This is a genomic window from Spirosoma sp. KUDC1026 (assembly GCF_013375035.1).
Taxonomy (GTDB): Bacteria; Bacteroidota; Bacteroidia; order Cytophagales; family Spirosomataceae; genus Spirosoma.
The window spans coordinates 782672-1013357 of the sequence record NZ_CP056032.1 but is presented as its reverse complement, the minus strand read 5'-3'; the positions used below and the strand labels follow the sequence as shown (position 1 = coordinate 1013357).

Here is a 230686-nt window from a genome sequence, read left to right as displayed (position 1 = left end):
AGACTCCTTGCTGGTCAGCTTCTGCGTCTGCGGATCTTCGCCCGTAACCGTCTGCGTAAGTAACTGATGCGGGTAATCGAACGAGAATGTTCCAATCTGATACGTAGTGGGCTCCACCACGCCGTCAGCAGAGGTTCGCTGATACCGACGCAGGATGGCCTGAATCCGCAGCAGCAGTTCTTCCATGCTGAATGGTTTCGTTACGTAATCATCGCCCCCCACCTTGAAGCCCTGAATAGTATCTTCCTGCATCGACTTGGCCGTCAGGAAAATGATGGGCACATCCCGGTTCGACATGCGCACCTCCTTCGCCAGCGTAAAGCCGTCTTTCTTAGGCATCATAACGTCGAAGATGCAGAGGTCATACGGCTTCGCCATAAACTGCTGCAGCCCCTGGTTCCCATCCGTCACGCGGTCGGTCTGGTAGCCTTTCATTTCCAGATATTCCTCAACTAATTGCCCCAGGTTGGGGTCGTCCTCGACGAGTAGAATGGTTGGCATAAGTCAATGAGTGATTGAAAGAATGAGTGAATGAGTGAATAAATCTTTCCGAATGGTATTCGCTCAATCACTCATTCACGCATTCACAATTTTATATGGTAAGATTACTTCGAATGAGCTTCCTTTTCCGGGCTGGCTTTCTACCCGAATCTGGCCATTGTGTTCTTCGACCATTTTCCGGACGTAGCTCAACCCGAGTCCAAAGCCTTTTACGTCGTGGCGGTTACCGGTTGGCACCCGATAGAATTTCTCAAAGATCCGGTTCGTTTGCTCCTTGGTCATGCCCAGTCCCTCGTCAGTCACGGTAATACTAATGCCGTCGGGCAGGTTCCGGGTCTGCAACGTAATGTGTAGTCGGTCCGGCGAATATTTGATAGCGTTATCCAGCAGGTTGTACACGATGTTGGTCAGGTGAACATCGTCGGCTTCAATGATTTCGTTCTCGGCCTCAAAGTCCAGATCCACTTCGCCCTGCCGCTGTTCAATCTGCAGGCCAATGGTGTTGAGCGCCCGTTCGATAACATCGTGAATGTTGACCTGCGACAATTTCAGGCGAATTTCGCCCCGATCCAATAGGGCCATTTGCAGGACTTTTTCGACGTGCGACCCCAGTCGCCGGGTTTCGTCGCGGATAATCCCCATGTAGCGCGTTAATCGATCCGGTTCCGGAACGGACTCCCGGCTCGTATTACCGTATTGCTCCTGCACCATTTCCACGGCCAGCGAGATTGTTGAAATCGGCGTTTTGAACTCGTGGGTCATATTGTTGATGAAGTCATTCTTGATATCGGCCAGCTTTTTCTGCTGCACGATCGTACTGATCGCGATGTAAAAACAGGCCAGAATAACCAGAATAAGCACCACCGACGCCCCGAATGTAAAACCGAGCCGATCCAGAATAAACGCCTTCTGGTTCGGGAAATACACGTACAGGTAGTTACCCGTATCAACCAGATTGTTTGGGAACAGGGCCGCCTTGTAGCCGTTGGTATTTAGTTGTTCCGGTTCCGCCGATAGCGACGTAAACAGAAAACTAGGCTGTTGCCGCGTCCGCACACCGTACGAGAACGGAATTGTAATACCCCGCTCAATCAACGTCTGCCGGAGTAACGTATCGAGGGCCAGTCGATTGACCCGGTCTGCAACGGGCCGATCGGACATGAGCAGCCCTTTCAACATACCCTTGATCATATCCGTCTGTGCTTCGGCCTTGGCCTGGCTCATGTTAGCGGGTCTATTTACGCCCGCCATCTCTGCTGATACCTTCTCGATCGAATCTTTCCGCCGGGCTTTATTGGCCTGGGCGATACGTCGAAGTCGTTCTTTAGTTGCCAGCGCATCGGCTTTCTGTTTGGCCGATTTGGCCGCCACCTGCTCGTTGATCCGGTGGAGTTCATCGTTCATGATGTACTCCAGCCACCGGTCAAACTGCTGCTGCTGGGCCAAACGGGTCTGCCAGTCGCCTAACGCCATTAGCTCATCCTGCTGCCGGAAAAACTCCTCAACAATCATCATCTGCTCGGTCGTCAGGGGCCGAACGGTTGGATGCAGTACGTCCGACTGTACTACCATAGCTCCGGCAGGTGCTATGCCTGTAGCGGGCTGACTGACCTGCCGCTCCGGCTGCGAACTGGTATAGCTGGAGCGCGACGAGCTGGCAATCTGTTTTTCCCGTTGGGATGGCAGGGCTGACTCAACTGCTTTGGCAGGCGTCTTTTTCTCGTCTTTTTTGGCAATAGCCATCAGGCGCTCCTGCTGCTCCTGGCTATGAATCTGTTGTTTTGTCTGGTACAGAATTTCCTGACGTTCCAGCGTACGTACAACTTCCTGGAGCGCATCGGTTACTTTATACGCAAACTGTTCCTGCTGGAGTCGTAACGCACTAGCAATCCAGTAGAGTTGCAGCCCAACCAGGCCCAGCAACCCTACCGTCATTAGCGCGACAATCCATCGTATCCGTTGTTTTGACATTTTTTCTTCTACGCATGCAACCTTCCTTTCGTTTTCCCATCTATGGAGAAAGCGGCTGGAACGGTCAGTAAAAATACAAACGCTCAGACGAATCAACCGGGCGTTAACAAACTTTAACAGGCTGATCAGTACGTTCCTTACCGCCCGTTTATTTCTTTGCTTATTCCATTTCTTACCATGAAAAAAACAGCTTTTATCTGGACTCGGTTCGTTCCGGCCCTCCTGCTCGCCGGTAGTATTAGTGGATTGGCCACAGCGCAGAAAGCCAAATCAACCACGCCAAAGTCTGCAGAAAACGAAATGAACGTTCGGGTCATTGAACGCAACGGGAACGAGGTTCGTGAGATTGAACGTACATATCGCATCGACGGTTTGTCTGACCCTGAACGAGACAAATTGGTAATGAAACTGGTAGACTCGCTGAAAGCAGCGCACAAAGGTGACGGCCGCCGGCAGATGACAATCATTGTCGATGACAATAACGGCGATCGAATTGTAACTCGGGAACGTAATGGTCGGGTCCCCGGCGACGCGCTGGCCCGGCGCAACTGGCAGCCCAAAACCAACACTGGTCCGTTTGGCGACAACCGCACCTGGCGCTACGAGCTTCGGCGGGGAGCGGATTCACTTGCGCTCAATCTGGATCGGCTACAATTTCAATTCAAGGATCTGGATCGGCAATTCGTTCGCCCGTTTGAAGACTGGAATCGAAACATGAATAGCAAGCCGTCGACCATTCGTGGTTTAGACGCGTATCCCAACAATCCGGATCATAATCAACTTAATCTTCGTTTTACGGCTCCCGCTAAAGGCGATGTAAATATCATTGTTACGAATACGAAGGGCAAAGAGGTAGCCCGTCGGGAACTCAAGGATTTTTCGGGTGAGTTTATTGGCCAGATTGACCTCGGTAAAAATTCGCAAGGAACCTACTTCGTCACTGTTACTCAAAACGAAGACGGAGCCGTCAAACGCATAGTCGTTGACTAAAACCGTTTTTTAGGGAGGGTACTTGGTATCCTCCCTAAAATTTGAGAAAAAAAATATAGTACTATGTATTGCAAGATACCAAACAAAGCCTATATCTTTGTGTTATCAAATTAACAGGCCAGAGAAGAGATATGAAAAAGTTGCTCATCATCGGAACAGTACTGATTGGGATCAGCGGGGAAGCTCTCAGCATGGGGCACCCTCATAATCTCTTTGCCGCCCGCAAGGCTATGCGGGTAAAGTCTTCGGCTGTGTTTCGTAAAAAATCTGACCTGTTGGAAACTTGTAGCTGGCAGCCTACTATTTGCATCGATAAAGCGACATTCAGCAAACGGCTACTAGCTGCGCTGGCGGAGTTGAGTCCAATCAACTCCTGATCCCTTTCTACATTAGCTTCTCGAACACAGGCAGTTATTCACATAGCCTACTTGTTCAACTCCTCTCAGGCACCTCAGCCATTTTTTTTCGCGCGGTCCGACCTCACTCCGGATTTATTCCCGAAAAATAGAATAATTACCTCTCCAACCTCCTTTTATTGTTAAAAAGGGACATTCAAATTGAACTATTTACAGTAAAAATTCTATATTTTAGATAGAATCAATGGTATCCAAGGCTGGTTGGCTAATTTTATCAGCTAGCCTTACACCGTCTGAAACTGACTGTATTTATTTTACCTGTTGAGTACCCATGCGTAACAACGTTGTCCGGTCGCTGCTTGTCGTCGGTCTGCTGTCCATCAGTTTGTTAACCACCTTTGGTCTGACCAGACCAGGGCGTTTGCTTTGGCATCGCATTGCCCACTCCAGAAAAGTACATAAAGCCCACAAACGGCCAAACACGACACCGGTTTCCCGAACTACGGCGGCTCCTTACGTTGCCGGTCCGGCAGCGAAACCTGTCGAAGTATTTGCCCTGCCCGACAGTGGACAGACCTGGGTAGACAGCGTCTTTCGCACGCTGACCCCCGAACAGAAAATCGGGCAGTTTTTTATGGTCGCTACGTTCTCCAACCGGAACGAGAACCACTACCAGTATATCGACCACCTCATTCAGAACTACAATATTGGCGGCTTGATTTTCTTTCAGGGCGGTCCCTATCGGCAGGCCGTTCTGACGAACCGTTATCAGGCGGAGTCCAAGATCCCGCTGCTTGTTGGTATTGACGGCGAATGGGGATTAGGCATGCGGCTGGATAGCGCCATGGATTTCCCCCGCCAGATGTCGCTGGGTGCTATCCGTGACAATCAGCTGATTTACCGGATGGGTGCCGAAATCGGTCGGCAGTGCCAGCGGCTGGGTATTCACATCAACTTTGCTCCCGTTTCGGACGTGAACAGCAACCCGGCTAATCCAGTCATCGGCACACGTTCGTTCGGCGAATCGAAAGAGAACGTAGCGTTGAAAGCATCGGCTTATATGCGGGGGCTGCAACAGACTCACGTTATCGCGACCGCCAAACATTTTCCCGGTCATGGTGATACGAACGTCGATTCTCACCACACCTTACCTACCGTTAGCCGCTCGTCGGAGCAGATGCGCGACATCGATCTGTATCCATTTCGGAAACTCATTGCCGACAGTCTCATGGGTGTGGTGACGGGGCATCTGCACGTACCGGTTATTGACAACACCCCGGCTCTGGCCGCTACGCTATCCGAAAAAATCGTTACGGAGCTGCTCAAGAAAGAACTGGGTTTCCGGGGGCTAGTCTTTACCGATGCGCTGAACATGGGCGGCATCAGCCGCTCACCTAAAGCGATGGATGTTAATCTACGGGCACTGATTGCGGGGAACGACATTCTGCTTTATCCCGAGAACGTCCGGGAAGCCGCCCAACATATCCTCAACGCCATTCAACAGGGCGTTATTTCGCAGGAGTTTATCGACGAAAAAGTCAAGAAAATTCTCCGGGCAAAATACTGGGTTGGCCTGAATCACTACAAACCAATTCAACTGGGCGGGTTGTCGGCAGAGATCAACTCGCCCGAAGCCGAGTTGCTGAAACAGGAACTTTGTGAGCAGTCAATCACCGTTGCCAAGAACCAGGATGATCTGCTGCCATTCAAGCGGCTGGACACGCTGCGGCTGGCCTCGGTAGCCATTGGAGCCGAAGCGGGTAACGTTTTCCAGAAAACGCTCAATCAATATGCTCCCTTTCATACGCTGGCCTTCCCCGAAAAACCTATTTCGGATACGGAGCTGAACAGCATGATGGCGCAGATTGGCGACGCGAATACGGTTGTTATCAGCTTCCACCACATGAGTGAGTCGGCCAACCGTAAATTTGGTTTGACGAAAGCATCACTCGACCTCATTAGCCGGTTGAAGCAAAAAGGGACTAAGGTTGTCGTTACGGTCTTTGGCTCGCCCTACAGCATGCCGCTGTTTACAGGAGCCGACGCCCTGGTTTGCGCCTACCAGGAAATGGACGATATGCAGAAAGTCGCTCCGCAAATTCTGTTTGGCGGACTGGGCTCGCGGGGTATGCTGCCCGTATCGACGGGAGAGTTCAAAGTGGGGATGGGCGATCTGGTCAGCCCCGAAGGTCGTCTGTCGGCGGGTTCGCCCGAGAGCGTTGGCATGAAATCGGCCACGCTGGCCAAAATCGATGCCATCGTTCAGGGAGCGGTCAAGAGTAAGGTTGTTCCTGGTTGTGAAGTACTGGTAGCCCGCAAAGGCAAGATCGTTTACAGCAAGAACTTCGGGGCTCTGACTTATAGTCCCGGCGCTCCTAAAGTCACCGACGAAACGCTGTACGATCTGGCTTCGCTGACCAAAGTGCTGGCTACGCTGCAATCGGTTATGGTGCTGTACGACCGGAAAGCCATTGATATTACCCAGAAGGCATCGGTTTATTTACCCGAATTACGGGGTACGAATAAACAGAATATTACGTTGCAGGACCTGCTCTGGCACCAATCGGGTATGGTATCATTCTACCCCACCACCTGGGACCGTACCCGGACGCCGGGCGGTGGTCTGAAAGCGCAATTCTATAACCCTACCCCCGACAGCCTGTACACGCTTCAGGTGGCGCCCAATCTGTGGGGAGTGCCTGCCCTGCGGGATTCCGTCTGGAAATGGGTTGTTCAGTCGCCGATGTCGCGCAAGCTGGACGAATCCGGTAAAGCAGCCTACGTATACAGCGATCTGAACTTTTTGATGCTTCAGAAAATTGTGGAGCGCGTATCCCGTCAACCGCTAGACAAATTCGTCACCGAGAACGTCTACAAACCACTAGGACTGCACCAACTGGGCTTTACACCCCTTCAACGGTTGAAAAACCCGATCTGTGCCCCTACGGAGCAGGATACGTATTACCGGAATCAATTGCTGGTTGGTACGGTGCATGATCAGATGGCGGCCGTTCAGGGTGGGTTATCGGGGCATGCCGGTCTATTCGGGAATGCCCGGGAGATTGCTACGCTGCTGCAGATGAACTTACAGAAGGGGACGTATGGAGTACAGCGTATCCTGAACCCAATGACGGTTCCTTTTTTCACACAGACGTTGAGCAATCGGAGTCACCGGGCGCTGGGCTGGGATAAGCCCAATCCAGAAAGTTCGACCAGCGTTTATCTGGCCCCTCAGGCGTCGTCGCGTTCATTTGGTCATACCGGCTTTACGGGGAATGTTGTCTGGGTTGATCCTGACGAAGAACTGGTTTTTGTTTTTCTGTCGAACCGGATTTATCCGACCGCTGGCAACAACTCAATCAACACGACCAAACTACGCCGGCGAATCCATGAGTTGATTTACAGCTCCATTGACCAGTAGGCCTATTTAATACTGTTTTTTCTTCGAGCCTCTGCGTAACCGCAGGGGCTTTTTTGCTATTCCTATCTGACGCCCAATCCGGATTTGCCATGAGCGAGCTTTCTTTCGTTCATAAAATCTTATCTTTATATCCCTATAATTTTCAGTTAGTCAGCTTTATGAATGGCCGTATCCTTTACGTTTACTTTTTCGTCTGGTTATGTAGTTTTGGCCTAGCCCCAAGTGGTTGGGCACAGACGATTACCGCTACGTCTGTTAATTCCACTAGTGTTTGTCCGGGGGGGGCCGTTACGGTTATGTTTTCAACCAGCGGTACGTTCGGTGCTTCGAACACATTCACGGCGCAGCTCTCCGATCCAACCGGCGCCTTTTCGACCACAACCGCTATCGGCAGCGCAACCAGCGGAACCGTAGTGGCAGCTACAATTCCGGCCGGGGCAGTTGCAGGCTCATATAAAATTCGAGTTGTTGCCAGCAATCCAGCGACAGTTGGTCCGGCCAGCACCCAGACAGTAACGGTGAGCACACCCGGCAAACCTGCTGTGACTAATCCAGCCGCTTACTGCGTGGGCATTGATGCCGCTGTCCTGTCGGCAACGGCATCGGTGGGTGGCGCACTAAACTGGTATGGCCCCAACGCCACCGGCGGAACAGCATCAGCAGTGGCTCCGAAACCAGGTACGAGTGCAGCAGGCACAACTTCGTATTACGTAAGCCAGACAGTTAATGGCTGCGAAAGCGCCCGGTCTGAAATTATTGTTACGGTTAAGGCCAGCCCTCCAGGTCCTGTCGCCAGCCCGGTAACGTTTTGCGTAGGTCAGACCGCCAGTCCCCTCACCGCAGGCGTCAACAGTGGGGGGGTACTGAACTGGTACGGTACCAGCCAAACGGGTGGAACAGCTTCGGCAACAGCCCCTACTCCGCCTACTACCGCGTCAGGCGTGACCACGTACTATGTCAGTCAGACAGTGGATGGCTGCGAAGGGCCACGGTCGTCTTTGGCCGTAACAGTCAACCCCATTCCGGCCGCCCCTTTGGCAACGTCGCCTAATCCATATTGTAAAGACTCTCCGGCGACAGCACTGACCGCAACCGGACAAAATCTAACCTGGTACACATCGGCTACCGGCGTGACGGGGACCAATGCAGCAATTATACCTTTAACCAACACTGCCGGAACTCAGACCTATTACGTTAGCCAGAAGGTTAACGGTTGCGAGAGCCCCCGATTTGGAATACCAGTCGTCGTAAAAGAGTTGCCCAGTGCCCCCGCCACAGCGGCTGTTTCGTTCTGCCAGGGAACAAGTTCACCTATGTTGAGCGCAACTGCCTTGACCGGTGGAACATTAAACTGGTATGGCACGAATCAGTTAGGCGGCTCGGGCTCAGCAACACCACCCGCCGTTCAGAACACGAATGCTGGTACGTTCACGTACTACGTAAGTCAGACGGTGGATGGCTGCGAGAGCCCGCGCGCAGGATTGGTTGTTACGGTCAGGGCTACACCTGCTTTGCCAAATGTTTCATCGATCACAGCCTGCCAGAATCAGAGCAGCAGTGTTACGCTGTCGGCTACGCCCGCAACAGGAGGCACGTTGAACTGGTATGGTACCAGTCAGACGGGCGGTACCCCTTCGCCTACAGCGCCAGCACCATCTCTTACGGCAGTAGGCGCTACCACATATTACGTGAGTCAGACAGTTAATGGCTGCGAAGGCGGTCGGGCGGCCCTATCGGTTACCGTCAATCCTGTTCCAGCGGCTCCAACAGCTACAGCGCCAGGCCCGTACTGCCGGAATACGACACCGGCTGCGTTGACAGCAACGGGTACGAACCTGACCTGGTACACCAGCGCAACAGGTGGCTCAGGAGACAAGACAGCGATACCACCAAGTACCAGTACAGCGGGCTCGACTACTTACTACGTTACTCAGACCGTCAGCGGCTGCGAAAGTCCCCGTCAGGCAATTACGGTTGTTGTTAAAGAACTGCCAGTTGCGCCTTCGGTCTCGTCCGTTGAGTTCTGTCAGAGTGCTACGGTCCCCGTTCTAACGGCTTCGGCTTCGACCGGGGGTACGTTGAGCTGGTATGGCACGAACCAGACAGGGGGCACAGCCTCGTCTACGGCCCCGACTGTTTCTGCGGCCACAGCGGGTTCAGTCACGTATTATGTAAGTCAGACGGTGGATGGCTGCGAAAGCTCACGTGTCGGACTCGCTGTACGCGTCAAAGCAACACCAGCCGTGCCAGCGACCAGTTCCGTCAGCTATTGCAATAATGCCCAAACTCAGTCCCTGCAGGCATCTGGCTCCAGCCTGAAGTGGTACGATGGTTCAGGCACACTTCTGCCTGCGGCACCTACCCCACCATCAAGCAGTGTAGGCACGCAAACATTTCAGGTTACTCAGACGGTGGATGGCTGTGAGAGTGCCCGCGCTTCGTTGGTTGTTACCATTAATCCTATTCCGACGCAACCCGCTGTAACTAATATCAGCTATTGCCAGGCTTCGACCGATCAGCCCGTCCAGGCCGTTCAGCCACTGACGGCAAACGGAACTAACCTGCGCTGGTATATAGCTAATGATGCTACGACGGCGGCCCCTACTCCCGTGATCAGTCAGACGGGCGTGCAGTCTTATCAGGTAACGCAGACGGTTAACAGCTGCGAGAGTGAGAAAGCTACGATTCAGGTAACGATCAATACAACTCCTGCACCAATAGCATCCAAGACGCTTTACAATTATTGCATCGGCGACCAGGCAACTCCGCTGGAAGCTACGGCTACAGCGGGTGCTACGTTACAGTGGATTGATCCGTACAATCGGCTGTACACGAATGCACCAGTACCCGCTACGACCAACGCCAACGTCGACGCCTTTGGCGATCCTTTTTACGTATATCAGATTGGATCAAATGGCTGTTACAGCCCGCGTACTACGATCCGGGTTGTTGTCAATACAACCCCGTCGCTGGCGCTGGTGGCACCAACCAGTAGTGTCAACCTGGGTGAGTCCGCACAGATCCGGTTGCAGTTTACGGGTTCTGCGCCGTACAGCTACACCCTGACCGAAGGATACTCCGGCGTTTCCCGGGCATCAGACACTACGATTTCGGTTCTGCCACGGGCAAATACAACGTATCAGATTCTGGCGGTGCGAAATGGTTGCGGCACGGGGGCGCCGGGTAATCCAGCCACGGCGACGATTACGGTTCGCGTACCGACAATTTCGACCAGTGCGCTGGCGTCAACTACGCTCTGCACAGGCCTCACTCTATCGGTTCCCTTTGCGTCTACCGGTCAGTTTAATGCAGGAAATGCCTTCCGGGTCGAACTGGCTAGTGTGAGCGATACAACGAAGAAATACACCATCCAGTCGACCTCAACGGGATCACCAATTTCGGTTACGCTGCCGAATACCGTTCCGGGTGGACAGTATCAGGTTCGGGCGGTCGCGTCGAACCCGTCCATCCCCATCGTGGGCACTAATAGCCCAACGCAATTGACAGTTCGGGGATTACCTACAGCCGCTTTGACTGGTAATCAAACCATCTACGAAGGATCACCGGCCAACCTGACTATTACGTTCGGGGGTGATGGTCCCTGGACGATCAACTACGCTGATAGTCTGCAGACGTATTCGGCCACAGCTACCACTAATCCGTATATAGCCGAAGCCCGGCCAGCCAGACGAAGTACTTACCGGCTTACTAGTGTAGCAAACGTTTGCGGGACCGGCACTACGTCGGGAACGGCTCTGGTAACGGTACTACCGCTACTCGGCATAGAAGATACGTCGCTCGACCCGGTTGTTAAAGCGTATCCGGTACCGACATCGGCTATCGTTACGGTCGAGCTGGACCTGCTCCTCACGCGTGAACCAGCGGTCTTGTCGATTACAACCCTAGGCGGTCAGCCCATACAGCGACAGGTGACCCGCAACCGGCGCAATGAACTCGACATGAGCGGGCAACCCGGCGGCACCTATCTGCTGCGCATTCAGGTTGGCGAGCGGCAAACGGTCAGAAAAGTAGTTAAACTGTAACTGCATTGGGCTGATCACCCTTGATCGGCCCGTTATTTTTCATTGCCAATGTTCTCCGACGAGTATTTCATGAGCCTGGCGCTCGAACTAGCCGAAGAAGCGGCCGACGCGGGTGAAATTCCGGTTGGGGCCGTTATTGTTTCCCGCAATCGACCCATTGCTAAAACGCGCAACCAGACTGAGCAACTGAACGACGTAACGGCTCATGCCGAGCTAATGGCAATTACAGCCGCGACGCATTACCTGGGCAGCAAATACCTGACGGACTGTACTATGTACGTTACGCTGGAACCCTGCATTATGTGCGCGGGAGCGCTGTACTGGGCACAACTAGGTCGACTGGTTATCGGGGCTCCGGACGAAAAACGCGGTTACAGCCGGGTCGGCCCATCGTTACTTCACCCCAAAACCCGGATCGAAACGGGTGTGCTAGCCGACGAATCACAGGCGTTGCTGTTAAACTTTTTCCGGCGTCTAAGAACATAATCAAAGACGACTTTGTTAATCCAACCGAATAATCTTCCATTCTAACTAACAGTACAATGGCTTTTGTATTAGACCCACTACCCTATTCGAGCGACGCGCTGGAACCCAATATCGATAAGCAAACCATGGAAATCCACCATGATAAACACCATAATGCTTACGTAACGAACCTGAACAACGCGATTGCAGGCACCGAACTGGAAAGCAAAACCATCGAAGAAATTCTGGCGTCGATCAGCCAGGCTCCGGTGGCCGTTCGGAACAATGGGGGTGGTCACTATAACCACACATTGTTCTGGAATACGCTGTCGGGCAACGGCGGTGGCGAACCAACTGGCGAGCTGGCCGAGGCCATTACCAAGAAATTCGGTTCGTTCAGCAGCTTCAAAGATGAGTTCACGAAAGCGGCCACGACCCGCTTTGGCTCGGGCTGGGCGTGGCTGATTGTTACCCCGGAGGGTGAAGTAGCTATTACATCGACCCCTAATCAGGACAACCCGTTGATGGATATTGCCGACGTAAAAGGTTTCCCGATCATTGGTCTAGACGTGTGGGAGCATGCTTACTACCTGAAATACCAGAACCGTCGGCCCGACTATATAGCAGCCTACTTTAATGTAGTTGACTGGGATGCAGCCGAGAAACGCTACCAGACGGGTAAAACCCAGGCAGCCTAATATTTATTTTTGCCCTACTGCACTGATTAGTAATTCTTTTGTGATTACTTAGCGTAGTAGGGCAAAAAAATATTGACTATTTGCTGGTTAAAAGCGTATATTTGCAAACTCAAAATGGTGATTGTAGCTCAGTTGGTTAGAGCGTCGGATTGTGGTTCCGAAGGTCGCGGGTTCGAGCCCCGTCTTTCACCCTACTAAAAGCCCCAAATCAGGGGCTTTTTCAGTTTACATATTTTCAACATTTACGCATACAAGCTGTTGTCAGTGTATGCTCCCGAGTATTTTCCCGTCTTTCCGCTATTATCCAGCAATCAAAACGGTACTGATGCTGGCGTATATTGCCGGAACAATTGGGCTGCAGATTCCCGCCCTGGCTACCTACTTCCGGCCGCTCACGCCCGTTACGTTAGTACTCTCGCTTACCGTTTTATTGATTTATCACACCGACTGGCGCCCAGCATTTGTCTATTACGTCATCCTGGCCATATTGGTTGGCTACTTCGTTGAGTTACTGGGTGTAAAAACAGGCGAAATTTTTGGTGAATATGCCTACGGGGAGGGTCTTGGTATTAAACTCTGGGATGTTCCGCTGGTTATTGGTCTCAATTGGCTCATGCTTTCCTACTGCTGTGGCTCGGTCTGCGCTCAGTTTCCTCTCTCCGTTTTTCAGAAGATTGCAGTAGCAGCCTCGCTCATGGTCCTGCTGGATTTGTTCATTGAGCCGGTGGCGATAGACCTGGATTTCTGGACCTGGTTCGGACGCCCCATTCCCTTACAGAACTATGTAGCCTGGTGGGTCATTTCAGCCATTCTGTTTACAGCCTGGTTTAATTTCCCGTTCAATAAAGCGAACAGGCTGGCCAAATGGCTGCTTTTGGCGCAGTTCGGTTTTTTTGGCATACAGGCGCTGTTTAATCTTTTTCAGTAATCATTAAACAAATTCCCGATTCAGCAGTTTTTTGCCTGACTGTCGGCATTTGTCTAGACTTATCGTTACGTTAGGAAACCGACATATTTTTCCTTTCTATCTGGCGAATAATTACATGAGTACGTACTCAATAAAGGATTTAGAACAGCTTTCGGGCATCAAGGCACATACGTTACGCATTTGGGAACAGCGCTATAATATTCTGGCCCCCAAGCGAACCGATACAAACATCCGCACCTATGATGATCAGGACCTCAAGCTGGTTCTGAATATATCGCTCTTAAAAGATCATGGATACAAAATCTCCGAAATCGCCAAGTTATCGGTTGAGGAGCTTTATAGAGAGGTTATTAAGTTCTCAACTAGTCAACTTACGTACCCGGATCAGATTCATGCGCTGACCATTGCCATGATTGACCTGGATGAGGAGCGTTTCGAAAAAATTATCAGTACCAATACGGTACAGTTTGGCTTCGAGAATACGATGAATAACATCGTGTACCCCTTTATGAGCCGTATTGGTATGTTGTGGGTAACGGGATCGGTGGGCCCAGCGCAGGAACATTTTATTACCAACCTGATCCGGCAGAAAATTATCGCTGCTATTGATGGCCAACTGGGCCGGCGGAAACCTGACAGCAAAAAATACCTGTTGTTTCTGCCTGAAGGCGAACTTCATGAAATTAGCCTATTATTCGCTAATTATATAATCCGGGCGCGGCAGAACCAGGTTATTTACCTCGGCCAGAGTCTACCTTTCGACGAATTGGTACTGGCTTATACCATTCATAAGCCCGACTATCTGGTAACGGCGATTACGTCGGCGCCAGCTAACCATGAAGTACAACCCTACGTAGACCGGTTGGCTAAAAATTTCCCCGACGCGCATCTGCTTCTAACGGGTTATCAGATTGTCGGCCAGGATATTACCTTACCCGAAAAAGCAACCGTTATCAATCAAATGGAAGACCTGATCAGGGTTGCAGAATCATAGCCATCCTGATGGTACCATTATAGATTATTGCTTACGAATTCACTACGTTTTGTGGCTGCCCGGTGAGAAAAGCCCGTACATTGTCGGCTACCAGATGCATAAGCCGCTGGCGGGCTTCCTGACTTGCCCAGGCGATGTGAGGGGTAATAATGCAATTTTTAGCCATCAGAAGAGGATTATCAGCCTTTGGCGGTTCAGCGGCCAGTACATCGAGTCCAGCCCCCGCCAGCCTACCATTATTCAGGGCAGCAGCCAAATCGGATTCGTTGATTAAGTTTCCCCGGCTGGTGTTGATGAGATAAGCCGATGGTTTCATGAGCGACAACAGGTTCTTGTCCACAAAGCCGATAGTATCCGGCGTTGACGGGCAGTGCAGCGACACAACATCGCTCTGACTGAACAACGTTTCCAGATCGACGTACTGCGTCCTATCATCAGCCTCCTGCCTGGGATGCCGCCGGTTGACCAGTACATTCATACCAAACGCTTTGGCAATAGCAGCTACGCTTTTACCGATATCGCCGTAACCAACCAGCCCCATTGTTTTACCCGCCAACTCAACCAGCGGAGACTTACTGTACGAAAAGTCTGGTGATGCTACCCAGTCACCTTCATGTACACTGATCGAATGGCGACCAACCTGAAGCGTCAGTTCCAGCAGCAGCGCAAACGTGAGCTGAGCGACGGAGTCCGAGCTGTAGCCGCGAACGTTCGTTACCACAATCCCTCTTTCTTTTGCCGCGGCCAGGTCGATGATGTCGTAGCCCGTTGCCGTTACGCCGATATACCGCAGGTTAGGCAGTTGGCCGAGCGTTTCCCGGTTGATCTTAACTTTATTAACCAGCACCAGCTCGGCATCCCGAATCCGCTCGATAAGCTGATCCGGCGCGGTCCGATCATAAAACGTTACGTCGCCCAGGGCTTCGATGGGTGCCCAGTCCAGGTCACCAGGATTGAGGGTATAAGCGTCGGTATAAACCAGTTTCATACGTGTATTATCGTGTTATCTGCCCCCGGGCAAAGGCCAGGGCGCGCCGTTCGGCGTAGGTATGTATATCCCGGGAAACGGCGAAACCAACGTGGCCGCCCGTCCGTGGGGTTTCCAGAAAGATATAGGGATGTTCGGCTGCCAGCCAGTCTGGGGAACACTCCGGCGACAGGATCGGGTCGTTTAGTGCATTCAGCAGCAGAACGGGCACCTGAATGCCCGCCATGAAATTTACGGCTGAAGCCTGCTGGTAGAAGTCGTCGGCATCGCGGTAATCGTTGACGGGAGCCGAAAAGAAATCATCGAAATCTTTCCAGCGCTTCACCTGCCCTACCTTCGTCATGTCGAGTCGACCGGGAAAGCTGGCCGCTTTCTGACTTATTTTGACCAATAGCTTCCGCCGAAAGCGGTCCCGATAAAATCGATTCCCGGGACGATCCAGCAGATGCGCGCTGGCACACAAATCCGTTGGTGCCGAGATAGCGATACCGCAGGCAATAGCTCGGGGGATCTGGCTGCCGTGAACACCCAGGTATTTCAGCGTAATATTACCGCCCATGCTGTAGCCCACTAGCACTACTTCATCGTACTGTTCGTTACGTAGCGCATAGGTGATAACTTCACCCAGGTCGCCAATCTCACCGTGGTTATAGAGCCGGAACGCCCGGTTCATTTCGCCACTACATGACCGGCAGTTCCAGGCCAGTACGTCGTATTGATGCTGGGCGAAGAGTTTAGCAGTGCCAAGAATGTATTGTCGATGACTATCGCCCTCCAGGCCGTGGGTCAGGATCACTAGCCGTCGTTGGCCAGTTTTTATCCAGTCAAGGTCAACAAAATCCTCATCAGCCAGCGTTAGCCGCTCGCGCTGGTAGGTTACGCCCGTTACCTTCCGCGTCAGACTGGGAAAGATTGTCTGTAGATGGCCGTTGTATTGGTAAGCTGGCGAACCCGGATAAGCAGAAGGAATAATCGGCATACAGAAACAACGGTTACTTTTGGGGCGTTGTTGTAAAACAAAGGTAGTACCATGATCTATGCCCGTTACGTTTCCGTCATCCTGGCCAGTACACTTAAGTTTCTGGGAGGACCGTTAACCGGTCTGGCGCTAGGGCTCTACTGGCTGGAAACCGCCCTTTGCTCAACGTTGGGCATGATGATCAGCGTAGTACTCGTTACCTACGCCGGAGCGGCCCTACGCGCCCTCGTTGCCCGGTTTCGCCCCCAAAAACCAAAGCTATTTACCAAACGAACCCGACTGGCGGTACGTATCTGGAAACGATTTGGCATGGCGGGTATCGCCTTTCTTACACCACTTATTCTGACGCCCATTGGCGGTACCGCGCTGGCTGTTTCGTTCGGCGTTCAGCGGGCCCGGCTGCTGCTCTATATGCTGCTGAGCGGACTTGGCTGGGCTGTCGTCCAGACGCTGGTACTGTATCAGCTCCCGCTGTTATACAGCTTGTTCAAACACTAACGGCTGACGGGGACGCTGGGTTTAGCCGTCGATTTTTTCTGATAATCACCCCGCGAGAAATACTTCTCGATAAAGCAGTACATCAGAATAAAGAAATACCGGCTGCCCATCTCCTTAATTTTCAGCTTCGACTCACCGTATTTCCGATTGGTCCAGCTATTAGGCACCACGGCGTAGCTGTATCCCCGCACAATAGCCTTAAGTGGCAGCTCGACGGTCAGGTTAAAATGAGGGGCCAGGAAAGGTTTCACGCCTTCGATGGTTTCGCGTTTGTAGAGTTTGAAGGCATTTGTGGTATCGTTGTATTTGATACCCATCACCATCTTGACGATGAAGTTGGCTACCCGGTTGATGACTTTCTTAAGGGCTGGGTAATCGATCACTTTGCCGCCCGCTTCCCAGCGCGAGCCGAATACGGCATCGACGTCGGTATCCAGCATCTTGTTGTAAAACTTCACCAGGTCTTCCGGGTCATCAGACATATCGGCCATGAAAACCGCCACGCAATCACCCGTAAAACGTTCCAGCCCATAACGCACTGCGTAGCCAAAGCCATTAGGGCCAGGATTGGTATAATAGACCAGCGTTGGAATTTCAGTCGCGGCCAGGTTCTCCAGTACCCGCAGCGTTCCGTCCTTCGAATTGTCATTCGTTACGCAGATTTCGTGTGGAATCCCGTGTTTAGCCAGTGTCTGATACAGCGATCGCAGCGTTGGGGTAATGGATTCCTCTTCGTTATAAGCCGGTATAACAACGCTCAGTTTCATAGGATGCTTGGTAATGGATGGATTGGTCACGTTAGCGGTGCGGCAACAGCCGAATAGTACTGTATAGTTTGCTTAGCGGCTCAGGAACTACGTAATCCCGCATGATTTTTCGGGTGTCGCGCCAGGTGGGCCGGTTCAGATGCAAATACTTCAGCGCGTAAAAAGCCCGCCGAAAATAGCGATTTTTATACTGCTTTGCATCCAGCATCATCCGATAATAACGGGAGATATTCCGGCGCAGTACGCGGTCATATTTGTAATCCAGCTCGCGGTTGATATCGCGGTACATCTGAATCCGGTTGCGCAGGAAGGTTTCATCGTAGTAATTATCAGCGAAACTGGCCCCGCCCCGATTTTTCCGGTAAACCGACATAATATCAGGCACGTAACCAATCTTACCCAGCTTTGCTTTCAGAATCAGGCGGGGGATATCACCGCTGGACGACTCCCGGAACCAGGCCGGATATTCCTTGATGCTGTTCCGGTACATCGTGCTGGACGTAGCCATAAACCAGATTTCGTCTTCACCAATCAGGTCATCAACGGTGTAATAGGGCTTCATATCCGGCCCGTTCAGAACATGCTCGGGGGTGCCATCTTCGTAAGTGATAATAGCATTATGGAAGTTCATCGAGTAGTCTGGATGTGCATCCAGCTGGTCGGCCTGTTTCTGAAGTTTTAGCGGATCGGTCCAGTAATCGTCACCGTCCATAAGTGCGTAATACTCCCCCTTGGCCAGTTTCAGTGTTTCGAGAAAATTGATCCCGCCATTTTTACCCATGTTACGTGGGTGCAGTACACCAATTACCAGGCCGGGATGCAGACGTTCATACTCCTGAATGATTTCCCGCGTACCATCACTCGAAAAGTCATCGCCAACCAGAATTTCAATAGGAAACGTGGTCTGCTGCATCAGCGCGCTGTCGATGGCTTTCCGAATAAATTTATGCTGATTATACGTGATAATCAGAACACTCACTTTGACCATATATAAAAACGGACCCGGCTTTAACGCAACCTCGCGGGCGCTAAGACCGGGTCCTTTGTTGACCGTAAAATTACAACGATTGATGCTTCGTTGTCACGCTCGACTGAATTTTCCTGACTGAACGGCCGAATCCACGGGGGCCGAATCCACGGGAGCCTCGTCTAGGCGGCAACCGTATATTCGAATTCTGTGGAGCCAGCTACTTACATAGTAGCTTCAGCTACGTTCGCTTTATCCGCAGTTTTGATCTGCGCTTTCCAGCCTTGTGGCTCATCTTTATCAGCCGGTGTTCCCCAGGGATTATAGAACGGCAGAATCGCTACCCAGCGGCCCGCCGGATCTTCCCAGCTAAAACGGTCGGCAAAGCTGGATGGGCTTACCCAGTGTGGCAGATCGTAGCGGAACAGCAGCAGATCGCCTTCGTCCTGATATCCTTCCGTTTCGATGATATGGTCGTTAATGACGTAGCCCGTACCACCCGAGTTGTAGTCCTTGCCGTATTGGTTCAGCGCCAGAATCAGACCTACTTTCTGCGGATTCAGCGGATGCCAGTGGCGACCGAAGAAGCTACCACCCAGTGGGTAGTGCGTAATCTGCGGGTGGAAATAAGGTTCTCCTTTCCGAATACCAAACGCTTCGTTGTTACTCGTCAGGTTGTTCCAGAATTTCCGCATCGGGTCGTGGACGCCCAGCAGCGTTTGCTGAAACCCGGGTTCCAGGTCCAGGATAGCGTCGAAGGTATGATCGTGGAACAGCTGAGGAGCCTGCTGAATCTTGGCGATGTGCAGCCGTTGCTTATGCTGATTATTATCGAATGTGTCCGGTCCTTCGGCCAGGGGGGTTTTAGCCGCCCATTCCCGCGTACCGTATATAGCGTTACGCAGCGTTTCCTTAGGAATACCCGTTTTGATAATAACGATGTTGGGTTCGTTCACCAACCGCATTACTTCCTCGTACGGAATCTCCGGAACGATCTGACCATCCTTAAATTCAGCGTCAACTTTTATCAGGTATTTTGCGACTTCTTTCATGGTTGCTTACTTAACGGATTTACACAAATTAGCGCGCTGGCTATGATTTATGCAAACGTAACTTATCGTGTGTTACAGTTGATATGACCGCAGCCTGACTGGCAACTGATTTTTCTCAATTCGGCTACTCTTCTACCGCATAGCCGAAGCCGGAAGCCCCGAAGCCGTTGCCATTGTAAAACATGGTCCATTTACCCTGATGGGGGAAAATGTGGCAGTAGTCCATCATTAACGAATCCCAGCCCTCGGCCGAGCGTTCGATACCAGCCAGCTCGTCTTTCCGCTCCCAGGTGATACCATCCTTGGATTCAGCGTAGCCGATCCGGTAACTGCGCTGTACGTCGGTGCGGTAGTTGGTCGCGTTCCGGTACGAGAAATACATTTTGTACACATCGCCGTCTTTGTAAACCGTTGGGCGACCGATAGCGTCCGTAAATTCGTCGTACCCAACGCAAACCTGACCGGTACGTTCCCAATTGATACCATCTTTCGACTCCGCGTATTTCACGTCATAAAAGGGTTCGGGATGTCCGTTTATCACCTCAATTTTCGTGCAGGAAAGGTACCACATCCGCCAGCGAATTGATCCATCGGCGTTTTTTTCCTGCATGACGCAGGGCTGTGCCACCCATACCTGGTCGTAGATAGACCGATCCATCAGCGGGCCGGTGTACTTCCGCTCGAACGTCAATCCACCATCGCGGCTAATGGCCAGCCCAATGGCTAACCGGTAGCTGGCGGTAGCGCTTACGTTCCAGCCGGTGTAATACAGCCAGATTTCATCGGTTCCGTCCTCGCCCTTGATCGGTAAAAACCAGGAAGGCATCGTCCCCGTCTCGTCAAACGTACCAACATCCCCTTTCATCAGACAGGCCTTGTCGTGGACGTACGTTACGTTGTTCAGGTCATTGGGATCGAGTTCGACGAACGATACCGCCGACGAGATATTCTCATCGCGGGTTGAAAAATAAGCCCGCACTTTTCCGTCCATCGGATAGCCAAAAGGCACTTGCGCATGCGTCCGGCTGAATGGTTTTGATCCGTCCGGTTTATAAATCAGTCCTTTTTTTGCCCACATCGTCTTTTTACTTTTTGTCGTTATTCACTCTGCCGCGCCCGATCGTTCCGGACGTAAATCCGGGTATCGTCGATCAGGCCGACGTATTTATAATTGTTGCGAACGTAATCGCCCAGCGGTTTTATCATTTCGTGCCCCTGCGTAGTACGGTCAGTCATCCACAGATTAAACTTCCCCACGGCATCAACAAAAACCGGCGGGGTCGATCGGATAAAATCCCGGACGTAGCGTTGTTGGTAGGTTTTCAGCAAGGGATGCTCAAATGCGCTCCGGATGGTGTGGTTTTCGTTCACCCCCTGCGGCATTTGAGTCTGTACGTAGTAATCGCACCGCCAGCCCCAGACCACCAGTTTTTCGCCGGGTTGCGCGTATTTCCTGATCTCTTTGGCTACGGGGCTCTGCTGAATGACCCAGCCGTTCTGCCATATTGAGGGATACGGATTGATCGGCTGTTTGTTTTTATAATTCATCACGACCTGCACCCCAAATCCCAGCAGCACCAGCACGGCAGCCGACATACCCAGCCAGTAACCGTTTCTAATGATTGGCTGTATCTGCGACCAGCCGTAAGCCATACCCAGCAGGAGTGGCCCCATCAGAAAAAACAGGTAATGCAGGTAACCCGACCCCGTCCGGGTAATTGAAAACAGCGTAGCCAGCATCAGCACAACCACAAAACCGGTCTGCGTCATACTTGTCTGCGTGAACTGAAACGAGTTCCGCATTGACAATAAGCTGCCCACTACCCAGGTGAGCAGGGCGAGTACAATAAACCAGCAGAGTGGACCGCTGTTATAAAAATAAGTGGGTAGCTGCAGCAGCGTTTCCAGTTGGTTGGTGTTGCTGGCATATTTGAGATTACCGATAATGTAGAACGTAACGAAGTCTTCGTAAACGCCACTTATCCACATAAATCCCACAAACAACAGGGGGAAAAGTACAGCCCCGGCGCCCAGCGCCACGAACCGACCCAGTTTTGCCCCGACGGATAAAGTTGGTCGAAACAGAATGAGCAGACCCACGAACAAACCCACGACGGCTGCCAGCGGAACAGCCTGTAGCTTACCGAACGGAACCATACCCAGCAGCACCCCGACCAGCGCAACCCGGGCTGTGTTGGGCGTTTTCTGGGATAATAACGTAGCGTAGAGATAGTAGCTCAGGCTGAGCAGCAGTACCGGAAACAGTTCGCTGCTGTAATGCAGAAAATCGCCGACTGGTGTTAGACCGAGCACAAAGGCAAGGGGGAGCAGGGCAACCGTAGCAGCTGTTTGGCCGTACCAGAGTTGGGCTGTTCGGGTCAGCAGCCAGAGCGATACTGCGATCAGCAGAAAAGCCGTCAGGTGGGCCGTAATGAAATCGAACGGCAGCCCCAGCAAACTGGGTAGAATGAGGAAGTAACTATCCAGCGGACCGCCCGTTGTGCCGTCCACGGATCGAAAGTAGACCGGGTCCTGACGTAATGTGAGCGCCTGAGTAATCATCTGACTCTCGTCAGGATTGATTTCATTGTTAAAAACAATACTAGGCAGCCTAAGCAGAAATAGCAGACCAATGGCTGCGGCAAAGACCAGCCCCGGTTTTGGCCGAAACCAGATAACCGCGCCTACCAGCAACCAGCAAAGCCCATACGTAATGATCCAGTAAATAGCTGGATTTGGGGAGAAAAGAGGCATTATACAAAATCCGGACACCCACGTCCGGTTCTGGCTTTTTCATCAAAGCCGGACGTGGGTGTCCGGACTACGTTATCCGGACGGTTCTTATTTCGTAACGGCCAGCCGGGCAGCCATGCTGTCGTGAATCTGTACCATCGTCTCTTTCAGATCGTAGGTCCAGTTCCAGGCTGGGTAGTGTTCCTTGAACTTGTTCAGGTTGGAGATGTACCAGATATGGTCACCGCTGCGGTTGGTTTCCGAATACTGGTAGTTCATTTTGTTACCCGAAATCTCTTCGCAAAGCGCGATAGCTTCCAGCATCGAGCAGTTGGCGTAACGGCCACCGCCGGCGTTGTACACCTCACCGGCCCGTGGGTTCTGGTAGAAATGCCAGAACATATTTACCAGGTCCCAGCTGTGGATGTTATCCCGCACCTGTTTGCCTTTATAGCCGAAAATAGTGTACTGATTGCCCGTAATGGCACACTTCATCAGGTACGACAGGAAGCCGTGCAGCTGCGCCCCCGAGTGATTCGGTCCCGTCAGGCAGCCTCCGCGGAAGACGCCCGTTTTCATTCCGAAATACCGACCATACTCCTGCACCATGATGTCAGCCGCTACTTTCGACGCTCCAAACACAGAGTGCTTCGTGTGGTCCAGACTCATGTATTCGTCGATACCATCTTTGAAGTAAGGATGATTCTCGTCGATTTCCCACCGCGTTTCGGTTTCGATCAGCGGCAGGAAGTTCGGATTATCCCCGTACACCTTGTTGGTCGAGGTGAAGATAAACACCGCTTCGGGCGCATGCAGCCGGGTCATTTCCAGCATATTGAGCGTACCAACCGCGTTAACCCCAAAATCGGTGAACGGCTCGCGGGCAGCCCAGTCATGAGAAGGCTGAGCAGCGGTGTGCAACACCAGTTTGATGTCAGTGCCAAACTCCTGAAAGATCGTTTCCAACTGCGACACTTCCCGGATGTCGGCCGAGCGGTGCTGGTAGTTTTTATACGAATCGGCCAGTCGGTTGCGGTTCCACTCAGTAGACCCGTCGGCGCCGAAGAAATACTGGCGCATGTTATTGTCAATGCCGACCACCAGGTCGAATTTATCAGCGAAGAACGCAACGGCTTCACTACCAATCAGCCCAGCCGAGCCCGTAACCAATGCAATATTCATACTATTTCTAGTGCGTAAAGCGGATTGAATACTCAAATAATGCTATTCATCGGTGAATACCGACCTGACAAAGTAACGCAAAATTATGGTAGACCCGTCAGGTAAAATAACTACCTTATAAAACGGGAGCGATGGACCCGCGCTCCTGCGCCAATCCATCGCTCCCATAATGTATTAGTAACCGATGCTTATGCGCCTTGGTTAGCGGCACTAGCACCAAAGAGTTTCTCGCGAATTTTCTGCGTACGAGCGTCAAGTGCCGGGTTTGGCGTGTATTTGTATTTCGTCTGTACAGCCGCCGAATCTTTACCTTTTCCGTATACTTCAGGATCACCAGCGCGGTAATTGGTGTTGTAATCGTTAGCCCGGTAATCGGCCTGACGAATCGTGTTATATTTCTGATAGTCGCAGGAGGCCAGTGACAGAACGGCCACCACTAACAACCCTATATTCAATACGCGTTTCATAGCCACTTGATTACAAATTGATTCGGCAAAATTAAATCAGGCCCGTAAGGTTTCCAAAGCCAGAACAGACTAGCCAGAACAAATTCTGACTTAGTCGTGCAATTTATCGATCTCCTGCCGCACAAACTCCATCAGATCCCGAATATAATCGCGCGAAAAATCGAACGGAACATCAGCGGCTGCGTAAATCTCCCGGATGGGAGCTTTATAACCCAAGCTTAGGGCAGCCTTGTAGCCAGCCAGCCCGGCCGCCGGATCGCGCCGGTAATTTCGCCAGACACCAATAGCACCCAACTGCGCAATGCCGTACTCGATGTAGTAGAACGGCACTTCGTACAGGTGAAGCTGCCGCTGCCAGATATATTCCTTATAATACGTAATACCGGTCCAGTCGGTGATCGAATCGGTAAACTCGTCATAAATACGAACCCAGTTTTCCCGGCGCTCGGCTACGGTATGACTAGGATTCTCGTAAATCCAATGCTGAAACTTATCGATGGTAGCCACCCAGGGCAGCGTTTCGATGATCGACTCGAGGTGCTGAAGTTTGGCCCGACGTAATTCTTCGGGATCGGTAAAAAATACGTCCCAGTGATCCATCGATAGCAGCTCCATACTCATCGACGCCAACTCGGCTACTTCCATCGGTGGATTCCGGAACGCCTTCAGAGGCAAAGTCCGCGTCAGAAATGAGTGGACAGCGTGGCCGCCTTCGTGTACCATCGTGACCAGGTCGCGCAGGCTTGACGTAGCATTCATGAAGATAAACGGTACGCCAATTTCTTCGAGTGGGTAATTGTAGCCCCCCGGCGCTTTCCCCTTCCGCGATTCCAAATCCAGGTGACCCATAGCCCGCATAATCCGCAGGTCGTCACCCAGTTCCTTATCGAGCCGGTCGAAACAAGTGATGGCTTTCTCGATCAGTTCGGCACCCGTTGCGAAAGGTTTCAGCGGTGGCCGACCATCCACGTCTACTTTTGTGTCCCAGGGACGTAACGGATCGACGCCCAGCTTTTCTTTACGTTCCTCAGCCAGATCATTCAGTATCGGCACAACAGCATTGGCCACCGACGCATGAAAATCAAAGCAATCCTGTGGGGTATAATCGAACCGGCCCAGAGCCGCAAACATATAATCCCGAAAGTTGGCAAAACCAGCGTTGGTAGCAATCTGATGCCGTAGATCCCGCAACCGATCAAAGAGCTGATCCAGCGCTTCGTGATCCTGGAAACGTCGCTCCCACACCTTACGCCAGGCCTCTTCCCGCACGGCCTGATCCGTCGACTGGAGTCGGTCGCTGGCTTCGGGGAGCGTCATTTCTTTGCCGTCGATCGTTACAGTCATTGCGCCAACGATGGCACCGTACTTACGCTCTTCGGTCTGCGCTTCGGTTTGCAGGGGTATATTTTCAGTTCGGAAAATATCGATGGCCTGTTTCATCCCGCGTACCATCACTTCATACCCCTCGTCGGTCAACTGACCCAAATAGGGGCTGTTGACGGCTTTCAGATCGAGTTCATTCCCGTAACTGGTCATGGGCGGCTGAATGGTTTCGATGAAGAAATTCAGCCGGTTCACCAGTTCTTCATTCGCGGTGTCGCAGGTCATGCGGATATACCGCCAGGCAAACTCTTCGGATAGATAGGATTCCAGTTCGCTCCGGTCGAGCAGCCATTGCTGCAGATCATCGCTGTTGAGAATAGGCCGCTGGAGCAATTCATCAAAAAAGGGCTTTACGTCGTCCCAGCCCGAAAGTTGTACGTCTTCGCCGATAAAGTGCCGGTCAGGCCGGGTCAGAACGGCGATGGATTCATTCGATGTCATCGAGTAATGCTGAAATAGGTCAGTTGGTGAAGATACAACTTATTCTGCGTGGAGATGTCTACTAATAGACAGGATTACAGGCTTCTCTCCCACAATAACTATAAAGCGATCCGAGCGAAATCAAGTCCTGCTAATCCGCCCGGCGGCCCGGCTGTAATCTGTCCACCCCCCAAAACCTTCCCATTTAAAAATCTTTTTCTCAGGCACTTGCATCTACGAAAACGTTCGTACATATTTACTACGAAATTATTCGTATATTAAACATGAAGCCAACGGACAGTGAACTGGAAATTCTGCAGGTACTCTGGGCAAATGGGCCCAGCACGGTGCGGCAGGTGCACGACAAGCTCAGCCAGAGCCGGGAAATTGGCTACACGACGGCGCTGAAGCTGATGCAGATCATGCACGAGAAAGGGTTGCTCACCCGCGACGAAGACAACCGCTCGCACACCTACACAGCGGCTGTCGACGAAGAAGCGACGCAGCAGAGTTTATTGGACCGCTTTGTTGAAACAGCCTTTCGGGGATCAGCGTCGAAGCTGGTCATGCAGCTGCTGGGGCAGCATAAAGCCTCGAAAGAAGAACTGGATGAAATAAAAAATCTGCTCAACCAAATCGATGCTGACCATAAACCTCGTTAAGCTGTTGACCAGTCCCACCGCCACTGCGCTGGGCTGGACGTTAGTACACGCTATCTGGCAGGGTTTTGCCCTCGTCCTACCAACGGCGATTGCGTTGTATCTGCTACGTAGCCGGAGCAGTGCGTTACGGTACCGCCTGGGTATTCTGGCGCTGGCGGCCCAGTTGCTGGTGTCGGTCGTTACGTTCAGTTTTTATTACGAGCCCTTTGTTCCTTCTGTTAGTACCGGTGCGGCACAACTTATGTCGGCATCCTGGCAACAGAATGTGGGGGTGTTGCCCTGGCATCAGCAGGTACGGCGATTTCTGGAAGGTCATTTGAGTCAGTTCGTGGTTCTATACCTGATCGGGCTGGTTATCTTCGGTCTGCGACTGGCCGGAGGCTGGCTATATCTACAGCGGCTAAGCCGATTGGCCACCCCACCAGCCAACACGCTCTGGAATACGCTTGTCAATCAGCTACGGGCAACAATGGCTCTCCGCCCAGTTATCCAGATTCGCGAATCGGCCAGTGTTGCGGTTCCGGTTGTGGTGGGCATTATGAAACCGATTTTACTAATTCCTGTTGGCCTAGCCACCAGCCTATCGGTGCAGGAAGTGGAGGCTGTATTGGCCCACGAACTGGCTCACATTAAACGGCAGGATTACGCCGTTAACCTGCTTCAGTCTCTTGTCGACGTACTGTATTTCTTTCATCCAGCGCTCTGGTGGTTGTCAGCACGGGTTCGGGAGGAGCGCGAACTCTGCTGCGACGATCTGGCCGTACAAGCCTGCGGGGGCGATGGTCGCCGACTGGCCCAGGCTCTGGCCCGCATGGAAGAACTACGTTTGCTCCAAACAGCGCCAACGCCCGCCCTGGCAATGGCTTTTGCCCAAAAACGGCTTCAACTACTCCACCGCGTTCGCCGGATGCTGGGCGTGCCTACTCGCTCCATCGTGTCAAACAGAAGTCTGGCCGGACTAACGCTGGCGACAATTCTGCTGGTAAGTGCATCGGTTTATGCCATCCAGCAGCAACACCCGAAGCCAAAAGCGCCAAAGAAAACAAAAGCTATCCCTACTGTTCGGTATAAACTGGGACAACGTAAAGAGTTTGGTATTACTAATCAATCGCGGATAGAATATGTCATTTGGAATGGAAAGCAATTATCCACCAAACAGGTGGCTCAACTAAGCACTCAGCTACAAAATGTTTTTGCGGGTACTCTTTCATTAGATAATGTCGCTCAACCTAACCGCGATATTCTCTTGGCCGTTATTGAGAGTCGATACACTTCTTTGTCGATTCCGGAAAACAGGGAAAAATTTAGGCAAACGATAGACAGCCTTCAACAGACTGATTGGTATAAGCAAAAGGTCGATGGTTTAACTCAAATTGATCACGAGGCAATCGTAGCCCCTGCCTTAACCAATATCCCTCTCAGCTCTGACGGTACGGTAAAAGGACTGGCGAAGGTACGGTACGATAGTATAATAGAACGGGCGTTTTCTTCTGTAGATACGACCTGGTTCAGTCGTCGTTTTTAGTTAGAACAACGGCTAAAGGAAGCCCAGATACAAGCCGCACTGGCTGCATTATCCCCGACAAAATCCAGCCTGGATACGTTGATTCAACCCCAGGCCGAAAATCTGCGCCGTATTAACGGCGTGATAGCGGGACAAAATAAAGCGCTAGAACAGCAGGAGCTGAATCAGGGAAAGATCGCCATCCTGAAAGCGCAGGCCGAGCGGCAACGCTTTGCGGCCGAAGCTGTCAAACGCCAGATGGCCGTTATCGACGCGCAACGATTCAGACTGGAACAGCAGCGCATGGCCAAAGCTATGGAACAGCAACGAATCATCATGCAGACGTGGGTGGCCAAAACAGACTCGGCTCAGGCTACCCTATCCCGACAAATTGATGAGAGCGAACGGGCAATTCAGAAAGCCGAAGCCGAAATCGAGAAAGTAAACCAACGCCTAATCGAGAAACAGAAGGCCATTGAGGACGCTATGAAACCCGTTCGGGAGACCGAAGCCGAACTCCGTAAACTTGGGTATTCAGACTGGAAGCATCATCTGGGAAGAGGTAGCTTTACCGTCGAAGGATTTACAGCACCTGAGCCACCAGCTTCTGTGTATTCCATTATTAACGGTGAAACAGTACGTTTACCAAAGCTGCCCGTACCACCGGCACCGCTACGCGACAAACCTCAGTCAATTAAAGGCAGAATCATCAAGGCCCCGAAGCCCCCTGTGCCGCCCACAGCATTAACGATTGAGCCAGCAGAACCTGCCCCCGCAACGGCACCTGCGACAGCTCCGAAACCGGCCGTAAAGAAATAAGGGGAACAACGTATTCGGCACACTACAGAAGTAATCAGGGGTCAGGATGGTAACTAGGTCAGTGCTCAAAACACTGGCCTAGTTACCATCCTGACCCCTACCAAAACCTTCTTTTCGGCTATATTTTACTCAATCTCAATCACGACGTCCCGCCCGACGGGATGCGCTACGCAGGTGAGAACGTAACCGGCTTTCAGCTCGGATTCCGACAGGCCGTCCTCTTCATCCAGCTTCACCGTGCCGGAGACGCAACGTCCCAGGCAGGCGGTGCACATACCGGCCTGACAGGAATAAGGTAGATCAATGTCCAGATCGAGAGCGGCTTCCAGAATGGTCTGATGCGGAGCTACGGCAAATTTGTATTCGCTCCCTTCGTACAGCACTGTTACTTCTGGCGATCCGCTGTCTTCAGCCGTGACGGGTTCGTCAATCACTTCGCCAACCGGAACGGGCGCCGTTGCGTAGCTCTCCTTGAACACCTGAGTGGTTGGTACACCCATAATCGTCAGCGCCGAGCGTACTTCGGTTAGCAGACCTTCAGGACCGCAGAGGTAGAAGCTGGCATTCTGAATTTCTTTAGCCAGGTGTCCTTCCAGCAACCGGGTCAGGGTATGCTGGTTCAGGCGCCCTTCCAGTCCATCCCAGCCAGCTTCAGGCTGACTCAGTACGTGAGTAACCTGAAAGCGCGACTTGCCATAGGCTTGTTCCATCGCATCCAGATGCGCTTTGTAAATGATTGCCTGCTGGTTACGGTTGCCATAAATCAGCCATACCCGGCTATTTGGCTCTACGTGCAGAATTGACTTAGCCATCGAGAACAGGGGCGTAATACCACTACCCGCACCCACCAGAACAACTGTCCGGCGGTTCTGGGGTTCCAGTTTCGGGACGAAGGTGCCCATGGGTTCCAGCGTTTCCAGAATATCGCCCGCTTTGATTCGATCGCAGAGGTAGTTGGAAGCCATCCCACCCGGTACCCGCTTGATCGATACCGCCAGCGATACGTCTACATGGGGCGATGACGCCATCGAATAGGATCGACGCAGCTTCTGTCCGTTGATATTGAGCAGGAACGTTAAAAACTGACCCGGCTGATAACGGATCTCTTCGTTAATGGGATGCCAGAACGTTATAGTCACGGCGTCGGGAGTTTCCCGAATCACCTCTTTTACTTTCAAAAAATACCGATTTGCCATTACTCACTCAGGTTGCACACTCGCTTTACGTCGGATTCAGGACAGGATGCCCAGCCTATCCAACGCTTATGCTGCGCATTTGTTGATACGTATTCCTGCAAAGGTACGGCAGCACTTTCTTGGTTGGAGACAATTTTTTATAAACTAATCAGGCCCGATGATAGTCGGCAAGCTGATCAATAGGCGATTTGACAAGTCGACCCAGCGCTAGCCCCGCCTGCGAAACAGCCTGCCCTAGCTGCGCTTTAAAATAGTAGGCGATCGAGCCGACAAAGTGAATCGGCAGCTTGTTAGCATCCGGCAACCGAACGACGTATGTTTCCAGAAATAACCGGAATGCATCTATAACCAGCTGCTGTACGTATGGGTGGGTCAAATGCTCGGTCAGAAAGGGTGTAAATCCGGCGAAATATCGGTTTGGATACGGTTTCTGGTACGCGTTTTCCAGCAGAGTGGGCCGGTCGAGCGCGTACTTTCCGACAAAGGCGATTCGCAGGTCATCGGGGAGCCGGTTCTGAAAAAAATCGCGTACCAACGTTTTGCCCAGGTATCCCCCGCTCCCTTCGTCGCCCAGCCAGAATCCCAGCGACAGAATCCCCTGGGTGATCTGACTCCCGTCATACCGGCAGGCGTTGGAACCCGTTCCCAGAATGCACACAATCCCCGACTCATGCCCCGCTGCCGACCGGGCGGCTCCCAGCATGTCGCTGTTTACGTCCACCGTTTGCGCCTTGGGCAGCAGTCGGCGAATGGCATCCGCAATAATATGGTTCACGGCAGGACCACTGCAGCCAGCTCCGTAGAAAAAAACGTCGGTGACATCATCAGCGGGTAATTCGGGCAGAAGCTGGGTCTGTAACGTAGTATAAACCTGCTCCGTTGTCTGGTAATATGGGTTGAAGCCGTTGGTCTGTAGAACACGGCGGGACCCCTGTCGATCAATCAGCAACCAGTCGGTTTTTGTTGAACCGCTGTCGGCAATCAGTATCATAAGCGAGGTGCAATCAATTAGATCAGTTGGCCGACAACGGGAAATTTAGTGAACACCCAGTCGGCATGGGGAGCGTTGGCCAGTTCGGCGGTGAGATCCTGCCCGGCCCAGTGCTCATAGTGCTTACCGTTCCGCCAGAGCCTTGAGCTGGAAACATCATAAATAAGTCCGGCGTGAGCACACCAGATTTCGTCGCGATCCGTTCCATTACGTAGTGCCAGTTGAGCGCGCGTGTATTGTTTTAAGGAATCTGTTTGTGTCTTGTTGTACATTCCCGTACGGCTACTCAAATATTGGGTACCATTTTTGCAGCCGCTCACAAAATTAGTGTAACTTTAGCCACTTCTGATTTAAGGAATCAATTAACTATGAGAACGAATTCTCTCATTTCTTTTCTATTATCCTTCGTGCTTACCGGCTTCCTCGCGAGCTGTGGTGGCAAGAAAGTAGCCCCCGTATCGGAGCGGATTGCGAAAGTCTGGACGGCTCAGAGAGCCGAAGAAAATAGCACAACAGTTTACACCCGGGGAGGTACCAGTAACGCTAAACCAGGTTACTCCGCCTTTAAGCTGGATTTAAGCAATCCTCCCGTAGCGAGATATAACGCCTTCGACGGTAACCTGTTTGTTGGTCAGTATTCGTTAACGTCGGATACCCGGCTGGTGCTGACTAACCTGAACCCTGCGCCGTCTGAGTCAGGTGGTACGCTTGAATTTGACATCAGTGATCTGACAGATAATTCAGTCGTGCTGACCCGCATATCCGGCGATCGCAAAACCGGCGGTACAATCAATAAATATACCCTGTCAAATCCATAAGCCCGAACAAACCAATTTGGGCCGAAAGCCGTTCCGAAAAGCAAGCGGAACGGCTTTTTGTTTTTAATTATGACTGATTTGAATACACTGGGGGAGTTTGGCCTGATTGAACGCATTCGCCAGGCAACCCCCGCCCCTACGCATCCCGAAACGGTTCGCGGCATTGGCGACGACGCAGCCGTGTTCGACTGGGGCGATGAGTACGGCCTGCTGGCAACGGACATGATGGTTGAGGGCGTTCATTTCGATCTGACCTATATGCCTCTGAAGCACCTGGGCTATAAAGTAGTGGCGATTAACGTATCGGACATTGCGGCCATGAACGGCCTGCCGCTGCAAATTACGGTCAATATTGGTCTGAGCAGCCGCTTTCCGGTGGAAGCCGTTGATGAACTATATGAAGGTATCCGGGCGGCTTGCGAAGCATATAATGTTGATCTGGTCGGGGGCGATACGTCTTCGTCGCGATCCGGTCTTATCCTGTCGGTTTCGGTATTAGGTAAAGTAGCCAAAGATCTGATTACGTACCGGCACACGGCGCAGCCTAACGACGTTCTGTGCGTAACGGGCGATCTGGGCTCGGCTTATCTGGGCCTACAGCTGCTCGAACGGGAGAAACAGGTGTTCCTGGCCGATCCGAATATGCAGCCGTCCATCTCGGAAGAGCGGAGTTATTTGCTTCAACGACAACTTCGTCCCGACGCCCGCACTGACATTGTTCACGAACTGCGGGACCTGGGCATTCGGCCAACAGCTATGATCGATATTTCGGACGGGCTCGCTTCTGAACTACTCCATCTCTGCCGGCAGTCAGGCACAGGCGCGGTTATTTTCGACGAGAATCTGCCGATCGATGACCAGACGCACCTAGCGGCCGAAGAATTCAAGATCAGCCCCGTAACGGCGGCCCTGAACGGTGGCGAAGACTACGAACTATTATTTACCGTCCGACCACAGGAATTCGATAAGTTATCAACCAACGCACGTATCACGGCCATTGGTTATCTAACTGCCGACCCGGCACAGGTTATTCTGGCCACGAAAGCCGGTCAGCAGACCCCGATTCGGGCGCAGGGATGGGGGAATAACGCGGCTCAGTAATTCCGGTCGCACAGTTAGCTGGTTTGGCGCAGGTAGCGGTAACTGGCAGGATTTTCGTAATTTTGTCTTTTATTAATCAGTACGTTCGCTGCTACAGGTAGCAGTCTAGCCATATACGTTATGCTTGATCAGTTAGAAGCTATCAGAGAGCGCTTCGACGAAGTTTCTCAGCAAATCGTGCAGCCCGAAGTTGTTTCGGACCAAAAGCGATTCATGAAGCTGAGTAAGGAATATAAAGACCTAGAAAAGATTGTTACGCAGTATCAGGCGTACACGCAACTGCTCCAGGAAATCGACAATGCCAAACAGATTCTAGCGACCGAAAAAGACGAAGATTTTCGGGAAATGGCGAAAACTGAGCTGGACGAGTTGATGCCACGCCGGGAAACGATGGAGGAAACGCTAAAGGAAATGCTGATCCCGAAAGATCCGAATGACAGCAAAAACGTCATTCTCGAAATCCGGGGCGGTACGGGTGGTGACGAAGCGGCCATTTTCGCGGGTGATCTCTTCCGGATGTACCAGCGTTTCTGCGAGAAAATGGGCTGGCGCATGTCGCTGGTCGATTATACGGAAGGTACGTCGGGTGGATACAAAGAAATCATTGCCGAGGTCGAAGGCGAAGACGTGTACGGCAAACTCAAATTTGAGTCGGGTGTACACCGGGTTCAGCGCGTACCCGCCACCGAAACCCAGGGTCGGATTCACACCTCGGCCGCCAGTGTGGCCGTGCTACCCGAAGCTGAAGAAGTTGACGTGGAAATTAACATGAACGACATCCGGAAAGATACGTTCTGTTCGTCGGGGGCCGGTGGTCAGTCCGTTAACACAACATACTCGGCCGTTCGTCTGACCCACATCCCAACGGGACTAGTCGTACAATGTCAGGATGAACGTTCGCAGTTGAAGAACCTGGACAAAGCTCTTACTGTACTTCGGTCACGGTTGTACGAAATTGAGTTACAGAAACACAACGACGCCATCGCTTCGCAGCGGAAAACGATGGTGGGCAGCGGTGACCGTTCCGACAAAATACGGACGTACAACTACCCACAAAGCCGCGTAACCGACCATCGGATCGGTATGACGGTGTATAACTTAACGGCAGTTATGGACGGTGACATCGGCGAATTCATCGAGCAACTACGTATCACCGAAAACGCCGAACGGCTGAAAGAAGGCGCGACGGCTTAACACTTCATAACGTTTCAAAAGCAGAAGCCCGCTCAGTGTTGAGCGGGCTTCTGCTTTTGAAAGCTTTCTGTAGATGTTTTGAATAGTAACTCTGGAATTTACTGTTGTTTTCTTTGCTAGTCTCGCTCAGGGATCTACACGAAGGAGAATATGCCTGGTAACGAATACATTGTCTTTTCTCGAAACTAACTGTACAATGTGGTAGCCAAATTCACTTCTAAAAGGCAGAGATGTTTCACCTGGATTTAATTTGAATACAGCCTTTTTGTATTCCTTGACAAAGCCTTCCATTGTGTTTGGCTTTAACTCACCACCTTGCTTATATGACCCTGGATCCTGAGAATATTTGAATGCTAGGTCAGTAAATGATTTGCCCTGATGCAAGGAATCACTTAGCGCCCCAATTGCTACTTTGGCGGTCGAATCATTATAATTTACATTGTTGTTTGTCAGCCTGTTATAGAACTGGGCTTCTGCTATAATGGGAAATAGTAAAATAGCGAAAATCTGGATAATCTTTACGTTAGCCATATGGGCTTATGATTTTATGCTCCTGCATTGACACCGTCAGATGATGCGCTTACTCTCTTTTTCTTTCTCTATTGATACTATGTGTGCCTATTAAGGTCTGTCTCATAATGAGCATGGAATTTGCCCGCCTACTTAAATTTCCCAACTCGTCCATGTTTACGATTTCTTTTACGTTCGAAACATAACGGACTGAATCTTTGGGTGAATTTAGCAAGTTAGCAAGCGGGTTGAACAGTGTCTTGGGCTGGTCAGTCTTAGGCTGTACGGGTATCAGTATGGATGTAGGAGAACCTGCCGAATAAGTATTCAGCTGAGCTTTCGTCTTCACTGAAGTAAAAATAAAGAGTCCAGCCATCATCAAAACAGAATGTATTACTTTCATAATATCGATTTGTCTAGGTTATTGATTCGAATATAAGACGAATGGTTGCAGTACGTTTTAATTTTATTTCAACAAAAAAGCCGGCGCCTTCAAGAGAAAGCGTCGGCTTTTTTAAATATAATTTATACTTATCCCTGAACGTTGTCAGAGGTCAGTTTTGCTCCCAGGTATTCCCGGTTCAGACGGGCGATGTGATCCAATGAGATCGATTTAGGGCACTCAACCGAGCAGGCACCCGTAAACGAGCAGGCACCAAAACCTTCGGAGTCCATCTGCGCAACCATGCGCTCAGCCCGTTCGCGTTGCTCAGCCTGTCCTTGTGGCAACAGAGCCAGTTGAGACACTTTGGCTGAAACGAACAGCATCGCCGATGCATTCTTACAGGCCGCAACGCAGGCACCGCAACCAATGCAGGCAGCCGCATCCATTGCTTCGTCAGCGATAGTACGAGGAATTAGAATTTCGTTAGCATCACGCGCCGAACCGGTGTTGATTGATACGTAACCACCTGCCTGAATTACCCGGTCAAACGCAGACCGATCAACCATCAGGTCTTTTACAACAGGGAACGCCCGTGCGCGCCAGGGTTCGACAACGATCGTATCGCCATCGCTGAACGAACGCATGTGCAGTTGGCAAGTCGTAGCCCCCGTTTGTGGACCGTGCGCCCGGCCATTGATGTACATAGAGCATGTACCGCAAATTCCTTCGCGACAGTCATGGTCAAACGTAACTGGATCTTCACCTTTGCGGGTTAATGAATCGTTCAGTACGTCAAACATTTCCAGGAAAGACATATCTTCTGATACATTATCCAGTTGATAATCAACCAACTTCCCCGGTGTATTGCTATTTTTCTGTCTCCAGACTTTTAGATTAATTTTCATCTTCTTAAGAAGTTGTAAAGTTGCATAGTCATAGAGTTATAAAGTTCTGTGCATGAGCAAACTAGACAAATTTATAACCCTACAACTTTAGAACTCTTACTTATAGCTCCGTTGTGTTAGTTTCACATTCTCGAACTCTAAGATTTCTTTATTGAGTATTTCTGGCTGATTTTCGCCGGCATACTCCCAGGCCGCTACGTACGCGTAGTTTTCATCATCACGCAGTGCTTCGCCGTCTGGTGTCTGATATTCTTCACGGAAGTGTCCACCGCACGATTCGTTCCGGTTCAGCGCGTCGTCGACCATCAGTTCGCCTAGCTCGATAAAGTCTGCTACACGACCGGCTGCTTCAAGCGCCTGGTTCATCTCCTCGGCATCACCGAGAATTTTTACGTTCGACCAGAATTCTTTTTTCAGCGCCTGAATCTTGCTTTTCGCAATTTTCAGCCCTTCAGCCGTACGAGACATACCGCAGTATTCCCACATGATATGACCAAGCTCTTTGTGCAGATCATCAACAGGGCGTTCTCCTTTGATAGTCAGCAGTTGCTTAATCTGATCATTTACTTTCTTCTCAGCTTCTTTAAAGGCCGGCGAATCAACGGGGATTTTATCAGCAGGGCCAATCGTAGCCAGATAGTCACCAATGGTGTATGGAATAACGAAGTAGCCATCAGCCAGCCCCTGCATCAGCGCCGAGGCACCCAGCCGGTTTGCACCATGATCTGAGAAGTTTGCTTCACCCAGTGCATACAAACCAGGAATGTTCGTCATTAGGTTGTAGTCAACCCAAAGCCCACCCATAGTGTAGTGTACAGCAGGGTAAATCATCATCGGCGTTTCGTAGGGATTCTCACCGGTGATTTTTTCGTACATCTCAAACAGGTTACCGTATTTCGCTTCGATCGTTTTCAGACCGTCCCGCTTGATGGCGTCCGCGAAATCGAGGTAAACCGCCAGTCCCGTTTTAGCTACACCACGACCTTCGTCGCACATGTTTTTGGCGTTACGCGATGCAACGTCACGGGGAACCAGGTTACCGAATGATGGGTAACGACGTTCGAGGAAGTAATCCCGCTTGTCTTCGGGCAGATCAGCGGGTTTCAATTGACCTTTCCGGATTCTTTCGGCGTCTTCTACCGTTTTCGGCACCCACACCCGGCCATCATTCCGTAGCGACTCCGACATCAGCGTCAGCTTCGACTGGTAGTGGCCTGATACAGGAATACAGGTGGGGTGAATTTGCGTAAAGCACGGATTGGCGAAAAACGCTCCTTTTTTGTGCGCCCGCCAGGCCGCCGTTACGTTCGAGCCCATGGCGTTGGTCGACAGGTAAAACACGTTACCATAACCGCCCGTGCACAGCAGTACAGCATGCCCCGAATGCGATTCGATTTTACCGGTGATCAGGTTTCGCGTAATGATACCCCGCGCTTTACCGCCTTCCACAACGAGCTCGAGCATTTCAGTACGTGGATACAGTTTCACTTTTCCGTTGGCCACCTGCCGACTTAACGACGAGTAGGCACCAAGCAATAACTGCTGCCCCGTTTGACCACGGGCATAGAACGTACGTGATACCTGCGCGCCACCGAACGAGCGGTTAGCCAGCAGTCCGCCGTATTCACGAGCGAATGGCACGCCCTGCGCTACGCACTGATCGATGATATTAACACTTACTTCGGCCAGACGGTACACGTTCCCTTCACGAGCCCGGTAATCACCACCTTTAATGGTATCGTAGAACAGACGGAACACACTGTCACCGTCATTCTGATAGTTTTTAGCAGCATTGATCCCACCTTGCGCAGCAATCGAGTGCGCCCGGCGTGGACTATCCTGAAAGCAGAATACTTTTACGTTGTAGCCCAGCTCAGCCAGCGATGAAGCAGCCGATGCTCCTGCCAGACCAGTACCAACGATAATAATATCATACTTCCGTTTGTTAGCTGGGTTGACCAGTTTTAAACTGAATTTTTGCCGCGACCATTTTTCAGCCAACGGTCCTTCAGGAATTTTAGACTCCAGTTTCATAATTCAATTTTGAATTAGTGAATGAGCAAACGAGTGAATGGCATCTACAAATCACTCATTCTATCATTCGCTCATTAAATAATCCCGTGAACCTGTAAAAACACATAGACCGGCATAGCCGCGAACGCTAATGGAACAATAATGGCGAAGAAGTACGTACCGATAGCTTCAATCAGCGGGCTATATTTCTTGTGCCGGATACCCATCGTCTGGAATGCACTCTGAAAACCATGCGCCAGGTGATAACCTAGTGCAACCATGCAGATTACGTACAGTAACGAATACCACCACTCACCGAAGGCAACCTGTACCACTGAGTACAAATCTTTGTACTCTTTGCCATCATACTCAGCCATAGGAACGGCTCCGAAGTGCATTTCGTACCAGAAAGTGCGCATGTGGATAATGATGAACAACAGCAGGACCGTGCCCAAAATACCCATATTCCGTGACGACCAGGCACTGTTCGCTTCTGGCTTGCTGTACGCATACTGAACTGGACGCGACTCACGATTGTGACGCGTCAGAATGAGTGCCATCAGGGCATGAACCAGAATCGACGTGTAGAGCAGGTACGATACAGTAATGATAAGCGGATTGTGAGTCATGAAGTACGTGTACTCGTTGAACGCCCGACCGCCGTCGCCCTTAAAGAGCTGTAAATTACCGGCCATGTGAACAATCAGGAACGTACTCAAAAAAAGTCCCGTCAGCGACATAATAACTTTGCGACCGAGGGAGCTGGATAGTGTTTGTGTTACCCAAGCCATAGGATGAACGACACGAAAATTTAGTGTAAACGGTTGAAAAAAAGCCGCTTTGTACGGCGCACCAAAACTAAATCACAAAGGCGATGGAAACAAGATTAGCGGCCCATTTCACTTATTTTGAACCTTATTTACAGTCAGTAAAAATAGCGGTGCTGCTAGTAGAGGAACACTACATATAATGGCTTTGTTCGCCAGGCAAAGCCACATTTATAGATTTTAAATGCTTTGGCTCAAGGTCCAGCAACGATACGTCTCTAGTCGGGTCAGTCGCAAAGTATTCCCACACCTTTTATTCGGTTTGGCGAACCGTACGGAAGAGGTTTATTTTGCGCCACTTATTCACAAGGATATTTATTGACAGCTAACGCATGAAAGCATTCGTGTTTCCCGGACAGGGGTCTCAATTTAAAGGCATGGGTCTGGATCTGTACCAGAATCCGGACCAGAAAACTCAGGATGGCCAGTCGGCCCGTCAGTTGTTCGACCAGGCTAATGATATCCTGGGCTACGATCTGACCAAAATTATGTTCGAAGGCTCTGACGAAGAACTGAAACAGACCATTTACACCCAGCCAGCCGTGTTTTTGCACGGAGTAGTGCTGGCGCTGACCACCGAGTCATTCGCACCGAATATGGTAGCAGGCCACTCCCTTGGTGAACTGGCCGCTCTGACAGCAGCCGGAGTATTATCCTTTGCCGATGGGTTGAAACTGGCGTCAATTCGCGCTACGGCCATGCAGAAAGCCTGCGAATTGGCTCCTTCCAGTATGGCTGCCGTACTTGCTTTGCCAGACGATGTTATTGAGCGTATCTGCGCGGAGGTAACCGACGAAATCGTTGTTCCTGCTAATTATAACTGCCCCGGTCAGGTAGTGATTTCGGGCAGTGTAACAGGCATTGAGAAAGCAGGTGAACTACTCAAAGCTGCCGGGGCTAAGCGCGTATTACCACTGGCTGTGGGCGGTGCCTTTCATTCTCCTTTTATGGAACCCGCCCGGACCGAGTTTGCACAGGCCGTCGAAGCAATGACGTTTAGTGCTCCCCGTTGCCCTGTTTACCAGAATGTGAACGCCAAAGCCACCTCTGATCCGCAGGAAATTAAAGCGAATCTGATTGCGCAATTGACGGCGCCGGTACGCTGGACAGCTTCCGTCGAACAGATGGTGGCCGATGGAGCGACTGAATTTATCGAATCGGGTCCTGGTAAAGTGCTACAAGGGCTTGTTAAGAAGATCAGTCCGTCAGTAGCGATCAGTGGTCTGTAATTTTTTTTGCTGTGAATCAGCCAGTAAGGCAAGTATGGCACAGAAACTAAAGTTTTTTTTGGTGCTGTACTTGCTTTTAGCTGATTCAGACCCTTATCTTTGCACTCGCAATTGCCCGATCGTCTAAGGGTAGGACGACAGATTTTGGTTCTGTTTGTGGAGGTTCGAATCCTTCTCGGGCAACGACAATAAGCCGCTTGATGTAATCAGGCGGCTTTTTTGTTTTTTCTTCCGACAGTTCACTTATCCCCTGTTTTTTAGGACAGACTTGACTTCATTGTTTGCCCTGCACACTATTTCGTTTTCTTCGTTCGTCATACGGAATTGATTAACACCTGACTTTCGTTTCCTATCCTCCAATTGATCAGTGGTTTAAGTTGTTTGTTGTTGTTTATATTTTTTACCAAATCCATCAAAACCGAGCCGGTTTGTTAACTTAATTAGTTGAGCATCATTACACCAAAGTGACCCTATATCCTTATTACCGTCAAACAAATACAACTCCCTGAATAATACTAATATTTGGTTCAATATGGACAAAGACGAAAAGGTTAGAAGAAACCGTGCCAAAACTACTCAGCGTATCGTTGAAGCGCTGGAAGAGGTGATTTCTGAACGGGGGCTGGAAGGAGTAGGAGTTAACAGAATTGCAGAGAAAGCAAACGTAAGTAAAGTACTTATTTATCGTTATTTCGGCGGCATGGAAGGTCTGCTGGAGTACTACGTGAAAATGGGCAAACTTTTTCCGGTCTTTACACCTTCTCTGCTTGACCAAATACGCCCCCTGCACGAATCAGACATTGCCCGTATCTGGTATCGGCAGGTTATTCAAACCTTCCGTCATTTCCGCACGTTCAAAGCAGCCCGCGAAATTCTGAAAGCCAGTGTAATCGAAAACGACCCTATTGCCGAGTCAACGGCAAAGGCGCAAGATGAAGAGATGACCCGGCTTGTTTCACAACTTTCCTTTGTTAGTGGAGCCGATACGCAGGCAATTTCGGCCATTGTGCTGGGAGCTATGACGTACCTGACGATCATGGCTCAGAACGACCGGACAATGATCAGCATTGACCTGCGCAGCGAAGAAGGCTGGCAACGTATTGAAAACGCAATCAAGTCGATTTACATCGCATTAAATAAATCGGCGGTTCAGGATAAAGAGGTTAAGCTGGAACTACAATCGTCGAACATGCCGATTGCTCAATGGTAAAACGCTACTCGACAAAGAAGCGGGCGAATCCTGACTGAGTTGGTCATCGATTCGCCCGCTTTGTTTTGCCTTATCTGAAAGATCGTTCCTACTAGTCAGTTAGTTGCGTTTAGATGTGTTAACGCTGGGCTACAGTCTCTTTCTGTCCTTTTACGCGCTGTAGCACCCACTCACCGATTTTTTTGCCCTGTACTTGTCCGTTATCAAGCGCCAGACGATAGTGAATACCTCCATAGAGCCGACTGATTGATGCTTCGTTGGCGGCATCTATGAACGACTTGAACGAACGGACACCATGACCATACTTCAACTCCGTCGAATCGGTAAAGGCAATGTTGTCGCCCATCAGATGGGTTAATACTGTAGCGGCCGCTGTCGAAATAACGCTGTGTCCGCTCGGGTATTCTGGAAAAGGAGGGGTTTGCAGAAACGGTGTCCATTTGGGATCGATCAGTTTATTGATCACCGTTTCCGGACGGATCATGTTACTGCGGTATTTTTCGTCCCAACACGAAATAAAACCATCTGACAAGGCGAACGAGGTCAGCGCGTAAGCTTCTACCGTCTGCATCATGTTCAGTTTCTTTTTACGGGCAACCGTCTCGGCAATAGCCAGCCAGTGACCGCCTGGCGTCATTTTCTTCGAAGCAAACATAACGTGCCCCGCTACGTTCATCACGAACGAGTTGTCATCCCAGAAGTAAGCGATGTCCTGTTCCAGCTTATCCGCCCGTTTACCGGCCTTATATACTTCCATCACTTCCTTTTCGTAGGGATTTCCCTTTGTCATGTTGTATGGATACGGCCGGGGTGGTGTGAACTGGGTGCAGGTATCCATTACCCAGCAACGTAGCTTATTCCACTGCGGCTCGGCAGCATCCATATAGGCCGGTGGCGTTGGTACCCAGGTTCCTTCAGCATTGGTTACTGTATGTTTGAAACCACGGGTCTGCTTGTAACTATCCTTCGACGCATAGTCGAGAATATGCTTGGCAACCATTTCTCCGTAGGCCATTGACCGTTCGTACACCTCATCGGGAACGCCGTCTTTCTTGTACTGTTCGTAGAAAGCAGGCTCGAACTTATCGTAATAATCGACCGAGAAGGTAAGCGCGCGGGCAACGGTCATAAAGGCGTGTGTACTGGCCAACGGAAAGCAGTATTCCTGATTGGGCGCTGGCCGGGGGCCCGTTTGAAACAATTTTAATTTGCCTCCCAGCGACTGGTATGTTGAATCGAATGGCACAAGGGCTTCATACCCCGCGAGGTTGGCATAGGAATAGATTCTACTGGCGACGGGGGGCGAAAAAATATCGTGGATAATCACTTCCGTCAGTTTATCCAGCGCGGCATTGTAATATTCAGGATTAGCAGCTTTGGCATTATACTCAGACGGTGGTACCGATTTCTGACATCCTGCTAGTACCGTCAACGCAAAGACAATCATCCAACCTGATCGAAACAGAATATTCATAGGTAAAGACAAGTAAAGGATCACGATGAAATCCAGTGGTTATAAGAGCGTAAAATTAAGCGAAATAATTGGATAAAAGGACGATACGTCACCACCCTGGACCCGGCTGTTATCTGGTTTACTACGTCGCTAATTCACCTCAGCAACTGCATATTGCTGTTGTTATGAGCAACTTTGTAGGCAGTTATGACGCCTACGCTGGCAGAAGCTATTCAGCGGAGAGTTACCTTGAGCTATATCACTCTCTTCACTGAACGTGGCGTCATCAATTCGTATTTCCGTCTTAGTTACTTAGGAGTGAACATACCCGCTGTTATTTCATAGGCATGAACACTTGAGCCTGGCTGTTATTCTTGGCAATAATCAGTTGTCCCTGTTTTAGCTGCACCATCCGACGTACCTGGCCCTTCACAAAGAAACCAGCTCTTTTAGGATCCGTAGCCTTGAAATTAAGTTTACTATCTCCCAGTAGCAACAAGCCGTAGTTAGCATCATAACGGCCTACCTCGGTCAAGACATCGAAGAAGTTGCCAGCCAGCAAAATATCCGGTTTTCCATCTTTATTGTAATCACCTGTCAGTATAGTATGGATTGGTGACGTTTGAGCCTGTATAGGTAAGGCTTTGACCGTAAACGTACCATCCCCATTATTGACCACTATCGACGTTTCTGCAGTATTTGCCGTTTTTACGTCCATTCCCTGGCGTTGCTGATCTGAAAAGATCTCGTTAAACGAAGCCTTCGCGTAATCAGTGTATTTGATGTATTTCGTTTTAATAGATGGAATACGCTTTTGTAGGTCAGCTTTTTGCACGACCACACATTCACGTTTTTCTCCATCGACGCCGGGTCTGAAACAAGTCATAACCTGCTCGTAAGTACCATTCCGATCGAAATCATTACCGTATAGATGAGCGGGCTGGTCCTGAGTAGCTACTAAATGACTATTCAGCCCCAGATTACCGACAACAAAATCAACATCGCCATCCTGATCCAGATCGGCTGCCTGAATGCAGTTCCACCAGCCGCTGGTTTTGGCTAATGCTTCATCCTCTATTCGCTCAAACCCTTTGCCTGCTTTATTTTTCAGAATGGTGATTGGCATCCAGTCGCCAACCAGAATTAGATCAGGGTAGGAGTCTTTGTCAATGTCGGCCCAGACAGCGTCTTTCACCATACCTATTTCTTTCGAGAAGGGGATCAGTTCAGCCGTAGCTTTTCGGAAGTTGCCTTTTCCGTCATTCACTAGCAAAACTTGGTCAGGATTTTTACCGTATTCACTGGCGACCATTCGCCCACCAATAAACAAATCCTGATCACCATCCCGGTCAAAGTCGGCCGCTGCGATGCAAGAATTATTTTCCAGAATTCGGGGCAACGTCTTGTCCCAGGTAAAGTTTCCTTTTCCATCATTGCGATATAATCGATCCGCCAACGCTGTATTATCGGCAAATTCGTTACCACCTGTAGCTACGTAAAGATCGAGATCTTTATCACCGTCCGCGTCGAAGAATGTAGCCGCTACGTCTTCTGTGTAAAGTGCATCTAACAAGAAGGGTTGCTTCCAAAGACTGAACGTTCCATCTGCTTTCTGCAGGTACAGCGACCGGGGCATATTAACCGCTCCGCCCAGGAACACATCGTCCAGGCCGTCGCCATTCACATCCCCGGCGGCTAACGCAGGTCCCTCTCGCGACAACATTTGTTTGAGCAGGCCGTCGCGGTTGTAATCCACGAAGTCGTTTTCTTTATGCACATAATCCAGCTTGGCGGTACCGCTTATGTCTTTGAAGAATTCGGGTGCAACTACGCGCTGATCGGTAAATGATGCTCGCTGGGAAGCGTTTTTGTACAACAGCGGCAACGTACGGTCGGCTCTGGGCTGTTTTATCGTTTGTGTTTTATCATCGGGCCAGATCACCGTCAAAGAATCGATTCTGGCATTTGAGTCCAGCCCAAAAACCATTGTCAGATCGACAGACGACTGGAATCCCCGGTTAGGCATCTGCTGCAGATACTGTGTTTCCTTTCCCTGATGCACGTAAACTTTAGCCCCTATAGCATTTCGATTCAGTGCATAGCCAGTCAGAGCTACTCGTAAAAAATGCTTGTGGTTGACCTCAACCGACGTATTTTTATAAATCGATGCGGGTGCATCATTATTGTTCACAACCAGATCCAGATCACCGTCATTGTCTAAATCACCGTACGCAGAACCGTTTGAAAATGACGGTGTCGCCAGCCCCCATTCAGCCGCTTTATTTTCGAACTGCATGCCATTACCGAGATTTCGAAAGGCATAATTTGATAGGGGACGTGACCCCATTTTATTAACGTATTCCTTATAATCAAACTTTTTGATCCCTTCGATCATGGCTTGCAAATCAGGGTTGTCAGCCAGAAATGATACGTAGTCCTGGTCCGTCAAATCTTTGACAATACCATTTGCCACAAAAATATCCTTACGGCCATCCATATCCATGTCGAACAGGAGCGCCCCCCAGCTCCAGTCGGTAGCGCTGGTACCCGTCATCCGGCCAATTTCGGAGAACGTACCATTTCCGTTGTTCAGGTGGAACATATTCCTGGAATCCTGGTAATAGAAGTCCCGGCTTTCTTTTAACTGTCCCAGTTCGTAGCTATCGAATGTAGTCGTTGTCTTAAGGCGATAATCATCGCCCGGCAGCATATCTGTCACAAAAATATCGAGGTTCCCATCATTGTTTACATCAGCAATATCGGCCCCCATTGAAGCCAGGCTGATGTGGCCCATGTACCCTTCAATTTCTTCCTTGAACGTCCCGTTTTTCTGATTGATATACAGGTAATCCCGTTCGTAAAAATCGTTGGAAATGTAGATATCCGGCCAGTTATCGTTGTTTACATCCCCAATCGTGATACCTAAGCCGAACCCAATCAAGCTTCCGTATATCCCCGCATCGGCCGATACATCAGTAAAGGGTTTAGCACTACCATCAGCGTTTACGCCGTTGTTTCTGAATAATTTATCCCCTCCTAATTTATCACGGGTTTCGCGCAGGTTTGCGTAGCCGAGACGATCCATTGGTGTAAAGCTGTTATTCAGCAGATACATATCCAGATCGCCGTCCCGATCATAATCAAAAAAAGCAGCATGGGTGGAAAAGCCGCCATCAACAAGACCATAGGCTGCGGCCTGTTCTGTAAACATAGGGATTCCGTTTTTACTACCTTGATTAATATACAGCTGATTACCGCGGGCATCCCGGTTACCGGAATTACAGACGTATATATCCAGTCGGCCGTCGCCGTTTACGTCGGCGAACGTAACGCCCGTTGACCAGAACTTCTTCCCAGCAATACCAGCCTGCTTTGTTACGTCTTCAAACTTCAGATCACCTTTACCGGGTGTTGTCCGGTTCAGGTACAGCTTATTTTCTTCAAAATTAGACGTAAAAAACAGGTCGGGTAAGCCATCGTTATTTACATCGCCAATAGCTACTCCCCCGCCGTTATAAAAATTGCGGTAATTGAAAATATTGAAATTTTTCTTATCAAGAATATGGTTCGCAAAGTCAACACCTGTCTGCGAAGCCGGTAATTCAAGAAACAAAGGTTCTGGGTCAGATTTACACCCCACTAACCCTATTAGTTCTAAAGCCAGTAGGAAAAATACGTTACGCATGTGTTACGGTAGCTGCGTTACTGAATTAACGGTTAATCTTGAAAGTGAGTAGCTTATTGTTATTCTGGCCAACCAGAATATAGCTGCCAATACGCTTTACGTCCCGTACATCGCCCTTAACCAAAAGGCCCAACTGTGCAGATGGGACGTAGTCGAATCGCCAGTTTCCCCGATTGAGCAGCATAGTTCCTTGATTGGCATCTACTTTCCCAATTCGCAGTCTGAACATTGAATTGTTACCCATAAGTAGCAGGTCAGGGCGTCCGTCCCGGTCAAAATCCTGCGGCAGAATTGCATATACGGGTGCATACTGAGCTGGCTGTGGAAGCTCATGTGGAATTAATTCACTGACACCAGTTTCGTCCACTCGATTCTCCAGCACCAACGTTCGTAACTCATTAATTGTCCGGTGATTCGCCTTTTCAATCGTATTGGCGTCGGCAAACTGCTCAATTGTTGCGTTTGCATAGAGTTGATAATCAGTAAACGTTTTCCGTAGCGTCGGCATCTGCTCCCCGATCTCATCGCGAGTATGCGCGGGGTAAGACTTGCCTTGAATATAATAATTCATGAAGCAGTCAATTGTCCCATTACGGTCAAAGTCATCGTAGACAAGGGTAGCCGGTTCAGCCTCACTTGCTTGTATCTGCGTATTCTGGCCAAGATTCCCAACAATTAAATCATCATCACCATCGCCATCCAGGTCAGCCTGGCTGATACGATTCCACCAGCCTGATAACTTATCGTAAACCTGTTGCTTCTGAGTCGAAAACCTTCCGTGCTGATTGAACAAAACAGTAACCGGCATCCACTCGCCAACAACGACCAGATCCAGCCAGCCATCTTTATTCATGTCGACAACGGCCGCATCTGACACTACGCCCAGCTTACCCAAGCTTACCTGCTCAAATTGGGCTTTGCCGTTGTTGATCAACAAAAAGCTTTGATCGGCATACGGGTACTTACCGGGTCGTACATGCCCGCCAACAAACAGGTCCATATCACCGTCTTTGTCAACGTCAAGAGCTTTCACACAGGAACCGTTTGCCCCTTCAACGGGGAGAGAAGCCGGACTGAAATTTCCAGCCCCATCATTTAGCCATAACTGGTCCTGTAAATCAACCGTGTCACGGACGCCATAACCCCCATTCACCACATAGAGATCAGGTTTTTTGTCACCATTAAAGTCAGTTAACACAGCATCCGTATTTTTCAACGGTTTTGTCCCAGTCAATGTCTGCAGTGAGAATACTCCCCCTTTTTGTATCAGTAGTGTTCCTGGCTGTTCCGGTGTTCCTCCTACGTATGCATCTGGCTCGCCATCGCCATTCACATCGCCCACTGCCAGACGCGGTCCCGTGTACGAATAGTGCATGGGCAGCATAAGCTGACGCTCAAAGTCGTTCGTTGGTTTCACTATGTGCTGCCAGTTGGGTCCGGAAACCTCAGCCAGTAAAGTTTGAGGCTGGCCCCTAGGTCTACTAACTGGCTTTGTTGCCTGCCTGACAGAAAGAACAAGTAACTGATCCAAGGCGACATTTCTCACGGTTTGGGTAAGTCCGTTTGGCCAGCGAACTAGTACGTCGACTGGCTGATCGGCTTTTTCAACACCAAACAGCAGTCGGTCATGACTGCTTGCCAGGTAACCGCGAGTTGGATAAAACTCCTGTACTTGACGATGGCCTCCTTGTATCACCTGCACGGTTGCTCCGACCCCGAAACGGTTCGCAGCCGAGCCTTCCAGTTTAATCGTCAGGAAGTGACCAAGTTTCTGCTCCCGGCTTGTATTTTTATAAATGCGAGCTGTCTCGTTCAGGTTATTAGTGATAATTTCTAAGTCACCATCCCCGTCCAAATCAGCATAAGCGCTTCCGTTGGCGCGTATTGTTTCGTCAAATCCCCATTCAACCTGCCGATTGGCAAAGGTTACCGAGGCATTTCCAGTGCTGGTATTCTGAAAAATATAGTTTTTTGTTGGCGTTGAGGGCATTTGCTTCAGCTGCTCAAGCATAGCCTGTCCAGTACGCTGTTCTTCCTGTTCACTAGCATATTTGACAAAGTCGGCGTTCGTTAAATCACGGCCGAGTCCGTTGCTGATAAAGACGTCTTTACGGCCATCTAGGTTGAAATCTGCCAAAAGTGCTCCCCAGCTCCAGTCGGTATTCGACACGCCTGCTAACTGACCAATTTCCGAGAACTGCCCGTTTTGCTGCTGTAGCTGAAGCATATTCCGCATGTTTTGATGCCAAAAGCCATTTTGCAACTGTGCCTGATAAACCGGCCAGCTATCGGGCCAGAGCAACAGCTTTTGCCGGGCATTGTCCTCAGGCAGCATATCGAGCGTTATAATGTCCGGTAACGTATCGTTGTTGATATCCGCAATGTCAACGCCCATCGACGAGTAGGATGTATGAGCAACTCGTTCACGCAACTCGTCCCGAAAGGCTGGGCCGCTCGGCTGACGGCTGCGCTGGTTGATATAGAGATAATCATCCTCCACAAAGTCGTTTGTCACGTATACATCCGGGTAACCATCCCCGTTTACGTCCGAAACGGCAACACCGAGTCCAAAACCCAGCGGGTTTCCTTTAATTCCTTCCTGCTCCGATACATCAACAAAATGTCCTCCTGTAGACAAATCATTTCTAAATAATTTGTCGCCAGCGTTGTAGTCCCGCTCCTCCCGCATGGCCGCGGCTTCTTTTCGTTGGTAATCAGACAGCCCGTGGTTGATTAAAAAACAATCCAGATCCCCATCCAAGTCATAGTCGAAGAAGTTAGCCTGAACGGAATAACCGGAGTCAGCCAGACCATATTCAGTGGCTTTATCGGTGAAGGTAAGATTATGATTGTTGATAAAAAGTTGATTCTTACGGAGTGAATCTGGCCGTAAACCCGAGTAGCAAACGTAAATATCCAACCAGCCATCGGCGTTTATATCGGCTAATGTTACGCCGGTTTTCCAACCTCCAGCGCGCCCTCCCAGTCCGGCTTTTTCGGTCAGATCGTCAAACGTCAGATTTCCTTTATTGATGTATAGTTTGTTACCAACCTGATTGCCCGTAAAATATAGATCAGGTAACCCATCGTTGTTTAAATCTCCCGCAGCTACTCCTCCACCGTTATAGAAATACTCGAACGCCAGAATATTCTCCTGTTCCGTTTCAGTTAATTGGTTAGTAAACGTAACTCCTGTCTCTTCCGAATTTGTTTTTTCAAACAACGTTTTCTTTGGCGAGCAGGCAGTTAACAGTGTAAAACACAGCCCGTAAACAACTTTTTTCATCAAGTACTAAACGAAAAGTAATCCACTCATATTCCAAATGGCAGAAACAAAACAGCAGCCCGGTTTCGGGCTGCTGTTTTGTTTCTGAAACAGATTACTTGGCTTAATATCCAGGATTCTGTATCAGGTTTGGATTACTGTCAACCGCCTGTTGTGGAAGTACGAATAGGACCGCCGTGGCAGGAGATGCTGTTGGACGCTGATCAACGGGATCCAGGAATTTACCGAACCGGATCTGATCACTCCGGCGCCAGCCTTCCCAGTATAGCTCACGGCCGCGCTCTGCCAATAAAACGGTCAGGTCAACCGTTCCCAAGCTAGACGCTTTCCGGGTTGTGCGCAGGTTATTCACGATACCAGCCGCCGTTTGGCCCTGTGTATCGCTACCGCCCCGTAACAACGCTTCAGCCTTCATCAGTAATACGTCGGCATAACGAAGGAATACGTAATCATTGGCAGGAGCATCAACTGCCCCTGGTTGCGGCAGATATTTTACAACCCGAATACCCTGATCTTCGGTAGCATATGACAGGTTTACCTGTGGCGTAAATACCAGTGGGTTTCCTAAACGGTCTTTAGCGGCAACAATCGTAGACGGTGCAGTGGACGAACCAGGGGTAGATACGTACTGCTGACCTACCAGGAAGCCAGCGTTCAATCCCGTACTTGGTGTAAGATCGCTAACTGGTCCTCCCCGACGTTCGTCGCTTGCTTCAAAACTATTGTAAAAATCAGCAAGCGTTGTGAAACCATTCCAGGCACTCACATACTGATTATAGTGAAGTGTCATGTAATACCGGTTTCTAACGTTACCCGGCTGGCTGGTCGTTGTATTATTGATCGTGAAGATCAGCTCTTTAGACCGAGAATCGTTTTGCCAGTGGAAATTATCAAAATATTTTCCCGAAGTGGTCAGGGCAAATTTACCTGAACCGATAACCTGATTGGCAAAATACGTCACTGAGTCCATGTCTGCCTTAGCAAACGTGTACGGTCCAGCAGGAGCAGTTGTGTTCGTATACACTGCCCGGTTCAAGTAGACTTTCGCCAACATAGCTGCCGCAGCTTCTTTGGTTGCCTGGTTTGCTGCTGTTGTCGTCAGGTTGTTAAATGCGTAGCGTAAATCGCGAATCACGAAATTGGTCCCATCAACCCGGTTATAAACTATTGGATTGGATTCTGGAGAGTCGGTTACGTTCCGGAAGGGCACTTGTCCCCAGAGATCAACGATGTGATACATGTAAAACGCCCGCAGAAAACGTGCCTGAGCCGCTATCTGTACATCGGAACCAGCAACAGAAAGCGCTTGGGTCGAGCGGAATACACCACTGTTAAGATCATTCCAGGCCCCTAAAATCTGATCATTTTGTGAGTCCCAGGTGTGCTGATGCAACCGGCGCCAACGGCCGAAGTCGTCCCAGTCAGTCCCTCGGGTTGGCCCCATCATTTCGTCCGATGGGTGTTCCTCCATTGCATAGGTGTTTCCCTGGTTTGTTGCGATGTTGTTCAACAACTGATAAGCACCTTGTAGTGTACTTGCCGGATCCAGCGGTACACTGTTAGCGGTTCCTTCCGCAGAAGAGAGCTGTCCAAAAACGGCGTCATCCAGATTAGTACAACTGGCCACGCCTAATAAAGCAGTCACACCAAAAAATACGCTTAGCTGGTGCCCCGAAAATTTGATCATTTTGTTCGTTCTGTTAATCAGTTTCTCAGTCAAGCCGGGAAACTGGTGTTAATTAAAAACCGACGTTCAAACCAAGAGTAACAGTCCGCGATGCAGGGTAAGGCGTATAATCGATGCCTAGCGAGGGAATGTTGTTCAGGTATTTAACCGTATTCACGTCTGGATTCAGTCCTGAGTAGCCTGTGAAGAGTAACAGGTTCTGACCAGCCAGCGATACGGTCAACGATTTGGCTACGCTGCCCTGTGGCAGATTAAAGCGGTAGCCAATCGATGCGTTACTCAACCGGATATAATCACTTTTTTCCAGGAATCGGGTCGATACTGAGCCTGGGTTAAGTGGACTTTCAGCACTATTAGCAGCCTCAGGTGATACGTTACGTCCAGAGCGCAGTGGCCCTTTCAGGAATAACGCATTCGCAGTGTTGTTATAGATATAACCACCGAATTGACCGTTGAAGAAAAGGCTGGCGTTGAAATTACCATAAGTAAAGTTATTCGTCAGACCCAGCCGAATCTTGGGTAGTGGAGCTCCTTGGAACGCAGTTGCACCATTGTCAGCATAAGTTGCAAACCCGTTGTTATCGTAGCCTGTGAATCTCGGCATAAAGAAGGCGAAGATCGGATAACCGTCGCGAATCGTCTGTGCGTAAGCACCAGACAGACCTTGACCATTGATGGTCCCCGTTGGTACTACTGTTCCCAGATCTTTTACCGTATTTTTCAGGAAAGTCATGTTATACAATACTTCCCAGCCAAATTTAGCCGTTTGTACCGCCTGATACGTTAAGTTCAATTCTACACCGGCGTTGATAACTTCGCCGGGCAGGTTCACCCAGCGGTACTGTACAGCGGCCGGTTGCGCGTAGAATACCTGGAACAACGTGTTTGTAACGGCCTTGTGGAAATAATCAATCGTACCACCCAGTTTGCCTTTCAGGATTGAGAAGTCGATACCCGCCCCAATGGTGTTGTTCTGTTCCCATTTCAGGTTGGGGTTCGGGTTGTTCAACTGCGTTTGAGAACCATCGGCGTTGAGCTGGAAAATGATTTTAGAAGCACCGCCAGCAAAATCCTGGTTACCCGTTACGCCGTAGTTTACGCGGAGTTTCAGATCGGTAAAGATGTCTTTCGGGATAAACTCTTCTTCCGACAGACGCCATGCCGCAGCAATTGACGGGAAATAGCCGTACTTGTTGTTCAAACCGAAACGAGACGAACCATCAACCCGCAACGTACCTGTCAACAGGTATTTATCCTGAATGCTATAGTTTACACGACCAAAGAACGACTGAAGCTCATTTTGACCACGACCCGATCCAGAACCGAACGACGTCCGGTTGTTTGCGTTGGCCGAGCCAATGTTATCCAGGTAGCTTAGCGAACTTTCGTTGTAGGGGAAGTTACCAGCAGCCAGGTAGTTGTTTTTATCTTGGAAAATCTGATACGAGAACCCTAGTAAGGCGTCCAGATTACTTTTTCCGATTGCCTTGTTGTAGTTCAGTGTGTATTCAGATAAACGAGAGTTTCTGTAACGGTTTTGTACGTAAGCACCACCGCCTAAGCCAGTCGAATTATCACGATACACCGTAGCAACTGTGTTCAGCGCCGGAATAAGAGGAACTGTGTAGTTGGCACGTAGACGGGAGTCGAGAGCCGTTTCACGAATAGCCGTTGAGTTATCGATACCGAAATTTGCTTTTGCCTGTAAACCATCGATGATTTTCCAGGTAACGCTGGCATTGGCTAACGTCCTGTTTGTTGTGCCCCGGTCGTTAATGTAGTTCAACAGGGCAACTGGGTTCCGATAGTCACCTCCTGGCTGGAAATAATCACCGTTCGTATCGAACACAGGGTATGTCGGGTTGGCTTGGATAACAGCACCAATCAGGTTACCCTGTGCTCCGGCATTTTCTCCTGTTTGTGCGTAACGGTCGTTTATCCCCGATGTTGTTGCATTAATATCAATGATAACTTTGTCATTGAATAGTTCATGCGACGCGTTGATCCGGCCCGTAATCCGCTTCTGGAACGAATTTTTGATAATCCCTTGCTGATCTTGGTAACCTAACGAAAAGAAGTAGCGGGTGTCTTGCGTACCGCCACCAAAACCAACGTTGTATATCTGACTCACAGCCGTTCTGAAAACCTGATCCTGCCAGTTTGTATTCGATCCTCTGTCAAGAACGGCCCGATCGCCACCAGCCGCTACAGCTGCGCTGACAAACTCAGAAGCATTTAAGAGGTCGTACCGTTTCTGTGGACTTGACACAGCCCCTGAAGCAGAGAAGTTAAAGATTGGCGCGCCAGCTTTCCCTTTTTTCGTCGTGATCAGAACGACGCCGTTTGCACCCCGGGCGCCGTAGATAGCAGCCGCCGATGCATCTTTCAGAACCGAAATATTTTCAATATCGGATGGGTTCAGGAATGCCAGTGGGTTACGTGCCGCCGAGGAGCCACCACCAAAATCAGCACCGCCATCGCTGGAACTACCACCGTCCAGTGGGACACCATCAATTACGAACAGGGGATTGTTACCACCGCGCAGGGAAGCTGTACCCCGAATCTGTACGTTAATGGGTGCACCCGGCTCACCACTTGATGGGGTAATCTGCACACCCGCAACCCGGCCCTGAAGCAACTGCTCGGGCGATGCAATAACACCTTTGTTAAAATCTTTAGGCCCAACCGACTGAACGGCACCCGTCACGTCTTTCGACCGCTGATTCCCGTAACCAACAACGACAACTTCGCTCAGCGTTTTGTTATCTTCGGCAAGCGTAATGTCGATTGTTGTGCGGGTTCCAACGGTGACTTCCTGCGATACGTATCCAATCGAGCTAAAAACCAGTACGTTATTGGCTGTAACATCAGCCAAGCGGTATTGACCATTGCCGTCGGTAGTAGTTCCTTTGGTAGTCCCTTTTATCTGAACTGTTACACCAGGCAACCCTAATGTTCCACCCGGATCAGTCACTTTACCCGTAACAACTTTCTCATTTTGTGCCTGAACAATGCTTGGCATTGCAATCAGCATTAGTAAAGTTATTACTCCTGCCAGTGCTCTTCCTATCAGTTGTTGTAGCCGAGACTTGCCAGTATTGCCTACGTAATCACGAAAGTGATCATTTGTGTAGGAGTTGTCCATCATAGATTTGACAGTAAAAAGTTAAAAAACAAACACGATACGTTTTTGGTGAAAAATACTTAATCAACTAAACCGCCCTTCGGCACGCACAACACACACAACCGTTTATATAGAAACATGTTGCGAATTAATTGAACATTAGTTTGAACTGATAAGCAAATTACCACGATGCGATCATAAATTACAAGCCGCTACATTAAAATAAGCACACTTGTTATTAATATAGTGTTACTCTAAAGTCATTAAGGTTTTATACCTATTGCAATAAAGACATATAAGCATTAAACTACTTGAGTAATTGCGCCCTGATTACTAAGCACATAAATTACTATCTTCCTTTTCATCAATATGATTTTATCAAGACTCTTTAACTTATCCAGTTCTAATCTACCATATAAAAAATTTGTTGTTATAGTCCTTAAATTTGTCTGATTTCCCAGAGTGCTTCTTTACGTCTTATATGCATACCGTTCCGTTACGACAGTTGGCCGATCAGTTGACCGGTGACTTCTATGATGACTTTACCCAACGGACTCTTTACGCAACCGATGCATCGGCCTATCGCGAGATGCCTATGGCTGTTGCTGTTCCCAAAACAGTCGAGGATTTAAAAACGCTGATCAACTTTGCCCGGACTCATAAAACGTCGCTTATCCCCCGTACTGCAGGAACGTCGTTGGCGGGACAGGTTGTGGGTAGCGGTATCGTGGTAGACGTATCGAAACACTTCACGAAAATTCTGGAGATCAATCCCGAAGAGAAATGGGTACGGGTACAGCCGGGTGTTATTCGGGATGAGCTCAACCAGTTCCTGAAACCCTACGGCCTCTATTTCGGCCCGGAAACCTCGACGGCGAACCGGGCAATGATTGGTGGCATGGTTGGCAACAATTCGTGCGGTTCCAATTCGGTTGTCTATCGGTCAACGCGCGAGCATACGCTGGCCGTTAAAGCACTCTTGGCTGATGGTTCCGAGATCGAATTCAGCGCTATGAGCGGCTGGGATCTGACCAAGCAGGTAGCCGAAGCCAGCCGTCGGAATGGTTCGGCAACTTTAGCCGATAAAATCCTGCTAAAAACCAATTCGATTCTTTCTGACTCGGAGAACCAGGAAGAGATTCGCAAAAACTTTCCTAAGAGCAGCATCGAACGCCGGAATACGGGTTATGCGCTCGATGTCCTGCTGGGTATGGAACCATTCACGCCCGATGGTTCGGCCTTTAACTTGGCAAAGTTCATTGCTGGGTCGGAGGGTACACTTTGCTTTATTACGGAGATCAAACTCAATCTGGTTCCTCTGCCGCCTAAAGAAGGCGGACTGGTTTGTGTACATTGTCACTCCATCGACGAAGCGCTACGTACTACGCTGGTAGCGCTGAAATACGGGCCATACGCCGTCGAGCTTATTGACGATATTATTCTGGAACGAGCCGACAGCAATCCGGAGCAGCAGAAAAACAGCTTTTTTGTTCAGAAAACGCCAACCAATCATTTCCCAATTATTCTGGTCGTTGATCTGTCGCGCGATACGCGACAGGAGATCGAACAACTGGCCCAGGAAATGGAAGCCGAAATGCGGGCAGCAGGACTCGGCTATCACTACCCGCTCCTGTTCGGAGAAGACACGAAGAAAATCTGGACGCTCCGTAAGGCAGGCCTTGGCTTACTGGGTAACCTGCCAGGCGATGAAAAAGCGGTTGCCGTTATTGAGGACACCGCCGTTGATGTACGCGACCTGCCTGATTTCATCCGCGATTTCAACGAGATTCTGCAAAAGAACGGTATGTCGGCAGTGCACTACGCGCATGCCGGCTCGGGCGAAATCCACCTTCGGCCAATTATTAACCTGAAAACCCGGGAGGGTCATCAGCAATACCGGATGATTGCCGAAGAAATAGCAACGCTGGTCAAGAAATACGATGGCTCCTTATCGGGCGAGCACGGCGACGGTCGACTACGCGGTGAATTCATTCCGCGGATGGTTGGTCCACACAACTACGAACTGATGCGGGAGCTCAAGCATACCTGGGACCCTGACGGCATTTTTAACCCCGGCAAAATCGTAGAAACGCCACCCATGGATACGTTCCTACGGTATGAAGCCAACCAGCAGACACCAGCCTTTCAGACGTATTTCCGGTATAAGGATCAGGACGTACTACAGCATGCCGAGCAGTGTAACGGCTCGGGCGACTGTCGCAAAACGGAGGCTTCAGGCGGCACCATGTGTCCTAGTTACATGGCGACCCGGAACGAAAAAGACACGACCAGAGCCCGAGCCAACATTCTCCGCGAGATGCTGACGCGCTCGCCCAAAGAGAATCGCTTCGATCATAAGGAAATCAAAGAAGTGTACGATCTATGCCTGTCGTGTAAAGGCTGTAAAAGCGAATGTCCGTCGAACGTGGACGTAGCGAAATTAAAAGCCGAATTTTTACAGCATTACTATGACACGAACGGCGTCCCCATCCGGTCGCGGCTGATTGCCAATTTCGCGCGGTTTTCGAATTTGGCGTCGCTGGTTCCCTGGGCCTGGAACGGAGTGCTGGGTACGCCAAGTATCCGTCGGGTAGCGAATCGGGTCATTGGTTTCCACCCGGATCGAACCATGCCACTGCTGGAGAAAACGACCCTCAGAAACTGGGCAAAGAACCGGCAGAAACTGTCCGGAAAGCCGTCGCGAAAGCTATATTTCTTCTGTGATGAGTTTACTAATTACAACGACGTTTCAGTTGGTCAGAAAGCCATCCAGCTATTCGAGCGGCTGGGCTACGAAGTTGTTATCCCGGAACACGGCGAAAGTGGTCGGGCGGCCCTGTCCAAAGGAATGCTTAAGTACGCCAAGACGCTGGCCGAACGAAACATTAGAGCGTTGCAGGACATCGTTACACCCGAAACACCACTAGTTGGGATGGAACCCTCGGCCATCCTGACATTCCGCGACGAATACCCTGATCTGGTTGACGAATCGCTGGTTGAGGCTGCTCGCCGTATTGCCGTCAATGCGCTGACGTTTGAAGAGTTTGTAGCCCGGGAGATGGATGCCAGCCGCATCTCAGCGGACGATTTCACCGATGAAACACGGCTAATCAAGCTGCATGGTCACTGCCAGCAGAAAGCTGTTTCGTCGTTGGTCCCCGGTAAGAAATCGTTATCGCTCCCCAAAAACTATACCGTTCAGCTAATTCCGTCGGGATGCTGCGGTATGGCGGGATCGTTCGGTTACGAAGCCGAACATTATGACGTATCGATGCAAATTGGCGAGCTAGTGTTGTTTCCAACAGTGCGTCAGCAGCCCGACAACGTTATTATTGCAGCTCCTGGTACGTCCTGCCGCCACCAGATCAAAGATGGAACCGGGCGCAAAGCGAAGCATCCGGCCGAGATTTTATTTGAGGCCCTGGCCTGATTAAACGAGCCAGTTACGAAGCCAGCCTGCTGCGAAGAAAGATTTTTTCACAGCAGGCTGGCTTTTTCGTCTGCCGCGAAATAAGCAAAACGATCTCGTAATCAGGTAACGTATCGACATTCCAACCCTTTGCGTATTATTATGGTCAGCATCACACAGACTACTGTCTGCTTATTCTGCCATGCCCAATCGGCCTTTGGAATAAAATTTGATTTATGTACTTACCCCCTCTTTTCGTCTATGGTAGCACCTCTACGTTGGTTACTCGTCATCCTGCTAACGACACCTGCCATTCACCTTCGGGCACAACATCGACCAGAGAGCAACCTGCCGCTCTGCGCCACCCCCGATCTGAGCGAGGATGAACAACGTAAGTTAAGCAGCCAGGCTGCAGCTGCATTATGGGTCAAAAAAACGTCGGGAGCGAACCTTAATGTCATTACCTACGTCCCCATCCGACCGCATATCATACGACGCAGCAATGGGACAGGGGGTATGTCGCTGGACAAACTCGCTAATATCATTGCCAACACAAATCGCTATTACCTGAATAACAATGCCGGTATTCAATTCTACCTGGCAGGTACTACACCCGATTACATTGACGATGACAATCTCTACAATGGGTTTCCGGCTTTTGACGAATCAAGTATCAACGCCCGTGATGCCACCAACGCGCTGAACCAGTATTACATCCATGCGTTTACCAATTCGAGCATGGCAGGGTATGCCTACTTTCCGAACAACACTGTACAATCGACCCGCTCCTTCATTCTGGATGAAGATAATGAAGAAGACATGGGAACCCGGTTGATTCCACATGAACTAGGGCACAATTTCAACCTGATTCACACGTTTGGGAGGCAAAGCGTAGGGACAGATGAGCTGGTAACCCGTGGAAACGGAGCCAACTGTTTAATTGCGGGCGACGAACTCTGTGATACGCCCGCTGATCCCTATGGACGCCAGGGGGCCACGACAGCTTTTCAGAACGGATGCCAGGTGTATAATGGTACCGCACGGGATGCACAGGGACTACTGTACCAGCCTTCTGTTACAAATATCATGTCGTACTATTTTGCCTGCACGCATGATTTCACCCAGGGTCAATACGAGCGAATACAGGCCGGACTGGCCCTCCGCCAGACGCACTCAGCTTATTCGCTGAATTACCCGTCTACCAATGTATCAACCCCGGGTAGTCTGGCGGCTGTTCTTCAGGAGAATAACGTTGTGCTCACCTGGCAGGACAACGCAACGAACGAGATTGGGTACTTTATTGAGCGTTCTACCCAGCCTAACGCCAATTTTGTTCCGATTGGCGGAACAGGCCCAAATCGTATCTCCTACGTTGATACCAAAACAACCAGTTACACCACCTATTACTACCGGATACGGCCAGCCAATTCGACAGCAAACATCAGCTCTGTGATTAGTATCACCACCCAGGCCTGTAATCCCGTGTACGCCAATAACTGCCTCTATGGCGATGGACTCGCCAGCCTTACCCTGAGTGGCTCAGTCTTAAGCCAGAATTCGGGCTGCTCACCCAGTGGCTACAATTCGTTTACCACCTCTACAACAGTTACCGCGGGCCAGTCGTACACCCTCAGCGGGACTTTCCTTAGTACAAACTATCCGGAAGGCGTTACGGTCTGGGCTGACCTTAATCGAAACGGTGTATTTGAGACTGAACAGGGCGAACGACTTTTCCAGACCCCAACGACTGTATTTGAGCGCTTTACCGGCGTCATTACGCTCCCTAAGAACACAACGGCGGGACCTTTGACCATACGGGCCACGCTGGCCTATGATGTCGTTCCCGAGTCCCCCTGCGGAAACTACAACTACGGCGAAACCGAAGATTATATTGTAACGGTCAATAATGCGGCTGTGACTCAGCAAAGCAGTGCCGACCTGAGCATTCAGTTTGTGGCTACGCCCCGAACGCCCATTCAGAATCAGCCCATTACGTATGCAGTCACAGTAGTCAACAATGGCCCCGATGATGCTACAGGCGTCAGCTGGCAAAATCGGCTACCCGAGGGGCTTACCTTTCTGAGTGGCGACGTAGGCGTTACCGCTGCGAATTCGGTAATTAGCGCCAGCAATATTTCACTGAGCCGTGGCAACGCTACTACATTCCGTTATCAGTTGATGCCTACGCAGGCAGGTACTTTTCAGAACGCCGTTCAGATTACAGCTACGAACCAGTCTGATCCGGATTCGCAGCCTAATTCCGGCACCGGTGATGGACAGGACGATATGGCAACAGTCGATGTTCGGACAACCTCCGCAGCTGGCGCATTTTATGCCTCGCCCAATCCCAGCCAGATTCCCTTGCCAGCAATTGCATCCAACCAGCCAGTCCCCGATGCTGGTAAAGCCGATTTGTCTATCAGTCAGATGGCTGGCAACCTAGTTGCTAAAACGGGTTCGGTTATCTCCTTTTCGCTGCTGGTCAGCAATGCCGGTGGTTTGACAGCAACGAATGTGGTTTTACGGGACACGCTACGTGGTCTCCGTATGGTCTCTTCACCAGCCAGCTTTACGCAGGTTGCGCTCACAGGTACCTATACGGTCGTTGATTTTGCCATACAATCCCTGGCCCCTGGCGCATTGGCGGTAGTAACCTTTACGGCACAGATTCCGGCAGGCGGCTCCCTGAAAAATACGGCGGAGGTTTGGCGCGTTGACCAGTCCGATCCGGATTCAACTCCAGGCAGCCAGTCACCATCCGCTAATAACCTGAATGGTGAGGACGATATCTGCCAGCTAGCTTTACGAATTAGCTCCTGACGTAGCCTCAAAGGGCCATTGTCTGCGCACTCCGGCCGACAACATAAACGCACCGATACCCAGTACCGTCACGACAAGGCCGGAAAGTATAAACGGCAGCCCCGTAGACACAAAAACAAACAACCATACGCCAACTGCGAGCAGTACGGGTATTGGATAGAATGGCATTCGAAACGGAAACTCAGCAGCACTACGGCGCCGGTGCAGCAGCAGCAGACCTATTGCCTGTCCGACAAACTGCACCATAATCCGCATCGCCAGAATAGCCGTAATCACATCGCCCAGTCGAAAGAGCAGGCTGAAGACAAAACCTAAGCCCCCCAGAATCAACAGCGAAACATAAGGAAACTGACGGGTTGGGTGAAGTTTGGCAAAAATCGAGAAAAACTGTCCGTCGGCGGCCGCAGCATACGGTACCCGCGAATAGCCGAGCAGGACAGCGAAAAGTGATGAAAAAGCTACCAGTAACACCAAAACCGTTGCCAGACGAGCCGCATCCGGCCCGTAGAGCGTTTCAACAAACGTACTGACGATGAAATCACTTTCCTGCGCTTCCTGCCAGGGCACTACGCTGATTACCGAAAGGTTCATGAGCAGGTAAAGCGCAGCAATACCTATAATTGAAATGAACATACTGGCCGGAATATTCCGTGTCGGGCGTTGAATTTCGCCCCCCAGATGGCAGACGTTGTAGTAGCCCAGGTAGCAATAAATGGTTTTCACCGAAGCCTGCCCCAGACCGGCGGCTAGTACGCTTCCGCTTACGGATTGAATAGATTCAAACGTTGTTGAGAGCGGAATACGACTGTTTGTAAGCCCCCCTACGATGATCCAGCCGAGGGTAAGCAATACCGCGCCCCACATGACAAGGCCAATCTTTCCGATAGAGTCAATCCTTCGATAAAGCAGGCCAATGATAATCAGTACGACTCCGCCTGATACAACCCGACGCTGCCAGTCTTCCATCGGCATCAGATAGGAGGCATACTGCGAAAAACCGATCGCGCCCGAGGCCATTACCAGCGGAGCCTGAATCAGAGTTTGCCATACGTAGAGGAAGGAAAGGAGTTTGCCCCACCGTCGTTCACCGTACGAGATTTTCAGAAAATTATAACTCCCGCCCGCCTGTGGGAAGGCCGCCCCAAGCTCAGACCAGACGAACGCATCAACAAGCGACACCACAGCGCCCAGGACCCAGGCCCAGATGAACTGTGGCCCACCCATGGTTTTTATAACCAGCGGCAGCACAACGAATGGGCCGATGCCCACCATGTCGATCATGTTGAGCGCCGTACCCTGTAACAGATTAAGTCGACGCGGTAACGGTGCGGATGAGCTTGGTTCGGGAGAAGTAGAATCAGCCAATGTGCGTTTCGTGCTAGTATCCGCAGGAAATAAGGATTTTCCTGCGCAATACGTTCAGATGACGCCCGGCCGAACTCTAAATTTCGGACGACCTTTAGTTTGCCAGTTAGTTACAGGAGTCTGAGGCTCTGATAGGTACTTATCGTTTCCCAAGCCGGCTGATGGCTTTGATGTTGGCTGGCCGTTTCGAGAAATCGTTCAGTATAGCATCCATATAAGCTTCAGAAGCAACCAGAAACTTGGTCAGTCTCAACGATTTCTGATATTTAAGTATATTTAAAAATTCATAGGCCATGTACTTTGTGTAGTACAGTTTATAAAAACTGTTTTTAGTATTTTTCAGGATCAGCGACTGGTTTCGCATACCGTAGTACTTCCGCCAGATCACTTCATATTTCCAGTCTTTGTCGGTTTCTTCTTTTGCCTTTGGGTGATAAAAAATGCTGCCGGTAACGGTAATAAGTGGAAACCCATTTTTAGCTACGCGCGTGCAGAACTCCGTTTCGTCTCCCCATATGAACATTTCTTTTTTGGGGAAACCTATTTTAGTAAAAATATCGCGGGCGATCAGCGTACCATTGAACGGATTTATGTCACCATTGATCACCGGAACCCCCATCAGTTCCTGAGCGTCATTGACGTGTTTACCGTTAAACTTCAAGGAGAAAGCCAGTTTTGAACTATCGTCCTTCGATAAAACCAGCGAGTTGAGAATGCAAGGGCCTGGAACAGGGAAATCGAGTAAATTTTGCAGCGCGTTGGCATGGGGGTATCCGTCGTCGTCCATCACCCAGATCCAGTCGAATCCCAGATCGTATGCTTCTTTCATTCCGCGATGAAATCCCCCGGCTCCCCCCGAGTTTTCCTGATGAAAGGCAATTATATTTTTCTTACTATCTAGCCATTGATCAGTTCCGTCGGTACTGCCGTTATTGACGACAACGATTGCATCGGGTAGGCGCTCCTGGGTTTCTAAAGCTTGTACACATTCCTTTAGTAAAGCTAATCGATTATAGGTTACTATTACCGCAGCTACTTTCTTATTCATTTTCTATATAATCTTAATATACTTACTCGATAATATGCCTGACTCGCAGTCTGTAATGTTCTGAAATTTAACGACCAGTCATTCTAAATGCCTTTTCATTAATAACCATACGTTATAAGACTTATATGGATTATCTTCAAAATTAGTATCCGAGAGCGTTATCTAGTAATCTGAAAAATCTTTTTATTAAACGTTCCCGATAAAAGGTAGATTTAACAGACAAGATACTAAGTCATCATTTTTGTCTTTACGCCCTCAACACCTCTTAAATTACTGATAATCAAATCCTGTTCAACCCTGTCTGCTTTGAACCAAATTAGTCAATTAACAGACTCACGTAGTACTGGCTGCCAATAAGTGGGTTACCCCAGGATTGCGTATACAAGGTTCCCAGAAGATTCGTACCCCCTAGTTTCAGGGTCGCTCTGTACTGACTCAACCGTTTGTTGACCTGGGCATCGAGCGTCCCAAATGCGGGAATAATTGTCTGCCGACGGTTCGTCGCTTCAATATTCGCAAAACTCGACTCCCATACAAAGGCATTCTGGTGTCTCCATACAACGTTGACGCCAATTCCAGTCTGTCGGATATTGCGGTTCCCAATCGATACGTTGTAGCGATAATTGGGCGTGTTGAAACCGGTCAAAAATCCGTAGGGAATTTCACTGCTGTTCAGTAACGTATTAAACGAAATATTGCCGCCAACCATAAAGTTTTGGGGCAGTACACAGTCGACACTAACGGCCCAGCCCGCATTTTTTAACTGAATAGGTGCGTTGGCGGGGAAACTGTAAACACTACGTGTTGTAGCACTCAACAGCGACAAGGGGAAGCCGCTACCACCCGGCGAGTTATCCTGTACCACCGCCTGTGACCCTTCGAAATTGAGAAAGCGATTGTAATAATAATAGGCGTCAATAAACAGCCGGTTTTTGATCAGTGCCTTGTAGCCAACCTCATACGTCTCTACACGTTCTGGATCATAACCAGGGTTCGTAAACCGTTGAAGTAAGGCGCTGGCCTGAGCGGGCGATGCTCCGTTTTGTACTGCGCTGGCAAAAGCCAGTACAGATGTCGACGTATAAACCGGACTCCCGGCGAAATTGTACTTCTGAGCAAAAACGGGCAGTCCACCAATTAACCGGGCGGTTGGCGTATTGAGGTTTATGTATTGCGACTGCGTCGTTGGAATCCGGAATCCCTGCTGAAAAGAAGCCCGGAAGTTATGAATCCCCGCCACCGTCACGACGGCCGACAACCGGGGGCTGATCTGTGGTTTGAAATTCTGGTTTTTATCGTATCGGATTGATCCCGCCAGCTTCAGCACGCCAGCTATTGTTTTTGCCGCCTGAGCGTATCCGCCGAATTCATTGATTGTATATTCCGAGCCATCGTCTTTCGTCAGAAAAATGGTACCGTTTGAGTTCAGCGCGTACTGTCTGACATTTCCTCCAACAATCAGCTCCAGCGTCGACGGTTTGATCAGCCTGCTGAAGTTGTACATAAATTCGCCGTGATAGAGATTTGTTTTATCCACAAATCGGGCGCCCACCCCCTGCTCATTACCCGGAATGGGTTTGGCTGCTACGGTCTCGAAGGTCTGTTGAAAGGCTGGACTCCCCGGCACCAGCCGGCCATTATCGGCAATTCCTCGCGCTACGCTCAGCCAGGCGTTTTGCTGACTGTTGACAAACGTCTGTGCATTAGCCAGCGCGGCCGCCGATGACTGCCCATTGCTGACTGATCCCAGGTAAGATTGAGCGTATCCCAGCAGGGCGCTTTGGGCGTAACTGCCGAAGAACTGCGGAAACCAGCCAGCCACACTTCCTTTCCAGGCTTCGTTGATACCTTGCCCCAAAATGCTGGTCGCGTAGGCATCACCCGATCGTTCCTGAGTCGTGTAGGCTCGGATAAAGAAGTTAGCTCCTTTTAACTCCAGTTTGTACTGCCCCAGCGAGAAGCCTTTAATATAAAACCGGTCGATACCCGTGTATACTGTCGTGCCGGTTCCCCAGTTAGCCTGTCCGATCAGTTCCAGCGCGTCGTTGATACGGTAATGTATAGCCCCGCTTAATTTCAGATTGCTAATTTTATAATCGATCAAATCCTGCTCCCGATAGCCCGTTCGCGAGATCGTGATGTTTGGGATAATCGCGTTAAAAAGCTGCTGGGAGGTCTGCCCGGTCAGTTGAGGTAAAGTCAGGTTGTTGGCAAACGGAATTTGTGTGCTCTCAATCAGTCCCAGTAGCTGCGATGTTCCATTGGCCCCCGTACCCGGCTGGCCGTTTCCGTATAAACTGCTGTACAGATTGGCGCTGGCATCGCCATACACGTTGATTCCATCGTAGCCGGGATTGTTCTGCGGAGTTCCTGTTTCAAGCGTAGTACCGTTCGCAAAACTCTGATCGCGGTAGTCGGTAGCCTGCCAGTCGGTGGCTTTCAGGTATGATACGTTTGCTTTGACCGCCCACCTGTTCCTGAACGCTTTGGCGTAACGTACCGCCAGATCATAGTAGGGCGTAACGGCAGTACTTCGATTAACGGCGTTCATGGCCCCCGCTTTTACCTGAGCACTGAGCCCTTGGTACAGAAACGGGCTTTTTGAGGTCATCATCAGCAAGCCGTTAATGGCATTGGGGCCGTATAGCGCCGAAGCCGCTCCTGGTAGCAGTTCGACGCTTTCCAGATCCAGTTCCGATACGCCAGCAATATTGCCAATGGAAAAGTTAAGACCAGGAGCCTGGTTATCCATTCCATCGACAAGCTGCACAACGCGTAGATTGCCATTAGCCCCGAATCCCCGGACGTTAACCGACCGGAACGTGAGACTTTGCGTGCTCATATCAACTCCTTTCAGGTTGTTTAAGGCATCGTAGAACGTAGCCGCTGGCGTTGACTGGATAGCGCGTAAATCCATTTTCTCGACTGATACGGGCGATTTCATAACGCTTTCCTCAACCCGCGAAGCAGACACAATCACTTCCTGACCCAGGATAGGCTGCTCCTGTAGTTCGATAGTCAAACCAACCTGATCGGACGTAATGGTTCGTTCTTGGGTCTGGAAACCAACGCCCGTCACGGCAATCGTAAACGGTGTTGGCACAGCCGTTACCAGCGCGAATTTCCCGTTTTCATCGGTGATCGTTCCGGCCACTTTTCCTTTCACGGCAATGCTGATCCCGGATAGCCCGCTGCGATTCACCGCATGAATGACCTGCCCCGCCAGGCGAGTCTGTCCCCAGGCGGCCAGATGAACACCTACGAAGAAAAAGAGCCAGATCAATCGGCGGTAAGCAGTCAATTTCGTCATAGCCCCGAAAGTTTTGTCACTACGTAAAGTACGTTCATCTACAATCCGTTACGGTCTCTCACCTGCTAATTGACCAAATTAGTAGACCAAACTAACTACCGTTTGGCCGTTTTTCGACTCAGATTTATTTTGGGGTAGTAAATCGTACCGGAGCTTGCCTTTTTATTTTCTATCAGGACTCTAAACTATTACGTAAATGACTACAGAAGAAAACCTACTTCCCGATAATACCGGCCGACGCGACTTTCTGAAAGCTTCCAGCCTGTTAACGGGGGGCGCTATTCTAAGCAGTCTCCCATTCAGCAGCCGGGCGGCTGGTTATTATTTCACGGCAAACGATACCATCAAAGTTGCCCTGATTGGCTGCGGGGGCCGAGGGACGGGCGCTGCACAACAGGCGCTGAATACGAAGCAGAATGTAAAAATTGTGGCTATGGCTGATGCCTTTCGCGATCGGCTCGACGATGCCTATAAAGCCCTGAGTGGTCGCAATCTGAAAGCCGCCGATGGCACACCCAAGGTAGTTGTTCCCGAAGAGCATAAGTTTGTTGGCTTTGATGCATATAAGCAGGCCATCGCGCTGGCTGATGTAGTCATTCTGGCCACGCCACCGGGTTTCCGCCCCAGTCATTTTGAGGAAGCCGTTCGGCAGGGCAAACAGGTATTTATGGAAAAACCAGTGGCGACCGATGCCCCCGGGATTCGGCGGGTGCTGGCAGCGGCCGAAGAAGCCAAAAAGAAGAAACTGAACGTTGTTGTCGGCCTGCAACGGCGTTACCAGCCCAGCTACCGCGAGATGATTAAGCGGATTCACGACGGCGCTCTCGGCGATATCGTAGGCGGACAGGTGTACTGGATCAGCGGGGGTGTCTGGCACAAGCCACGCCAACCCCAGCAGACTGAAATGGACTATCAGATGCGTAACTGGTACTACTTCAACTGGCTGTGCGGGGACCATATCAACGAGCAGCACGTCCACAACATCGACGTAGCCAACTGGGTCAAAAACGGCTATCCTGTATCCTGTCAGGGAACCGGGGGCCGGCAGGTTCGGAACGGTAAAGATGACGGCGAAATCTTCGACCACCACATCGTAGACTTTGTGTATGCCGACGGTACAACCATCAACAGCCAATGTCGACACTACGAAGGCACCTTCAGCCGGGTAGACGAAATGTTCCTAGGCACGAAAGGTAAAGTCGAAGGGATGGAGAAGCGGAGTAGTGCCTTACTGGGTTACAACGGCCAGCCTATTTACACTTACGACGCCAAAGCGGACGGGAATCCGTACCAAATTGAACACGATGAGTTGTTCGACGCCGTGGCCAAAGGCGAATATAAGTTTGCCGATGCCGAGCGGGTTGCGAAAAGTACCATGACGGCCATCATGGGCCGGATGGCGACATATTCGGGCAAGGTCGTCAAATGGGACGAAGCGTTGAATTCGCAGATCGATCTATTCCCCGATAAACTGGCCTGGGACGCTATGCCTAAAGTACTGCCCGACAAAGACGGTTTCTACCCGATTGCCGTTCCCGGCAAAACGGTGACGGTCTAACTACGAGCCGGCTGTTTGCGAGTATTCCCCTACTCGCAAACAGCCGGCTACGACATCCATACGCAACGACTCCTCACCATGTGTCGCTTCTCGACAGTACTAACAGCAGTAGGCCTTAGCTTACTTGCCGGTTCGTCTCTTGCCCAACCCGACACGTCCCCCAAACCAATGCCGGACGGCTGTTCCTGCCCGACTGTGCTCAGCGAAGCCGTTGATAAAGTCACTCGTATGTATGCCGGTTTTGACGATAAAGTCAACGCCCGTACGCGTTCACAGTATAACGAAGTATTGAAGACGGTTACGGCCGATGCACAAAAAGCCCAAACCCTCGACGACTGCGGTAAGGTTCTGAAAACGTACACCAATTTTTTCCGGGATAGTCACGTCTTTCCGATGTGGAATAAATCGGGGGCGAAACTGATAATGGCCGGTGAAGCCTACAAAAACGCAACGAATCTGGTAACGTTCAGGCAACTGAATCCGGAGTACATCTACGTAAAGCTGGCTAATTTTAACGAGCGCGACGTCAACGAACTCGATAGCCTGCTACGGGCCAATACCGCGCTGATTGCCCGAACGCCTAACCTTATTCTCGACTTGCGCGGAAATGGGGGCGGCAACACCAGCACGTCGGAGGAGATGGTCAAACTCATCTACACCAACCCGATTATTTACCCCGCTACGGATGAACGCTCAAGCGCGGAGCGCATAGAAGCCACCGAGAAAGATCTGAAGCCGTACCTCAAAGACACTATTAACAACGCTTTTTTTTACCATCGCGCGAAGAAACTCGTGCAGGACCTGAAAGCGAATCCAGGCGGTCTGGTCCGCTACGGTGATGACCTGACGCGAACCGCCGACGTATCACCAACAGCCAACCCGCAGCGTATCGCGCTCCTGATCGATAAAGGCACAGGTAGTTCAGCGGAGTACTTTATCTACGAGGGTAGCCAAAGCCGGAAAGTAACGACTTTCGGGATAAACTCGCATGGCGTTATGGATTATGGGGGTGATCAGAACAGACCGCTCTGCGATGGTACGTTTAACCTGGCCGTGCCCTGGTCGCGAAACGGCTGGACACGAAAGTTTCGCATCGACAACGTCTGATTTGCGCCTACTGTACGGATTCCGGCCACCGAAAAAGACTGGGTCGGATTTGTGCAACGCTACTACCAGACAAAAGCAACAAAGTAGAAAAGCTAAGCGCCTGATTAGTGCGCCTTATCAGTAAACGGGGTCGATTGCCAGTGGTGCAGTCGACCCCGTTTACGTTCGACCAACTGTACGATGGCGTAGGGAAACCGACGAATCAGTCGGCGACTTTTGCGCAATCCGGCTACGCTAAATACTTTGGTCAGCGCGTCGGCCTGCCAGCCCGTGGGTGCTGAAACAGTGGCTCGCACGAAATGGCGTAGTCCCAAACCAGACCGTGGGTTCATGATGTGCGAATACCGTCGGCCCCGGTAATCAAGATGCCGATATAGATCGCCGGATGTGGTAATGGCAACGTCACGCAGCACCAACGTAGCCGTGTCGCTTGTCTCGGGCGATCCGACGCTGACACGCCAGCCAGCCTGTCCGGGCGGGGCCCCGCTGATGAGGATATCGCCCCCCAGGTCGAGCAGGGCAGACCGAATACCGAGCCGGTGCAGTACACGCATGGCTTCGTCGTTGGCAAACCCCTGACCGATGCCTCCAACATCGAGTCGCATACCCGGCCGTCGCAATCGGGCAGAGCGAGTTATACTGTCGAGTTCAAGCAATCGATAGCCAACGGCCCGGTGCGCCTGTCGTCGTTGCTTTGCCGTCGGAAATTCGCCCCGCCGAACCGCCCGACGCCACAGCAGCGACAGCGGTCCGATGGTAGGATCGAATCGACCGCCGGACCGTTTCGCTACGTACTGCGCCTGCTGTAATACGTTGAACAGATCGGCCGAAACCGGTACCCAGCGGCCGGAGCCACTGGTTTCAGAGAGTCGGTTGATTTCGGAGCCATCCAGGTAATCACTCATTACCTGATTGAGCGAATCCATCCGGACCGAAACGGCCCTGTTGATTCGATTAGCGCCCAGGCTATCGGTAGCGTAGAAGATTAGCGTAAATTGTGTTCCCATTAACCCCCGGTGAAACTCGAATCGCTGCAGAGGTACTTGCGCAGACGCAGCCAGCGGCAGGAAAAAACCTACCAGCCATAAGCACCGTTTACGAAGCAGAAGACCAAAAGAATTAATCAAGGAAACACGTATGGTTACTATCAAAAATAAATACGTCCTGTTAGCCGCTGGTTTCTGGATCAGCGGTATTGTTCTGCTGTTGCTGGGAGCAATCTATAAAGCACAATCCTGGTCTGGCACCGTATTAAGCCTGGGCATTATTGGGCAGGCCATTGGGTTTGGCTTCCTGGGGTTTGCCATTATGCAGTCGGTCTTTCGGAAGAAAGAATAGTCTGGCTTTTCTATCTTCTTTGCTGCCGCTGGATTAGTAGCAAAACCTACAGCATTTCGGGCACCTTCACTGGTTCGACCTGCGTAGTCCGATTCCGGAGATACATATCGGCCAGAACCAGTGCAGCCATAGCTTCGACGATGGGTACGGCGCGGGGCACTACGCAGGGGTCATGCCGTCCTTTGCCCGACACAGTCACCGGTTGCCCGTTGACATCGACGCTATCCTGATCCTGCATGATGGTGGCTACGGGTTTGAAGGCCGTCCTAAAATAAATAGCCTCGCCGTTGCTGATACCACCCTGTATACCGCCCGACTTATTAGTTTTTGTGCGAACCTGACCGTGTTCGTCAGTATATAACTCGTCGTTGTGCATTGAGCCATATTCTTCGACACCCGCAAAGCCGCTGCCGTATTCGAACCCTTTCACGGCGTTAATGCTGAGCATGGCCTTCCCGAGTTCAGCATGTAGCTTATCGAACACGGGTTCGCCCCAGCCAGCTGGTACGCCCGTTACTACACAGTCGACAACCCCCCCGATGGAATCACCGCGCTTGCGGGTTTCGTCGATGTACTGGAACATTTCTTCGGCCATGGCGGGGTCGGGGCAGCGAACAGCGTTTTCTTCAGCCAACGCCAGATTCAGTTCCGAATACGTCTTGTTTAGCTTCATCGTGCCCACCTGCGACACGTAGGCCTGAATATGCACACCCAACTGAGCCAGCAAAAGTTTAGCCACGGCGCCAGCGGCAACCCGGGCTGCCGTTTCCCGCGCCGACGAACGACCTCCACCCCGATAATCCCGGGAGCCGTATTTGGTCTGGTACGTATAGTCAGCATGCGAAGGCCGGAACTGCTGGGCAATGTGTCCATAGTCCTTGCTGCGCTGGTCTGTGTTACGAATGATCAGAGCAATGGGAGTTCCCTGGGTCTGCCCCTCAAACACGCCCGAGAGCACTTCAAATTCGTCGGCTTCCCGGCGTTGGGTCGTGATACGAGATTGACCCGGCTTGCGCCGGTCCAGTTCGTGCTGAATAAAATCGAGATCAAACGCCAGACCGGCGGGGCATCCATCAATTACAACGCCGATGGCAGGTCCGTGAGATTCGCCGAAAGTAGCTATCTTAAAAATTGTTCCGTAAGTACTGCTCATAACTGGTCGGCTGGGCCGAGTCTGGACAAATTCCGCTGACTACCAACGGCACTGTCATTTTCTATAAAAGACAAAAATCATCCCTAACAGCATAAAAACAATCAGGACGTTCGCAATAATGCGAATTATGGCTGCTGTGCTGATGGGCTGATCGGTACTATCAAGCTGGGCTAAACCGGTATAAATTGAGCCGGGGTTCGTATTCTGACTGGTGCTGCCCAGGGTTGCTGCTGAATCGGCCGCCGAATCCTGTCCTCCGGCACCAACCCGTAACCGCAGGCCCGGCTGCAGCGTATCGTATCGTTGCGACTGCGGATCAAAAAATATCCATTGGAACCGGTTGGCTAGCGGAATTACCCCGTTCTGGTGCGGTACAATAAAATAGGTAAACGTTTTCCGGCCCGTAACCCGGTCTCCCTGCCGGTTGATAACCTGGCGCTCTTCGGGGGGAAATATATCAGCGTTATCGGTTTCGTTGACTAACGTAGGCGCTGTTAGCGTAGCGATATTTCCCTCTCCCGCAATTCCGAACCGGTATCGTACGCTCTGCCCAACCTGTACACGCTGGCGCTCCAGACTTTCTTCCAGCCGGAACGTACCAATGGCTACCCGACCACGTAGCGGGTGCGGGGGCAGCGCTTTTACGTTAATCGTCAGCGGAGTACTGGAAAACGAAATGGTTTCTGGCTGGGCCGCAGGCGGGCCAATAATTGGGCGACGATTTAGTTGTAGGGCTACGGCCGGGATACGTATCGACCGGTTGGCCAGTGGAAAAAAAACGGCTTGGTACAGACGGTACTCCCTGAACTTCTTGCCGCCAATCTGAATATTGACAGGCTTTAACTCTGAAATATTCAGATTTTCTTCCCAGGCGTTAACCGGCCTGATTTTCTTCGTGATGTTCTGCAGTTGCCGGTCCAGCGCAGTAAAATCAAGGATGTACGGGTAATTATCGGCAACAAAAAATGATAATGTCAGCGCGACCCCTTCACCGGTATAAATATCGTTTTTGGACGGGCGAAGTGTCAGAAAGGCAGCTCCGGCCGGTGGTGTAATCGGGGCGACAGCGGTGGTTGGTGTGGGCTGACTGGCAGCTACGCTCCCCTTGACGGTTAATGTAACCCCCTCCGATCGGATCACTTCGTCGTTAATCGTCAGCCGAAACGGCGGGAGCTGAAACTGACCTGCCGCGCGGGCCTGGTAATTCTGTGTAATAACCTGGCTCGTTACTGTTTTGCCGTTTATTTCGCTGGTTGTTACGCTTGCCGAAATTCCTTTTTTGGTAAAGCTTGGTATGTCCGGAAAGGCAATACTTGGTCTCGTTTCGCTGCTCGGAATGATTACAGAAATGGTAAAGGGCCGCTCAATCGGAAAAGTGGTTTCGCCAAATTCAATAACCGGCACGTTATCAACAGATTGGCCAACTACACGCCCAGCCCCTAAAATAAATAATACAACTATTAATGCTAATAATACAAGTTTAGTACTAATTTTATGGCAACAAATCACAGTAGAGGGCGTTACAGGTTTAGTTGCGTCTGCTACTCACAGACTAATAAACCTTTCTTTTTTTGTTGATTCCTTAAACTGATTAACGACCATGCTTTCAATGCTTGAATACATCAAAACGATCCTTCAGAAGGTGAGTTTTGATAAAGCACTGTTCGAGAAAGAACTGGCGAAAGCCATTCAGCAACTCGTGGTTCCCGACGAAGTTAAGCAACTTAAACGCTGGTGTTACGCACAGTTTGGCAAAGTATACCGTGTAATCCTGAACCGATGTTTTTCCCGTGTGCAATTTACGTGAAGTTGCGCATCAATATTCCATAAAAAAACCTCGGCCCATATGAGCCGAGGTTTTTTATTAGGTCTACAACGTCACCTTTTCCCGCATTGCTGGTATAGAAACATCTCTGAAGCCAGCCGCGTATAGTTTCTCCCGCCAGATCAGCTGCTTATCGTAATCGCCGTGCACAAGGAATACCCGTTTCACCTCGCTCGGATTCTGACAACTCAGAAATTCCAGCATCTCACTATAGTCGCCATGGGCAGAAAACGAATCCATTACCTTGATGCTGGCCGCTACTGTGTATTTCTCCCCAAAAATAGTCACTTCTCTGTCGTGCCGTTTGAGCGCTCCGCCAAGGCTGTTCGGTGAAGCGTAGCCAACCAGTAAAATCGTCGTCCTGGGATCTTCGATGTTATTTTTGATATGATGTTTGATGCGCCCAGCCTCAGCCATTCCCGACGGCGCGATGATAATACAGGGTTCGTCGCGACTATTAATCGCTTTTGAATCTTCTACATCAGTTACGTAGTGCAGGTTTGGAAAATTGAACGCGTCACCGTCTTTTTTGACATACGCCAGAATGTCGGGGTTAAAATCCTCTTCGTGCTCCCGCATTACGTCCGTAGCTTTTACCGACATCGGGCTGTCAATATAAACGGGCAATTGCGGCAGCTTGCCTTCGCTCGACAGTTGGTCGAGGGCATAGATCAACTCCTGGGTTCGGTCAACAGCAAAGGCAGGTATCAATAGTTTACCCCCGTTAGCCAGGCACGTTTTTTCCACGATACGTAGCAGATGAGCTTTCATATCCGGTTCTTTTTCGTGCAGTCGATCTCCATACGTTGACTCGCAGATGATGTAATCAGCCTGCGGGAACGGGTCTGGTTTGCGCAGGATCTTGTCTTCCGGCCGACCAATATCGCCACTAAAAAACAGTTTTTTTTCGCCCGATTTCTCCTGAATCGTCAGGCTAACCGATGCGCTACCCAGCAAATGAGCCGCATCCGTCAGCAGGCCGGTTACTTCCTCGCAGACTGTGAAAGGCTGATTGTAGTTGACGCGTTTCATCTGGGCCAGGGCCTGCATCACGTCGTCTTCGTCATATAACGCTTCCAGAGCCGGTTCGCCCCGGTGACTTCGGCGTTTGTTAACGCGCTCCAGATCCCGTTCCTGAATGCGGGCGCTGTCCATGAGCATAATTTCGCAGAGATCAACGGTAGCCGAGGTCGTATAGATCGGACCTTTAAATCCCTGCCTGACCAGTCGGGGAATCAGACCTGTATGATCAATGTGCGCATGAGACAAAACCATGCAATCAACCCGGGCGGGATCAAAGCCAAAAGTTTGATTAAGCTCGTCGGTATTAATCCCTTGAAATAGCCCGCAATCGAGCAGTATCTGGGTACCTTGTTCAGTCGTGACAAGGTGTTTACTACCTGTTACAGTCTGGGCTGCACCAAAAAACTGGATAGTCATTCTGATTATTCGCGTCGGTTAGGAATCTTATCTGACTACTCATCCTGCTTTACAAATGTTTGCGTCAGACTTTTCATAAAAAAATGCTTCAGAACGTGTCATAATAGCGTATCGTATTGATTTCCACCATTTCCAATTTGGTTGTTGCATAATTTTTCGCGCAATAAGCAAACATATTTCTTTGTAAGACCGTCTTATTAGGGACAGTTATGTACAACATATGTGTGGGTAACCTACGTATGAACTGCTTTTCCTGAACGAGTGTGCGTTAAAGCAGTAATTCATGTTCGAACACTATTAATAACAAATTTTACTAACGTTATGAAAAGGAAAATACTGGTAGTAGGAACCTTACTCGCTACGACAATGAGTTTGTCGTCTTGTGCTTCATTTGAGGGATGGCTTTACGGCGATTCGAAGAATAGTCGCCAGGACATGGTCTCCCGGGATGAGATGAGCGATTACAACGACGATCGGGATCGCGATAGTCGGGACGATAACCGGGATTCGAGAAACCGGTCTGAATCCAATAACCGGGACCAGGGACTATTTAGCCGTCGCGATCGGGACTCCCGCGATGAATCACGTAATCGGTCGAGCCGCTCCGAATCCTCTTATTCACGAGGCAGCGACTCGTATCGTAATCCTTATAACCGTTCGGATAATTCGTACGACGATCGGCCAAGCCGGATATCAGGAAGCGATTCAAATGATGACCGTTATTCCGACAACCGCGACCGCTACAATGATCGCCAAAACGATGACCGACGTTACGACGACCGGGACTCACGCGACAACCGATCCAGCTATAACAGTCGGGACCGGTATGACGACCGGCGGGATATGCGCGATGATCGCGATCGGGATGATGACCGTCGTTACGACGATCGGGACCGGAATAACGATCGTTACACTGATAGCCGAAATAGCTACCGTTCTGACGACCGACGTGATCGGAATGATGACCGGCGTTATGACGACCGTCGGAGCGACGACCGGGATAGAAACGACAATCGCGACCGGAATGACGATCGGCGGGATATGCGCGATGACCGGCGCAATGATAACCGCGACCGGGACCGGAACGACAACCAGGACCGTCGGGACATGCGCGATGATCGGCGCAATGATGATCGCGACCGGAAAGACGATCGGGATGATCGGAAAAACAATGACAAGTACAGCGACGACCGTCGTGATCTGACCAATCGGATTTCTGACCAGATCGACCAGCTTGACAAGCAGATTGACGAGGCTAAACAGGAAGGCCGGAATGAAAGTCGGAAAGAGCGTCAGAAACGTGAAGACATGGTGAAAGATCTGCAGGATAAACGCCGTCAGCTTTCTGACTCGTACTATAAAGTACAGCGCTCCGGCGAAGATGACTTCAAAAAAATACGTCGCGAGACTAACAAGATCGTTGATGATATTGAAGATTCTTTAGAGAAAGCAGCCGACAAAATAAAAAAATAAGCCTGCTGATTAATACGAATAATCGGGCGATGACTCTGTTTGGGTCATCGCCCGATTTTTTTGTAGTCTCCTGCTTACCTTTGTCTCATGGCTTTCATTACATCCGTTCGGGGTAATACGCCCGTATTTGGCGAAAACTGCTGGTTTGCCCCCAACGCCACGATCGTTGGCGACGTCCGGATGGGACGTGACTGTACTGTCTGGTTCAATGCGGTCATCAGAGGTGACGTTAATTCGATTGTTATTGGCAATCGGACAAACATCCAGGACGGGGCCGTTATTCACTGCACGTACCAGAAAACCAAAACGGTCATTGGTAACTGCGTTTCCATTGCTCACAATGCTATTGTTCACGGCTGCACCATTGAAGACCAGGTTCTGATCGGGATGGGGGCTATCGTTATGGACGGGGCCGTTATCGGAACGGGCAGTATCATTGCCGCAGGGGCTATCGTAACGCAGAATATGGTTGTACCTCCCGGTAGTATCTACGCCGGAAATCCAGCCCGGTTACTGAAACCGGTATCTCCGGAACAGGCCGAAGTATTCATGCGTACTGCCGATAATTACGTTCTCTACGCCAGCTGGTTTCAGGAAAACAGCTGATATTTCTTTCCTTCCTCTACTCTGTTCTTCGTTTACTGATGAGTGATTTTCTAATCTATCTGCGCCTGGGTTTCGATCACATTACCGATCCGGGTGGCTACGACCATATCCTGTTTGTCATAGCCCTCTGCGCGGTCTATACATTGCAGCAATGGCGACAGGTTCTAATTCTCGTCACGGCATTTACTATAGGGCACTCCATTACGTTAGCACTGGCCACGCTACGTCTGATCCAGTATAAAACCGAGGTTATCGAGTTGCTGATCCCGATCACGATCCTGCTTACAGCGCTGATTAATTTCGGTTATCAGGAACCCCGCTCACGTAATCAGCCGGCGCTGGCTGGAAGCCAGCGTAACATGGGTCGCTACGGCCTGGCGCTATCCTTTGGGCTTATCCACGGCATGGGTTTTTCGAATTATCTACGGAGTCTGTTAGGGCGGGAAGCCGCTATTGTCCAGCCGCTGCTGGCTTTCAATATTGGTCTGGAATTAGGCCAACTGCTTATTGTAGCCATCATCCTGACGCTGGCCTATCTGGTGCTGACACTGTTCTCCGTCAGCCGATTGCGCTGGACCCTGGCTGTTTCAGGAGTTGTAGCCGGAATGGCCATTTCCCTCATCATTGCCAACGAGTATTTGGGTGAGTTAATGAAGTAATGTTTACCACTCCTCCTCAAGTTCTTTATTCTCATCAAAATACAAATCTGGCAGACTTCTTTTTTTTGTATTTTTAGCCCTCCTGTCAACAACTACAACCTAATTTATGCAAAAGATAATTTTGCTGATGGCGAGTCTGGCCGTGTCAACCTGGTCTGCTCAGGCACAAGCACCGACTCCTTCGATGCAACATGCTAACACTCGCTTTGAGCAGCTAGGCCCCTCATTACCTACTCCTAATACGTTCCGTACGGCTTCGGGGGCGCCCGGAAAGGACTATTTTCAGAACCGCGCAGACTATGATATCAAAGTCACGCTGGATGATCTTACCCAAAAGATAACGGCCTCTGAAGTCATTACGTATCATAATAACTCCGCCGATGCTCTCCCCTATCTATGGCTGCAACTGGACCAGAACCTGTTCAAACCCGATGCGATTGGCAACGTAGCAAAAACGAGCAGCATCAACGCCGACCGGGGTGCGTCCATGCGGCAGATCGACCCCAGCGCGGGACTTGCGGGTAAGGATTATGGTCACAAAATCACATCTGTACGCGATCAGTCGGGGAAGGCGCTCAGGTACACGATCAACCAGACGATGATGCGCGTTGACTTGCCACAGGCTGTAGCTCCCGGTAAGTCCGTAACCTTTACTATCGACTGGAACTTCAAAATCATCGACTCTAAAGCTGTTGGTGGCCGGTCGGGTTACGAGTTTTTCCCAAAAGATGGTAACTACATCTATGAAATGGCCCAGTGGTTTCCGCGCCTATGCGCTTATAACGACGTAAACGGCTGGCAGAACAAGCAGTTTCTGGGTCAGGGCGAGTTCACACTGATTTTTGGTAATTACAAAGTGGCCATCACCGCCCCAAGCGACCACGTAGTAGGTGCCACGGGAGAGCTGCAGAATCCGGCGCAGGTGTTAACAGCTACTCAGCAGAAGCGCTGGAACGAAGCCAAACTTCGGGGTGACAAACCGGGCGAAAACCCGATTCAGATCGTTACACAGGCCGACGCTGAATCTGCCGAAAAAGCGAAACCGGGCGACGTAAAAGGCACCAAAACCTGGATTTACAAAGCCGATAACGTACGGGATTTTGCCTTTGCCAGTAGCCGTAAGTTTATCTGGGACGCTCTGCAGCCAACGGTTGAAGGGAAACGCGTCTGGGCAATGTCACTCTATCCGAAAGAAGCGAATCCACTCTGGGGTCAATATTCGACCCGGCTTGTGGCCCACACGCTGAAATCATACTCCCGCCGGACCATTGCCTATCCGTATCCGGTAGCCTATTCCGTTCACGGTCCTATCGGTGGTATGGAGTACCCAATGATGAGCTTCAACGGTGCCCGTCCTGAAGCTGATGGCACCTATTCAGTCGGGACTAAGAATTTCCTGATCTCCGTCGTAATTCACGAGGTTGGTCATAACTTCTTCCCGATGATTGTTAACTCCGACGAACGCCAATGGTCGTGGATGGATGAAGGCCTGAACAGCTTCCTGGAAGGGCTGGCCTGTCTCGAATGGGATGCCAACTTCCCCGCTCACGGTATTGATCCGCAGTATATTGTCCCATACATGCAGGTTGATTCGAGCCAGCAGGTCCCTATCATGAGCAGTTCGGACAACATCTTGCCAGGTACGTTCGGACCAAATGCCTACACTAAACCCGCTACGGCACTGAACATCCTGCGCGAAACCGTGATGGGGCGTGAGCTCTTTGACTATGCTTTTAAAGAATATGCTCGTCGCTGGGCTTTCAAGTCCCCCGAACCCGCTGATTTTTTCCGCACCCTAGAGGACGCATCGGGCGTTGATCTCGATTGGTTCTGGAAGGGCTGGTTCTTCGGCGTACAGCCCGTTGATCAGTCTCTGGTGAAAGTAGACTGGTTTCAGGCCAGCTCACAGAATCCGGAAATAACTAAGGCAGACGCCCGGAAAGCGGCTCAGCAGCGCATGAATACCATCAGCAAACAACGTGACGCGTTAAGCAAAGACGAAACAGTAGTATCGATGGACAGCACAATGCGTGATTTCTACAATAGCTATGACCCCTATGCGGTTACGGACGCGGACAAAAAGAAATACCAGGATTATCTGGCTTCGCTGAGTGCCGAAGAACGATTGCTGGCCGAAGCAGGTACAAATTTTTATACACTCTCGCTTCAGAACAAAGGAGGTATTCCGATGCCGGTAATTGTGCGGATGGAGTTTGAGGACGGTACAGATTCAATAGCCCGCTTCCCGGCTGAAATCTGGCGGTTTAACGACGTATCGATCAAGAAAGTGATTGCCACCTCCAAAAAGGTGAAGCAATGGACACTTGATCCATTCTATGAAATTGCCGATATCAATACGGAAGATAACTCATTCCCGCCGGTTGCCCAGCCAACCCGCTTCCAGTTGTTTAAGCAACAGCAGGGCCGGGGCGCAGCAGCCCTAAATCCAATGCAGCAACAACGCCAGTCATCACCAGCCAAACAGGGCACCGGCCGAAACTAACCAAATATTCAACTTCAATCGACTATGAGAAAAATAGTGTTACTGGCTGGTCTGACCCTATGGTCGGCCGCTTTACTGGCCCAGCGACCAGCGGCACCAACCCAGAATGCCAATACCCGCTTTGAACAGCTAGGCCCCACGCTGCCAACGCCAAATACGTTCCGCACGGCTGCGGGGGCGCCCGGAAAGGATTATTTTCAGAACCGGGCCGATTACGACATCAAAGTCGAACTGGACGACGCGAATCAGAAAATCATTGGTACAGAAACCGTTACGTACCACAACAACTCAACCGATGAGTTAAAGTACATCTGGCTTCAACTCGATCAGAACCTGTTTGCTAAGGGGTCGACGGGGAGCATTACGCGGACTGGTACCATCAACGAGAGCGGTATGAGCTTTAACGCTCTGCAGAACCTAACCTCCGTTCGGGAGCGCAGCCAGCAGCAGGCGTCCGACAAATTCGGCTATACCATTACCTCGATCAAAGACGCGAAATCAGGAAAAGCCCTGCCGTATACCATCAACCAGACGATGATGCGCGTCGATCTGCCAACAGGTCTGAAACCCGGCGGCAGCTATTCATTTAATGTAGACTGGAACTACTTTGTAACCGAATACTACGGTCGTAGCGGTATGGAGTATTTTGCTAAAGATGGCAACTATAACTACTTTATTGCACACTGGTTTCCCCGGTTGTGTGCCTACAATGATGTGAATGGCTGGCAGAACAAGCAGTTCCTGGGACAGGGTGAATTCACACTGATTTTCGGTAACTACAAAGTAGCTATCACCGCCCCGAGTGACCACGTAGTGGGTGCAACGGGTGAGTGTCAAAACTATAAGCAGGTGCTTTCAGCTACGCAGCAAAAACGGATGGCGCAGGCTGCGACATCCAAAACTCCGGTTGTTATCGTTACGCAGGATGAAGCAGAGGCCGCGCTGAAAACCAAGCCAACCGATAAAGTAGGCAAGAAAACCTGGGTCTATACAGCCTCGAACGTGCGTGACTTTGCATTCGCCAGCAGCCGTCGGTTCATCTGGGACGCCATGCAGACCGATGTATACGGTGATGGACACAAAATCTGGTCAATGTCATTCTATGCCAAAGAAGGAAATCCATTGTGGGGTCAATATTCGACGCGTGTCGTTGAGCATACGCTGAAATCGTATGGCAACCGGACCATCAAATACCCGTACCCAGTGGCTATTTCCTGCCATGCTACGGCCGGTGGTGGTATGGAATACCCAATGATCTCCTTCAACGGTGGTCGCCCGGAAGCAGATGGTACCTATTCGGAGAGCACCAAAGCGGGAATGATTGGCGTCATCATTCACGAGGTTGGGCATAACTTCTTCCCGATGATTGTTAACTCTGATGAGCGGCAATGGACCTGGATGGACGAAGGACTAAACACCTTTTGCCAGTACCTGGCCGAGAAAGAGTGGGATTACAATTTCCCGAGCCGTCGGGGTGAACCGCAATACATTACGGATTATATGAAATCCGACAAATCGGTATTGTCACCAATTATGACTTCGTCGGATAACGTTATCAATCTGGGCGCCAATGCCTATGCCAAGCCCGCTACGGCACTGAACATCCTGCGCGAAACCGTGATGGGGCGTGAGCTCTTTGACTATGCTTTTAAAGAGTACGCTCGTCGCTGGGCCTTCAAGTCCCCCGAACCCGCTGATTTTTTCCGCACCCTGGAAGACGCATCCGGCGTTGACCTCGATTGGTTCTGGAAAGGCTGGTTCTATGGTGTTGAGCCAGTTGATCAGGAACTCGCCGAAGTAAGCTGGTATCAGGTCGATTCCGGCAATCCGGAATTGACAAAAGCCGCAGCCCGCGCCGAAGCCAAACGTAAGGCAGGTACCATTGCTAAGCAGCGTGACGCAGCTACTCAGGCAGAAAGTGTCGTTGCGGTGGATTCGAGCATGCGTGATTTCTATAATAGCTATGACCCATACGCCGTCACCGATTCAGACCGTAAAAAATACCAGGATTACCTGGCCACACTAAGTGAATCAGAACGTAAAGCCATTGAAACAGCCGACCAGAATAATTTCTATACGCTGTCGCTGAAAAATAAGGGGGGTGTACCGATGCCAGTTATCGTTCGGATGCAGTTTGAAGACGGTACCGACTCAGTAGCCCGTTTCCCGGCCGAGATCTGGCGCTTCAACGACGTAGCTATTAATAAAGTAATAGTTACGAACAAGAAAGTAACCCAATGGACACTGGACCCTTTCTACGAAATCGCAGATATTGATGCCGGCAATAACTCGTTCCCACGAGTAAGTCAGCCAACTCGTTTCCAGTTGTTTAAGCAGCAGCAGCGTTTTGGGGGAGCAACCCAGAACCCAATGCAGCAAAGCCGTCCCGCGCAGCCACCAGCAACGCAGGGTAGTGGCAACAAAAAATAAATCAGAAAAGGAGCCGGAGAATCAACTATTTTCCGGCTCCTTTTTTCTATTTGTCAATAAAGACACTTACTTTTGCAATCCCATTCGGGATGTAGCGCAGTCCGGTAGCGTGCTTGCATGGGGTGCAAGAGGTCGTGGGTTCGAATCCCGCCTTCCCGACTTAAAACCGTCAGAATTCATCTGACGGTTTTTTTATTGTCTTGACGACGACCGAGCGACCTCCTGCGGGCTTCTTTGCAGCCTATCTATCAGGGTATCTAGCAGAATTTTTACTATTTTTCAGGGAGTGGTGTGCAATTTAGGGGGTGGACGCATCTTACCAATGAAGATCTTTCAAAGAGAATACGTCAACTAAGCATCATTTAACAATTATTTTATGAACAAAGCCCCACCCTTGCTATTTTCATGTTTTGTGTGAACGAACGAGTGGACTGTCGATTTACTGAAAAACAGCATCTTAGCCGCAGAAAGGTTAGCTCCCACACAAATGAGTAAAATCAGATTTGTTCTATTATTTATTGGTGTACTTCCATTAAAAGAAAAAGTTTGGTTTACGTGTTTGCGTTGTTTTCTTCTAAAAAAGCCTATTTTTGTGGAGGCTTCGGATTGTTTTAGTTAATTTTTTAACTGGGCAATCTGAAACAGTCTAATTTTTTCGCTTTTTTTACCGAGCAAACCAACTTTCAATTTAACCCTACAGTCCAGTTCCAATGAAAACACAAACTCCTTCTCCAGCACCGGCCAAAGCAGCGGCACCAAAAAAGAAGTCGAGCGGTCTGAATCCAGCGTTCACGATTCCAGTCCTTTTGTTGATTGGTATTCTGACCTATCTGTTCGTTTTCGGTGATGCCAGCCACTTCCAGGACGGTGACAACACGAAAGAGCCATTGCCAGGTGATTATTTTGGTACCGTTTACAAAGGTGGCTTTATCGTACCTATCCTTTTCACCTGTTTCCTGACGGTACTGGTCTTCTCGATTGAGCGTTTTATCACCATCGGCCGCGCAAACGGTTCGGGTTCGATCGATGATTTCGTTCGGAAAGTAAAAAGCCAACTTGACAAAAACGACGTAGCTGGTGCTATTCAGGAGTGCGATCGTCAGAAAGGTTCGATTGGTAACGTTGTGAAAACGGCGCTGGTAAAATACCAACAACTGTCGACCGACACTGAGCTGAGCAAAGAACAAAAGTTGGTTGCTCTGCAAAAAGAAGTAGAAGAAGCAACGACGCTGGAACTTCCAATGCTGGAAAAAAACCTGACGATCATCGCTACGCTGGCTTCGGTATCTACGCTGATTGCTCTGTTAGGTACGGTACTTGGTATGATCCGCGCTTTCGCAGCCATGGGTGCTGGTGGTCAGCCTGACACCGGTGCTCTGTCGACGGGTATCTCTGAGGCCCTTGTAAACACGGCTCTGGGTATCGGTACAGCTGCTATCGCTACGATCATGTATAGCTACTTTACCAGCCGGATTGACGTTCTGACGTACAACATCGACGAAATCGGTCTGAGCATCCAGCAGAATTTTGCTGCTCATTACTAAGATTTCTTTTAGTTGACAAACCAGCCTGCCCAGTTCCCGAATTGGGCAGGCAGAAACAGACACTCTCATGCCCGCAGTTAAAGTAAAGCGCGCCAGTTCCTCGGTGGACATGACCGCGATGACTGACGTAGCGTTCCTGTTGCTGACATTCTTTATTCTAACCGCTCAGTTTAGATCGCAGGATGCCGCATCAATTGAAACGCCGTCGTCAATCTCCGGTATCAAGGTTCCCGATAAGGACATAATGACCATTGGTCTGGGCAAAGACGGAAAAGTTTATTTTGGCGTTGATAGTCCTCAGGACCGTATCGCGATGCTAGACAACATATCAGCAGCGAAAGGACTCACTTTCACCGATAAGGAAAAGAAAGAGTTCTCGTTAATGTCAAATTTTGGTCTGCCCATTAACCAGTTAAAATCTTATCTGGAGTTACCTGAAGCTCAACGGGCACAGGTAAAACAGCCAGGTATCCCCACAGATTCGACAGGAGCAGGCGCTACCAACGAGCTTAAGGATTGGGTATTTAATTCCCGGAAGGCTAACACCGGTCTGCGTATTGCTCTGAAAGGCGATAATCTGGCTAAATTCCCGGAATTCAAGAACGTGCTGGCTACGCTTCAGGCGCAGAACATCAACAAGTTCAACCTCATCACTGGCACGGAAGCTCCGCCAGCTGGCTGGAAAGCTGACTAACCAACAACTTTAATTGCGTTATCGTAATTAAAGCTAAACCAAAAAAGCCATGGCAGAAATTAACACCGGTGGTGGTGGTGGCAAGCATGATGGTGGTAAGGTACGGTCCAAGAAAGCGTCTACCCGCGTCGACATGACGCCCATGGTGGACCTCGGATTCCTTCTCATCACCTTCTTCATTCTGGCTACCACCCTGAGCAAACCATCTTCGATGACGCTCAACGTGCCGGACAAAACAAAGCAGGAAGAAACAGAACCCATCAAAGCATCGAACGTAATGACGGTGTTTCTGGGAGACGACAACAAGGCCCACTACATTTTTGGGAAGGCCGCCAACGAAGATCCGGAGGTTAAAACGGTAGGATATGGTTACGAATTCCGTCAGGCTATTCAGGAAAATGCCCGCAAGGTTCCCGCCGACAAATTCGTAGTTGTTATCAAGCCAACAAAACTGTCGACCTACAAGAATATGGTTGACGTGCTGGACGAAATGGCTATCACAAAAACCAAACGTTACGCACTGGTAGATCAACTCACCCCGGAAGAAGTAAAACTTCTGAAAGACAAAGCCAAATTAGACGTATAAAACACCATGGCAGAAACTCCAAAAGACGCAACACTCGATGATATCGTGTTTGCGAACCGGAACAAAGCATACGGTGCTTATGCGTTGCGGACCGAGTACCCCAAAATTGTCACCCGTGCTCTTTTGATCGGTGGTGCCATATTTGTTCTGGGCGTACTGACCCCAACCATCATTACCGCGCTTGCTCCAGAAGAAGACGAACAGGCAATGGTAGAGGTAAACCTGGTAAACCTGCCACCACCTCCACCAATCGATCCAAACGAACCGCCACCGCCACCACCACCACCGGTTGAAGTACCGAAGGTGAACACGGTGAAATTCCTTCCGCCTGAAGTAAAACCAGATCAGGAGGTACCCGAAGAGACGCCACCACCAGCCGTAGAGGAACTGAAGGAAGCAGTAGCTGCCGAAAAAACCCAGGTTGGTGATCCAAACGCCGAAGAGGTAATTGCCGCCCCAGAAGCCACAGCCGCCCCAACCCGCGTTGAGGTAGCTGTCGAAGCCGCTCCGAAAGAAGAGCAAGTCTTCACCGTGGTAGAGCAACAGCCAGAATTCAACGGTGGTATGGCCGCACTCGGTCAGTATCTGAGCAAAAACCTGCGCTATCCAGCAGCCGCTCAGCGCGCTAACGTAGCAGGTCGCGTATTCGTAAGCTTCGTTGTTAATACGGACGGTAGTATTCAGGATGTAGCCGTGCTGAAAGGCTTAGGCTTCGGTACTGATGAAGAAGCTATCCGTGTAATTAAAGCGATGCCAAAGTGGCGGCCAGGTAAACAGTCAGGACGGCCAGTCCGGGTTAAATACAACCTACCGATCAATTTTACGCTGGAATAGTCTTTTATGCGTAGACAAAGTCGAGGCCCAGAGCAGTTGACACTGTATCTATCAGTGCTGGCTTCAATGGCATACTTGGGAGGAGGCATCGGACTGATTGCCTCCTCTCAGTCTTTTAGCCTTTTACCCAACCCTTATATTCGTTATGGGTTAGCGGTGTTGCTATTAGTGTATGGAAGTTTCAGAGCATATCGGGCTTACAAAACTTTCAGAGATGATCGCTAAAACATTAGTACTTGGTGGCATTGCCTTTGCGCTATTTGGCTGCGGAAACGGAAAACCACCCCTGGATAGTCCATCGCAGGGGACAATCACAGTAGCTGCCGATGAATCTTTCCGGCCACTCGTCACACAGCTAACCTCGGCTTATGCCGGGATCTATCCGAGAGTTCATTTCAATGTAGTTTACAAACCTGAAGCCGAAGCTATCAATATGATGCTTCGTGACAGTGCCCGACTGGTTTTTTCGACCCGGGAGCTGACAACGAGTGAACGATCAGTACTGGATAAACGAAAGATTGAAGGTGACGTAGAAAAGATTGCAACGGATGGGGTGGCGTTAATTATTAACAAAGCCAACACAGATAGCCTGATTACTATGAGTGAGCTGCGCCAGGTATTCACTGGTAGTGTAAAGTCATGGGCTGAGCTGAAAGGTGGTAACCAGACAGGAGCTCTTACGCTGGTCTTTGACAATAACAATTCGAGTAATCTGGAGTTTATACTAAAAACGTTCCAGACGAAAGACCTGACTAAATTGAGGATATTTACGGTTCGTTCTAACCGGGAGGTTATCGATTTTGTCCGTAAAAATCCTACTGCATTAGGTTTTATCGGAGTGAACTGGATTAGCGATGGTGATGAGCCGCTTTCTGTCGAATTGGCCAAAAACCTACGGGTGATGGGTGTCTCAAGCAAAGACAAGCCGACAAGCCGAAACGATTATTTTCAGCCGTTTCAGGAAGATTTAGGCATGCAGCGCTATCCCTTGCGTCGCCCGATTTATATAATAAGCCGGGAAGCACATCCAGGTTTAGGCGGAGGGCTGATCAATTACATTGTTCGCGATGCAGGATCTTTGATTATTTATAAATTGGGGCTTTGGCCAACAATACCATATAATCGGGAGATAAAGCTTACAGATTAAGTAATTTTTTTGCTTTAAAAGCAATTTTTTAGTTTTGCGCTTTGTTAAATAAGCATTAAACCATTTTATAATTCCAACCTAAAATACATGATGAACAAGCAAAATAAGTCGCTCTTAGCCATGCTGTTCCTTGGTGCCGCTACTACCGTTCAGGTGGGGGCGCAGGATCTGGCTACGGCCCTGAAGGACGTAGAAGCAGAGCGATTCAACAAAGCTGAGCAGACATTGACCCAGCTAGCATCTAGTTCTCCTTCGGCTGAAAATCAGTTTTATTTAGGCTATGCTTATTTGAAAAGTGGTCAGCTAGATAAAGCAAAAGCTGCCTTCGAAAAAGGTCAGGCTGCTGATTCTAAAGATCAATTGAATAAAGTGGGTCTTGCTGGGGTTGCTCTGGCGAAAAAGGATCGGGCTACGGCGAAAACATTGATCGACGAGGCAGTTGATAAAACGAAAAATAAAAACGTTGAGGTCCTGCTGCGTGCCGGTGAAATGTATACGCTATCAGATTCGACCAACGATCCTGCTGAAGCAATTCGGTTGTTGACGATCGCTGATGAGCGCGATAAGAAAAACGAAAACGCGCAGATTGAAATGGCAATGGGCGATGCCTATTTCCTGAAAAATGATGGTGGTAACGCTATTACCAAGTACGAAAACGCGCTGGCTATCGATCCAAAACTGGCTGAAGCTGACTACAAGATCGGACGGCTGTATCTGCGTGGTAAGAACTACAAAGAAGCTCAGAACTTCTTTACCAAGGCCATCGAGATCGATCCGGAGTTTGCACCCACTTATCTAGCTTTTGCCGATGCTCTGGCTAGCTCGCGGGCTTACAAAGGCGCTTCTGAGAACTACGAAAAATACGTACAGAAAAGTGGCACGACCGATCCAGAGCGTTTGCTGGACGTAGCGCGTTATTACTTCCTGGCGCAGGATTATCAGAAAGCAATTACGTATCTGGACCAACTGAAGGGGAAAGTTAATAACCCAATCATTGACCGGATCTACGGTTGGGCTTACTACGGTCTGGAACAACCACAAAAAGCGGTTGAATCGCTGAACAAATTCATTGGCGAAGCACCAAATAAAGTGATTGCTGATGATTACAAGTACCTGGGCCGTGCTTATGGTATGACGAAAACGCCGGAAGGTGATTCGCTTGCGATCGCTTATTTGGAGAAAGCAGCACCGCTCGATACGGTAGATAACGTATATCGGGAGATTGCTCAGAAATATTACGATATCAAGAAGTACGATAAAGCGGCAGATACATATGCTAAGGCTATCAAAAACGACGATAAGCCACAAAACAACGACTTCTTATACATGGCACTGGCTAACTACCAATATGCTCCACGTGTAGGTCGTGACTCATCGGCAGCACCAATGGATTCGGCTCAGATTGCAGAAACTCGTAAGATGTATTACCTGCGTGCTGACTCAGCTTTCGCAGAAACTGCAAAACGCATTGAGGCAATTCCTGGTAAAGCCTATCCGGCAGCTTACTATTATCGTGCTCAGTCCAACTACTACGCTTATCCACGGACAGAAGCCTTAGCGAACAAATCAGCTGTTCCTTATTATGAGAAATTCATTGAGGAAGCTACGAATCCAAAAGATTCGACAGACAAAACTGACTATTCGCGCTACTTGGTGACTGCGTACAAAGCGTTAGCTGGTTATGCCGCAGCCGACAAAGACGATGCTAAAGTGAAGGAGTATCTAACGAAAGTGTTAGCTATCGACCCTAACGATGCACAAGCGAAGGAAGCTCTCGATCCAACGCCTAAAGCTGCAACGAAGACTGCACCTAAAACCGCAGCGAAGAAAAGCACGAAATAATTCATAAAGAGAAAGAAAAAAGCGTGGGATGCAGATCCCACGCTTTTTTTGTATCCATCAATCAAGAATGTTTTGCGTTACGTAAAAACCTGTACTTAGCCGTTTTAATAATTATTTTATATCAGGGGACCTTGTAAATTTGCAGACACATTTTTAATCAGTAGTTAACTCCGTCAAGCTTTATGCTTAACCTAGTTTTGTTTGGCCCTCCTGGTGCTGGTAAAGGTACTCAGAGCGAGAAGCTAATTAAGAAATATAACCTGGTTCATCTTTCTACAGGCGACTTATTAAGGTCTCAGATTGCAGCGGGTACAGAACTGGGCTTGCGAGCCAAACAGTTGATGGATCAGGGGTTGCTGGTTCCCGACGAAGTAGTGATTGGTATGATCGAATATAAACTGCGGGAAAATCAGGAAGCCGCGGGTTTCATTTTCGATGGCTTTCCCCGCACGGTCAATCAGGCAGTAGCTCTGGACGATTTATTAACGCAATACAATACTGAAATCACAACGATGATTTCGCTGGTGGTAGAAGATGAAGAACTTATTCGGCGGTTGCTGAAACGCGGAGAAACGTCGGGACGACCTGACGACCGCGATGAAGAAACGGCCCGTCGTCGTGTTCGGGTATATAACAGCGAAACAATGCCCGTTGCTGATTTCTACGAGAAACAGGGCAAATACCTTGCTGTTGATGGTATAGGAGAAATTGAATCAATCTTTACAGCTATCTGCCAGAAAATTGAGCAGGTATCCGTAAAAACACAGTAAATGCAACGCAGACAACTCTGTCAGGCGTAGTAAAAACAAATATGGCTTCATCTAACTTCATCGATTACGTAAAAATTAACTGCCGTTCGGGTGCTGGTGGAGCTGGCTCTGTTCATTTTCGCCGGGAAAAACACGTGCCGAAGGGTGGACCTGATGGTGGCGACGGAGGACGAGGAGGCCATATTATTCTGCGAGGTAACGCACAACTCTGGACGTTACTTCATCTAAAATACAGAAAACACGTAAAAGCGGGTAACGGCGTAGCTGGTGAAGGTGGGCGCCGGACCGGCGCCCAGGGTGAGGACATCATTCTGGAAGTGCCGCTGGGAACAATAGCCCGTGATCCGGATTCTACGGACAAGCTTGCGGAGATTACCGAAGACGGCCAGGAAATAATATTATTACCGGGCGGTCGGGGCGGGCTCGGGAATGATCATTTTAAATCCGCGACGCAACAAGCGCCCGATTATGCGCAGCCGGGCGAGGGCGGACGGGAAGAATGGGTCGTTCTGGAGCTAAAATTGCTAGCAGATGTAGGGCTTGTTGGTTTCCCGAATGCAGGTAAATCAACCCTTTTATCGGTGATGTCAGCAGCACGACCCGAAATTGCTGACTACCCCTTTACAACCCTTGTGCCCAATTTAGGGGTCGTAGCATATAGAGGGTATAAATCATTCGTCATGGCCGATATTCCTGGTATTATCGAAGGTGCTTCGCAGGGGAAAGGGCTCGGCCTTCGGTTCCTGCGGCATATTGAGCGTAACTCGATTCTGCTGTTCATGGTGCCCGCCAATACAGAAGACATTCGTCAGGAATATAACACGTTGCTTAACGAGTTGCGGGAGTATAATCCGGAGCTAATGGACAAAACCCGGATTCTGGCTATTACGAAAATCGATACTGTTGATACCGAAACGCTTGATGCGTTGAAAAAGAATTTACCCCAAAAAGTTCCGGTAGCTCTTATTTCGGCGGTAAGTCAGATTGGATTAGATAATTTGAAAGATATATTATGGCAGCATTTGACTACTGTTGAACCTGCCGAGAACTAACAACTCTTATTTCTTTTCATCCGACGGTAACCTTAACCGGCCGGCTGAGCTGTTGACTCTTATGAAATACCTGTCCGTAGCGGTCATTTTATTCCTGTTACCCTCTTTCGTTTTAGCTCAGGTTCAAGTTTCATTTCCTACCAGCCGGGCCGTCTTCCAACGTAACAACGCCAATCAGGCTACGTTCCGAATTTCGGGTTACTACACATCCGCCATCAATCGGGTCGAGGCTCGATTGGTAGCCCGTGATGGCGTAGGTACCTCCACGGACTGGCGCACCATTCAGAATAACCCCACAGGAGGGGTTTTTGCTGGTGATTTTACCGGGCAGGGCGGTTGGTACAATCTGGAAGTTCGGGGTATGAACAACGACCAACAGGTCGGTGCTACATCAATAGAACGGGTTGGGGTGGGCGAAGTCTTCATCGTTGCCGGTCAATCCAACGCGCAGGGTGTTCATCAGGACGCGCCTAACCCTGGTAATGACATGGTCAACTGTGTCAATTACCGTTATCCGGACAATGCCTATCCAAATGACCCACCGACGCCTGTTTTCAGCAAACTAGACAATACCTCAGGCTTTACGATTGCCCCCCGTGGTGTAGGAAGCTGGTGCTGGGGGCAGTTGGGCGATCTGCTGGCAAAGCGGCTGAATGTACCGGTAATGTTCTTCAACAGTGCCTTTTCAGGCACCTCATCCCAGAACTGGAGTGATAGCGCCCCCGAGGGTGGCATTGCTTACGGTTACATTTTCGGTGATCCTTATTTCCCCCGGCAGCCGTATGCCAACCTGAAAGTAGCGCTGCAGTTTTATGCTAATACACTTGGCTTGCGGGCTATCTTGTGGGAACAGGGCGAAGCCGACAATCTGCTTAATATTCCTACACAACAGTACGTCAACTCTGTACAGGCGGTTATTGCCCAGAGTCGCACCGACTACAACAACAACATGTCGTGGGTAGTAGCCCGCGCTTCGTACGGAGATTTCATCGGATTGACCGACGCGAACATCATTGCGGCCCAGAATCTGGTAATCAGTAGTACCGCCAATACGTTTCCTGGTCCCGAAACCGACAAGATTCAGATTCCCCGCAAGCGCCCTCCTCTGGAAGATCCGGAAGGGCTGCACTTCGACAACGCAGGCCTGGTTGAAGTTGCTGCTGCCTGGAATGCCAGCCTGAACGATTCCTTTTTTCAGCGCTCAACGCCCGTTGGTCCGGCAGCTGCTCCTGCCCTATCGGTAGCCTGCGCGAGTGACAACCGGGTAAACATTTCGGTGAACGGTACGTATGCGTCCATCGTATGGAATACCGGCGAAACAGGTAATACAATTACCAAAAGTTCGGGTGCCTACCAGGCAAAAGTTAAAGATGCACGGGGCAACACATTCTTTACAGGTCAGGCACGAATTGCCGATTTGCCCGTAGCGTCGGTTGTTAACAACCGCCCCCCATCGGTATGTATCGGTAGTAACTTGTCGCTGACAGCCAATTATGACAACGTTACCTGGCTTAACCAGCAGAATAACACGACGGTAGGCTCCAGCCGCGTTTTCACAACAGCATCTGCGGGTGCTTACTTTGTCCGTTATCAGGATGTAAGCGGTTGTACGTTTACGTCAAACGTGATTAATGTAACAGTCAACCCATTACCGGCAACGCCCAGCATCGCAAACGACAAACCAACTACGTTCTGCCAAGGCGACAATACGGTCTTACGCGTCACGAATGACAACGTGCAATACAATTGGAGCGATGGTCAACAGGGTAAAACTGTAGCGGTTGGTTCTTCTGGCAACTATTTTGCAACGGTAACCGACCAGAATGGCTGTACATCGGCCCGGTCTAACACGATCGTAGTGACCGCTAATCCGGTGCCGGCCAAGCCTGTTATTGCTACCAGTGGACCGGCAACTTTCTGCGCCGATCAGAGCGTAACTCTAACCGCTCCCCTTGATTCAGTTTATCAGTGGACTACCGGCCAGACGACTCGCAGCCTGACGACTAACCAGGTTGGTACCTTTGCCGTTCGCACCACAAACCGCTTCGGTTGTACATCGGTCTTATCCGATGCAATCACAACCGTAGTAAATCCACTACCTGCATCGCCAACTATTACAGCCTTAGGTACAACAACCTTCTGCGCCGGAAACCAGGTTACGCTGCGGGGGATTAGTGGCAACAACGCCATTGTCTGGTCCAGCGGACAAACCAGCACGACAATCAGCGCAACGGCATCAGGCAACTACACCGCCCGCTCTCAGGATCAGAACGGCTGCTTATCGCCCAACTCAAGCACGATTGTTGTAACCGTTAATGCCCTGCCTGCTACGCCGACAATCCTCTCCAACCGGGGATCGGCCATCTGTGAGGATGACCGGACAACATTGCGGGTTGAAGGGCCTTACACTGTTTTCTGGAGTACCGGAGACTCAACTATGAGCATCGTAGTTAATCGGGCAGGAACGTATTCGGCCAAAGTCCGGGACGTAAATGGATGTATTTCCGCACAGTCGGGTTCACGAACGCTGGAAACACGCCCATTACCCCCGGCGCCTACTATAACCATTGCCAGTGTTTATACGCTGCAGGCCATTAGCTCTACCAATGGCACGGCGTTCCGTTGGCGCCGGGATAATGACTCGCTGGCCGTTCAGACAGCGTTTATTAAGGCCAGTCAATCAGGACAGTATACTGCTAAAGCGTCTACAGTTTATTCGGAAACGCTGACCTGTTTTTCCCTGGCGTCGGCTCCGCTAACGTTTACTGTCGACCCAACTAATCAGGGACTTAGCATTTACCCTAATCCTAATCCGGACAAAATCGTCTATCTGGAAACCCAGGAAAATCTAACGAACGGGGTTATCACCGTTTATAGCCTGACTGGGCAGCGCTTGGCCGTTTTCCCGATAGCAGCTTTCTCTGAACGCAAACAGATCAATCTGACTTCTTTAGCGGTTGGTACGTATATCCTCCGCGTGCAAGCCGCTGATTTTGATGTATCAAAGCGAATATTACTCGGTTTGTAATATTCTGAACAAACAACCGTTTAATCAAAGAAATTAGCCCTAATTTTGCATTTTACCTAGATAGTTCATTTCTCATGAATATCTGGCAAACCAGAATTCAATCTGATTACGTATCTGTATCAGATGAGGAAGAAATCAATGCTTAGGGTGATCTTATTTTTACTGATTAACGGATGAACAATCGTTACTTATTTTTTAGGTTTCTGATTGCCTGTTTACCGTGTTTTGCCGGTACTACATTAGCTCAATCGACCCAGCCAATCAAGATTACATATCCAGAGAGCCGGGCAGTATTTCAGCGGGAGAATGACAACACGGCCACGATTTATCTTTCAGGCAATTATTATCAGGCTGTCGACAGTGTTCAGGCTCGGGTTCAGGCAGAGGTAAGCGGGCAGGGCATTAACACAAACTGGACAACCATCCAGCGGAATCCGCAGGGAGGAGTTTTCCAGGGGTCGCTTCGCGCGCAGGGTGGCTGGTATCGGCTCGAAGTACGAGCCCTGTCGGCCGGGGTCGAACTCGGTACCAGCGAAGTGCGTAAAATTGGAATCGGTGAAGTATTTATCATTACCGGTCAGTCCAATGCGCAGGGTTTTCAGAATTTCGGTGCTCCGGCCGCTGCCGACGATCGAGTGAACTGCGTTACGTTTGATAACACTACGGCCAACTCACTGGGTGACCCACCATCACCTATGTTCCAGCAACTAAGCGCTAGTTCGTTAATTGGCCCCCGTGGCCAGAGCGCCTGGTGCTGGGGCGTTCTGGGCGACCTGATTGCCAAGCAATACAACGTTCCGGTTCTGTTTATCAACACTGCCTGGCAGGCGACTGTTATCAGAAACTGGCGGGAAAGTTCGGAAGGCAAAATCACGAAGAATATTTTTGCGATAGGAACGCCTTACGAAAATTTTCCGGACGGTATGCCTTATGGCAACCTGATCACGGCTCTTCGTTACTATTGTTCTCTGCAGGGACTACGGGCTGTCTTGTGGCAACAGGGGGAAAATGACAATGTACCTCTTAACTCCACTCGTCAGGCCTATGCCGAAGATATGCAGTATCTGGTCAATAAGACCCGCGCCGATACGAAGCGTTACCCCGCCTGGGTACTGGCTCGTTCGTCCTACAACTCGGGAAAGGTAAGCCAGGAGATTATACAGGCTCAGAATGATGTGATCAATACGTATAACAATAACGTTTTTGCTGGTCCTTACACGGACAATATCCAAATTCCACGTTTTGAGGGAGAAGTTCACTTTGGGGGTGATGGTCTCCGGCAGCTTGGTCAGGCCTGGTTCGAAAGTCTGAGTTCGGTCTTTTTTCAGAGTTCGCGGCCGTTACCAGCCTTGGCCCCCCCAACCGTAACGGTTAGCTGTGCCACCAGCAACAATAATCTGACGTTAACGTTGCCAACTTTATACCGCTCCTACAACTGGCGCACGGGACAAACCAGCCGAAGCATCAACGTAAGTGAGTCGGGAATATACCGGGCTGTGCTGAAGGACGAAACAGGTAATACGTATCTGTCTCCTACTGTTGATGTGCAGGGCGCCATTCAGCCAGCAACGCCAGTGATTTCGCTGGCCAATCAGCCAGCTACTCCGGCGGCCGCCCAGCAGCAGATATGCGCTGACTCTGCACTGACTCTGGCGACAACGACGACGGGCACTAGTACAGCTTTCTGGAGCACGAGCGCCGTTGGCAACACCTTACGCATAAACCAAAGCGGTCAGTACAGGGCTCAGGCCATCAACGTATATGGCTGTCGATCGGCCCAGTCGTCTCCCGTTACGCTGACCGTTCGCAGCAAGTTGCCGGCGCCATCTATCGAGCAGATTGGTACGTTTACGCTGCAGGCAGTGTTACCAGTCTCAACAGGTGGTCAGACAGATTTATACGATTGGCGACGTGGCAATGAAATTATTCCGCAGAACAGCGCCGTAGTGAAGGTGGTTGTTACAGCCAACTATTCGGCCCGGACTAAATCAGAGTTCAGTCTCAACAATAACAATCTAACCTGTTATTCTGATTTCAGCGCCCCCAAAGCGTTCACGTTCGATGGCTCCAATGGTGGGTTGAGTATATATCCGAATCCGACAAGTGATGGCGTCGTCACGATTGAAACCATCGAAAACCTGGAGAATGCTGCCGTAACGATCTACTCACTGTCCGGTGCACGTGTTTTTGCCACCCAGGTTCCGATCCTGAACGAACGAAAAGCGCTGGACATTTCTAACCTTTCTCAGGGTGTGTACATCATCCGTGTACAGTCGGCAAGTTTCGATCTATCAAAGCGTCTTATTATCAATCGATAGCTGTTATAATTCACGGAGTAAGCCCCGTAATCGGTTTGATTACGGGGCTTACTATTTAGTACAATTCTAAAGAAAGTAGTCAACATTGTGATACAATGCATTAATTGTATCTTTGAGGTAGTCGTAAATTAGTCCTATAAAAAGTCAGTTATAGCCCTTTTTTATGGCATTTAGCCCTTTTTCGGTCTTCGTTTAGCATGAATACAACTTACTTACCGGCTGACTACTTACCGGTTCTTATTCAACTTGGTTTAGCGCTGGGATTCATCGTCACGACGATGATTGTTACCCACATGATTGGTCCGAAACGCAACAGTCAGAAGAAAGACGACCCATTCGAGTGCGGCATTCCGGTTCAGGGTGATGCTCGAACGCCAATCTCAATCAAGTACTTCCTGATTGCTATTCTTTTCGTTCTGTTCGATGTAGAAGTGATTTTCCTGTATCCCTGGGCCGTCAATTTTAAGGGACTGGGTATGACGGGTTTTATCGAAATGATTTTGTTCATGGGACTTCTCTTGGCGGGCTTCTATTATGTTATCCGAAAAGGGGTCCTGAAATGGGAGTAACTGAATTATAAGGAAGGTTTATCCGTTACTTTATTGGATAATATCATCATTATTTATGGCATCTGATATTAAATTAGTTGAGGGACCTGAGAGTTATAACGGCGCAGGTTTCCAGGCAACTTCTTTCGATAAACTGATTGGTCTGGCGCGGGCGAACTCGCTCTGGCCACTTCCTTTTGCAACCTCCTGCTGCGGTATCGAATTTATGTCGACCATGAGTTCGACCTATGATCTTGCCCGGTTTGGTTCCGAGCGTCCCAGCTTTTCACCACGTCAGGCCGATATGCTCTTGGTAGCCGGTACCATTGCGAAGAAAATGGGCCCTGTCGTTAAGCAGGTGTACCTGCAGATGGCCGAACCCCGTTGGGTGATGGCGATTGGCGCCTGTGCCTCAAGCGGTGGTATTTTCGATACGTACAGCGTTCTGCAGGGAATTGATCGGATCATTCCGGTTGACGTGTACGTACCGGGATGTCCTCCCCGTCCGGAGCAGATTCTGGACGGCGTTATGCAGATTCAGGAATTAGCCAAGAACGAATCATTACGTCGGCGCAATACCGAAGAATACCAGAAGCTGCTGAACTCGTATAACATTCAATAAGAATAGACTCGCTTTGTCTTTTCTGTTCACTTATCCACTAGTTACCCAATGCTGACCAACGAAGAAGTTGCGCAGACAATTATTCAACAGTTCGGCCAATCGGTTAGTGATTTTGACGACCCATACGATCTACTGACGTTCACGGCAGATCGCGACCAGCTTGTTCCGCTTATCACGTATCTGAGGGAGCACAAAACGCTGCAGATTACTTTCCTGACCGACGTTACGGCAATTCATTATCCCGATACGCCGGGCAAGGAATTCTGCGTAGTCTACCATTTGCACAGCCTGGTCAACAATTTCCGGCTTCGTATTAAAGTCTATCTGTCGGATGGCAACGTTCATGTACCGACCATTACCCCGCTTTACGCAGGCGCGAATTGGATGGAACGCGAAACCTTTGATCTTTTCGGTATTATTTTCGATGGTCATCCGGATCTACGTCGCATTCTCAATATGGAGGAGATGGATTACCACCCCATGCTGAAGCAGTATCCGTTGGAGGATGCAACCCGGGAAGATAAAATCGATGCCCTGTTTGGACGATGATAAATTAGCGAATGAGTGATTGAGCGAATTAGCGAATTTATCCGCAGTCACTCAATCACCGCACCGGCGGCCCGGTCATTCGCTCATTCACCAATTGATTATGGTTTCTGAAGAACTTGATATAGCAAATAAGAACGTTCCTGCCAGGAACGATGATACGGGGGTACAGTACGTCAATGAGCTGACTACCCTGAACCTTGGTCCTACGCATCCGGCGACACACGGTATTTTTCAGAACATCCTGCAAATGGATGGAGAGAAAATCGTCTCGAGTGAACAGACGATTGGCTATATCCACCGTGCGTTTGAAAAAATTTCCGAACGGCGGCCGTTCTACCAGATTACGACCCTCACCGACCGGATGAACTACTGTTCGTCGCCCATCAACAACATGGGCTGGCATATGACGGTCGAGAAACTGCTGGGCATCGACATTCCCAAGCGGGCTCAGTACATCCGGGTTATCATGATGGAGTTGGCTCGTATTGCCGATCACATCATCTGCAACGGTATTCTTGGCGTGGATACGGGTGCCTTCACTGGCTTCCTGTACATCTATCAGGAACGCGAATTCATTTACGAGATATACGAAGAAATGTGCGGTGCTCGTCTGACCACCAACATGGGACGTATTGGCGGTATGGAACGCGATCTTTCGCCTACCGCTATTCGTAAGATCAAAGAATTTCTGGCGCGTTTCCCCAAGGTGCTACGCGAGTTTGAGAACCTGTTCAACCGCAACCGGATTTTCATGGATCGTGTGGTTAACGTTGGCGGAATTTCGGCCGAACGTGCGTTGAACTACGGCTTCACCGGTCCTAATCTACGGGCAGCGGGTGTTGACTACGATGTACGGGTTATGAATCCATACTCCTCCTATCAGGATTTCGAATTCGACATTCCCGTCGGGCAGAGTGGTGATACGTACGACCGGTTCATGGTTCGCAACGAAGAAATGTGGCAGAGCATGCGCATCATTCAGCAGGCTATGGATAACCTGCCGGAAGGCTCCTATTACGCCGATGCGCCACAATATTACCTGCCGCCCAAGCAGGAAGTGTATAAAAACATGGAAGCGTTGATCTATCACTTCAAGATTGTGATGGGCGAAATCGATGCTCCCGTTGGCGAGGTGTACCACGCGGTAGAAGGCGGTAACGGCGAACTAGGCTTTTACCTGATCAGTGATGGTGGTCGTGCGCCTTACCGGCTGCATTTCCGTCGTCCTTGCTTCATCTACTACCAAGCATATCCAGAAATGTGTAAGGGGCTGACCCTGTCCGACGCCATCGTTATCATGAGTAGCATGAACGTAATCGCGGGAGAGCTGGACGCGTAACTCGGCTGAACCATTATGACTACTGAAACAAATCCCCCCGTACAGTTTACGCCGGACCGACTGACGAAAGCACAGGAAATTATTGCTCGTTATCCGGAGGGCCGGCAAAAATCAGCATTGCTCCCCCTGTTGCACTTGTTGCAGGAACAGGAAGGCTGGACCAGCCCGGAAGGTATGGATTACGTTGCCCGGATGCTGGATATTCAACCAATCGAGGTATATGAGGTAGCTACGTTCTATACCATGTACCACCTCGATCCGGTTGGCAAACACGTTATCGAATATTGCCGAACGGGCCCTTGCTGCCTGATGGGTGGCGAAGACGTATTGGCTCACCTGAAACAGCGGCTTGGCATCGAAACCGGCCAGACAACTGTAGAGGGCCAATTTACCCTGAAAGAAGTTGAATGTCTGGCAGCCTGCGGCATGGGTCCTGTGTTCCAGATTCGGGAAAAATACTACATGCACCTGACCAACGAGCGGGTGGATGAAATCATCGACGAGCTGTCAAAATAATCCGTCATGGCTACCAAAATCTTAACCGAACATATCAACGTTCCCGGTATCGAGACATTCGATGTCTACCGGAAACAGGGCGGTTATACCGCTGTCGAAAAGGCGTTGAAAACCATGACGCCCGATGAAATTGTTGAAGAAGTAAAGAAAGCGGGCGTCCGGGGTCGTGGCGGTGCCGGTTTCCCTATGGGTATGAAATGGAGCTTTCTGGCTAAACCAGAAGGCGTTCCCCGTTATCTCGTCTGCAACGCCGATGAGTCAGAACCTGGCACGTTCAAAGACCATTATTTGATGAAAAATCTCCCTCACTTGTTGATTGAGGGGATGATCGTTTCATCGTATGCACTGGGCGCCAATAAATCGTTCATCTACGTTCGTGGTGAATTGATGTACGTAATTCATATTCTGGAGAAAGCCATTGCTGAAGCAACAGCGAAAGGATTTCTGGGAAAAAATATTCTGGGTACCGGCTATGATCTGGAGCTGATCGTTCAGCCGGGTGGTGGCGCTTACATCTGTGGCGAAGAAACTGCTTTGCTTGAATCGCTGGAAGGCAAACGGGGAAACCCACGTAATAAACCTCCGTTCCCGGCGGTAAAAGGTCTCTACCAGAGCCCAACCGTAGTCAATAACGTAGAGTCAATTGCCACTACCTCCTGGATCGTGAACAACGGTGGTGACGCCTATGCAGCCATCGGAATCGGACGTAGCACTGGTACCAAACTGATTTCGGCATCGGGGCACCTCAAGCGCCCTGGCGTTTACGAGATTGAGCTGGGCGTTCCAGTCGAAGATTTCATTTACGCTGACGAATGGTGCCAGGGCATCCGGCCGGGCCATAAGTTCAAAGCCTTAGTGGCGGGTGGCTCTTCCGTCCCTATTCTACCTGCTAATCTGGCGCTGACGCTGGAAAACGGCGATAAGCGGCTGATGTCGTATGAGTCGCTATCGGAAGGTGGGTTCAAAACGGGGACAATGCTGGGTTCTGGTGGCTTTATCGTTTTCGATGAAACTGCCTGTATCGTACGTAACACCTGGAATTTCTCACGCTTCTATCACCACGAGTCGTGTGGACAGTGTAGCCCCTGCCGCGAAGGAACGGGCTGGATGGAAAAAGTATTACACCGGATTGAGTACGGCCACGGCCATCAGCAGGATATCGATCTACTGGTTGACGTAGCACGTCGGATTGAGGGAAATACCATTTGTCCCTTGGGTGATGCTGCGGCCTGGCCGGTTGCCAGTGCTATTCGTCACTTCCGTGATGAATTTGAGTGGCATATTACAAATCCTCAGGAAGCAACCCAGCCCGGAGCTGTTTACCGGGGTGAGATGGCGCTTGTTTAAGCTAGCGTCCTCGAAAATCAATTGATTTGTTAAACGGTTGAATGCCGTTCTATACATATGGAAGATACCAAGCCACAGTTGTTAAAAGTTACCATTGACGGGATTGAGGTAGAAGTTGAGCCGGGTACGACCATTCTGCAGGCTGCCCGAAAAATCGGTCCTGAGGTTGCTCCGCCGGCCATGTGCTATTATCAGCCGCTGAAAGGTAGTGGCGGTAAATGCCGGGCCTGCCTGGTTCGGGTAGCCGCTGGCTCAGCCAAAGATCCGCGGCCAATGCCTAAACTGGTTGCTTCCTGCCTGACTGGCGTTCAGGATGGTATGGTTGTCGAAAATACAACGAACCCACAGGTGGTCGATGCTCGCAACGGTATCGTCGAATTCCTGCTTTTGAATCATCCACTCGACTGCCCTGTCTGCGACCAGGCAGGCGAGTGCGATCTGCAAAACTTTGCCTTCGATCATGGTAAAGTGACGACACGGTACGAAGAAGACCGGCGTACGTTCGAGAAAAAAGACATCGGGCCGTACATTCAGTTGCACATGACTCGGTGCATTCTTTGCTACCGTTGTGTATATACGGCGGATCAGATTACCGAAAAACGCGTCCATGGAGTACTGGGCCGGGGCGACGCTGCTGAGATTGGTACGTATATCGAAAAGGCCATCGATAACGATTTCTCGGGTAACGTCATTGACGTCTGCCCCGTTGGCGCGCTGACGGATAAAACGTACCGGTTTAAAAATCGGGTATGGTTCTCGAAACCCGTCGATGCCCACCGCGATTGCCCAACCTGCTCCGGCAAGGTAACGCTTTGGTATCGTGGCGAAGACGTTATTCGGGTGACAGCCCGAAAAAACGAGTGGAATGAAGTAACGGAGTTCATCTGTAACACCTGCCGGTTCGACACCAAGAAAACGAGCGACTGGATAATCGAAGGACCAACCAAGATTGCTCGCAGTTCGGTTATTTCGGCGAACAAATACCGAGCCGATGCCATTAAGCCATCGTTCGGTCAACGACTGGCCGCTGCCGAATACAAACCGATTCACGACGAGCGTGATACGTCCCAGTTGGGTATTCAGTAACTCCCCCCCGAGCGGTTCGCCAAGGTACTGCCCTCTGCCATGGAGCCCGAACCCTGAATCGATTAAGTAGACCGTATTGAATGCTTAGTTAACGAGCACACATATCATGGATTTAACCATATTATTAGTAAAAGGAATCATTATCCTGGTCATCTTCGGGGTAACGCTTCTGATAGCCACGTACTCGACTTACGCCGAACGTAAAGTCGCGGGTTTTCTGCAGGATCGGCTGGGACCAAACCGGGCTGGCCCCTGGGGTTTACTGCAGCCGATTGCGGATGCGGGTAAAATGTTCTTCAAAGAAGACTTTATCCCGTCGCAAGCGAACAAGTGGCTGTTCATTCTGGGTCCGTCGCTGGCCATGCTGACGGCATTGATGTCAAGCGCGGTTATCCCGTTTGGTGATAGCATTAAGTTTGGCGACTATACAGTTCCCCTGCAGGCCATTGAAATCAACATTGGCGTCCTCTACATTTTTGGGGTAGTTTCCCTTGGCGTGTATGGCATCATGGTTGGTGGCTGGGCATCCAACAATAAGTTTTCACTGCTGGGAGCTATTCGGGCAGCGTCGCAAAACATCAGCTACGAGATTGCCTTAGGGCTTTCGATGATCGCCATTCTGATGATGACAGGTTCGTTATCGGTTCGGGCCATTGTCGATCAGCAGGCTACGTTCTTTGAGTGGAATATTTTCACACAGCCGCTGGGCTTTATTATCTTCCTGACGTGTGCCTTCGCGGAGTGTAACCGGACGCCATTTGACCTACCCGAATGTGAAACGGAACTGGTTGGTGGTTATCATACTGAATATAGTTCGATGAAGTTGGGCTTATACCTGTTCTCGGAATATACCAACATGTTCGTTTCGTCGGCCTTTATTTCGGCGCTGTATTTCGGCGGCTTTCATTACCCCTTCATGAATGAAGTGAGCAATGCACTAACTAATTCACTGGGTGCTGTTGCCGGTCATAACGTAGCAACGGCTATCGGAACGGTTCTATTCTTCGGTAAAATATTCTTCTTCATTTTCTTCTTTATGTGGGTACGGTGGACGATTCCGCGTTTCCGCTACGACCAGTTAATGAATTTGGGCTGGAAAATGCTGATTCCATTGTCGATCCTGAACATTATCGTTACCGGTGGTGGTCTGCTGTTCAACTTCCCGTACGCAAGCTGGTTAATTGTACTTGTTATGGTCGTGCTGGCGGTTATGTCGACAGCCCGCGCCCCAAAACGGCAAATGGTTCCTCAGCAGTCCTAAGCCAGATGCCTGACGGAAATTAACGTTCGTCAGATCAAACGACTTGACAACTATGTCTCTAACGAATCGGTCAAAACAGGTTAGCAACAAAGAAATGACGCTGGCGGAGAAGATGTATCTTCCCGCTGTAGCGCAGGGGCTGGCCATTACAATAAAACACTTCTTTAAGAAGAAACCAACGATCCAGTATCCGGAAGTAAAACGGTATCTGGGCCCGGTCTATCGTGGTCACCACGTCCTGAAGCGTGACGAGCAAGGCCGCGAGCGTTGTACGGCCTGCGGTCTGTGTGCCGTTGCCTGTCCTGCCGAGGCCATTTCGATGGTGGCGGCAGAGCGAAAAAAAGGCGAAGAAACGCTCTACCGCGAAGAGAAGTACGCAGCGGTTTACGAAATCAATATGCTACGCTGCATCTTCTGCGGCCTATGCGAAGAGGCCTGCCCAAAACAGGCTGTTTACCTCCGTCACGACCGCATGGTTCCTGTTTTTGTGGAGCGGGACGAGGTTATTTACGGCAAAGATCGGCTGGTCGAGAAAATGGACGATCGGTACGTTCGGATAGCGAACTCAGAAGTAAAAGCAACGCCGACCGAACCAAGTTTAACCCGTGCGGCAACCTAGCGTTCGACATCACGCATCGATATATTAACGTGTCGATGCGTGATCATTACCTGCCGACCTATTTTACGAAAACAATGACTGAATTTTTTACCTTTCTTAAGTCGCTGAATGCCACGGGCTACCTTTTCCTTGCCCTGACGGTCATTACGCTTATCTGCGCGATTGGTGTCGTCACGGCCCGCAACCCGATCTACAGCGTTCTCTCGCTTATTGCTACGTTTTTCTGCCTGTCTGGTCATTACGTATTGCTGAATGCTCAGTTCCTGGCAGCGGTAAATATCATCGTCTATGCCGGGGCGATTATGGTCTTGTTCCTCTTCACCATCATGTTTCTGAACCTGCGTAAGGAAGATGAAGATTCGAAAACAAACCTGACCAAGATTATTTCTGTTGTAGCCGGTGGCCTATTGATGGTCATGCTTATCACTATTTTCCGGGCGCAAAGTGCGAAGGTTCCGCTCTATAATCGGACGAATTTCAGCACGGAAACGGGTTTGGTCGAGAATCTTGGTCGGTTGCTGTACAGCGACTACATCCTTCCATTCGAACTTGTTTCCGTTCTATTTCTGGTGGCCATGGTTGGCTCGGTTATGCTCGGGAAACGCGAAGCTGGCGACCGCCATTTCTAGTAGAAACACTTGCTTACTATATGCAAGAAGCCGCTTCAAAGCGGCTTCTTGCATTATGATTAAATCAAATTTTAGCTGGCGACTTTGCAGGTAGTATGCTTGCATACTATTTATCCCTATCTTGTGTAATTATTCCAGTAGAAACTTAGTTATTGCAGTGGTAATACTGTAAAAGCAACTCTTACCGATTACGTATGGATGCATATATTGTTGCCGGATACCGTACTGCAGTGGGTAAAGCCCCACGCGGAGGCCTTCGTTTTACCCGCCCCGACGACATGGCCGCGGAGGTTATCAAACACCTCATGGCGCAGGTTCCTGGCTTTGATCCCGCCCGGGTTGACGATTTGATTGTGGGTAACGCGGTGCCCGAAGCGGAGCAAGGCATGCAGATTGCCCGGTACATTGCGCTGCTGTCGCTTCCTCAGAGCGTACCAGGAATGACGATCAACCGGTATTGTGGTTCAGGGCTGGAAGCAATTGCCATTGCTTCCGCTAAAATTCATGCTGGCCTGGCCGATTGTATTATCGCAGGTGGCACGGAGTCGATGTCGCTTGTACCCGTAATGGGCTGGAAAACGGCGCTGAATTATGAAATTGCCAAAACGCATCCCGACTATTACATTGGTATGGGCTTGACTGCCGAGCAGGTTGCCCAGCAATTTAATATCAGCCGGGACGCGCAGGACGAATTTGCCTTTGCGTCGCACCAGAAAGCATTGGCGGCCCAGCAGGAAGGCAAGTTTGCTGATGAGATTGTACCAATTGACGTGAGCGAAACTTACTTCGATACCGATAGCGGGAAGAAAAAAACTCGTAGCTGGACGGTTGCTCAGGATGAAGGCCCCCGCAAAGACACCAGCGCCGAAGGCCTGTCTCGGCTGAAACCCGTATTTGCCGCTGGGGGCTCTGTGACCGCTGGAAACTCCTCACAAACTTCGGATGGAGCCGCTTTTGTACTAGTCATGTCCGAACGGCTCGTTAACGAGCTAAATCTGAAACCTGTCGCCCGGATGGTGTCCTACGCAACGGCTGGCGTCGAACCCCGTATCATGGGTATCGGTCCCGTAGCGGCTATTCCAATCGCTTTGAAAAAAGCGGGATTGAAACAGAATGATCTCGAACAGATTGAACTGAACGAAGCGTTTGCCGCTCAGTCGCTGGCCGTCATTCAGGAACTCGGTCTCGATCCAAGCATTATCAATCCGAATGGTGGTGCCATTGCTCTTGGGCATGCACTAGGATCGACCGGTGCACGCCTGTCGGTTCAGTTGCTGAACGAAATGAAACGACGTGATCAGAAATACGGTATGGTTTCCGCCTGCGTAGGTGGTGGCCAGGGTGTAGCTGGGATCTTCGAGCGGCTTAACTAGTTTAAAACGCGGCAGAGTCGGTCATTCGGCTCTGCCGCGTTTACTATTTCTGTGGTGGGCTCACCAGAAGCCTTTGCCCGACTGAGAGGGTATAATTCTTGAGGCTGTTCCATCGCATTACGTTCTCCACGCTGACTTTATTAATCAGCGCCACCCGATACACGGTCTGTCCTGGCTGAACAACGTGATACTTACCTGCTGTTGACGTAGTAGGAACTGGCGTATCCCAACCGTCATTTTTAGCTAACCCCGCTGGTGAGGGCTTAATCACTTTGGGTTTGGCAACTGGCTTTGTTATCGGTTTTTCGATCATGCCCACAATCAACTCCTGCCCAATTTCTATTGGAACATTCACCGCCAGATTATTCCATTTACTGAGCTGAGCCAGGGTAACACCGTACTGCTTTGCCAAACCGGATAACGTTTGGCCCGGCGTTACGATATGTAACTTCAGCGTATTATCGATAATCTTCATGTTATCGGGCGACACGGCTGGCGTAGCTGCTGGCTTCGTCACGATAACCGCCACATCGTCGACCGGCTTTGTCACATGTACCTTTACGGAATCAACCAGTGGTTTCTGAGTAGCAGCGACCGGTGGCGCTTTTATAACTGTATCGGCTAGAATAGGCGCTGATTCGTAGTTAACCGGCGGAATTTCAGCCGGTACTTTCTGATACTCAACGGGCCGGTTACGAGGACGTTTCTTCTGCATCCAGATAATTCGTCCGACTTGCACCCGCTGCGTAGAGACAATATCATTAAACTTCAACAATGACTCCAGCTGAACGCCGTAGATGTCAGATATATCCCGCAGCGTTTCGTTACGTTGGACAACGTGGAATGGTACCTTCGCCCGCTTCGCCTTCTTCTCCAGATAGTAGATCTGCCCCGGACGGATTACATCGCGGTCGCTCAGACTGTTATAGTCAAGAAACGTTTCGGGTTTAATCTTCCCGTAATAAGACAGCGTAATTATATTGTCGCAGGGCTGAGCCTGTACACCTAGTCGCTCATTAATTCCGTAAAAAACAGCCGCCGACCGCATACCGACCGATTCCTGCGGCAACCGGACGAGTGTGGGAAAACCAATGTCCGACTTACGTTCCGATGATGTCTGCCACCGTTCCTCGGCCCGCCCTTTAATTTTAGGAAACTCATCGGGGGCCACGCGAACAAGTACAGGGTAATCTTTATCAACAGGAATCGTCTTTGATTTCAACCAGTTGTTAAACGGCTTGAATCGATCTTCAGGCAGTTGAAGTCGATCAGCAATGGACCGGATACTTTGTCCGCCACTGGTGCGGTATTCATAAATCAGGTAAGTTACTGCCGGAATCATAACAGGCTCCTCGCGTTCGAAAGCAATTTTCCGGGCTAGTATTTTCCACATAAGTGGGGGACTCTGTGGGTCAAGAACCAGGTATACAGAGCTGTTTTTAGCAGGGGCCTGGCTTGGGGCATTGGTATCGCGCAGGTAATTCAACAACGTGGCTACGTAGTTACCGGAGGTTACGCGCAACTGACTCAGCCGGGTAGCTACTGGCTCGGTAGCTAGAACAGGATGATAGCGCTCATCGACCCGGTCGTTAATGCGTAGCCGTAGACCCAGCGCCCTCTGGGGGGTCAGCCCCCAATACGCCGACGACGTATCGTTCGCAAACGGCAGCACCGCATACCGATAGTCGACTGGTAACTGGCGGCTGGTAAGGAGCGGTTGCACCAACGGCGAAAGCTGGCGTAAAGATTCTATCTCCTGCCGCAATACGCTACGATTAGCATAAATCCGGCTCACCTCCTGTTGGACCTGTAGCCGTCCCTGCTCATTCAGGTGAATTGTTACGTCAGCGAAGTTAATGTCAAAAGGTACTTCAGGAATTGACTGACCTGCCGCCCGCCAGCTATACAGCAGCAACAGGCAAAGTACAAGCACCGGCGTCGATGCGCTTGTTTTACTCATCGTGGATAGTTTAGCAAGTGGACGGTGGTCAAAAATACTACTATTTACTGTCACTCCTGATAATTGTAATTGTTTGGCTCTGGATGAGTAGTTTAATAACGTGTAACCTGGGTTTTATTGGCGGATATTTATAAGCGCAACCCTATTTTCACAACAAAAAATTTAGCTTTCAACCATCAACAAATATTATTAGTATGCTTGCATACTATCTTTATATTCAGTTTATTTGTTACAATTAGTATGCATGCATAATACTAAATACAGCTATGACTGCGACCGAACCCAAAGCATCGATTACAGGCGGGGAGTTTCTGATTAAAGAAACCGAAGCCTCTCAAGTCTTTATTCCTGAAGAATTTACTGAAGAACAGCAAATGATTGCGGCTACCTGCCGCGAGTTTCTCGCTCGGGAAATCCTTCCCCGGCTGGACGAAATCGACACCGCCAAGTCCCCTGAGCTCATTTCCTCACTGATGGACAAAGCGGGGGAACTAGGTCTGCTGGGCACCTCTGTTCCGGCCGAATATGAGGGCTTCGGTATGAATTTCAATACGTCCATGCTGGTTGCCGAAGCTACGGGCGCGGGGCATTCATTTTCCGTTGCCTTGTCAGCCCACACGGGTATTGGTACGTTGCCAATCGTTTACTACGGCAACGAAGAACAGAAAGCAAAATACCTACCAAAGCTGGCCTCGGGCGAATGGAAAGCCGCTTACTGCCTGACAGAACCCGATTCTGGCTCGGATGCCAACTCGGGTAAAACGAAAGCGACTTTGAGCGCCGATGGTAGACACTACGTACTGAACGGTCAGAAAATGTGGATAACCAATGGTGGTTTTGCTGACGTTTACATCGTTTTTACTAAAATCATCGACGAAAATGGCCAGGCTGACAAAAATCTGACCGCATTCATTGTTGACCGGTCGTTCGAGGGCATTACCATGAACGAGCCGGAGCATAAAATGGGTATCAAAGGTTCTGATACTCGGCAGATTTTCTTCAACGATGTGCAAGTCCCCGCCGAGAATATGTTATCAGAACGGGGTAATGGTTTTAAAATAGCGGTCAACATCCTGAACATCGGTCGGATCAAACTGGGTATTGCCGCTATTGGCGGAGCTAAAGCAGTAGCCGCCGATGCCATCCGGTACGCTAACGAACGTAAGCAGTTCAAAACGCCGATCTCGCAGTTTGGTGCCATCAAGCATAAACTGGCCGAGATGGCCGTAAAAATCTACGCGTCGGAAACAGCCTGCTACCGGGCGGGTCAGAACATTGATGACCTTATTGAAGACCTGAAAAGCAAGGGCGTAGATGATTCCTCAGCCAAGCTGAAAGCGCTGGAGCAGTTTGCCATTGAATGTGCCATTATGAAGGTTCACGGCTCCGAAGCACTGGACTACGTCGTTGATGAAGGCGTTCAGGTGTACGGCGGCATGGGCTATTCCGCCGACGCACCTATGGATCGGAGCTACCGCGATGCTCGCATCAATCGAATTTTTGAAGGTACGAATGAGATCAACCGCATGCTGATCGTCGACATGCTGTTGAAGCGGGCCATGAAAGGGGAACTGAACCTGATGGAACCCGCAATGGCCGTTGCCAAGGAGATAATGTCTATCCCAGATTTCAACATGGATGAGGAGGAAGGCATTTTCATTGCGGAGAAAAAAGTCCTGCGGAACCTGAAAAAAGCGGCTTTGATGGTTGCTGGCGCAGCGGTACAGAAGTTTATGATGAATCTATCCAGTGAGCAGGAGATCCTGATGAATATCGCCGATATGGTCATCGAAATTTATGCCGCCGAGTCCGTTCTGCTACGTGTCGAAAAGCTAACGGGTATCAAAGGGGAAGCTGCCGTTGAGCTGCAAACGCAGCTAGCGCTGGTTTATCTGCACGAAGCTGTTGAAAAAGTAAATAATGCCGGACGGGCAGCGATTACTTCGTTCGCCGACGGGGACGAACTGCGGGGTATGCTGATGGGCCTCAAACGTTTCACGAAAATTGAGCCGATGAATCTTAAAGAAGCCCGTCGTGCCATCGCCGATGCCATGATTGCTGAAAATAAGTACATTTTCTAGTTTGGTAACTTACAGGTAGGTACATGTTTCCTACCGTTTGCTCAAACATATGTACGAGCAAGAAATCCCCTTCGATCTGTTCTAAGCTTATCGAAGGGGATTTCTATTTAATTAAGCACCTCTATGTCAATTAATTAACACAGGAGGGTATTTATTATTTTCTTACTGGGTACTATTAGCCGATAAATAAAGCGGCTTTCCTCTGGTTTGTACACTGAGCTTGGGGCGCATTATTTTGCGTCATGTTTTACATTAACTATTTAGGCTCAATGAAAAATCTTCACTACAAAATTCTGCTTTTTTTCTTACTGGTTGCCAGCACACAATCATTCGCTCAGATGGCCATTGACAAAGGCACGAAATTCGTCAACCTGGGTATTGGTGTAGGGGGTTATGGTTATTATACAGGCGGAGGAGGCATCGGTCTCAATGCCGGTCTCGATTTTGGCATAGCCCCAAACATTACCGTAGGTGCACTCGCCGGCTATCGAAGCTATGGCAGCATAGCAGCTATTAATTCTACCTATCGATACAGCTCATTTGACATTGGTGCTCGGGGTTCTTATCACTTCAACGAATTACTCAGTCTTGCTAATGACAAAATAGACTTGTACGCCGGTCTGGGTATTTCCTATTTCTCGTTCTCTTACGGTGGTTTTGCAGACACTTATGGTACTGTCTATGTACCTATCCATGTGGGTGGCCGTTACCTTTTCAGCGAGAGGCTTGGTGCCTTCGCTGAACTAAACTCAAGCCTTGCTACGCTGAAACTCGGCCTTACTCTTAAGTTTTAATAGAACTTACGCAAACAGAAATGGGCGTTCGAGTAATTCGAACGCCCATTTCTGTTTGCAACTCTTACCGTCACTTACACAATTGCGTCAATCAGTGCTGTCACCAGCGAAACGATAATACTAAAGAATAGAGCCGCGAAGAAACCACTGACGGCAAACCCGCTGACCAGCGAGGCTGCCAGATAAACCATCAATACGTTGATGACCAGCAGAAACAGCCCCAGTGTTATAATCGTGATGGGAATTGTCAGGATCGTCAGAATTGGCTTGATGAATGCGTTCAGCAGACCAAGCACAATGGCAACAATAAGATACGTACCGACACCCCCTGTTACAGTAACGCCTGGTACAAATAGACTGGCGACGTAAACCGCCACCGCGCTAATTAAAATGCGTATGATTAAACCCATTGTCGTTGAGGTTTGTAGTGAATTGATAAGCTTCAAAATCACGAACCCCAAACCACAACCTAATGTTTATCAAAGTCTTTATTTTGCGTGGCGACCCTTCAGAACGGCCACAATATCATCCAGATCAAGGTTTTTCTGCTCCAGAAGCACCAAAAAGTGGAAGAGTAGATCGGCCGCTTCTCCTTTGAACAGGTCGTCGTTATCGTCCTTCGCTTCAATTACTAATTCGACGGCTTCTTCCCCTACTTTCTGCGCGATTTTATTCACTCCCCGACCGAATAGCGAAGCGGTGTATGACTTATCCGACGGATTCATTTTTCGGTCGTGAATAACGCCCTGCAGGTAATTCAGGAATTGGCCCTGCCCCCGATTTACTTCCTCAAAACAGGTATCGGCACCAGTATGGCAGGTTGGCCCGGCTGGGCGAGCTTTAACCAGGAGTGTATCGCCATCGCAGTCCACCAGCAGATTTTCTACGTGCAGGAAATTATTGGACGTTTCACCTTTGGTCCAAAGCCGCTGCTTGCTCCGGCTGAAGAACGTAACAACATTTTCTGCTACGGTTTTGTCGTACGCTTCCCGGTTCATATACCCCAGCATCAGCACTTTCCCCGTCTCAGCATCCTGGATGACAGCGGGAATGAGCCCATCGGGCGATTTATCGAAGTTAATCTCATTCATGGGTGCAAAGGTAGTTGGCTACGCCCGAATCGTCTTAACAAAGGCGCTAATGCTTTCGGGCGAGGTTCCCTGCTTCTCCAGATGGCGAATAAATGCGCTGCCTACGATAGCTCCATTGGCGTACTGACTAGCGGTGTCGAACGTTTCGTGGTTATTGATACCGAAACCAATCAGGCGAGGGTTCCGCAGGTTCATTTCCTGAATACGTTCGAAGTAACCACGCATTGGATCACTGATCCCGCTAACCGAACCCGTAATACTAGCCGACGATACCATGTAGATGAACCCGTCTGATTCTTCATCAATAAATCGAATACGTTCGTCAGAGGTTTGTGGCGTAATCAGGTGGACGTTGAGAATACCGTACTTCCGGAAAGTCTCAGCGTATTCATCAAGATACAGATACAGCGGCAGATCAGGCAGAATTACGCCGTCAACGCCAACGGCCTGGCACATTCGGCAGAAGTTATCGATACCGAACTGCAACACAGGGTTAATATAACCCATCAACAGAATTGGTACCGTAATTTCCTGGCGGCAGTCAGCCAGCTGCGCAAACAGCGCTTTTAACGACATGCCGTTGTCCAATGCTACGCCATTGCTTTGCTGAATGGTTTCGCCGTCGGCTACCGGATCAGAGTAAGGCATACCGATTTCTACCAGATCAACACCGGCCGCCTGCAAACCACGCAGAACAGTCATAGTGTCATCTAATTTGGGGAAACCGGCGGTAAAATATACGTTCAGTAATCGCTCGTTCTTTTGCGAGAAAAGATCCGTAATGCGATTCTGGGTGATTGCTGTAGTCATAGGTGGTCAATTGCCGCGCTCACGATCATCGGTTTGTAGCAACATAACCACTGATCTGACTGATTACGAACGACTATAAGTGTTTGGAATACGTACTCAAATCTTTGTCGCCCCGGCCCGACAGGCAGAGAACGACAACGTCTTCAGCCTGAAGATTCATCTTGGACAAAGCCGCCAGCGCATGTGCCGATTCGAGTGCCGGAATGATACCCTCCAATTTGCTCAACTGAAAACCAGCCGCCAGTGCTTCGTCGTCAGTAATGGCGTAGAAGTCGCCCCGACCCGAATCGAACAGGTGCGCGTGCAATGGACCGATACCCGGATAATCCAGCCCCGCCGAAATCGAGTAGGGTTCTGTTACCTGACCATCTTCGGTTTGCATCAGAATGGTACGGCTACCATGTAGTACGCCCGGTTTACCAAGTGCTGTCGTCGCAGCCGAGTGCCCTGACGTAACGCCCTGACCGGCGGCCTCTGCAGCTACCAGCCGCACGGATGGCTCATTCAGAAAATGGTAGAAAGCGCCAGCGGCATTACTTCCTCCACCTACACAGGCAACCATGTAATCGGGTGTTTCTTTCCCCGTTTTTTCAGCCAGTTGCTTCCGGACTTCCTGTGAGATGACCGACTGAAAGCGGGCGACCATGTCCGGGTACGGGTGCGGGCCAACCACTGAGCCAATGATGTAATGTGTATCGATGGGATTGTTGATCCAATGCCGCATGGCTTCATTGGTAGCATCTTTCAGGGTTTGACTACCAGATTTAGCAGCCACAACCGTAGCCCCCAGCATCCGCATGCGGTCAACGTTGGGTTTCTGGCGTTCCATATCGATGGCGCCCATGTATACGATGCACTCCAGGCCCATCAGTGCGCATACCGTTGCCGTAGCAACGCCATGCTGACCAGCGCCGGTTTCGGCTACAATCCGTTTCTTGCCAAGCCGCTGCGCGACCAGGATCTGACCTATCGTGTTGTTGATCTTGTGCGCACCGGTATGACACAGATCTTCCCGCTTCAGGTAGATAGTCGCCCCGAACTCCGCTGACAGCCGCTTAGCCAGAAACAGTGGTGTAGGTCGGCCAACGTAATCTTCCAGCAGCTGCCAGAACTCAGTCTGAAACGTCGGGGCAGCAATAATGTCCAGGTAGCTCTGGCGAAGCTCTTCAACGTTTGGATAAAGCATTTCTGGAATGAAAGCCCCACCAAAACGGCCGTAAAAACCTTTATCGGATACCTCAAACGAGGTTGTTTGTTCAATGGTAGTCTGCATAAAACTTAATGCTTAACTAATTGCAGCCCTAAAGCAGGCAAATGATCAAAGTCGTTGTCGGTTGTGTATAGCTCTAAATCCAGATACAAAGCGGTAGCAGCAATCCAGATGTCGTTTTTCCCCATGTTCCGGGCGGAAGTGCGCAATGGAACTGATTGAAGTTTACCCTGACTGAAAGCGTCTATTTCGGCGTATCGATTAACCATTGCTGGTTCGATATCAACTATCGGGTGTCGTCCGACCAAGTACCGCATGAACTCTACTTTTTGCAATCCCCAGTCCGCCTTTAAAGCAAAAGCCTCTAACTCGGCAACCACAATAATAGGAATAAGGGTAGTAGCTGGTGGTAAAGTCCGTTCACGTATATGACCGATCAGAAGATTTGTATCGTAAATCATACAGCACCTTTATCTCCCTCAGCTAGTAATTCATCCATCCTTCGGTTTTCAGCTTCAGTAAAATCAGGAAACTCACGCAAAAATGGCTCTTTAACAGCAGTTGCCTCAAGGAAACGCTCCACTCCCCAGCGTTTTATATCACTGGGTTTATAGACGTTTAACTGCCCCTTTTTCATTGGAGGAATTTCGTCGTCAATAAGCTTCGTTGTTTCCATAAAAGCGCCGGTTTTCGTTTACTAGCTTAACACAACTATTCGTCCAGTAGTTGTCCTACTATTACGCTGTTTCCTCTTCCTCTTCGATCGGGCGCAGACGATTAATCAGCTCTTTCACTTTCGTCACATCCTTAACCCCCGGCTCAACTTCAACCTGACTGTTGACATCCACTCCGTAGAGTTTCATGCCTTTCAGCGCATCCAGTTGATCGAGGTTATCCAGACCAATGCCGCCACTGATGAAGAAGGGTTTTTCATTGTCGTACCGACTCAAAATACTCCAGTCGAACGTAATCCCATTGCCGCCGGGCTGATCGCCTTTTGCATCGAAGAGAAAGAAATCGCACTGGGCTTTGTAGTTGTTCAGCATCGAGAAATTGAACGACTCATCGACCCGGAATGCCTTAATGATGTTAATTCCCCGGTTGCGCAGGCTCCGGCAGTAGTCGGGGGTTTCATTACCGTGTAACTGTACGTACTGAAAATCAAATTTCTTGACCATCCGCAAAATGAACTCTGGGCTGGCGTTAACAAAGACGCCTACTTTCCGAATGGAGCGGGGTAGGCTCTTTACCGCTTCTTCGTCAAGATCGTCGCCGACGTACCGGGGCGACTTGTCGAAGAAAATAAACCCAACAAAATCAGGATGCAGGGCGGCAATTTCTTTTAAGTTATCGGTATCCCGCAAACCGCATACTTTGATTTTCATGACTGTACAAGTTAGATGGACAAGGAAATAGCTGCTGTATAGGCCTCGACCAAACTAGCTAGCGCAGTCGCAGGGTCATTTGTTTTCATGAATGCTTCCCCGATCAGGAATCCGTCGTAGCCCGCCTGCATCAGCTGACGCATTGTTGCAGCATCGTGGAGCCCACTTTCGGTAATTTTTGCATACGTATCAGGAATCCGCTCGACCAGCTGTAACGACGTATCAATGTTGGTGACAAAGGTTTTGAGGTTCCGATTGTTGACACCAACCAGATCAATATTAACGCCCAGCGACCGATCCAGTTCCTCTTCGTCGTGCACTTCCAGCAACACCTCAAGTCCCAGATTATGGGCTAGGTTACTGAACTCAGCGACTTCCTCCGAAGTAAGGCAGGAGGCAATTAGTAAAACTAAGTCTGCCCCCCAGGCTTTGGCTTCAAATAACTGATACGGGTCAATAATGAAGTCTTTACGTAGAATTGGCGTACCTGGATTGGCCTGTCGAGCTGCCTGTAGATCGGCGGGAGTACCACCGAAAAACGGCTCATCCGTCAAAACGGACAACACAGCAGCTCCAGCCTTTACATAGCCCTGGGTTGTTTGGGCTACGTCGGCCGAATCATTGATGGTACCTTTGGATGGCGATTTGCGCTTGAACTCGGCGATGATACCCGTTGACCGAAAATCCTGAACCGCGTTACGGGCAGAGATGGGGGGCCGTTTAAAGTCGGGCATTTGTTCCAGCGTAGCCACCTCGATTTCGGCTTTTCGCTGGGCTACTTCCAGTCGCTTCTGTGCGACAATCTGGTCTAAAATCGTCATTCTATCAACTTCTTAAAACAAGCCAGTGCCCGTTTGCTTTCCAGTGACTCACGTGCCATCGCCACAGCATCGTCCCGATTATCAGCCCGCCCGGCGGCCAGCAGCGCCATCGCCGAATTGACCAGTACGGCCTGCTTCTGAGCAGACGTAGCCTCGTCGTTCAGCACGTTCATGAAAATCTTCGCCGATTCGGCCAGCGTTTCCCCGCCAGCCAGTGATTCGGGCGTCAATCGTGCCATGCCTACCTGCGCCGGTTCTAGAATCTGCTCGCGCTGATTACTAATGAGTTTGAACGGTCCTGTCAGCGAGATTTCATCGTATCCGTCAAGCGAATGAACAATCATGAACCGCTTGTCGGTTTGCTGATAAAGGTACGCATATAATCGCGCCAATTCAAGGCTGAACACCCCAACGAGCTGTTTTTGAGGCTTTGCCGGGTTGATCATCGGGCCGAGCACGTTGAAAAATGTTTTCACGCCCAGCTCTCGCCGGATGGGCGCCACATTCTTCATGGCCGGATGGAACAGGGGCGCGTGCAGGAAGCAGATACCTGCCGTTTCCATTTTCCGCTGTAGCTCGCCAATGTCATTGGTAAAGCTATAGCCTAAATACTCCATAATGGTTGACGAACCGACCAGCGACGACACGCCGTGATTACCGTGTTTGGCTACACACTGCCCCGCACCCGCTACCACAAAAGACGATAGCGTTGAAATGTTGAACGTATCGCGGCCATCGCCCCCGGTCCCGCACAGGTCCATTGGGTCGTAAGCGTCCAGATCCACCGGTACACAAAGCTCCAGCATTGCATCGCGGAAGCCTTCCAGCTCTTCCAGCCGAAGGCTTCGCATCATGTATACTGTCAGGAAGGAAGCAATCTGCGCAGCATTGTACTCTCCCCGACCGATACCCAGCAGAACCTGACAAGCCTGCTCCTTCGTCAGCGATTTATACGCAAAAAGTTGATTTAAGATTTCTTTCATGGAATGATAATGAGTGAATGAGTGAGTTAGCGATTGAGTGAATGTTTTACCCCCGGAATGCTATTCACTCATTCACACAATCGCTAATTCACTCATTATTTTAGCCAGTTTTGAATCATGGTTACGCCGTTCTCGGTGAGGACCGATTCGGGATGAAACTGCAAACCGCGAACATCGAAGCGGGTGTGTGCTAATGCCATTACGCGGCCCTGTTCGTCGATGGCAGTTGTTTTCAGATCCGCAGGCATCGTGTCGCCCACGACCGTCCAGGAGTGATAGCGACCTACTTTCAGTTCAGCGGGAACATTAGCGAATAAAGGGTCCGAAGTATCGGTAACGCTAATCTGATGCGCTACACCATGCAGGACATCGCCCAGATTTTCGAGTTTCGCGCCGTACACTTCGCCAATGCCCTGGTGCCCCAGACAGATCCCCAGGATACTCTTTGTAGGGCCGTATTCAGTAACCAAGTCCTGCATTATACCCGCTTCGGATGGAATTCCGGGTCCTGGCGACAGCAGGATCTTGTCGTACTGGGCTACGTCTTCCAGAGCTATTTTGTTGTTCCGAATCACGTCCGGCCGGTGCCCCAACTCCCGCAGAATGTACACGAGGTTGTAGGTAAATGAATCGTAATTATCTAAGACTAGGAGTTTCATAGAAAGGGACGGAAAAGGGAAAACAGGAACAAGGAGAAAGGAAAACCAATGCTCGGCAACTTTCTTGTTCCTTTGTCCTTATTTCCTTGTTCCGAGTTTTAAATCTTTTTCGCTTGTTCGATGGCCATCCGGAGGGCGGCCAGTTTGTTGTGTACTTCCTGTAGCTCGCTCTCCACAACCGACTTGGCGACAACGCCAGCGCCAGCCTGGTAGTATAACGTATTATCCTTACTCATGAACGTACGGATCATGATGGCATGGTTGAATTCACCGTCAAATCCCATATAGCCGATACTTCCCGCGTAGAAACTCCGGCTAATATTTTCGTAGCGGTCGATCAGTTGCATAGCGTTGTGCTTGGGCGCACCCGACAACGTACCAGCCGGAAACGTTTCGGCAACAATCTGAAGCGGATCGGCGGTTTCGGTCAGGTTGCCCACCACTTTCGAGACCAAGTGGATGACGTGCGAGTAGTACTGGATTTCCTTGAACGTCTCTACGTTCACTACGTCGCAGTTGCGGCTAAGGTCGTTCCGCGCTAAGTCAACCAGCATGACGTGCTCAGCCGATTCCTTCGGATCATCGTAGAGTTTCTGCGCAAGTTCGGCGTCACGAACATCATCTCCTGTACGCCGGAACGTACCGGCAATCGGATAAATCGTTGCCTGCCGGTTCTTCACTACAATCTGCGATTCGGGCGAGGAGCCAAACAGTTTGTAATTACCGTAATCGAAGTAGAATAAATACGGTGAGGGGTTCAGGGAACGTAACGACCGATACACATTCAAGTCATCGCCTTGGAAAGGGGTTGAGAACCGACGCGACAGCACAATCTGAAACACATCGCCCCGCTGGCAGTGGTCTTTGCCCTTTTGGATAACCGCCCGGAACTCGTCGTCCGTAAAATTCGACTGCTCGGGGCCGGTTGGGCTGAACGAATAGGTTGGATAATTACGCCCCGTAATCAGATCACTAATGTAGTCCAAGGTGCTTTCGGGTTCGGCGTCGCCGTCGCGCAAATAGCTGTGCTCGAACAGATACAGTTCGTCCTTGAAGTGGTTGATCGCCAATACGTAACGATACACCGAAAAGACCGCAGCCGGAATCTGGTTTTCGGCTGGAACGGGTGCCTGCAACGTAATGTCTTCAAAGCTCTGTACCGCTGGGTAGCCGAAATAGCCAAACAGTCCGTTCGTGATAAATGAGAAAGATTCTTTCTCGTGTTTGAAGCTGTCTTTGAACTGCTGTAATGCTGTGAGTACCCCGGCCGGTGGAACAGTGGTTTTCTGCTCATCCTCGCCGGGCATCCGCACCGTTAGTTCACCAGCAGTTTCATTCAGTTGGTACGAAAAGCGGGCAACAGGGTCGAATGCGATGTACGAAAAGCTGTTCTCATTGCCATGGTAGTCGGAGCTCTCCAGCAGAATGCTGTTCAGAAAGCGGTCCCGGACGCGCAGGTAAATGCTGACGGGCGTAATAATGTCAGCCAGCATGCGCTTGTGGCGACTGACGACGCGGTAGGTAGTTGCTATTGGCGAACTTGTTTGCATGGTTTCGGAAAATCAGAATAAAAAAGAAGGCCCACCGGGATGACGGTGGGCCTTTGAAATCTATTGGCATATAACAATAGCGGCAACCTTCATCCCAAATGAGAAGAATGCCACCACCAAATCATGTTAATTACCGAGTTATTCATTGTTCTTGTCTTATGCTGGTGCGTCCAACTCATTTAGCCACACCTATAATACCCCGAAGGATGCCACAAATATAGACGCTTCAGTACGGTACAAACAAACTAGCCAGCAATTTTTTTGCGAATGAATGCAGCCAGTTCGTCCGGAGTCTCCCAGGGCAGCAAGTGCCCAGCTTCTTCGATTGTCTCTATCGTTACGTTTTTCAGATAAGGAATCGTCAGCTCTGGCTGAACTTCGGGAGCCAACGCCTTATCGTCTGACCCAACAATAATGGCAGCCGGTACACTAATCGAAACCATCTGATCAGCGATGTCCTCCTTACTCCCTAACGTCAGCCAGGCGTTCCAGGCCGAAGTAGACGTGCGTAGGTTATCTGCAATAATTTGCTCTTTCACCTCATCAGAAACTGGACGGACGGTGATTTTCTCGAATGTCTGTTCTGCCGCGGAACGCTGTCCATGACCAGCCAGCATCTCCTGCCGGTCTTTATCGGGAATGGGCTCCGGACGCGGGGGCGAGGGCGATACCAGTAGAAGTTGCCGCAAACCTTTTGGTTGCCGGGACGCTAGTTGCAGGACAACTTTTCCACTCATCGAGTGTCCCACCAGAACAAATTGGTCGATTGATAAATCCTGAATCAGTGCAGCAACATCATCAGCCATATCTTCTACAGAATAACCCGTTTCCGTCGCATCCGAGTCACCGCAACCGCGCAGATCTATGGCTACACACTTGTATTCATCCGCAAGCTGATTCATTACCGCCTGCCACTCCAATGCCGATCCGCCGAAATAATGCAGAAACACAAGCGTCAAGGCTCCGCTCCCCTGCTCCAGCACGTTTAGGTTAACGCCGTTGATTAGTCGTTTCATCAGACGTTTACTTTCAAACGGGCGGGCCGGTCTGTGATTTCCAGCATCTCCGCGTAAGGAACGATCGTAATCTGACCAAACTCTTTCAACAGGCTTCTGTAGGCTTCTGCAACCGGACGGGGTTTGCGATCCAGATCATACAATCCGCAGGCATTTACCCGGTTGTTCTGTTCGCCTAGTTGGGTGTCCCAGTCAATCTGGTCGATGAGGCTATACCAGGTAAATCCTAACACTGGCACGCCATCACGGCGCATACGCATAATACCTATCCACTGCTTACGTAGCCACATCGGCGCGTCCTCTGCTTCAAATACGTTGGTTTCCGTGTGCATTACCGGCATTCGATACCGAATGTAGTAGTCCTTCGTAATCTCGTACCAGCCCAGTACGTCCATTGATATCTGAATAGTACCGTCCGATAATCGAATGCGCTCGTTTCGACCATAATAGTCGTTACCCATAATCTGATAACCCGGCGGTTTCCCAGCCATGAACCAGTCGTATTCCTCACGGGTCATTCCATTGTCCATCAAGTACATGCTAACCGTGGCCGAAGGTGAGTTAGCGTATAACAGGTCGAGCGATAGAAAGCGGAGTTCGTTATCGAGCGATACCTGAGGGGAGGGCGTTGCGCATAGTTCATGCGTATACTCAGCGCTCTCACTTTGTACGATCACACAGTCATTACGACGCTTAGCAATCTGCTGGGTCCCCAAGATACTGGCCGCAACGGCGTGCTTCATGGCCGTAACAAACGCTTTATCTGATTTTAGTTGCTCATTCCAGACGCCGTCCTTAGCACTGATCCGGGCTGTTACGTAAATCTCGTTGACGGGCGTGTAGAACCGTACCCAGGGGTAACGATCTGCAACGGCGGCTGCATACTCGGCAAAAAGAACGGGCAGGTCGGGGTTTTGAAAATCACCTACCCAGTCGGGCACGCCAAAGTGCATCAGGTCCAGAATAGGTGTAATCTTCAACCGCTTGATTTCGGCCATAGCCTCGTCGGCAAAACTCCAGTCGAATTTACCCGGTCCCTGATGAATGCTATAGTAAGGAAGTCCGTACCGGAGTACGTTCAAGCCTAACTCTTTCACTAGACCCAAATCTTCCTTGTACCGGTCGTAGTGCCCGCATTCCCGCAGCTGATCGCGCCGAACTTTGCCATTTTCGATGGTTGGATACGAGCACTCAATTCCGGTCGCGAACATGAAGTTACCCGCATCAGCATTGGGAAAACCACTGCCGTCATGACCACCAGCGCCCCCAAATTGATCACCATCGTAACCACCGTCGCCGTATTTCTTTTTGATACTACTTAAGAATCCTTTTGGCATGTTGTTTACTGTTCAAGAGCAGGGCTCCGTGTTCATTAGTATGTTGTATTCAATTAATCCAGCCGGTTTCGGTTTGTCAGGAATCGGTCAGCGGTACGTAACGACAAGGCCATAATCGTCAACGCGGGGTTTACGCTAAGCGCACTCGGAAACGTGGAATTATCGCTGATGTATAAATTAGGGATGTCGAATGACTGACCGTCAGCGTTGACCACTGCCCTGTCGCCATCGTTTCCCATGCGGCAGGTTCCGATAACGTGAGCGTTACGCGGAAACGCCCAGATATTTTTGGCCCCGGCCGCTTCCCAGATCTCACGCATTACTTTATTAGCATGCGCCGTCATGCGTACTTCGCTTTCCCCGTTGGTGAAATAGACGCGAGGTTTGGGCAGCCCCCGACTGTCTTTCTCGTCGGCCAACTCCATGTAATTATGTTCGTAGGGCAGACAGTCGCCTAGGATGTTGATACCTGCAACGTGGTTGTAAGCCGAAGCAGCTCGTTTCAGCTCCTGCCCCCACAGCCCACGTCCCCGTGCCATCTGCTGCATGTACGTAACGGGCATGACCCCGATCGACTGGAGCAGATACCCCCCAACAAAATCGGCATCAGACGCTCGGTGCATGTCTTCCGAAATCATCGCGCCGGGAATACCCTTGTATGGTCGGACATCTTCATCAAACTCTCCCCAGATTTGCAAACCAGGGTGCGCCATAACGTTACGTCCAACCTGCCCACTGCTGTTGGCAAGGTTGTTCATTAGTAGGAGTCGGGCTGTTTCAATCGTTCCCGCGCACAGGAACACGTACCGGCATCGTTGCCGCTCTTCCTGCCCGTTCCGGATGTAAACGACTTCGCTGATTTTACCGGATGCATCGCGGATCAACTGAGTTACGAAGCACTCGGGCCGGATCTCAGCACCTTTGCTAATCGCCAACGGAATGTACGTTACGTCCATACTGGCTTTGGCACCGATGTTGCATCCTGCTTGGCAGAAACCCCGGTTGGCGCAGGCAGGTCGGTGGCCAACGCCTTCCTGGTAATAACCCGCCGACAAAGCTGCATTAGCGGCTGGAGCCGTTTTGATACCGACTTCTTTACAGCCCCGCTCCATGAGCTGTCCGGCACCGTTGACGGGCAGCGGTCCCAGGGGATACGATCGCTTTCGGGAAGGCCCCCAGGGATAGTTAGCAGGCCCCGACACACCGATAAAGTGTTCGACTTCGTCGTAATACTGCGCAATCTCCTCAAAGTCAATCGGCCAGTCTTCACCAACTCCGAACTCGGTTCTGATCTTCAAATCGTCGGGGTGAACACGGGGGGTATAAGCTGTATAATGCAGCGTCGAGCCGCCCACACCCGTACCCGAATTGTTGCTCCCGAATGGCAGTGGATCATCTCCCGCGCTCAGGCGTTCGTCGTTCCAGAAAAGTTTCTCCTGTGCTTTTTCGTCAGTCGAAAAGTCCTTTTTGGGGTCCCAGTATTTTCCGGCTTCCAGAGCGACGACCTTCAGACCGGCACCGGCTAAACGGGCCAGTAAGGGCGCACCACCCGCCCCCGTGCCGATGATAACCGCATCGACCGTCTCATTCGTTGTGTATTGTTTCATAAATGGCGGGCTTACTGGTCAAGCGGTTTAGGTTCACGAGTTTCCAGCTCGTTCAACTGAATACGTTGCCAGGTTGGCACATCGGCCATACCGACGTAACCAATCTCTTCCTGTGCTAGTGGATGACTGTAATAAGTGCCAACGACTTCAGCCAGCATTTCTTCGAAAAAGCGTTCAGAAGGGATCTTATCCCAGACAGCACCTGGCGCATCCGCAGCCTGTACACGTCTGAGTACTTCATCCTGTTGGTCGCCGGTCAGTTGCAGAAACGGTTGTTCGAATAGTGCTTGTGCGCTTTCATCAACGCCCTGCAGTCCTGTCCGATAAGCATCTCCGTCGGCGGGCATGGTGTCATAACGCCACCCGTCTGACTTATTTCCGGCCAGTCGCTCGTCAATTCCACCGGCAATGTCGATGGGCTCAGTCCGATCCGGCTGAGGGATCAGCCGGCCGCAGATCGCTTTCAGTAACGACAACTCCGCTTCTGAGAAGAATTTGGGTGCACTGGGTTGTTTGGTCAATCGTTCCGTCAATGCCTGGCGGGTTGCGTCAGTAACCATATCCGTATCGAGCAGAGCCCGTACGGTACCAGCAGGGTAGTGATAGTAGGTTTTCATCTATGTTTTTTTACGTACTGTCGCCCGGTTCCCACCAGTGTCGCGCCGGCAGTAAATACGACAAGGTCGGGCGTTACTCTAGCCCAGCTTACCACCAGTTACTTCGACGATGCTCCCGGTCATAAAACTACCATCGCCCGACGCCAGCAGGACGTAGGCCGGGGCTAGTTCTTCGGGTTGACCAGGCCGTTCCAATGCCACTTCGTGACCAAAATTTTTAACTTCATCTTCGGGCATGGTACCCGGAATATTAGGCGTCCAGACCGGGCCGGGAGCCACGCAGTTAACCCGGATCTTTTTCTTGCCCAGTTGGATCGCCAGTGACTTGGTGAAGGCATGAATAGCCCCCTTCGTCGCTGTGTAGTCCACCAGAATCGGGTTACCCACAATACCAACAATACTGCCCGTATTCACGATCGCATCGCCTTCGCTTAGGTGCGGCAGCGCTGCCTGAGCCATGAAGAAATAGGCAATGATATTAGTATCGAAACTCCGCCGAAGCTGCTCCTCCGTAATGTCTTCCAGGTTTTCCTGTGCCATTTGAAAAGCCGCATTGTTCACCAGAATATTTAGTTTACCGTAATGGCCAACCGTCTGTTTAACAATGTCTTTACAGTTAGCCGAACTCCGAACATCGGCCTGAATGACCAGGCAGGATCCACCTTTGCTTTCGACCAGTCGTTTCGTTTCGTTAGCATCGTCGGTATTTTCGTTGTAGGCAATGGCAACTTTAGCGCCTTCCATCGCAAAGGCAATGGCCACCGCCCTACCAATGCCGGAGTCAGCCCCCGTGATGATGGCTACCTTATCGGTCAGCTTATTAGCCGCTTTGTAATTCGACAGATCACTGTCAGGAGCCGGATTCATGTCCGACTGTTTGGCAGGGTAAGGTAGTTGCTGACCGGGCATCTCCTTCGATTCGGGCCGAAATTCTGTTTGATTCATAACGCGGGTTGAGTATTCGGTAAACAAATGATTGTTCGAGCTGTGGTCACGAAATCACAGTAATCGTATATAAGTTTTGTAAACCGCTGTTGTACCTTTTTGTTGTACAAACACGAAAAGAGCCGCTCAGAATTGGGCGGCTCTTCATGTAGGTCGGTAAAATTGCCTAACCTGTCATGCAATTATTACATCTCGATCATCGTGATGTTAATACTCTTGTCGGCATCCAGATCAAAGGCGCTCTGGTCGAAATCCGGCGGCCCCATCAGCACGCTTACGTTCGAGAAACCAAAAGGCTCGGTTGGCATCATGCCTGCCATATCGATCTTCTGATTATCGTTTAGATCCTGGTAGACCCGGACAGCGTAACGCCCTGTCTTTAGCTTGTCGAACGTAATGCTGATCTCACCAGAGGCTGGTACGTCCACACTCTTCTGCATGATCGATTGTCCACTGAATGAACTGGCGTCATTGGCCAGGCCGATATACACTTTGCCGCTCCGCTTATTGACGCCGGAGAGCGTAACGGTGAGCTTATGCGTGGCCGTATCAGCCACCATACGGCCAGGATTGCCAAATGAGAATACACAAACAAAAAGAAGCAGGCTCAAGGTAGTAATGATCGTTTTCATGGCTTGTAGGATTTACGTGTCGTTTGGTTTATGGCTCAAACATAGTAATCCACCAGAAGCCGGTCAAACCAAAGGGACGTTCAGCACGCTACTGGGACAAACAGCAACGATTGGGACGAATAAAACCACGCAGGGACGGCTGGGAAAGCCCTTTTATTGACTTATCGGGCTAATCCATCCTGCCGGGCGCGATCACGAATACGTTTCGCCCGGGCCTGGCTGTCGGGGTGCGACGACATAAACTGCGTCAGTTTGTTACTGCCACCGCCACTTGCCTTGGCCAGCTTTTCGAATGAGGTCGCCAGCGCGGTTACGTTGTAGCCGTTACGCTTCAGGAAATTGTAGCTATAGTCATCTGCTTCAGTTTCCTGCTTCCGACTGAATTTAGCGCCAACCAACTGGTCAGCAATACCACCCACCTGAGACCGGGCCAGCGACCCAATAACCCCCGGCAGGGCAGCCCCACCGTTTCGGATGGCCGACCGCTGGAGCGCTTGCTTCATAGCATCGCGCGAATCCTGATTAGCTACGTGGCCGATTTCGTGACCAATCACGGCCAGTACTTCCTGATCGCTCATCAGATCCATCAGCCCTTTGAACACCCGCACACTACCGTCAGCCGTAGCGAAGGCGTTTACGTCTTTAACCAGGTAAACCTTATAATTGATCGGCGTCTTGTTGACCGTTCGGAGACGACTAACAATCCGATTCAGACGCTGTGTGTACGGATCATTAGGCCCCGCGACGGGGTTCTCAGCGTCCATTTTCTGAACGGCCTGTTTTGAGTAAGTCGCCACCTGGGCGTTCGTCAATCGGTAGGCGTTCGCGAGGTCGAGCGCTCCCTGCACCAGGTTACCGGCGCCCTGAGCCATTACTGCGTTAGAAAGCCCAAGTAAAATAAGCGATAAACTGATGGTTGTTTTTATAGCCTGAAATGAAAACATAGATAAGAATCTGTGATGTCCCACTATTGACGATGTAAGCCAGGCAAAGGTTTAAAGATCTGCCGAAACCAAGCGCTAATCACCTAGCAGTCACCAACATAGTCATCTGTTTAGTTCAGCGTCAGGTTACCGTTTTTGTTGTAGCGAATTTCCTCTTCAGCCAGCATCTGCTCGAGCGTTCGGGCCAGCGTCTGGGAGTCGGTCTGAGCGAAGTGGTGCGAGAGTTGTTTGGGTGATACGCCCGGCCCATTGGCCAGCGCTACGTAGGCACGCACCTCCTCCCGAACGAGCGGTGATACCGGGGTCTCCTGCTGCTTTTTCCGCCGGATGCAGTTGTCGCAGATGCCGCAGGCTTCGCCGGGTGCTTCGCCGAAATAGGCCTGCAACAGCCGGGTACGACACTGCGTCAGGTGTTCGGTGTAAATTATAGCCGCCTTTACTTTCCGCATCGCCAGATCCTTCCGCCGGTTTAGTTCCTGCACGTTCACGGGCAGTGATGGCGCGTCGTAACGGGGCGTCAGAAACGTCAGCTGCGGTTTGTCTTTCTGCTTTTCGTACAGAATGACCTCGCGCTGCTGCAGTTGATCCAGCAGGTTCATAACCTCCTCCGTACTCACCAGAAAAGCCTTCGCCAGCGCCGACTCCGAAATCGTCACAAAGTCCATAAAGGCTTCGCCCCCGTACATGCGCAGCAGCAGCTTGATAAATGGGTCGAAGCGCGGATTCATTACCTGAAACTCGTAAAGCTGCCGATTATCCAGCGTCAGCGTAAACTTCGACGGCCGAAAGTACGTCTCCGTCAGTTGAATGAAACCTTCCAGCTGCAGCTGCTTCAGGGCATAGTGGGTTTCCTGGGGCGGCAGACTGAACGTATTGGTAAAGGTATGCAGGTCGAAATCGTAGCTGGTAAACTCCCCCCCGCCAACGGGTACCGCCGTGTAGTTAGCCACCGCCTGATAAACCCGACGCAGCATGGCTACGGGTTGGTAGAGCTGCTCGGTACGGAACGTCAGGTTCTCCAGATCACCTTTGGTATAGAGCATGAGTCCGTAGGCTTTCTGCCCATCGCGCCCGGCCCGCCCGGCTTCCTGATAATACGCTTCCAGCGAATCCGGTACGTCGAGGTGAATTACCAGCCGTACGTCGGGTTTGTCGATGCCCATCCCGAAGGCGTTCGTAGCCACCATCACCCGCGTCTGGTTTTGAATCCAGGCGTCCTGCTTGTCAGCCCGCTGCTGATTGGTCAGCCCAGCATGGTAAAAATCGGTCGAAATACCATACTGATTCAGTTTGTTAGCCAATTGCTGGGTCTGTTTCCGACTCCGGACGTAAATAATGGCCGAGCCGGGTACGCGTTGCAGCACCCGAAGCAGACGCCCCTCCTTATCGTCCTCCTGCATGACCGAGTACGACAGGTTGGGCCGGGCGAACGTTTGTCGAAAAATCCCAGGCTCGCGTAACGTCAGCTTCTCGACAATATCTTTCTGCACGTCGGGTGTAGCCGAGGCTGTCAGCGCCATGATGGGCGTATCGGGAACCAGCTCCCGGAACTCGGCAATCTGCAGGTACGGCGGCCGGAAGTCGTACCCCCAGGCTGAAATACAGTGTGCTTCGTCAACGGCAAGCAGGCAAACCGTCATCTGCTTAACCCGCTCAATCACAATTTCGGTACGTAGCCGCTCGGGCGACAGGTAAAGGAATTTAGTATTTCCGTAGATGCAGTTATCGAGCGTGGCGTCAATCTCCCGGTAGTGCATCCCGGAGTAAATCGCGGCCGCCGGAATTCCCCGCCGACGGAGCTGCTCGACCTGGTCCTTCATCAGCGCAATCAGGGGCGTAACGACAATACAAACCCCTTTCATGGCCAGGGCTGGCACCTGGAAGCAGATGGATTTACCGCCCCCCGTGGGCATCAGTACCAGCGAATCCTGCCGGGCCAAGGCCGTGTTGACTACCTCTTCCTGCATGGGCCGGAAAGCGTCATACCCCCAAAATTGCTGTAAAATCTGCCGGATCGTCACTACGCACGTACCAGACCCCTACGTCCGGTTTTTTGTTTCTATCGCGAATTTACGGACTCCGAAAGACAAATCGACCTGCAACCGGTTTTACCTCTTATTTGATAAACCAAACTAACATTCATTGAACCAATGATTCAGAAAGTCATTAAGTCGGACGAAGAGTGGCGTCAGATTCTGACCCCTGAGCAATACCGCGTTACGCGTACAAAAGGTACCGAACGCCCTTTTTCGGGCGAATACTGCGAAGTCCACGACCCCGGCCTGTACGCCTGTGTGTGCTGCGACACCGACCTGTTCGAGTCGACAAACAAGTTCGAATCGGGTACGGGCTGGCCGAGTTTTACGGCACCGATCGACCCCGAGCGCATCCGACTGGAAGAAGATTTTACCTACGGGATGCACCGGGTGGAGGTGCTCTGCAACGTCTGCGACGCTCATCTGGGGCACGTTTTCAACGACGGCCCACCACCGACGGGTATGCGCTATTGCCTCAACTCGGTTGCGCTAGTTCTGAAACGTGCGGCCGATCAGGAATAATTTCACCCATTGGACCACGTCAGTACAACAAATGCTGGCGTTGCTCGTGTTATTTATCAGCGCTTACTACTATCTTAGGTCGGCAATCGACGGCGTAATGAGATAGTAAGCGCTGATTTATTTTTATCTGTTTCGTTAACCCAGTTCAATACCTGATATTAACCTCTACCTCTTTCCTGTATGACTTATTGGAAATTGCCGGCCTGGCTTCTGGTCGCCGGACTGCTCCTGTCGAGTCCGCTGCTGGCTCAACGTACCGGTCAGTCTGAAAAAGCTGCCTCGTACCAGCAGTTTGTACGCCAGATGCGTACTGAATACCCCGGTGTCAGAACCATCTGCTACGGCACGAACCGTGACGCCTTTACCAAGCTCCTCCCCCCAGATGCGTTCCTGAAAAGCCGGCAAAACCCGAACGCCCGGCAGGCAGCGGCTACGTCCCAGTTCATCGTTACGTACAACGGTTTCTCCCCCCAGGCGCAGGCCGCTTTTCAGTACGCCGTGGATATCTGGTCAACGCTGATCGTTTCGTCCGTGCCCATTCGTATTCGGGCCAACTGGACGCGGCAGGCTAACAACGTACTAGGATCAGCCGGTCCAACCGGTTATCGTATATTGGTCAATGGCTCCCAGAAGGCTACGAGTTTTTACCCGATTGCGCTCGCCGAGAAAATCTCCCGGACACAGCTCAACCACCCGGACTCGTCCGATATCAGCGCTAATTTCAATCAAAATTACAACTGGTATTACGGTACCGATGCCAAACCACCCGCTGGCCAGGCCGACCTGGTCAGTGTCGTGCTCCACGAAATTGGTCACGGGCTGGGTATTATCGGCGGTTTCGGTACGACAGGCTCGCTGGGGGAGTTCTCCGCTGGACAGCCTTTCGTCTATGACAATTTTATCGAAAATAGTCAGGGGCAGCGGTTAGTTAATTCATTTCAGGATAATTCTAACGCCCTTTATCGTCAACTGACGGGTGGAGCCCTGTACCTGAACGGCCCTATTCTCCGGCGAAATACGGGACAGCGCGCCAGAATTTATGCGCCCGTGACATTCGCGGCCTCCTCAAGCATTTACCACCTGGACGAAACTGCCTATCCAGCGGGCAACATCAATTCACTGATGACTCCGCAGATTGATAACGCCGAAGCTATTCACAATCCAGGCCCACTCATTCTGAATCTGTTTACCGACATGGAGTGGAAAACCACGTCGGTGTTACACACCCCCCTGGCGGATAGTGAAGACAGTCGAGATCTGGTATTTAGGGTGCAGGTCGTTAGTGACACCGTTCTGAACGAGAACTCCATCCGATTGTTTTACCGCAAGGGAGGGGCAGACACAACCTACACCTCCGTTACGCCCACGCGGGTAGGTACAACGAATGAATATACCTACACACTGCCGGCCGCCCAGGCGCAGGGTGATGTCCGGTATTATTTCCAGGCGCAGGATGCTTCCGGACGAACCTTTACCAACCCTGGTAAACGACCAGACGGTTCCCAGCTTCCCCATCAGGTGCAGACCGGGCCCGACAACACCCCTCCGATTATCCGTTACAGCCCCGACAAGAACTTTATTTTTAATCCGGCAGCAACGGATAGTCTATCTGTTTATGCCCATATTTCCGACAATAGAGCAACAGGAATTGACACCGCCTATGTTGAATATCGGGTTAATGGAGGAACACAGGTTAGTGGCATTCCTCTTTTCTACAATCGGGCTACATTCATTGACGGCTTTGATAGTGTGTATGTTGGTCGTATCCGTTTCGCGGCAAACTCCTTAAAAGCGGGGGATCAGGTTTCCTATCGCATTGTAGCGCGGGATTCGTCGCGGGCGCGCAATCAGGCCGCCACCGCCTTTTACACCTTATCGGTCGTGGGTCTACAGGCTGCCCGGTCCTCCTACACGAACTCGTTTACAGCGGCCGGAGCGACAACGGACTTTGCCAATTACGGATTTAGCGTAACAACGACGGCTGGCATTACCAATCCTGCGCTACAGTCTGAGCATCCCTATCGCAATGGTAGCAACTATGCGTACCAGAGCAATTACGAGTCGGTATTGCTGGTGCCCATTACGTTAAAAACAAACCCGGATAGCGCGGTTATTCGGTTCAGCGAGATCGTGCTGGTGGAGCCTAATGAATCCGGCAGTGCATTTGGGAATGATGGTTTCTACGATTATGTTATTGTGGAAGGATCGAGAGACAACGGCCGAAACTGGCGAGAGTTTCAGGTTGGCTACAACGCCAACGATCAGGTCGACTGGCTGAATGCCTTCAACAGAGGTCTTGTTGCTGATCCTACGAACGCCAGTGCACAAAACTCTACGGCTGTTGGCACGACCGCTCTCTATAAACAACGAGAGATTCAGCTGTTAGGCAATGGTTTTTTTCAGGGTGGCAACCAGGTTCTGATCCGGTTCCGGCTTTACGCCGATCAGCTCGTGCACGGCTGGGGCTGGGCCATCGACAATCTCCAGATTCAGGTCCCACCACCACCGCCGGTTCTGGCGACCGAGCCCATCAGCAAAGGCCGCTTTGCGGTATATCCTAACCCGGCCAACACGGGTATTGTCCAGCTTGAAGCAGATTTACCCAAAGCAACGCCCCAGGCCGATCTGGTTGTAACGGGCATGATGGGTCAGTCCATTCGCCAGCAGACCCTGAAGGTAGGCGGCACTAAAATCAGCGAGCGCCTTGACCTGAGCGGTTTACCAACGGGGCTTTACGTGCTGCGGCTGACAGCAGGCGATGCGGTACTGACCCAAAAAGTGATTCTGACCCGATAAAACGGATCACGCTTGTCGAAAGCGGGCTGTTGGCTGTACGTTTGTAGAAACGTCGTCGACAGCCCGCTTTCTTCATGTCTAAACTGCTTCTTGCCTTATTGACCGGCCTGCTACTGGCTGGCTGCTCTCCCGCCCGGCGCCTGAGCCACGACCTGCGCACTCTACCAACCTATACCGATCATAGCCTGGGAGTAGCCGTATATGACCCTATTCGGAAGAAAGCGCTGATTCAGCACAATGCCGATATTCCGTTTACACCTGCCTCCAACACGAAGCTGTTCAGCTTTTACGCGGGGCTGCTGGGGATTTCAGAATCGCTGCCAGCGCTACGTTACGTTGTCCGGCAGGATTCGCTGATCTTCTGGGGAACGGGCAACCCGCTCCTGCTCCACCCCGACCTGCCCGATACGTCGGCGCTGGCCTTTCTGCGCAGTCGGCCAGAACAGCTATTCTTTTCTGCTGACAATTACAGCGGTCCACGCTTTGGGCCGGGCTGGGCCTGGGATGATTACAACGATGACTACTCGGCGGAGTTGGTATCACTGCCCCTGTACGGTAACGTCGTTCGTTTCAACAAGCAGGGTATTAGTCCTGCTGCTTTTCGGGATAGCGTCCGCGTTCTGGAAGCAGGCAGTAAACAGACAGGCGTTCACCGGGCAGAGTTTGCGAATACGTTCACGGTGCCCGGCACTGGCGTTACCAGTAAACAGGATGTACCCTTTCGGTGGTCGCCGGAGCTGGCGGCCCGGCTGCTGAGTGATACGTTACACCGCCCCGTTGGCCTGGTATCTTCTCCCGTTCCGGCAGATGCTCAACTATTACGTGGGCTATCTACTGATTCACTATACAAACGGATGCTTTACGTCAGTGACAATCAGTTTGCCGAGCAGGTCCTGTTTATGCTCTCCGCCGAACGTCGGGCAGACAAGATCGACCCCACTCAGGCCCGGCGCTGGGTAGCCGACAGTGTGTTACGTTACCCCATCACGAAAGCCAAGTGGGTCGACGGTTCCGGTCTGTCGCGCTACAACCTGTTTACGCCCAATATCCTGATCGACCTGCTGGGCCGCATCGATGCCAGGATACCCCGCCAGCGTTTGTTTGCCCTTCTGCCTGCCGCCGGTCGGTCGGGTACGTTACGTTCCATGGGCACCAGCCAGCAACCCTATGTGTATGCCAAGTCGGGGTCCATGAGTGCGGTGTATAACCTGAGCGGCTACATCCTGACGCAACGGGGAAAAACGCTCTATTTCAGCATTATGCACAACAATTTTACGCAGCCGGTCAGCGAAATGCGGCAGCGTACCACCGATCTGCTCCGGCAGATTCACGAGCGGTTCTGAGCAAAGTGTTGAGTCGTTTTCGGCAAACAACTCGACAGGAATCTGGTTCGTTCTGTGTATCTACCTTTTGACAGGATCACAGGATTTCAATTTACATCCCATTAGTCCGCCCGGCGCCCATCGTGGCGCGGCCCAGCTGTAATCCTGTCAAATTGAACCTGAATGACTCAACACAGTAATGGAAAACTCTATTTTTAAAGAGGTGCGCCGGGCCGTTAAAAACTGGTGGCTCCTGGTGCTGACGGGCCTGCTCCTGATCGGGCTGGGCGTCTGGATTCTGATGACTCCGCTGGCCGCCTATGCGTCGCTGGCTGTTCTGTTCAGTATCAGTCTTACAATTGCGGGACTGGTTGAGGTAGCCTTCGCCGTTTCCAACCGGGACGCCATCGACGGCTGGGGCTGGACGCTGGTAGGTGGTATTATTGACCTGGCACTGGGTATTTACCTATTGGCCAATCCGGCCGTTACGTTGGAAACCCTGCCAATTTTACTGGGAATATGGCTGCTTTTTCGCGGCTTTTCGGCGATAGGCACGTCAGTAGCCCTGCGCTCCTATGGCGTTGCGAACTGGGGCTGGCTACTGGCACTGGGGCTGGGGATTATCGTCTTTGCCTTTGTGATCATGAATAATCCGGAACTGGGCGCGCTGAACATCGTCATCTGGACGGGCGTCGGCTTTATTCTGGCCGGTATTTTTCGGATCATGGCTGGCCTGCGGATGCGCCGGCTGAAAGAACGGCTCGACGAACACAGCGATCTGATTTAAAGAGTCCCGTCTTCACTGAGTTTCTCCTGTCGATAGGCAAGCTCGTGGGCTGATTTAGCCCGCTCGCGAGCTTGCCGGGCTTTGTCAAAAAACTGCTCAGCGGCTTCCGAATTGCCTCCTTCGGCAAATTGCTTCCCCGACTGTTCCAGCAGTATCACCGTTTCTTCGAGACTTTTTGCCGCTTTCCAGAACGATTCTTCTATCGATTTCGTGGTTTCGGCCAGCAGCGAACTGGCCGTAAAAGCGTGACCCGTGTGGCAGCGATACCGGATTAGCTTTCCTTCTTTTATGCTAATCAGCGCTCCGTTGCATTCCGGGCAGGTTAATGGCGTCAGCTCCCCTAAATTTAATATTCCCTGCTCGAAGGCACTGTCTTCGGCTGCTATATTGATTTCGGCACTCATTCGTTCCTCTTCCTCAGGAGACAGAAACGGCTTCCCCAGGATTTCCTCCGTAATCAGTTCTGTCAGCAGTGACCCCATCCCGGATATTGGCAACACATAATCGACATCGACGTATTCCAGTACACTGGCTGGCATACTGGGATACATAGCGTTTTCTGGCTCCTGCACAATACTGGTTCCTCCTAGCCGCTTTATCGACCACATCCCCGATGTACCGTCGTTTAACATACCCGTCAGCACAACACCAATCACACGGGGACCGTAGGTATAAGCTGCCGAGCGAAATAAAGCGTCGACTGATGGCCGAAAGCGATTTTCCTTAGGCCCCCTTTTAACGATTACCTGATCGTACTCGATCAGCATATGATGATCCGGGGGTGCTACGTAGATGCGCCCTGGCTGAATTGGTTCACCGTCTCTCGGATGCGTGGCTACTAACGGCCCTGTATGGGTCAGAATGTCGGGCAGATAGCTCGGGGCATGGGGTGATACGTGCAGGACAACAAAGATCGACGCAGCGCAATCCGCTGGTAACGAGGCAACTAATTCTTTCAGCGCGTAGACACCACCTGCCGACGCACCAACAACGATGATATCTCGCTTCGCCATGACTTTATTTATCTAATGAGAAACCTGGCAGCACAACACCAACAATTTCTCCCCTCTCGGTAAAAAGTTTTAACTTTTCCGGCTGTTCTACCTATTGGTACATTTCTTTAACCCAAAGAGTAGCCGTTAGTTTTTCGAAAGACCGCTCTTATGCTTACGAATGATACCGATGCTGTTAGTTCTCAACCCAGTCGTAAACCAGTGCCTGTTGTTGCCATTGGGGGTGCCACGGGTAGTCTGGATGCCCTTTCTGATTTACTGAGGTACATGCCTTCAGCAACAGGGATGGCCTTCGTTTACGTCCAGCATGCTGACCTTGTTCCGGTCAGTCAACTATCAAGCGTATTGAGCCAGGCGACAACGATGCCAGTTGTAGCGGCCGAACACCAGCAACAGATTGTTCCTAATCAGGTATACGTCCTGACATCAGATAAAGATATGGGGGTGGTTGACGGGGTGCTAACTTTTATTCCCCGTCAGCTTCGTCGGAGTACCGGTTCGTCGTCCATCCGCATGCCGATCGACGAATTTTTTCTGTCGCTGGCAACGCGGCAGCGCGAGGGCTCCATTGCTATTCTTCTGTCTGGATCAGGTAATGATGGCACGGCGGGTCTGAAAGCGATCAAAGCAGCTGGCGGTATCACATTTGCGCAGGACGAAACGGCCTCCTTTCAGAGCATGCCCAAAGCAGCTATCTCAGAAGGGGTGGTCGATAAGGTGCTTTCCCCGGCTGACATTGCCGACGAGGTGATCCGGCTAAGCCAGCAGATCAACGTTTTCCGGCAGACAGCCCACACCGAAGGCGAGATAGCAGATGACCAGGATCCGACTGCTAATGACGAAGACCTTCGTAAAATCATCCTGTTTCTACGCCGGTCGATCGGAGTTGATTTCACGCATTACAAAGTAACAACCATTCGTCGGCGTGTTGTCCGACGGATGCTGCTTTACAAGCTGGAAACCCTGGCCGACTACGCGCAGTACCTGAGTCAGCATCCAGCCGAAGGGAAGGCCCTTTACAGCGATCTGCTGATCAACGTAACCAACTTTTTTCGGGACACCGACACGATGGACTACCTGAAAAAAGTACTGCTGCCCCAGCTGGTTAAAAGTAAAACGCCCCGCGAGTCGATCCGAATCTGGGTGCCTGCTTGCTCAACGGGCGAAGAGGCCTACTCGATCGCCATGCTGCTGACAGAGATCATGAACGAGCAGGGCGTCAATATCCCGATCAACATTTTCGCCACCGACCTCAGTGAATCAGCGATTGCCAGAGCCCGGCTGGGGACGTACACCCGCAGCCAGATGCTGGACGTATCGCCCAAGCGGGTGCAACGCTTTTTTTCGAAAGTAGATGATCACTATCGGATCTCCAAGGCAATCCGGGACCTGTGCGTCTTTGCCCCCCATAATGTGTTTAAAGATCCGCCCTTTTCCCGGCTCGATCTGGTTAGCTGTCGCAACATGCTGATTTACACCGAAAACGTATTACAGCGCAAAGCCATTGCTACGTTTCATTATGCCCTGAACCCAAATGGCTATCTGCTGCTGGGCAAGTCAGAAACCGTTGGTGCGTCAACTTCGTTATTTGTTCAGGTAGAGAAACGGTACAAAATCTTTGTTCGTAAAAACGATGCCATCAGCCGGGCTACCTTTGACATGAATCTCCAGCCCGGTCCCATCCAGGCAAATCTGGAAAGGCAGCTTGAAACGACATCGTTAACAGAAGCAAACGCTGCTAAAGTTAATATGAAGGCGAAAAATCCCCTAGGTAACAATGGCAATAATCTGGATAACACGGTTGATAATATCCTGTTAGGCCAGTACACGCCAGCCTCTGTTGTTGTCAATCAGGATCTGGAGATTCTCCAGTTCCGTGGGTCAACAGGCCTCTTTCTGGAACCAGCCCCAGGCAAAGCCAGCCTAAACCTGCTCAAAATGGCCCGCCCCACCCTGGCTTTTGATCTGCGTAGTATTATTCATAAGGCCCAGAAAGCCGGGCAGGCAGTGCGTAAATCGGGTCTGAAAATTCGGATTAAAGAGCAGACTCATTACGTTGCTATTGAAGCAGTCCCACTGTCCGTCGATACGGAAGAACGACTATACTTGGTTCTTTTTGAAGAGATTACACCGTCGCTACTCCCCGAAACGACCTCGTCTCAGTCGCGGAATCAGCGTATCAAACAATTGGAAGAAGAGCTGAGCAGCCTGCGCGAGGATATGCGCTCCATTATCGAAGAGCAGGAAGCCAGCAACGAAGAACTCCAGTCGGCCAACGAGGAGATCGTCAGCTCCAACGAAGAGCTGCAAAGTATCAACGAGGAACTGGAAACCAGTAAGGAGGAGATTGAATCGACTAACGAAGAGTTACTGACCATCAACCAGGAGCTTCAGGTACGTAACGATCAGCTTTCAGAGGCCTACAGCTATTCGGAAGCAATCTTTTCAACTATTCGCGAAGCCACGATCGTACTTGATAAGGACCTGCGGCTAAAGAGTGCGAACAAAGCCTTTTATAAAACCTTCCGCCTGCGCGAAGACGAAACTGAAGGCGTACTGATCTACGAACTGGATAATCGCCAGTGGAACATTGACCGGTTACGGCAGTTACTGGAAGACGTAATACATCAGAACGCAGTTATCCAGAATTTTGAAGTTACGCACCATTTTGCCGAGCTGGGCGAGAAAGTACTTCGGTTCAACGCCTGCAAGGTGGTTCAGCAGCAGCGACAAGAAGCGATTCTGATTGCCATTGAGGATATTACCGAATCCCGCCGGGCGCAGCGCCTATCGGAAGAACGCGAGGCCTGGTTCAGAAACCTCACCGATAGCGCCCCGATGCTGATCTGGGTAGCCGACGCCGATGGGCGATATTCGTTTTTGAATCAGGCCTGGCTTACTTATACGGGTCGTACGCAGGAAGAAGAAATAGAGCGCGGCTGGGCGCAGGATATCCATCCCGATGATCGGGATAACTACCTAGCTGTTTACAAACAGAAATTTGCGATTCGCGAGTCCTTCAGTGCCGAGTATAGACTGTTGCGCCACGACGGCGAATACCGCTGGATGCTGGAATACGCCGAGCCTACTTTTTTTCCTAACGGAGATTTTAGTGGCTACGTCGGCATTGACGCCGATATTCATCTGCAAAAAGAACTTCAGCAGGAACTGGACCGACGGGTTAGGCAACGCACGCAGGAGCTACAAACTACCAACACGCTGCTTAATCGCACCGAAAGTATTGCCCACATTGGTAGTTACGAGCTTATTCTGGCAACGAACGCGTCCCTTTATTCGGATGAGATGTATCGGCTGTTTGGATTCGAGCCGGGCCAGGTCAGCCTGAATGCGGATTTTATGGATTCGCATACGTACCCCGGTGACGTGGCTCCCATTGCCATACGTATTGAGCAGGCCCTGAAAGACCATCAGCCATTTGAATACATCCGGCGTATTTATCGGAACGACGGACAGATGCGTTACCTGTTCAACCGGCACGAAGTAATGCGTGATGAAACGGGGAAGGTTGTTAAAATCGTTGGCTTCGCCCAGGACATTACGGAACAACGACTGGCCCAGAAACGCGTACGGGAAAGTGAAGAGCAGTTCCGGACGCTCGTCGAAAATACGCGGGATGTTATTACGCGCTGGGATATCGACTTAAAATTAGTCTTTGCCAACTCGGCTTTTGCGGAGAAAACCGGAGCCCCCTTATCGGTTTTGCTGGGCAAAACCAACCAGGAAATGGGACAACCCGATTCCGTGGCGATCCCCTATATGGACAAATTAAGGGAGGTTTTTGATACCGGCACGTCCCAGGACCATTACAATATATTCACCACTCCCAAAGGCATAACGCTCTATTACTCCGTCATTGTACCGGAATTGGCTTCGAACGGCAGGATTCAAAGCGTGCTGGCCATTGCACGGGATATTACGGAGTTGAAAGAAGCTGAGAAGCAGATTCAGGAGACCAATCAGCATTTACAGGCCGTTTTGAACAGTTCAACGTCCCTGATTGCTTTTTTCAAGGCCGTTCATGACGAACATCGCCAGATAATGGATTTCCGCCTTGCCGTCTGCAACGAGCGGTTTGCCGCCATGATGCATAAAACGGCGAGCCAGTTGCTTCATCAGCCGGTTGCCTATCTGGAAAAACAGTTGTGGCAGGAAAAGACGCTGGACATCCTGCGCCAGGTACGGTTAACCAATGAGCCTTTTTACGAAGAACGCCATACCCCGGATAATCCAGAGAGTCAATGGGTTGCCATCTCGGTGACCCGATTTGACGATGGTGTAGTTGTGAACGGCTTGGATATTACGGTACTGAAGCAAGCCGAGCAGCAGCAGCAGCAATTATTCAATGAAATACGGAATTCTAGTGATACGGTTACAAACCTTCACAACCTGCGTCAGTATATTAAAGAACGAGGAGAATTTCTACGACGTACGTCGCATGATCTGCGCGGCAACTTTGGTATAATTCAGGGAGCAGCCTCCATGCTCGATCTGGCAACCGACGAAGAAGAACGTGAGCAGATGCTAAGTATGTTACAGCGTAATATCAAACAGGCGACTGACATGCTTACCGAACTTCTTGACTTTGCCCGTCTGGAAGCCGGACAGGAACAGCGACATCTAGCCAGTTTCGATGTCGCCCAGCTACTGGATGAACTGATTGCCAGTTTGCAACCCATGGCCGATGAGCGAGCTTTGTGGCTGCGTGCTGACGGAGTACGTCCATTATTTGTCGAAGGAGACGCCATCAAAGTAAACCGGATTGCCCAGAACCTCCTGCTCAATGCCTTGACATACACGCAGACGGGGGGCGTTGCCGTCAACTGGGAGGCCGTAGAGAGCAGTGAGCGATGGCAGCTTACGATAACGGATAGCGGCCCTGGTCTTGCGCAAAAAGACATCTCGGCCATAAACAGTCGGCACGGCGAAGGCATTGGTCTCGCCATTGTCCGGCAACTCTGCGACCTGCTTGATGGCGATATAGCAGTTACCAGTAAACCGAAGGAGGGTACTCGGTTCGTTATATCATTCCCTTCCAGCTATCCAGTAACTAACTAATAAGCACCAAATAAATCATCTCAACGACAACCGTTGTTGACGAAGTAACTTCAATCTTTATTGCCTATGGCATTGATATACGTCGTCGATGATGCTGCTGACTATCGCTTTCTGATCGGCCGTTTTCTCAAGCATTCATTACCAGAGCATACGTTCGCTTTTTTTGACGACGGAGCATCACTATGCCAGGAGACAATCGAATCTGCTCATGAACAGGCCACACGGCCTGATCTGGTTCTAATGGACATTCACATGCCCGGCCGGAATGGTATACAGACGCTGATTTGCCTGAAGCAGGTTTCGGGCTGGAACCAGATTCCTGTTATTATGCTCAGCAGTAGCAGTGACCCAGCCGAAATTGATGCCTGTTATCAGGCAGGAGCCCAGTCGGTAGTTAACAAGGCAACCGACTGGCAAGCGTTTACCCGCCATATTCAGCAGCTTTTAGCTGGCGAAAGCAGAGAGACTAGGCAGGCAGGGGGAGCGTAACGGCATCCCACCAGTAGTCTCGAAAAACAGTAAAACATTCCAGCCATTTTTCGTAACTATCCGGCTTAACGAGGTAGGAGTTGCTACGTAGCATATATGACTCCCGAATATCCTCCCGATCCGCCGACCAGCTTAACATCACGGTCGGTATTTCCCGATACAGATGGTGCAGTTTAATCGTTTCTAAAAACCGCCAGCCACTCTCCCGGTTGGGGATGTATAAATCCAGCAGAATCAATCGGGGAAATGCCTGTTCATTAAGTTGACAGCTATCCAGATACATCAGAGCCTGTGCTGAATTTTTAAACCATATAGCTTCAACTTCAGGAAAACGCTGCTCCAATGCCCACCGGATTATAAACCATTGATCAGCATTGTCCTCGATCACGAGAATAATTGCTTTAGCGGCTGGTCGGCGCGATTGAGTAGAGTAGTTCATAAAATTTTAAGATTCAATTAGTTTGAGAGACCTAACTAACAGCCGTTGACAGGACAGGCGTATATCAAAACTAAAGTAAACACATTACAAGTCTACTATACTTCTTGGATATATAGATCATCTACGCCTAAAATAAACACGCGACCATATCTAGTAAAGATCTGCTACGAATCAGCTAGTTACAAACCGTGGGCGCAGGTATTAATCAATGCGACTTTCTCCCTATTTTCGCGGTAGATTTTACCAGATCCAAATGTCCACATTTACCAGATGGGCGCTTTTGCTCTTTCTCTTCCCGGTTGTTGCGTTTGCTCAACTTCAGATCACTTATCCTATGACCCGTCTGGTCGTGCAGCGGGGGGCCGACGGCAACGGACGGTTGTTCGTATCAGGACGACTAACCAGCACGGTCGACCGCATTGAAGCTCAGCTAACGCCTGTTGCAGCCGGTCAGGGAACGGCTACGGGCTGGCAGGTTATTCAGACGAACCCAGCCAATAATCTATTCCTGGGGTCGCTGACAGGTGTGGGCGGTTGGTATATGCTAACAGTACGTGCCGTGGTCGGTGGCACCGTCACCGCCCAGGCCACTGTGCAGCCCGTCGGCATCGGCGAAGTTTTTATTACGGCTGGCCAATCCAACGCCCGGGGCATCAACAGGAACGACAACGATCTGGGAACGGCCACCGACCGGGTCAACGCCATCGACTCCATCAACCACTACTACGACAAGAACACGGATCTGCTCAACTCGTCGGGCGATCCGTTTCCAGTACCGAACTACAAAGCACTGACGGCCGGACGCCGGGTATTTCCCATGGCTGAAAGCTCCTGGGGCTGGGGCGAGCTGGGCGATTACATCGTCAATCGCTATAACGTACCGGTAGCGTTCTACGTAACGGGCTGGGACGGTTCAACGGCCGAAAACTGGTCGAATACGGCAAACGGCATTCCGACCTGTAACCGCTATTTCTGCAACGGCAACTGGCCCAACCTGCAACCATACACGAACCTGAAAAATGTTCTTAACTATTACGGATCCATGGCGGGGGTACGGGCGGTTCTCTGGCACCAGGGCGAGGCAGAATACAGCTTTGCTGATGGCAACACCAGTATCCCGCAGTATTATGACCGGCTGACAAACATCATTCAGAAATCACGCAGCGATTTTGGTGGACGTAATGTGCCCTGGATGGTTGCCCGGGCGTCTTTTGACGGAGCAGTCACCCGAACGGAAGTCGTTAACCAGCAACAGCGCGTTATCGATACGCCGGGTCTGAACGTGTTTCAGGGACCGTACAACGACACGATTATCAATCGAAATGCCGGGAACACGGACGTTCACTTTGCCAATGGTATCCGGCCCGTTACGCACCCGCAGTACTATCTGAATCCGGCGTCGATTCCGGCCCGGATGGGTCTATCTCGTTTTGCCCGCAACTGGAACAACAGCATGACCGATGGCTTCTTCCAGAACGCGCAACCCATTACGCCTTCGCAGTTCGCAGCAACCGGAACACTGGCAAACACCATTGCCCCTAACTCTACCATTCAGGTTACGTTCGCTACGTTGGGTACGTTTAACGGTGATAACCAGTGGCAGGTGCAACTCCTGAATCAGAATGGTCAGTACGTAGCGAACTTAGGCAGCGGGGCCAGCAGCCCGATTGCGGTTACGCTGCCCAGCGCGTACCAAAGCGGTCGATACCAGATTCGGGTTGTCTCAACGGCTCCTACATTGCTAGGCGTTCCGTCCAATATTTTCGAAATCAACAACGTCGTACAACCGCAAGTGGCTGATCTGAGCCTGGCAATGGGAGCCAGCCAGCGGACGCCAGAACAAAACTCACAGATTACGTTGTCGCTGGTGGTGAAAAACGATGGCCCAGGCCAGGCAACCAACGTTGTCGTCCGGAACCGATTACCCGACAATTTGGCCTTCGTTTCGTCGTCCGAACTGAGTGCCAGCGGAACCGTACTGACCAGTGCGGCTTTTGCCCTGAATGCAGGAGCCAGCCGGACATTCACCTTCATTGCTCAGCCTACAGCCGCCGGAACGTACCGGAATGCGGCCGAAATTGCGCAGGCCAGCTCTACTGATCCGGACAGTCAGCCCGACTCAGGTACGGGCGACGGGCAGGATGATATGGCCGCGCTGGATTTTCGGACAAAACAGTTAGGCGGTGGATTTTACGTATCGCCAAACCCGAATCAGGTACCGCTACCCGCCGTTCAGTCCAACCAGCCCACGCCCGATGCCGACAAAGCCGATGTCAGCATTACCCTGTCGGCCAGCAACCGGATTCCAAATGTAGGAGAGATTATTACGTACACGCTTACCGTCAAAAACGCCGGTGGTTTAACAGCGACAGGTCTGAGTCTGGGGGCTTATCTGCCTGCTGGACAGACATTCGTTCCGGGTAATGATTTTTCACTGGTCGGTACCACGCTGGTCGGTAATGTCAGCAACCTGGCGGCACAATCCAGCGTCACGCTTCGATTCCGGGCGCAGGCTACGGCCAGCGGCCAGGGTGTCTGCACCGCCCAGGTACTGGCAGCTGGTCAACCCGACCCCGATTCAACACCCGGCAACGGCGTTGACAACGGTGAAGACGACACTGCCCGCGCTGACATTCGGGTAAAATAACGGTACAGTTAGTTCTAAGCAGAACAGCCCCGATGACGTAACGTCATCGGGGCTGTTCTGCTTAGAACCTTACGTATTCTATCCTAACTGAGTCCTACTCCAGCACCTTGGGCACTTCGAAGAACTGTTCGTCGTGCTGGGGAGCGTTAGCCAACGCCTGCTCGCGGGGCAGGTGCTGCGCCACCCGATCGTCGCGCAGTACGTTCGTTTCTGCGGAGATGTGGGTCAGCGGTTCAACACCGGTCGTGTCAACCTCGTTGAGCTGTTCCATCCAGTCAAGCACGCCATTGAGGCTGTTGAGCAGTTCGGCTTCTTCCTCCGGCCGGACGTTCAGCCGGGCGAGGTGAGCAATTTTGTGCAGCGTTTCCTGATCGACCTTCATATTGAGTGAATGAGTGAATGAGTGAATGAGTGAATGAGTAATGCGGGAGCTTATTCCCGAGATATTACTCTTTCATTCTTTCGCTCTTTCACTCTTTAGTTCGTTACTTATAACCTTGTATGTTGCTTCCTTTAACCGTTCGATATCGTCCTGGGTCATACCGGTGGTGGCTATGGGTTCGTGCACGACGGCCCGGAGCGCGTGGCGATGCAGCCGAACCGGCGACTTATCCGGCAGGATCTTGTAATTACTCAACAACGTAATCGGCACGATGGGTACCTGTTGCTGAATCGCCATGATAAACGCACCGTCTTTGAATGGGTGCAACTGGGGCGTTCCTTCCTCCTGTGGCTTAATTCCTCCTTCCGGATAAATCATAATACTACGTCCACCAGCCAGCGTCCGGATGCTTTTCGTCAGCGAGTACGCCCGACTTTTGGCCTGCGCCCGATCCACCTGAACGTGCAGTTTGGCGAACATATACCCCAGCAGCGGAATACGCTTGGTTTCGCTTTTACCGATAAAGGCAAAATAATTATCCACAATCACCCCCATCACAGCAATGTCCATGTACGAAAAGTGATTGGCACAAAACACGTACACCGCTTTCGGATCGATCCGAAAGCGGTAGTCTACGTGAATAGGTATACCCGCGACAGCAAAAAACAACCGCCCCCAGATGGCGTTGATCTTATGCGCAGCTGGCTTCCAGCTCTCCCGTTGCAGACAGATGAACTGTAGGGGAAACAGGATCAAATACAACGTAATGAACCAGAACGCGCACCAGCCGGTGTACAGGAGTTGCATTAGTGCTTAAAGTGCCGAACGCCCGTCGTTACCATCGCCAGCCCGTGCTGGTTGCAATACTCAATCGAATCTTTATCCCGGATAGAGCCGCCGGGTTGCACCACCGCCGTGATACCCGCGTTGCCCGCAATCTCCACGCAGTCGGGGAAGGGGAAGAACGCATCCGACGCCATCACAGCCCCGTTCAGGTCGAAACCGAACGAACCCGCTTTTTCAATGGCCTGCCGCAAGGCATCCACACGTGACGTTTGTCCAACACCACTCGCCAGTAACTGGCCTTCCTTAGCCAGGATGATGGTGTTCGATTTAGTGTGTTTGCATACTTTCAGTGCAAACTCCAATGCCCGAACCTCGCTATCGGTTGGCGCTTTCTCCGTAACGGTTGTGAACTGGCTGGCCGTTTCGGTCGCGTTGTCTTTATCCTGCTCCAGCACGCCGTTCAAAATCGTCTTGAACATGATACCTGGCAGGGCAATGGCGTTCCGTTTCAGCAGAATCCGGTTCTTCTTTGACTTCAGCAGTTCCAGCGCTTCGGGGGCGTACTCGGGCGCAATCAGGATTTCCATGAACAGCTTGTTTAGTTCCTCCGCCGTTTCCAGATCGACTGGTTTATTCGTGATCACTACCCCACCAAAAGCCGATACTGGATCGCAGGAAAGCGCATTTAAATACGCTTCTTTCGCCGTAGGAGCCGTCGCGATACCGCAGGCGTTGGTGTGTTTGATGATCGCGAAAGCCGCCGATTCGTCTGTAAATTCGTCGATCAGGCCCACACAGGCGTCTACATCGACCAAATTGTTGTACGACAGTTCTTTACCATGTAGTTTGTCGAACATGGCGTCCAGATTGCCGTAGAACGTAGCCTGCTGGTGCGGGTTCTCGCCGTAACGCAGGTGATTGGTAGGTAGTGATTTGAAATCAGTAACGTCTGTCGACTCTGAGCCAGCAGGTGCGGCCTGCTCCTGTGCGAAATAGCTTTGGATAGCGGTGTCGTAGTGCGACGTAACGGCGAAGGCCTTGCCGGCATACTGACGACGGTCGGACAGATCAGTGCTGCCTTCTTTTTCGGTCAGTAACGTAACAACGTCGGCGTATTGATCCCGCGACGAGACGATCAGTACGTCTTTATGGTTTTTGGCAGCGGCCCGGATCAGGGAAATACCACCAATGTCGATTTTCTCGATAACGTCCTCATCCGACGCGCCCGACGCGACGGTTTCTTCAAACGGGTACAGATCAACAACGACCAGATCGATGGGCGGAATGTTGTGTCGTTTGGCCTGCGCCAGATCTTCGGGCAATTCACGCCGGTACAGAATACCACCCATAACGGCCGGGTGCAGCGTTTTTACGCGACCACCGAAGATGGATGGGTAGCCCGTAATGTCTTCAACGGCCGTAACTGGAATGCCCAGTTGCTCGATGAAGGTCTGGGTACCACCCGTCGAATACAGTTTTACACCCTGCTGATGCAGCAGTTGGACTAACGGCTCAAGACCATCTTTGTAGTAGACGGAAATCAGCGCGGAGGAAATTTTAAGTGCCATGCGATCTAAACCAGCCGCGCCGACAAGACTAGCGCGTGGATTGGTTACGTTGGTGAGCAAGTTTACTAGGTCAGCGACCGTCCGGCCGCCAATGAAGCCGCAAAGATAACCAAAGGTCTTAACTTTGTCAGCCTGAACCACAACGGGCATTTTCTCTCTCGATGAGTACCTTTAAAAAACTGGCCAGCGATACGGCGCTGTATGGCATCAGCACTATTCTGGGGCGGATGCTCAACTTCGTGCTGGTTCCCTTACAGACCTATGTCTTTACCCGGCCTGAAAAGATGGCCTCCAATGTAGAGCTCTACAGCTGGGTAGCCATTCTGCTGGCCATCTACACGCTGGGTCTGGAAACGGCTTTCTTCCGCTTTGCCGCCCGTCGTCCCGATAATCGGTTGCAGGTGTTTAGTGAAACTCTCAGCATTGTCACGGTCGTCAGCCTGTTTTTCACGTCGCTCATCATCATTCTGACACCCCAATTGGTTGACTGGATGAACTACCCCGGTCAGGAATTATCCATCATCTGGGTTGCGTTGATCGTTGCTATCGACGCCATCATGGCTATTCCCTTCGCCCGGTTGCGAGTGGAAAACAAGGCCCGACGCTTTGTGCAGGCCAAGATTACCAACATTGTGCTGGTTGTGTTGCTCAACGTGTTCTTCCTGGTTTTCTGCCGGGACGTGTACAACGGCAAGTACCTTACCGCCCTCAAACCAATTATCGATCTGATCTATTACCCCAGCATCGGACCGGGTTACATTATCCTGGCCAACCTGATTGGCAACCTGACTTATTTCGTACTGCTGCGCGATGCCTTTACCGGCTTCAAATTCCGGCTCAAACCGGCCGAAGTGCGGGTCATGCTGGCATACGCTTTTCCTCTGATGCTGACGAGTCTGGCCGGTCTGGTCAATTCCATGACCGACCGGCTATTTCTGCAATACTGGCTTCCCGACGGATTCTACCCCGGCCTGACCAGCAAAGACGCGCTGGGTATTTATGGTAATTGCCTGAAACTGTCTGTCTTTATGGCGCTGGTCATTCAGTCGTTTAAATTCGCGGCCGATCCGTTCTTTTTCTCGAGGGCCGAAGACAAAAATTCCCCGAAGCTTCTCGCCGACGTAACAAAGTGGTTCATCATTGCCTGCGTCCTGATTTGGGTCGCCGTCAGTTTAAACCTCGACGTAGTAGGCTTACTGGTTTCCAAATCGTACCGGCCGGGTCTCCCCATCGTCCCTTTATTGCTGCTGGCGAACCTGTTTCTAGGCGTATATTATAACATCTCATTCTGGTTCAAACTCAGCGACAAGACGCAGTTCGGTACCCTGATTACGATCATCGGCGCGGCTGTCACCATTGGCCTGAATATTCTGTTGATTCCCCTGATGGGTTACATGGGCTGTGCGGTAGCTTTTCTTTTATCCAGTTTCGTGATGATGACCCTCTGCTACGTGCTCGGCGAGAAATACTACCCTGTACCCTATCACCTCAAGTCGGCGATTGGGTACGTCGTTAGTGCGGGCCTGTTGATTTATCTGTCAATGCAATTTCCTATCGCCAACCTGTGGGTATCCATTCCCGTCCACATGGCCATATTGGGTTTATTTTTTGTTGCCATCCTGTTTATCGAACGCGATACGTTCCAGCCCGCGCTGGCCCGCTTCCGTAACCGGGGCCAAAAGCCAGTGCAGAGCAATCAGGTATAGTTTGGCTCGGACTAGACCTGGCCTGACCAAATTTATTCCGACGGACGTATGTTTTGTGCGATGACTCGCGCCTGGCGGCTACGTACGGCCGATACCTGGAAGAATCCGGTTGCTTTACGACCGTTCGGATTTGCGTTGATAATGTTGGTGGGTACGTTGGTCGGGGGCGTCGCGAATAGACCACCGTTACCCAACTCGGTACGGAGCAACTGCCAGAACGTAAACGCATCGGGCGTCAGCGATTGAATTTCGACCCGAACCCGGTCATTTAGTTTATATAGGCTATCCGGATTTACCGACTGACGCAGGGGCCGGATGAACAGCAGTCCATCCGTGTCGGCGCTCCCCTGGAACGCAGCATCCTGTACCGTTCTGATATCCCGGGTTTTATTTTGCAGCGTATCGTTCCGGAAATATCGGATGCGGTAATAATCCATTCCACCCGGCAGATCGTTGGCGTAAAATTCCGCCCGGTACCCTTCCAGATTTGAGATAGGATTTATATTATCCTTTCGGAATACCAGCGAGTCGATCGTCGGCACGCGGTTCATTCGGCCGCTGGCCCCATAATTTTCACTGCCGAACGAAATACTTAGGCTGTAGGTCCGGCCAACGTGCCCCAGTGTATCGGTAGCGCTGCCCGACCAGATATAGTACCCGTCGTTGTCGGGGTCCGTGAAATTATAGCGATTTCCCCGATCGTCGGCTACCACAACCGTAGCACCTGATACAATGGGAGGGCGGCTGTTATTGAAATAAGCGGCCGTCTGTGTCAGGCGAATTGTCTGCGGGCCCGGTTGATCGGTAATAAGCCCATCTACCGACAGTTGCGAGGGGCCTTCGTCCAGGGTAGCATCAATGACCGTGGTGCAGCTGCTAATGCCGGTCAGCACTAGAATCAGCCCGGTAACCAATTTAAATACTTTCATAACGAAGCGTTCGTCAGAACTTGAAATTGTAAGTAACAGAGGGAATGGCCGTAGCAAATACCGAGTAACGAATCGCCTGCGTAATCCGTGGGTTGTCGGCGTTCGGCTGAAAATATACCGAGAACGGATTCTTGCGGGCGTAGACATTGTACACCGAGAAAACCCAGTTGTCGTCTTTGCGTTTGCCGGTACGTTTCCGCCCCTGCAGCGTAGCTGCCAGATCGAGCCGGTGGTAGGGAGGAATCCGGTAGTTATTCCGGGTGTTGCCCACGTTCTGGGGCGGCACATAGCCTTGAAACTCAAACCGGTTCGTCGGGAACGTAGCGGGCGTACCGCTGGCCAGCGTGAACGTCGCGGAGAAATTCCAGCGTTTAGCATTAGGAGGATCGAACAACAACACCGAGGTCAGCGTATGCCGCTTATCGAAGCGGGTTGGATACCAGTTTCCCCCGTTGATACCCTCTACCTGCCGCTCCGTTTTAGCCAGCGTATAACTAACCCAGCCGTTTACGACACCCGTCGTTCGTTTCAGAAAAAACTCGGCTCCGTAAGCCCGGCCTTTTCCGGGCAGCAGGTCGCTTTCCAAGTAACGGTTCAGGATTAGGTTTGCGCCATCAATGTAATCAATCTGGTTCTGGAACCACTTGTAATACACCTCTACCGACGCTTCAAATTCACTCCCCCGCTTACCAAAGTTTTTGAAATACCCACCGGCAACCTGGTCAGCGAGCTGCGGTTTGATATTGTTGGTCGATGGCGTCCAGACGTCCAGAGGTGTCGACGCCGTCGTATTCGAAATCAGGTGAATGTACTGCGCCAGCCGGTTGTAACTAACTTTCAGCGAGCTGTTGCCGCCCAGTTCATATTTCGCCGAAAAACGGGGTTCCCAGTTACCGTACGTCTGGATGTTTTCACCCCGACTATACGTTCGTATGGCCGTAACCGGGCGGGTCTGGCCGGCCGGTACGTCGGCGGCTAATGTATAAGCCTCGCCGGTGCCGATGTAGTTGAACAGCGAATAACGAAGCCCGTACTGCAATTGTAGCTTCGGCGTTAGCTGCTGCTCATTCCCTACGTAAAGCGCATTCTCCAGCGCGTATTTGTTTGCCAGCCCAAACGTGCGAACTGAGCCCGCGCTGGCGGCCGTAGCGGTTCCCGGCTGAAAATTGTGCAGAATACTCTGCCCACCAAATGTAATGGTGTTTTTACCGAGAAAGAGCGTAAAGTCCGGCTTCAGGCTGTAGTCGATGATGCGCGAGTTGGTCCGGAAAAAGTCGCCAGGCTGTTTCCCCTTCAGATCACTGTCGAGCGAGTAGTCATAGTTACTGTAATAGGCCGTTGTGTTCAGAAATAGCTTGTCACTGAAAACGTGGTTCCAGCGGGTCGACAGGGTCGTGTTGCCCCAGTTGAAGCCAAAGTCAGCCCCGAACACATCCCGACCCAGGTAACCGGACAAATACAGTGTGTTCTTGTCGTTGAGCTGGTAGTTACCTTTGAGCGTCAGGTCGTAGAAGTAAAACCGGGAGCCCCGTAAATCTTTATTGAGAAAGGGTTGCGCTAAAATATCGGCGTACGATCGGCGACCCGCGATAATGAACGAGCCTTTTCCCTTGAACATGGGCCGTTCGTAAGACAGCCTACTAAAGATCAGACCGATACCGCCATTCAGCTCACCTTTCTTAGTATTTCCCTCTTTTAGCCGCACATCCAGAATTGACGACACCCGGCCACCATAATTGGCCGGAATTCCGCCTTTTATGAGCTTCACGTCCTTGACCGCATCGGGGTTAAAGACCGAGAAGAAGCCAAACAAATGGGATGAGTTATAAACGGGCGCTTCGTCCATCAGCACCAGATTCTGGTCTATACTGCCGCCCCGCACATTGAAGCCCGTTGCTCCCTCACCTACCGTCGATACGCCCGGCAGGAGCTGTATGCTACGCACGACATCAACCTCGCCCAGCAGGGCCGGAATCCGTTGCAGGGTTTTTACGTCAATCCGGTTGACGCTCATTTCGATATTCTTGACGTTATCGTCCTCGCGACGAGTGGACACAATCACCTCCTGCAATTGTTTGCCTTCTTCCTGGAGCTCGACGTTCAACCGTACGTTCTGGTCGGCCAAAGTCACAGCCTTTGTCTGCGCAGCGTATCCTACATACGTAATACTGAGGGTGTAAGTCCCCGCTGGAACAGTCACGGAGAAGAAGCCATAGTTGTTGGTCACTGTACCGGTTTTAGCTTCCCGCACGTACACCGATACGCCGATTAATCCTTCGCCATCGGCCGCATCTTTTACGTAGCCGCTGATGGTTCGCTGCGTTGTTTGTGCCATCACTTTAGTTCCGATCAGCAACAGCAGTCCTAGTACTATAATATTTCTCATCCAATCTGTATTATGGCGCAAAGCTACGGACAAGCGCTTTCGAGCCAGTTAACAAATGGATGAATGGTCAGGGAGACAAGCCAAGGTATTCTATGAGTCGGCGTCCTGCTTCCTAATCTCAGCGATCTGCTTTTGGGCTTCTTTGGCTTCCGTTTTAGGAAACTCGACGGGCAACGATTCCAGCCACTCTGTCAGAATACGGGCAATAATTAGCTGCTGATTGGTCCGGTCGTCACTGGGAATAACGTACCAGGGACAGTTAGCGGTGGCTGTTTCGTTGATCGTATCTTCATAGGCCTGCATATACTCCGGCCAGAACTCCCGCTCTTTCAGATCATTTTCGCTGAGCTTCCACTGTTTTTCGCCGTCTTCCAGCCGGGCAATGAGTCGTTTTCCCTGCTCCTTTTTGTCGACGTGGAGGTAAAACTTGATGATCGGGAAACCATTGCGGTACAGGTAGTCCTCAAAATGAACAATATCTCCGAAACGCTGCTGCCAGAGCACTTCGTTATCATCGGGGAGCAGATTTTCCGGGATTAACTGTTCGCGCAGGCGGTCGGGATGCACCCGTAACGCCAGCACTTCTTCGTAATACGACCGGTTGAATACACCGATGTTGCCTCGTTCGGGAAGCTCCTGCCAGAACCGCCAGAGAAAGTCGTGTTTCAGGTCTTCTTTCTCCGGCTTTTTGAAGGGTGCCATCTGAAACCGCGACGGATTTACGCCCCGAAATACCCGCCGGATACTACTGTCTTTCCCGGCTGCATCCATCGCCTGAAAAACGACCAGCAGGCCATATTCGCCGTGGGCATGCATTACGTTCTGGGCCTGGTCCATCCGGGCCGATAAATCATCTAGTTGCTGGTTGAAGTCGGCTTCGCTTTTATAAAATGAATCAATCAGCGTTGGTGTGTCGGCTCCCGAAAATGGTTTTTTGCCGTCATACCGGAATAGCTTGCTCGAAAACGTCGCTTGTTTTTTAGTAGCCATTCGGGAGTTATTGTTTTCTGATTACGTCGATCAGTGTTTGTAATTCATCAAATCGCTCTTTATCAGGCTTGACGTTATCCATCGGTATCTTTTTCAACTCCTCGATTATCACCCGACCCACCAGCAAACGCATATTCTTTTTATCGTCGGCCGGAATAACGTACCACGGAGCTCGCTTTCGGGCAGTTTTATTAATTGTGTCTTCGTAGGCTTGCTGATACTCTTTCCAGAAGTTACGCTCCTTTACATCTCCTTCGTCGAACTTCCAGTTCTTTTCCAGGTCCTGAATCCGGGCAATGAGCCGATCGGCCTGCTCGTCCTTTGATACGTGCAGAAAGAATTTTACCGTCGGGAAACCATTCTGATACAGGTATTTCTCCATCGCCCGAATTGCTTTAAAGCGGTGCTTGAACAATTTATCCAGATCTTCCGTCGATTCTTTGGGCAGGCGCTGGCTCTGGGTTAGAATCTCCGGATGGACTTTGGTGACCAGCGTTTCCTCATAGTAAGAGCGGTTGAAAATCCCGATTTTGCCCCGTTCGGGCAGCTCGCGCCAGCTGCGCCACAGAAAGTCGTGATCCAGTTCTTCGTCGGTTGGCCGCTTGAACGAGGCTACTTTAACGCCTACGGGATTAGTACCCGTAAACACGTGCTGGATTGTTCCGTCTTTCCCGGCTGCGTCCAGCGCCTGAAAAATAACCAGCAGGCCAAACCGATTGTGGGCATATAGCTCGTCTTGCAGCTTGTCTATTTCAGCAGCCTGCTGCCGGAGGATGTCTTCGTACTCGTCCGAATCCTTGTATAAGTCGTCGACCTTAGTCGGTGCTTTGTCGATACTTAGTTTCTCCGTTCCGTCGTAACGGAAGCGGTCAGGTTTAAAGTCTTTCACAGGCGGTATTGCGCAAACTTTACGCAGATTGATTACGTTCTACTACTAGACAATCAACTCTAAATAACCCTAATGGTTGCAACCGTGCTACGCCAGCAGCTTACTATGCTGACTACTGCTCTGTTATCATTCTTTGGCTGGACAGAGCAGCCAAAGCCAGTTGTTCAGAATCAATCCATCTATATGACAACGAATTCATCCGTTAAACTGGAAAAAGCGACCTTCGGTACTGGTTGCTTCTGGTGCACAGAAGCGTTATATGAATCGCTCGACGGCGTTATTGATGCCGTTTCCGGCTACGAAGGTGGCCAGAAAGCTAACCCTACCTATAAAGAAGTTTGTACGGGCACGACTGGTCATGCCGAATGCGTAGAGGTAACCTACGATCCAAGTAAGATTACGTACCAGGAACTGCTGGAAGCGTTCTTTCGGAGCCATGATCCAACCACGCTGAACCGTCAGGGTGCCGACGTTGGTACGCAATATCGTTCGGTTATTTTTTACCACAACGACGAGCAGAAACAACTGGCCCAGACCGCTAAGGACGAACTAAACAAAGCGGGTGCATATGCCAACCCGATCGTTACGGAAATTAGCCCGGCCACGACATTCTACGAAGCAGAAGCGTATCACCAGAGCTATTTTGCTAATAATCCCAACCAGGGTTACTGTGCTTTCGTTATTGCGCCCAAGCTGGACAAGTTCAAGAAGGTGTTCAAAGAGAAGCTAAAATCGGCGGACGTCACGCACTAAGTAACGTAAACCACGTAACACAAAAAGCCTCATAAAGAGGCTTTTTGTGTTATAATCCCAGACGATATATCTACGGTTTCTAGTCAGTGACTACCCTAATTTATCGATTCGCTATATAGGGTTTACCTAAATTCTTTCCGCTTTTTCGTGACCGATTCCCATCTTATGACTCAAAATGTTACCCGGTCAGCGTATACAGCGAGTTTTTCAACAGCTTTCTGCCGTGTATTCTGAACGCTTATCCAAATAGATACAATCAATTCCGTTAAGTTATTAACAAGTCATGACCCTTACTTTTGGTCAATATAATACATTGGCAGCTATGCGCCGGCAGACGACATTCGATCAGTTACTGCCCCGGACAGGCTTTGGTCATGACTTGGTCAATGGCTACATCGAATTTCTGTTCGCCAATGGTCTAATTAATCTCATTGACCGGGGCGACCACATTGGCTACACCATCACCGATACGGGTAGATCGAGTTTAATTGAGTACGAAATTGCCAACCCCGAACTAGCGATCAAGCGCGACGATAACATGGCTTATGTCAGCGAGATGGTTTTCCGAAGCAAGGATATCTAACGCTTAGTTCAATGAGTTAATCCGCCACAGATCGGCTAGTACCTCTTTCAGGCGCCGACGGCTGATGGGCAGTACCTTATCGCTTACCAGTACATTTGCCGTTTTATTGTCGACCAGTATTGCCTTCTGAAAGAACTTCGGATTGATTGCATACTTTTTGTGAATTCGCACAAATCCAGGCAGCTCGTCAACACACATACTTAACGTCTTACAAACAATCAGGTCTGGTGAACTGGCCAAATGGATCCGGGTATAGTTAGCTTCACCCGACAGATGGGTGATCCTACTTACCTCCTCAATTAGTCGAATACGCTTCATAGTATTGCTGGCTACTCTTTACAGCATATACGTAAACGAAGTTTAAGTAGATTCTACTGCTATTCTCTTCTTCCGGACTTATCTACCCGTTATTTTGTTGGTACATCTGTAGTAACATAACACTAGTAGACGCCTATTGCTGGAACACATCTGTTGGTTTCACAACGCGCCATTACCTCAGTTTTTCCCCGTTACAACCGCTGTTCTGCTATCGTACAGTCAGTTGTTGGCCCTTCAGATTGCAGAGATTACCTCTATTTTAAGAAGACTTTAATGGGTATCAGCCTGATAATGTGCTAACTACGCACGTTCAAATAAGCGAAATAAAAGCGACTATGGCCAGAAAATTGCACGTTGGTCTAACTATCGAATAAAATCAGCCCTTTATCGTTTTAGCTAGATAAGTGCGACAGCACTAGTTTTGTCCATTTAAAAACTTTCAAATAAATTACTTACAATTTTTTAGTTGTATAGTTAAATATGCGTCACCTTTTTGCTTTAGCAAAAACCAGTACGGTTCATTCAACACAATTCCATGAAAGCGACAGTCAGTAACATCATTAATCTGTGGTTTGGGGCCGATACACCCATTCGCCAGTATAAGATCAAACTAAATCCAAAACTGTGGGTAGCCTGTTTACAAGTCAGTAAAAATTTCAGCCCGCCGTCAGGTATTGACCAGGTAGAGAATTACCGAAAATCAGATAAGGTTGCCTTTGCGGAAGCAGTGCTTGAAAAGTTAGGCCATTCTGTTGGCGAGGAGCATGCCGTTTAAGGCCATTTCATTTAACTCACCGGGTGATCCCTGCCGGTTAACGTGATCAGATTACCAATTACGTTCACTCGGCCTCGCGTTGAGTATCCAAAGCCCATCAAGGACACGATCCCTTGATGGGCTTTGGCTTTATAATGGTATGATACTGGTCTTCGGATGGGTGGGATAAACTCACGCCTGACCGTATTGAATCAGAATAGCCTGCTGAGAACAGATTTCATTCGTCAGCCCTGGCAGCCTGTATCAGGACGTTGGCCTTGCGGATGTTCATATTAGCGCGATCGGTTTCGATCAACCCATCACGCAGGCGAATGATCCGGTGCGCATATTCGGCAATATCCTCTTCGTGCGTCACCATAATCACCGTATTGCCTTTACTGTGAATCTGGTCGAACAGGTCCATGATCTCGTACGATGTTTTCGTATCCAGGTTGCCTGTTGGTTCGTCGGCCAGCAGAATACTTGGGTCATTGACCAGCGCCCGGGCTACTGCCACGCGCTGCCGCTGCCCACCGGAAAGTTCGTTCGGACGGTGACCAGCCCGTTTTTCCAGCCCCACACTCTGCAAAGCCTGCATGGCTTTCTCAGTCCGGTCGGCTTTGCTGTAGCCCGCATAGATCAGCGGAAGCGCTACGTTCTCCAGCGATGTCTGACGAGGCAGCAGGTTAAAGGTCTGAAAAACAAAGCCAATTTCTTTGTTACGTACCTCCGCCAATTCGTTTTCGTCCATACTACTCACATCCTGGCTATTCAGGATGTACTGCCCCGAGGTGGGTGAATCCAGACAGCCAACAATATTCATCAGCGTCGATTTTCCTGATCCGGACGGCCCCATGAATGCTACGTACTCCCCTTTCTTGACGCTGATCGAAATGGATTTCAATGCGTCGACCACTTCGGTCCCCATAACGTACCGTTTAGCAATTTGGTGGGTTTCGATGATATTCATAGGGTACGTAGTGCGAATGGCGAATCAGAGAGCAGTATACATCAAAAATACGTCATTCTAAAAACTTGGCTTTACTGTTTTCGACAGTCGTCAATTTCTGCTGATAAGTTGGCAAAAATGCCTGATAATCGGTAGGCGAGGCAGCCTCCAGCAGGGCAAGCCCGTTTTCGGCGTAGTCGAACAGGCTCCGGTCCAGGCAGAGCATAACGTAGGTTTTCAGCAGTTCAGGTTTGGTTTCATTGAAAGGCAGCGCAGCTGTCGTCATATCGTATGCTTTGTCAACCTGCTTCTGTTGCCTGAGTAGCTGCGCCGTTGCGGCTACGATATTCGCGTTCAACGGCGCCAGTCTATACGCTTGTTCATAGGCGGCCATCGCCTTGCCAAACTGCCGGGTCCGTTCGTAGGTCTGTCCAAGCCAGTAAGATCGCCGGGCCTGAAATTCAGGAAGAACCTGCCGGCTCTCCATTCGTTCGGCCGCCCCAACGCTACGTCGAAAAGCCGCCAGCCGAATCGCACCAACCGTCTGCATCGAACTGGCAATCGGACTGATCTGGCTCGAATCGGGCAGCCCGGAGAGAATCAGCTGGGCGTTACGCCATTGCAGTTGGTTCAGGTAATCGTTCATGAGCGCTACGCCAGCAATTGTTTTCTGCGATGGGTCCTTGACAGTATCCCAGTAACGGCCCCGATTTGGGTCATCGAGCCGGTAGATGGCGTAGAACGACTTTTCGAAATCTGATTCGGGCAGCCGCTCCCGGTACAACACCTGCCGAATCGATTCCAGTGCTGGATCTTTTGCCGAGGCAGCCACCCAGAATGGACGCGCTTCGGCCAGAGTCGTGGTGTTGACTGTTAAATTTTCGGCGGCTGCTTTTGTCAATGCCATTGCCCGGTAATAGATCGACGTAGTATCCGCATTTTGGCCAAACATTTCCGCCGACTCCCGGTACAAACCCTGCTTTAACAACCAGAGCCCCGCCACAGAACGGTAGGAGCTACTACTCACCTGATCGTCATTCGCCAATTGTTCCAGCACGTCAAAGGCTCCCAGGGGATTATAATTTTTGTAATCGGCCACCGCGCGGGCCAGCAGCAGGTCATCGGCTAATTCCTGATTAACAGGATCAACCAGATACTGCTGAATCGTCCGGGCCAGGCTGCTGTCGGGACGCTGGTTAGCCAGCGTATAGTTATACAGACTGGCGAATCGTCCGGCACTCAGGCCCCCCCCCGTTGTGTCGGAAAGCCAGGCGGGCCGACTGGGCTGACCGGTATTGGCAGGTGTTGTGCCCCGGCCCATAATCAGTCGTAACGCCAGTGCATTAGCCTGATACGACTCGTAACTTGTTTCACGGGTTTGCTGAGTCAGAGTGGAGTCGGCCGCCAGGAGCTGCGGGTTTCGGGCGTAAAAGCCCAGCAGATTTGATTCAGGTACGTCATCCTGCCCGGTTATACCCACCGCCGATTTAAAATAGTAGTACGCCGAATCGGCAACGCTCGTCCGCGCGTAGAGGTACCCCAGATTGTTACGTAGCTCGCCACTGTTGGGGAATGCCCGGATGCCCCGCTGCAGGGATTTCACGGCCTCAAAGAATAAATCCGTCTGTAAATAGGTCTGGCTCAGACCGGCATAATCCTGTGGACAGGGTTGTTTCAACAGCGCTTGCTGGTAATAAAAGGCGGCCGTTGTCTGATTTCCCTGTTTCAGAGCCAGTGAAGCCAGCGCGTAGTTGGACTTGTGGTTCTGAAACTCCTGCTCAACTGCTCTTTGGTAAAAAGCAGTTGCCGATAGTTGTTCGCCGGTTGCGCTATACAAGTCGCCCAGTCCATTGAAATAACCCGCAAAACCCTGCCGCAAGGCTACCAGCCCACCTGTCGAAACTAGCACGGCTACCCCCACGAAGCCCATAATTCGGAACAGAATCAACTCCAGCCGTTTTGGTTTATAAAGCACCCGATAAACAGGCAGATTCTGCTGATATATAGGCCAGAAATTCACCAGTACGTAAATCAGGAAGAACGCACCCATGGCCAGTTGTGTATAGACAATGGCGTCCTCAAACAGTTCGATCAGCGGATCATTGGCCGTCACGAAGGCATAGGCAATGGTCATCGTCGCCAGTATGGCCAGACCGAAATACAGGAAAGCCCCCGCATCCCGAAACGAAACGACGTCCTGCTGTTGCACCAGCCGACGAAATCCCCAGAAACCCAGCACAACGGTAACCAGGAACAAGACAAACGGACTAATGGCTAGTACGTCCCAGTCGATCGATCGCGTATTCTTCAACCAGATCAAGACCAGATTCAGTAAATAAAGCAGGCTGATGACCAGCAGATTATTAATACCCAGGGTACGTCGGCTATTCATCTCATCGCCTTCCTGCCGGCCAACCGACGTCAGCCAGACCAGCCCCGCAATTACTTCAGGAGCAATAAAAAAGATGAAGCCAACACTAAACGCCAGCAGCGTAGGCATGCCGTAGCTGACAATCAGCAGGGCCGGATACGTAACGGGCGATAGAACACTTATGCCCAGCGCCACCAGCCCGGTTATGGCCGTGAACAGGCCCATGCGAACCGGGATATCAACATCCATCCGGAATGCGTGGAAATAATAACTCAGAGAGCCAAACAGAAAGAGCAGCAGGAGAAACAGGGAGTTACCGCTCAGGCCCGGCACCTCAAGCATCTCCCAGCGGAACAAAGCCGTGCCCAGAATCAGCAGGGCCATACTGATCAGATAGCGCAGCCGATTGAAGCGGGTTATAGCGCTCATAATGAAGATGAAAGCGACACCTAACCCAGCCAGAAAAACCGTTGCCATTGTTGGATCTACCTGCATGGGCGACGCCAGAAACTGCTCAGAAACGGCAAACCCTTTACCACTAACCGAATAGTTGATCAGCCCGTCAGAGAACGAATCGAGCGTAATAGGCAGGTCAATCAGTTCACTTAATACGTTCCAGTCGATTACGTTTTCCAGGCCACGCAACCAGGCAATAACAAACAGGGTATAGGCGAGTCCGGTCAGTACAAGCCCAAGCAAATACAGGAATCGATACGATCGGCTCCATTCTTTCCAGAATAGTAAGGATGACATGAAAGGAGAACGACGTTACAACCGGGTTAGTGCCTGCGTTTATCGCTCTCCTCCGAATTGATCAGGCCCTGCCCGTCATCCGGGTCAATTTCAGCAGGTTTTCGGCTACTTCAGCGGTTAGCTGATCCGGTTGCAGGCGCCACTGCCAGCTGCGTCCGCCCAGGCCGGGGGTATTCATGCGATTGGATTCGTCGAGCTTTAATACGTCCTGAATCGGCAGAATGGCCAGGCGGCTAACGGACTGCATGGTCAGGCGGCAGATCTGGTCAACAATAGTTTCGTCGGTGACGGCAAAGCCAAGGTAGTCATCGATATGTTCCCGCAGTTCCTTATCAGCTTCGTGAAACCAGCCCAGCGTCGTGTTGTTATCGTGCGTACCCGAATACACCACCGTGTTTTCGATATGATTGTGCACCGCATAGGTTGAGGTGGGCATATCTTCGCCAAAACCAAACTGCACCACTCGCATACCGGGAATCCCGTAATGCTTCAGGTGCGGCTGTACGTCGCCGGTGCGGGCACCCAGGTCCTCAGCAATAATCGGTAGCTGAACAAACTGCCGGTACATGGCGTGCATGAAAGCCTCAATAGGCGCTTTAATCCACTTGCCTACCTTTGCTGTTGGTTCGCTGGCCGGAATTTCCCAGTAGACGGCAAACCCCAGAAAATGGTCCAGCCGGGTAAGGCTGTAAAGCGACATCTGGTGCCGCATCCGGTGCATCCACCAGGCAAAGCCCGTCCGCTCGTGCTCTTCCCAGTCGTAGATTGGATTTCCCCAGCGCTGACCGTATTCACTGAAATAGTCGGGCGGGGCACCAGCAACAAACAGAGGCTGGAAATTTTCATCCAGTTTAAACAGGGTCGGATTGCCCCAGACATCGGCGCTGTTCAGCTGAACGTAGATAGGAATATCGCCGATCATGTGAATTTTTCGGGTGTAGCAGTAGGCAACCAGCTCGTTCCATTGACGCAGAAAAAAATATTGAAGCACCTTTACGGCTTCGATCTGATCGTATAGCAGCTTCTGCTGACGCTCCATCTCGTCTGGCTCCCGGCGCTTGATTGCCTCCGGCCAGCGGAGCCAGAAGGGTTCCTGTGTAGCTTCCTGCAAGGCCGTGAACAAGGCATAATCATCCAGCCAGTCGGCCTGCCAGTTGCAGAAACGCTCGTAGTCGCTGCGCTGGGCGGTCGTGGCATCCCGCAGGAATCGTTCGGCCGCCTGCTGCAACAACGGGCGTTTTTTGATCCAGGCTGCGTGCATGGTTGAGGGGGCCAGTGTCAGTGGCCCTGCCAGTACAGACTCAGCAATGCCTGCACTGTCGCCAGTCATTGGACGCTCGGTTATTGTTACGTCCTGAACAGGCTGTTCATTCAATGCATGGAGATCGTCTGATGTCAGAAATCCTTCCTCCACCAGCTTTTCCAGACTGATCATCAATGTATTACCCGCAAACGCAGACGGACTGCTGTAGGGTGAAAAGCCGGCTCCCGGATCGACGGGAGTTAGGGGCAAAATCTGCCAGTAGGTCTGTCCAGAAGCGGATAGGAAATCGGCAAAGCGATACGCTTCGGGACCAAGATCGCCAATGCCATGCGCAGAAGGCAGGGACGTGATATGGAGCAGCAAACCGCTCGAACGTTGTTGAAGCATGTATTCAGGCCGTTGAGTAGATAATATACGGCAGTTCGTATTTTTTGAACGAACCCAGAACCGCAGGAAGATCTATTCCTTGTTTTGTACAAATCCCTTCCGTGCCGATTTTGTTTTCCCACCGGCTTAAAAAGCTTACAACCAAAGCAATTCAATCCTGATTACCCTACAAAACGGCGTGATTGGATATTGATCTTACGCGGTTTTTCTCCTACTTTTGCAGTCCCAAATAAGGGACAACATGTCAATCAGCTATATTACATACAAATGATTACGGAAACGGCAGTCAATACAGGTAAGATTACGCAGATAATCGGGCCGGTCGTGGACGTGAGTTTCGAGGGCGAAGGCTCGCGGATTCCCGCCATTCTGGACGCCCTCAAAGTAACCAAAGCAAACGGGCAGTCAGTTATTCTGGAGTGCCAGCAGCACCTGGGTGAAGATCGCGTTCGGACCATTGCCATGGATTCGACCGATGGTTTGTACCGGGGCATGGACGTTACTGACCTGGGCCACCAGATCACTATGCCATCGGGCGAAGGTGTTCGGGGCCGTCTGTTTAACGTAGTAGGTGATGCCATCGACGGTATACCTCAGCCAAAAACAACGGGTGCCGGCCTGCCTATTCACCGGGCTGCCCCAAAATTCGAAGACCTAGCTACCTCTACCGAGGTTCTTTTCACCGGTATCAAAGTAATCGATCTGCTCGAGCCTTACGCAAAAGGTGGTAAAATCGGTCTCTTTGGTGGTGCCGGTGTTGGTAAAACCGTCTTGATCCAAGAGCTGATCAATAATATCGCTAAAGCGTATGCCGGCCTGTCGGTATTCGCTGGTGTGGGTGAGCGTACTCGGGAGGGAAATGACCTGCTCCGCGAGATGATCGAAGCGGGTATCATCCGCTACGGCGACGCGTTCAAACATTCAATGGAAGAAGGCGGCTGGGACGTAACGAAAGTAGATACTGAAGAGCTGACCAAAAGCCAGGCTACGTTCGTGTTCGGACAGATGAATGAGCCTCCGGGAGCCCGTGCCCGGGTAGCCCTGTCGGGTCTGACCATTGCTGAACACTTCCGCGATGGTGACGGCGAGGGTGCTGGTCGCGACATTCTGTTCTTCGTTGATAACATCTTCCGGTTCACCCAGGCGGGTTCGGAGGTATCGGCTCTGCTGGGTCGGATGCCATCGGCCGTAGGGTACCAGCCAACGCTGGCTACGGAAATGGGTGTGATGCAGGAGCGTATTACGTCGACCAAACGCGGTTCGATCACGTCGGTACAGGCCGTTTACGTACCTGCCGATGACTTGACTGACCCAGCGCCTGCTACGACCTTTGCTCACCTTGACGCCACGACGGTACTAAGCCGGAAGATCTCGGAGCTGGGTATCTACCCTGCCGTTGACCCACTCGATTCGACCTCGCGGATTCTGAGCGCCGAAATCCTGGGCGACGAGCATTACAACACGGCTCAGCGCGTGAAGGAGATTCTGCAACGTTACAAAGAGCTGCAGGACATCATCGCCATTCTGGGTCTGGAAGAGCTTTCTGAAGAAGACAAACTGGTGGTTGCCCGCGCTCGTCGTGTCCAACGTTTCCTGTCGCAGCCATTCTTTGTGGCTGAGCAGTTCACCGGTCTGAAAGGCGTTCTGGTGCCAATCGAAGATACAATCAAAGGTTTCAACGAAATCATTGACGGTAAGTACGATCACCTGCCAGAAGCAGCGTTTAACCTGGTTGGTACGATCGAAGACGCCGTTGCTAAAGGCGAGCGTCTGCTGAAAGAATCGGGTCAGTAAGATTTCCAGGAGTAGTCCCGGTCTACGAGCCGGGACTATTTTATCTGACGCTCTCCTGTTTTCTATGTGGCAGACAGGGTATCCTTTATCTACTCATGACATTAGACATTATCACTCCCGACCGTAAGGTCTTTTCCGGCGAAGCAAGTGCCGTTACGTTGCCGGGTAGCCAAGGCCAGTTTCAGGTGTTGAATAACCACGCTCCGCTGGTTAGCACACTGGCACGTGGGCCTATCGTTGTTCAGTCGACAGCCGGCCAGCAAACCTTTACGGTTGATGGTGGTGTTGTTGAAGTGCTGCAAAACAGAGTACTGGTACTGGCCGAGGCCATTGTCCTGTAATCTGTCATTCTATATCCAATTGTAAGAGAGCGGTCGTTTCTGTAGAAAGGACCGCTCTTTTTTGTTAGCCCAAACACTTTATTGCTGGAGATCGCCTTTTTTTTACCGGTCTTCTACAACCTCTTTGCTTCCATGAAAACCAAACCATTCATCGTTGGGATAACCGGCGGGAGTGCATCGGGTAAAACGTCGTTTCTCAAAGATGTTCTCAATGCATTCACGCCCGATCAAATCTGTTTGATTTCGCAGGATAACTATTACCGAGGCCTTGAGCATATTCCCATTGACGAAAACGGCATTCATAATTTCGACCTGCCGCAGACGATCAATCACGAACGTTTCGCCGATCACCTGAGCCAGTTGCATGCCGGGCAGACAATTGAGATGCAGGAGTACACCTTCAACAATCCAGACGTTGTGCCCCGCCAGCTGGTGTACAAACCCACCCCGATTGTGATCGTTGAGGGGTTGTTCGTTTTTCATTTTGAGGACGTAGCCAGCCAGCTTGATCTGAAAGTGTTTATTACGGCCAAAAACAAGATTAAGCTGCACCGCCGGATGGTACGCGACCAGGCCGAGCGGGGCCTAACTACTGAAATGATCACGTATCAGTGGGAAAATCACGTCAAACCTGCCTATCGGGAGTTTGTTAAACCTCACAAAGAGGAAGCCGACATTGTTATTCCTAACAACATTCACTATCAGAAAGGGCTCGACGTACTGATTGCCTTCTTACAAACAAAGCTGTAAATAACTGGCGAACTGATTTTACACGTCAATAATGACGTCGTCGCTCTCGGGAAAGCCCGTGCAGGTAAGTACCCAGCCTTCGACGATATCACGTTCGGTCAGTACGTCGTTGATGGTCATGTGAACCGATCCTGAGCGACAACGGGCCACACAGGTCGAACAGCGTCCGCCCCGGCAGCTATACGGCAGCAGCACCCCTTCGTCCAGTGCCGCCTGCAAGATTGATTTATAGGCGGGTACCTGGATCGATATTGCCTGACTCCGGAAGTTGAGCGTAACAACCCGATCAACGGCCAGGGCAGGCGGTGGCGCCTGTGTAACGGGCACAATCACAAAATTCTCACGACGAATCTGGTCCGGTCGAATGCCACTGAAGACCAATGTAAACTGAATCGTTCGCATGTAATCGCCGGGACCACAGACGTAAAACTGCACTTGCTCCCGTTTCGAATCGCCAATCAGCGTAGGAAGCAACCGCTCCAGCATTACGTTATTCAAACGCCCGCGTAACCCCAACCACTCGTTGGAGGGGGCGCTCAACAAATGTATCAGCCGAAACCGATCCGGAAACTGTTGCTGTAATGCGTCCAGCTCGTCTTGAAAAATAATGCTACGTTCCCGGGTATTGCTGTAGAGCAGCGTTACGCGCCGGCTGGGTTCATTTTTCAGGACGTGCTTCAGTATGCTGAACAGGGGCGTTATACCGCTTCCGGCTCCCATCAGGACCAGATCGCCCGGCAAGGCTGAATCAAACGTAAAGCGCCCGGCAGGAAACAGGCTGGTCAGCACATCGCCCACACTGAGCTTGTCGATCATATAGCGCGACAATTCGCCATTGCTGATTCGCTTGATGGTTAGCTGAAGCGGCTCGCCCGGCGCCGAGCTAATGGAATAGGAGCGCCGAATCTCGTGCAGGTGCGGATCGCTGTCTGCGGGCAGGCTGATGCTATACTGAGCATTGTCACGGTGCGTAAAGATCAGCGTCAGAAACTGTCCCGCTTGGTATGACACCGCTTCCTGATTGATGGGTTCCAGAAAATAGCTGGTTGTGTCGGCGGTTTCGGCCTTGACTTGTGCAATGCGAAGTTTGAGAAAATTATCAGCCATAGAGAAAGGCGTTTCAATACGTAAACCCGCCAGATCCCCATCGTTGTTTGAAAGCCCAAAACCTTTGTTGAAATTTGCCCGGCCTGTTCAGTCACCAGCATTGGTAGGGCTGGCAGCTGTGACATTTACTTCTTCTTTCTTGTTTATTAGTTAATATCACCCCGCAACGCATGGAAGCCTTACTGGAAGAAGTACAACGAGTTGGTTATGTAAACAAGCCCGTTGACGATACTATAGATTTAGTAGCCGAAATTAAGCGGCTGAAAAAGGAGAAAAACGCGGTCATTCTGGCCCATTACTACGTTGACGGCGAAATCCAGGACATCGCCGATTATATTGGCGATAGCCTGGGTCTGTCGCAGCAGGCAGCCGCTACGCCGGCCGACATGATTGTTTTCTGCGGGGTTCACTTCATGGGTGAAACCGCTAAGATTCTGTCGCCGGAGAAAAAGGTTGTCATCCCCGATCTAAACGCGGGCTGCTCACTCGCTGATTCAGCCCCCGCCGATAAGTTTGCCGCGTTTAAGGCGCAGTATCCGGATCATATCGTCCTGTCCTACATTAACTGCTCGGCGGAGATCAAAGCGTTATCCGACATTATCGTTACGTCGTCCAACGCGCTGCAAATCGTCGAGAGTTTACCCAAGGATCAGAAAATCATCTTTGCCCCCGATGCGAACCTCGGCCGGTTTGTCGCCCGGAAAACGGGTCGTGATATGGTTCTTTGGGATGGGGCCTGTATTGTCCACATCGATATTTCGCTGGAGAAGCTAACCAAACTGCGGCACGATTACCCCGATGCCAAGTTTATTGCCCACCCTGAGTGTCAGGAGCATATTCTGAGCCAGGCCGATTACATCGGTTCCACGACGGCTTTACTGAAATACGTAGTGGACAGCCCGGAGCAGACGTTCATTGTGGGTACGGAAGCGGGCATTCTGCACAAGATGCGCCAGGCCGTTCCGCACAAAAAGATCATTCCGGCCCCGGCGAGCCAGAACAACACCTGCGCCTGCTCGGAATGTCCCTACATGAAGATGAACACAATGGAGAAGGTATACAACGCTATGCTTTTCGAACAGCCCGAGATTACCGTACCCGAGGATGTTCGACTGAAAGCGTACGAGTCAGTCGACCGAATGCTGAAATTGAGCTAATAGAAAATCCATAGGAATTATGAACTGGCAGAATTTTATTACCTCGGACCCGGCAGTCATGTTTGGCAAACCTGTGATTACAGGCACCCGTATTCCGGTTGATTTAATCCTTGAGAAACTGGGCAATGGTGAGACGATTCCTCAGTTGTTAGATGCCTATCCGCGGGTAACAGAGCCAGCTTTATATGCCTGCCTGCTGTTTGCTTCAGAAATAATAAAGAATGAGGTCGTTTATGCAAAAGCTGGATGACCTTGTCTTTGTCGCCGATGAAAACTTTGATTTCAGTGTAGTTAGGCTACTTAGAAACAAAGGTTTCTCTGTTTTAGCTATCGCAGAGTCGTTTCCTAGCATTCCGGATACCCAAGTCTTACAAATTGCATTTGACCGGAAAGCGGTTTTACTAACAGAAGATAAAGACTTTGGCGAGTTAGTACACCGACTGAGAATGCCCCATTGTGGAATTTTATTAGTTCGATTACTTAAGATGACTAGTACCGAAAAGTCGCAACGGATAAGCGAGAGTATCACTTCTGTTGGCCAGGAATTGATCAATAGCTTTTCGGTGCTAACAAATGAGCACCTTCGGATCAGACCTGCTCAGCCAAAATGATATGCCCCATCAATTTGATTTCCTTGTTATTGGCTCCGGCATTGCGGGCCTGAGTTACGCCACCAAGCTGGCGACTCATTTCGAAGCTTTAAACCAGTCGGTTCGTATTGGGGTCATCACGAAAGTGCAGGCCGACGAGACCAACACGAAATACGCCCAGGGCGGCATTGCGGCCGTCTGGGCGGAGGACGATTCGTTTGAGAAGCATATCGAAGACACGATGATTGCCGGTGATTTTCTTAGCGATCGGCACGTTGTCGAGATCGTGGTCAACGAGGGGCCGGAGCGTATTCGGGAACTGATCGACTATGGTACGCGCTTCGACAAGGAACATAGCGGCACGGACTACGATCTGGCGAAGGAAGGGGGACATTCCGATTTTCGAATCCTGCATTTCAAGGACATCACCGGTGCCGAGATTGAGCGGGCACTACTGGAGAAGGTGCAATCGCAGCCGTCGATTGAGATTTTCACGCATTTCTACGCCGTCGAACTGATCACCCGCCATCATCTGGGCGAAACAGTACATCGCTACGACACGGACAACAAATGCTTTGGGGCTTACGTATTGAACACTCGGACGGGCGAAGTCGAGCAGTTTCTGGCACGAACGACCTTACTGGCAACCGGCGGCATTGGTAACATCTACCAGAATACGACGAATCCGAGCATTGCGACTGGCGATGGTATTGCCATGGCGTACCGGGCCAAGGGAATTGCCAAGGATATGGAGTTTATTCAGTTTCACCCAACGGCTCTGTATGAACCAGGTAAGAAACCAAACTTCCTGATCTCCGAAGCCGTGCGCGGCTTCGGCGGTATTCTCCGGACAAAAAAAGGTGAGACGTTCATGGAGAATTACGACCCCCGTCTATCACTGGCTCCCCGCGACATTGTTGCCCGGGCAATTGACTCCGAGATGAAGAAATCCGGAGATTCGCACGTATATCTGGACGTAACGCACTGCGACTACGAACGCTTTGTCGAGCATTTCCCAACCATCACGGCCTATTGTCGTGATCATTTGGGACTAGACCTGCGGAAAGATTATATCCCCGTCGTCCCCGCCCAGCACTATCTTTGCGGTGGTGTCAGGGTTAACGAGTGGGGGCAGACGAATATTCAGTTTCTATACACCGTTGGCGAATGTTCCTGCACCGGACTTCACGGCGCCAACCGACTTGCCAGTAATTCGCTGCTCGAAGCCGTCGTTTTTGGTCACCGCGCTTATTTAAAGACCATCGAATTGCTTGACCAGGCTGTTTCGATCGACACGATCCCTCAATGGAATGACGCGGGTACTACGCACCCCGAAGAACTGGTGCTGGTGACTGAAATGCGGAAAGAGTTGGAAGCCATCATGTCCAACTACGTCGGTATCGTCCGCTCGAACCGGCGTCTGAAACGGGCGATGGACCGGCTCGAACTGCTCTATCTAGAACACGAAGAACTGTACCGGCAGTCGAAAGTATCGGTGCCGATCTGTGAACTCCGGAATATGATCGAAGTGGCTTATCTCGTCATCAAGATGGCGATGGCCCGGCGCGAAAACCGGGGATTACACTACAGCCTGGATAACGTAAAGCCATGATGACGCAATGTCCGAAGTGCAACTCTACCGATATCATGGTACCACTGAAGACTTTTGCAGCGGGTAGTGGCGCTCAGTATGTGCGTATTACTGAGCCCAAAACTGGAGCCTTTCAGATTCGCTTCAGCGAAGATGCTGAAGTTTCGACAGCGGTGTGCGGCAGCTGTGGTTACGCTGAACAATACGTTGCCGACGCGGCCCGGCTGTGGAAGCACTGGCAGAAAGGTTACCGGTAGCTTACTTCACCCGCTCTAGCAACTCATCACGGTAGGACCCGCTCAGCGGCACCTGCACCTTCCCAATGGTCAGCTGGTGCCGCTCGATCTTTTCGATCCGGTTAAGCGCCACGATGTAGGATTTGTGAACGCGCATGAACTGGTCATTCGGGAGCATCTCGGCGGCTTCGCTGATGGTCATCCGGGTCAGTGCTTTTTTACCCGTTTCCTGGAACGTCAGATAATTTCCCTCCGATTCGACGTATTGCAGTTCGTCCAGGTTGATTCGCACCCAGTCGTACCCGTCTTTCACGAACACGTACGGTGATTTCTTTGAATCACCCGACAGTCTTTCGTAGGCTTTGTTAGCCGCCTGCATGAACCGGCCGAAGGCTATGGGCTTTAAGAGGTAATCCAGCGCGCTGAGCTCAAAGCCCTGCAACGCATATTCCGGATAGGCCGTTGTAAAAATAACCAGTGATTTAGTACCCACCACCTGCGCGAAATCCAGCCCGGTCAGATCAGGCATGTTGATGTCCAGAAAAATCAGGTCGATGGGTTCTGTTTTCAGGTAAGTCAGCGCTTCGATGGCGTTGACAAACGTCTTCTTCAACTCCAGAAACGGTACTTTACTGGCGTGAGACTTGATCACCTCCAACGCGATCGGTTCGTCATCAATAGCAACACAGCGTAACGTAGCAGGCATGAGTTAGTCGAGTTGGTTGTCTTTCTTGAAATCAGTAATTGCTGTTTTGATAAGATATCCCACCACCAAAAAAAGCGCCATGTAAGGAAGCCATTTTACCGATTTTCCCGCTTCATAAGCCGCAATCGACGCGCCAATTGGAAGACCTACCAAAAAACAGATAAACAGAAATTTAAGGAGTACACGGCCAGTAATGATATAACGGCCAATTCGTAAGGTCATGGATGGAAGCGGTTACAGGTTGATTGTCAAATAAACGATAAACTCGTCATTCGTCTGCTCAATACGTAGTAGATGACGATTTGGATAGGCCAGGGCCAAGCGCTGCCGGACGTTTTTCAGGCCGGTACCCGTTCCTTTTTCCAGCTGGGTCCTCGATACGATGCTGTTGCGAATCGTTCCGGTCAGCGTTCCGTCGGTTACCCGTATCGATATATCCACAAAACTCGGACGCTGCATGCTGATGCCATACTTGAAGGCATTTTCGACCAGCGGGTTCAGCAACAACGGGGCAATCTGAGCGGGTTTTTCGTCCCAGTCCATAACGGCCCGAATCTGAATCGACTCTGTTTGCGGAACACGCATTCGGTGCAGTTCAACAGTATCCTCCACGAATCGAAGCTCCTGTTCGATCAGAATTACGTCCTGTTGCGACGCTTCGGTAATGTGTCGCATCACCGACGACAACTGTTCAATACCCGCGGCCGTCCGGTCCATATTACCTGTGATTGCAGTACCGTAGAGATTGTTCAGCGTGTTAAACATAAAATGAGGATTAACCTGTGCTTTGAGCGCTTGTAGTTCGGCCCGTGTGCGCTGTAACTCCAGTTCCTTTTGTCGACGGCGGTTCTGCCGGTACGCCCGTACCGCAATAAAAATTACCGTGTAGATCCACGTAATGACGATGGTCGATAGCGCTTCCTGGTTCTTAACCGGCCACCCCAATGCGCCTACTAGAATGCCATACAGCAAAGACTGGACGAAAAAATAGACCAGCATGTACAGGCCAAACAGTACCAGCGCCCATGCCCTACCCGTCCTCATCGATCTCTGAAACACCCAGTACGAAACATGCACTGGAATGAGATAAACCAGATCAGCGATCAAGGTCATCTGAACATAACCCCACCAGTCATTCCGGTAGTGCGCCAGTATTGGCGTGGCTTCCTCCAGTCGGTCGGCGGGGATAAATTGGAGTTCAAGCCAGCCACCGATCAGACTAACAATGACCCAAACGCCGTAGTGAATCAGGAAAATACGAATTTCCCGGTTCCAGAGCCATCGTTTTACGAAAGGCTCAGACGCAGCTACAGTCAACAAAGCGGATTGCATAATGAGTCTCTAATTGACGGTTGGTTGAGGCAGTACACGGTTCAGACTTACGTAGCAGCCGTAGCAGAGAGCCGCGCAGCCAACGAGTACACCAACATAATAGGTATCATTTCCGACCAGACTTCGCGTCAGATTAGCGCTCATGTCCATCTCATCGTCGACCAGAAACGTCAGCGAACTAAGCGCATTGTTGACGAAGTGCAGGAACATACACAGATAGAGCGAACGGCTTCGATAGTAGACCCAGCCCAGCGCAAAACCGATGAACATGGCGTTGACGGCCTGCGTCGGGATGATGTGCGCGTACCCAAACATAGCCCCCGACAACAGGATCGCTTTGGCAGGCGAGTAGTTTTTAAGCAGACCATCCAGGATGATGCCCCGGAACAATACCTCTTCCAGAACAGGAGCGGCCAGGACGGCCACGAAAATCATATCTTTCGTAAAGATCTTGGCAATGATTTCCTTGAGTTTTTCGGGCATGGGGATCGCCGAAATTAATGGTTCAACCAGCACACCCATGGCCACCAGACCAACTGCGGCCACAACGTAAGCCAGGGCGGGAGCCGATCGAAAGCTTAGCTCAGTACTTCCGCGTTTCTTGAAGCCGTACCGAATTGTCAAACCGAGGGCCAGGACGTAGGCCAGCATGCTACCGACGGATTTCAGCCAGGCATGATCAAATCGATCCGCCAGGTACGAAAGTCCAGCGGAAGGGATTGACGCGGGTAACTGAATGAGGATGAAAAAGCCTACCAGCCACCAGGCTTGCTTATGAGTTGGGTATCCGGTCTTGCGGGGAGCTGCCTCTGGGTAGACAACCGGGGATGCCTGTTTCGTTGAAAACGTATCCATGTTAATGGTTGAGGAGAGGTTGAAAGGCTTACAAATCAATGGTGAGTGTTACATGAAAGGTTTCGTCGGTTTCGTTGATAGCCAACCGGTAACGGTCCGGATAAGCCAGGTCAAGTCGTTGCCGGACGTTTGCCAGGCCGAGGCCCGTACTTTTTTCGAGTTCGTTGCGGGGCAGTACGCTGTTTTCGGTCGTGAGACGCAACTGGCCCTCCTGAACCCGCAGGCTTATATAGACAAAGCAAGGATAGTGGATACTGATACCGTATTTGAACGCATTTTCAATCAACGGATTCAGCAGGAGTGGGACAATATGAGCCGGTTGTTCATCCCAATCAACCGTAGTCCGGATATCGATAGTATCTAGATTCGGCAAACGAAGCTGCTGGAGTTCAACAAAGTCCCCGATGAACCGAAGCTCGCGCCGGATATCGGTGGTTTGCAGCCGCGACTCTTCCATCACGTAGCGAACAATCCCCGATAGTTGCTGAACGCTCTCGGCCGTACGCGGACTACCTTCCTGAATGGCAGTGCCGTAGATATTATTGAGCGAGTTGAACAGAAAATGGGGATTTACCTGTGCTTTTAAGGCATCCAGTTCAGCCTGCGTCCGCTGCTGTACGAGCGCGGTTTGTAGCTTACGGCTTTTGCGGTAGTCGATGATGAAGCCGTAGACAACCATATAAATCAGTAGGATCGATGCCAGTACGGAAGCTATCATTTCGTTGTACTCGGCCGCATCCATCACCGTCGACTTCTTCCGGACGGTACCGAAGAAATTCAGCTTTTCGAGACCATCACTCAGAAGATTCCAGAATAAAAGCAGGCATACTATATAAAGTATTGTATAAGCGACCTGGTTCTTTCGGAATACATGCTGGTGAAACGCTCGGTAGTACAGGTGCGATATACCCGACAGAACGGCAATGCATAATAAAAGACCCAGAAGCAGGACAAAACTAGCGCCGATCAATACTCCTGTTGATAACGGTTTCCGCTTTCCTTCGTCGGTGAAACCATCGCTGAACCCCTGTAAAAAATCACCGAAATCGGTATAGAGCGAGAGAATGACTAAGCATCCCAGAATCGCCAACCAGGTACCCCATGTTTCCCAGAAACTGCTGGAAACAGCGCGAGACGTAGGAGAAGAAGAAACGGGTAATGCGTGTGGCTTTTTCAATGTGCTTTCCATCAGTCTTCTACAAAGTTACAGGGTTAGAACGGCTTCTGACAGGATTAGACCAGCCAGAATCAGCGAATGAACAGCGACAGCGTACCAGAAGCCATATTTCATGCGTACATAACCAAAGTAGAAACCGCTGATCAGGCTCAGCCCCAAAAGTGCAGGCACGAACAACAGCTGCCAGCCAGTCAACCAACTAATGTCATCTGCGATTTTGACCAGTGCATACACCAGGCTTGTCACGTAGAATAGTTTACCGAAGTTGGCCTGCCAGAACGCTAATACCCGAGCGAATACAGCTGGCCGTTTCAGATACCGATCCAGCACGAGCGACGTAACGAACCAGACACCGATCATACCAAATCCAACCATTGGGCCAACCAGTTCTTTCAGCGGTTTATACCAGACGCCTATCAGCAGGAACGTGAGTACGGTAGCGATGTAGCGTAGATTTTGTTGCGTCATCCGTAGAATGGCTCGAAAAAGTCCCTCCTCAAGAGTAACCGCAATGAGCAGCGAAACGACTAGCACAATCATTCTCGACTGGTATTTCTCGATCAAATCCCGGAATAGATGATTGCCGGTGACATGAATATACGCCAGCCCAAATGTCATCGTAAAGCCCATCAGGAACAGAAACAAGGCACTCTCATTAGCAAACTGGCGTAGATTACGAACCAGTGAGTGGTCCGGACGGTCAGACAAAGGCGTTTGATAGACAGGCTGACTGACGTAATACTGAAAATTGAAGAAGGCATTCATGAGCGGTCGCATGGTTAAGTGTGCAGTTGAAAAGATTTTGGGTTGAAGAAGGGAGCGGCAGGAGCGGAAAGGCTGGCGGCTTAGTTGATGGTCTCGGCTTCAATGACTGGCATGATGTCTTTTGCCTCGTCTGCCGGCATGATGTCTTTATGCGGCCGGCGAATTTTAGCCGGGTTCTGATTGGGAACAGCGGCTGGACTTGGGTTGTGCACCGTCGATACGGGCGCTTCTGATCCGGCTTCTATTTTTTCCCGACCACCCTTGACCGGCATCACATCGTCCTCCAGCACTCGGTCGATAGCACGAATAGAATCTGGGTTCACGATGTGTACGGACTGGAACGTAGCAGGAATCGGATCAATAGTTGGTGTAGAGCAGGCAGTGAACGTAGCGGCAGCGATCAGGAGAGCGAAGGAGGTAGCAAGCGTTTTCATAAGAGTGTACTGGTTGATTGTGGTTATTTTGATTAGTCTGGCAGTTTGTCTGCCGTTTTGTTGATTCAAAGCAAGCACATGGCCAGCACGCCCTAAAATCGCCGGGATCAACCATCCGGACTTTGGGAGGAAATGGGCAAAGTTTGGGATGAGTGATTACCTTTGGTTGCTAACCAGACCCGGAATCACACCGACTGAGCCATGAATCAGCAGGACGCAATCGACGCTATCAACCAGGCCGCCAGCCCTAAAATCAAGTATGCATTTGCTGATATTGATGGCATATTACGGGGTAAAGTGATTCACCGTCAGAAGCTGCTGGATAGTCTGGCCGACGGATCGGGCTTCTGCGATGTGGTCTGGGGCTGGGATTCGTCGGATACGCCCTACGATAACGGGATCATCACCGGCTGGCAGTCGGGTTACCCGGATACGCCGGTCAGGATTGACCTGAGTACGTTGCGGCACATCCCCTGGGAGGACAACCTACCGTTTTTCCTGGCCGATTTCAGTAATCCCAACGGCCCCGATCTGGCAGCCTGTCCTCGGTCGTTGCTGAAGCGTATCGCCAGCCTGTGCCGCGACATGGGTTTCCACGCTGAGTACGCGCAGGAATTTGAGTGGTTCAACTTCCGGGAAACCCCTCAGTCCCTTCAGACAAAGGGCTTTCGCAGTCTGGAACCCCTCACACCCGGTATGTTCGGTTACTCTATCCTGCGTCCGTCGCTCGAAAGCTCATTTTATCACGACCTGTTCGATTTACTGACCCAGTTTGACATTCCCATCGAAGGGCTGCATACCGAAACCGGGCCGGGCGTTTACGAAGCCGCCATCATGCACGACGAGGTTCTCCGGGCGGCCGACAAGGCGGTCCTCTTTAAGACGGGCGTTAAGGAAATTGCGTACAAACACGGCATCATCGCTACGTTCATGGCCAAATGGAACGCCGATCTGCCCGGTTGCAGCGGCCATATTCACCAGAGCCTCTGGAACGCCGACAAAAGCCAGAACCTGTTTTTTGACCCGTCTAAACCCGGCAAAATGAGCGAGCTGATGCGGCAGTTCATTGCCGGTCAGTTGTATTGTCTACCGCACATTACGCCGATGTTCGCCCCGACGATCAATAGCTATAAGCGGCTGGTAGAGGGCGCCTGGGCACCTACAACCGTCACCTGGTCGTTCGATAACCGAACGACAGCACTACGAATTCTGAATCAGCACGAAAAGCTGACCCGCGTTGAACACCGCGTCTCGGGGGCAGATACGAACCCGTACCTGGCCCTGGCGGCCGCGCTGGCATCTGGTTTGTACGGAATCAAACACCAGTTGTCGCTGGACATTCCACCGTCCGTTGGAAACGGCTACGCCGACAAACAGTATGGCATACTACCCGCCAATCTTTATGAAGCAACCCAGCAGATGGCCCGCTCCCCCATTGCTACCGAACTGTTTGGTAGTGAGTTCGTTAACCACTTTACCCGAACACGCGACTGGGAATGGCGGCAATACGCCAGACAGGTAAGCGACTGGGAGTTGAAGCGGTATTTTGAAATTATTTAGTATGCGTCTGATTAATTACCCGGCCATTATTGAAAAGGCCTGGCTGGATTTTGACCCGTCCAGCTCCGTACAATCCGTTGAAGACATCAGTGCCAAAGTGTCAACTAATCACGTTTTTCGGGTAACACTCGAAAACGGGGATCGGGTTATTGCCAAACTCTCGTATTTCGGCAAATATGAGCAGTTTCTGGAAGATCACCGGATCATCCACGCGCTGGCCAACAATCTGCTGTACCCTTTCGAGAACGTATTGGCAAAATCGCTGGTGCGCGACGGTCAGGTTTATACGTACCGGCATCGGGACGAATTGCTGGACGCCTGGGTCGTTTTTTATAACCCGATTCGCACCCAGAACAAACTGCCCCGGCGGCTGGACGAGCATCAGATTCGATTACTGGGCGCCCAGATTGCCCGATTCCACAAAGCCTGCTCCCGGGTTAGCACCGTACTACCCAAATCCTCGAAAACGTTACGTTCCGATATTTGGGATCTGCTGGACATTCTGGATACCGAAACCGGCCAGTTTGAACACCGGATGCACGTTGATGAGCTGCGCCGACAATGCGAGCTGTTTTTAGCAAACCGACAAAAACTGGTGGCGGGTACGGTGGAAACGATGCCCGTTTTTGTCGACTGGAACATCGGGAATTTCTCGGTGACAGACAATCTGGAGCTATTCTCCCGCTGGGACTACGACTGGTTCCGCATCAGTTACCGGGTGATGGATTTTTATTTCTTCAGCCGGGTCTCGTCCGACGTAGGCGACCGTACCATTTTCAGCTACATCATCGACCCAATGATGGAAGACCGGTTCATGATCTTTTTGCAGGAGTACCACAAGGTTTATCCACTCACGGAGGCAGAAGTACGTTTTTTCCCGGAAGCGTACCGGTTCTTCATTCTAAATTACGTTATCAAATACGGTCGGTATTTCTTTCATCGAACGTACGCGACTAAGCTGCAACGGGAAGCGTATGAGCTTTATTTTCCGTCCATTGAGCGATTTAACGCAGACAAAATTCTGCAGGCGCTTAACCTGTAAGTTTACCGTCTAACCAAATTCAGCTTCCATGAAGGCCCGCCTTTCGTACGCGATTATTTTCCTTTACTTCCTGCCCTGCTTCACTACCTACGCTCAGATCAACCCCAAGGCGCTGAAAGAATGGCAGGCCCAGAAGTATTCGATGTTTATCCACTTTGGCGGGATCTATTCGGTACTGGGCGGGGTCTGGAACGATAAGCCGGTAACGGTTGGACTGAGCGAACAGATTCAGGCCCACGCGGGTATTTACAGCGATACCTATGCCAACGTAGCCAGTCGATTCAATCCCACGCACTGGAACCCTGATTCGATCGCCATACTGGCAAAGCGAGCGGGTATGCGCTCTATCGTTATTACGTCGAAGCACCACGACGGATTCTGTATGTTCAAAACAGCTACGACCGATTTCAACGTAGTTGATGCGACGCCTTACAAACGCGACATCGTTGGCGAACTGGCCGAAGCCTGCAAACGGCAGGGGGTTACGTTCGGGCTCTATTTTTCCCTGATCGACTGGCACTTCCCGGAAGCCTCCCCTATCTCCAGCCATAACTCCGACTCGATCACGCCAGCGCACCACGAGTACAACAAAAAGCAGATTACTGAACTACTAACCAACTACGGCCCCGTTGCTGAGTTGTGGTTCGACATGGGGTCGCAGAGTCTGGCGCAGAGTAAAGAAATGCGCGACTTGGTTCACAAACTCCAGCCTGATTGCATGATTGGAAGCCGGATTGGAAACGATATGGGCGATTTTACGGTCATGGGCGACAACCAGGAACCGGATTACACCATTGGCGTACCCTGGCAGTCGCCGGCCTCGTTCTTTGACGAAACCTGGGGCTACCGCTCCTGGCAGAAGCGAGTACCGGAGAACGAAAAGATGCGCGAGAAACTCACCAGCCTGATTCGCGTGGTAAGCCGGGGCGGCAAATACCTGTTGAATATTGGCCCCAAAGGCGACGGTTCGGTCGTACCCTACGAAAAAGATATTCTGATACGTATTGGGCAGTGGCTAAGTAAAAACGGCGAGGCTATCTACGGCACCAACCCAGATCCGTTCTATCAATCGTTTGCCTGGGGCAGCATCACCAGCCGCCCAAATATGCTGTATCTGCACGTATTAAATCAGCCGGCCGGTGGTCAGATTGCCTTACCCGGCCTTAGTGGAACGATCAAAAGCGCGTCTATCCTGGGCGATAAGAGCGCGAAACTGGCGGTCGTTCGCGGGAAGGATGGTCTGGGTATCAACCTGCCAAAGAACTTCAGCGTTGCCAGGGACATTCAGGTGATTGCCGTTGAGTTTGCGGACGGGTACAGCGTTCGTCCCTACCAACCTATTCTTCTGGACAATACAGCCCGACTTACCCACGACAATTCGTACAAATATTACAGCAATTCGGGCATTGACTACAACTCCCGCTTTCAAAGCACTATTGCCGAATCCTGGACGGTTCGGCCTGAACAAAGTGGTACGTTCAAACCTGTTCTGATTTATTCGGATGAAGAGAAGGGCAAAAAGCTTGAACTGACCATTGGCGAGAAATCGTCTGACGTAACGCTCTCCGGTGGGAAATCTATTTCTTTACCCACCACGTCGTCGCTAACCTGGGGACCGTTGTACATATCGGGCCTGATACGATCGGGTATTGGCGGGCTCCCCGCCGATGCGGCCGCAATCGACGTAACGAAACCCTGGCACGGTAAACCCTGGCAAAAGAAGGCTGATTGGCAGAACGGAACGGTTTATGAATTACCCGCTGGTCTGACAAGCTCCTATTACGTACTACAGGAAATCACCGCCCCGGCCGACCAGACCGTACTGGTGGGCATCACTAGTGGCGATGGTGTGCTGGTGGCCCTGAATGGCAAACAGCTACTGGAACACAACAGCCCGGATAAATCGCCAAGAACCAACGACATCATAATGCTGCCGCTGAAGCGGGGTAAAAATCAGCTACTCGTCAAGCTGTTCAACAACTTCCAGAAAAACATCCCGATTGGGATTGATTATACCGTCCCTCAGACACTTTATCAGAAAGAACTGCCCGCTGTACGGCTGGATAATGCGTTTATTCCTGTTCGCTGGTCGCTGAACAATCCGGCAACACCCCACCAGACGCTGGTCGTTCCGAACCTATCGCTTCAGTTCGTGAACGAGTAACTTCTTTACCTGAACAAATACAACCCTCAACCCATGCAGCTCGACTCATTCAGCAGTTTAATAGATAAATACCAGGTCTTTTTCTTTGATGCCTTCGGTGTCCTCAAAAACTACAAAGGTTTAATACCCGGCGTTGTCGATACGTTTGCGTACCTGCGTCAGCAGCAGAAGCAACTGTATATCCTGACAAACGATGCGTCGCGCAGTCCGCAGCAGCTAGCCGAGTCGTACTGGAAATTAGGGATGAGCGACGTAACGCCTGACATGATTATTTCTTCGGGAATGCTGGCGCGGGAGTACCTGCAACTTAAAGTAAACCACGGTACAGTGGCCTATCTGGGCACCGAAAATTCAGCGCACTACATTGAATCAGCTGGCCTAAAAACGCTGTCCATCAGCGAGCTGACACTGGAGAATATTTCGGAAATAAACGCGCTGGTACTACTCGATGATGAAGGGTTCGACTGGAATACCGACATCAACAAAGCGGTCAATCTGCTGCGCCGGCGTAACATCCCGGCTATTGTCGCCAATACCGATGCAACGTATCCGGTTTCTAAAAATCGACTGGCCATTGCCATTGGCAGCATCGCCGACATGCTTGAATCGATTGTTGGGAAGCAGTTCATCCGGTTTGGCAAGCCCGACGCGCAACTGTTCATGTTTGCTTACGAGCGGGTCCAGGAACAAACGCCCACCATCAGCAAACGGGATATTCTGATGGTGGGCGATACGTTACGTTCCGACATTAGCGGAGGGAATAAATTTGGCCTGGATACGGTATTGGTCCTCTCGGGTAATACTGCCCCTTCCGAAGCGGAAATCCGTATCCTGGCCACCGGCATCATCCCAACTTATATCTGCGAATCGATTGTCCTGTAAACAGAAACCGCACCGGTGGACCGGTGCGGTTTCTGTTTACAGGATATTACAAAATACTTTCCCGAACGCGTACCAGCCGCTCCAGCATAGCTTCCAACTGGTCCAGGGGCAGCATATTAGCGCCGTCTGATTTGGCGCAGGACGGATCCGGGTGTGTTTCGATAAACAGACCATCGGCGCCAACGGCAATAGCCGCCTTAGCGATCGTCGCGATCAGGGCGGGTTTGCCCCCCGTCACGCCTGATGCCTGATTTGGCTGCTGTAATGAGTGCGTACAGTCCATCACCACCGGGACGCCGTGCGCCTGCATGGCAGGCAGGTTCCGGTAGTCGACAACCAGATCACCGTAGCCGAACGAATTTCCCCGATCCGTCAGGAAAACCGTTGCATCGGGGTTCGTGGCTTTTACTTTTTCAACGGCAAAGCCCATGCTTTCGCCAGAGAGGAACTGCCCTTTTTTTACGTTGACCGCCCGGCCGGTTTTAGCGGCTGCTTCCAGCAGTTCGGTCTGGCGGCAGAGAAAAGCAGGAATCTGAAGTACATCCACGGAAGGCGCGGCCATAGCAGCCTCTTCCGATTCGTGGATGTCCGTTACGGTCGGAATGTCAAACGTATCCCCTACTTCTTTGAGAATCGACAGGGCTAGTTCGTCACCGATACCCGTAAAGGAATTTAGTTTGGTCCGGTTCGCCTTCCGGTACGAACCTTTAAAAATATACGGAATACCTAGCTTGTCGGTGATCGTCACAATGCGCTCGGCAATCTGCAGCGCCATATCACGGCCCTCAATCGCACAGGGGCCCGCCATCAGAAAAAAGCGGTTTCCGCTGGTATGCTTTAGTTTGGGGATTTGCATCAGGAGTTGATTAGATTACTACCGTAAAGGTGCGCAAAAGCCGTGAACTACGCGTTTATCTACTTTTCCTACTATACTTGTATAGAAAACGTAATAGCTAGTCATAGTATTAATAATCAGTACTTTAATCGTTAAATAGCAGCTTATTTCAACGTTTATAAGCTCAAAAAATTGTTTGACAATCCCGTGGTAAATCTGTTTATTTGCGCAGTTTTTTAACCCCAACGGTCTACTAAAATGTCAGAAATTGCAGAAAAAGTAAAGAACATCATTGTTGAAAAACTAGGTGTTGAAGAGTCAGAAGTTACTCCTGAAGCAAGCTTCACCAACGATCTGGGCGCTGACTCGCTGGATACGGTTGAGCTGATCATGGAATTTGAAAAAGAATTCAACCTGCCAATCCCTGACGACGACGCAGAGAAAATCGCTACGGTTGGTGCTGCTATCGATTATCTCGAAACGCACCTCAAAAAATAATAAAAACAGGTAACCCCTGTTTTTTCTGTTTGCTTTCCGGCAATCAGTTTATTGCTAAAACCCAGTTGCTGATCCGGCTTTAGTATCGCAGGATCAGCGCCCAGGAAAGCGATCCGGCCGCAAGCCGGTGAGCTCCTGTTTATCACGCAGTAATTCTGTATGACATTCAAACGAGTCGTAGTGACCGGCCTCGGCGCGCTGACGCCCATCGGCAACGATGTACCCACTTACTGGAACAACTTGGCCGCCGGCGTAAGCGGGGCCGGTCCCATTACGAAGTTTGACGCGAGCAAGTTTCGTACGCAGTTCGCCTGCGAAGTAAAAGGTCTTGACGTGACGCAGCACATTCCGCGGCAGGAAGCCCGTAAAATGGATATGTTTACCCATTACGCGCTTATTGCCACCGATGAAGCTGTCCGCGACGCAAATATTAACCTCGATACCCTCGACAAGAACAAGGTCGGTGTTATCTGGGGCTCTGGCATTGGCGGGCTGAAATCCTTCGAGGACGAAATGATCGACTACGCTAAAGGCGATGGTACTCCTCGTATCAACCCCTTCTTTATCGTCCGAATGATTGCCGACAGTGCGTCGGGTCAGATTTCGATGCGATATGGATTCCGGGGAACGAACTACGTAACGGTATCGGCCTGCGCGTCAACGAATAACGCAATTATCGACGCGTTCAACTACATTCGGCTGGGCCGCATGAATATGTGTGTAGCGGGCGGCTCGGAAGCGGCCGTTACCCGGGCCGGTATTGGTGGCTTCAACGCCAACCGTGCCCTGTCGGAACGGAATGACTCGCCCGAAACGGCTTCTCGTCCGTACGACAAAGACCGCGATGGCTTTGTGCTTGGCGAAGGTGCGGGCGCGATTATTCTGGAAGAATACGAACACGCACAGGCTCGCGGAGCGAAAATCTACGCTGAGCTGATTGGCGGTGGTATGTCTTCGGATGCGTACCACATCACAGCTCCCCACCCGGACGGGCTGGGCGCTTATCTGGCCATGAAAGATGCGCTGGATGATGCAGGCATCGAGCCAACCGAAATTGATTACATCAATACCCACGGAACGTCGACACCCATCGGCGATCCTCAGGAATTAAAAGCAATTCATCAGCTTTTTGGCGAACATTCGTTTAACTTGAACATTAGTTCGACGAAATCAATGACTGGCCACCTCTTAGGAGCGGCTGGTGCTGTTGAAGCTATTGCCTGTCTGAAAGCGATGGAGCACCAACTGGTGCCTCCAACAATCAATCACTTCACACCAGACGAAGAGATTGACCCGCGCTTTAATCTGACTTTCAATACGGCTCAGGCTCGTTCTCTGACAACCGTAATGAGCAATGCTTTTGGTTTCGGCGGGCACAACGCCATAATTATCTTCCGAAAACTTAGCTAATTCGTGCAACTCGCTTTGCCCCGTAACTTGCTCAATCCTTTCGACTGGTTCCGGCGTGGCGACGCCCGACCTAGCGAAGACCGGCCTGATCGTAGTCACCCGCGCAAAAATTTGCGTCGGTCGATAGCGAATATCATCGGCGAGCGCCCCTCTAACCTGGGGTTATACCAATTGGCGTTACGGCACACGTCGGCTTCGAAAGCTACGGCCATTGAAGGCTTCCGTGAATCGAACGAGCGGCTGGAGTATCTGGGTGATGCCGTGCTGGGCATGATCATCGCCGAGTATCTCTTTAAAAAGTATCCCTACAAAGACGAAGGCTTCCTGACCGAAGTACGCTCCCGGATCGTGAACCGGGAAACACTGAACGGAATTTCCCGTAAGATTGGTCTGGATCAGCTTATCGAGTACGACGGTAGCCGTACCCGCGCCATGCCTGCCCGTACGTCTATGTATGGCGACGCTCTGGAAGCGCTGGTAGGAGCGATTTACCTGGATAAAGGCTTTCGGTTCTCCCGTCGCTTCATCCTGAAGAGCTTGCTCTCGCACTACGATATCGAGTCGGTTGTGCAGAACAACGGCAATTTCAAAAGCCGGTTGATCGAGTGGTCGCAACGGGAAGGTAAAGAGATTCGCTTCGAGATTCTGTCGGAGAAGGGTAGTAGTCACTTCCGCGAGTTTATTGCGCAGGTACTGGTGAACGACGAGCCTTTCGCTACGGGTAGTGGCTACAGTAAGAAAAAAGCCGAACAGGCAGCAGCCGAGAAGGCCCTTGGCCTATTGAGCGGCACTGACGACTGAGAATTTCTAACGCACTGATGCGTTTTGACGAGGGGCTGGACTATTTCCAGTCCCTCGTTTTTTTATTCCGCGTAATTTTCTCTGGCACTCGATTTTAGTGGATAAAGCGCCATCGTTTGTTTGGTTTAATGAACAGTTGGCCATATTGTCGGAGTTTACCATCTTATCCATAAAAATATAGCCAAAATGGCAGATAATCAGTTCGTAAGCCTCTCTGGAACGTGAATTGATATACATAGTTTACAGGCTGCCCGTTTGTGCGATTATGTCAGTTCGGGTTTGAGAAAAACGTGCTAACCAAGAGCTGTTAATTTTTGTTAAGTAAGCTCAGGTCCCGAATTTTTCGCGAATGACTTTCCGTTATATTGGCAGACTGAAAGGTCCTAAACAACACAAAAAGAAAGTTTCTGAATTTAACATTAACCATGAAAAGCAACTGGAAATTACTAGCAATAATGGCTCTCTTGTCCAGTGTTGTAACGCTGGCCGCTTACAACCTGCTGGGTTTTAACAATCGGGATGTCATTTTCAACGAATCGTCGGGTACCCCCACGATTACCGGACGGTTGGCTGCCTTGACGGGCAACGGACCAATGTCTACCCCTAACGAATTCTCTACCGCTGCCGAACTGGTTACACCGACGGTCGTACACATTCGGACAACGATGACGCGTACGGTACGTCAGCAACAGGTTCCTGATATCTTTAAGGAGTTTTTCGGCGAAGGTTTCGGTGGTGGTCAGTCGCAGCCACGCCGTCAGCGCGGACAGGCGTCGGGTTCGGGTGTTATTATCAGCAAAGACGGCTATATTGTAACGAACAACCACGTTGTTCAGGACGCCGACGAAGTAGAGGTGATCATGACCGACAAACGTAGCTTTAAAGCAAAAGTGATCGGCACTGACCCGCTGACCGACCTGGCTGTCATCAAAGTTGAGGCTAATAACCTGCCAACCGTTGTTCTGGGTGATTCTGATGCCCTTAAACTGGGCGAATGGGTTCTGGCTGTTGGTTATCCACTTGATCTGGAATCGACCGTTACAGCGGGTATTGTGAGCGCCAAAGGTCGCCGGATTGGTATCTTGGATCAGAACATTGACCGGAACGATCCACAGCCCGACGCACCTGTAGAAGCCTTTATCCAGACGGATGCAGCCATCAACCCCGGTAACTCGGGTGGTGCTCTGGTAAACCTACGTGGTGAACTGATTGGTATCAACTCGGCTATTGCTTCGGCAACGGGTTATTACAGCGGCTACGGCTTTGCAGTACCCGTATCGCTGGTGAAGAAAGTATCGGCCGACCTGCTGAAGTATGGCAACGTACAACGCGGTTATATCGGTATCCGTCCGATCGAACTGAACAGCACGGTTGCCAAAGAGAAAAATGTTAAAGTAGGTCGTGGTATCTACATTGAGGAAGTCGTCGACAAAGGTGCTGCCAAAGCCGCTGGTCTGCAGAAAGGTGACGTTATCATCAAAATGGAAGGTCAGTCGCTGGATTCAGACGCTCAGATGCGCGAAATCATCGGTCGTCGTCGCCCAGGTGATGCGGTAACGGTAACGGTCAATCGGAACGGCACCGAACGTGATTTCAAAGTTGAACTGCGCAACCGCAATGGCAACAATGAGATCATCAAAAAAGCGGACGTAGCAGCCGCTAGCTCATCACTGAACTCACTAGGTGCCAGCTTCCAGGAATTAAGCGCCCAGGAAGCGAAACAGCTCGGCGTGAGCGGTGGCGTTCGGATCAGCAAGCTGACGGATGGCAAACTGTCTGAAACCGACATTGAAGAAGGTTTCATCATCGTGAAAGCCAACGGTAAAAACGTTAAGACAACGAAAGACCTGCAGGCAGTAATGTCGACCGTGAAAGAAGGCGAAGGTCTGATGCTGATCGGGATGTATCCAAACAGCTCACGGATGTACTACTACGCCGTACCTGTCTAATTTCAAGTTGCTTCAATATAGAACCGGGGGGTTAGCTAACGCTAGCCCCCCGGTTTTTTGTTTGAGCTGTAACTACTTGTTATTTTCTACCAATCTGATTGATAATTTCTTGTATAAGAAAAGGCAATAAAGGTGTCATGATAACTCCTCCAATAGCAACAGATATTGCTGTCCAGGCCAGTCGTTTGTACGAAATTGTTTTATCCACCGGAATATCATTTAGACTTCTGGTTATTTGCCACATGATGACGACATAAGGAGCCATGGCCATCAAGCCGACTAAAGTATCGTTCAAATAATTACGTTCAAGTTTAGGAATTAACCTGATGCTCAACTCACGACCAATTAGAATTGCACTAATTAACAAAGCCGTGTACCAGCCTAGCAACCAAGCAATTACTGATTGCCGGGCTTCTTTGTATGCTTTTTCCTCCGGATATCCTTTTCGCGTATAGTTGATAAAATGAAAGTCTCTGATTGATAGAAGGATTGATTTCATGGTATATAGAGCTGTAGAGTTCTTACATCGAATACCTTAAAATAATAAACCCCACTCAGTAATGAGTGGGGTTTATTTATTGGAAAACAAAACCGATTAACGGGCTCTCAGATACGTCCAGGTTTCGTCCCAGGTAACGCGGATGTTTGGCGAAGCAGCTACAGCACTCGGTTGCTTCATCTGATACTTAATTTTTATCGTCTTATTCGACGCGGTATATGTGTTCGTACCCGTTGGATCAAGCGCAGCAGAACGAGTATTACCGGCAGGTTGACCATAATAGTTAGTCACCGAGATAATTTTGTCCGTAGCGGGATCAAATTCAATAACTGGCGAAAAGCTGCCGTAGCCACTCACACCTGTACCGGTCCAGAAAGGAGTAATCGGCGAACCATAATATACATTGTCAACCAGCACACACTTGGTTGCCGAGATCGTTTCCAATGTGTATTCAACTTTCTGACCAGCTGAAGACAGGCTTTTGAAGGCTGCGTTCGTTACGTCTACCATCGTTCCAGTTGTTGAATAAACGCCATCGTATTTATTTTTAGCATTTACGCTCAACAGGATTGTACCGAAATTACCACTGATTTCGCCGGTTGAAGCTGTTTTGATCTGAATAGGCAACACATAGTTCTTCGTAAAATCAAACTGGTTGCTCTTAACTTTCAGCGCTACCGTTGCTGTACGCTGTCCTTTTGGAATGACAACCGAAGCTGGCAGGCTGTACAGTGTAGCCGGAATCAGGTCATAGGTCGTATGCTGTTCTGTGTTGTACTGCGTCAGGGCAGCTTCGTTTGTACCCAGCGTAACTGTTATATCTTCCGGCGCAACATTGGCACCAGAGTAGCTAACTGTGACAGGGTATTCGTTTTCTGCAGCTAAGTCAAATGCCCGGGTGTACAGCGCATATTTACTGCCGTAGGGTGAGACAAAGCTACTGGGGTTTTTGAACTCAATTACGTTCGTAGAAGTGGCCGGATCTAACGAAAGCGTGTCTTTCAGACAGGAGCTCAACGTAGTCGCCAGCACGAACAAGCCAATTATATTTTTAACTAGTTTCATGTGTCTATTGATCAATTAGGATCCCAGAAAATTAAATCGGCAAACTGATTAATGGGCCGGTAGTTAGCCGCGTTATACGACTGCTCCGACGATGGGTACAGCACTCGAGTAATCATTTTATCAGCCCGCGTTGAGTTCGATTTGTTCGACGCGATGTTCGTATAACCGTTGCCCGCTGGGTTCGTGACAGGATACCCCGTCCGACGGAACTCGTTCCAGCCTTCATCGGAATTGATCATGTTCACCGCAATGTATTTCTGCGTAATGATTGCTTCCAGACGTTGTGCGTTGGTCGTTGCCAGGTTGATGTTCACCAGGTAGCTGCCTGCGTTGTCGGTTTTGTAGGCCGCTACGTCCGTTGCAACGTTCTTTGTAGAAGATACAACGTTCGTTACGTCCTTATAGAGATACGTGAACGACTGCGTAATACCCTGATTGAAGCTGGTTGTTACGTCGCCGGTCAGGAAACCTTTTAATTGCGCTTCGGCCTGCAGGAAATACGATTCAGCCGCCAGCATGATGGGCTGTCCCATCGAGGGGCCTTTCAGAATGCCCAGCGAGTTCGAGATGCTCGATGCGCTACTGTAGGTACCGGTATACCAAGTTGGGTAGTTGGTAATGATCGTTGGTGCGTTTACTTCGTTTCCTAGCTGATTGACAGGCGTTGTACCCGCCGAGAAGTTCTTGAAGATGACAGCACCCCGACCGTTATCAGTCAATTTCTGACCTTTGTAGAAGCCATAAATAAACTGTGTTGGAATACGGGAAGAGTTTGACAAAGCACCAGCTACCGTATAGCCCCATGAGTTCCACAAGGGATTCTGTTTACCATCCTGCTTCACATAACCAGGATTGACAATTGCATCGGTAGTAATAAAACCAAGTGTTCTATCCAGCGCAGCAAACTTTGTTGTAACAAACGATGACAACGACGACACACCCGATACACGAATCAGCATGCGCAGTTTCAGCGTATTGGCAAACTGTTTCCAGCTTGTCATGTTACCACCAAACATAGGATCGGACGATGAATTCAGCGCGATTGGCGATTTAGCGTTGTTAATGATCGCAATTGCGTTGTCCAGTTGGTTGACCAGGTCCTGATAAATCACCGGAGCTGAATCGTACTTTGGTGTTCGGTTTCCGTTACCTCCCAAAGCTTCCGAATACGGTACATCACCAAACGCATCGACCAGCCGTTGAAAATTTAAAGCCGTCATGATCTTGGCGACTGCGTTATAGTACGATTGCTCGTCCAAGCCCTCCGTCTGGGTGATTACGTATTTGTAATCTTCCAGATTGTCATACGTATTTACCCACAGACCATTATAATCAATTGGGGTAATGTTGTAGTTGAGTAAGTTGCCGAAAGCAGAGAAACCACCGGCGTTGGCCAGATAACCCCCGAAATGCCCGCCGTAGTTATTGTAGCTGACAGATAATGAAGCTGAACCAACGATAGCCTGAGGTAGCACCAGGGGGGCCGATACGACGGTTGCCGAGTTCGGATTGGTATTAATGTCCAGATAGTCGTTACAGGATGACGTAGCCAGCAATAGCAGCGACAGAACCCAATATATGTGATTTTTTTTCATTGTTTATCTATTAAAACGTTAACGACACGGTACCGCCGAAGTAACGAGCGGGTGGCGTTTGTGCCAGGTTTGTGATCCCAACAGCATTACTGTCAGTTCCGTTGGCGCTATACTCTGGGTCCGTGTATAGGTTTGATTTAGGTACCCAAATGAATAGATTACGTCCCTGAACGCTCAGGGTAGCTCCTTTGATGAATTTTGTCTTAGTCAGCAGAGCTTGTGGGAAATCATACGCAATAGTCGCTTCGCGAAGTTTCCAGAAGCCAGCTGAGTTGACGTAGTTCTCGCCAATGTTTGTGTTCCGTGTTGGGTCCGTCCAGAAGTCGGCACCACCGCTGCGTACAGCGATGTTCGTATTAGCTACGTAGCTACCATCGGCTGCCAGATAGGACGAGTTTGGAATCACGAACCGGTCACGATTGTACCAGGACGTACGAATACCCGCTCCCGAGAAATCATAACCGCCCGAAATAGCGTTAAAGATGTAATGTCCATTCCGGTATTCGAACAAAGTCGTAAAGCGTAACCCTTTGTAACGCAACAGGGTGTTGAAGCCCAGAATGTGCGGGGGAGTTGTAATGCCAACGTCACTGAAGGTACCGTTACTAGCTGGATAGCCCGTGATAGGATCAACAATAATACGTCCCTGTGGGTCCCGGTTATACGTCGTTGTCTGTAAGAGCGGAAATGGCGAACCAACTTTTGCCAAGACTTGAGCAGAAGAACCCTGGCTATTGATGATCAACTGATTTGACTGATCAGATAGCGACAAAACTTTATTACGGTTCAACGTGTAGTTACCGCCCACCGTAAACTCAAAACCACTGGCCGTTTTGATTGGTGTAATTCTCAGGTAGGACTCAAGCCCCTTATTTTCTACTTCACCAACGTTTGTCAACAGCTCCTGGAAGCCGGCTGCCGTTGAAACGTTTACGACAATCGTTTGGTCAACAGTGTTCGTTTTATAAAGCGTGAAACCACCATTAACACCGTATTTCTTCAACTCAAAGTCGAGTCCAGCTTCAATACCATTCGTTTTTTCAGGTTTGATATTTGATGACACTAACCGGTTACCGATGGAGAAACCGGCACCGCTTGCGTATGGATAACCATATGCCTGATTAAAAGTAGTCAGTAGTGAATATGCACCAAAGTTGGTCGAATTCCCCAAGTTAATCTGACCAACCTGCGATACACCGCCCCGTAATTTCAGGCTTTGTAACCAGTTGTTGGTTTGCAGCGCCGGGAAGGCATCCGTTACGATAAACGATACGTCAGCCGATGGGTAGAAGAACGAACGATTCTCTTTTTCGAGGATCGACCGCCAGTCGTTCCTGCCTGTTACGTGCAGATACAAGTACTCTTTGAAGCCAAACCGAGCTTCGCCATATACACCAATCTGACGAGCCATATAGTTAGCTTCACCGGCCGTTGGGTTATTCAATGAGTTACCCAGATTATACAGTCCATCGATAACAAGGCCATTAGCGCTGGCACTCAAATCTTTTGAACTGTTGCTCCGGAAGGTCGTTCCCAACACCACGTCAAACGCAAAGTCTTTCGTGATGTTCGTTTTATACTGCGCCAGGAAGTCGTTGACCAGCTGCGTAGAAAAACCACTGTAGTCGGTTACACTACCGGCAATGTCCGTTTTCGAGCTTCCCGAGATACTTTTCGTATAATCCGAGTAAACAAATTTACCCACCGTGCTCTTGTACGAATTGTTCCGAGCCGTAATACCAACACGTCCCGTCAGCGTCAGCCCGCGAACAGGCTGGTATTTTAGTTCTAGGTTCCCCTGGAAATAGTCGTTACGGGTCTTTGTGCGATAGTTCGACAGCGTAAAATAGGGATTCCGGTAGTACTCGTTGAAATAGCCATTCGGATTTGCGAATGGATCGGTCTGCCAGTTCTCATACTGCGTTACGTCAACTTGACCAGGCGACATAAGCAAGTTTTCATATGCAGCAGCAGTAGCACTACTTTGGTCGTAGCGGTTCGCAATGAAGTTCGTGTTGAAAATTGCGGTCAGATTTTTGTAGATCTGACGGGTACTGTTTGCCCGAACACTATACCGCTTATAGCCTTCGTATGGTACGGTCGATTTCTGGTCGAAATACTGACCCGAGATGTAGTAGGTTGATTTTTCGTCACCCGACGAAATACTGAAATCAGTCTGGTTAGCGACACCCGTCTGCCAGAAGTTTTCCCGTGAACCTTTATAGTTATAAGGTACCGACTGAATTGAACCATCCTGCAACGGTTTACCGATGTTCACGATTGAACCATCGAAGGCTGGACCATACTGCTGGTTCTCGTAAGGTGTGTAGGTTGGTACGTCATCAGGCGTCGTACCTGAACCAAAGCCACGTTGCAATTGCGGTAAGTAACTTACCCGCTCCAGCGTAGTTGTGTTTGATATTTTAACCTGCGTTACGCCTGCCTTCCCTTTCTTAGTCGTCACGATCAGAGCACCGTTCGATGCATCCGACCCGTAAAGCGCAGCCGCACCAGCACCGTTAAGTACTTGAATGTCATCAATATCCTCTGGATTCAGGTTACCCAGAATGCTGCTCGTCGAAATGATGTTATCGATAATGATCAGCGCCTGGTTGTTACCCGTCAGCGAGCGGTTACCCCGTAGTACGATCCGGTAGTTCGGATTAACTCCGCTACTTACCGCTGTTACCAGCAACCCTGGTACCCGACCCGACAGACCGAACGCTACATTCTGAGACTTTCCCTGCGTGATCTCCCTCGAGTTGATCGTTGTTGCCTGGTTACCCAGCTCCCGGCGTTGCGCCGTCAAACCGCCGGCCGTTACAACTACTTCGTTCAGGACATTATCGTCCGGAGCCAGCGTCGTGTTGGCAGTGTTTCCGGTAATCTCTACCCGTTTCGTAACAAACCCTACGAACGAGAATGTTAGTGCCCGCGCGCCAGCTGGTACGCTCAGGCTAAATTGACCATCCGCATTGGTCGTGGTACCGGTCTTTGTGCCGGGTACAATTACGGATACGCCGGGCAGCGAGGAGCCGTCTTCCGACGAGGTTACCTTACCGGTAACCGTTCGAGTCTGGGCATACGCTGTCCCGATCAGCAGTACACTCAGAAATAAACAAAGTAGTCTTTTATACATACTAACTTGATCTGATTGGTTAAGAAAACAATTGGAAACAGGCACTAAACTATCAAGCAGACCACCCGTGGTAGTCCTTTGGAAGAATGCAGGAAATTTGAGGAGTCAGGAGCACGCCTAACGGCATCGCGATCCGCCCGGGCGGACAGGTAGAATACCCTAGAAACAGGGAGCAATGTAATTAGCACTATAGGTTAAGACTTGTCGATGAAGGTACTGCGCTTACTTATTCCCTACTAGACGGTTCTGACCATACAAAATTGGCTCATCCACTAGTTTGGCATAATTAAAGCAACAAATCTACATTATTAAAAGAACGTTAAGTCAAACATTCTTAAAAGATTTATGCAAGTTCTTAAAAATACATAAAAATTCGCCAAACAATTCTGTACACATGATGTTTGTTTCGTTTTCAGCGTCAAAATCACTCTAAACGCATCACCTTTTTCATTCTAACCATATTATCTCATTAATTAGCCCCATAAAAAAAACACCCGTCAGCCAAATTATGGCTAACGGGTGTTTTTTTGTATGAGTAAGTAGAATTCTCCGAATAGTGTGGTCCAGTTACTTAAAACCGACAAAGCGTACCGTTTTATTCGAATGAACTGCGTTAATACGGAGGACTTCTGCCTGCTTCTCAATACCACGGCTCGTGAACGCACGATCATTCTGCAGGGAGCCGATCAGCGTATCATTCGTCCAGAAATAAACACCTTCGGCCTGCCGACGTACCAGCACATGCGAAATTTGGTCTTCGCTTAATGACGGGTACGGATTTGTGTACGTCATTGTTACCGTAGTGTCTGTCTCAGCCGTTACGTTTATAGTCGGCATCTGATTAGCCGGAGTCGCTACGTGCAGCACGTCCGTGAACGCGTTCGTTTCATAGGTACCGACCACTTCGCTGGCTACAGATACCCTGGCCGGTTGAATATCGCCCTCACGTTGGCAACTCGCCAGAGATCCCGCAAAAGCGCAGAAAAGCAGTCGTTTTTTCATGTGCTGTTAGCCGTTTTGATTAGTAGACCCCACCGATGATGAAACGGTTGGTGCTGATTCTGAATTATTTTGACTATCTGTATCTGACGTATCGGCGTCTACCCAAACTTTCATATCATTCAGGGTCATAGCCCCAAATTGTGTCGTAAAAGCCACGTCGGCGGCATCTCGTCCGTAGGCTACCGTTACCCGATTGCCACGGGGTTCGCTCTGCGTTGCATCAAAGGTAAACCATCGTCCATCAACATAAGCCTCAAACCAGGCATGTAAATCCATCGGGTCGAGCTGATATAGATAACCAACGACCATTCGAGCCGGAATATTTAACGCCCGGCAAAGCGAAATCCCCAGATGCGTAAAGTCCCGGCATACGCCGATTCGTTTATCGGCCGTATCAGCCGCAGAGGTGCTGGCATCACTGGTACCATACTGGTATTTTACGTTGTCATGTATCCATTTACGGATTGCCTCGGCCTGATCGTAGCCCGGTTCAGCATTCTTTGTAATTTCCGTTGCCAGTTCGCCGAGTTTATCCGATTCGCAGTAGCGGCTGGGCAAGGTATAGTGAAGTACGTCATCGGGCAGTTCCTCAACGGGCGTATAGGGGGCACCGGGTGCTACGTCGATCACGTCGGACGTCTGAACACTGGCCGAGAAATGAATAGAAAATGGTCCTTCTGGCGCAACAACTCGCTGGCACAGATTTCCGTACAGATCAGTAAACTCAGTTACCGTAACAGACGGGGTAATTTGATACGCTTCGCGGATAATCCACTGACCCGCCCCGGAGCGTGGGCGCAGCATTAAGACAATTGGTGTTGATTCCTGGGCGTCAAACGACAGTTCGCAGCCTACGTTGAGTTGCATAAAGTTGCTATTAGTTAAACGGTTGTATGTAGTTAATACCGGTAAATCAGCATTTGGTTCAAAGCCCAACCGCTTTAATTAGCTGCCTGGCAACTTCGTCCGGCGAATCGATCTGGGCGTTAGTCAGCACGACAATTCCCGTCTTTTTTTTCGGGTCAAAACCCACGAAACTTCGGAAGCCTCCCGTCCCGCCGTTGTGCCATCGCCAGCCCGTTTTCGGATTAATATGCCAGCCCAGTCCCACTGTTGGCTGAGACTGCGTATCCGTGTAGGTCGGTTGCTGGGTTAACTGGAGAGCCGAACGCAGGCGGCCCGGTGCTTTCCCCAGATTGGCCTGCAGGTACAGCAACAGATCATCGGTCGTTGATCGAATCCCGCCCGCTCCTGTCAGCGCTTTGAACTCCCAGGAATGAACTGCTTTCCCTGACTGATCATACCCCTGCGCCAGGTGTTTACTGACGGGCAACGTAATAAGGGTGTTCGACAGCCCAAGCGGCTTGGCAATTACCTCAGTCAGTAACTGCTCGTACAATTTACCCGTTCGTCGACTCAGAATTGTTCCGAGCAGCCCCATTCCCAGATTTGAATAGTCATACGTAGTACCTGGTTTGTGGACAAACGCAACGGTTTTCAGGTATGTGAACAGTTCCTGTTCGTCATAGTGCGCATAAGGATTCTGCGGGTCATACAAACGACTGGAGTTTAGATTTACCGGGAGCCTCGGTAACCCGGACGTGTGATTGGCCAGCATCCGTAACGTAACGTCGACCCCATCATAACGCAACGGAGGCAGTGAATCGGGCAGGTACTGGCTGGCCCGATCGTCTAGTTTCACTTGTCCCTGCCGAACAGCATCAGCCAGGAGAACCGCCGTAAACGTCTTGGAAACTGAACCGATTTCGAATAGGGTATTACCGGTTGGCGTATCTCTGCTACCAAGCCGGGTTTCGCCGTAACCGTATGTAAATAGACTATCCTTGCGTAGAATACCCACACTCAAGCCCACCGCTTCGGGTTTGCTCATGTAAACTGAAACGACAGAATCAACCTGTCGATCCAGTGGACTTTGCAGGGGATTATTAGTCAGTATGTTCTGGCGAGCACGCGTCGGTTTAGGCGTCTGAACCGGTTGCAACGCTAGGGCAGCAATTTGCCGCTGATTGTTAAGAGTTAGTAAAAATTCCAGCGTTCCGTTCGCGAAATGGACTGGGTAATGATAGCCATCGGCAGCAATCCGGGGCTCTCCCGTTGACATCCATGACCCCAGTTCGGAAAAGGAGCTGGTAATGAATTGGTTGAATTGTGCCCCCGTAACGGCCTTCTTGAAGGAAGCATCTGTCAGCGCATAGATACTATCGGCCTGACGCGCATTGTAGTACGTTCGAACCAGGGTGGCTATGGAGTCGACGGCCTGGCTGGCAGGCTGTGCCACACCATTCAGGCCCATCAGTAGCAGCATTACCACTACCAGACCACAGCTATACTTCATTCAGTGATGGGTTTAAACAGGAAGGTTTCAATTTTTCCCTGTTTGTCCAGACCGATAAAGAAATCCAGCGCGGCCAGCGCAAACGTAGCTTTGTATTTTCCCACGCCATCCTGCACACCTTTGGGTTCAATAGCTGTCCATTTGCCGAGCTGACCAACAAGTTGCGATGATACTTCTTTCATTTTATCGGCTGAGATCTGCGCTTTAAAGCTCTCCGCCATGAGTGCGTAGAGCGAATCGGGCTGATTGTCGTTCAGGTATTTCTGCGATAGTTTGGTCAGCGAATCAAGCTTGGGATCGGACGTCGTTACGTCAGATGCTCCCGGCTTAGATTGAGCAACGGCCGACGTGGTAACGGCGGAGAAAGCCAGTAGGACAAGGGCGATAAATAGCGGGAAACGTTTCATGGTATGTATGTTAGTTTTGAGTAAAGCTAACACACATACCATTCACCTATTGAAAAAATAGGAAGACAGGACCAGGTAACCTGCTCAACGGGAGAAAAAATGGATTAGCGGTCAGCTTATTTCTGCACAATAATGAATTCAACCCGACGGTTCTGCTGACGGCCGGCGTCGGTGTCGTTGGTCGCCACGGGCTTGCTTTCGCCAAAACCCTTACTCGCAACCCGATCGGGTTCAATACCTTTGCTGATAAAATACTCCCGAACGGCATCGGCCCGGTCCTGCGACAGTTTGGTATTGATCTCGTTGGAACCGGTGTTATCCGTATGTCCCCGCACTTCGATCACCATTTTGGGCGTTTCGTTCAGGGTTGTTACCAGACGATCCAGTTCAGGACTGGATTCCGGCCGCAGTTCAGATTTACCCGTGTCAAAGAAGATGTTATTGATACGTATCGTGTTTCCTTTCTCAATCGGGACCAGTTTCAGTTCTTTCCCTTTAATCTCCTGAAAACCTTTGGTCTGGGTTAGATCAACATTATCGCCCTCGGCAATAAAATTCTTGGCGATGGCCCGCATGCTATACTTCTGCCCGTACGGCAGAACAATTTTGTACTCGCCCGTTATCGGATCGGACGTAGCCTCGCCGACCTCTGCCCCATCCGACAGGGTCTGGTAGATAATCCGGGCTTCGACGGGCTTACCCGTAGTCTGGTCAATTACTTTACCACTGATGAGCGCAACCGGATCGGGTTTGGTTGCGGTTGGCGCAGCAGCCAGATCGCCTTCTCCTCCCCCAACTTTGCCGGGTTGATTGGTCGGTTGTTCATCGGTTAGCTTCACCCGAACAATGTCCCCTTTGCCCAGTGTGTTCTTGAAGGTCGTCAGATAGGCATATTCGCCTGATGCAGCCAGTGAGTAATACGCATCGTAGCCGTCTGTGTTGACCGTAGGACCGAGATTGACCGGTTTCGACCAGTGCTGCCAGGTTTTATCGACCCGTTTGCAGACGTAAATATCATTACTCCCCTGCCCCCCCTCGCGATCGCTGGAGAAATAAAGCGTTGCCCCATCGGGAGCCAGGAACGGCGTCGTTTCCGTGAATTTTGTGTTTACGTCCGACCCGAGGCTGATCGGTTTACTCCACGAGTTGTCTTTTTGCCGGAAGCTGACGTAGATGTCGTCTTCCTTACTATTTTTCTTTTCGCTGAACGCCATCAGTAATACTTTCCCATCAGCCGACATGAATCCGCAGTCGAACTGCCCTTTGCTCATGTTAGTATAACTGGGAATCTCTATTTTCTGCGGAGCCGACCAGCCGTTCGCTGTCCGTTTACTGATCGAAAACCCACGGGTTTCGTAGTTTCCGTTTGCATAGGCCCCCTTTACGAGCATGGTATTGCCGTCGGGCGTAATGCTGTAGGCGCAGTTGTATTCGTCCTTATTCAGCGGGAAGCCCATGCGTTTGGCGGGCCCCCACTTGTTATTCATATCCTGCTCCGAATACCATATATCCTGACTTCCTTTGTCGCCATGCGTATTGTTCGGGTGACTGATCCGAGCAAAATACAGGGTCCGGCCATCCGGCGAAATCATTGGGTTGATTTCGTTATACTCCGAATTTACCTGATTGCCCAGGTTTTCCACGCGTGAGTTACCGGCACCAGCAGTCGTGCCCGACTGAGGAGCCGCCGATTGCGCCAGGTTAGCCTGCGTTACGTCGGTTTGCGCGCTGCCAGGCTGCGCCACAACAGTCAGCGTGGTAATGACTAAACCAAAAGCAATCGCATAACGGGAATTCATGAATAATGGATGGAAAGAAATTAATCGTTTTCTGAGAAACGCTGAGTAAGGCAAATTTTGTACCCAGTATTATTAATCTAACGTAGACAGATCAATACCTGCTTCCTTCAAAACGCTGAAGAACGTACCCTTTTTCATGTCTTTGCTATGAACGGGAACCGGTACAGTGATTTTAGTATCTGGATTGTAATATATGATGGCTTCCCTTTCCCATCCGTTTTAGAACAAATCCGTGTTCTTCAAGAATTTTGATTAGCCGTTTGGACGACAGGTTCATACCAGTTCTGTTACCAAACTTAATGAATACTCCAGTGTTCGACTGTCGTCGGGAGGAATAGGCTGGCCTTCCTCTTTAAGAACTTCCAGGCATCCTTCAATAGCATCCTTCGCCATAGCGATGGCTTCTTCCACCGTTTCGCCATACGTAACACATCCTCGAATAGCAGGGACTTTCACCGTGTATCCGCCTTCGGGTTCCGGCGTCAGAATCAATCGATATTGTAACGTTCTCATGGCTTTTTTTTATTGCTAATCATCAGTACAATAGTTCCCACCATAGGAGTTAAAAGAAATATTGTCCCAACTATCATTCTCAACTCTCTTGGTATGGGCGCTACTAGTGCACCAAAAGCTATTAGCAGGTAGATAATGAAACCAGCGATCATTTTGCAGACAAGCGACTTTTTCATCATCCTCAAAATCATTTAAGCGACCACCCGCAGCTTGGCAAAGCTCAGCAGCAGGACTTTCTCGCCTGCTTTCTCAAACTGAATCGTTGCTTTTCGCTCGGTGCCGTTCACGTCGACTTTTTTAACCGTACCAAAACCAAATTTGGCGTGCTCCACCCGCTGACCAGTTGCTAGATCGGCCGTACTCGTTGGCGCAAAATCGGCCGAGGGGGTATGCGACGTAAGCGGTTGGGGCGCCTGCGACCGGGCTGTTTTCTGAGCCAGCGACCGGACAAATGACATGGAGCCCGTCGATGTGCTTTCGCTACGATCTTTTTCGGGGCGATCGAAATCCATCCGGCTCGGCGCCGAACGCAGCTTCGACATCTTCAAATACTTCTGATCAATTTCCATTAGGAACCGGCTCGGCTCGCACATTTTCAGGCGTCCAAAGTGGTACCGTGACTCGGCGTAGGACATCGTCAGGCGTTTTTCAGCGCGGGTAATCGCTACGTAAAATAGTCGCCGTTCTTCCTCCAGATCGTTCCGGCTTTCGAGCATCATCTGGCTGGGGAACAAGTCCTCTTCCATCCCGACGATGTGCACGTTTTTGAACTCCAGCCCCTTGGCCGCGTGGATGGTCATCAGCGTCACTTTGTCGTTGTCGCCGTCATCTTCCCGTTCATCGGCGGTAGTCAGCAGCGAGACCGATTGCAGAAACGCGCCCAGGCTTTTGTCTTCGTTGTCCGGATTGTCGACGAACTCCTTAATGGCATTCAGCAACTCCTGTACGTTCTCGTAACGCGCCAGCCCTTCAACGGTTTTGTCGTCATACAGCTCTTTCAGCAGACCCGACGCCTTGGCAATGTGCGAGGCTACTTCGAAGGCGTCTTTCTGGTCGAGCAGCAGCATAAAGCTCTTGATCAGGTCGGCAAACCCCTCGATGGCAATCCCGCTCCGACCGGCAACGAATTTACCGATATCAGACACAATCCCCCAGATGGAATCCTGCTGCTCGGCGGCAATAACACTCAACTTGGCGATGGTCGTATCGCCAATTCCCCGCTTCGGCAGGTTGATAATCCGTTTGAAAGCTTCCTCATCCTGCTGATTGACCGTAAAGCGCAGGTAAGCAATTAGGTCCTTGATCTCTTTGCGTTGGTAGAACGAAAGCCCCCCGATGATTCGGTACTTAATACTTACCTTCCGCAGGGCTTCTTCAAACGCCCGCGACTGGGCGTTGGTCCGGTAGAGAATCGCAAAATCGTTATTCGTCAGTGCCCCGTTTACTTTTGCTTCGAAAATAGCCGATGCTACCAGCCGTCCCTCCTCATTGTCCGACGATGCTTTGATAACGTCGATCAGTGGCCCCGCTTCGTTAGCCGTGAAAACGCGTTTTTCGAGCTGGTTTTTGTTTCGGGCAATAATTGAGTTAGCCGCCTGCACAATGGTGTCGGTCGAGCGGTAATTCTGCTCTAGCTTAACGATTTTGACAGTATCCTGCCCGTAATCGCGCTGGAAGTTGAGAATATTTTCAATGTTCGCTCCCCGGAAGGCGTAGATACTCTGCGCGTCGTCTCCTACCACGCAGATATTCTGGTGAACAGCTGCCAGCTTCCGGGTGATGAGGTACTGCGAAATATTGGTATCCTGAAACTCATCGACCATCACATGCTGAAACTTGTGCTGGTACTTATTCAGAATATCCAGATGATCGCGGAACAGAACATTCGTATTGTACAGCAGATCGTCGAAGTCCATGGCGTTGGCCGCGAAACAACGGGCTGCGTATTGTTTATAAATCCGGCCAATGTGCGGCATCCGCGCGGCTTCATCGTCGGCCTGGATGACGGCGTTATTTAAATAATCTTCCGGACCAATCAGCCGGTTTTTAGCGCCCGAGATTCGCCCGAAGACACTATTGACACGATACACTTTATCGTCCAACCCCATTTCCTTGATGAGGCTACGTAATAGTGACTTCGAGTCGTCGGTGTCGTAAATGGAGAAATTGCTGGTGTACCCAAGAGCTTTAGCCTCGATACGTAAAATCTTGGCGAAGACCGAGTGGAAGGTACCCATCCAGATGTTGCGGGCTTCGGTTCCTACAACCTTCTCGATCCGGTGCCGCATTTCGCCGGCGGCCTTGTTCGTAAACGTCAACGACAGAATCCGGAAAGGATCGACGCCAGTTTCTATCAAGTGCGCGATGCGGTACGTCAACACACGGGTTTTGCCCGACCCGGCACCGGCTATAATCATCAGCGGGCCGTTACCGTGCATGACGGCCTCCCGCTGTGGTTCATTCAATCCAGAAATATAATCAACCATCAGGCTTGCTTCTATCCTTCTATAACAACCAAAACTACAAAAAAATTTGGTGAAGGGCAGACGTATTCCGCACGTAAAGCCGTGCTTTCAGCCTCTACTTTACGTGCGCTCTGGTTTATTACAGACTTACTATTACTGGTTCATTTTGCCTGATTACTACCTCTAATCAGTGACACGGCTTTTTCGAGTAACTCATCCTTGTTCTCCTGAATTCCTTTTCGGGTAGGCTGCATATCAACGTCGACGCCAACCCCAACACGTTGCGTTTCGCGACCATCAGGATAGTTGACACCAATGCCGCTGATCATGGTACTCAGACCGCCCGGAAGCAAAAAAGCGGATACGTTACCATCGGCAGCGGCAGTAGTGCTCCCCAGCACAAGGGCTCCAGGAGCCGCCCGGAATGCCATCGTGTGGTATTCAGCCGAACTTTGCGTCAATTCATTGACCAGAATAATGACCTTGCCCTTATACGGATCATCCACTCCTCGCTGGCCAACTTTTAATGGATTACTCCAAGTGAAAAGGCCGGGGGTTTGGATAGATCCACCGGTGAACTTGACGAACGGAGTAGGCGTCATCAGGTATTTCCCCAACGAAAACACGACAAAATCGGAAGGGTAGCAACGGAGGTCAATAACCAAACCCTTCGTGCCGTTGAATCGCTGCATGATCTGCGGGAGTTTGTCGGCTTTGATATTGCCTAAAAACAGGTACCCAACGTCAGGGTGCAGCAGTTGATAGCTGCTATCTTTTGGGTAACTGCTGTAATCGATCTTGTTATCAAAGGATGCCCGCTCCTGTTTGTACCGGCTGAGTTTAACTGTCATCGGTTGTCCGTCACGATCAATTTCCAGACTGACCGTAGGCGTATGACCAGCAAGCAAACTACGGCTTATGTCCCGAAGCTGCGTTGGTTTATTGGAAGCCGGGTAGTAAGGGAGCCGATTCTGCACCAGTGCTTCGGTCGACACGCCATCGACTGATTTGATTACATCGCCCCGCCGTAAACCCGACGCCGTACCGAGTGAATCATTGTAATAGTTAGTAACGACAAACTGGTTCTGAACGAATCGTACCTGCACAGGCGCGTAATAATCGCCTTTGTATTGGTTCTCAATGATCGGGTCGCCCCAGACGTTGGCGTGCGTATCGTGAATACGGCCAATAAGCTCAAGAGCCGCCAGCCGATACGAGAGCGAATCACGGGCGTTCGCGAACTTGGGAACAAACTCCGGCAGCACCCTATTCCAGTCCTCGCCAATAAGATGCTTATACGGAAAAAAGTACTGAATAATATTCCAGAAACGATAAAGCGACAAAAGGCGGTAGCCCACGTCAGGCGTCTTCATCTGCCGGTAAGCCGCTTCGTGCTGAAATACCGGATTACCAACCTGCGGCATCATACCGATATAATACGATTTCTCCGACCGTTTTGCCAGCCGAATATTTTCCAGTTGAGTGCGTACTGACTCATCAAGTTCGCGAAACCAACTATAGTCGGGTTTATGAACAGCATCAACGGTATCTTTCTGCCCGGAGCGGGTCGATTTTACCGTACCAAACGTCGTCAGCCAGGCAAGTAAGGCTTTGTTCACGTCAGCGTTCGACCTTGCCGTCAGGAGTTTTGGCATTATCCGGAACAACTCCGCATCCATATTGTGATTCCCCTCCGTAACCGACGGATGGTAGTATTTAACGAAACCCCATACTTTACCCAGCAGGGTAAGGTTATCTATTTGCTGCTTCGTCAGGGTAGCCAGTTCAATCCCAGATCCTTTATTGAAAGCCGTATCAAGCTGCGCCTTATCGAGCTTAACAACTTTCAAGGGAGCTTTTTCGATGGATTTATCGTCAACGAGCACAGTAAAATCGTCGAACCAAGCCGTTCCCTTTCCTACCAGCAATCCACCCAGGTGAATACTCGTGGCTCCGTCGGCAATGGGCACCGTAACGGTATACGATTGCCAGTCGGTGGTTCCTTTGATTCCCCGACTTTGCATATTATCGAAAGCAAGCGCGTTGCCCGCTTCGTTATCGATGCGCACCCACAAACCGGCGAACGAATCGGGGGTAAGACCAACGTCCTGCGTTTTGACAAAGCCGGTCAACGTAATCTTTTTGCCAGCAAAGTTGACGGGTAAGCTCCTATGCGCACCCGAAAAACCGGTTCCAGTCGTGTAAGCTATCTTGAGTGCCGACTGACCGCCGTGCTTTACCGCCGAATCAAGAACGAAGGCATACGCATTGTTACCACCAATCCGGCTCCACCCTTTGGGTTGACCATTAGCCTCAGACTGCTCAAAATCGAGGTTTTGCTTTTGCGCAAAGAGCAAGAAATTAGATAGGACGAAGAGAGTTGATAGCGCTAGTTTAATCATGACAGCCAAGGAGGATTGAACACGCTCTAAACGTCAGTACTCAACTAGTTCTACCTATTAGAAACAGGCCTGTTAGCTTTTTTTAACATACTTCCCAGAATAGCGCAGCTGACTATCTGGCCCTATATGATTTTGTGTTACAGAACACGGTGCGTCACACTGGCCACCCTTCTGCGGTATTCGCGCTTATTTCACTGTAATCAGCGGCCCATCAGTCTGCGGCTGCAAATAACCCAGACTACGTAACGAATAGCCCTGTTCCTGCAACTTGCTTTCGAAATCAGTCGTGCCGTCTTCGCTTACGGCTACCAGCAGGCCACCACTGGTTTGCGGATCAGCCAGTACGTATTTCTGAAAATCGGTCAGTTCGCCAATTTTGTGGCCGTAGCTCGCCCAGTTCCGCTGGGTACCGCCCGGAATACAGCGCTGATCGAGGTAATGGGGTATGCTTTCAATAACCGGTACGTTGTCAAACTCCACCACCGCCGACAAGCCACTCCCCTCGCACATTTCGCTCAGGTGACCCAATAGTCCGAAACCTGTTACGTCGGTCATGGCCTTTACGCCGTCCATTTGTCCAAACAATTCACCGAGTTTATTGAGCCGGGTCATGCTCTGCAAGGCGATTTCGGCATCTTCCTGGCGGAGGAGACCGCGTTTCTGCGCCGTCGACAACACGCCAACGCCCAGGGCTTTGGTTAGATACAACTGACAACCGGATATAGCCGTCGAGTTCTGTTTCAGCTGGTCAATGTTAACCATTCCGTTAACGGCTAAGCCGAACACGGGCTCCGGGCAGTCGATACTGTGTCCACCAGCCAACGTAATACCCGCTTCCGCGCAGATTGACCGGGCTCCTTCCAGTACGCGCTGTGCTACGTCAGGCGGCAGTTTATCGATGGGCCAACCCAGAATAGCGATCGCCAAAACCGGCTTCCCTCCCATCGCATACACATCGCTGATGGCATTTGCCGACGCAATACGGCCAAAATCGTAGGCATCGTCCACAATGGGCATGAAAAAATCCGTGGTTGAGATCAGTGCCGTTCCGTTGCCCAGGTCCAGCACGGCTGCGTCGTCCCGCTTATCGTTACCGACCAGCAAGCGTGCGTCGGGTTGATACGTAACGGGACTGTGTAAAATCTTATCCAGAATGGCGGGGCTGATTTTGCAGCCGCAGCCCGCTCCATGCGAATATTGGGTAAGCTTAAAGGGTATCGTTTCCATTACTATGAAGAATGGGCTCAGCGTCAGGTAGTGAGCTCGTTTGACTTAATTCAATCAATTTGCGGGCATCAGCAGCCCGATCATTACCGCTAATTTCTAGTGGAAATACGGTATCGCTTGCCCGCTGGTTTAGCGCCGTTCGGTACGTTTTGTCGTAGTATACCAGCACCAGTCGGACAAAGTCAGCCATTCGATCATCAAGGATAGCCGCGATCGTCTGTTTTGTCTGTAAGGGGCCAAGCCGTTTCTGTATTCGCTGCGTACTGGCAATCAGGAATTCTTTATCCAGGCGTCCGTATTCTTCAGCCAAGTAGTCGATCCGCTGCTCCAGATCAACGTGTACGTCGATCATGGGCGCCTGCTGCATCTGCTGCCAGAACGGTTTAGGAATTGACAGCTTGCCAATCATCAGGCTCTCGTCCTCTATCCAGACAGTATGCTGTCGATCCAGTCCGCTAAGTTGCTCGGCCAGGTTATTTTCGAACTGCTCCTGGCTTGGTTGAACCAGCTTTCCCATACTGCCATAAGCTGATCCCTGGTGCTGCGCCAGCTCTTCCAGATCGATCACCTGCTCCTGAAGAATAGTGAGTTGATGCAGGAGTTTCGTTTTGCCCGAGCCGGTCATTCCGCCAATCACCCAGAGCGGGTATTTCGTCTCAAACCAGCTTCGTACCCAGCCTCGATAGGCCTTGTAACCGCCTTCGATCAGATACACCTCGAACCCATACAGATTGAGCGCCCAGGCCATAGCGCCACTCCGCATACCACCCCGCCAGCAGTGCAGGGCGATTCGTTTATCTGGCACCCATTCCAGCGCCTGCTTGATAAAACCTGACCATTTGGCACCGGTTAGATCGAACCCCAGCAGAATAGCTTCTTCGCGCCCGACCTGCTTGTAGGTGGTACCAACCTGAATGCGTTCCTCATTACTGAAAAGCGGCAGGTTGACCGCTCCTGGTACGTGTCCCTGCTCGAATTCGGCCGGCGTACGAACGTCAGCCAGCACAATCTGCTGTTTCAGCGCCCAGAAGTCGGCAATAGGTATGTGTTTGATCATTAGTCAGAAAGCAACCGACTGCAAAAATCTTCTCCTTGTAACAGCAGTCAACACGGGTTTTTCTCAATTTAGAAAAATCTTTGCGTACCGGTGCAACGTTTCCGTTCCAGCTACGTCTTTTCATTGATTACTTCCCAACCACCCAGGCCTTGACTCTGTTGGAAACCACCCCTTACCCCGACCGGCACGCCGATCTGGTCAAACGCTGCCAGGCGGGCGAGCGACGGGCGCAGTATGAACTTTACCAACAGTACGTAAAGGCGATGTACAATGTCTGTCTGCGGATTCTGAATCATGAGGCCGAAGCGGAAGACGTGTTGCAGGAAGCGTTTCTGGATGCGTTCAGCCACATCACTACGTTCCGGGGACAGAGTACGTTTGGGGCCTGGTTGAAACAGATTGTCGTGAATCGGGCCATTAACCATCTGCGGGGCCGGCGGCTGGTTCTGACGGACCTTGAGGGGCAACATTATGGCGATGACGACGGGCCGGACCTGGCCGATGAGGAGCCGTACGATGAAGCCGGCGTACAATTGGAAGTTGATCGGGTGCGCCGGGCGATGCATCAGCTTCCCGAAGGCTATCGCGTTGTTCTATCCCTTTACTTGTTTGAAGGGTATGATCACGAAGAAATTGGCAACGTATTGAACATTAGTGAAACAACCTCAAGAACCCAGTATTTACGTGGAAAAAAACGTCTACTCGAATTATTAAAGTAAACAACAAACCATGAAGAAGGACAATCTTGAACGTTTCGTGCGCGACAACCGCGAAGCCTTCGACGCACATGAACCACCCGATGCCCTTTGGGCGCGTCTGGAAGAGAAGTTAGGTCCGGTACCAGCCAGCCCGGAATCCCCATTTCGGGAGATCCACCGCAATCCTACCGCAACGGAGCAGCAAACCACTCGAAAAAACTGGTTCCGGGCGAACTGGCAGGTAGCCGCGTCTATTGCGGTCTTGCTGCTGGCTGGCACTTTCTTCTACGTCAACCAGCGCTACGGCGTATCGCAGCAGCCCGAGCTGGCCGTCAACAGCCCAGCTTATGCGAAAGAGGTAGTGTATTATACGCAGCTCATCGAGGAAAAGCGGACTGAGATCAAACAACTGGCGGAAACGAATCCAGCACTGTACGAAGAGTTCTCGACGGACCTAACCCGGCTGGAACGAAACTACCAAACGCTGAAGGCCGAACTACCGCAGAATCCTAACCAGGAAACGCTGATTCAGGCCATGATCCAGAACTTACAACTTCAGATTAATTTACTCAATGAGCAACTGCGCGTCATTCAGTGTATAAAACAACAAACCGCCCATGCGATTCCTGTTTAGCTGCCTGTTTTATTTAGTCCCGCTGCTGGTGCTGGCAGAAGACCCGCTGGCGGGAGTTGTTGAACGAAAAAAGACGATTATCAAACTGTATGACGTAACGGCCAGCGACGCCCTAAGCATTGATAATCAGTTTGGTCAGGTTTCTGTCGGGTTGTGGGATAAAAACGAAATCCGCGTTCAGATCACCATCTCGGCCAGCGCAAGCTCCGACGAGCGGACCCAGCAGTTCATCGACGCCATCACGATCGAAGAAAAACGCTCAGGAAATCAGATCCTGGTCCGTACGAACTTCAATCAGAACATAGCGTCGAACTGGAGTTTCAACCGCTGGAAGAACGGGGGCGACCGTAACTATGTCAAAATCGATTATACCGTTACTATGCCCCGCGCCAATGCGCTGACCATCCGGAATAAGTTTGGCAACACGCTGGTTTCAGATTTCCACGCGCCCCTGACCGTTTACAGCCGTTATGGCAACGTACAGGCGAATGAGCTAACCAGCCGGTTGACGGATATCGACGTGGCCTACGGAAACGCCAATATCAACACCCTCGACCAGGCCAAACTGGAGATGGCGTACGGAAAACTGGACCTGAACCGGGCCAACACGCTAACGCTGATTAACAAATTTGGGAAGATGCGAATTGGCGACATTGGCAAGCTAAATGCGAATATCGACTATGTCGACGCTGAGATTGGTACGTTACGCGAGTCAGGTAAGATTGACGTCAGCTTTTCGGGTGGGTTCCGCATTGAACAACTCCCGGCTACCGTTAACAATCTGGATATTCGGTCGTCGTATTCATCCGTAGCGTTGCCCGTTGCCAGTGGGAATGATGTTGACTTCGACGTAACAGTTAGTTACGGTAATTTCAACCACTCGTCCTCCCCTACTTTTCATTTTACCTCTCAGCCAAATGACGGCAGTAGTAACCGGGGCCCAAAGCTGACCAAACAATACGTCGGTAAGGTCGGGAAAGGCACAGGCACGAAAGTGCGGGTTGTATCGAAATACGGCAATGTAAGCTTTAAGTAAGCTGTTCGATTACAAGCTGGTGTTGAGGAAACTGAGCCAGCAACGTAGCACGGTCAGCCAGTTCGAAGTCGGCAAAGTCGAAACCCGGTGCGACGGTACACCCCACTAATGAGAATGGAGTACCTGGCGCTGGTTTCGAACCAAACCAACAGCCCGCTGGCACAACCGCCTGAAAGACCTGTCCATTTGTTAAATCTGGCCCCAGGTGAATAACGGACAGGTTTCCGGCTGGGGCGATTACAAATACGTCCAGCGGGCCACCGGCGTAGAAATGCCAGACCTCGTCGGCCTGAATCCGGTGCAAGGCCGATACGTGATGGCTCTCCAGCAGAAAGTAAATAGCCGTACTAAACACCCGATCACCCATAAATCGGCTTGGTAACGCCGAGGCAGTTACGGTCTCACCCGACCGGTACGTTTCCGCAAAATAGCCCCCTTCCGGATGTGGCTGCATGGAGAGGGAATCGACGTAAAACTGAGAAGTCATAAGATGTAAAGAGCGAAAGTACGAATGAGTGAAAGAGCGAAAACAGCTGACGCAAGAATCGCTCTTTCACTCATTCGTACTTTCGCTCTTTTAGATTAAGCTGCCTTTACTACCGTCGTAAACTCACGGGATTTGAGGGAGGCACCACCGATCAGGCCCCCATCAACGTCGGGCTGAGAGAAGAGCTCTTGCGCATTTTTCTCATTAGCGCTGCCACCGTACAGGATTGACGTGTCCTGAGCCACTTCATCGCCATACTGACCGGCAATGTGCTGGCGTAGTTCGAAGTGCATGTCCTGCGCCTGCGCCGACGATGCGGTCAGGCCAGTTCCAATGGCCCAAATCGGTTCGTAAGCAATCACGACGTTTGCAAACTGCTCAGGCGACAGATGAAACAGGCTTTCGGTAAGCTGGTCTTTCACGAAACCGACGTAATCGCCGTTTTCGCGCAGATCCCGCGACTCACCGCAGCAGAAAATAGGGGTCAGGCCGTTTTCCAAGGCGATGTTTACTTTGTCAGCCAATTGCGCATTGGTTTCGCCAAAGTACTGCCGACGCTCGCTGTGGCCCAGAATAACATACTCAACCCCGATCGACTGCAGCATAGGTGCCGAGATTTCGCCGGTATAGGCCCCGGACGCTTTCTCGTGGCAGTTCTGCGCGCCTAAAGCAACTTTACCGCCCGCCGGGACATATTGCCGGAATGAGGTCAGGTAAATGGCTGGGGGGCAAAGTACCACCTGCACGTCGCTCGTCACCTCATCCTTAATCATGTTAACTACCTCCGACAACAAAGCGGTTGCTTCGTCGGCCGTTTTGTTCATCTTCCAGTTACCGGCAACAATCTTCTTACGCATACAACATCAATAGGGTGTTCATAATCAATTTATCCAGCGTCGAACAGGTCTGTCCGGATGCTAGTTCCGGGCGAAATTAGGGCTTTTCGACCGAACCGATTCGTTAAAGAAAAGCTAATTTTTAGTCACCCTCCTGTACAGGTAATCATTTACAGAATTATGAAAATTTTAGGCTTATTTTTTATTGAAATATTTCAATAAAAAATAATAACTTTATATCAAGATTGATACGGTTATGAAAAATCTTTTCTTGATTATCAGCGTACTACATATGTGCCTATCGGCGCAAGCTGACGATAGCAGAAAATCGCCGGATCGCGACCGTTTTGGGTTTTATATCACTAAAAACCGGACGTGGACCCGGATTCCATTCGAGCTTCATTCAAACCTGATTATCGTGCGCGTTCAGATCAACGAGTCTGACACGTTACGGTTCATCCTGGATACAGGCGTCAGCAATACCATCATCACTAATCCAAATGCTTTCAAGTACCGAATGCCTACTCTGGCCAGGAAAGTAAACATAACCGGCGCGGGCGAGGGTGGTCACCTGACTGCATCGGTAGCCATAAACAACCGAATCAAGCTGGCCGGTATGCAGGCCGCCCATCACAACGTACTGATACTTGACGAAGATATTCTCAAACTCTCAGAATACGTAGGCACACCCATCGACGGCATTTTTGGGTATGAGCTGTTTGCCAATTTCGTCGTCAATATCGATTTCCAGCGTCGGGAGCTGCTCGTTATGACGCCCAAAAACTACCGCTACAACAAACGGAAGGGAGACCAGTATCAGCTGACTATTCAGGATACCAAAGCCTATACCGACGTAATGGCCGTTTTTGAAGGCAATAAAGTAACTCCGCTGCGGGTTGTGCTGGATACGGGCGCGGGCCACGCCCTGCTGCTGGACCGGTCACGCAACACGACGGGTATGCCGCTACCGGCTAAAGTTATTCGGGCGCAGTTGGGCCGTGGCCTCAACGGGGTTATCAATGGCAATCTGGGACGTATTGAAAAGATCCGGTTTGGCCGCTACGAGGTCAACAACGTACTGGCGTCGTTTCCCGACAGCATTGCCTTCGGCATGAAACTCATCAACATGCCCGATCGGCAGGGTAACGTTGGGTGCGAGCTACTGCGCCGGTTCAATGTTACGTTCAATTATCCAGACCGCTATATGGTGCTGAAGCCTGTCAAACGCATGATGCGGGAACAGTTTGAGCACGACATGAGTGGGGTAGCCCTACGGGCCAAGGGCGATCGGTTGCGGAACTACTACGTTGACAAGTTGATTCCGGGCTCACCAGCAGATCTGGCCGGCCTTCGGGAAGGAGATGAAGTACTGTTTGTGGACAGCCATCCCGCCCAGGAACTGAGCGTGAGCGACATTTATAAACTATTGCAGAAAGGCGAAGGCAAAGAAATCTCGTTGCTGGTACGTCGGAGCGGTCAGCTCGTCATGGCCCAGTTCGCTCTGAAACGGGTTATTTAATCAACCCGGTCGAGTTTAAACTGGAACGTAGTGCCCTTATCGAGCTTGCTCATCACGGTAACTTTCGATTTGTGCGCCCCCAGGATATGCTTGACAATAGCTAATCCAAGCCCCGTACCACCCCGATCTTTTGATCGGCTTTTCTCCACCCGATAGAATCGCTCGAAGATTCGGCTCAGGTGTTCGGGCGGAATACCAGGCCCGTCGTCGCGAACGGAGATGACGACGTGCTTTTTTTCCTCTTCCAGACTGACAACAACCTTACCTTTGTCATTGCCGTATTTCACCGCATTTTCGATCAGGTTAGTCATCACCTGCGTAATCCGCGAACTATCGGCTTTAACCCGCATGGGCCCGGGCCGACTGACCCGCATTTTGAGCGACGTTCCGCGAGCCTGGGCAATTTTCTCGAGTTGATCGAAGATTTCTTCGGTGACTTCTGTCATATCAACTTTCTCAAAACTCATCTTCACCTCGCCCGTTTCGAGCTGCGAGAGCACCAGCAGGTCTTTCACCAGCGCATCAAGGCCATCGAGACTTTTGGCTGCTTTTGCCAGAAATTTATCCCGCACCCGTTCGTCGTCCATTGCGCCGTCGATCAATGTATGAATGAATCCCTGGGCGGCAAAAATGGGGGTCTTTAATTCGTGCGATACGTCGGCCAGAAATTCCCGGCGAAACTGTTCCAGCCGTTTGAGCTCGTCAATCTCCTTCTGCTTTTTGGCGACGTAGACAAATATCTCGTCGTTCAGCTTTTTGAAAGGGTTATTGTTCTTAACCAGCGACTTACGAGAGATCGTAAAATCCTTCATCTTCAGCTTGTTGATAGTCTTGTACATCTTATCAACCTCGCGGTATACCAGTACCTCGATTGTGTACATCACCAGAAACAGCGAAACAACAAAGGAAGACAGCCCCGTTACGAACAGCATTGTTTCGGTAACGCCATCAATGAAAGCTAGAAACGATACCGTTAGAAACGAAATCAGGCAAGCCAGTAAAAAAGCAATTATGCGGGGACTGAGGGACATGGATTAAAGAGTGAAAGTACGAAAGAGCGAAAGAGTGAATAAAACCGGCGACAGCCATTCGCTCTTTCACTCATTCGCTCTTTCGCTCTTTAAATTATTCGGGTTGGTCGGTAAACATATACCCAACGCCTTTTAGGGTACGAATGTGCGTATCACCAATTTTTTCGCGGAGTTTCCGAATATGAACGTCAACGGTACGTTCGAGCACGTAAATATCAGCGCCCCAGATGCGTTGCAGCAGTTCTTCACGGCTGAATACCTTATTAGGATGCTGGGCCAGGAAAAACAGCAGTTCAAATTCTTTCTTCGGCAGTATCACCGATTTGTCACCCTGACTAACCGAGTAATTCTTGCGATTGATAACCAGATCAGCGATGGTGACCTGTTCACCCGGATCTGCTTTCTGTGCTTCGCGCCGGAATAGCGCGTTGATCCGGCTCATCAGCGCCCGTGGTTTAATGGGCTTGGTAATGTAATCATCAGCCCCCACGTCGAAAGCTGCCACTTCTGAATACTCTTCTGAGCGGGCCGTTAGATACAGGATGTACGTTTGCCGCAGTTCGGGGATTTCGCGCAGCTGCCGACCGGCTTCGATCCCATCCAGCTGGGGCATCATGATGTCGAGAACGACCAGTTCTGGCAGGTACGTCCGGGCAATCTCAACAGCTTTACGGCCATCGGATGCTGTCCGGACATCGTATCCTTCTTTGCTGAGATTGTATTCGAGCATCTCAACGATGTCGACGTCGTCATCGACGACTAAAATTCGGTGTAATGGCTGAGCAGCTTTGGCAGCACTCATACGTAGTGAAGTTGGTAAAAACCTGTCCTATTCCAGTTGATAGGTTGCCCGAAGTTACACGGCTTAATGTTACCGTAATGAATGAGCAACACATACTTAACAAAAACTTAACACCCAAACAAGTCAATTTCAGCCATTTGCGTATTATCTGCGATTGGCATTCGTAACCGCCAGCAGAATTTTTCAACGGCAAAATCCGGTTTCTGAAAAACGGTTAACAAGTAAGGAGACTCCCGATCAGCGTTTCTTTTGGAACCCCTCGTAACTCATAAACCTTTCGGCAGTCAAGAGAGTTAACCAGAACTTATGAACATTCGCCCCCGGGAAATTATCCTTCCCTACTACGCTAAATTTTGCTTTGTACTGATCTCACTGGTTATTGTCGTGTACGGTCTGCACGCTCTGAAAGGTGTGCTCATTCCGCTCGTTTTCGGTATCCTGTTTTCGGTATTGCTATTTCCACTGGCAAATCGGCTCGAAAGCTGGAAATTTCCCCGCGTGCTGGCCATCGTTGTGTGTCTCTTATTGACACTGGCGGCCATTGGCGGCATCCTGTACGCCGTTTCAATGCAGATCAGTAATTTTACGGAGGTCGTTCCGCAGCTAATGGAGCGGGGCAACAAATTTCTGGATCAGGTGCAAACCTTCGCCGACGAACGCTTCAATATCAACCGGCAGCGTCAGCTCACCGAAGTTCGTAAATATCTGAATGAGTCAATAGCCGAAGGGGGCGCTATTCTGACCTCTACCCTGCTGGCAACCACCAGCGCCCTGACTGACGTTTTCCTGATCCTGATTTTTATTTTCTTTTTCCTGCTTTACCGCGATTTTTTCCGGTCGTTCTTTTACAAAGCGTTTGAGGACGCGCGCCGATCAAAGATCGATGCCGTCATGGGAGGCATTTATACCGTAGTGAAAGACTATCTGGCGGGGCTGGTACTGGTTATCCTGATCATCGGAACATTGATGACCGTTGGCCTGCTGATTCTGGGGATCGACTATGCTATCTTCTTCGGCTTTTTTGGCGCCTGTCTGGTGCTGATTCCGTATTTCGGTATCTCAATCGGCTCACTCCTGCCCGCTGCTTACGCGTTAGTGACAGAGGATAATCCGCTGAAAGCATTAGGCGTCATTGGCGTCTTTCTGTTCGTACAGACGATTGAGGGCAATTTTATTACGCCTTATATTGTCGGTTCCAAAGTGAGTATTAACCCGCTGGCAGCCATTATCGTCCTGATTCTGTGGGAAAACGTATGGGGTTTGCCCGGGCTGGTGCTGGCCTTACCCATGACGGCTATTATTAAGGTTATTTTCGACTCGATCGATGCCCTCAAGCCCTACGGCTTCCTAATCGGCGAAGCAGAGAAACCACGGCCGCCCATCAAAAATTTACAGCAACTAGCCGATCAATTACCCAAACGGACTAAGAAAATTGGCGAGACCAACGAGAAGAGCTAGAAATTAAGCGGGTCCAGATTTTTGAAGTGACCATTCATCCGGATACGCTGCTTGGTGCGCTCCATATCAGAAACAACCGGCAATACATTATTGAGGTGCTGAATCAGAAAGAGTTGTCGTTCGGCTTCCGAGTCGATCGTCAGTAATTCGTACTCCTGCTCAATTGACAGCCCGACTTTGTGGGCTACTTTATAGGAAAAATTCTTGACAGCCGCGTTGTAGTCAGTATCGATTTCCAGCAGTTTGTATAACCGGTCCAGCCGTTCGATCAGAGCCGAATTATGGGCGCTGAACGTTTCGCCCGGCTCAACGATTTCTACCTCTCCCCCAGCGTATAGTTTATCCCGTAATGGATTCTCAAAGTTCACCAGCTTGAACACCGAAATTCCTTTCGATTTGATATCCATTCGTCCGTCGGGGTAGCGTTTATGCAGGGTTGTTACGTGCATGATGGTGCCGTAACCCGGAAGCTTATTATCAATAAACACCGGAATCCCGAACGTTTTTTCCTCGTCGATACACTCATTGATCAACTGACGGTAACGCGGTTCAAAGATGTGCAGATTGAGATCTTCGCCGGGATACACAACCAGGTTGAGCGGAAACAGGGGTATTACATTCTCCATGACTGCGAAAGTTAGGCGATTTCAGACAAAAATATCGGCGGCCTCCGCAAAGCGGACGTTTTTGGTCCAAGCATCAGCATAAATCGGATCGGCCAGATACCCCATTCCCGTTACGTCCGACATACAATCGGTGACAAGAACCAGTTTCTCACTCATGGCCGGCGCAAAATCCAGCAGTTGTTTCAGACTGTTGGCGACACAGTGCGATTTAGCTTCACCCATGATGTAGATCGTATCAAACCGATCCAGATCCGATGCCAGGGCTACGTTGAACTGAGTTTCGGGAACAGCAGGATCGGGTACCTGCGCCTGAAATACACCAAAATGCTCGGTCAGCGGATATAGCCCTTTCTGAACCGCCCTATAGTCCTGATCCCGCAGGTGTGCCCAGTTTTTCAGGGCCGCCAGTAACGTATCGTGCAGGGCTGCCCCCGACGAGCCAATCAGGCAGTGTTCGGGCCAGATCACGTGCTGGAACTGGCCATCGGTCTCCAGCGCCTGAATATACTGACGGGCCTTATCGGCGCTGAAACGCGGTATCCACAGCCCATTTTTTACGTCCTCGGCAGAGATGACCGTAAACAGATCAGGATGCTTCCCCTCGGCGTTCTGCCAGAATTGCGGATGAGCAATGTCCAGCAGTTGATGAGTATCGAGCGTTACAACGATATGATCAATCTGATGCGCGTACTGGTGAATGAGCCGCGCTATGCGGTCAATGTCTTCATTGGCACCGGGTACAAAGAGTGCCCCCTCTGGGTGACAGAAGTCAACCTGGGCATCAATAATCAGAAAAGCGTTCGTCACAGTATCGGCTGTTCGTGAGGATTAACTGTCTTTACGGTGCGGAATTACCGTCCATTTTTTCACGCCGGGCATATGATCGGCAACAATATCGGCCGCTACGTCCTCCAGATTTTCCTCATTGGTTGAGAAAAAGAGGCTGCGGGGTTCCTTATCTTCTTCCGTAGTACGAACTTCGTAATATTCGTTGTGGTGCTCAATAACGTGTTTTTCGACGAGTTGATACGTTGCCATAGTCTCAAAAAGGTTTGGTAACGATAACGTCCGTCAGCTGATAGATGTTTGTTACGCATCTGGGAACGGTCCAGCCTACAATACCCTCAACAATTAATTTCGAAACAGCACTTTACTGATTCACAAACGTTTCGTACCTTTGCGGTCTTATTTTGAGAGGAGACAGAACGTGAACGCACTACGACCTTATGATATTAACATCGTTGGTCTGGAAAACAAACGGTATGAGTACGACTTTACGTCGGACGATGCGTTTTTTGCCGCGTTAGATCAGGACCTGATCGGAAAGGGAAACGTAAATACCCATCTGATACTGGAAAAATCCGAGACGATGATCCGGTTATTATTTCAGATCAGTGGCACCGTTGAACAGACCTGCGACCGTTGCCTGGACGAGTACGATGAACCGGTAGAGACCGAGCAGACAATGATTCTGAAGTTCGGCGATCACAACGAAGAGCTGAGCGACGAGATCGAACTGATCGAACGCAACACGGCAACCGTCAACGTGGCCCGGTACATTTTCGAGTTTATTAGCCTGGCACTGCCCATGAAACGGCTTCACCCCCGTTTCCGGGACGACGAGGACCAGGCCGATGACGAATTCAACGGTCGGGTTATCTACCGATCTGATGAGCCTGCCGACGAAGAAGGCGACAAACCCGACGAGGTTGATCCCCGCTGGGCGGCCCTACGAAAGCTGAGCGACAACTAGCAAATGCGGCCCGTTTGGGCCAAACTTAATAAAGTAGACAGACAACAGACAATTATAAACTGCTATGGCACACCCCAAACGACGCCACTCCAGCACCCGGCGCGATAAGCGCAGAACGCACTACAAGGCTACGGCCGTAACGCTGTCGACCGACGCACAAACCGGCGAAGTACATGAGCGCCACCACGCCCACGTTTTCGAAGGCAACTTGTTTTACAAAGGTCAAATGATTATTGAGAATTACGCTAAAACTGCTTAATTTTCACCGAGTTACACTAAGTATTTCACCGACGTCTTCTTGAAGATGAACGTGAAATACTTTTTTATTGCCCGTCACCTCTCTATTTTTACGCGTATTTTCTACAACCCGGCATAATCGGGTTGGTATTGAACAAACGGAGTCAATGAAAATTGCAGTGGACGCAATGGGCGGTGATTTTGCTCCCGAAGCGATAGTAGAAGGAGTAGTAATGGCTGCAGCCGAGTTGCCAGACGACGTAACTATTGTTCTTGTTGGCAGGGAGTTGGTTGTTCGGGAACTGTTAAATAAATACGACACGAAAGCACAGCAGCGGATTGAACTCGTTCACGCTGACGATGTCATTGAGATGAGTGAGCACCCCACAAAGGCACTCTCCCTTAAACCCAATTCCAGCATTGGAGTTGGGTTTAAACTTATGAAGGATAAGCAGGTCGACGCTTTCTGCAGCGCGGGCAATACGGGTGCTATGCACGTTGGCGCTCTTTTCAGCATTCGGGCTATCGAAGGCATAATCCGCCCCTGCATTGCTGGTTTTGTGCCGCAGGTAACGGGCGGTCATGCCGTTATGCTCGATATTGGAGCCAATGCCGACTGTAAACCAGAAATGCTGGCGCAGTTCGGAGAAGTTGGTTCAATTTACGCCCAGTATACGTTCGCTATCGACCGTCCCCGCGTAGCGCTGATGAACATTGGTTCAGAAGAACAAAAAGGGTCGCTTATAGCGCAGGCTGCTCATCAGCAATTGAAAGACAATCGCCGGATCAATTTCGTTGGAAATATTGAAGGTGGAGACTTTTTCTCGGGTAAAGCCGACGTTATCGTAACAGACGGCTTTACGGGTAATGCGATGTTCAAACTGGGTGAATCATTCTATGCCATGGCCAAACTCCGCGGTATTGACGACGAGTTCCTGAATAAAACAAACTACGAATCGGTAGGCGGAAGCCCGATTATAGGCGTGAATGGAAACGTAATCATTGCCCATGGTATTTCATCACCCTTGGCTATCAAAAATATGATCGGACTGGCCATCAGACAGGTCGAATCGAACGCCTACACAAAAATTGCACAGGCTCTGGCTTAAGCCGGCCGTCTGTGTTCACTAAGCTTGTACACCACCAATGAGTAAAGCTGCCATCACAGGAGTCCACGGCTACGTTCCCGATTACGTGCTGACCAATGCCGAGTTAGAACGTATGGTGGATACGAACGATGAGTGGATTACCACTCGTACCGGCATAAAAGAACGGCACATTCTGAAAGGTGAAGGAATGGGCTCGTCGCACATGGGAGCAAAGGCCGTATCGGGCCTGCTGGAGAAAACTGGCACCCGGCCCGACGAAATCGACCTGCTGATCTGTGCGACCACTACTCCAGATTACCTTTTTCCCTGTACGGCTAACCTCATCTGTGATATGGTGGGTATCCGTAACATCGGGAGTTTTGATATACAGGCTGCCTGCTCGGGCTTTCTCTACGCGCTGACGGTTGGTTCGCAATTTATTGAAACGGGCAAATACAAAAAGGTGATCGTTGTTGGGGCCGATAAAATGTCGGCTATCGTTGACTATACCGACCGTACAACATGCGTTTTGTTTGGTGACGGCGCTGGTGCCGTCCTGCTTGAACCCGATGAGCAGGGCTATGGCCTGCTCGATTCGATTATTAAGTCGGACGGGAGCGGTCAGAATCATCTGTTCCAGAAAGCAGGTGGTAGCCGGTACCCCCCCACCCACGAAACAGTAGAAAAACGCTGGCACTACGTTTATCAGGATGGACCTTCGGTATTCAAGTTCGCCGTGAAAAACATGGCCGACGTGTCTGCGGAGATCATGGAGCGGAATCAACTGGCCGGCAGAGACGTGGCCTGGCTAGTACCGCATCAGGCTAACAAACGTATTATTGATGCAACAGCTAATCGAATGGGCATCGAATCCGATAAGGTGATGATGAACATTCACCGGTATGGTAACACAACAGCTGCTACGATTCCGCTTTGTTTGTTCGACTATGAATCGCAGCTTAAGAAAGGCGATAATTTAGTCCTGGCCGCCTTTGGGGGCGGGTTTACCTGGGGCGCGGCTTACGTTAAGTGGGCTTATTAGTTGATTTATACTGTCGTATGATAGCAATAGCCTATTTCATACGTAGTGAACATTTTCATTTTCAAATTTAGACATGGCAACGACCGCAGACATCCGGAACGGACTGGTCATCAACTTCAACAACGACCTTTTTCAGATTACCGAATTTCAACACGTAAAACCAGGAAAAGGCGCTGCTTTCGTCCGTACTAAAATGAAAAGCCTGACCTCAGGCCGTGTACTGGACAACACGTTCAACTCAGGTGTAACGATCTATCCTGTTCGGGTTGAGCGCCGGAAGTTTCAGTTTCTTTACAAAGACGAAGCCGGTTTTAACTTCATGGACCAGGAAAGCTTTGACCAGATCAACCTGGACGAGAAACTGGTAGACAGCGCCGACCTGATGAAAGAAGGCCAGGAAGTTGAAATCCTGATCAACGCGGAGAATGAAGTCCCTCTTTCCTGCGAGCTTCCTCCGTTCGTCGAGCTGGAAGTCACCTACGCCGAGCCAGGTATTAAAGGAGATACGGCCAATAGCCCAAAAAAGCGGGTTGAACTGGAATCAGGAGCAAAAGTGATGGTTCCACTTTTCATTGAACAAGGTGAACGGATTCGGGTTGATACCCGTACCCGCGATTACGTTGAACGCGTAAAGTAATCCTAAGTAACGAGGGTATTCCAACGAGCTTCCGTTTTTTTCTAATCACGAAACAGTATTATGACCACCCAAGACATACAGCAACTTATTGATTTTATTTCACAGTCGGGTCTGGACGAGGTAAATATCGAAACCACCGATCTGAAAATTAATGTTAAGCGGTACGGTTCTGCAACGCCAGCGCCTGCTCTGGTTGCTTCGGCACCGGCACCCGTTGCTGCTATGCCCGCGCCCGTTGCACAGCCTCAGGCTCCTGCAGCCACGGCACCTGTTGCTACCGAGGCACCCAAAGCCGATTCGTCTAATTACATCACCATAAAATCGCCGATGATTGGTACGTTCTACCGGTCTTCGAATCCGGAAACCCCTTCATTCGTTGAAGTTGGTGATAGCATTTCTGAAGGCAAAGTTGTTTGTATCATCGAAGCAATGAAGCTATTCAATGAAATTGAATCAGAAGTGTCTGGTCGGATCGTAAAAGTGCTGGTAGAAAACGCCACACCTGTCGAGTATGACCAACCGTTATTCCTGGTTGAACCTGTTTAACTTAATTGTGAATGAGCGAATGAGCGAATGAGTGAATAAGCTGGCGCTTGCTTTTTTATTCACTCATTCGCTCATTCGCTCATTCACTCATTTATAGACTTATGTTCAAGAAAATTCTTATTGCCAACCGGGGAGAGATTGCGCTACGGATCATCCGGACCTGTCGCGAAATGGGTATCCGGACGGTAGCCGTCTATTCGACTGCCGACCGCGACAGTCTGCACGTCCGTTTTGCTGACGAAGCTGTTTGTATTGGCCCGCCCGTTAGCAAGCAATCTTATCTGAGCATTCCCAGCATCATCTCGGCCGCCGAGGTGACAGGAGCTGACGCTATTCACCCCGGTTACGGCTTTTTGTCCGAGAACGCTGAATTCTCGCAGATCTGCAGCGACTACGGTATAAAGTTTATTGGTGCTACTGCCGATCAAATCAATAGCATGGGCGACAAGGCTACGGCTAAAGCGACCATGAAAGCGGCCGGCGTTCCGGTTATTCCCGGATCCGAAGGTCTGCTGGAATCGATTGAGCAGGGTAAGCAGCTCTCAGCAGAAATGGGCTATCCGGTTATTGTGAAAGCAACAGCTGGTGGCGGTGGCCGCGGTATGCGGATTATTCGGGCGGAAGAAGAGTTCGAAAAGGCCTGGAATGATGCTCGTACTGAAGCTGGCGCAGCTTTTGGCAATGATGGTCTGTACCTTGAAAAGTTTGTTGAGGAACCTCGGCATATCGAAATTCAGATCGTTGGGGACCAGTACGGTACCGTTTGCCACCTTTCCGAACGCGACTGCTCCATTCAGCGTCGTCACCAGAAGCTTGTCGAAGAAACACCGTCGCCCATCATTACGCCCGAAATTCGGGAGCAAATGGGTGAAGCGGCAATCAAAGGCGCCAAAGCCATTGGTTATGAAGGGGCTGGTACAGTTGAGTTCCTGGTCGACAAGCACGGGAAGTTTTATTTCATGGAAATGAACACCCGGATTCAGGTAGAGCACCCGATTACGGAAGAAGTAACGGACTTTGACCTGATCAAAGAGCAAATCAAAGTAGCCGCCGGTGGCGAAATTTCGGGCCGGAATTACACACCAAAGCTCTACTCGATGGAGTGCCGGATCAATGCCGAAGATCCAGCAAATGGATTCCGTCCGTCACCGGGTAAGATTACGGTCTTACATATTCCGGGCGGACACGGGGTGCGGATTGATAGCCACGTGTACACAGGTTATACCATTCCACCGAACTACGACTCCATGATCGCCAAACTGATCGTCTCGGGCCAGTCGCGGGAAGAAGTCATTACGCGGATGAAGCGGGCGCTTCAGGAGTTTGTTATTGAAGGAATCAAAACGACGATTCCATTTCATATCAAGCTGATGGACGATCCAAAATTCAAATCAGGTCAGTTCACTACTGCCTTTTTGGACAGCTTTGATTTTTCTAAATTGTAAGCCGGTCAAGTGTTTTTCACAGTGGAACAGCCGGGATGCGAAAGCAAACCCGGCTGTTTTGTTGTTTGCCCAGCCATCGTTTAAACCGAGGACCTTTTTCTGACTCCCCGCCACTTCCAGTTTGGCTGTGCTTGACTACCGATTCTGATTTGTACGCCTTTAGCTCATAAGTTTTCTGAGCATCGACGGTGATCATATAATTTGATGTCAGTTCCTGATTAATCTTCATTTTATATGAATACGCTCCGACTTTTTTTTTCGCTGCTCCTGCTCAGCAGCACTTTCCTGGCTAACGGCCAGATTGCCAATGAGAATACCATGTCTGTCAGCATTGACGGCGAAAAATATCAGGTGCCACCCCGGCGTATCCGCATCGGAAATTACTGGTGGATTACAGCCAATTCGATAAAGCCTGATCAATCACTACGTATCTGGCTGGGCAGCTATAATAATAACGACGGTATTGAGCCGGGTACCTATCTGGTGGTTGACGCCGACGATCCTGACACGAAAGAAAACCGGAAGAAAGTTCAGGATTTGACTCAATACAAAGGACTGGCGGTCATCAAATACGTAAAGGAAACTAAGGAGCCCCGCATGGAGTACCATGTCGGGAAATCGCAGAATAACGACGAGACAATTACGGTCAAGAAAGGGGCTGACGGTTCATTGGAGGCCACGTTCAGTGCCTCACTAGCTGGAACGTACTGGAAAGAAAAAGCCAGCGCCACTGTTTTTGGGGGCGTGGGCCGACTAATGAACAAGATGGAAGACAAGGTGATCACCAAAACTACCGGCTACGACTCAGCTATCGATCCGGAAGGAAATGGCTATAAAAAACAGCTCAAGACTGATACTATTGAGTTAAAAGACGGTGCGTTCAAGCTGAAGCTGACGAAGCAGTAAGCTATTCATGTATATTCCTGTACCGCGGGGAGACTGAATCAAATTAGTCTCCCCGCCGGTGTTTTTGGGCAGTTTAACCGCCGGGAAACAAGCGAGTGATTATTGGGTTAATTCCTTGTCTGCTAGTAAATAAGCGAGCCATCAGTCATGAACCGAATCCTTATTCAAAAAGGCAACGGAGTAGCATTTGACGAATCAGCCCATTTTGCCTAATTTTGACCAGTTTTAAGCCAGTTTAAGGGCTGCCTTAACCGTTTTTATTGATTCATAAAACGCAAGCAACGCACTCAGCATGAGAGAAATACAGTTCCGTGAAGCCCTGCGGGAGGCCATGTCGGAAGAAATGCGCCGGGACCCGCTGGTCTATCTGATGGGCGAAGAAGTAGCCGAATATAACGGGGCGTATAAAGTTAGCCAGGGAATGCTGGACGAGTTTGGTCCGGAACGCGTAATCGACACGCCCATTGCTGAATTAGGCTTTGCGGGTATCGGCGTCGGCTCTGCCATCAACGGCCTTCGCCCGATTATCGAGTTTATGACCTTCAACTTCTCACTCGTTGCCATCGATCAGGTCATCAACTCGGCCGCCAAGATCATGTCGATGTCGGGTGGGCAATACTCCTGTCCCATCGTTTTCCGGGGGCCAACTGGAAACGCGGGTATGCTGTCGTCGCAGCACTCACAAAATTTTGAGAATTGGTTTGCTAATACGTCCGGTCTGAAGGTTGTTGTTCCCTCCAACCCCTATGATGCCAAAGGATTACTCAAATCCTGTATCCGCGATAATGACCCAGTCATTTTCATGGAATCGGAATTGATGTACGGCGACAAAGGCCAGGTTCCAGAAGAGGAATACCTGATCCCAATCGGCCAGGCTAATGTAGTGCGCGAAGGAAACGACGTAACGATTGTATCGTTCGGCAAGATTATGAAAGTAGCTCTGGCAGCTGCTGACGAATTGGCAAAGAATGGCGTTTCGGCGGAAGTAATTGACCTGCGTTCGGTTCGTCCGATTGATTATGCTACAATCATCAATTCGGTAAAGAAAACGAATCGTTGTGTTATCGTTGAAGAAGCATGGCCACTGGCAGCTATCTCATCGGAGTTGACTTACAATATCCAACGGAACGCCTTTGATTACCTGGATTCACCGGTTATTCGGGTAAACAGCATGGATTTGCCACTTCCCTACGCGCCAACTCTGATCGAGGCTATTCTGCCTAACGTTAAACGTACATTACAAGCTGTTGAAGCTGTGATGTACAAGAAATAAACGTTTTCGAAAAAGCGTAAACTATCAAATTTCTGGCACGCTAGTCAGTGATTCAGTTAGTATAGAGAAAAAAAATGCCGCTTATTTACTAAGCGGCATTTTTTTTCTCTATGTGTCTTTAAAACACTCAAAATGATTTTTTAACGTCTTGAAAGAAAAATAGTGGCACAGTTTTTCCTATAATCTGTAGGTATGCAGAATTATACGGAAACCCAGCGGAAAGAGTTACTGATTCGGCCAACTGGTCGAGTTATTTATGAAGTTAGCCTACAGTACACGGGCGCGTTAAATACGATCCGGGAGCGGGAGCCTAGTATTATCTATTTTTCTAACCTGCGAAAAGCGGTCGATTCTGTCACGGCGGAGTTGGCCATGAATAACTGGCCCCCTAAAGTGAACTATACCGCCGTGTACCGGGGAGTAAAACAGCGCGGGTTCTACAACTGCGATTTCGATGTGGCCAACTCACGGGTCTTCCGGGTAAAAGTGGTTCCTCGGGTTCTGAATCCGGCCTTACCCCGCTTGGGTATCGACGAAAATCCTACGATAAACTAACTTGGAACGACTATATATGACCCAATAACAAGGAAAGGCCCTATGTACATTGCATAGGGCCTTTCCTGTTATATATATCAATCTTGACTACTCTTCCGGATTGTTCAGGTTGCTGTGCTTCCGGCTATAGAGGAAGTAAACAATGATACCCAGCGTTCCCCAAATCAGAAACGCAATTTTGGTATCGACGCGCAGGTTCCACATCAGATACAGGTTAGCCAGGATACCCAGCGTTGCCACGATTGGCAAGGCTGGTGTCCGGTATGGGCGCTCCAGATTAGGCTCGCGAACACGTAACATCCAGACAGCTGCGCAGATCATGGCAAACGCCAGCAGCGTTCCTGAGCTACACAGCTCCGAAACTTTGTCGATGGGTGTCAGAGCCGCCACAACCGAAATAATCGCTCCTACGAGGATTGTGCTCTTGTAGGGGGTCTTGAACGTTGGGTGAATGGCTGCAAACAAGCCTTTTGGTAGCAGACCGTCTTTCGCCATACCCAGGAAGATTCGGGTCTGGCCCAGCATCATCACCAGCATAACTGAAGTAAGACCGGCAATGGCGGCAATCGTGATCAGGTATACCGCCCAGGTCAGACCTACGTCAGCAAAGGCTTGAGCAACGGGCGCTTTCAGGTCCAAGCTATCGTACCGTACCATACCGGTCAGTACCAGCGAAACCAGAATGTAGAGCAGCGTACAGATAATCAGCGACGCGATGATGGCGAACGGTACGTCTTTCGTGGGGTTGATGGCTTCGCCAGCCTGAGTCGACACGGCGTCGAAACCGATGTAAGCGAAGAAAACGATACTGGCGGCCGTAACGATACCATTGAAACCGAAGTGCGGCTGCCCTTTATCGTCCATCACTTCCGTTGGAATAAACGGTGTCCAGTTGGTTGTATCGATATAGAAAGAACCTACCACAATTACGAAGATTACCGCAACCACTTTCGTAACTACAATAATGTTATTCGTACTAGCGGCTTCTTTGATTCCTTTGACCAGGATATACGTAACAACCCAAACGATCAGGAACGCGGGCAGATTGATGGCGAACGTGAAATCAGGAACGTTCTGGCCAGCGGCCCGTAATATCCCGGCTTTCTCCTGCGCCGTAATCGGATCGTTCATTAACCACACGGGCAGTTCAATGTGGAACAGGTGCATCAGCTTCTCGAAATAACCCGACCAGCTCACGGCCACCGTAGTGGCCCCCATCATGTATTCCAGAATAAGATTCCAGCCAATGAACCAGGCGAAGATTTCGCCAACGGTACCGTACGAATACGCATAGGCCGAGCCTTCAACGGGTAGGATAGACGCAAACTCAGCATAGCACAGAGCCGCAAACGTACAGGCAACACCAGCCAGCACAAACGACAGCGCTAGTGCTGGACCCGCCCAGTCGTGGGCAGCGATACCGGTCAGTACGAAAATACCACCCCCAATAACAGCACCGATACCCAGCGAGGTAAGTCCCCAGCGGGTCAATACTCGTTTGAGTTCGCTTTTTTGCATGTCTGCCGCATAAGCCGAAAGCGGCTTTTTGCGCATAACACTGGTATTTACAGGTTTAAGTTTTGTCTCCATGCAGAGGAAGAGAGTTTGGTGATTAAGTACTTTGGGGAAATATTCTTGGGTTAAAATCTCGTGAAAGATACAAAAATAAAAAGCGAAAGAACGAACGAGTAAAAGAGCAAATACTGGCTATCAGTGTTTTTGACTCCTTTACTCGTTCATTTTTTCGCCTTTACCCTATGATTGCGACGGACGAATCAGCGGGGTTTTTACTTTCTTTTCTTTCTTGGCAACAAACTCGTCCGGCGTGCTTGGATCAGCCGTCGTAAAGTCTGCTGGTACGGCGTCAAAGCCCGTTTTCTTCTCAACAGGCGCGCTTGGCGTACCCGAATCCTTTTCCTGATCACGGCTCAGCGAATCAACAACGATCGGCGTAGCCACGAACAGCGATGAGTACGTACCAACGACAACCCCGATCAGCATGGCGAACGAGAAACCACGGATGGTTTCACCACCGAAGATGAACAGGACCAAGAGTACCAGAATGGTTGAGAAACCAGTTACGGCCGTACGGCTCAAGGTACTGTTCAGGGCGTTGTTAATGATGACCGGGATACTTTCTTTCTTACCCTTGTTTTCGGCCAAGTATTCACGAATCCGGTCAAAGACAACGACGGTATCGTTCATCGAATAACCCATGATCGTCAGAACGGCGCCAACAAATGCCTGATCAACGTCAAGCGAGAAAGGCAGCCAGCCGTTGAAGATCGAGAAGATAGCCAGGATGATTAAGACGTCGTGGAACATAGCCACAACCGCACCATAGCCGAACGCCATTTTCTTGAATCGGATCAGGATGTAGGTGAACACGGCCGCTACGGCGAGCAGAATCGACCAGAGCGCCGACGTCAGCAGGTCATAGGCAATCGTTGGTCCTACTTTCTGCGAGCTTTCAATCCGGGCCGGATTGCCCTGAATGTTGCTCAGTCCCTTGTAGATGGTGGCTTCAGCGCGCTTATCGGCACCCTGCGAGTTGTCATCGACCAGATACGAGGTCGTTACTTTAACCTGGTTGTTGTCGCCAATGCTGGCACCACCGTAAGTTTTAACCTCTGGCGACGAACCCAGCACGCCTTCCAGCGAATTCCGAACGTCGTCCGTGCTAACGGCTTTCTCGAAACGAATCACGTACGAACGACCACCTTTGAAGTCAACACCCAGACCGAAACCTTTGATCAGTACTGAAATGATACCCAGACCAATGATTACCGACGAAACCGTGTAGTACAGTTTCCGGCGCGATACGAAGTCGAAGTTCGAATCGGCGAACAGGTTCTTCGCCCACGATGACGAAAACGTCAGCGTTTTGCCGTTCCGGATGTAGTATTCCAGTAACAGGCGGGTAATGAAGATGGCCGCGAACAGCGAAGTCAGGATACCGATGATCAGCGTAGTCGCAAAACCAAGAATCAGACCCGTACCGAAGATGAACAGGATAACCCCCGTCAGGAAAGTCGTTACGTTCGAGTCAATGATCGACGACAGTGAGTTCTGGAAACCGTCGTGAACGGCCTGCTTAAAGCCTTTGCCCTCAGCCAGTTCTTCTTTGATCCGTTCAAAGATCAGTACGTTGGCATCAACTGCCATCGCGATCGACAAGACGATACCAGCGATACCGGGCATGGTTAATACAGCACCCAGCGACGCCATAACGCCCATCAGGAAGAACAGGTTGATCAGCAGCGCAACGTCAGCAATCAGACCAGCACGGTTGTAGTAGAATACGACAAAGGCCAGTACCAGCAGAATACCTACTGCCGACGAGATCAGACCTGCGCTAACGGCTTCCGAACCCAGCGTAGCCCCCACAACGCTTTCTTCCACAATGTTGGTAGGAGCGGGGAGTTTACCAGCTTTCAGGACGTTGGCCATATCCTTGGTTTCTTCAACGGTGAAGTTACCCGAGATGCTCGAACGACCGTTAGGGATTTCGTTCTGTACGTTTGGCGCGGTGTAAACCAGATTATCGAGCAGGATAGCTACCGGACGACCAATATTAGCAGCGGTCAGGTTTTTCCATTTACGGGCCCCTTCGGCGTTCATGGCCATCGTTACTTCCGGACGACCGCGGTCATCGTAGTCGTTAGCAGCATCCGTAATAACGTCACCTTCCAGCGGAGCGCGACCGCCCGATTTACGTAGGAAGTACAACGGTAGAATTTCTTTCCCATCCGTCGACTTGAACGTTTTCCGATCCCACGCGAATACCGCGTCAACCGGGAACAGCGAGCGAACTTCCGGCGTGTTCAACACCTGGTTGGCGCGGGCCGTATCTTTCAGGTAAACACCCAGTTGATCCTGACCAACGGGCAGGAACAGTTGCGTAAGTGCCGTTCCCTGTGCCGCGGCTGCAGCCGTGTCTTTCGTAGCGGTCGAATCCGCTTTACCGCCCTGCGCCAATTGCGACTCCAGGCTGTTCTGCGTCGTAGCCGTACCAGCTGCTGGAGCAGTAGCATCATTTTTCAAAGCCGCTTTCCGCTCGGCCTCCTGACTAACCAGGTAAGCACCAATTCCTTCCAGTGCAGGCGCCAGTTCGTTCAGGCGATACACTTCCGTGAATTCTAGTTTAGCCGCACCGGTCAGCAGGCGACGAATACGCTCTGGATTATCAACGCCCGGTAATTCGATCTGAATCCGGCCCGAACCTGGCAACCGCTGAATGTTTGGGTTAGCTACCCCGAATTTATCAACCCGTGCCTGAATGATCTGAAACGCACGTGTCGTTGCTCCGTTCACTTCTTCATTCAGCATCCGCCGAACTTCGGCGTCCGACGACTGGTAATTGATTTTACTACGGTTGGCGCTCGTGGCGAAGATGCTGGCCAGTTTCGTATCTGGAGCCAGTGCCTTGAAACGATCAGCGAACAGATCAACAAAGCTCGTGCTGCTCGTTTTCTGCGCTTCGGTAGCTTCTTTCAGTGCCTGGGTGAATTTAGGATCACGGTTATTACCCGACAGGCTCCGCAGAATGTCCGAAGGAGATACTTCCAGCACTACGTGCATACCGCCCTGCAGATCAAGACCCAGTCCCAGTTCGCGCTCGGTTACTTCCTGCAGCGTACTACCCAGATACACATCCTCTTTCCAGAGCGAATCGAGGTATCGTTGTTTTTTGGCGGGGTCAACCTGACCCTGTTTGTTAGTTGCGTAAGCTTCAGCGTCGGCCTTGATACCGCGCGAAACGAACGTAAACGACAGGAAATAAAGGCAGATAGCCGTAAGTATTCCCGTCAGAATTAGTATTCCGGTTTTGTTTTGCATTGAAAGGTTGGCGCAGGCGAATGCCCGTGCAGCTTTTGAGAGAAATTAACCTGGTAAGAAAAAGAAGAAACGTGTTGACAGTCTGTTGATCCAGTAGATACAGTACTATCCCTCACCCGAACTAGGGCGCGTTGGTGGCAATATGATGCCCGAAGACGTGCTTGAAATACGAAAAATAGAAGTGCGGAAGTGTAAAATGCCGGAGTAGGATGACATTTAACAGAAGCAGAATGACCAGCGTAGGGGCTGGCAACAGAAAAGCCGTTTGTGCCGACCCGCCAATCTGAATAACAGGCGTAACGACGGCTTCGAGCTGAGCTGCGCTTAGTTTGGCTTCTTCCGGTTTGGAAGTAGCAGCCTTGCCACTGATGGCTTTTTCAGCAATTACCTTTTTGACCGCCAGCGCCCGTTCATTCCCGGCCGTACTGCGACCTGATGCTGCAGTAAACAGCATAAGCACGGCCAGTAGTAGGCTTGAAAGACGTTGTATGGTTCTTGGTTGCTTCATAAAAGCGTAAGAGGGATGACAAATTTCGCACCAATCCAGCAGTTATGCAAGTGGTTTTTGGCTAGAGAGACAATATTTTCAGGGATAGTTTATACCCGGAACAGTTTGTTTATTTGGTACGTCATGAAACCATAGAAGCTGATTTGAATTAATCGCTTTGGCCGCAAAGTGCGTCTTTTAGTTGCCCACTGCGTTACCGCCCCGGCGGCCCGGTTTTTTCGTCCGTAGCTACGGCTACGCACTCTAAAAGTGCCTTGTTAGCAACTAAAATCCACTACTTTTCGACTCAAATCACTAACTCAAACAGCTTCATAGCCTATTTTGCGTTTATGAATTTACACGAATTTATTCAGCTTGCACTGGCCGAGGATGTGGGCGATGGCGACCATACTTCTTTATCGACGATTCCAGCCAATGCGAAGAAGCGGGCCCGACTTCTGGTTAAAGAGAGCGGCATCCTGGCTGGTGTCGAGGTAGCTAAAGCCGTTTTTGATGAGGTGGATCCTACCTTTCAGGTCGAAGTACTCATGGAAGACGGGGCCAGCATCAAACCCGGCGACATTGTCTTAACTGTCAGCGGCAATGCCCGTAATATACTGACGGCCGAACGACTGGTGCTGAACTGTATGCAGCGTATGAGCGGCATTGCTACGCACACCCGCGAGCTGGTCAATCTGCTGCAGGGAACAAGGGCCAGGTTATTGGATACCCGCAAGACTACGCCGAACTTCCGGATCTGCGAAAAGATGGCGACGAAGATTGGGGGGGCCGTTAACCACCGTTTTGGCTTATATGACCAGATTCTGATCAAGGACAACCACGTGGATTACGCCGGAGGTATCGAAGCGGCCATCACCAAAGCGGTGGCTTACCTGAACGAAACCGGACGGAATCTGAAGATCGAAATTGAAACCCGCAACCGGGCCGAAGTTGAAGAGGTGTTACGTGTTGGTAATGTCGATATTATTCTGCTGGATAATTTCACACCCGACGGTATCCGGGACATGGTTCGCCTGATCGACCGACGGTACGTTACGGAGGCATCGGGCGGCATTGATGAAACAAACCTGCGTGCCTACGCTGAAACCGGTGTTGACTACATTTCGTCCGGTGCGCTGACTCACCAGATCAAAAGCCTGGATTTGAGTCTCAAGGCGTATTGATCTGCTTTACCAAAAACGCCAGCTGCCAGTATCGATTGATATTGGCAGCTGGCGTTTTTGATAGTATTGTTTAACCTACTTCTTCTCCGGCATCAGCACCAGTCGAATGACGTTATCACCGAAATACCGATTAGCGGCTTCTTTGGTGCTCTCAACGGTAACTTTTTTGAGCAGTTCGTCTTCGTGCAGAACCTCGTCGGGGGCATCGCCAGTATAATATTTATTCTGCAGGTAGCCCAGCCAAAACTGGTTGTCTTTCAGCTGCACTTCGGTTTCGCGCCGGGTTTCGGCTTTGAACTTGGCAATGTCGGTGGCATCGGCACCTTTCTTTTTCAGACCGTCGATCAGTTCCTTCGTTTTAGCAATCAGCTTCTCGACGTTTTCGGGCGCGCAGCCAAAGTTGATGCGGAACGTATAGCGCGGCACCGGGTATTTGCTGTAGGCTCCGCTGGCACCTACGCCGTACACCCCACTTTCTTCCTCGCGCAGTTTTTCGATCAGCTTAATCTCCAGCACTTCACTCAGCGCGTCCAGCTGCGTTGTGTTCTCCGGAGACCAGTCCATATTACCGCTGTACA

At 50.5% G+C, this 230686-nt stretch carries 193 protein-coding genes, 3 tRNA genes and 1 pseudogene (2 of these 197 cut by a window edge); 98 read left to right on the top strand and 99 right to left on the bottom strand.

The window, feature by feature from the left end:
* Together HU175_RS04325 and HU175_RS04320 are read right to left on the bottom strand one after the other, a co-directional pair.
* Positions 1–501: the 5' portion of a response regulator transcription factor gene (locus HU175_RS04325; RefSeq protein WP_176565419.1), read on the bottom strand. It extends 201 nt beyond the left edge of the window; 501 of the gene's 702 nt are visible here — the first part of the coding sequence; its start codon is at positions 499–501; its stop codon lies off the left edge, out of view.
* 75 nt (positions 502–576) lie between these two features.
* Positions 577–2472 carry a sensor histidine kinase gene (locus HU175_RS04320; protein ID WP_176565418.1) on the bottom strand — a complete coding sequence of 632 codons (1896 nt, stop codon included), beginning with the start codon at positions 2470–2472 and terminating at the stop codon, positions 577–579.
* 177 nt (positions 2473–2649) lie between these two features.
* On the opposite strand from HU175_RS04320, the gene HU175_RS04315 reads away from it, so the two are divergent.
* The 9 genes from HU175_RS04315 (at position 2650) to HU175_RS04275 (ending at position 14367) form a co-directional block, all read left to right on the top strand.
* Positions 2650–3462 (top strand): T9SS type A sorting domain-containing protein, encoded by an 813-nt coding sequence (locus HU175_RS04315; protein WP_176565417.1) that lies wholly within the window; start codon positions 2650–2652, stop codon positions 3460–3462.
* A gap of 131 nt (positions 3463–3593) precedes the next feature.
* Complete coding sequence (locus HU175_RS04310) at positions 3594–3839, top strand: hypothetical protein (RefSeq protein ID WP_176565416.1); 246 nt, start codon at positions 3594–3596, stop codon at positions 3837–3839.
* 310 nt (positions 3840–4149) lie between these two features.
* The gene (locus tag HU175_RS04305) at positions 4150–7239 is read left to right on the top strand and encodes a glycoside hydrolase family 3 N-terminal domain-containing protein (protein WP_176565415.1); all 3090 of its coding nucleotides are present in this window, start codon (positions 4150–4152) and stop codon (positions 7237–7239) included.
* Between the two features lie 158 nt (positions 7240–7397).
* Complete coding sequence (locus HU175_RS04300) at positions 7398–11282, top strand: T9SS type A sorting domain-containing protein (protein WP_176565414.1); 3885 nt, start codon at positions 7398–7400, stop codon at positions 11280–11282.
* Positions 11283–11330: 48 nt separating this feature from the next.
* Complete coding sequence (locus HU175_RS04295; protein WP_176565413.1) at positions 11331–11768, top strand: nucleoside deaminase; 438 nt, start codon at positions 11331–11333, stop codon at positions 11766–11768.
* 56 nt (positions 11769–11824) lie between these two features.
* Positions 11825–12445 (top strand): superoxide dismutase, encoded by a 621-nt coding sequence (locus HU175_RS04290; RefSeq protein ID WP_176565412.1) that lies wholly within the window; start codon positions 11825–11827, stop codon positions 12443–12445.
* A gap of 116 nt (positions 12446–12561) precedes the next feature.
* A tRNA-His gene (locus HU175_RS04285) sits at positions 12562–12637 on the top strand.
* 76 nt (positions 12638–12713) lie between these two features.
* The gene (locus HU175_RS04280) at positions 12714–13373 is read left to right on the top strand and encodes a carotenoid biosynthesis protein (RefSeq protein ID WP_176565411.1); all 660 of its coding nucleotides are present in this window, start codon (positions 12714–12716) and stop codon (positions 13371–13373) included.
* Positions 13374–13488: 115 nt separating this feature from the next.
* Positions 13489–14367, top strand: a complete 879-nt coding sequence (locus HU175_RS04275) for a MerR family transcriptional regulator (protein WP_176569119.1) — start codon at positions 13489–13491, stop codon at positions 14365–14367.
* A gap of 31 nt (positions 14368–14398) precedes the next feature.
* On the opposite strand, the gene HU175_RS04270 is transcribed toward HU175_RS04275, so the two are convergent.
* A complete protein-coding gene (locus HU175_RS04270) occupies positions 14399–15355 on the bottom strand; it encodes a D-2-hydroxyacid dehydrogenase (RefSeq protein ID WP_176565410.1) in 957 nt (318 codons plus the stop codon).
* 7 nt (positions 15356–15362) lie between these two features.
* Positions 15363–16334 carry a YheT family hydrolase gene (locus tag HU175_RS04265; protein WP_176565409.1) on the bottom strand — a complete coding sequence of 324 codons (972 nt, stop codon included), beginning with the start codon at positions 16332–16334 and terminating at the stop codon, positions 15363–15365.
* 51 nt (positions 16335–16385) lie between these two features.
* Here HU175_RS04265 and HU175_RS04260 point away from each other — a divergent pair, with 51 nt between their 5' ends.
* Positions 16386–16832 carry a hypothetical protein gene (locus HU175_RS04260; RefSeq protein ID WP_176565408.1) on the top strand — a complete coding sequence of 149 codons (447 nt, stop codon included), beginning with the start codon at positions 16386–16388 and terminating at the stop codon, positions 16830–16832.
* Here the strand turns inward: HU175_RS04260 and HU175_RS04255 are convergent.
* The 8 genes from HU175_RS04255 to HU175_RS04220 form a co-directional block, all read right to left on the bottom strand.
* Positions 16829–17599: a glycosyltransferase family 2 protein gene (locus HU175_RS04255; RefSeq protein ID WP_176565407.1), complete on the bottom strand. Its 771-nt coding sequence runs from the start codon at positions 17597–17599 to the stop codon at positions 16829–16831. The genes HU175_RS04260 and HU175_RS04255 overlap by 4 nt on opposite strands.
* A gap of 31 nt (positions 17600–17630) precedes the next feature.
* Positions 17631–18587 (bottom strand): glycosyltransferase family 2 protein, encoded by a 957-nt coding sequence (locus HU175_RS04250; RefSeq protein ID WP_176565406.1) that lies wholly within the window; start codon positions 18585–18587, stop codon positions 17631–17633.
* 203 nt (positions 18588–18790) lie between these two features.
* Positions 18791–19618: a hypothetical protein gene (locus HU175_RS04245; protein WP_176565405.1), complete on the bottom strand. Its 828-nt coding sequence runs from the start codon at positions 19616–19618 to the stop codon at positions 18791–18793.
* A gap of 124 nt (positions 19619–19742) precedes the next feature.
* Entirely contained in the window at positions 19743–20696 is a 954-nt protein-coding gene (locus HU175_RS04240; RefSeq protein ID WP_176565404.1) for a hypothetical protein, read from the bottom strand.
* 20 nt (positions 20697–20716) lie between these two features.
* Positions 20717–22372, bottom strand: coding sequence for a hypothetical protein (locus HU175_RS04235; protein WP_176565403.1), 1656 nt, complete (start codon positions 22370–22372; stop codon positions 20717–20719).
* A gap of 87 nt (positions 22373–22459) precedes the next feature.
* A complete protein-coding gene (locus HU175_RS04230) occupies positions 22460–23533 on the bottom strand; it encodes an NAD-dependent epimerase/dehydratase family protein (RefSeq protein WP_176565402.1) in 1074 nt (357 codons plus the stop codon).
* Between the two features lie 188 nt (positions 23534–23721).
* On the bottom strand, positions 23722–24000 hold the full coding sequence (locus tag HU175_RS04225; RefSeq protein WP_176565401.1) for a hypothetical protein: 279 nt from the start codon (positions 23998–24000) through the stop codon (positions 23722–23724).
* 90 nt (positions 24001–24090) lie between these two features.
* Positions 24091–25824, bottom strand: coding sequence for a M3 family oligoendopeptidase (locus HU175_RS04220; RefSeq protein ID WP_176565400.1), 1734 nt, complete (start codon positions 25822–25824; stop codon positions 24091–24093).
* Between the two features lie 263 nt (positions 25825–26087).
* Between HU175_RS04220 and HU175_RS04215 the strand changes: the two genes are divergently transcribed.
* From HU175_RS04215 to HU175_RS04205, 3 genes are all read left to right on the top strand, one after another.
* Entirely contained in the window at positions 26088–26465 is a 378-nt protein-coding gene (locus HU175_RS04215; protein ID WP_176565399.1) for a BlaI/MecI/CopY family transcriptional regulator, read from the top strand.
* On the top strand, positions 26443–27990 hold the full coding sequence (locus tag HU175_RS04210) for a M56 family metallopeptidase (RefSeq protein ID WP_176565398.1): 1548 nt from the start codon (positions 26443–26445) through the stop codon (positions 27988–27990). The genes HU175_RS04215 and HU175_RS04210 overlap by 23 nt, the downstream gene beginning before the upstream one ends.
* A 78-nt stretch (positions 27991–28068) precedes the next feature.
* Positions 28069–28788 carry a hypothetical protein gene (locus HU175_RS04205; RefSeq protein WP_176565397.1) on the top strand — a complete coding sequence of 240 codons (720 nt, stop codon included), beginning with the start codon at positions 28069–28071 and terminating at the stop codon, positions 28786–28788.
* Positions 28789–28913: 125 nt separating this feature from the next.
* On the opposite strand, the gene HU175_RS04200 is transcribed toward HU175_RS04205, so the two are convergent.
* The 3 genes from HU175_RS04200 to HU175_RS04190 all read right to left on the bottom strand — a co-directional run bounded on the left by HU175_RS04200 (position 28914) and on the right by HU175_RS04190 (position 31247).
* Positions 28914–29984 (bottom strand): ferredoxin--NADP reductase, encoded by a 1071-nt coding sequence (locus tag HU175_RS04200; RefSeq protein ID WP_176565396.1) that lies wholly within the window; start codon positions 29982–29984, stop codon positions 28914–28916.
* Between the two features lie 148 nt (positions 29985–30132).
* The gene (locus HU175_RS04195; protein WP_176565395.1) at positions 30133–30975 is read right to left on the bottom strand and encodes a BadF/BadG/BcrA/BcrD ATPase family protein; all 843 of its coding nucleotides are present in this window, start codon (positions 30973–30975) and stop codon (positions 30133–30135) included.
* Between the two features lie 17 nt (positions 30976–30992).
* Positions 30993–31247 carry a cytochrome b5 domain-containing protein gene (locus HU175_RS04190; RefSeq protein ID WP_176565394.1) on the bottom strand — a complete coding sequence of 85 codons (255 nt, stop codon included), beginning with the start codon at positions 31245–31247 and terminating at the stop codon, positions 30993–30995.
* Positions 31248–31343: 96 nt separating this feature from the next.
* Here HU175_RS04190 and HU175_RS04185 point away from each other — a divergent pair, with 96 nt between their 5' ends.
* The 3 genes from HU175_RS04185 (at position 31344) to prfA (ending at position 34088) form a co-directional block, all read left to right on the top strand.
* On the top strand, positions 31344–31793 hold the full coding sequence (locus HU175_RS04185) for a hypothetical protein (RefSeq protein ID WP_228724312.1): 450 nt from the start codon (positions 31344–31346) through the stop codon (positions 31791–31793).
* 69 nt (positions 31794–31862) lie between these two features.
* Positions 31863–32894: a thiamine-phosphate kinase gene (gene thiL / locus HU175_RS04180; protein WP_176565393.1), complete on the top strand. Its 1032-nt coding sequence runs from the start codon at positions 31863–31865 to the stop codon at positions 32892–32894.
* A 120-nt stretch (positions 32895–33014) separates the two neighbouring features.
* Entirely contained in the window at positions 33015–34088 is a 1074-nt protein-coding gene (gene prfA / locus HU175_RS04175; RefSeq protein ID WP_176565392.1) for a peptide chain release factor 1, read from the top strand.
* 126 nt (positions 34089–34214) lie between these two features.
* Here the strand turns inward: prfA and HU175_RS04170 are convergent, their stop codons facing one another.
* From HU175_RS04170 to HU175_RS04155, 4 genes are all read right to left on the bottom strand, one after another.
* On the bottom strand, positions 34215–34619 hold the full coding sequence (locus tag HU175_RS04170) for a peptidylprolyl isomerase (protein ID WP_176565391.1): 405 nt from the start codon (positions 34617–34619) through the stop codon (positions 34215–34217).
* A 510-nt stretch (positions 34620–35129) separates the two neighbouring features.
* The gene (locus HU175_RS04165; protein ID WP_176565390.1) at positions 35130–35888 is read right to left on the bottom strand and encodes a succinate dehydrogenase/fumarate reductase iron-sulfur subunit; all 759 of its coding nucleotides are present in this window, start codon (positions 35886–35888) and stop codon (positions 35130–35132) included.
* Positions 35889–35984: 96 nt separating this feature from the next.
* Positions 35985–37922 (bottom strand): fumarate reductase/succinate dehydrogenase flavoprotein subunit, encoded by a 1938-nt coding sequence (locus tag HU175_RS04160; RefSeq protein ID WP_176565389.1) that lies wholly within the window; start codon positions 37920–37922, stop codon positions 35985–35987.
* Between the two features lie 74 nt (positions 37923–37996).
* Positions 37997–38692 (bottom strand): succinate dehydrogenase cytochrome b subunit, encoded by a 696-nt coding sequence (locus HU175_RS04155; protein ID WP_176565388.1) that lies wholly within the window; start codon positions 38690–38692, stop codon positions 37997–37999.
* 368 nt (positions 38693–39060) lie between these two features.
* Here HU175_RS04155 and fabD point away from each other — a divergent pair, with 368 nt between their 5' ends.
* The 3 genes from fabD (at position 39061) to HU175_RS04140 (ending at position 41167) form a co-directional block, all read left to right on the top strand.
* Positions 39061–39957, top strand: coding sequence for an ACP S-malonyltransferase (gene fabD, locus HU175_RS04150; RefSeq protein WP_176565387.1), 897 nt, complete (start codon positions 39061–39063; stop codon positions 39955–39957).
* Positions 39958–40069: 112 nt separating this feature from the next.
* Positions 40070–40140: transfer RNA gene (locus HU175_RS04145), tRNA-Gln, on the top strand.
* A gap of 349 nt (positions 40141–40489) precedes the next feature.
* Positions 40490–41167 (top strand): TetR/AcrR family transcriptional regulator, encoded by a 678-nt coding sequence (locus HU175_RS04140; RefSeq protein WP_176565386.1) that lies wholly within the window; start codon positions 40490–40492, stop codon positions 41165–41167.
* A 118-nt stretch (positions 41168–41285) separates the two neighbouring features.
* On the opposite strand, the gene HU175_RS04135 is transcribed toward HU175_RS04140, so the two are convergent.
* From HU175_RS04135 to HU175_RS04115, 5 genes are all read right to left on the bottom strand, one after another.
* Entirely contained in the window at positions 41286–42641 is a 1356-nt protein-coding gene (locus HU175_RS04135) for a vanadium-dependent haloperoxidase (protein ID WP_176565385.1), read from the bottom strand.
* Between the two features lie 313 nt (positions 42642–42954).
* Positions 42955–46305 (bottom strand): VCBS repeat-containing protein, encoded by a 3351-nt coding sequence (locus HU175_RS04130; RefSeq protein ID WP_176565384.1) that lies wholly within the window; start codon positions 46303–46305, stop codon positions 42955–42957.
* 25 nt (positions 46306–46330) lie between these two features.
* Entirely contained in the window at positions 46331–49591 is a 3261-nt protein-coding gene (locus HU175_RS04125; protein ID WP_176565383.1) for a VCBS repeat-containing protein, read from the bottom strand.
* A gap of 103 nt (positions 49592–49694) precedes the next feature.
* Complete coding sequence (locus tag HU175_RS04120; protein ID WP_176565382.1) at positions 49695–51278, bottom strand: RagB/SusD family nutrient uptake outer membrane protein; 1584 nt, start codon at positions 51276–51278, stop codon at positions 49695–49697.
* Between the two features lie 52 nt (positions 51279–51330).
* Complete coding sequence (locus HU175_RS04115; RefSeq protein WP_228724311.1) at positions 51331–54312, bottom strand: SusC/RagA family TonB-linked outer membrane protein; 2982 nt, start codon at positions 54310–54312, stop codon at positions 51331–51333.
* Between the two features lie 571 nt (positions 54313–54883).
* Here HU175_RS04115 and HU175_RS04110 point away from each other — a divergent pair.
* Both HU175_RS04110 and HU175_RS04105 read left to right on the top strand, forming a co-directional pair.
* Positions 54884–57832, top strand: coding sequence for an FAD-binding and (Fe-S)-binding domain-containing protein (locus HU175_RS04110; protein ID WP_176565380.1), 2949 nt, complete (start codon positions 54884–54886; stop codon positions 57830–57832).
* Between the two features lie 240 nt (positions 57833–58072).
* On the top strand, positions 58073–60631 hold the full coding sequence (locus HU175_RS04105) for a GEVED domain-containing protein (protein WP_176565379.1): 2559 nt from the start codon (positions 58073–58075) through the stop codon (positions 60629–60631).
* Here the strand turns inward: HU175_RS04105 and HU175_RS04100 are convergent.
* From HU175_RS04100 to HU175_RS04090, 3 genes are all read right to left on the bottom strand, one after another.
* A complete protein-coding gene (locus tag HU175_RS04100) occupies positions 60614–61996 on the bottom strand; it encodes an APC family permease (protein ID WP_176565378.1) in 1383 nt (460 codons plus the stop codon). The two genes, HU175_RS04105 and HU175_RS04100, sit on opposite strands and share 18 nt — an antisense overlap.
* Positions 61997–62135: 139 nt before the next feature.
* On the bottom strand, positions 62136–63044 hold the full coding sequence (locus HU175_RS04095; protein ID WP_176565377.1) for a glycosyltransferase family 2 protein: 909 nt from the start codon (positions 63042–63044) through the stop codon (positions 62136–62138).
* A gap of 316 nt (positions 63045–63360) precedes the next feature.
* Positions 63361–66354, bottom strand: coding sequence for a TonB-dependent receptor (locus HU175_RS04090; RefSeq protein ID WP_176565376.1), 2994 nt, complete (start codon positions 66352–66354; stop codon positions 63361–63363).
* A gap of 196 nt (positions 66355–66550) precedes the next feature.
* Between HU175_RS04090 and HU175_RS04085 the strand changes: the two genes are divergently transcribed.
* Both HU175_RS04085 and HU175_RS04080 read left to right on the top strand, forming a co-directional pair.
* Complete coding sequence (locus HU175_RS04085; RefSeq protein ID WP_176565375.1) at positions 66551–67912, top strand: Gfo/Idh/MocA family protein; 1362 nt, start codon at positions 66551–66553, stop codon at positions 67910–67912.
* 15 nt (positions 67913–67927) lie between these two features.
* Complete coding sequence (locus HU175_RS04080; RefSeq protein WP_176565374.1) at positions 67928–69019, top strand: S41 family peptidase; 1092 nt, start codon at positions 67928–67930, stop codon at positions 69017–69019.
* Positions 69020–69123: 104 nt separating this feature from the next.
* Here the strand turns inward: HU175_RS04080 and HU175_RS04075 are convergent, their stop codons facing one another.
* Positions 69124–70026 (bottom strand): FAD:protein FMN transferase, encoded by a 903-nt coding sequence (locus HU175_RS04075; protein WP_176565373.1) that lies wholly within the window; start codon positions 70024–70026, stop codon positions 69124–69126.
* Positions 70027–70156: 130 nt separating this feature from the next.
* Between HU175_RS04075 and HU175_RS04070 the strand changes: the two genes are divergently transcribed.
* Positions 70157–70357, top strand: coding sequence for a hypothetical protein (locus tag HU175_RS04070; RefSeq protein WP_176565372.1), 201 nt, complete (start codon positions 70157–70159; stop codon positions 70355–70357).
* Positions 70358–70403: 46 nt separating this feature from the next.
* Here HU175_RS04070 and aroC read toward each other — a convergent pair whose 3' ends face one another.
* Positions 70404–71510, bottom strand: coding sequence for a chorismate synthase (gene aroC / locus HU175_RS04065; RefSeq protein WP_176565371.1), 1107 nt, complete (start codon positions 71508–71510; stop codon positions 70404–70406).
* A gap of 54 nt (positions 71511–71564) precedes the next feature.
* Positions 71565–72914: a BatD family protein gene (locus HU175_RS04060; protein ID WP_228724310.1), complete on the bottom strand. Its 1350-nt coding sequence runs from the start codon at positions 72912–72914 to the stop codon at positions 71565–71567.
* Positions 72915–73110: 196 nt separating this feature from the next.
* Between HU175_RS04060 and HU175_RS04055 the strand changes: the two genes are divergently transcribed.
* Entirely contained in the window at positions 73111–73317 is a 207-nt protein-coding gene (locus tag HU175_RS04055) for a hypothetical protein (RefSeq protein WP_176565370.1), read from the top strand.
* Between the two features lie 63 nt (positions 73318–73380).
* Here the strand turns inward: HU175_RS04055 and HU175_RS04050 are convergent, their stop codons facing one another.
* Positions 73381–74775 carry an MBL fold metallo-hydrolase RNA specificity domain-containing protein gene (locus HU175_RS04050; RefSeq protein ID WP_176565369.1) on the bottom strand — a complete coding sequence of 465 codons (1395 nt, stop codon included), beginning with the start codon at positions 74773–74775 and terminating at the stop codon, positions 73381–73383.
* Positions 74776–75141: 366 nt separating this feature from the next.
* On the opposite strand from HU175_RS04050, the gene HU175_RS04045 reads away from it, so the two are divergent.
* The 27 genes from HU175_RS04045 (at position 75142) to HU175_RS03915 (ending at position 106150) form a co-directional block, all read left to right on the top strand.
* The gene (locus HU175_RS04045) at positions 75142–76248 is read left to right on the top strand and encodes a hypothetical protein (RefSeq protein WP_228724309.1); all 1107 of its coding nucleotides are present in this window, start codon (positions 75142–75144) and stop codon (positions 76246–76248) included.
* 87 nt (positions 76249–76335) lie between these two features.
* Entirely contained in the window at positions 76336–76854 is a 519-nt protein-coding gene (locus HU175_RS04040) for a gamma carbonic anhydrase family protein (RefSeq protein WP_176565367.1), read from the top strand.
* A 38-nt stretch (positions 76855–76892) separates the two neighbouring features.
* A complete protein-coding gene (locus HU175_RS04035; RefSeq protein ID WP_176565366.1) occupies positions 76893–77513 on the top strand; it encodes a HupE/UreJ family protein in 621 nt (206 codons plus the stop codon).
* Positions 77514–77619: 106 nt separating this feature from the next.
* Positions 77620–80016 carry a M1 family metallopeptidase gene (locus tag HU175_RS04030; protein WP_176565365.1) on the top strand — a complete coding sequence of 799 codons (2397 nt, stop codon included), beginning with the start codon at positions 77620–77622 and terminating at the stop codon, positions 80014–80016.
* A 24-nt stretch (positions 80017–80040) separates the two neighbouring features.
* Positions 80041–82446: a M1 family metallopeptidase gene (locus HU175_RS04025; protein ID WP_176565364.1), complete on the top strand. Its 2406-nt coding sequence runs from the start codon at positions 80041–80043 to the stop codon at positions 82444–82446.
* An 85-nt stretch (positions 82447–82531) separates the two neighbouring features.
* Positions 82532–82605 (top strand) — tRNA-Pro (locus HU175_RS04020).
* A 551-nt stretch (positions 82606–83156) separates the two neighbouring features.
* The gene (locus HU175_RS04015) at positions 83157–83990 is read left to right on the top strand and encodes a MotA/TolQ/ExbB proton channel family protein (protein ID WP_176565363.1); all 834 of its coding nucleotides are present in this window, start codon (positions 83157–83159) and stop codon (positions 83988–83990) included.
* 67 nt (positions 83991–84057) lie between these two features.
* Positions 84058–84684: an ExbD/TolR family protein gene (locus tag HU175_RS04010; protein ID WP_176565362.1), complete on the top strand. Its 627-nt coding sequence runs from the start codon at positions 84058–84060 to the stop codon at positions 84682–84684.
* Between the two features lie 49 nt (positions 84685–84733).
* The gene (locus HU175_RS04005) at positions 84734–85270 is read left to right on the top strand and encodes an ExbD/TolR family protein (RefSeq protein WP_176565361.1); all 537 of its coding nucleotides are present in this window, start codon (positions 84734–84736) and stop codon (positions 85268–85270) included.
* Positions 85271–85276: 6 nt separating this feature from the next.
* Positions 85277–86104 carry an energy transducer TonB gene (locus tag HU175_RS04000; protein ID WP_176565360.1) on the top strand — a complete coding sequence of 276 codons (828 nt, stop codon included), beginning with the start codon at positions 85277–85279 and terminating at the stop codon, positions 86102–86104.
* 214 nt (positions 86105–86318) lie between these two features.
* On the top strand, positions 86319–87251 hold the full coding sequence (locus HU175_RS03995) for a PstS family phosphate ABC transporter substrate-binding protein (RefSeq protein ID WP_228724409.1): 933 nt from the start codon (positions 86319–86321) through the stop codon (positions 87249–87251).
* Positions 87252–87338: 87 nt separating this feature from the next.
* A complete protein-coding gene (locus HU175_RS03990; protein ID WP_176565358.1) occupies positions 87339–89093 on the top strand; it encodes a tetratricopeptide repeat protein in 1755 nt (584 codons plus the stop codon).
* Between the two features lie 182 nt (positions 89094–89275).
* Positions 89276–89863 (top strand): adenylate kinase, encoded by a 588-nt coding sequence (locus HU175_RS03985; protein WP_176565357.1) that lies wholly within the window; start codon positions 89276–89278, stop codon positions 89861–89863.
* Between the two features lie 41 nt (positions 89864–89904).
* Complete coding sequence (gene obgE, locus HU175_RS03980; RefSeq protein ID WP_176565356.1) at positions 89905–90915, top strand: GTPase ObgE; 1011 nt, start codon at positions 89905–89907, stop codon at positions 90913–90915.
* 61 nt (positions 90916–90976) lie between these two features.
* Positions 90977–93943: a T9SS type A sorting domain-containing protein gene (locus tag HU175_RS03975; protein ID WP_176565355.1), complete on the top strand. Its 2967-nt coding sequence runs from the start codon at positions 90977–90979 to the stop codon at positions 93941–93943.
* A 173-nt stretch (positions 93944–94116) separates the two neighbouring features.
* A complete protein-coding gene (locus tag HU175_RS03970; RefSeq protein ID WP_176565354.1) occupies positions 94117–96261 on the top strand; it encodes a T9SS type A sorting domain-containing protein in 2145 nt (714 codons plus the stop codon).
* Positions 96262–96458: 197 nt separating this feature from the next.
* Positions 96459–96830, top strand: coding sequence for an NADH-quinone oxidoreductase subunit A (locus HU175_RS03965; RefSeq protein ID WP_176565353.1), 372 nt, complete (start codon positions 96459–96461; stop codon positions 96828–96830).
* Between the two features lie 55 nt (positions 96831–96885).
* Positions 96886–97431, top strand: a complete 546-nt coding sequence (locus HU175_RS03960) for an NADH-quinone oxidoreductase subunit B (protein ID WP_176565352.1) — start codon at positions 96886–96888, stop codon at positions 97429–97431.
* Positions 97432–97479: 48 nt separating this feature from the next.
* Positions 97480–97980 (top strand): NADH-quinone oxidoreductase subunit C, encoded by a 501-nt coding sequence (locus HU175_RS03955; RefSeq protein ID WP_176565351.1) that lies wholly within the window; start codon positions 97480–97482, stop codon positions 97978–97980.
* A 100-nt stretch (positions 97981–98080) separates the two neighbouring features.
* Positions 98081–99319: an NADH dehydrogenase (quinone) subunit D gene (gene nuoD, locus HU175_RS03950; protein WP_176565350.1), complete on the top strand. Its 1239-nt coding sequence runs from the start codon at positions 98081–98083 to the stop codon at positions 99317–99319.
* 15 nt (positions 99320–99334) lie between these two features.
* Positions 99335–99835 carry a complex I 24 kDa subunit family protein gene (gene nuoE / locus HU175_RS03945; RefSeq protein ID WP_176565349.1) on the top strand — a complete coding sequence of 167 codons (501 nt, stop codon included), beginning with the start codon at positions 99335–99337 and terminating at the stop codon, positions 99833–99835.
* A gap of 6 nt (positions 99836–99841) precedes the next feature.
* Entirely contained in the window at positions 99842–101182 is a 1341-nt protein-coding gene (nuoF, locus tag HU175_RS03940; protein ID WP_176565348.1) for an NADH-quinone oxidoreductase subunit NuoF, read from the top strand.
* A gap of 57 nt (positions 101183–101239) precedes the next feature.
* Entirely contained in the window at positions 101240–102268 is a 1029-nt protein-coding gene (locus HU175_RS03935; protein ID WP_176565347.1) for a 2Fe-2S iron-sulfur cluster-binding protein, read from the top strand.
* Positions 102269–102374: 106 nt separating this feature from the next.
* Complete coding sequence (gene nuoH, locus HU175_RS03930) at positions 102375–103529, top strand: NADH-quinone oxidoreductase subunit NuoH (RefSeq protein ID WP_176565346.1); 1155 nt, start codon at positions 102375–102377, stop codon at positions 103527–103529.
* Positions 103530–103581: 52 nt separating this feature from the next.
* Positions 103582–104148, top strand: coding sequence for a NuoI/complex I 23 kDa subunit family protein (locus HU175_RS03925; RefSeq protein ID WP_176565345.1), 567 nt, complete (start codon positions 103582–103584; stop codon positions 104146–104148).
* A 74-nt stretch (positions 104149–104222) separates the two neighbouring features.
* Entirely contained in the window at positions 104223–104777 is a 555-nt protein-coding gene (locus tag HU175_RS03920; protein ID WP_176565344.1) for an NADH-quinone oxidoreductase subunit J, read from the top strand.
* Positions 104778–104971: 194 nt separating this feature from the next.
* Complete coding sequence (locus HU175_RS03915) at positions 104972–106150, top strand: acetyl-CoA C-acyltransferase (protein ID WP_176565343.1); 1179 nt, start codon at positions 104972–104974, stop codon at positions 106148–106150.
* Positions 106151–106193: 43 nt separating this feature from the next.
* Here HU175_RS03915 and HU175_RS03910 read toward each other — a convergent pair whose 3' ends face one another.
* Complete coding sequence (locus HU175_RS03910) at positions 106194–108110, bottom strand: LysM peptidoglycan-binding domain-containing protein (protein WP_176565342.1); 1917 nt, start codon at positions 108108–108110, stop codon at positions 106194–106196.
* Positions 108111–108376: 266 nt separating this feature from the next.
* Here HU175_RS03910 and HU175_RS03905 point away from each other — a divergent pair, with 266 nt between their 5' ends.
* Positions 108377–110191: an acyl-CoA dehydrogenase family protein gene (locus HU175_RS03905; RefSeq protein ID WP_176565341.1), complete on the top strand. Its 1815-nt coding sequence runs from the start codon at positions 108377–108379 to the stop codon at positions 110189–110191.
* Between the two features lie 269 nt (positions 110192–110460).
* The gene (locus tag HU175_RS03900) at positions 110461–110985 is read left to right on the top strand and encodes a hypothetical protein (RefSeq protein ID WP_176565340.1); all 525 of its coding nucleotides are present in this window, start codon (positions 110461–110463) and stop codon (positions 110983–110985) included.
* Positions 110986–111059: 74 nt separating this feature from the next.
* Here the strand turns inward: HU175_RS03900 and HU175_RS03895 are convergent, their stop codons facing one another.
* The 17 genes from HU175_RS03895 to HU175_RS03815 all read right to left on the bottom strand — a co-directional run bounded on the left by HU175_RS03895 (position 111060) and on the right by HU175_RS03815 (position 125648).
* Positions 111060–111395, bottom strand: coding sequence for a phage holin family protein (locus tag HU175_RS03895; RefSeq protein WP_176565339.1), 336 nt, complete (start codon positions 111393–111395; stop codon positions 111060–111062).
* 78 nt (positions 111396–111473) lie between these two features.
* Complete coding sequence (hisIE, locus tag HU175_RS03890; protein WP_176565338.1) at positions 111474–112076, bottom strand: bifunctional phosphoribosyl-AMP cyclohydrolase/phosphoribosyl-ATP diphosphatase HisIE; 603 nt, start codon at positions 112074–112076, stop codon at positions 111474–111476.
* 18 nt (positions 112077–112094) lie between these two features.
* A complete protein-coding gene (gene trpA, locus HU175_RS03885) occupies positions 112095–112886 on the bottom strand; it encodes a tryptophan synthase subunit alpha (RefSeq protein ID WP_176565337.1) in 792 nt (263 codons plus the stop codon).
* A 73-nt stretch (positions 112887–112959) separates the two neighbouring features.
* The gene (gene trpB, locus HU175_RS03880) at positions 112960–114159 is read right to left on the bottom strand and encodes a tryptophan synthase subunit beta (protein WP_176565336.1); all 1200 of its coding nucleotides are present in this window, start codon (positions 114157–114159) and stop codon (positions 112960–112962) included.
* A 5-nt stretch (positions 114160–114164) separates the two neighbouring features.
* The gene (locus HU175_RS03875) at positions 114165–114557 is read right to left on the bottom strand and encodes a type II toxin-antitoxin system VapC family toxin (RefSeq protein WP_176565335.1); all 393 of its coding nucleotides are present in this window, start codon (positions 114555–114557) and stop codon (positions 114165–114167) included.
* Entirely contained in the window at positions 114554–114772 is a 219-nt protein-coding gene (locus tag HU175_RS03870) for a hypothetical protein (RefSeq protein ID WP_176565334.1), read from the bottom strand. Before HU175_RS03870 ends, HU175_RS03875 begins: the two co-directional genes overlap by 4 nt.
* Before the next feature lie 61 nt (positions 114773–114833).
* Positions 114834–115481, bottom strand: coding sequence for a phosphoribosylanthranilate isomerase (locus HU175_RS03865; protein WP_176565333.1), 648 nt, complete (start codon positions 115479–115481; stop codon positions 114834–114836).
* A gap of 11 nt (positions 115482–115492) precedes the next feature.
* Entirely contained in the window at positions 115493–116302 is an 810-nt protein-coding gene (gene trpC, locus HU175_RS03860; RefSeq protein ID WP_176565332.1) for an indole-3-glycerol phosphate synthase TrpC, read from the bottom strand.
* Positions 116299–117285, bottom strand: a complete 987-nt coding sequence (gene trpD, locus HU175_RS03855; protein WP_176565331.1) for an anthranilate phosphoribosyltransferase — start codon at positions 117283–117285, stop codon at positions 116299–116301. The genes trpC and trpD overlap by 4 nt, the downstream gene beginning before the upstream one ends.
* A gap of 95 nt (positions 117286–117380) precedes the next feature.
* Positions 117381–117944, bottom strand: coding sequence for an anthranilate synthase component II (locus tag HU175_RS03850; RefSeq protein ID WP_176565330.1), 564 nt, complete (start codon positions 117942–117944; stop codon positions 117381–117383).
* Between the two features lie 98 nt (positions 117945–118042).
* Positions 118043–119494 carry an anthranilate synthase component I family protein gene (locus HU175_RS03845; protein WP_176565329.1) on the bottom strand — a complete coding sequence of 484 codons (1452 nt, stop codon included), beginning with the start codon at positions 119492–119494 and terminating at the stop codon, positions 118043–118045.
* A gap of 245 nt (positions 119495–119739) precedes the next feature.
* Positions 119740–120510, bottom strand: a complete 771-nt coding sequence (locus tag HU175_RS03840; RefSeq protein WP_176565328.1) for an alpha/beta fold hydrolase — start codon at positions 120508–120510, stop codon at positions 119740–119742.
* Positions 120510–121847: a family 1 glycosylhydrolase gene (locus tag HU175_RS03835; RefSeq protein WP_176565327.1), complete on the bottom strand. Its 1338-nt coding sequence runs from the start codon at positions 121845–121847 to the stop codon at positions 120510–120512. Before HU175_RS03835 ends, HU175_RS03840 begins: the two co-directional genes overlap by 1 nt.
* A 53-nt stretch (positions 121848–121900) precedes the next feature.
* Complete coding sequence (locus HU175_RS03830; protein ID WP_176565326.1) at positions 121901–123454, bottom strand: GMC family oxidoreductase; 1554 nt, start codon at positions 123452–123454, stop codon at positions 121901–121903.
* 11 nt (positions 123455–123465) lie between these two features.
* Positions 123466–124071, bottom strand: a complete 606-nt coding sequence (locus HU175_RS03825) for a gluconate 2-dehydrogenase subunit 3 family protein (RefSeq protein ID WP_176565325.1) — start codon at positions 124069–124071, stop codon at positions 123466–123468.
* A 78-nt stretch (positions 124072–124149) separates the two neighbouring features.
* Positions 124150–125016 carry an SDR family oxidoreductase gene (locus HU175_RS03820; RefSeq protein WP_176565324.1) on the bottom strand — a complete coding sequence of 289 codons (867 nt, stop codon included), beginning with the start codon at positions 125014–125016 and terminating at the stop codon, positions 124150–124152.
* Between the two features lie 185 nt (positions 125017–125201).
* Positions 125202–125648, bottom strand: coding sequence for a DUF2141 domain-containing protein (locus HU175_RS03815; protein WP_176565323.1), 447 nt, complete (start codon positions 125646–125648; stop codon positions 125202–125204).
* Between HU175_RS03815 and HU175_RS03810 the strand changes: the two genes are divergently transcribed.
* A complete protein-coding gene (locus tag HU175_RS03810) occupies positions 125647–125808 on the top strand; it encodes a hypothetical protein (protein ID WP_176565322.1) in 162 nt (53 codons plus the stop codon). The two genes, HU175_RS03815 and HU175_RS03810, sit on opposite strands and share 2 nt — an antisense overlap.
* 1 nt (position 125809) lies before the next feature.
* On the opposite strand, the gene HU175_RS03805 is transcribed toward HU175_RS03810, so the two are convergent.
* Together HU175_RS03805 and HU175_RS03800 are read right to left on the bottom strand one after the other, a co-directional pair.
* A complete protein-coding gene (locus HU175_RS03805) occupies positions 125810–126592 on the bottom strand; it encodes a M48 family metallopeptidase (protein ID WP_317167788.1) in 783 nt (260 codons plus the stop codon).
* 110 nt (positions 126593–126702) lie between these two features.
* Positions 126703–128559, bottom strand: coding sequence for an ATP-dependent DNA helicase RecQ (locus HU175_RS03800; RefSeq protein ID WP_255433110.1), 1857 nt, complete (start codon positions 128557–128559; stop codon positions 126703–126705).
* Positions 128560–128742: 183 nt separating this feature from the next.
* On the opposite strand from HU175_RS03800, the gene msrB reads away from it, so the two are divergent.
* The 4 genes from msrB to HU175_RS03780 all read left to right on the top strand — a co-directional run bounded on the left by msrB (position 128743) and on the right by HU175_RS03780 (position 134055).
* A complete protein-coding gene (gene msrB / locus HU175_RS03795; RefSeq protein ID WP_176565320.1) occupies positions 128743–129150 on the top strand; it encodes a peptide-methionine (R)-S-oxide reductase MsrB in 408 nt (135 codons plus the stop codon).
* 180 nt (positions 129151–129330) lie between these two features.
* Positions 129331–131946, top strand: a complete 2616-nt coding sequence (locus HU175_RS03790) for a T9SS type A sorting domain-containing protein (RefSeq protein WP_176565319.1) — start codon at positions 129331–129333, stop codon at positions 131944–131946.
* A gap of 74 nt (positions 131947–132020) precedes the next feature.
* A complete protein-coding gene (locus HU175_RS03785; RefSeq protein ID WP_176565318.1) occupies positions 132021–133289 on the top strand; it encodes a D-alanyl-D-alanine carboxypeptidase/D-alanyl-D-alanine-endopeptidase in 1269 nt (422 codons plus the stop codon).
* Between the two features lie 178 nt (positions 133290–133467).
* Positions 133468–134055, top strand: a complete 588-nt coding sequence (locus HU175_RS03780; protein ID WP_176565317.1) for an HdeD family acid-resistance protein — start codon at positions 133468–133470, stop codon at positions 134053–134055.
* Here the strand turns inward: HU175_RS03780 and HU175_RS03775 are convergent.
* Complete coding sequence (locus HU175_RS03775) at positions 134052–135068, bottom strand: chemotaxis protein CheB (RefSeq protein WP_176565316.1); 1017 nt, start codon at positions 135066–135068, stop codon at positions 134052–134054. The genes HU175_RS03780 and HU175_RS03775 overlap by 4 nt on opposite strands.
* Before the next feature lie 150 nt (positions 135069–135218).
* Between HU175_RS03775 and HU175_RS03770 the strand changes: the two genes are divergently transcribed.
* Both HU175_RS03770 and HU175_RS03765 read left to right on the top strand, forming a co-directional pair.
* The gene (locus tag HU175_RS03770; protein WP_176565315.1) at positions 135219–140144 is read left to right on the top strand and encodes a CheR family methyltransferase; all 4926 of its coding nucleotides are present in this window, start codon (positions 135219–135221) and stop codon (positions 140142–140144) included.
* Between the two features lie 66 nt (positions 140145–140210).
* Positions 140211–140633: a response regulator gene (locus HU175_RS03765; protein WP_176565314.1), complete on the top strand. Its 423-nt coding sequence runs from the start codon at positions 140211–140213 to the stop codon at positions 140631–140633.
* On the opposite strand, the gene HU175_RS03760 is transcribed toward HU175_RS03765, so the two are convergent.
* Positions 140611–141072: a response regulator gene (locus HU175_RS03760; RefSeq protein WP_176565313.1), complete on the bottom strand. Its 462-nt coding sequence runs from the start codon at positions 141070–141072 to the stop codon at positions 140611–140613. The genes HU175_RS03765 and HU175_RS03760 overlap by 23 nt on opposite strands.
* Before the next feature lie 253 nt (positions 141073–141325).
* Here HU175_RS03760 and HU175_RS03755 point away from each other — a divergent pair, with 253 nt between their 5' ends.
* Positions 141326–143719, top strand: coding sequence for a sialate O-acetylesterase (locus tag HU175_RS03755; protein WP_176565312.1), 2394 nt, complete (start codon positions 141326–141328; stop codon positions 143717–143719).
* Between the two features lie 94 nt (positions 143720–143813).
* Here the strand turns inward: HU175_RS03755 and gatC are convergent, their stop codons facing one another.
* The 3 genes from gatC to purH all read right to left on the bottom strand — a co-directional run bounded on the left by gatC (position 143814) and on the right by purH (position 146455).
* Complete coding sequence (gene gatC / locus HU175_RS03750; protein ID WP_176565311.1) at positions 143814–144101, bottom strand: Asp-tRNA(Asn)/Glu-tRNA(Gln) amidotransferase subunit GatC; 288 nt, start codon at positions 144099–144101, stop codon at positions 143814–143816.
* Between the two features lie 72 nt (positions 144102–144173).
* Entirely contained in the window at positions 144174–144908 is a 735-nt protein-coding gene (locus HU175_RS03745) for a lysophospholipid acyltransferase family protein (RefSeq protein WP_176565310.1), read from the bottom strand.
* Positions 144908–146455, bottom strand: coding sequence for a bifunctional phosphoribosylaminoimidazolecarboxamide formyltransferase/IMP cyclohydrolase (gene purH / locus HU175_RS03740; protein ID WP_176569115.1), 1548 nt, complete (start codon positions 146453–146455; stop codon positions 144908–144910). Before purH ends, HU175_RS03745 begins: the two co-directional genes overlap by 1 nt.
* A gap of 161 nt (positions 146456–146616) precedes the next feature.
* On the opposite strand from purH, the gene HU175_RS03735 reads away from it, so the two are divergent.
* The gene (locus HU175_RS03735) at positions 146617–148161 is read left to right on the top strand and encodes a polysaccharide biosynthesis C-terminal domain-containing protein (protein WP_176565309.1); all 1545 of its coding nucleotides are present in this window, start codon (positions 146617–146619) and stop codon (positions 148159–148161) included.
* Between the two features lie 32 nt (positions 148162–148193).
* Here the strand turns inward: HU175_RS03735 and HU175_RS03730 are convergent, their stop codons facing one another.
* The 4 genes from HU175_RS03730 to HU175_RS03715 all read right to left on the bottom strand — a co-directional run bounded on the left by HU175_RS03730 (position 148194) and on the right by HU175_RS03715 (position 153355).
* Positions 148194–149090, bottom strand: a complete 897-nt coding sequence (locus tag HU175_RS03730; RefSeq protein WP_176565308.1) for a DUF4249 domain-containing protein — start codon at positions 149088–149090, stop codon at positions 148194–148196.
* 13 nt (positions 149091–149103) lie between these two features.
* Complete coding sequence (locus HU175_RS03725) at positions 149104–151425, bottom strand: TonB-dependent receptor (protein ID WP_228724408.1); 2322 nt, start codon at positions 151423–151425, stop codon at positions 149104–149106.
* Positions 151426–151566: 141 nt separating this feature from the next.
* Complete coding sequence (locus HU175_RS03720; RefSeq protein WP_176565306.1) at positions 151567–152466, bottom strand: PPK2 family polyphosphate kinase; 900 nt, start codon at positions 152464–152466, stop codon at positions 151567–151569.
* A gap of 7 nt (positions 152467–152473) precedes the next feature.
* Positions 152474–153355: a PPK2 family polyphosphate kinase gene (locus HU175_RS03715; RefSeq protein ID WP_176565305.1), complete on the bottom strand. Its 882-nt coding sequence runs from the start codon at positions 153353–153355 to the stop codon at positions 152474–152476.
* Between the two features lie 183 nt (positions 153356–153538).
* Here HU175_RS03715 and msrA point away from each other — a divergent pair, with 183 nt between their 5' ends.
* On the top strand, positions 153539–154108 hold the full coding sequence (msrA, locus tag HU175_RS03710) for a peptide-methionine (S)-S-oxide reductase MsrA (protein ID WP_176565304.1): 570 nt from the start codon (positions 153539–153541) through the stop codon (positions 154106–154108).
* Between the two features lie 283 nt (positions 154109–154391).
* The gene (locus tag HU175_RS03705; RefSeq protein WP_176565303.1) at positions 154392–154691 is read left to right on the top strand and encodes a hypothetical protein; all 300 of its coding nucleotides are present in this window, start codon (positions 154392–154394) and stop codon (positions 154689–154691) included.
* A 3-nt stretch (positions 154692–154694) separates the two neighbouring features.
* Here the strand turns inward: HU175_RS03705 and HU175_RS03700 are convergent, their stop codons facing one another.
* Positions 154695–155009 carry a LytTR family DNA-binding domain-containing protein gene (locus HU175_RS03700; RefSeq protein ID WP_176565302.1) on the bottom strand — a complete coding sequence of 105 codons (315 nt, stop codon included), beginning with the start codon at positions 155007–155009 and terminating at the stop codon, positions 154695–154697.
* A gap of 535 nt (positions 155010–155544) precedes the next feature.
* Here HU175_RS03700 and HU175_RS03695 point away from each other — a divergent pair.
* Entirely contained in the window at positions 155545–155784 is a 240-nt protein-coding gene (locus HU175_RS03695; protein ID WP_176565301.1) for a hypothetical protein, read from the top strand.
* A gap of 217 nt (positions 155785–156001) precedes the next feature.
* On the opposite strand, the gene HU175_RS03690 is transcribed toward HU175_RS03695, so the two are convergent.
* From HU175_RS03690 to malQ, 3 genes are all read right to left on the bottom strand, one after another.
* Positions 156002–156733 (bottom strand): ABC transporter ATP-binding protein, encoded by a 732-nt coding sequence (locus HU175_RS03690; protein WP_176565300.1) that lies wholly within the window; start codon positions 156731–156733, stop codon positions 156002–156004.
* Positions 156734–156785: 52 nt separating this feature from the next.
* Positions 156786–159836, bottom strand: a complete 3051-nt coding sequence (locus HU175_RS03685) for a tetratricopeptide repeat protein (protein ID WP_176565299.1) — start codon at positions 159834–159836, stop codon at positions 156786–156788.
* A gap of 61 nt (positions 159837–159897) precedes the next feature.
* The gene (gene malQ, locus HU175_RS03680; protein ID WP_176565298.1) at positions 159898–161487 is read right to left on the bottom strand and encodes a 4-alpha-glucanotransferase; all 1590 of its coding nucleotides are present in this window, start codon (positions 161485–161487) and stop codon (positions 159898–159900) included.
* A gap of 267 nt (positions 161488–161754) precedes the next feature.
* On the opposite strand from malQ, the gene atpD reads away from it, so the two are divergent.
* The 3 genes from atpD to udk all read left to right on the top strand — a co-directional run bounded on the left by atpD (position 161755) and on the right by udk (position 164372).
* The gene (atpD, locus tag HU175_RS03675; protein ID WP_176565297.1) at positions 161755–163281 is read left to right on the top strand and encodes a F0F1 ATP synthase subunit beta; all 1527 of its coding nucleotides are present in this window, start codon (positions 161755–161757) and stop codon (positions 163279–163281) included.
* Positions 163282–163376: 95 nt separating this feature from the next.
* Positions 163377–163622 (top strand): ATP synthase F1 subunit epsilon, encoded by a 246-nt coding sequence (gene atpC, locus HU175_RS03670; RefSeq protein WP_176565296.1) that lies wholly within the window; start codon positions 163377–163379, stop codon positions 163620–163622.
* A gap of 132 nt (positions 163623–163754) precedes the next feature.
* Entirely contained in the window at positions 163755–164372 is a 618-nt protein-coding gene (gene udk, locus HU175_RS03665) for a uridine kinase (protein WP_176565295.1), read from the top strand.
* An 18-nt stretch (positions 164373–164390) separates the two neighbouring features.
* Here the strand turns inward: udk and HU175_RS03660 are convergent, their stop codons facing one another.
* Positions 164391–165479, bottom strand: coding sequence for a ferredoxin--NADP reductase (locus HU175_RS03660; RefSeq protein ID WP_176565294.1), 1089 nt, complete (start codon positions 165477–165479; stop codon positions 164391–164393).
* 170 nt (positions 165480–165649) lie between these two features.
* Here HU175_RS03660 and nadA point away from each other — a divergent pair, with 170 nt between their 5' ends.
* From nadA to HU175_RS03635, 5 genes are read left to right on the top strand one after another with little or no spacing between them, the layout of a single operon-like run.
* Positions 165650–166636: a quinolinate synthase NadA gene (nadA, locus tag HU175_RS03655; RefSeq protein WP_176565293.1), complete on the top strand. Its 987-nt coding sequence runs from the start codon at positions 165650–165652 to the stop codon at positions 166634–166636.
* Positions 166637–166655: 19 nt separating this feature from the next.
* The gene (locus tag HU175_RS03650) at positions 166656–166886 is read left to right on the top strand and encodes a DUF433 domain-containing protein (protein ID WP_176565292.1); all 231 of its coding nucleotides are present in this window, start codon (positions 166656–166658) and stop codon (positions 166884–166886) included.
* Positions 166870–167247 (top strand): DUF5615 family PIN-like protein, encoded by a 378-nt coding sequence (locus HU175_RS03645; RefSeq protein WP_176565291.1) that lies wholly within the window; start codon positions 166870–166872, stop codon positions 167245–167247. The genes HU175_RS03650 and HU175_RS03645 overlap by 17 nt, the downstream gene beginning before the upstream one ends.
* A 1-nt stretch (position 167248) precedes the next feature.
* Complete coding sequence (nadB, locus tag HU175_RS03640; protein ID WP_176565290.1) at positions 167249–168838, top strand: L-aspartate oxidase; 1590 nt, start codon at positions 167249–167251, stop codon at positions 168836–168838.
* Positions 168839–168873: 35 nt separating this feature from the next.
* The gene (locus HU175_RS03635) at positions 168874–169074 is read left to right on the top strand and encodes a hypothetical protein (protein WP_176565289.1); all 201 of its coding nucleotides are present in this window, start codon (positions 168874–168876) and stop codon (positions 169072–169074) included.
* Between the two features lies 1 nt (position 169075).
* Here the strand turns inward: HU175_RS03635 and HU175_RS03630 are convergent, their stop codons facing one another.
* From HU175_RS03630 to HU175_RS03600, 7 genes are all read right to left on the bottom strand, one after another.
* Positions 169076–169759, bottom strand: coding sequence for a LytR/AlgR family response regulator transcription factor (locus HU175_RS03630; protein WP_176565288.1), 684 nt, complete (start codon positions 169757–169759; stop codon positions 169076–169078).
* Between the two features lie 3 nt (positions 169760–169762).
* Positions 169763–169981 (bottom strand): hypothetical protein, encoded by a 219-nt coding sequence (locus HU175_RS03625; RefSeq protein ID WP_176565287.1) that lies wholly within the window; start codon positions 169979–169981, stop codon positions 169763–169765.
* A gap of 12 nt (positions 169982–169993) precedes the next feature.
* Complete coding sequence (locus tag HU175_RS03620) at positions 169994–171091, bottom strand: sensor histidine kinase (RefSeq protein WP_176565286.1); 1098 nt, start codon at positions 171089–171091, stop codon at positions 169994–169996.
* Positions 171092–171100: 9 nt separating this feature from the next.
* A complete protein-coding gene (locus HU175_RS03615) occupies positions 171101–171946 on the bottom strand; it encodes a CPBP family intramembrane glutamic endopeptidase (protein ID WP_176565285.1) in 846 nt (281 codons plus the stop codon).
* A gap of 28 nt (positions 171947–171974) precedes the next feature.
* On the bottom strand, positions 171975–173135 hold the full coding sequence (locus HU175_RS03610; protein WP_176565284.1) for a sensor histidine kinase: 1161 nt from the start codon (positions 173133–173135) through the stop codon (positions 171975–171977).
* A gap of 15 nt (positions 173136–173150) precedes the next feature.
* Positions 173151–173900 carry a hypothetical protein gene (locus HU175_RS03605; RefSeq protein ID WP_176565283.1) on the bottom strand — a complete coding sequence of 250 codons (750 nt, stop codon included), beginning with the start codon at positions 173898–173900 and terminating at the stop codon, positions 173151–173153.
* 68 nt (positions 173901–173968) lie between these two features.
* Positions 173969–174322, bottom strand: a complete 354-nt coding sequence (locus tag HU175_RS03600) for a hypothetical protein (protein ID WP_176565282.1) — start codon at positions 174320–174322, stop codon at positions 173969–173971.
* A 201-nt stretch (positions 174323–174523) separates the two neighbouring features.
* Between HU175_RS03600 and HU175_RS03595 the strand changes: the two genes are divergently transcribed.
* The 4 genes from HU175_RS03595 to HU175_RS03580 are packed head-to-tail and all read left to right on the top strand — an operon-like array spanning position 174524 to position 179970.
* Positions 174524–175882 carry a glutamine synthetase family protein gene (locus HU175_RS03595; RefSeq protein WP_176565281.1) on the top strand — a complete coding sequence of 453 codons (1359 nt, stop codon included), beginning with the start codon at positions 174524–174526 and terminating at the stop codon, positions 175880–175882.
* Position 175883: 1 nt separating this feature from the next.
* Positions 175884–176924, top strand: coding sequence for a hypothetical protein (locus HU175_RS03590; protein WP_176565280.1), 1041 nt, complete (start codon positions 175884–175886; stop codon positions 176922–176924).
* 28 nt (positions 176925–176952) lie between these two features.
* On the top strand, positions 176953–179088 hold the full coding sequence (locus tag HU175_RS03585; protein WP_176565279.1) for an alpha-L-fucosidase: 2136 nt from the start codon (positions 176953–176955) through the stop codon (positions 179086–179088).
* A gap of 33 nt (positions 179089–179121) precedes the next feature.
* The gene (locus tag HU175_RS03580) at positions 179122–179970 is read left to right on the top strand and encodes a TIGR01459 family HAD-type hydrolase (protein ID WP_176565278.1); all 849 of its coding nucleotides are present in this window, start codon (positions 179122–179124) and stop codon (positions 179968–179970) included.
* Positions 179971–180016: 46 nt separating this feature from the next.
* On the opposite strand, the gene kdsA is transcribed toward HU175_RS03580, so the two are convergent.
* Positions 180017–180826, bottom strand: a complete 810-nt coding sequence (kdsA, locus tag HU175_RS03575; protein ID WP_176565277.1) for a 3-deoxy-8-phosphooctulonate synthase — start codon at positions 180824–180826, stop codon at positions 180017–180019.
* A gap of 237 nt (positions 180827–181063) precedes the next feature.
* Between kdsA and HU175_RS03570 the strand changes: the two genes are divergently transcribed.
* The 4 genes from HU175_RS03570 to HU175_RS03555 all read left to right on the top strand — a co-directional run bounded on the left by HU175_RS03570 (position 181064) and on the right by HU175_RS03555 (position 185463).
* Positions 181064–181303, top strand: coding sequence for an acyl carrier protein (locus tag HU175_RS03570; RefSeq protein WP_176565276.1), 240 nt, complete (start codon positions 181064–181066; stop codon positions 181301–181303).
* A 159-nt stretch (positions 181304–181462) separates the two neighbouring features.
* Positions 181463–182713 (top strand): beta-ketoacyl-ACP synthase II, encoded by a 1251-nt coding sequence (fabF, locus tag HU175_RS03565; RefSeq protein WP_176565275.1) that lies wholly within the window; start codon positions 181463–181465, stop codon positions 182711–182713.
* 3 nt (positions 182714–182716) lie between these two features.
* Positions 182717–183514 (top strand): ribonuclease III, encoded by a 798-nt coding sequence (gene rnc, locus HU175_RS03560; RefSeq protein ID WP_176565274.1) that lies wholly within the window; start codon positions 182717–182719, stop codon positions 183512–183514.
* A gap of 425 nt (positions 183515–183939) precedes the next feature.
* Complete coding sequence (locus HU175_RS03555) at positions 183940–185463, top strand: Do family serine endopeptidase (protein ID WP_176565273.1); 1524 nt, start codon at positions 183940–183942, stop codon at positions 185461–185463.
* A 79-nt stretch (positions 185464–185542) separates the two neighbouring features.
* Here the strand turns inward: HU175_RS03555 and HU175_RS03550 are convergent, their stop codons facing one another.
* The 15 genes and pseudogenes from HU175_RS03550 to mnmH form a co-directional block, all read right to left on the bottom strand.
* Complete coding sequence (locus HU175_RS03550; RefSeq protein ID WP_176565272.1) at positions 185543–185962, bottom strand: hypothetical protein; 420 nt, start codon at positions 185960–185962, stop codon at positions 185543–185545.
* A gap of 96 nt (positions 185963–186058) precedes the next feature.
* Positions 186059–187027 (bottom strand): DUF1735 domain-containing protein, encoded by a 969-nt coding sequence (locus HU175_RS03545; protein WP_176565271.1) that lies wholly within the window; start codon positions 187025–187027, stop codon positions 186059–186061.
* A gap of 11 nt (positions 187028–187038) precedes the next feature.
* Positions 187039–188622: a SusD/RagB family nutrient-binding outer membrane lipoprotein gene (locus HU175_RS03540; protein ID WP_176565270.1), complete on the bottom strand. Its 1584-nt coding sequence runs from the start codon at positions 188620–188622 to the stop codon at positions 187039–187041.
* A 10-nt stretch (positions 188623–188632) separates the two neighbouring features.
* On the bottom strand, positions 188633–191761 hold the full coding sequence (locus tag HU175_RS03535; RefSeq protein WP_176565269.1) for a SusC/RagA family TonB-linked outer membrane protein: 3129 nt from the start codon (positions 191759–191761) through the stop codon (positions 188633–188635).
* Positions 191762–192328: 567 nt separating this feature from the next.
* Positions 192329–192763: a hypothetical protein gene (locus tag HU175_RS03530; protein WP_176565268.1), complete on the bottom strand. Its 435-nt coding sequence runs from the start codon at positions 192761–192763 to the stop codon at positions 192329–192331.
* A 6-nt stretch (positions 192764–192769) separates the two neighbouring features.
* Positions 192770–193630 carry a transglutaminase domain-containing protein gene (locus HU175_RS03525; protein ID WP_176565267.1) on the bottom strand — a complete coding sequence of 287 codons (861 nt, stop codon included), beginning with the start codon at positions 193628–193630 and terminating at the stop codon, positions 192770–192772.
* 58 nt (positions 193631–193688) lie between these two features.
* Entirely contained in the window at positions 193689–195119 is a 1431-nt protein-coding gene (locus HU175_RS03520) for a serine hydrolase (RefSeq protein WP_176565266.1), read from the bottom strand.
* Positions 195116–195526, bottom strand: a complete 411-nt coding sequence (locus HU175_RS03515) for a DUF3887 domain-containing protein (protein ID WP_176565265.1) — start codon at positions 195524–195526, stop codon at positions 195116–195118. Before HU175_RS03515 ends, HU175_RS03520 begins: the two co-directional genes overlap by 4 nt.
* 116 nt (positions 195527–195642) lie before the next feature.
* Entirely contained in the window at positions 195643–197325 is a 1683-nt protein-coding gene (locus HU175_RS03510) for an OmpA family protein (protein WP_176565264.1), read from the bottom strand.
* Between the two features lie 72 nt (positions 197326–197397).
* Positions 197398–197539, bottom strand: a pseudogene (locus HU175_RS03505) (type II toxin-antitoxin system HicA family toxin).
* A 59-nt stretch (positions 197540–197598) separates the two neighbouring features.
* Positions 197599–197838, bottom strand: coding sequence for a type II toxin-antitoxin system HicB family antitoxin (locus tag HU175_RS03500; RefSeq protein ID WP_176565263.1), 240 nt, complete (start codon positions 197836–197838; stop codon positions 197599–197601).
* 191 nt (positions 197839–198029) lie between these two features.
* The gene (locus HU175_RS03495; RefSeq protein ID WP_176565262.1) at positions 198030–200324 is read right to left on the bottom strand and encodes an ATP-dependent helicase; all 2295 of its coding nucleotides are present in this window, start codon (positions 200322–200324) and stop codon (positions 198030–198032) included.
* A 140-nt stretch (positions 200325–200464) separates the two neighbouring features.
* Entirely contained in the window at positions 200465–202705 is a 2241-nt protein-coding gene (locus HU175_RS03490; protein WP_176565261.1) for a S41 family peptidase, read from the bottom strand.
* A gap of 186 nt (positions 202706–202891) precedes the next feature.
* Entirely contained in the window at positions 202892–203932 is a 1041-nt protein-coding gene (gene selD / locus HU175_RS03485; RefSeq protein WP_176565260.1) for a selenide, water dikinase SelD, read from the bottom strand.
* Entirely contained in the window at positions 203913–204989 is a 1077-nt protein-coding gene (mnmH, locus tag HU175_RS03480) for a tRNA 2-selenouridine(34) synthase MnmH (RefSeq protein ID WP_176565259.1), read from the bottom strand. Before mnmH ends, selD begins: the two co-directional genes overlap by 20 nt.
* 158 nt (positions 204990–205147) lie before the next feature.
* Between mnmH and HU175_RS03475 the strand changes: the two genes are divergently transcribed.
* Genes HU175_RS03475 through HU175_RS03465 form a run of 3 tightly spaced genes read left to right on the top strand, consistent with a single transcriptional unit; the run spans position 205148 to position 207357 of the window.
* Positions 205148–205708, top strand: a complete 561-nt coding sequence (locus HU175_RS03475; RefSeq protein ID WP_176569114.1) for an RNA polymerase sigma factor — start codon at positions 205148–205150, stop codon at positions 205706–205708.
* A 10-nt stretch (positions 205709–205718) separates the two neighbouring features.
* Positions 205719–206321, top strand: coding sequence for a hypothetical protein (locus HU175_RS03470; protein ID WP_176565258.1), 603 nt, complete (start codon positions 205719–205721; stop codon positions 206319–206321).
* Complete coding sequence (locus HU175_RS03465) at positions 206305–207357, top strand: hypothetical protein (RefSeq protein WP_176565257.1); 1053 nt, start codon at positions 206305–206307, stop codon at positions 207355–207357. The genes HU175_RS03470 and HU175_RS03465 overlap by 17 nt, the downstream gene beginning before the upstream one ends.
* On the opposite strand, the gene HU175_RS03460 is transcribed toward HU175_RS03465, so the two are convergent.
* Both HU175_RS03460 and tpiA read right to left on the bottom strand, forming a co-directional pair.
* Positions 207350–207844, bottom strand: coding sequence for a cupin domain-containing protein (locus tag HU175_RS03460; RefSeq protein ID WP_176565256.1), 495 nt, complete (start codon positions 207842–207844; stop codon positions 207350–207352). The genes HU175_RS03465 and HU175_RS03460 overlap by 8 nt on opposite strands.
* A gap of 95 nt (positions 207845–207939) precedes the next feature.
* Entirely contained in the window at positions 207940–208701 is a 762-nt protein-coding gene (tpiA, locus tag HU175_RS03455; protein WP_176565255.1) for a triose-phosphate isomerase, read from the bottom strand.
* Positions 208702–208936: 235 nt separating this feature from the next.
* On the opposite strand from tpiA, the gene HU175_RS03450 reads away from it, so the two are divergent.
* A complete protein-coding gene (locus HU175_RS03450; RefSeq protein WP_176565254.1) occupies positions 208937–210199 on the top strand; it encodes an aspartyl protease family protein in 1263 nt (420 codons plus the stop codon).
* On the opposite strand, the gene HU175_RS03445 is transcribed toward HU175_RS03450, so the two are convergent.
* Positions 210196–211230: a sensor histidine kinase gene (locus HU175_RS03445; RefSeq protein ID WP_176565253.1), complete on the bottom strand. Its 1035-nt coding sequence runs from the start codon at positions 211228–211230 to the stop codon at positions 210196–210198. The genes HU175_RS03450 and HU175_RS03445 overlap by 4 nt on opposite strands.
* Positions 211231–211324: 94 nt before the next feature.
* Entirely contained in the window at positions 211325–212032 is a 708-nt protein-coding gene (locus HU175_RS03440) for a response regulator (protein WP_176565252.1), read from the bottom strand.
* A 306-nt stretch (positions 212033–212338) separates the two neighbouring features.
* Here HU175_RS03440 and HU175_RS03435 point away from each other — a divergent pair, with 306 nt between their 5' ends.
* Positions 212339–213490 carry an AI-2E family transporter gene (locus HU175_RS03435; protein ID WP_176565251.1) on the top strand — a complete coding sequence of 384 codons (1152 nt, stop codon included), beginning with the start codon at positions 212339–212341 and terminating at the stop codon, positions 213488–213490.
* On the opposite strand, the gene HU175_RS03430 is transcribed toward HU175_RS03435, so the two are convergent.
* From HU175_RS03430 to HU175_RS03420, 3 genes are read right to left on the bottom strand one after another with little or no spacing between them, the layout of a single operon-like run.
* Complete coding sequence (locus HU175_RS03430; protein WP_176565250.1) at positions 213487–214116, bottom strand: LON peptidase substrate-binding domain-containing protein; 630 nt, start codon at positions 214114–214116, stop codon at positions 213487–213489. The two genes, HU175_RS03435 and HU175_RS03430, sit on opposite strands and share 4 nt — an antisense overlap.
* A gap of 21 nt (positions 214117–214137) precedes the next feature.
* On the bottom strand, positions 214138–214923 hold the full coding sequence (locus HU175_RS03425) for an isochorismatase family protein (protein WP_176565249.1): 786 nt from the start codon (positions 214921–214923) through the stop codon (positions 214138–214140).
* A gap of 21 nt (positions 214924–214944) precedes the next feature.
* Positions 214945–215154 (bottom strand): hypothetical protein, encoded by a 210-nt coding sequence (locus tag HU175_RS03420; protein ID WP_176565248.1) that lies wholly within the window; start codon positions 215152–215154, stop codon positions 214945–214947.
* A 169-nt stretch (positions 215155–215323) separates the two neighbouring features.
* On the opposite strand from HU175_RS03420, the gene HU175_RS03415 reads away from it, so the two are divergent.
* From HU175_RS03415 to HU175_RS03370, 10 genes are all read left to right on the top strand, one after another.
* Positions 215324–215869: a YceD family protein gene (locus HU175_RS03415; RefSeq protein ID WP_176565247.1), complete on the top strand. Its 546-nt coding sequence runs from the start codon at positions 215324–215326 to the stop codon at positions 215867–215869.
* Positions 215870–215933: 64 nt separating this feature from the next.
* The gene (gene rpmF, locus HU175_RS03410; RefSeq protein ID WP_077923042.1) at positions 215934–216128 is read left to right on the top strand and encodes a 50S ribosomal protein L32; all 195 of its coding nucleotides are present in this window, start codon (positions 215934–215936) and stop codon (positions 216126–216128) included.
* A gap of 145 nt (positions 216129–216273) precedes the next feature.
* The gene (gene plsX / locus HU175_RS03405; protein WP_176565246.1) at positions 216274–217215 is read left to right on the top strand and encodes a phosphate acyltransferase PlsX; all 942 of its coding nucleotides are present in this window, start codon (positions 216274–216276) and stop codon (positions 217213–217215) included.
* Positions 217216–217252: 37 nt separating this feature from the next.
* A complete protein-coding gene (locus tag HU175_RS03400; RefSeq protein WP_176565245.1) occupies positions 217253–218236 on the top strand; it encodes a beta-ketoacyl-ACP synthase III in 984 nt (327 codons plus the stop codon).
* A 73-nt stretch (positions 218237–218309) separates the two neighbouring features.
* A complete protein-coding gene (gene efp, locus HU175_RS03395; RefSeq protein WP_176565244.1) occupies positions 218310–218873 on the top strand; it encodes an elongation factor P in 564 nt (187 codons plus the stop codon).
* A gap of 60 nt (positions 218874–218933) precedes the next feature.
* Positions 218934–219419, top strand: coding sequence for an acetyl-CoA carboxylase biotin carboxyl carrier protein (gene accB / locus HU175_RS03390; protein WP_176565243.1), 486 nt, complete (start codon positions 218934–218936; stop codon positions 219417–219419).
* Positions 219420–219520: 101 nt separating this feature from the next.
* Positions 219521–220864 (top strand): acetyl-CoA carboxylase biotin carboxylase subunit, encoded by a 1344-nt coding sequence (gene accC / locus HU175_RS03385; RefSeq protein WP_176565242.1) that lies wholly within the window; start codon positions 219521–219523, stop codon positions 220862–220864.
* A 234-nt stretch (positions 220865–221098) separates the two neighbouring features.
* Positions 221099–221770: a hypothetical protein gene (locus HU175_RS03380; protein ID WP_176565241.1), complete on the top strand. Its 672-nt coding sequence runs from the start codon at positions 221099–221101 to the stop codon at positions 221768–221770.
* A gap of 292 nt (positions 221771–222062) precedes the next feature.
* Positions 222063–223043 carry a pyruvate dehydrogenase complex E1 component subunit beta gene (locus HU175_RS03375; RefSeq protein WP_176565240.1) on the top strand — a complete coding sequence of 327 codons (981 nt, stop codon included), beginning with the start codon at positions 222063–222065 and terminating at the stop codon, positions 223041–223043.
* 192 nt (positions 223044–223235) lie between these two features.
* The gene (locus HU175_RS03370; RefSeq protein ID WP_176565239.1) at positions 223236–223598 is read left to right on the top strand and encodes a hypothetical protein; all 363 of its coding nucleotides are present in this window, start codon (positions 223236–223238) and stop codon (positions 223596–223598) included.
* An 87-nt stretch (positions 223599–223685) separates the two neighbouring features.
* Here HU175_RS03370 and HU175_RS03365 read toward each other — a convergent pair whose 3' ends face one another.
* From HU175_RS03365 to HU175_RS03355, 3 genes are all read right to left on the bottom strand, one after another.
* Positions 223686–225188 (bottom strand): APC family permease, encoded by a 1503-nt coding sequence (locus HU175_RS03365; RefSeq protein WP_176565238.1) that lies wholly within the window; start codon positions 225186–225188, stop codon positions 223686–223688.
* Positions 225189–225353: 165 nt separating this feature from the next.
* Complete coding sequence (gene secDF, locus HU175_RS03360) at positions 225354–228437, bottom strand: protein translocase subunit SecDF (protein ID WP_176565237.1); 3084 nt, start codon at positions 228435–228437, stop codon at positions 225354–225356.
* 121 nt (positions 228438–228558) lie between these two features.
* A complete protein-coding gene (locus HU175_RS03355; RefSeq protein WP_228724308.1) occupies positions 228559–228891 on the bottom strand; it encodes a hypothetical protein in 333 nt (110 codons plus the stop codon).
* A 383-nt stretch (positions 228892–229274) separates the two neighbouring features.
* On the opposite strand from HU175_RS03355, the gene nadC reads away from it, so the two are divergent.
* Positions 229275–230108 carry a carboxylating nicotinate-nucleotide diphosphorylase gene (gene nadC, locus HU175_RS03350; protein WP_176565235.1) on the top strand — a complete coding sequence of 278 codons (834 nt, stop codon included), beginning with the start codon at positions 229275–229277 and terminating at the stop codon, positions 230106–230108.
* 75 nt (positions 230109–230183) lie between these two features.
* On the opposite strand, the gene HU175_RS03345 is transcribed toward nadC, so the two are convergent.
* On the bottom strand, positions 230184–230686 hold the 3' end of the coding sequence (locus HU175_RS03345; protein WP_176565234.1) for a M16 family metallopeptidase. Its footprint extends 2356 nt past the window's final position; 503 of the gene's 2859 nt are visible here — the last part of the coding sequence; its start codon lies off the right edge, out of view — the gene reads right to left on this strand; its stop codon occupies positions 230184–230186.

Excerpts from the sequence above, each read along its gene's own strand:
- HU175_RS04320 (WP_176565418.1), bottom strand. The coding sequence starts at position 2,472 with ATGTCAAAACAACGGATACGATGGATTGTCGCGCTAATGACGGTAGGG.
- HU175_RS04315 (WP_176565417.1), top strand. The coding sequence starts at position 2,650 with ATGAAAAAAACAGCTTTTATCTGGACTCGGTTCGTTCCGGCCCTCCTG.
- HU175_RS04310 (WP_176565416.1), top strand. The coding sequence starts at position 3,594 with ATGAAAAAGTTGCTCATCATCGGAACAGTACTGATTGGGATCAGCGGG.
- HU175_RS04305 (WP_176565415.1), top strand. The coding sequence starts at position 4,150 with ATGCGTAACAACGTTGTCCGGTCGCTGCTTGTCGTCGGTCTGCTGTCC.
- HU175_RS04300 (WP_176565414.1), top strand. The coding sequence starts at position 7,398 with ATGAATGGCCGTATCCTTTACGTTTACTTTTTCGTCTGGTTATGTAGT.
- HU175_RS04295 (WP_176565413.1), top strand. The coding sequence starts at position 11,331 with ATGTTCTCCGACGAGTATTTCATGAGCCTGGCGCTCGAACTAGCCGAA.
- HU175_RS04290 (WP_176565412.1), top strand. The coding sequence starts at position 11,825 with ATGGCTTTTGTATTAGACCCACTACCCTATTCGAGCGACGCGCTGGAA.
- HU175_RS04280 (WP_176565411.1), top strand. The coding sequence starts at position 12,714 with ATGCTCCCGAGTATTTTCCCGTCTTTCCGCTATTATCCAGCAATCAAA.
- HU175_RS04275 (WP_176569119.1), top strand. The coding sequence starts at position 13,489 with ATGAGTACGTACTCAATAAAGGATTTAGAACAGCTTTCGGGCATCAAG.
- HU175_RS04270 (WP_176565410.1), bottom strand. The coding sequence starts at position 15,355 with ATGAAACTGGTTTATACCGACGCTTATACCCTCAATCCTGGTGACCTG.
- HU175_RS04265 (WP_176565409.1), bottom strand. The coding sequence starts at position 16,334 with ATGCCGATTATTCCTTCTGCTTATCCGGGTTCGCCAGCTTACCAATAC.
- HU175_RS04260 (WP_176565408.1), top strand. The coding sequence starts at position 16,386 with ATGATCTATGCCCGTTACGTTTCCGTCATCCTGGCCAGTACACTTAAG.
- HU175_RS04255 (WP_176565407.1), bottom strand. The coding sequence starts at position 17,599 with ATGAAACTGAGCGTTGTTATACCGGCTTATAACGAAGAGGAATCCATT.
- HU175_RS04250 (WP_176565406.1), bottom strand. The coding sequence starts at position 18,587 with ATGGTCAAAGTGAGTGTTCTGATTATCACGTATAATCAGCATAAATTT.
- HU175_RS04245 (WP_176565405.1), bottom strand. The coding sequence starts at position 19,618 with ATGAAAGAAGTCGCAAAATACCTGATAAAAGTTGACGCTGAATTTAAG.
- HU175_RS04240 (WP_176565404.1), bottom strand. The coding sequence starts at position 20,696 with ATGTGGGCAAAAAAAGGACTGATTTATAAACCGGACGGATCAAAACCA.
- HU175_RS04235 (WP_176565403.1), bottom strand. The coding sequence starts at position 22,372 with ATGCCTCTTTTCTCCCCAAATCCAGCTATTTACTGGATCATTACGTAT.
- HU175_RS04230 (WP_176565402.1), bottom strand. The coding sequence starts at position 23,533 with ATGAATATTGCATTGGTTACGGGCTCGGCTGGGCTGATTGGTAGTGAA.
- HU175_RS04225 (WP_176565401.1), bottom strand. The coding sequence starts at position 24,000 with ATGAAACGCGTATTGAATATAGGGTTGTTAGTGGTGGCCGTTCTGTCA.
- HU175_RS04220 (WP_176565400.1), bottom strand. The coding sequence starts at position 25,824 with ATGACATCGAATGAATCCATCGCCGTTCTGACCCGGCCTGACCGGCAC.
- HU175_RS04215 (WP_176565399.1), top strand. The coding sequence starts at position 26,088 with ATGAAGCCAACGGACAGTGAACTGGAAATTCTGCAGGTACTCTGGGCA.
- HU175_RS04210 (WP_176565398.1), top strand. The coding sequence starts at position 26,443 with ATGCTGACCATAAACCTCGTTAAGCTGTTGACCAGTCCCACCGCCACT.
- HU175_RS04200 (WP_176565396.1), bottom strand. The coding sequence starts at position 29,984 with ATGGCAAATCGGTATTTTTTGAAAGTAAAAGAGGTGATTCGGGAAACT.
- HU175_RS04195 (WP_176565395.1), bottom strand. The coding sequence starts at position 30,975 with ATGATACTGATTGCCGACAGCGGTTCAACAAAAACCGACTGGTTGCTG.
- HU175_RS04190 (WP_176565394.1), bottom strand. The coding sequence starts at position 31,247 with ATGTACAACAAGACACAAACAGATTCCTTAAAACAATACACGCGCGCT.
- HU175_RS04185 (WP_228724312.1), top strand. The coding sequence starts at position 31,344 with ATGAGAACGAATTCTCTCATTTCTTTTCTATTATCCTTCGTGCTTACC.
- thiL (WP_176565393.1), top strand. The coding sequence starts at position 31,863 with ATGACTGATTTGAATACACTGGGGGAGTTTGGCCTGATTGAACGCATT.
- prfA (WP_176565392.1), top strand. The coding sequence starts at position 33,015 with ATGCTTGATCAGTTAGAAGCTATCAGAGAGCGCTTCGACGAAGTTTCT.
- HU175_RS04170 (WP_176565391.1), bottom strand. The coding sequence starts at position 34,619 with ATGGCTAACGTAAAGATTATCCAGATTTTCGCTATTTTACTATTTCCC.
- HU175_RS04165 (WP_176565390.1), bottom strand. The coding sequence starts at position 35,888 with ATGAAAATTAATCTAAAAGTCTGGAGACAGAAAAATAGCAATACACCG.
- HU175_RS04160 (WP_176565389.1), bottom strand. The coding sequence starts at position 37,922 with ATGAAACTGGAGTCTAAAATTCCTGAAGGACCGTTGGCTGAAAAATGG.
- HU175_RS04155 (WP_176565388.1), bottom strand. The coding sequence starts at position 38,692 with ATGGCTTGGGTAACACAAACACTATCCAGCTCCCTCGGTCGCAAAGTT.
- fabD (WP_176565387.1), top strand. The coding sequence starts at position 39,061 with ATGAAAGCATTCGTGTTTCCCGGACAGGGGTCTCAATTTAAAGGCATG.
- HU175_RS04140 (WP_176565386.1), top strand. The coding sequence starts at position 40,490 with ATGGACAAAGACGAAAAGGTTAGAAGAAACCGTGCCAAAACTACTCAG.
- HU175_RS04135 (WP_176565385.1), bottom strand. The coding sequence starts at position 42,641 with ATGAATATTCTGTTTCGATCAGGTTGGATGATTGTCTTTGCGTTGACG.
- HU175_RS04130 (WP_176565384.1), bottom strand. The coding sequence starts at position 46,305 with ATGCGTAACGTATTTTTCCTACTGGCTTTAGAACTAATAGGGTTAGTG.
- HU175_RS04125 (WP_176565383.1), bottom strand. The coding sequence starts at position 49,591 with ATGAAAAAAGTTGTTTACGGGCTGTGTTTTACACTGTTAACTGCCTGC.
- HU175_RS04120 (WP_176565382.1), bottom strand. The coding sequence starts at position 51,278 with ATGATCAAATTTTCGGGGCACCAGCTAAGCGTATTTTTTGGTGTGACT.
- HU175_RS04115 (WP_228724311.1), bottom strand. The coding sequence starts at position 54,312 with ATGCTGATTGCAATGCCAAGCATTGTTCAGGCACAAAATGAGAAAGTT.
- HU175_RS04110 (WP_176565380.1), top strand. The coding sequence starts at position 54,884 with ATGCATACCGTTCCGTTACGACAGTTGGCCGATCAGTTGACCGGTGAC.
- HU175_RS04105 (WP_176565379.1), top strand. The coding sequence starts at position 58,073 with ATGGTAGCACCTCTACGTTGGTTACTCGTCATCCTGCTAACGACACCT.
- HU175_RS04095 (WP_176565377.1), bottom strand. The coding sequence starts at position 63,044 with ATGAATAAGAAAGTAGCTGCGGTAATAGTAACCTATAATCGATTAGCT.
- HU175_RS04090 (WP_176565376.1), bottom strand. The coding sequence starts at position 66,354 with ATGACGAAATTGACTGCTTACCGCCGATTGATCTGGCTCTTTTTCTTC.
- HU175_RS04085 (WP_176565375.1), top strand. The coding sequence starts at position 66,551 with ATGACTACAGAAGAAAACCTACTTCCCGATAATACCGGCCGACGCGAC.
- HU175_RS04075 (WP_176565373.1), bottom strand. The coding sequence starts at position 70,026 with ATGGGAACACAATTTACGCTAATCTTCTACGCTACCGATAGCCTGGGC.
- HU175_RS04070 (WP_176565372.1), top strand. The coding sequence starts at position 70,157 with ATGGTTACTATCAAAAATAAATACGTCCTGTTAGCCGCTGGTTTCTGG.
- aroC (WP_176565371.1), bottom strand. The coding sequence starts at position 71,510 with ATGAGCAGTACTTACGGAACAATTTTTAAGATAGCTACTTTCGGCGAA.
- HU175_RS04055 (WP_176565370.1), top strand. The coding sequence starts at position 73,111 with ATGCTTTCAATGCTTGAATACATCAAAACGATCCTTCAGAAGGTGAGT.
- HU175_RS04050 (WP_176565369.1), bottom strand. The coding sequence starts at position 74,775 with ATGACTATCCAGTTTTTTGGTGCAGCCCAGACTGTAACAGGTAGTAAA.
- HU175_RS04045 (WP_228724309.1), top strand. The coding sequence starts at position 75,142 with ATGAGTTTGTCGTCTTGTGCTTCATTTGAGGGATGGCTTTACGGCGAT.
- HU175_RS04040 (WP_176565367.1), top strand. The coding sequence starts at position 76,336 with ATGGCTTTCATTACATCCGTTCGGGGTAATACGCCCGTATTTGGCGAA.
- HU175_RS04035 (WP_176565366.1), top strand. The coding sequence starts at position 76,893 with ATGAGTGATTTTCTAATCTATCTGCGCCTGGGTTTCGATCACATTACC.
- HU175_RS04030 (WP_176565365.1), top strand. The coding sequence starts at position 77,620 with ATGCAAAAGATAATTTTGCTGATGGCGAGTCTGGCCGTGTCAACCTGG.
- HU175_RS04025 (WP_176565364.1), top strand. The coding sequence starts at position 80,041 with ATGAGAAAAATAGTGTTACTGGCTGGTCTGACCCTATGGTCGGCCGCT.
- HU175_RS04015 (WP_176565363.1), top strand. The coding sequence starts at position 83,157 with ATGAAAACACAAACTCCTTCTCCAGCACCGGCCAAAGCAGCGGCACCA.
- HU175_RS04010 (WP_176565362.1), top strand. The coding sequence starts at position 84,058 with ATGCCCGCAGTTAAAGTAAAGCGCGCCAGTTCCTCGGTGGACATGACC.
- HU175_RS04005 (WP_176565361.1), top strand. The coding sequence starts at position 84,734 with ATGGCAGAAATTAACACCGGTGGTGGTGGTGGCAAGCATGATGGTGGT.
- HU175_RS04000 (WP_176565360.1), top strand. The coding sequence starts at position 85,277 with ATGGCAGAAACTCCAAAAGACGCAACACTCGATGATATCGTGTTTGCG.
- HU175_RS03995 (WP_228724409.1), top strand. The coding sequence starts at position 86,319 with ATGATCGCTAAAACATTAGTACTTGGTGGCATTGCCTTTGCGCTATTT.
- HU175_RS03990 (WP_176565358.1), top strand. The coding sequence starts at position 87,339 with ATGATGAACAAGCAAAATAAGTCGCTCTTAGCCATGCTGTTCCTTGGT.
- HU175_RS03985 (WP_176565357.1), top strand. The coding sequence starts at position 89,276 with ATGCTTAACCTAGTTTTGTTTGGCCCTCCTGGTGCTGGTAAAGGTACT.
- obgE (WP_176565356.1), top strand. The coding sequence starts at position 89,905 with ATGGCTTCATCTAACTTCATCGATTACGTAAAAATTAACTGCCGTTCG.
- HU175_RS03975 (WP_176565355.1), top strand. The coding sequence starts at position 90,977 with ATGAAATACCTGTCCGTAGCGGTCATTTTATTCCTGTTACCCTCTTTC.
- HU175_RS03970 (WP_176565354.1), top strand. The coding sequence starts at position 94,117 with ATGAACAATCGTTACTTATTTTTTAGGTTTCTGATTGCCTGTTTACCG.
- HU175_RS03965 (WP_176565353.1), top strand. The coding sequence starts at position 96,459 with ATGAATACAACTTACTTACCGGCTGACTACTTACCGGTTCTTATTCAA.
- HU175_RS03960 (WP_176565352.1), top strand. The coding sequence starts at position 96,886 with ATGGCATCTGATATTAAATTAGTTGAGGGACCTGAGAGTTATAACGGC.
- HU175_RS03955 (WP_176565351.1), top strand. The coding sequence starts at position 97,480 with ATGCTGACCAACGAAGAAGTTGCGCAGACAATTATTCAACAGTTCGGC.
- nuoD (WP_176565350.1), top strand. The coding sequence starts at position 98,081 with ATGGTTTCTGAAGAACTTGATATAGCAAATAAGAACGTTCCTGCCAGG.
- nuoE (WP_176565349.1), top strand. The coding sequence starts at position 99,335 with ATGACTACTGAAACAAATCCCCCCGTACAGTTTACGCCGGACCGACTG.
- nuoF (WP_176565348.1), top strand. The coding sequence starts at position 99,842 with ATGGCTACCAAAATCTTAACCGAACATATCAACGTTCCCGGTATCGAG.
- HU175_RS03935 (WP_176565347.1), top strand. The coding sequence starts at position 101,240 with ATGGAAGATACCAAGCCACAGTTGTTAAAAGTTACCATTGACGGGATT.
- nuoH (WP_176565346.1), top strand. The coding sequence starts at position 102,375 with ATGGATTTAACCATATTATTAGTAAAAGGAATCATTATCCTGGTCATC.
- HU175_RS03925 (WP_176565345.1), top strand. The coding sequence starts at position 103,582 with ATGTCTCTAACGAATCGGTCAAAACAGGTTAGCAACAAAGAAATGACG.
- HU175_RS03920 (WP_176565344.1), top strand. The coding sequence starts at position 104,223 with ATGACTGAATTTTTTACCTTTCTTAAGTCGCTGAATGCCACGGGCTAC.
- HU175_RS03915 (WP_176565343.1), top strand. The coding sequence starts at position 104,972 with ATGGATGCATATATTGTTGCCGGATACCGTACTGCAGTGGGTAAAGCC.
- HU175_RS03910 (WP_176565342.1), bottom strand. The coding sequence starts at position 108,110 with ATGAGTAAAACAAGCGCATCGACGCCGGTGCTTGTACTTTGCCTGTTG.
- HU175_RS03905 (WP_176565341.1), top strand. The coding sequence starts at position 108,377 with ATGACTGCGACCGAACCCAAAGCATCGATTACAGGCGGGGAGTTTCTG.
- HU175_RS03900 (WP_176565340.1), top strand. The coding sequence starts at position 110,461 with ATGAAAAATCTTCACTACAAAATTCTGCTTTTTTTCTTACTGGTTGCC.
- HU175_RS03895 (WP_176565339.1), bottom strand. The coding sequence starts at position 111,395 with ATGGGTTTAATCATACGCATTTTAATTAGCGCGGTGGCGGTTTACGTC.
- hisIE (WP_176565338.1), bottom strand. The coding sequence starts at position 112,076 with ATGAATGAGATTAACTTCGATAAATCGCCCGATGGGCTCATTCCCGCT.
- trpA (WP_176565337.1), bottom strand. The coding sequence starts at position 112,886 with ATGACTACAGCAATCACCCAGAATCGCATTACGGATCTTTTCTCGCAA.
- trpB (WP_176565336.1), bottom strand. The coding sequence starts at position 114,159 with ATGCAGACTACCATTGAACAAACAACCTCGTTTGAGGTATCCGATAAA.
- HU175_RS03875 (WP_176565335.1), bottom strand. The coding sequence starts at position 114,557 with ATGATTTACGATACAAATCTTCTGATCGGTCATATACGTGAACGGACT.
- HU175_RS03870 (WP_176565334.1), bottom strand. The coding sequence starts at position 114,772 with ATGGAAACAACGAAGCTTATTGACGACGAAATTCCTCCAATGAAAAAG.
- HU175_RS03865 (WP_176565333.1), bottom strand. The coding sequence starts at position 115,481 with ATGAAAATCAAAGTATGCGGTTTGCGGGATACCGATAACTTAAAAGAA.
- trpC (WP_176565332.1), bottom strand. The coding sequence starts at position 116,302 with ATGACGATTTTAGACCAGATTGTCGCACAGAAGCGACTGGAAGTAGCC.
- trpD (WP_176565331.1), bottom strand. The coding sequence starts at position 117,285 with ATGAAAGAAATCTTAAATCAACTTTTTGCGTATAAATCGCTGACGAAG.
- HU175_RS03850 (WP_176565330.1), bottom strand. The coding sequence starts at position 117,944 with ATGAAACTCCTAGTCTTAGATAATTACGATTCATTTACCTACAACCTC.
- HU175_RS03845 (WP_176565329.1), bottom strand. The coding sequence starts at position 119,494 with ATGCAAACAAGTTCGCCAATAGCAACTACCTACCGCGTCGTCAGTCGC.
- HU175_RS03840 (WP_176565328.1), bottom strand. The coding sequence starts at position 120,510 with ATGAAACGACTAATCAACGGCGTTAACCTAAACGTGCTGGAGCAGGGG.
- HU175_RS03835 (WP_176565327.1), bottom strand. The coding sequence starts at position 121,847 with ATGCCAAAAGGATTCTTAAGTAGTATCAAAAAGAAATACGGCGACGGT.
- HU175_RS03830 (WP_176565326.1), bottom strand. The coding sequence starts at position 123,454 with ATGAAACAATACACAACGAATGAGACGGTCGATGCGGTTATCATCGGC.
- HU175_RS03825 (WP_176565325.1), bottom strand. The coding sequence starts at position 124,071 with ATGAAAACCTACTATCACTACCCTGCTGGTACCGTACGGGCTCTGCTC.
- HU175_RS03820 (WP_176565324.1), bottom strand. The coding sequence starts at position 125,016 with ATGAATCAAACAGAATTTCGGCCCGAATCGAAGGAGATGCCCGGTCAG.
- HU175_RS03810 (WP_176565322.1), top strand. The coding sequence starts at position 125,647 with ATGGCTTGTAGGATTTACGTGTCGTTTGGTTTATGGCTCAAACATAGT.
- HU175_RS03815 (WP_176565323.1), bottom strand. The coding sequence starts at position 125,648 with ATGAAAACGATCATTACTACCTTGAGCCTGCTTCTTTTTGTTTGTGTA.
- HU175_RS03805 (WP_317167788.1), bottom strand. The coding sequence starts at position 126,592 with ATGTTTTCATTTCAGGCTATAAAAACAACCATCAGTTTATCGCTTATT.
- HU175_RS03800 (WP_255433110.1), bottom strand. The coding sequence starts at position 128,559 with ATGCAGGAAGAGGTAGTCAACACGGCCTTGGCCCGGCAGGATTCGCTG.
- msrB (WP_176565320.1), top strand. The coding sequence starts at position 128,743 with ATGATTCAGAAAGTCATTAAGTCGGACGAAGAGTGGCGTCAGATTCTG.
- HU175_RS03790 (WP_176565319.1), top strand. The coding sequence starts at position 129,331 with ATGACTTATTGGAAATTGCCGGCCTGGCTTCTGGTCGCCGGACTGCTC.
- HU175_RS03785 (WP_176565318.1), top strand. The coding sequence starts at position 132,021 with ATGTCTAAACTGCTTCTTGCCTTATTGACCGGCCTGCTACTGGCTGGC.
- HU175_RS03780 (WP_176565317.1), top strand. The coding sequence starts at position 133,468 with ATGGAAAACTCTATTTTTAAAGAGGTGCGCCGGGCCGTTAAAAACTGG.
- HU175_RS03775 (WP_176565316.1), bottom strand. The coding sequence starts at position 135,068 with ATGGCGAAGCGAGATATCATCGTTGTTGGTGCGTCGGCAGGTGGTGTC.
- HU175_RS03770 (WP_176565315.1), top strand. The coding sequence starts at position 135,219 with ATGCTTACGAATGATACCGATGCTGTTAGTTCTCAACCCAGTCGTAAA.
- HU175_RS03765 (WP_176565314.1), top strand. The coding sequence starts at position 140,211 with ATGGCATTGATATACGTCGTCGATGATGCTGCTGACTATCGCTTTCTG.
- HU175_RS03760 (WP_176565313.1), bottom strand. The coding sequence starts at position 141,072 with ATGAACTACTCTACTCAATCGCGCCGACCAGCCGCTAAAGCAATTATT.
- HU175_RS03755 (WP_176565312.1), top strand. The coding sequence starts at position 141,326 with ATGTCCACATTTACCAGATGGGCGCTTTTGCTCTTTCTCTTCCCGGTT.
- gatC (WP_176565311.1), bottom strand. The coding sequence starts at position 144,101 with ATGAAGGTCGATCAGGAAACGCTGCACAAAATTGCTCACCTCGCCCGG.
- HU175_RS03745 (WP_176565310.1), bottom strand. The coding sequence starts at position 144,908 with ATGCAACTCCTGTACACCGGCTGGTGCGCGTTCTGGTTCATTACGTTG.
- purH (WP_176569115.1), bottom strand. The coding sequence starts at position 146,455 with ATGGCACTTAAAATTTCCTCCGCGCTGATTTCCGTCTACTACAAAGAT.
- HU175_RS03735 (WP_176565309.1), top strand. The coding sequence starts at position 146,617 with ATGAGTACCTTTAAAAAACTGGCCAGCGATACGGCGCTGTATGGCATC.
- HU175_RS03730 (WP_176565308.1), bottom strand. The coding sequence starts at position 149,090 with ATGAAAGTATTTAAATTGGTTACCGGGCTGATTCTAGTGCTGACCGGC.
- HU175_RS03725 (WP_228724408.1), bottom strand. The coding sequence starts at position 151,425 with ATGGCACAAACAACGCAGCGAACCATCAGCGGCTACGTAAAAGATGCG.
- HU175_RS03720 (WP_176565306.1), bottom strand. The coding sequence starts at position 152,466 with ATGGCTACTAAAAAACAAGCGACGTTTTCGAGCAAGCTATTCCGGTAT.
- msrA (WP_176565304.1), top strand. The coding sequence starts at position 153,539 with ATGACAACGAATTCATCCGTTAAACTGGAAAAAGCGACCTTCGGTACT.
- HU175_RS03705 (WP_176565303.1), top strand. The coding sequence starts at position 154,392 with ATGACCCTTACTTTTGGTCAATATAATACATTGGCAGCTATGCGCCGG.
- HU175_RS03700 (WP_176565302.1), bottom strand. The coding sequence starts at position 155,009 with ATGAAGCGTATTCGACTAATTGAGGAGGTAAGTAGGATCACCCATCTG.
- HU175_RS03695 (WP_176565301.1), top strand. The coding sequence starts at position 155,545 with ATGAAAGCGACAGTCAGTAACATCATTAATCTGTGGTTTGGGGCCGAT.
- HU175_RS03690 (WP_176565300.1), bottom strand. The coding sequence starts at position 156,733 with ATGAATATCATCGAAACCCACCAAATTGCTAAACGGTACGTTATGGGG.
- HU175_RS03685 (WP_176565299.1), bottom strand. The coding sequence starts at position 159,836 with ATGTCATCCTTACTATTCTGGAAAGAATGGAGCCGATCGTATCGATTC.
- malQ (WP_176565298.1), bottom strand. The coding sequence starts at position 161,487 with ATGCTTCAACAACGTTCGAGCGGTTTGCTGCTCCATATCACGTCCCTG.
- atpD (WP_176565297.1), top strand. The coding sequence starts at position 161,755 with ATGATTACGGAAACGGCAGTCAATACAGGTAAGATTACGCAGATAATC.
- atpC (WP_176565296.1), top strand. The coding sequence starts at position 163,377 with ATGACATTAGACATTATCACTCCCGACCGTAAGGTCTTTTCCGGCGAA.
- udk (WP_176565295.1), top strand. The coding sequence starts at position 163,755 with ATGAAAACCAAACCATTCATCGTTGGGATAACCGGCGGGAGTGCATCG.
- HU175_RS03660 (WP_176565294.1), bottom strand. The coding sequence starts at position 165,479 with ATGGCTGATAATTTTCTCAAACTTCGCATTGCACAAGTCAAGGCCGAA.
- nadA (WP_176565293.1), top strand. The coding sequence starts at position 165,650 with ATGGAAGCCTTACTGGAAGAAGTACAACGAGTTGGTTATGTAAACAAG.
- HU175_RS03650 (WP_176565292.1), top strand. The coding sequence starts at position 166,656 with ATGAACTGGCAGAATTTTATTACCTCGGACCCGGCAGTCATGTTTGGC.
- HU175_RS03645 (WP_176565291.1), top strand. The coding sequence starts at position 166,870 with ATGCAAAAGCTGGATGACCTTGTCTTTGTCGCCGATGAAAACTTTGAT.
- nadB (WP_176565290.1), top strand. The coding sequence starts at position 167,249 with ATGCCCCATCAATTTGATTTCCTTGTTATTGGCTCCGGCATTGCGGGC.
- HU175_RS03635 (WP_176565289.1), top strand. The coding sequence starts at position 168,874 with ATGGTACCACTGAAGACTTTTGCAGCGGGTAGTGGCGCTCAGTATGTG.
- HU175_RS03630 (WP_176565288.1), bottom strand. The coding sequence starts at position 169,759 with ATGCCTGCTACGTTACGCTGTGTTGCTATTGATGACGAACCGATCGCG.
- HU175_RS03625 (WP_176565287.1), bottom strand. The coding sequence starts at position 169,981 with ATGACCTTACGAATTGGCCGTTATATCATTACTGGCCGTGTACTCCTT.
- HU175_RS03620 (WP_176565286.1), bottom strand. The coding sequence starts at position 171,091 with ATGCAATCCGCTTTGTTGACTGTAGCTGCGTCTGAGCCTTTCGTAAAA.
- HU175_RS03615 (WP_176565285.1), bottom strand. The coding sequence starts at position 171,946 with ATGGATACGTTTTCAACGAAACAGGCATCCCCGGTTGTCTACCCAGAG.
- HU175_RS03610 (WP_176565284.1), bottom strand. The coding sequence starts at position 173,135 with ATGGAAAGCACATTGAAAAAGCCACACGCATTACCCGTTTCTTCTTCT.
- HU175_RS03605 (WP_176565283.1), bottom strand. The coding sequence starts at position 173,900 with ATGCGACCGCTCATGAATGCCTTCTTCAATTTTCAGTATTACGTCAGT.
- HU175_RS03600 (WP_176565282.1), bottom strand. The coding sequence starts at position 174,322 with ATGAAAACGCTTGCTACCTCCTTCGCTCTCCTGATCGCTGCCGCTACG.
- HU175_RS03595 (WP_176565281.1), top strand. The coding sequence starts at position 174,524 with ATGAATCAGCAGGACGCAATCGACGCTATCAACCAGGCCGCCAGCCCT.
- HU175_RS03590 (WP_176565280.1), top strand. The coding sequence starts at position 175,884 with ATGCGTCTGATTAATTACCCGGCCATTATTGAAAAGGCCTGGCTGGAT.
- HU175_RS03585 (WP_176565279.1), top strand. The coding sequence starts at position 176,953 with ATGAAGGCCCGCCTTTCGTACGCGATTATTTTCCTTTACTTCCTGCCC.
- HU175_RS03580 (WP_176565278.1), top strand. The coding sequence starts at position 179,122 with ATGCAGCTCGACTCATTCAGCAGTTTAATAGATAAATACCAGGTCTTT.
- kdsA (WP_176565277.1), bottom strand. The coding sequence starts at position 180,826 with ATGCAAATCCCCAAACTAAAGCATACCAGCGGAAACCGCTTTTTTCTG.
- HU175_RS03570 (WP_176565276.1), top strand. The coding sequence starts at position 181,064 with ATGTCAGAAATTGCAGAAAAAGTAAAGAACATCATTGTTGAAAAACTA.
- fabF (WP_176565275.1), top strand. The coding sequence starts at position 181,463 with ATGACATTCAAACGAGTCGTAGTGACCGGCCTCGGCGCGCTGACGCCC.
- HU175_RS03555 (WP_176565273.1), top strand. The coding sequence starts at position 183,940 with ATGAAAAGCAACTGGAAATTACTAGCAATAATGGCTCTCTTGTCCAGT.
- HU175_RS03550 (WP_176565272.1), bottom strand. The coding sequence starts at position 185,962 with ATGAAATCAATCCTTCTATCAATCAGAGACTTTCATTTTATCAACTAT.
- HU175_RS03545 (WP_176565271.1), bottom strand. The coding sequence starts at position 187,027 with ATGAAACTAGTTAAAAATATAATTGGCTTGTTCGTGCTGGCGACTACG.
- HU175_RS03540 (WP_176565270.1), bottom strand. The coding sequence starts at position 188,622 with ATGAAAAAAAATCACATATATTGGGTTCTGTCGCTGCTATTGCTGGCT.
- HU175_RS03535 (WP_176565269.1), bottom strand. The coding sequence starts at position 191,761 with ATGTATAAAAGACTACTTTGTTTATTTCTGAGTGTACTGCTGATCGGG.
- HU175_RS03530 (WP_176565268.1), bottom strand. The coding sequence starts at position 192,763 with ATGAAAAAACGACTGCTTTTCTGCGCTTTTGCGGGATCTCTGGCGAGT.
- HU175_RS03525 (WP_176565267.1), bottom strand. The coding sequence starts at position 193,630 with ATGCAACTCAACGTAGGCTGCGAACTGTCGTTTGACGCCCAGGAATCA.
- HU175_RS03520 (WP_176565266.1), bottom strand. The coding sequence starts at position 195,119 with ATGAAGTATAGCTGTGGTCTGGTAGTGGTAATGCTGCTACTGATGGGC.
- HU175_RS03515 (WP_176565265.1), bottom strand. The coding sequence starts at position 195,526 with ATGAAACGTTTCCCGCTATTTATCGCCCTTGTCCTACTGGCTTTCTCC.
- HU175_RS03510 (WP_176565264.1), bottom strand. The coding sequence starts at position 197,325 with ATGAATTCCCGTTATGCGATTGCTTTTGGTTTAGTCATTACCACGCTG.
- HU175_RS03500 (WP_176565263.1), bottom strand. The coding sequence starts at position 197,838 with ATGAGAACGTTACAATATCGATTGATTCTGACGCCGGAACCCGAAGGC.
- HU175_RS03495 (WP_176565262.1), bottom strand. The coding sequence starts at position 200,324 with ATGGTTGATTATATTTCTGGATTGAATGAACCACAGCGGGAGGCCGTC.
- HU175_RS03490 (WP_176565261.1), bottom strand. The coding sequence starts at position 202,705 with ATGATTAAACTAGCGCTATCAACTCTCTTCGTCCTATCTAATTTCTTG.
- selD (WP_176565260.1), bottom strand. The coding sequence starts at position 203,932 with ATGGAAACGATACCCTTTAAGCTTACCCAATATTCGCATGGAGCGGGC.
- mnmH (WP_176565259.1), bottom strand. The coding sequence starts at position 204,989 with ATGATCAAACACATACCTATTGCCGACTTCTGGGCGCTGAAACAGCAG.
- HU175_RS03470 (WP_176565258.1), top strand. The coding sequence starts at position 205,719 with ATGAAGAAGGACAATCTTGAACGTTTCGTGCGCGACAACCGCGAAGCC.
- HU175_RS03465 (WP_176565257.1), top strand. The coding sequence starts at position 206,305 with ATGCGATTCCTGTTTAGCTGCCTGTTTTATTTAGTCCCGCTGCTGGTG.
- HU175_RS03460 (WP_176565256.1), bottom strand. The coding sequence starts at position 207,844 with ATGACTTCTCAGTTTTACGTCGATTCCCTCTCCATGCAGCCACATCCG.
- tpiA (WP_176565255.1), bottom strand. The coding sequence starts at position 208,701 with ATGCGTAAGAAGATTGTTGCCGGTAACTGGAAGATGAACAAAACGGCC.
- HU175_RS03450 (WP_176565254.1), top strand. The coding sequence starts at position 208,937 with ATGAAAAATCTTTTCTTGATTATCAGCGTACTACATATGTGCCTATCG.
- HU175_RS03445 (WP_176565253.1), bottom strand. The coding sequence starts at position 211,230 with ATGTCCCTCAGTCCCCGCATAATTGCTTTTTTACTGGCTTGCCTGATT.
- HU175_RS03440 (WP_176565252.1), bottom strand. The coding sequence starts at position 212,032 with ATGAGTGCTGCCAAAGCTGCTCAGCCATTACACCGAATTTTAGTCGTC.
- HU175_RS03435 (WP_176565251.1), top strand. The coding sequence starts at position 212,339 with ATGAACATTCGCCCCCGGGAAATTATCCTTCCCTACTACGCTAAATTT.
- HU175_RS03430 (WP_176565250.1), bottom strand. The coding sequence starts at position 214,116 with ATGGAGAATGTAATACCCCTGTTTCCGCTCAACCTGGTTGTGTATCCC.
- HU175_RS03420 (WP_176565248.1), bottom strand. The coding sequence starts at position 215,154 with ATGGCAACGTATCAACTCGTCGAAAAACACGTTATTGAGCACCACAAC.
- rpmF (WP_077923042.1), top strand. The coding sequence starts at position 215,934 with ATGGCACACCCCAAACGACGCCACTCCAGCACCCGGCGCGATAAGCGC.
- plsX (WP_176565246.1), top strand. The coding sequence starts at position 216,274 with ATGAAAATTGCAGTGGACGCAATGGGCGGTGATTTTGCTCCCGAAGCG.
- HU175_RS03400 (WP_176565245.1), top strand. The coding sequence starts at position 217,253 with ATGAGTAAAGCTGCCATCACAGGAGTCCACGGCTACGTTCCCGATTAC.
- efp (WP_176565244.1), top strand. The coding sequence starts at position 218,310 with ATGGCAACGACCGCAGACATCCGGAACGGACTGGTCATCAACTTCAAC.
- accB (WP_176565243.1), top strand. The coding sequence starts at position 218,934 with ATGACCACCCAAGACATACAGCAACTTATTGATTTTATTTCACAGTCG.
- accC (WP_176565242.1), top strand. The coding sequence starts at position 219,521 with ATGTTCAAGAAAATTCTTATTGCCAACCGGGGAGAGATTGCGCTACGG.
- HU175_RS03380 (WP_176565241.1), top strand. The coding sequence starts at position 221,099 with ATGAATACGCTCCGACTTTTTTTTTCGCTGCTCCTGCTCAGCAGCACT.
- HU175_RS03375 (WP_176565240.1), top strand. The coding sequence starts at position 222,063 with ATGAGAGAAATACAGTTCCGTGAAGCCCTGCGGGAGGCCATGTCGGAA.
- HU175_RS03370 (WP_176565239.1), top strand. The coding sequence starts at position 223,236 with ATGCAGAATTATACGGAAACCCAGCGGAAAGAGTTACTGATTCGGCCA.
- HU175_RS03365 (WP_176565238.1), bottom strand. The coding sequence starts at position 225,188 with ATGGAGACAAAACTTAAACCTGTAAATACCAGTGTTATGCGCAAAAAG.
- secDF (WP_176565237.1), bottom strand. The coding sequence starts at position 228,437 with ATGCAAAACAAAACCGGAATACTAATTCTGACGGGAATACTTACGGCT.
- HU175_RS03355 (WP_228724308.1), bottom strand. The coding sequence starts at position 228,891 with ATGCTGTTTACTGCAGCATCAGGTCGCAGTACGGCCGGGAATGAACGG.
- nadC (WP_176565235.1), top strand. The coding sequence starts at position 229,275 with ATGAATTTACACGAATTTATTCAGCTTGCACTGGCCGAGGATGTGGGC.